Here is a 230,686-nt window from a genome sequence, read left to right as displayed (position 1 = left end):
CGAGAAATCCTGTTCTTTCAGGGTCAGATAATGAATTTTTCCGATCTCATCGATCATCACTTCTTCCCGCATCTGGCCGAGCCGTTCACCACCTGCAAACCACGGCATGAGATAGTACGTTTTGTTTCCATGCTGTACGGTATAATCACCGTATTTAGTTGGATAGAGCGGCACCACCTGATGATAGCCGATTTCCGACAATCGGTGAACGACATGGGTAAACCAGTTCGATTCTTCTTCGTTTAAACTCGTTTCCTTTAAAGCAAACGTGCCTCTTTTTGATATCACTTTTTTCACTTTGCCGAACGCTTCGATTTTCTCTGGATAAAGATCGTACTGAAATAAAACCGGACCATAATTGACGTTTTCACTTGAATGGCTCACAAAGCCACCCTCTTTCGTTTATCGTCCATCCAGTCAGTAAAACAGTGAAGCAGGATTCTGTTAAAATCCCAATCCTGTTCAAAAGATTCAACGCAAGCAACAATGTGTGAAAGCTCTTTATTCTTTAACTGATCCACACAATCCTGAAGTTCCCATGGTGTCAAGATCTCTGCCAGAAGCAAATATCCCTGTTCCCGTTCCAAAGAGAAATGTTCATTGATGCAGGTTAATAATTTCCGCAGTGAGTAGGGGCCGCATTCCTTTAGCCACTCGGTCAAAAAATTGCGGAGCGGGCGATAACCCTGTTCAGGATAACCATTGCTTCCCCGGTAAAATAATATATTAAAAATTTGTGCTCCATTGCTCATGTGTGTATCAGAATCAAGGAGCGGAAGCGGCACATTAGAGGATGCCTGTTTGAGTTCCATGGCAAGGTTCAGTCTTTTATTTGCTTCAGGCAAAGAATTTCTGACACTGACAAGTTCATTGTAATCCTTGCTTAGTTTGTGGATCGCCGCCAGGCAGGCGTCAAAGGAATAGTGATCAGCATGGGTAATGGAACCAAACTCTTTTTGCAGATCTAGGCCCGCTTGAAGCATGTTGCCCAAGAGAAGGCCCCACCTTTTTTCATGGCCTCCCCTTTCATGCCGGCCTTCTACATAATCATGCAGGGTAAGGTACCTGCCTTCCAGCTCAACCCATGGATTTCCATCCGCCGTCCTGATCATTCGGTCTGCTACAGCCAAACTGTTCTTGCCGACTTCATCCCTCCATCGGACATGCCAGTTTAAAAGGTTCAGATCATTCCAGATCCTGATCCGTTTGACCCCGCAATCAGTGTCCACCAGGCTTTCTTTATCTTTCCATGTCACGGTTTGAAGATCATAATGCTTCTTGATTTCATGTAATAGGGTCATCGCTTCCACCCGACCTTAACGGCTTTGTGAAACTGGGATGTAAATAATTTGGCCTACTGCGACCTCTTCCTGATTGATCCTGTTGACTCTCATCAGAGAATGAATAGAGATATCATAGCGTTCACAAATGCTGTCAAGCGATTCCCCACGCTGTATAATATACATTTTTACCTTTGAAAACCTTTCTTCATTTCCAGAAAGCATTTTTGTTAAATATAATGCATTTTCCTCTTTCCTTGCCTCAGTGGAGGAAACTTTCTCTTGTTCCTCCTCCCGCTCCTGCTCCTGTTCAAATGCTTCTTGAGGCGGCTGCTGATTGTAGTTATAAGCTTCCTGTTCTTCCGAATGTATATTGATCTGCTCGATTTGAGGCAAAGCAGGCGGCGGTGGCGGCGGTGTATAGGAAGGTGTATAGTAAGAAAGTGACTTTAAAGCCGGAATCCCATTGTCAGCCGGTTCTTCCTGATATTCTTCCTGATATTCTTCCTGATATTCTTCCTGATATTCTTCCTGCTCTTCTTGCTCTTCTTGCTCTTCCATTGCTTCCGCTTCAGCAAAGGTTGGGGTTGGATAGGCTGCCGGTTCATCGTCTTGACGGTTGTAATTGATCGCTGGCTCTGTGAATTCTGCTTGCGCAGGTTCGCTTTCCGGTTCAATGACCGGCATCTCGTACAGCTTCTTGGCTTCAAATTGGAAAGGAGCAAATATTTCTTGTTCTTCCGTTCTTGCTTCCTCTTCTGAATTCATCTCATCCTGCTGCTCATTCTCTTCAAACCTGGCTTCAAATACGGGAACTTGGAACGGCTCGTATTCCGTTTCTTCATTCATCGGCGACTCCTCAAATGTCATGCCCTCATCTTCCATCGCCTGACCCTGAAAAGATTCTTGCTCCTCTTGGGCAGGTTCTTCATTCCCATCCTGAATGCCTGAGATGGAAATGGATGCAGTTAACTCCAGGCAGGTTGGATTGGGAAGCTCATAATCAAAGGCATCAACAAGAACAAACACCTCTTCAAGCTTTTGGACCCGTGTTGAAGGGATCGTGATGTCAACAGGGAACCGATGATCCAGCTCTGCTATCCCCTCATCGTTCATTTTCAGCTGTGTCAGCGAACGATAGGAAACCTGCTCTCTGAGCGAGCCTGTTTCCAAATTGAGAGAATTCCCATCATCCATTGCACATGGACGGTACTCTCCATGCAGCTTTAAAGCTCCTTTAACACAAACCTGGCCGCCTTCTTCAGTGATCTGAATATCAGGCTCCAGTGCCATTGATAAAACTTCTGCAACTTCCTGTCCTTTCTTTAACCAGACAGACTCCTCTATGGAGAAACGCAGCTTCGATGGATTCATGCCTTTCTCCTCCTTTCAGCCAAATATCTCATACGTTACAGGATTATGACCAACTTGGTAAAAATATGATTGGAAAGAGAAGAACAAAAAAAACTGCTCCTCAAAGGAGCAGTTTGTCTTTATAGTCTGGAGAAGGCTTTTTCACATGCAGCAATGGTTTTCTCAATATCCTCAACACTGTGTTCAGTTGATAGGAAGAGACCTTCAAACTGGGAAGGAGGAAGTGAGATTCCTTCTTCCAGCATATATTTAAAGTAGCGTGTGAAGTAATCAAGGTTAGATGATTTCGCAGTTTCGTAGTTCACCACGTCCTCATCGGTAAAGAAAAATCCGATCATAGAGCCCGCACGGTTCAAGCTATGCGGAATGCGGTATTTTTCTGCAGCCGCTGCAATCCCCTCAGCAAGGCGGTCGCCTTTTTTTACAAAGTCCTGATACGATTCCGGTGTAAGCTGAGACAGAGTCTCATAACCCGCTGCCATCGCCAGAGGATTTCCTGAGAGAGTTCCTGCCTGATAGATTGGACCGCTTGGTGCGATCTGCTCCATGATCTCCTTCTTCCCGCCGTACGCGCCGACAGGAAGGCCTCCGCCAATGACCTTGCCAAGGCAGGTAAGATCAGGAGTAACGCCAAAATATCCTTGCGCACAATGGTAATCCACACGAAAACCGGTCATGACTTCATCAAAGATTAAAAGAGATCCATATTGTTTGGTTACCTCTCGAAGACCTTCCAAGAATCCTTTTTTGGGAGGGACTACGCCCATGTTTCCGGCAACCGGCTCGACGATAATACACGCAATGTCATCACCGAACTGCTCAAACGCATAGCGTACACTTTCAAGATCATTGTAAGGGACAGTAATGGTGTTCTTAGCGACCGACTCAGGAACTCCCGGGCTGTCAGGAAGTCCAAGCGTAGCCACACCTGACCCTGCTTTAATGAGCAATGAATCGCCATGGCCATGGTAACATCCTTCAAATTTCAGGATTTTGTCTCTGCCTGTATAACCGCGGGCAAGGCGAAGCACACTCATCGTCGCTTCTGTTCCGGAGTTCACCATTCGGACGATTTCAATGGAAGGGACCCTTTCTACAACAAGCTTGGCGAGCATCGTTTCCCACTCGTTCGGAGCTCCAAAGCTCGTACCAAGCTCGGCTGTTTTTTTAAGGGCATCCACTACTTTTTCATTGGCATGTCCAAGGATTAAAGGACCCCAGGATAGCACGTAATCTATATACTCATTTCCATCGATGTCATAGATTTTGGAACCTTTTCCGCGTTCCATGTATACAGGATCCATGTTTACCGATTTAAACGCACGCACAGGGCTGTTGACACCGCCTGGCATGTATTTCTTGGCTTCCTGAAAGGCTGAACTTGATTTTTCAAAGCTTCTCATGTTTAAATCCTCCTGTCCTAGCGGTTTAACCAGCGTGATACATCTTTCGCATGATACGTAATGATCAGATCAGCACCTGCACGCTTCATGCCTGTCAATGTTTCCATCACGATGCTTTCTTCATCAATCCAGCCGTTTTGGGCAGCGGCTTTGATCATGGAATATTCACCACTCACATTATAGGCGACAAGCGGAAGAGGGTAACGGTCTTTCAGTTCACGCAGTACATCCAAATATGCAAGCGCCGGTTTTACCATAAGGAAGTCTGCTCCTTCTTCAATATCCGACTCTGCTTCACGCAGTGCTTCCAGGCGATTGGCCGGGTCCATCTGATAAGATTTGCGGTCCCCGAACTGAGGAGAGCTGTGAGCAGCCTCTCTGAACGGCCCATAATAGGCAGAGGAATATTTTACAGAGTATGACATGATCGGCACATTGATAAAACCTGCTTCGTCCAGTCCTTCACGAATTGCTGCAACAAACCCATCCATCATATTGGAAGGAGCAATGATGTCCGCTCCAGCTTTTGCTTGAGAAACTGCTGTGTTTGCAAGCGCAGAGAGTGATTCATCATTCAGAACTTCTCCGTCCCGAATGATCCCGCAATGTCCATGGTCCGTATATTGGCAAAGGCATGTATCAGCAATAACGGTAAGCTGCGGAAAACCATTTTTTATTTTCTTGATCGCTTTTTGTACAATTCCATTATGGTCATACGCCGAGCTTCCTGCATCATCCTTATGGTCGGGTACTCCGAAAACCATAACAGAACGGATGTTTAGGTCCACAAGCTCCTGCATTTCCTCTTCTAGATAATCAAGTGATACGTGGTATACACCAGGCATGGAAGGGACTTCCTGCTTAATGCGCTCACCTTCTACAAAAAAGATCGGATAAATCAAATCGTCTGTTCTTACATGCGTTTCCCTCACGAGTGCACGCATGCTCTCACTGCTTCGCAATCTTCTATGACGCTGAAAATTCATATTATTTCTCCTCTCCGATAAAACTCTTCACAGCCTCTATTATACCTTCTTCTGTATAATCAGTGGCACTGATCCGCTTATGAAACCCGGATTGTTTCGCTTTCGCCTCTGTTACTGGCCCTACACAGGCTGCCCAAGTGTTCTTCTGGTACATTGCCCGGCGATCACCAGCCGCTTCACCGAAATAAACAACACTGGAAGGGCTCATAAAAATGATCACGTCCACCTTCTCGGGTAGCTGGTGTATTGATACTTCTGCCTTCTTCGTCTCGTAAACGATGATCTCGGTTACTTGAGCAAGGTCATGTAGCGTATTTGCCACCGTCTGCTTCGCAAGGCTGCCTTTTGGAACGAGTACTTTGGAACCCGGTTTCACTCTTTTCTTTAATTCTACCGCCAGTTCTTTCCCTTCATACTTCCCCGGCATCAGATCAATAGAAACTCCATTCTCCTCAAGCCTTCTACCGGTTTTTGGGCCGACCGCCGCTATTTTCTGAGAAGTAAACGTCTTCCCGGTCTCCTGAAGCATTTGAAGAAAATAACGTACCCCGTTCGCACTAGTAAAGACCACCCAATCAAACTGCTCCAGCTGCTGAAGCACAGCTTCTTCTTCTGAATCCATGGTTGCTTTTGCTATGTGCAGTACCGGAAAGCTGACAGCCTCTGCCCCTTCTTCTTCAAGCTTTGCAAGAAGACTTGCAGATTGATGAGCCGGCCTTGTGACGACAACCGTCTTTCCCGCTAAAGGCCGGGACTTCATATTCCCAGGTCTTTCTTTACTTTCTCAAGGATCTCAAGTGCACCTTTCTCCTGAAGCTTAACAGCTAGTGTCACTCCGAGCATGTTAGGATCATCCGAGACAGCCTGCTCCTTGATTACTGTTTTGCCATCAGGAGTAGCAACAAGCCCAGTTAAGGAGATCTCCCTCTCTTCTGTTCTTTCTGCGTAGGCCGCAATCGGCACCTGGCATCCGCCTTCAAGCGTGTGAAGGAATGCGCGTTCTGCCATCACCGTTTTGTACGTGTCTTCATCATTCAAATGCTGAAGAAGAGCTCTAAGCTCAGCATCGTCTCCCCTGCATTCAATGGACAGAGATCCCTGTCCTACCGCAGGAAGGCTCAGTGACACTGGCAGGTATTCAGTCACCGTATCCGCTGACCAGCCCATTCTTTCAAGACCTGCAGCCGCAAGAATGATAGCATCAAACTCACCAGATTTTAATTTACCAAGACGTGTATCGATGTTTCCTCTGATTGATTTAATTTCAAGATCCGGACGGACATGCAAAAGCTGTGCAGCCCGGCGGAGTGAGCTCGTACCGACAATCGATCCTGCCGGAAGCTCTTCTAACGAGTTATATTTTTCTGAAATAAAGGCATCCCTTGGGTCAACACGTTTAGGTGTGCAGCCGATGATCAGCCCATCCGGCAGAACAGAGGGCATGTCCTTCATACTATGTACTGCCATATCAATCTCTTTATCAAGCATGGCCTGTTCAATTTCTTTCACAAACAGCCCTTTACCTCCTACTTTTGAGAGAGTGACATCAAGGATCACATCTCCCTTGGTCACGATTTCCTTCACCTCGAACTCAAAAGGAAGGCCAAGCGCCTTCAATTGGTCAATGAACCAGTTTGTTTGAGTGAGTGCCAGTTTGCTTCGTCTTGAACCTACTATTATTTTTCTCATCTATAAAAACCTCCTAAAAGAGTGACCGTTGGCCTTATTGATACCAAAAATGAAATTCAGTAAGGGTAGATGCCAGAAAATAATTGATCAGAACGATAAGAAAAGCTCCCGTGTTCCAGATCGCCAAAGTCTTTCCTTGAAGACCCTTCGCCACTTTTTGATATAAAAACACACTGTATACTGCGATGACGATAAAAGACGTAATGACTTTGGCGTCAAGCAGTGAAAAGCTCTGTATCTTTAAGAATGCCCAGATTACGCCTAGTATTAAACTTAAAAGCAGAATTGGAACACCTGTCATATTCAGTACAAAGGATAGCCTTTCAAGTCTAGACAGGCTTCCAAGACGCTGCAGCCTCTTGCTCCACTTTTTCTGCTTTAAGAGCCTGTGCTGAAGCAGATACATGATCGAAAAGATAAAAGAGAGGGTGAATGCACCATAGGAAACGAAGGCCATCGTAACATGGATCACCAGCAGCTCCGAAATGAGACGGGTCGACATCTCATCACTCACCTGTTCTCCAGGAGCAAAAAGATTAATAGACATAATCAAAAATCCGAGCACGTTCGTAAAGAATACTAAGAAATCGATCCTGAAAAAATAGTTCATGACCAAAGAGAAAGTCACTAAGATCCAGGCATAAAAAAACAAGCCTTCAAAAGGCGTTAAAATAGGCGGACGGCCTACTTCTATCATTCTCTGGACAAAAAATACCGTCTGCAGCATCCAGACAATAGAAAGCAACCAGAAGGCCATTCGGTTAGCCTTCCGGTTGTTTTGTAAAAAGTCGATAAAATAACCTATTATGCTTAAAGCATACAAGATGATTGTTGTATCATATATCCAATTTGCGTTCTGCATATCAGAAACTCCTCTCTAGGAGCCCAGTGACATTCCCGTTACAGAGGCAATGAAGGGGATGTTTCACTTAACTTTGTTGATTCCATTTCACTTTTTAGCTCTTGCCGTTTAACCTCTTCTTCAAGCGCGAAGATCTTTGTGAAAAATTCAAGCGCCTGATCCGCCCCAGGTTCTCCGGCTTGCTCTTTAATCCTTACGATTGGATCGCGCAGCAGCTGATTCACTATGCTTTTGGTATGCTTGCTCAACACTTTTTTCTCACGGTCCGTTAACTGAGGCATTTTACGCTCAATGCTCTGCATTGTTTCCGCTTGTACAGCGAGCGCTTTTTCACGCAATGCAGTTATCACCGGCACAACTCCAAGCATGTTGACCCATGAATGGAAGCCTATAATTTCTTCTTCGATCATGATCTCGATCTTTTCAGCTTCTTTCTTTCGCTCAGCCAAATTGGCTTCTACGATGCCTTCCAGATCATCTATATCGTAAAGAAAAACGCTTTCCAGTTCGTCCAATGATGGATCCAAATCACGTGGAACGGCGATGTCCACCATGAACAAAGGACGGCCTTTTCTTTGCTTAAGTACAGATTGAACCATCTCTTTTGTAATAACGTAGGAATCCGATCCGGTTGAAGTAATGACGATATCGGCATGTGCCAGCACAGATGTTAAATGCTCCACAGGGTGAGCCGTTCCTTCAAACCGCCCAGCCAGTTCTGACGCTTTTTCAAACGTTCGGTTGACGACATGGACACTGGCTACGCCATTGCTGTGAAGATGCTTGGCAGTCAGTTCACCCATCTTGCCTGCACCCACGATTAAGATGTCTTTCTTTTCAAGCCCGCCAAAGATTTTCTTTGCAAGCTCAACAGCAGCATAACTTACAGATACAGCATTTTCCCCAATTTCTGTTTCCGAGTGGGATCGTTTTGCAAGTGTTATTGCCTGTTTGAACAGATGGTTAAAGATTGTGCCTGTTGTTCCTTCCTGTTGTGCAAGAAGGAAGCTGTCACGAACCTGTCCGAGAATTTGCGTTTCTCCGAGAACCATAGAATCAAGACCCGCAGCAACTCTGAAAAGATGCTCGACAGCGATCTCTTCTTCACGGATAAACAAGAACGGATTCAGTTCATTTGTATCAATAGAAAACCATTCTGCGAGGAAAGACTTCATGTAATAGCGCCCTGTATGGATCTGATCCACCACGGCGTATACTTCTGTCCGGTTGCATGTTGAAACAATCGTACATTCCAATATGCTTTTCCTTTCCCGCAAAGCCTTCAAAGCCTGGTCCATCTCATTTGGGTTGAATGCAACTTTTTCTCGAATCTCAACAGGTGCTGTCTTATAATTTAAACCGACAACAAGGATGTGCATCCCACTCACCCCCTTTATCTCTATCGTAAATACCACAGTAAATATCCATAATCATTATAACATGTACTATGAAATAATCATTTTAAAATTGTGAACAGAATATGAATCGTATGCTATGATAGGACAAGCGAAATAGTTCTTCCCTATTCTGTCCAAACCGTAACAAACTATAAAAAAATAGCGCTAATTAAAAAAAATAATAAACTAATACCCATATAAAAATAACAAATTTCGACCCTTTTAGCAAAGGATTGATTTACTCGTTTCAAATCGTTTGGAGGTTGTAATGAAAGGTAAAGGAAATTTTTCAGGAATTGTATTGCTGGGAATCGGGCTATTTTTCTTAGCTCGGCAAATGAACGTTACATATGTACTTCCCTATTTAACTTGGCCAACTTTTCTAATCATCATCGGCTTGGCCTTTCTTGTTCAAAGTGCAAGCGGGAAAGAGGGCCCAAGTGCTTTTTCTGCGATCCTGCTGCTTGGCTTAGGCATCCATTTTCACGCCATATCTCATATTGACGGCTGGCCCAAGGAGCCTGCCATGATCATCCTTATTATAGCTCTTGCCTTTTTATATATGTATAAGCAAACCAAAGAGGGCTTGCTGGCAGGCATTGTACTGCTTGCCATCTCAGGATGGAGCTTCTTCAACAAATCAGACACACCCTCGATCAAAGAATGGTTTTCGTCCATTGAAGGATTTTGGCCGTTCATCCTGATCGGAGTCGGTGCTTATTTTATCTTTATCAAGAAAAAATAAACCAGAGCAGATGCTCTGGTTTATTTTTTTTGTGTGTATCCAAGGATGGTGCTCCATGCAGCATCCTTCCCATAGCCCGTTTCAGAAGAAAAAAGAATCAGCGGATCGTCTGGTTTCTTTTTCAATGTGTCACGGACGACTTTTAAATGTTTTTCCCATTTTCCTTTTGGAATCTTGTCACACTTGGTGGCGACAACGATGACAGGGATGTCATGATATTTCAGCCAATCATACATTATCACATCGTCTTTGGACGGTGCATGGCGTATATCAACGAGCTGGACAACAGCTTTCAGCTGTGGCCTTTCCATGATATAACGTTCAATCATCCTGCCCCAGGCTTCTCTCTCGCTCTTTGAAACTTTAGCAAATCCGTATCCAGGAACATCCACGAAATAGAGCTGCTCATTGATGATGTAGAAATTAAGAGTTTGCGTCTTACCTGGCCGTGATGATGTTCTGGCCAGGTTTTTGCGTGCAATCATTTTATTAATAAATGAAGACTTCCCAACGTTTGAACGGCCGGCGAGGCCGATTTCCGGTAGCTGGTCTTCAGGATACTGCTCAGGCTTTACTGCCGAAATGACGATATCTGCTTTTGTTACTTTCATTTACTATCTCCCACTAACGCATGTTTTAACACTTCATCCAGATGAGATACCGGTATAAACGCAAGACTGCTGCGGACACTTTCCGGGATATCATCTATGTCTTTTTCATTTTCTTTAGGCATGATAACAGTTTGGATTCCTGCACGATGGGCGCTTAATGATTTTTCTTTTAAGCCGCCGATCGGCAGAACACGGCCGCGAAGTGTGATTTCACCCGTCATGCCTACATCCTTGCGAACAGGCTTTCCTGAAAGTGCGGATACCAATGCCGTTGCGATGGTAATACCTGCAGAAGGCCCGTCCTTCGGTGTTGCTCCCTCCGGAACGTGAATATGAATGTCCGTCTTTTCATAAAAGTCCGGATCAATTTCGAACTCCTCTGCTCTGGAACGAACGTAGCTCAGCGCCGCCTGGGCGGATTCCTTCATTACGTCTCCGAGCTTACCGGTAAGAATCAATTTCCCTTTTCCAGGCGTAAGAGCGACTTCAATAGACAGCGTATCGCCGCCTGCGGTTGTATACGCCAAGCCTGTAGCTGCTCCTACCTGATCTTCCATCTCAGCCTGGCCATATCGGAAGCGCGGTTTTCCAATATAGCTCTCGAGGTTTTTGTCAGTGATGGTAACCCTTTTCTTCTCTCCTGACACGATCTGTTTGGCCGCTTTTCTGCATAAGCCTGCAATCTGGCGCTCCATGCTCCTAACGCCTGCTTCTCTCGTATAGCTTCGAACGAGTTTTAGAATGGCATCTTCTTTCAACTGAAACTGTGATTTTGTCAAGCCGTGCTCTTTTAATTGTTTTGGAATAAGGTGATTTTTAGCGATATGAACTTTTTCCACTTCTGTATACCCTGCGATTGAAATGATCTCCATACGGTCAAGCAGCGGGCCAGGGATGGTCGCCAGGCTGTTCGCTGTTGTAATGAACATAACCTTGGAAAGATCATAAGGTTCTTCGATGAAATGGTCGCTGAACGAATTATTTTGTTCCGGATCCAGGACTTCCAATAGGGCAGAGGATGGATCGCCTCTGAAGTCATTGGACATTTTATCGATCTCATCAAGAAGGAACACTGGATTGATCGTACCTGCCTTCTTCATTCCCTGTATGAGTCGGCCAGGCATCGCACCGACATATGTTCTGCGATGGCCTCGGATTTCCGCTTCATCACGCACTCCTCCAAGGGAAATGCGGACAAAATTTCTTCCGATCGCTTTTCCAATGGAACGCGCGAGCGACGTTTTACCGACACCAGGCGGTCCGACAAGACAAAGGATGGGCCCTTTCAATGAATTGGTTAACTGCTGAACAGCCAAATACTCCAGCACACGCTCTTTTACTTTTTCAAGTCCGTAATGATCTTCGTTTAAGATCTTTTCTGTACGGATGATGTCCAGCTGATCTTTCGTTTCCTTTGTCCAAGGCAAATTGATCAGCCAGTCGATATAGTTTCGAATGACCGAGCTCTCAGCAGAAGACCCTGGCATTTTTTCATAGCGATCCAATTCTTTAAGTGCAATCTCCTGCACATTTTCAGGCATATCCGATTTTTCAATTCTTTCTTTGAGCGAGGAGATTTCGCCTGTTTTGCCCTCTTTATCTCCAAGTTCTTTCTGAATGGCTTTCATCTGTTCACGAAGGTAATATTCCTTCTGTGTCTTTTCCATCGCCTTTTTGACGCGCTGGCCGATCTTCTTCTCCAACCCTAATACTTCTTTTTCATTGTTCAGGATGGAAATAAGATGATTCAATCGTTCCTTTACGTCAACAATTTCAAGAATATGCTGTTTTTCTTTAATTTTTAACGATAGATGGGAAGAAATCACATCTGCCAATCGTCCCGGTTCTTCAATATCTTGCACAGAAGCAAACGTTTCAGGTGTTACCTTTTTGGAAAGGTTTATGTACTGTTCAAATTGCTGAAGAGCCGTTCTCATAAGGGCCTGAATTTCCAAATCCTTTTCGCCCTTGTCTTCTATCAGTTCTACTTCTACCTCCAAGTATTCCTCACGGTCGATGAACTGCTTTATTTTTCCGCGCTTAATACCTTCAACGAGCACACGGATCGTGCCGTTCGGGAGCTTTAGCATCTGATTTACTTTTGAAAGGGTTCCGATTTCATATATTTGTTCACCGCTCGGATCTTCTACAGCTACTTCCTTTTGTGTTGAAAGGAAAATATGCTGATCATCAAGCATGACTTGCTCCAATGCCTGTACGGATTTTTCCCTTCCTACATCAAGGTGAAGCACCATGGTGGGATACACCAGCAGGCCGCGAAGAGGAAGGAGGGGAAGGATGCGGGTTGTTTGTTCGTCCATTTAACACACCTCCGAATACTGCTTAATGTATTGAATGATTTCAAATTCATGCAGCCTATTTTTATTAATGGCATTTTCAGCTTCACAGCAGTATTGAGTTCGCCTCAGAGAGCTTTAACATACAATTGTAATGCCACAAGACAATGAAGAAATTTCTTCAGTCTTTGTACAATTCTACCTATAAAGAGCCATTTTGTCTAATTGGAGCTCATTTTCATACTCGAAAGCAAAGCCCCCTCTTCAGACAGATTTAGGAGGGGACTGTAAAAAGGCTGAAGCAGGAATGGCCTGCTGATTACCTTTATCCATTTCAGGAAAAGCGAGTTGAAACACCTGAGATAATTTTGTCACTGGAATGATCTCTATGCCAGTTATCTCCCGAAGTATAGCCTGATCGTTATCTTTTGGAATGATGACCTTCTTGACTCCCGCAAGTTTAGCGGCTAATACTTTGGCCATCACGCCTCCGACCGGCTTCACTTTTCCATGTACGCTTAATTCACCGGTCATAGCCAGTTCATTATCAATCTCCACATTGTGGATCGCTGAATAAATTGAAGTCGCGATCGCGATCCCTGCTGACGGCCCATCGACCGGCCCGCCGCCTGGAAAATTGACATGAATATCATACAGCGCAGAATCTACTCCCATATTTCGAAGGACGGTCAGTACATTTTCGACCGATCCTTTTGCCAGGCTTTTTCTTCTGATTGACTTTGTATTATTGCCGATCGATTCTTCTTCCACTATACCTGTTATCGTAATCGTACCCTGTTTTTTCGCAGGTAAAACGGTGACTTCAATCTCCAGCAATGATCCGCTGTTAGGGCCGTAGACTGCAAGTCCGTTTACTAGCCCCACCTTTGGTTCTTCAGAGATCTTACTCTCTGGACGCGGAGTCATCTGGCTGGAATGGATGACCCATTCCAAATCCGCTTTTTTGATGAAATTTCGGTCTTCTGTAATCGCCAGCCCTGCTGCAATCTGCATCATATTTACGGCTTCACGGCCATTTTTAGCATACTTGGAGAGCAGCTCGACCGAATCTTCTTCTACATTCATGGTTACTTTATCTGCTGCTTTCATAGCGATCTGCTGAATTTCGGGAGGCTGAAGCTCTCTAAAGAAGACTTCCAAACAACGTGATCGGATAGCAGGCGGAATTTCATCTGGCGTTCGTGTGGTTGCCCCAATTAGCCTAAAATCAGCAGGAAGGCCATTTTGAAAAATATCATGGATGTGTGAAGGTATGTTTGTATTTTCTTCATTATAATAAGCGCTCTCTAAAAATACTTTTCGGTCTTCTAGTACTTTGAGCAATTTATTCATCTGAATCGGGTGAAGTTCTCCAATTTCATCAATAAAAAGGACGCCGCCGTGAGCGTTTGTTACCGCTCCTTGTTTTGGCTGTGGAATTCCGGCCTGCCCCATCGCCCCCGCTCCCTGATAGATTGGGTCATGAACGGAACCGATCAAAGGATCTGCAATCCCACGTTCGTCAAATCTGGCTGTCGTTGCATCCAATTCAACGAATACCGAAGTGGGACGGAATGGTGACTTCTTATTCCGCTTCGCCTCTTCGAGTACGAGACGTGCTGCAGCGGTTTTTCCGACACCTGGAGGTCCATAAACAATCACATGCTGTGGATTAGGTCCGCAAAGCGCAGCATGCAGAGCCTTGATACCATCCTGCTGGCCGACGATATCAGCAAACTTCCCCGGTCTGACTCGTTCAGACAGCGGTTCAGTCAAAGAGATCGACCGCATCTTCCGCAATTGGTCCATTTCCTTCTTTGATTCTTTATCAATACTCACTTTCTGAGTGCGCTGGCTCTTCAACAAGTTCCAAAAGTAAAGTCCAATTACAATTCCAAAAAACAGCTGAATGAGTAAAGCGATTCCAGTCCAGTTCATTTCTTCCTCCCGAATTTTTTTTATGCTCCTAGTATCTCCGAGTGGGTACTGGACTAAACAGAGAAAATGGAAAAGGTGAGGAGGTTATGCTATAGAATCGCTCAAGTTTTCATAGATAAAAACATATGACTCAAAACAAAAAAACCAGCCCCTAGAGGCTGGTTTTAATTCTTCTTACGCACTTTCTTTCGGTGTTTCCTTTTTAGGTTCCACAATTGTGCCGTCCTCAAGTTCGAGTTTTGGCGGAACTTTATCAGCTACCGTTTCTTTTGTAATGATACACTTAGCCACGTCTTCACGGGAAGGAAGTTCGAACATAACGTCCAGCATCATTCCTTCAATGATAGAACGCAGACCACGTGCACCAGTTTTGCGTTCGATAGCCTGATTAGCAATTTCAGTAAGAGCTTCTTCGTTGAACTCAAGTTCAACACCATCAAGATCAAGAAGCTTTTGGTATTGCTTAACTAGCGCATTTTTTGGTTTTGTCAAAATTTCAACAAGTGCATCCTCATCAAGCGGAGTTAGACTTGCAGTCACAGGCAGACGGCCGATGAATTCCGGGATAAGACCAAAGCGAAGCAAATCTTCAGGCAATACTTTTGCCAGGTATTCTCCTGCTTTAAGTTCTGCCTGTCTGGATTCAGAGCTGAATCCGATGACTTTTTTCCCTAAACGGCGTTTGATGATTTGTTCGATGCCATCAAATGCACCACCGCAAATAAATAGAATATTTGTGGTATCGATTTGAATGAACTCCTGATGCGGATGCTTTCTTCCGCCTTGCGGAGGTACGCTTGCAACGGTACCTTCTAAGATTTTAAGAAGGGCCTGCTGTACACCTTCACCAGATACATCACGGGTAATGGAAGGATTTTCAGACTTTCTGGCAATTTTATCGATTTCATCAATGTAAATAATGCCTTTTTCAGCTTTTTCTACATCGTAATCAGCCGCTTGAATCAATTTAAGCAAAATGTTCTCAACGTCTTCGCCCACATAACCGGCTTCTGTTAAAGAAGTCGCATCAGCAATAGCGAAAGGAACATTTAGGATTCTGGCAAGCGTTTGAGCCAATAGCGTTTTACCGCTTCCTGTTGGCCCGATCATGGCGATGTTACTTTTTGCAAGCTCCACTTCATCGGACTTTTGTGAAGAATTAATGCGTTTGTAGTGGTTATATACTGCTACGGAAAGAGACTTCTTAGCCTGTTCCTGGCCAATGACATATTCATCGAGAATCTTGCGGATTTCCATTGGCTTCGGAACTTCCTTAAGCTCTACATCCTCTTCTGTACCAAGCTCCTCTTCCACAATTTCAGTGCATAGCTCGATACACTCGTCACAAATATATACACCTGGTCCTGCTACCAGTTTACGAACTTGATCCTGCGTTTTTCCACAAAAGGAACATTTCAGCTGCCCTTTTTCGTCATTGAATTTAAACAATGAAATCACCCCTAAACCTTAAATTGGATGAAACCAATTACCTTTTCATACCGTTTCCAGATATGCTTGTTTCATTACACCGTAAGCAATTATTTCAAGTGCTTACTGATTTCATTTCCGCAAGTTTATGTATTGGATTGTATCATATATCCCCTAATGAACGGAAATAAAAACCCTTCCTTGACAATTAATAGTATGTATTTGGCTGGAATCAATGTGTTCTATAAGTATTAACCTTATGGCTTATTTTAAAACCTTAATCCTAAAATAAAGCCTTTAAAAAAGTTTCAATAAAAAAGCGCTTTTTCCTGCCAAGAATGATAAATAATTATATAAAACAAGGCACGAAAAGTTCGTGCCTTGCCAGACCTTACTCTATCTTATGCAATTGTTTTGCTGTTATCCACTAGCAGGTCAATAGCTTTTCTGATTTTAAGATCAGCTGCTACTGCGTCGTTTCCGCCTTGCATAGCAAGCATTTGCGTAATTTTCTCCACGTCCATGTTGTACATTTCAGCCATTTTCTTAAGCTCTTCATTGATTTCTTCTTCCGTAGCTTCAATTTTTTCAGCTTCAGAGATCGCTTCAAGTACTAGGTTCGTTTTCACGCGTTTTCCAGCATCTTCTTTCATTTGCTCACGAAGAGCAGCTTCATCCGTGCCAGAGAACTGGAAGTAAAGGTCAAGGTTCATACCTTGCATTTGCAGACGTTGTCCAAATTCTTGAACCATACGGTCTAATTCTGTGTTGACCATTGCTTCTGGAATATCCACTTCTGCTGCATCAACCGCTTTGTCAACGACTGTATCGCGAGTGTGGTGCTCAGCTTCATGCTTTTTGCTTTCTTCAAGCTTCGTACGGATGCTTGCTTTAAGAGCGTCAAGCGTTTCAACTTCTGCATCAGCTTCTTTAGCAAATTCGTCGTTTAGCTCAGGAAGCTGTTTTGATTTAATTTCATGGATTTTCACTTTGAAGACTGCAGGCTTACCAGCAAGCTCAGTTGCATGGTATTCTTCAGGGAACGTAATGTTAACCTCTTTTTCAGTACCTGCTTTGTCTCCGATCAATTGCTCTTCAAATCCAGGGATGAAAGAACCAGATCCGATTTCAAGTGGATAGTTCTCAGCTTTTCCGCCTTCGAACGCTTCTCCGTCAACGAATCCTTCGAAATCGATAACAGCTGTATCACCGTTTTCTACTTCGCCTTCTTCTTTTACAACAAGCTCAGCTTGCTGCTCTTGAAGACGCTTGATTTCGCTGTCAACATCTTCGTCTGTTACAGATGCGTCGAATTCAGTAACTTCAAGCCCTTTATATTCACCAAGCTTAACTTCAGGTTTTACTGTAACTTTAGCAGTGAAAACAAGGTTGCTTCCTTTTTCCATTTGCTCGATGTCAACCTCTGGACGGTCAACTGGATCAATCCCAGCTTCTTCTACAGCTTGGCTGTATGCTTGCGGCAAGATGATGTCCAGAGCATCTTGGTATAGAGATTCTACTCCAAAACGCTGTTCAAACATTTTTCTTGGCATTTTTCCTTTACGGAAACCTGGTACGTTTACCTGTTTAACCACTTTTTTAAATGCCTGGTCAAGAGCTGTATCTACTTCAGAAGCCTCAACTTCAATCGTTAAGACACCTTGATTACCTTCTAACTTTTCCCATTTTGCACTCATTCAAAGTTCCCTCCAACATTACGTATTTCATTGAAAATCTTACATTTTCGTTACAACCATTCCATTATATCATAACAGACTTGTATTTCAACAAAGACCCGGATTGTTTCCGTATTAGTATCCTTGAAATTTATTCGGGCCGAACGTAAACCTCTCAATATCAAGGAGCTGTTCGACCGCTTTTTCTAAACTTTCAGGATGGATCTCGATTTCGGATTCTATGGCATCACAGGTGTCCATACCGCTCAGTTTACCAGCTGCACACTGAAGGGCACGTGCCCAATAATGAGAATCTGCCGGTTCGGGCACCTGAGGATAAATAGCAAGTATGTAGTCCCACCAAATCGTAACAGCAAATTCTGTCAGAGTCGGATTATCCTGTTCCAGCCGATCCTCCAATTCTTTTTTTACTTCAAGGTTAAATGGATCTTCATAGACATCGTGAAGTTCCTGAATGTTGATGGAATAGGTATTTCCAAACTTATGTAAGGTTACGGTTTCCTGTATGTCCTTTGATTTTAAATAGTTTAGTGCCATGGTCTTGATGCCTGGGTTACCCTCTTCATTTTCTAAGAACTCCCGGTAAACCGCTATAGTATCCTCTGGATTCATATAGCTTAATTGCTGCATGGCAATCCACTGGTTATGTATTTCACCACTTGTCATCATGTTCCGAAGGGTTTCAATTTCTTTGGAACGGTCCTGGTGCGGCTCTGGTGATAGATCAATCGGCGGTTCTGAATCATCTGTCATCTTCCGGCTGAAATGCAAAAGCTGATAAAAGGATTCTGCCTGAGCGGCTGGAAGCTGATGTTCCTCAAGCACCGCTTCAACAACTGACACGACGGATTCATATTCTGAAAGCTGAATAAGGACAGAAAGATAAATCTGCAATACATCAAAATATTCTCCGATTCCCTGCTTGAGCATTTTATCTGCTCTTATTTTCGCTTCTTGAAGCTGGCCAAGTTCAATCAGGCTTAACACAACACCCAGATGTCCCTGAGAATGTCCCGGTTCTATCTCCAGCAGCTGAAGAAAACAGGATAAAGATTCCTTAAATTGCTTTGCTTTTAGGGAAGACATTCCTTTTTCAAGCAATCTGGCCGGCAAATTAGGGAACAGTACGACATTGCTGATTTTCTTACCTTTTTTTTCATTAGCCATTAGGTTTCTTCACTTCCAGTTTCTATTTGCATCAGTTTAACAGTTTAAAGGCGTAAACTCAAGATGAGTCAGTCTTCAGGAAGTAACAATAAATCCTGCACAGCCATTGTGCAGGATTGCTCATATGTACAAATTTCCCTATAAGGGATAGGGAATAATAGGATAGAAGGCTTACGCCATCCCGATGCCACTAAACACTATTATTCCCGCCTAACTGTTATTCAAACCAAATGGCCGGATCTTGGAAGTGAACGGCTGCATTTGGCTGTTAGACTACTCCCATCTTGTTCTCGAATTGGCTGATCTCTTCATCATACCGCATGGTGATTGAAATTTCATCCCAGCCGTTCTGCAGCATCTCTTTCCAATAGGGATCAAAATCGAACGAAGCTGCCACCTTTGTACCTGCAGAGATTTCCTGGCGGTCCAGGCTGACGGTTAACTTCTTATTCCCGTTTTCCAAACTGGTTTTCAATTGATCAATCACCGGTTTAGGCAGGGTGATGACGAGAATGCCATTCTTCAAAGAGTTATTATAGAAGATATCCGCAAAGTCAGGAGCGATAATGACTTTGAATCCATAATCCTTCAGTGCCCATGGAGCGTGCTCTCTCGAAGATCCGCATCCGAAATTTGCACCTGCGATTAAAACCTCAGCTCCCTCTGCATCCTCCTGATTCAGTTCAAATTCAGTGTTCGGGGTGCCATCACGGTTGAAACGCCAATCGAAAAACAAATACTGGCCAAACCCACTGCGCTCGACCCGTTTTAGGAATTGCTTAGGAATAATCTGATCTGTATCCACATTTTCACGGTCTAATACGGCTGCTGTTCCGGTAAAAGTCTTAAATCCTGGCATACGCTTCACCTTCTCTCGTACCTGAAACAAATTTTCGGACGTCCACGAATTTACCTTCAATGGCAGCTGCTGCGGCCATCGCCGGACTCACAAGATGAGTTCTCGCTCCTTTGCCCTGCCTGCCCTCAAAGTTTCTGTTGGATGTGGAGGCACATCTCTCGCCTTCCGGAACGATATCCGGGTTCATCCCAAGACACATGGAGCATCCTGAATCTCTCCATTCAAAGCCTGCTTCCTGAAAAACATGGTGCAGACCTTCTTCTTCTGCCTTAACTTTTACTTGCTGTGAACCAGGAACCACAATCGCGTTGACCCCATCGTGAACTTTTTTTCCTTTAATGACTTGAGCTGCAGCCTTCAGATCACTTAGCCTTGAATTTGTACAAGACCCGATGAATACGTGCTGAACAGGTACTTCAGTCAGAGACTGTCCCGGTGCTAGACCCATATAGGCAAGTGCTTTTTGCAGGGATTCTCTCTCTCTTTCTGGTTGCCCTTCTTTAAATGAAGGAACATTCTCAGAGATTCCCACACCCATTGACGGATTCGTTCCCCAGGTGACCATCGGTTCAACTTCTGATGCATCGATCTCGATAACTTTGTCGTATGAGGCATTGGAATCCGACTTAAGATCCTCCCACTGCTTCACTTTTTCTTCAAATTCATAATCTTTAGGAGCGTATTTTCTTCCTCTAATATACTCATACGTTGTATCATCTGGTTCAATCAAACCTGCTTTCGCACCCGCTTCAATGGACATGTTGCACAATGTCATCCGTTCTTCCATTGTGAAATTTCTTACCGTCTCTCCCGTAAATTCAATGACATGTCCCGCACCGGCGTTAGTACCATGGCTGGCAATAAGAGCAAGTACAATGTCTTTGGCTGTTACGCCGAATCCTGGTTTTCCTTCAATATTCACTTTGAGCTGCTTCGGTTTTTGCTGCCAAAGTGTCTGGGTGGCCAGAACATGCTCCACTTCGCTCGTTCCAATCCCAAAAGCCAAGGCACCAAACGCTCCGTGTGTAGAAGTATGGCTGTCTCCGCATACGATAGTTTTGCCGGGTACCGTCAGGCCAAGCTCCGGACCGATGACATGTACGATTCCCTGGTCAGCAGAGTCAAGACCTTCCAAATGAATACCATATTCTTTGCAGTTTTCCTCAAGGGTTTGAATTTGCTTCAGCGCGATGCGGTCATCAATGACAAACCGATTTTTGGTCGGTATGTTATGATCCATCGTTGCAAAACAAAGGCCGGGTTTTCGGACTTTTCTATTTTTTTCCCGCAAGCCGGCAAAGGCTTGTGGGGAAGTCACCTCATGAAGGAGGTGCAGGTCAATATATAAAAGAGCGGGCTTGTTCATTTCCTGAATGACTGCGTGATTGTCCCAGATTTTATCTATGATTGTTTTTGCCATTTTGCGCCTTCCTCCTTACACATATACTTCAAGCAGCGTTGCGGCCGCCGCGTTTTCCTCCAGCCGGTAAACCAACTGTTCCACCATTTCATCTGTTGTAGAGACTCTGCTCTTTTTGGTTTGTATGTCACCCGTACGGAATTTCGCGTTCAGGACTTCCTGAACAGCCATTTCAATGGCATCCGCCTCTTCGTTCATATGAAAGGAATGTCTGAGCATCATTGCTGCTGAAAGGACCATTCCCAGCGGATTGGCCGTATTAGTTCCTGCAATATCAGGAGCTGAACCATGAACGGGTTCATACAATCCTGCACCTTCTTCACTCAATGATGCCGAAGCAAGCATTCCAAGAGATCCCGTAATCATGGAGGCTTCATCAGACAAGATGTCGCCAAACATATTCTCTGTCACGATGACATCAAATTGTGCAGGGTTCCGGACAAGCTGCATGGCCGCATTGTCAACAAGCATGTGTTCAACTTTAACATCTGGAAAGCTCTTCGCTATTTCGTTTACAACTTCCCTCCATAGTTTGCTTGATTCCAGCACATTGGCTTTATCCACTGAAGTCAGCTTTCCGGTTCTGGAAGCCGCGAGTTCAAACGCCTTTTTCACTACTCTCTCAATCTCTTGCCTATGATAGTACAGCGTGTCTACCGCTTCATCGGATCCTGTTCTTCCTTTTGGCTGAGCGAAATACAAGCCACCTGTCAGTTCTCTTACAAACACCAAGTCTACATTTTTGATCAGTTCAGGTTTTAGCGGAGAAATATCTGCTAATGGACTGAATGCTTTAACCGGCCTCAGATTGGCGAAAACGTTAAGTTCCTTACGGATTTGGAGCAGTCCGTGTTCGGGACGCTGATCCATGCCATCCCATTTAGGTCCACCCACGGCTCCCAAAAGAACCGCGTCACTCTTCTTGCATTGTTCAAGCGTTTCAGGGGGCAGTGGATTTCCTGTCTCATCGATGGCTTTACCGCCGATCGGCATCTCGGTCACTGTAAAACGATGCTGAAATCGGGATTCAATGGCTCTGAGCACCCGCAATGCCCCTTTCATTACTTCCGGTCCGATTCCGTCACCCGGCAAGACTGTAATTGTTTTTTCCATCTTGACCCCTCCTCATAAAATTTATAGACTGACTTTCACTAATTCTTCTTTTTGAACGTTCATAATCGTTTTGTTTAACGCATGAACGTATGCTTTTGCTGATGCTTGAAGAACATCCTGAGCGGTTCCGCTTCCGTTGATTTCCTGTTCCTCGTACTTTAGCAGAACATAGACCTGTGCTAATGCATCTCTTCCTGAACCGACGGATTGAATACGGTAATCTTTCAGCTGTACAGGCAGCGGCAGCATTTTATCCAATGTATTGTAAATGGCCTCTACACTTCCTGAGCCCGTGCCTGCTTCCTGGATGCTCTTTCCGTCTGGCGCTTTTAGGGTAATGGTTGCAGTAGGAATATTGTTCGTGCCATAGTTCACCTGAATATCACCTAACTGGTACATAGGGACTGGCGGCTGGATTTGATGTTCGAGAAGGAGGGCCAGAATGTCTTCTTCTGTGAGCTCCTTCTTCCGGTCGGCCAGTGCTTTAAATTCGTTGAACAGTTCATTAAGCTGTTCCTCACCGGGTTCAAAGCCCAGTTTGTTAATATGTTTCCGGAATGCGTGCCTCCCTGAATGCTTTCCGAGAACGAGCTGGTTGGAGGATACTCCAACAAGTTCGGGAGTGATAATCTCATACGTTGATTTTTCTTTTAGCACACCATCCTGATGGATTCCAGATTCATGAGCAAAGGCATTTCTTCCGACTACAGCCTTATTCGGCGGAACGCTGATTCCTGTCAGTCTGCTGACGAGTCCGCTCGTGCGGCTGATCTCTTTCAGTTCCAAACGTGTTTCCGCTTTATAAAAGGTATTTCGGATGGCGAGTGCTACGGCAATTTCTTCTAATGAAGCATTGCCCGCTCTTTCACCGATTCCGTTGATCGTACATTCAATCTGATCGGCTCCGTTCTCGATCGCTGCTAATGAATTAGCAACAGCCATGCCAAGGTCATCATGGCAATGAGCAGATAATTTCGCCTTATGGATGTTTGGTACATGCTCTCTCACGTACCGGAAAAGATGCCCATATTCAGCAGGGCTGTAATAGCCAACAGTATCCGGAAGATTAATGACGGTGGCACCGGCATCAATCACTTGCTCAATGATTTTTACGAGAAAAGCCAGATCTGACCGGCAAGCATCTTCTGCCGACCATTGTACGATTGGAAAACGCTCGCGTGCGTATTTCACAGATCGAACGGCTGTTTCAACCACTTCATCCGGAGTTTTCTTTAGTTTATATGTCATGTGGATCGGCGATGTTGCTAAGAAAACATGCAGCCGAGGTTCAGGTGATCCTTTTAATGCTTCCCATGCCGCATCAATATCCTTTGTCGTCGAACGGGCGAGGCCAGTTACCGAACTGTTCTTGATTTCATCGGAGATTTTTTTTACCGCTGCAAGATCACCAGGGGAGGCAGCCGGGAACCCTGCTTCAATGACATCTACACCGAGCCTCTCGAGCTGTTTGGCTATCTCAAGTTTTTCCTGGGCATTCAAGTTCACTCCTGCCGTTTGCTCTCCGTCTCTCAATGTTGTGTCAAAGATATCAATTTTTCGCACTTGTCACCGCCTCCTTCGTTTTTTCCTTTTGTTGTTTAACAAAAGGCATCATTGCTCTTAACTCGCGGCCGACTACTTCAATCGGATGATGTTTTTCACTCTCATTGATGGCATGGAACACTGGGCGGTTTGCCTGATTTTCCAAGATCCAGCCTTTAGCAAACTCTCCGCTTTGGATATCCTTCAGAACCGCTCTCATTTTCGTTCTTGTATCCTCATCTACGACTCTTGGACCGGATTGGAAATCGCCCCATTGAGCTGTATCAGAAATGGAATATCTCATTCCTTCAAGGCCGCCTTCGTACATCAAGTCAACAATCAGCTTCAGCTCGTGCAGACATTCAAAGTAGGCGACTTCTGGCTGGTACCCGGCTTCTACAAGAGTTTCAAAACCTGTCTTAACAAGTGAAGTCAATCCTCCGCACAAGACAGCCTGCTCACCGAACAGATCCGTTTCGGTTTCTTCTTTAAAGGTTGTTTCAAGAACGCCGGCTCTTGCAGCTCCAATCCCTTTTGCATATTCAAGCGCCGTTTCTTTCGCAGTTCCCGTCACATCCTGATAAACTGCGATCAGCGCAGGAACCCCAGCTCCAGCTTCATAAGTGCGTCTTACAAGATGTCCCGGTCCTTTAGGAGCAACAAGGAATACATCCACGAAATCCGGCGGAACGATCTGATGGAAATGAACATTGAAACCATGCGCAAAAACAAGTGCCTTCCCTGGAGTCAGCGCCGGTTCGATCTCCTTTTTATAGACTTGAGGCTGAAGTTCATCCGGCAGAAGAATCATGATGACATCCGCTTCATTGGAAGCTTCTTCTACAGATGCTACTCGGACACCATCTTCAACCGCCTGGTCAAATGATTTCCCCTGTCTTACACCAACTACAACGTCATATCCGCTTTCTTTCAAGTTCAAAGCGTGGGCATGCCCTTGAGATCCATATCCAATAACTGCTACCTTTTTTCCGTTTAAGTATTGATCAGCGATTTCCTTGTCATAATAAACTTTTGCCATTTTTACATCTCTCCCTAGGTTTTATAGTTATTTTTAGATAATAGAAAACTGATTCAGGTTATACACTGTTTTTTGTGTTCCGCGCGGCATTGCGGTAAGCCCTGTTCTGGAAATTTCCTTAATTCCGTATGGCCGCAGCAGCTCGATCAATGCCTCTACTTTTTCATTGTCGCCTGTCACCTCAATCGTGACGTTTTCAAGGCTTACATCAATGATGGCTGCTCTGAAAGGCTCAATAATAACTTTAATCTCACTCCGTGTATCTGGTGTGGTAATCACTTTAATCAGTGCCAATTCCCTGGCTACAAGTGCCATATCGGTGAGATCTTTTACTTTCAGCACATCGATCTGTTTATGCAGCTGTTTAAGCAGCTGTTCGAGTTTTCTGTCATCCTCGACCTGCACAACAATCGTAATTTTTGATATCCCCGGATCATCGGAATGTCCTACTGTGATGCTCTCAATGTTAAATTGCCTTTTTGTCAGGAGTCCTGTCAGCCGGTTTAACACACCGCTCTGGTTTAAAACGGTAGCTGTTATAATGCGCCTCATGGTTTCACCCCAATCATTTGATGAATCCCTTTCCCGGGAGCAATCATCGGATAGACATTTTCATCCGAAGTTACCCTGCAGTCGAGAAGGAAAGGAGAATTGGACTCCAGTGCCTGTGCAAGCTTCACTTTGGCATCCTCTTCTGTAGTAACAACCGCAGCGTCAATGCCATATGCGGCTGCCAGTTTTACAAAGTCAGGCTGAACAGGAATGAGGGATTGTGAATAACGTTCTTCATAAAAGATCTCCTGCCACTGCCTAACCATTCCAAGTGACTGGTTATTAACGATGACAATGATGACAGGCAGCTTCAATTCTTGAAGAACAGATAGCTCTTGTAATGTCATTTGGAATCCGCCATCACCTGTTACAGCAACAACAGGAAGTTCTGGATTTCCAATTTTCGCCCCGATTGCTGCCGGAAATCCGAATCCCATCGTTCCTAATCCTCCTGAAGTTACCCAGCGGTTTGGTTTGGAAAAACCATAATATTGCGCTGTCCACATCTGATGCTGTCCCACATCTGTCGTAATGACCGCTTCCCCTTTTGTTTCCTCATGAATGATTTCAAGCAATCTCTGGGGTTTTAGCGTTTCACCGTCTTTTTTATACCAGAGCGGATAACTGCTCTTCAGCTCAGATAAATGATAGACCCATTCTGTCGTATCTCCTGACGATGTGCTTTCTCGAAGCAATGCTGAAACGGTATGCTTTGCACAACCGACAATCGGAATCAGAGTTTCCACGTTCTTGCCGATCTCAGCCGGATCAATGTCAATATGGGCAACGGCTGCTTTCTTGGCGAAGTGATTTAGATCACCTGTCAAACGGTCATCGAACCGTGCTCCGATTCCAATCAGGAGATCACATTCGTGCAGAGCAATATTCGAGGCATAGGTGCCATGCATACCGGCCATTCCCAGGAAAAGGGGATGATCGGATGGGAAGCTGCCAAGCCCGAGCAATGTATTGGCGACCGGAATCCGATGCTGTTCAGCCAAGGTAAGGATTTCATTCTCTGCTCCAGCGAACAGCACACCCGCACCTGCAAGAATGACAGGTTTTTTTGCAGTGGCAATGGCGTCTGCCAGCCGTTTTACTTGGAGAAGGTTCGGCATGACTGTTGGCTGGTAACCTGGCAGTGTGACTTCTTTCGGTGTAGAAAATGCCCCTAAAGCAGTCGAAATATCTTTTGGAATGTCTACCAGAACCGGACCTGGCCTTCCTGTCTGAGCGATATGAAAGGCTTCCTGGACGATCCCGGGGAGGTCTTCCACTCTTCTTACCTGGTAGTTATGTTTGGTGATAGGCATCGTTACACCGACAATATCAGCTTCCTGGAAAGCGTCCGTACCGATTACAGTTGTTGCCACCTGCCCGGTGAAGATGACAAGCGGGAGAGAATCAATCATGGCATCAGCAATTCCAGTAACGAGATTGGTTGCCCCCGGCCCCGAGGTGGCGATGACAACTCCTGCTTTTCCGGTAACCCTTGCAAACCCTTGAGCTGCATGGATGGCTCCTTGCTCATGGCGGGTTAAAATATGTCTGATATTTTTCTTGTAAAGGGCATCATAGATTGGAAGGACAGCACCTCCAGGATAGCCGAACAAGACGTCTACCCCTTCTTTTTCAAGTGCCTCCATCAGCATGTCTGCTCCTGACATCATTTGAACTTTGCTTTTCTCTTCATCAGCCACCCAGCTGGCTTTCATTCCTGATTCCTCCCTTATAAAATCATAATAAAAAGCCTTCCCACCCAAAATGACAGTGTAATCCTGTCAAAGGGGTGAAAAGGCTTCTTTTCACGGTACCACCCTTCTTCGCGGCTATGCTGCTTGGCCGCCTCATGGACGAATACGTTCGCCCGGTTTGATAACAAGTTAACTCCTCTTTCGGGTTAACTCGGCCTGCCCTACTGGCCAATGGCTTTCGGACAGACACTCAGGGGTGAGGTCCTGATAAGAGCATTACCGGTTCCCAGCGCTTCCGGCTCTCTGTGAATACTCTGTTATCATTCTTCCCCTTCATCGATTTTGAATTATTTAACTTTTTTTACTAAAAGTTTATATTTTTAGAACTCCGCCAGTATTGGCTGAAGTAACCAGCTTGGAGTAACGGGCGAGATAGCCTTGTTTAATTTTGGGTTCAGGCTGTCTCCAATCCGTCTTTCTGCTTTCCAGTTCTTCGTTGCTCAGCATGATGTTGATCGATCTTTGAGTCAAATCAATGAAAATGTGGTCTCCGTTCTCCAGGAATGCGATTGGACCGCCTTCAGCTGCTTCAGGAGAAATATGACCGATGGAAATTCCCCTGGATGCTCCTGAAAATCTTCCGTCTGTAATTAAAGCGACCTTTGTGCTTAGTCCCATTCCAGCGATTGCGGAGGTCGGTGAAAGCATCTCAGGCATTCCAGGTCCGCCTTTGGGGCCTTCATACCGGATAACCACAACGTGGCCTTCTTTTACTTTTCCGCTGTTGATGCCTTCTAACGCTTCATCCTGTGATTCAAAGACGATGGCTTCTCCTTCAAAATATTTGATCGATGGATCTACACCGCCCACCTTGATCACACAGCCGTCAGGTGCAAGGTTTCCATATAGAATGGAGAGTCCTCCTACAGGACTGTAGGCGTTATCAGGATATCTGATTACATCGCTGTTTGTAATGGAAGCATCTTTTATATTTTCATAGAGAGTTTTCCCCGAAATCGTGATCCGGTCTTTATGAACTGCTCCTTCAATGTGGCAGAGCTGTTTCATGATGGCACTGACTCCACCGGCATCATGGACATCCTGCATCGTGTAGTCGGATGCGGGACTGATCTTTGATAAATAAGGAACCCTCTCAGCTACTTCATTAATTCGTTTAAGATCGTATTCGATCCCCGCCTCATGTGCGATGGCCAGCATATGAAGTACGGTGTTTGTTGATCCTCCCATGGCCATATCCAATGCAAAAGCATCATCTATGGCTTCTTTTGTAATAATGTCTCTTGGCCGGATATCGCGTTCGACCAGATCCATCAAACAGGAGGCAGCATCTTTATAGAGCTTATCCCGCTCTTTCGAAGTGGCGACGAGTGTCCCGTTTCCCGGCAATGTAATTCCGAGCATTTCCATAATGGAGTTCATGCTGTTTGCGGTGAACATTCCGGAACAGGATCCGCAGGTCGGACAGGCGCTTGTTTCAAGCTCCAGCAGTTCTTCCCTCGACATCTTACCGGAAAGATGTGATCCGACTCCTTCGAATACAGAAACGAGCGAAAGTGATTTTCCAGTGGATGACTTCCCTGCTTCCATCGGGCCGCCTGAAACGAATACGGCAGGTACATTCGTTCTAACTGCTGCCATCAGCATGCCCGGCGTTATCTTGTCACAGTTTGGAATAAAAAAGACTCCGTCAAACCAGTGAGCATTAATGACTGTTTCCGCTGAATCAGCAATAATTTCCCGGCTCGGAAGCGAATAACGCATCCCGATGTGCCCCATGGCAATCCCATCATCGACGCCGATGGTATTAAACTCAAACGGGACACCGCCTGCTTCACGGATGGCTTGCTTAACTTGTTCGCCCACTTTATTGAGGTGCATATGTCCCGGAATGATATCTACATACGAGTTACAGACCCCGATAAATGGCTTGTTCATGTCTTCCTCTTTGACACCGGCAGCATGCAGCAAGCTGCGATGCGGTGCCCGGTCAATTCCTTTTTTTATCATGTTACTGCGCATAGACCACAACTCCTGTTACGTATGATTAGCCCGCTTGTACGGTAGTGGAAGCCGGATAGACTTTGACTCCCTCTTCGACAACTCTTTGCCTGAACGCTTGCAATAAAATGTTCGTGTGTTTTCCAGGAACACCTTCACCGATTACCCTGCCGTCCACTTTGATAACAGCAATGACTTCAGCAGCCGTCCCTGTAAGAAACACTTCATCAGCCACGTACACATCGTGTCTTGTAAATGGCTCTTCGCTAACGTTGTAGCCAAGTTCTGCAGCAATCTCAACGATAGCGTTCCTCGTAATTCCTTCAAGCGCCCCCAGGTAACCCGGCGGTGTTTTGATGCTATTTCCTTTAACAATAAATACGTTATCTGCAGAACCTTCGGCGACATAACCTTGGTCGTTCAGCATAAGCGCTTCGCTGACACCCGCCAGATTGGCTTCAATTTTGACGAGTATGTTGTTTAAGTAATTCAATGATTTTACTTTTGGACTCAAGACATCTGCGCGGTTCCTGCGGCTCGCAACTGTCACAATTTCGATTCCAGTCTCATAAAGTTTTTTAGGGAAGAGAGCCAGCTGTTCTGCAATGATGATAACCCCCGGTTTTTCGCAGGTAAATGGGTCCAGGCCAAGATTCCCTCTTCCACGGGATATGACTAAACGGATGTAGGCATCACGATATTGGTTTTTTTGGAGCGTCTCGACGATAATTTTTGTCAGCTCCTCTTTTGTGTGCGGAATGGTTAACATGATGGATTGAGCTGATTCAAACAGACGCTGTAGATGTTCATCAAGCCGATAAACATTTCCATTGTAGACTCGAATGCCTTCAAACACCCCATCTCCGTACAAAAAGCCGTGATCATAAACAGAGATTTTGGCATCTTCTTTCAAGACAAATTCACCGTCTACATAAACCCATTGTTCTAACATCGTGATCCTCCTTTTCTCCTTCGTAAATTGTTCGAATATTTAAATAGAATCTGATAATTGTTGATTATGTTACGCCCCTTTTTGTTCTAGGTCAACCACCTTTTTTGAAAAAAATTAATTTTCAGTTAATTCAGTTTTTTTGTATCCGCTTACATCCTTTGTGCCAAAGAGAAAAGAAAACGAAACGTGTCATTTGTAAACATTTTTGAAGCGCTTACAAAAATAGTCCAAGCACTCTTTAGTTAAGCAAAAGAAGACAAAAAAAAGACACCTTTTTCAGTACATTTAATCGATGTACTGAAAAAGGTGTCTATAGTATGTATGTTAGATGGCGTCCCAGGAGAGATTCGAACTCCCGACCGTACGCTTAGAAGGCGTATGCTCTATCCGGCTGAGCTACTGGGACATATGTATTTTAGAGCCCTTTCCGCTTAGCAATGCAACTTCATGCGATTGCAGAGCGCTGCGGGCACACAGTTTTGTTTTCCTCGGGGAAAACGTTATGATCAATCAATTCTCTTTGACTTTTCCAGTATAAAAAAGTCTTGCCTGTTTGTTTCCATTGCGACGTGAGAAATAGCAAATGGAGCGGGTGATGAGAATCGAACTCACGACCAGAGCTTGGAAGGCTCTTGTTTTACCACTAAACTACACCCGCAAGTAGGTAAATTAGGTCACTAACATCAGCGACATAAGTAAATATACTATATCCCATTCAGTATGTCAACAGATTTGGGGAGAAAAATCTCCCCATTGTTAAGAAAGCTGAAATTCACTTCTAAGGTCTTCTACTTCTTTTCCTTCAAGGTCCAAAAAGTATACATTCACCGTACTGCCTTCAACCTCAAAGATCGCGTAGGTTTTTTCAAAACGTTCTCTTGGCATTCTGATGCTGCCTGGATTGATATAGATATGGCCGTTCTTCTCAAAGCTGTGCGCTGTGTGAGAGTGTCCGTAACAAATAACCTTAGCTCCCGTTTCTTCTCCTCGGTAGGTTAGTGATACGAGTGACATTTTCACATTATACAGGTGGCCGTGCGTGACATAAAAGCAAGTGTCCCCAATCAGCTCTATAGCTTCTGTAGGAAGGTCAGGCGCAGCATAATCCATATTGCCCTGCACCGTGATAAAATCCTTTAATTCGCGGGAATCAGCAGTAAGCTCGGAATCTCCGCAATGAATCATTGCTTCTACTTCTCCTCGGTGACGGTCTTTGATCATTTCCAGTTCCTTTTTATATCCGTGGCTGTCACTGACGATTAAAACTTTCACAGTTGGCTAACCTCCTAAAACAGCAGATGCATCTGATCCTTAAGCTTCGCCATTGCATTTGCACGATGGCTGATTTTGTTTTTCTCTTCTTTTGTGAGCTCTGCCATAGTGGACGAAGTATGCCCGACGACAAAGATTGGATCATAGCCGAAGCCGTTGCTTCCTGTTTTTTTATAGCCGATCTCACCTTCACAATGCCCTTCAACGATCAGTGTTTCCCTACCTGGACTTGCAACGGCGAGTGCGCACACAAATCTCGCACTGCGCTCTTCTGGCGGTACGCTTCGCATCTCGTCAAGCACTTTGTCCATATTTTTATTATCGTCTTTTTCTATTCCCGCATATCGGGCCGAGAAAACACCCGGCCTGCCGTCTAAAGCGTCTATAACAAGTCCTGAATCATCCGCGATAACAGGAATATTGTAAAGTTCTGAGATTTCTTCTGCTTTTAATGCTGCATTTTCAGCAAATGTGGTTCCTGTTTCTTCAACATCCGGAGTGTTCTCCACATCCAGCAGAGAGGTCACTTCCAATCCCATCTCTGAGAACATAAATGTAAATTCTTTTACTTTACCTTCGTTCTTCGTCGCAATCAGTACTTTTTTCATCATCAATACCTGCCTTACTTAATTAGTTTCGCCAGATCACCGAGCACTTCCTTCTGAATGCCGATCAATTCAGTGACACCTTTATTCCCTAATTCGAGCAGTGTCTGCAGCTGCTGATAAGAAAAAGTCGCTTCCTCTCCTGTTCCTTGAAGCTCGACAAATTCTCCGCTGCCGGTCATGACAATATTCATGTCTACTGAAGCAGTCGAATCTTCGGCATAATTCAAATCCAGCAGGGCTCCTTCTTTTTCGTCAATACCTGCAGAAGTAGCAGCAAGAAAATCACTTACCGGCATTTGCTTGATCGCTTTGGTCTCCAAAAGCTTACCAAACGCTAATACCATCGCAACAAACGCTCCTGTAATGGAAGCCGTCCGCGTCCCTCCGTCAGCTTGAATGACATCACAATCCACCCAGATTGTCCGTTCTCCGATTTTGGAAAGGTCAACAACGGAACGGAGCGCTCTTCCGATCAGACGCTGGATCTCCATTGTGCGGCCCGTTACTTTCCCCTTGCTAGACTCACGGATCGTACGCTGTTCTGTCGCTCGCGGAAGCATCGAATATTCAGCTGTTATCCAGCCTTTGCCCTGCCCTCTCATAAACGGAGGAACTCTCTCTTCGATGCTTGCAGTACAAATCACTTTTGTGTCACCTACTGCTATGAGGACAGCTCCTTCCGGATGTTTTATGTAATCTTTATCCATCTTTACGGGCCTTAGTTCGTTGTTCGCCCTTCCGTCATTCCTCATCATAAACCTCCTGCGTTATCTTGCTCACTTTCATTGCCTGATCTTATTTTTCGTTTTATGCCATACAAAAAAAGAGAAGGCTTAAGCCGTCTCTTTTATCCTACCACAAGTTATTCATAGATTAAAATTCGCCGGTGTTTACTATTGCAGGTCTTGAAACTGGAGCTGTGATTGACTTTCCGTCTTCGGACTTCAGTTTTGTTTTCCCGTTAACATGAATGGCTACTTTTTTCACATCATTTAATTCTGTCAAGGATAATACGATCGATTTCAACACAGCATCGTCAATCGTATTTTCCGATTTATTATCCAAGATGGCTTTATTGAAATTCAGCGTGGCTACCCCGTTTTTAACAACTGGTGCATCGAGTAATTTCACATCATTTCTGAATCCGGTTAAAAGTCTGCTTTGTTCTCCAGGTCCTTGAATCAGTTCTTGGACAGCTGCAGTTATTTTATCGCTGTCATTTTTCGCTACCCTGCGTGTAACCGGAACATAATATTCTTGAGTACCATTTTCCGCAACAAAATACAGCGTTGCTGTATCACTGCCGGTCATGTCGACTACATCTCCATTTTCAATATTAATGCCGTCAGCACGGCTGACTCCGTCATTGATCGGTGTATGATTGACAGGCATAACGTCTTGGTTCTTGCCGTCTATTTGAATTTTCACATTTTTAATTGAATGAAATTGAGTAAGCGTGAAAGTGATCGACTGTAAAAGCCTTTGTTCATCCTGGCCTCGGTAATCCTTGAATTCTTTGGAAAAATTCGCGGTTGCCGTACCGTCTTTACCGACGACAACGTCCAGTACTTGCGTATCAGGCGGCAGCACAGCCTGGAATCCGTTTGGCAGGATATTGGATACCGGCCCGTCTTTTACTAAGTACTCTAATACTTGTTTTGCAGCAGTGCCCGATTTTGGCAGGTTCATCATTTGAGGCACGACCAGCCCATTGCTGTCCAATAAAAACAGCTGGCGTTTCACGGAGTTTTTAGTGGCTTTGGCAGTTGTTTCTTTATCAAGAGACTTGCCTTCCTTCACGTAGTTCACTTTCGGGGGATCTAGCTCATTTCCTGCTTTTTCTCCCCCCAGTCCACACCCCGCCATCAGCATTGACACTGATAGGAGAAGCAGCGGCGCTCCTGCCCTCATTTTTTTGTACATACTTTTCCCTCCCCAAGTGGTTGTACTACTATGTATACGGGCTGTACCGCCTTTTAGACCACCCATGGAAAAATAAATAGGACAAAACCACTCAATGGTTTTGGCCCCCAAAAGCTAAAAGGACAAAACCACTCAATGGTTTTGGCCCCCAAAAACTAAAAGGACAAAACCACTCAGCGGTTTTGTCCTAATTTAATAAAATGCACGTGCTCTACTTTTTCTTCCATCCAATGATTCGCGATCTCAAGGAAATGTCCGTTATCTGAAGTAGAAAAGAATTCATGGCCTGGAACCCGGTCGCCGGTATACAAAAGACCGCTGTGATCCAGAATGGCTGAAACCTCTCTTGCTGTTTCAGCACCTGAGGAGATCAGCTTGATCTCTTCTCCCATTACTTTTTGAATGACAGGCCGTAATAACGGATAATGTGTACATCCGAGAATAAGAGTATCGATCGGGGTTTCTTTTAACGGCTGAAGAACTTCAAGAACCGTTCTGTACGTATCCTCTCCGGACAGTTCGCCGTTCTCAACGAGTGGGACAAACGGCGGACAGGCAAGACTGTGCACAGTAATATCGCCCTTGATCTCCTTTAACGCAGTCTCGTAAGCACCGCTTTTTACTGTTCCGACGGTCCCGATGATTCCGATCTGCTGATTCCTCGTTACTTTCAGGGCTGTTCTCGCTCCAGGGTGTATGACACCTATAACCGGTATACTGAGCCTTTTTTTCACTTCATCCAAAATGGCTGCTGTCGCTGTGTTGCATGCGATGACAAGCATCTTTATCTCCTTGCTGAGAAGGAACTCAATCATCTCCAATGTGTATTGTCTTACTTCCTCCATTGGTCTGGGTCCATACGGACAGCGTGCAGTATCACCCAAATAATAAATTTCTTCCTTAGGCAGCTGCCGGATGATCTCCCTCGCTACCGTTAAACCGCCTACACCTGAGTCGATCACGCCTATTGGTTTATCCATTTGTTCGCCTCTTCCTTCTTTCGGTGTATATTCATGTTGTATGCTGAAATTCACACCGCTCTAACCAAAAAAATCCTACCAAAGAATAAAATAAAAACGATGTTCTTGTCAACTCCAGCCAAAGAAGAAAAGCCGATTCCCTTTCGCTGCACTAAGGCAGTGAAAGGGAAATCAGCTTTACTTTGTTTTAGAAATTTTCGTTAACAAACTTCACAACATCTTCAGCAGTATCCATGTTTAAAATGGTGTCTACATGTTTTTCTGCTTGCGCTTTGGAAAGTTTGGAAAGCTGGCTTCTCGCAGGAAGGACTGATGTTGCACTCATGGAGAATTCATCAAGTCCAAGGCCCAGAAGAATAGGAATCGCAATCGGATCGCCGGCCATCTCACCGCACATTCCAACCCATTTTCCTTCTTTATGGGCAGCAGTAATCACCATTTGGATCAACCGAAGGATTGCCGGATTGTATGGCTGGTAAAGGTAAGAAACCCTTTCGTTCATCCTGTCTGCTGCCATCGTGTACTGGATAAGGTCGTTCGTACCAATGGAAAAGAAATCGACTTCTTTTGCAAAACGGTCAGAAAGGACAGCGGTGGAAGGAATCTCTACCATGATTCCGATTTCGATGTTCTCTGAAACGGATACTCCTTCTTTTACAAGTTTTTCTTTTTCTTCAAGTAGAACTTGCTTAGCCGATCGGAATTCAACCAATGTTGCAATCATCGGAAACATGATTTTCAAGTTTCCGTAAGCACTCGCACGAAGCAAAGCTCTCAGCTGTGTTCTGAAGATCTCTTGTTGTTCCAGGCAAAGGCGAATCGCTCTAAAGCCAAGGAACGGATTCATTTCCTTTGGAAGATCAAGGTATGGAAGCTCTTTGTCTCCACCGATGTCAAGCGTACGGATAACGACAGGTTTTCCTTCCATTTTTTCAAGGACTTCTTTATATGCCTTAAACTGCTCTTCTTCCGTCGGTAACTGGTCGCGACCCATGTACAAGAATTCGGTACGGTAAAGACCGACGCCTTCTGCACCGTTTTCAAGAACACCTTTAACATCCTGTGGTGTACCGATATTAGCAGCAAGTTCAGCATGGTGTCCGTCAGCCGTTGTCGTTTGTTCGTTTACGAGTTTCGCCCACTCAGCTTTTTGCGCTTTGTATTCCTCTTGCTTCTTCTTATAGAGTTCAAGCTCTTCATTGGATGGATCAACGATGACTTCACCATCAAGTCCATCAATAATAAGCAGGGTTCCGCTGGAGATTTTTTCTGTTACTGTTTTCGTCCCAACAACTGCCGGGATTTCCATGGAACGGGACATGATGGCTGAATGAGAGGTTCTGCCGCCAATATCCGTCGCAAATCCAAGAACAAACCTACGGTTAAGCTGTGCTGTATCGGATGGCGTCAAGTCTTCGGCAATGATCACTACTTCCTCTGAGATGCTTGCCGGAGAAGAGAATTGAACGCCCAGCAAATGAGCGAGGACGCGCTTGGATACATCACGGATATCCGCCGCACGTTCTTTCATATACTCATTATCCATCTGCTCAAACATGCTGATAAACATTCCTGAAATCTCATCCATCGCACTCTCAGCGTTGACATTTTCATTCTGAATTTTGGTTTTAACTGCATCAATTAGCTCTGGGTCCTCAAGGACAAGAAGATGGGCAGCAAAAATCGCTGCCTTATCTTCTCCTAATTCTTTTAATGCATTTTCTTTAATAACCTGAAGTTCGCCTTTCGCTTTTTCTACTGCAGCCGAAAACCGTTCAACCTCAAGACCGGTATTTTCAACCGGCTTTTTTTCAATGATTAATTCAGGGTTTTCAAGAATAAATGCTTTGGCAATCGCAATGCCAGCTGATGCAGCAATACCTGAAATCTTTTCAGACATTACTCACCAAGTCCTTCCTTTTTCATTACATCTTCAATAGCAGCCAATGCTTCATCAGCATCAGAACCTTCAGCTTTGATTGTGATTTCAGAACCGCTTTGGATACCAAGGCTCATTACACCCATGATGGATTTAAGGTTTACGTTTTTCCCGTTATAACCAAGTGTAATGTCAGAGCTGAATTGCCCTGCTTGGTTTACTAATACAGTTGCCGGACGTGCGTGAATTCCCGAGTCACTTGTTACTTTAAAAGTTTTTTCTGCCATGATTGAAAACTCCTTCGTTATTTTTATTTGATAGTAATAATATCTTCTTCACCTTTAGACACGATTCCTGTTTTTTCAAGGTGAATGCTTTCTCCTTCAGCAAGGTTCGTAAACACGATCGGTGTAATTACTGACGGAGTGTTTTCCTTAACAAATTCAAGATTAACTTTCATTAATTCTTGTCCTTGTTCTATGATGTCACCCTCATTTACAAACGATTCGAAGCCTTCACCTTTAAGTTTGACCGTATCGATTCCAAAATGGATCAAAATTTCACGGCCGCCGTCAGATTCAATTCCAATCGCATGCTTCGTTGGGAATACATTGATGATTTTTCCGTTTACCGGTGATACTACCGTTCCATTTGAAGGTTCGACTGCAAAGCCGTCACCCATCATTTTACCTGAAAAGACTTGGTCAGGCACTTCTGTGATAGGGATGATTTTCCCTTCAAGCGGAGAAACGAAACGCTCAGCTACCGCAGGAGCTGGAACTTCCATTTCTGTTTTTTGGGTTAATGGCTCTTTTTTAGCCGCTACCACTTTACCGTCCATAATGTCTTTGATCTCGCTCTTGATGGTATCAGAACGTGTCCCAAAGATGGCTTGGATGTTGTTCCCCATTTCAAGAACTCCAGATGCACCTAATTTTTTGAGGCGATCTTTATCGACATTTTTCGCATCATTTACAGCAACACGCAAACGTGTAATACATGCATCAAGATCTTTAATGTTCTCTTTTCCGCCTAGTCCTTCAAGGATATTAGCAGCTAAAGACCCTTCGTTGCTCACGCTGACGTTTGTTTCAACCTCATCGTCCACCACTTCGCGTCCTGGAGTCTTAAGATCCCATTTACGGATGACGAATCGGAATCCAAAGTAATAAATGACTGCAAAGACTAAACCAACTGGAATAACCAGCCACCAAGCAGTACGGTTAGGCAGAACTCCGAATAGAAGATAGTCAATGACTCCACCAGAGAATGTCATACCGATTTTAACATTTAACAGCTGCATTGTCATAAATGACAACCCGGCGAAGATTGCATGAATTCCGAATAGAACTGGAGCAACAAACAAGAATGTAAACTCGATTGGTTCTGTAATTCCTGTTAGGAAAGAAGTTAATGCTGCAGAACCCATGATACCGGCTACAATTTTTTTGTGCTCAGGACGAGCTTCGTGATACATCGCAAGTGCTGCTGCAGGCAGACCAAACATCATGAATGGGAATTTACCTGTCATGAAAGTACCTGCTGTTAATGGTGCACCATCTTTAATCTGTGCAAAGAAGATCTTTTGGTCACCTCGGACAATGTCTCCGGCTTTGTCTGTGTACTGTCCAAACTCAAACCAGAATGGAGAGTAGAAGATGTGGTGAAGTCCAAAAGGAATTAACGAACGTTCGATTACTCCAAAAACGAAAGCAGCCAATGTTCGGTTTGAGTCTAGCATAAAGTGTGAGAAAGAGTTTAATCCGTTTTGAGCATATGGCCATACACCAATCATGATGATACCAAGAACCAATGATGAAACCGCTGTAATAATTGGGACAAATCGTTTACCTGCAAAGAATCCTAAGTATGAAGGTAGTTCAATCTTATAGAACCGTTTATAAAGATAGGAGGCAAGAATACCAACGATGATACCGCCAAAAACTCCTGTTTGCAGGGTGGGTATACCCAGCACATTTGCAAACTCCGGGTTGTCTTTGATCATATCAGGCGTAATGCCTTTTAACGTACCCATCGTTACATTCATAATTAGATATCCAATAATGGCAGCAAGTCCTGCTACACCTTCTCCGCCAGCTAGTCCGACGGCAACACCGACTGCAAAAAGCAGGGACAGGTTAGAAAACACAATATTCCCCGAGTTTTCCATAACGCTTGCTACAAGCTGGAACCAGCCTGCTTTTAAAGCAGGTAACTTATCGAGCAATGCAGGGTTTTTGAACGCGTTACCAAATGCGAGCAGCAAACCAGCTGCAGGCAGGATGGCTACAGGAAGCATCAATGCTTTACCTACCCTCTGCAGGACTCCAAAAATACTTTTCCACACGGGACTTTCCTCCTTAAATTTGTTTTTACTTTGTGCTGGAAGCTGAATAAACCAAAAAAAGGCATGAGTGACAAAAAAGCGCATACAAAAGCTAATCAGATATAGAATATCCGAATTAAGCCCTTACTACACTTTTTTCTTCACTCATGCCTGATCGAATCAGTAACACGTAAAGCAAAAGCACGATGTATAAAATTAAGTAAGCCTTTGCAAATGCATCGTTAGATACACTGCTTCCGCCTCTGGTATCGGTTTATTTAAAGTATTTTGCATTACCTTAATTAACTTCCAAGCAAGATTGTAGCACAAAGGGTATTCCTCTTTCAACACCTTTGCTAATTTTTCTTGCTTATCCACTTGCTCTCCCATCTCCATACGTTCGATCGTATGGCGCAGATGCCTGACAAGCCTGAGATAGTTGATGCTCTTATGGTCCAGTTTAATGGAGAGAGATTCCTCAATAATCGCAGCCAGACTGTTAATCATCCTGGAGTGTTCGTTAATATCGCTTAAACTTTTATTGGTAACCGCACTATGGATATGCAGTGCAACAAAGCCGATCTCGCCTTCTGGCAGGTGAATGCCGAGTGTCTGGTTGATCTGTTCGATCACCTCTTCAGCTACCGTGTATTCCTTTGGGTAAAGGGTTTGGGTCTCAGAAAGAAAAGGATTTCGAATATCCATTCCCTGCTCCAGTCGCTTAACAGCAAATGCAACATGATCGGTCAGCGCGACATGAATATGTTCATTTAGCGTAGTTTGCATTCGTTCCTCTATATGGGTTATCACATCATTCAGCAGTTCGATAAAGGACTCATCAAGAGAATGCACAAGAGTTTTGTACTGCTCCTGCTCTTTTTCATTGGTTAAAATATAAAGTTTATCAATGGCATCATCCGTTATGACATCGCCCATTTTCTTGCCGAAGCCAATTCCCTTTCCGATGATAATCAGTTCCTGGCAGGAGGCATTTGATGCAACAACCGCATTATTATTGAGTGTTTTTTGTATATGAAAGGGACCATTCATCCTTATTCAATCCTTTCAAGCAGAAGCCCAAATTTCGCAATGCCTACATCATAGCCCAAAAAAGTATGTTTATCAATTAAGAAAACTACTTATGAAGTCAAGACTTAAAGTGTGAAGCTCAAAAGACGGTATGGAATTTGAATGCACCTTTGAATATAAAAAAGAAAACGGCTTTCATGGAAAGCCGTTTCCCGACTAAATTTCTAGTTCTCCAAGCCTCAGTAATTCTACGACGGCTTGAGATCGCCCTTTTACCCCAAGCTTTTGCATCGTGTTGGAAATATGGTTACGAACGGTCTTCTCGCTGATAAAAAGCTGTTCTGCGATTTCTTTTGTCGTCTTGTCTTGGACCAATAGTTCAAAAACTTCTCTTTCTCGTTTTGTAAGTAGAGGCTTCGGTCGGTAGTGTTTCTCTTTCAATGATTTCACCCCTCCTTGCTAGGGTTTAAAGAACTGCCAATGCACAATTTGCAAATTGGAAGTATTTAGTCAACATATACTATGTTAAGAAGTTTTTAGGAGTGACTTGGTTCAAAGAAAAAGTAATGGTTTTTTGTCCCCTTCTTTCAAAAAATGAAGCCCATTTTTATTCAATTGCTGGATGGATGCCCCAAAACCTGTCCGCTTTTGCCTGAGAAATAAAAAAAGGCCTCTTCTGAGTTGAAGAGGCCTGATTTTTATTAAACTCTGTCGCTTCCGAAAAAGTTCTTGAATGCTTGGAATGTTGTATCCCTGTTTAGAGCAGCAATCGATGTTGTCAAAGGAATTCCTTTCGGGCATGATTGTACGCAGTTTTGCGAGTTACCGCAAGACGCTAGCCCGCCGTCAGTCATCAATGCATTTAAACGCTCTTCTTTATTCATTGCTCCAGTTGGATGCGCATTGAAGAGACGAACCTGAGATAAAGGCGCTGGGCCAATAAAATCAGATTTGCTGTTAACGTTCGGACATGCTTCAAGACAAACACCGCATGTCATACATTTAGAAAGTTCATATGCCCATTGACGCTTGGTTTCAGGCATACGAGGTCCTGGACCTAAATCATAAGTACCGTCAATCGGAATCCACGCTTTAACTCTTTTCAAAGCATCAAACATGCGGCTTCTGTCAACAGCCAAGTCACGGACTACCGGGAAAGTTTTCATTGGTTCCAAGCGGATCGGCTGCTCAAGCTTATCAACAAGAGCTGTACATGATTGACGCGGTTTCCCGTTAATAACCATAGAACAGGCTCCGCATACTTCCTCAAGGCAGTTCATTTCCCATGTGATCGGAGTCGTTGCTTCCCCTTTTGCGTTCACAGGATTACGGCGGATCTCCATCAATGCGGAAATGACGTTCATGTTCGGGCGGTATGAAAGCTCGAATTCTTCTTGGTATGGGGCGGATTCAGGACTGTTTTGTCTTGTGATGATAAACTTAATTGTTTTTGCGCTCATCCTTATTTCGCCTCAGCTTTCTTTTTAGAATAATCACGTTTACGCGGCTTGATATATTGAATGTCGACTTCTTCATAAGAGAAATCAGGACCATTCGTCGCAGCATTAAATGTTGCTTTCGTTGTTTTTAGCCACTCATCATCATTACGGTCCGGGAAGTCTGGTTTGTAGTGCGCTCCACGGCTTTCGTCACGGTTTAGAGCACCAAGTGTGATAACGCGTCCCAGCTGAAGCATGTGCCATAGCTGGCGGGTAAAGGAAGCCCCTTGGTTACTCCATTTCGACGTATCGTTAATGTTGATCTTCTTGTATCGCTCCATAAGCTCAAGGATCTTATCATCCGTTTGTTTTAACTTGTTGTTATAACGGACAACCGTTACATTATCCGTCATCCACTCACCGAGCTCTTTATGAAGGACGTAAGCATTTTCGTTTCCGTCCATGCTCATGATATTGTCGTATTTTTCTTGTTCTTTGCGAACCTGATGTTCAAATACAGTGGATGCAACATCATCAGAAGACTTCTCAAGTCCGCTGACATATGCCGCTGCTGCAGGGCCAGCTTGCATTCCGCCGAAGATTGCAGATAGAAGGGAATTCGCACCCAAACGGTTTGCACCATGATATTGGTACTCACATTCACCCGCAGCAAAAAGACCAGGAATGTTGGTCATCTGATTAAAGTCAACCCACATGCCGCCCATTGAATAGTGGACTGCAGGGAAGATTTTCATCGGAACTTTTCGAGGGTCATCACCCATGAACTTTTCATAGATTTCTATAATTCCGCCAAGCTTGATATCAAGCTCTTTCGGATCTTTATGTGAAAGGTCAAGATAAACCATGTTTTCGCCGTTGATTCCAAGTTTTTCGTCAACACACACATGGAAAATCTCACGTGTTGCGATATCACGAGGCACAAGGTTACCGTAAGCTGGATATTTTTCTTCAAGGAAGTACCAAGGTTTACCGTCTTTATACGTCCATACACGGCCGCCTTCTCCACGTGCGGATTCACTCATTAAACGAAGTTTGTCATCTCCAGGAATCGCTGTCGGATGAATTTGAATAAACTCGCCGTTTGCGTAATCAACACCTTGCTGATAAAGAGATGCTGCTGCTGCCCCGGTATTGATGACAGAGTTCGTAGATTTACCGAAAATGATTCCAGGTCCTCCAGTAGCCATAATAACAGCATCCGCTGCAAAGCTGTGGATTTCCATAGATTTTAAGTTTTGAGCTGTGATTCCTCGGCAAACACCTTCATCATCCACGATAGCAGATAGGAATTCCCAGTTTTCATACTTTGTAACAAGACCTGCAACTTCATGGCGTCTTACTTGCTCATCCAGCGCATACAAAAGCTGCTGTCCTGTAGTTGCACCGGCAAATGCGGTGCGGTGATGCTGTGTGCCCCCGAAACGGCGGAAGTCCAGCAATCCTTCTGGAGTACGGTTGAACATAACTCCCATACGGTCCATAAGGTGGATGATTCCTGGAGCCGCTTCACACATCGCTTTAACCGGACTCTGGTTCGCAAGGAAGTCTCCTCCATAAATGGAATCGTCAAAATGCACATAAGGAGAGTCGCCTTCTCCTTTTGTATTTACAGCACCGTTAATTCCGCCCTGCGCACAAACAGAGTGAGAGCGCTTAACAGGAACTAGTGAAAACAAGTCAACGTTCATGCCGGCTTCTGCTGCTTTAATGGTAGCCATTAGCCCTGCAAGACCTCCACCGACGATAATAATATTTCCTTTACTCAAGATGGTTCACCCCTTCTTAAATGAATGCAAAAATAGTTCGAACGCTAACGAATGCAAGTGCTAGGAAAACTGCCATCGTTACGTAAGTTGAAACTCTCTGTGATCGAGGCGAAACCGTAAGACCCCAGCTGACAAAAAATGACCATAATCCGTTCGCAAAATGAAAGACTGCGGATAATACCCCAACCAAATAAAAGGCCACCATAAATGGTGAGCTTAAGATGTCTGACATCATCGAAAAGTTAACTTCTGCTCCAAATGCTGCTGCAATACGAGTTTCCCAAACATGCCAGGAAACAAAAATTAGCGTAATTACGCCAGTTACACGCTGTAAGAGGAACATCCAGTTACGGAAATATCCAAAACGGCTTGCGTTGTTTTTAGCCGTGAAGGTAATATAAAGTCCGTAAATCGCATGGAAATAAAGAGGAATAAAAATTATAACCGCTTCCAGAACATAACGGAAAGGTAAATGTCCCATAAAATTCGCTGCATTATTAAATGATTCTGCCCCTCTTGTTGCAAAGTTGTTCACAACAAGATGCTGGAGCAGGAATAAGCCAACCGGGATTACGCCCAGTAAAGAATGTAGTCTTCTCGTGTTAAAATTGCGACTGCCTGCCATACAATTTGCCCCTTTCTAAGTTCCCTCTGTCTTTTTCTGAAACCATTGGTTTCTATCCATTCCGTTTAAGCGTTTCCTCTCCGCTTGCAGTAAATAAGATGAACATTAAAGCGTTAACTAATAACATGTTTCATTTTACTCCCATCGTTTGACACCGTCAAGAAACCGGTAACATAAAAAGTTCAAAAATCTGTTGATTTTCCTAACTTTTTTCAAGGCAGACCCTCACTTAAATTTCGACAAATGTGTGACTTTTTATAGAGATATTATTTTATTCAAGCTATAATGGAACAAGTAGAAAGCGGGGAGATCTAAATGGAACAACATGAGGACATCCAACACAACGAAGAAGAAACAACCGAGAAGGACAGTAAGCCTGCTGCAGGAGTTTCTGTATTCGCATATGAGCTGCTGAAAAACATTCTGATCCCGGATCTGCTGGGAAAAGAAGAACGGAACATCCTATATTGGGCAGGAAGAAACCTGGCAAGGAAATTCCCATTGGGTTCCACTGAAGAAATTGTTCATTTTTTCTCGGAAGCCGGCTGGGGCAATCTGATCATCGCTGAAATGAATAAGAACGAGATGGTACTCGAACTGTCTTCCTCTCTTATCAACAAACGATTCGATTTGCAGGATAATCCTACATTCGGTCTCGAGGCTGGATTTATCGCAGAACAAATCCAAAATCAAAGAAAATGTGTTACAGAAACCTATGAAACTTTGAAACGAAAGAACAAAATCCAATTTACCGTCCAATGGGACCGTAAAGACGAAACCGCAGGCTCACAAGGAGCCTGAAAATAGAAAGAGAATACTCTTTTCTCTCAAAAAACCGGCATATGCCGGTTTTTTTTGCGTTGACAATACAAAACAGCTGGCATAATGTTAACCTATACATAAAATCAGTTAACATTAAGGAGGCATCACCTATGAATTGGATGGAACTTGGAAAAGAAGTGATCGAAGGTAAAGAACTGAACGAGACAGAAGCCTTATCCATATTGGAATCAGACGATGACGAGCTGCTTAGCCTGCTGCAAGGTGCGTTTATGATCAGGAAGCATTATTTCGGAAAAAAGGTGAAACTGAATAAGATCATTAATACAAAGTCAGGCCTGTGCCCTGAGGATTGCGGATATTGTTCACAGTCTTCAGTTTCCACAGCGCCGATCGAAAAATATGCGATGATGGATAAAGACACGATTGTTGAAGGTGCGGAAAGGGCATATAAACAAAACGTGAGAACCTATTGTATCGTCGCAAGCGGAAGAGGACCTCTGAATCGGGACTTGAACACCGTCATTGAAGCTGTAAAAGAGATTAAATCCAATTATAATATGAAAATATGCGCATGCCTCGGCATTTTAAATGATAAGCAGGCACAGTCCCTTAAAGAGGCGGGCGTCGAAAGATATAACCATAATATCAACACATCCTCAGACCACCACAGCCAGATAACAAACTCTCATACATACGAAGACAGAGTGGCTACTCTGGAAAAAGTAAAAACAGCAGGAATCTCCCCATGTTCAGGCGTTATCGTAGGAATGGGCGAAAGCCGGCACGACATCATTAAGATGGCTGAAGCGCTAAGAGAGATCAATGCAGATTCTATCCCTGTTAATTTTTTGCATGCTATACCAGGTACTCCTCTCGAGCATCTTGACGAGCTGAACCCCCGTTATTGTTTAAAAGTGCTCGCCTTGTTCCGTTATATTAATCCAACGAAAGAGATTCGGATCTCAGGCGGCAGAGAGGTAAATCTCCGCAGCCTTCAGCCGCTGGGCCTTTATGCTGCAAATTCTATTTTCGTGGGCGACTATCTGACCACCGACGGACAGGAAACAAATGCTGACCACCAAATCCTTGAGGACCTCGGATTTGAGATCGACTTCTTAAACGAACCTGTACAGGTTTAATCCTGCAGCGAATTTTTTCCATTTACAAAAAAATCCGGGCAGCTTCGCCCGGATTTTTCTTATTATAACTGCTGAACCGGCTGCCTTGCGTCCAGTTCAAAGACGTCGTGCAGCGTTTCAATCGCTTTGATCATATCCTGCTGATCAACGACCGTAGAAACTTTAATCTCTGATGTGCTGACCATTTTAATCATAATATCCTGCTCAGAAAGAGCCTTAAACATCTGTGCAGCTACTCCTGGATTAGAAATCATTCCTGAACCAACAATAGATACTTTAGCCAATCCATCTTCATGCTGGATGGAACCAAACTGAAGCGAACTCTTATATCTTTCTAGAAGCTCAATTGTTTCATCTAAGATCGCTGTTTCAATGGAGAACGATATGTTTGTTCTTTCCTGCTTGTTTACACTCTGAATAATAATATCTACATTAACACCGTTCTCTGCCAACAAAGAAAAAACAGAAGACAGTGTGTTTAAGCCATTCGGCAGGTCTTCAATCGTAATTTTTGTTACGTTTCCTTCAAAAGCCAATCCTCTCACTACTAAATTATTCTCCATTGTTGCTTCCTCCTCCACTAGTGTTCCGTTTTCTTTCTCTGTGCTCGAACGAACTTCAAGTCTTACTCCGAAATTCTTTGCGAATTCTACGGCTCTCGGATGCAGCACACCCGCTCCGAGATTCGCCATTTCAAGCATTTCATCATAGGAGATGGAAGGCAGCTTTCTGGCATGTTTCACCACCCGCGGGTCTGTTGTAAATACACCAGTAACGTCTGTGTAGATTTCGCATTTATCGGCACGAAGAGCAGCTGCCAGAGCAACGGCCGTCGTATCTGATCCTCCCCGTCCCAGTGTTGCAATATTATCCGATGAGGTTAATCCTTGAAAACCGGCAACTACTGCAATCTTCCCGTCTGCAAGCATTTGCTGGATTCTTTTTGTATCGATATTTAAGATGCGCGCGTTGCCATGAACATCTTCTGTTTCAACTCCAGCCTGCCAGCCAGTCAGAGACTCGGCTTCGTACCCGGCATCCTGAAGGGCCATCGCAAGCAGTGAAATCGTGATCTGTTCTCCTGTCGTCAAAAGCATATCCATTTCACGTTTGGAAGGCCTTGCTGTTATTTCACCTGCCAGCCGCACAAGATCATCCGTTGTTTTTCCCATTGCTGAGACAACCGTTACTACTTGATTCCCCTCGTTTGCCGCTTGAATGATCCGACTTGCCGCGTTTCTGATTTTATCCGGTGTGCCGACACTTGTACCTCCGAATTTTTGAATGATTAAAGCCACAATGTCCATCCTTTCTCATCAATGAAATCGAATTTATTGCCTTCCTGCAAAAGGCACCCAGATATGGCCAGCCTGTCTCGGCTTCCACTACGCAACAAACTGAAATGCAAAAATAAATACAAAAAAGCAGCAATAAGGAAAATACCTTATTGCTGCTTGGTATATGCAACAGTAAGCCAGCTTGTTTTCCCCTCTTGTGAGATAGTCCTCCACACACCCTCCGGGCAAGAATGTGTGACAGCTCTGCATTTATTCAATGCAGGTCCAGCCGTAAGAAACAGGAGTTTCTTAAAGCTTCGGCAAAAATCCCCTTTCAGCTACCATCATTAGAGCTCCTTCTCTTCAGATAGCTTACTATTGGTTTTTGCTCCTCTACCATCACTTCAAAACTGAAGTATGGCGCTCTATTAAAATTTGTTTTAAGTTTAGCAAAGGACTTCTGAAAAATCAATACCTTTATAAAGGTTCATTTTGAAGTGCCTGAATAATTTCTTCTGCAACACTTAATGGAATGCCTGCCGCATGAAAATCCTCAAGAGTGGCTTCTCTCATTTTCTTGATGGAACCGAATTTTTTCAGCAAAAGTTTTTTCCTTTTTTCACCGACTCCAGGAATGTTATCGAGACTTGATTGAAACATGCCTTTCGCACGCACTTGACGATGAAATGAGATCGCAAACCTGTGGACTTCATCCTGTATACGCTGCAGCAGATAAAATTCCTGGCTGTTTCTGAGCAGCGGTATAATTTCAGGTGGATTTCCCATCAAGAGCTGGGATGTACGGTGCTTATCATCCTTAGCAAGTCCTCCGACCGGGATATCAAGGTTCAGCTCGTTTTCAAGAACATCCTGCGCAGCAGCGATCTGTCCTTTCCCTCCATCAATAATAATCAAATCCGGCAGCTGCCCATTCTCTTTTAAGATGCGGGAGTAACGCCTGCGGACTACTTCTTTCATGGAGGCGTAGTCATCAGGGCCTGTCACCGTTTTAATTTTATATTTCCGGTATTCTTTTTTGTTCGGTTTACCGTCTTCAAATACAATCATCGCAGATACTGGATTTGTCCCATGAATGTTGGAATTATCAAATGCTTCAATCCGGTATGGAGCTGGAATGTTTAATTGCAGCCCCAGATTTTCAACCGCTTTTACCGTACGTTCCTCATCACGCTCGATCAGTGCAAATTTTTCGTACAGAGCGAGCTGTGCATTCTTCGTTGCAAGTTCAACAAACTCTTTCTTTTGCCCGCGTTTCGGCTGTATCACTTTCACGCCGAGAAGATCCTTGACCAATTCGCCGTCCGCCTCAGGAGGCAGCAAAAGTTCCCGCGGGAGAATATGATTTTTTTGAAGATAAAATTGTCCAATAAACGATAAAAAGTCTTCGATGGCATCTCCATAGAAAGGAAAGAGGGAAACATCACGTTCAATAAGCTTTCCTTGGCGGATAAAGAAGACTTGGACGCACATCCAGCCTTTATCGTAATGAAAACCAAAAACGTCTTTATCCACCATGTCAGCGGTCATCATTTTCTGTTTCTGCATGACCGCATCAATATGCTGGATCTGATCCCTCAGTTCTTTCGCCCGTTCAAAATTAAGGTCTTCCGAAGCGGCCAGCATTTTCTCGGTCAATTCCTCCTTCACTTCAGGAAAGCCTCCGTTCAGAAACTTAACGATTTCATCGACCATCTTCTTGTTTTGTTCTTCGGTAATATCATAAACACATGGGCCGAGGCATTGGCCGATATGGTAATATAGGCAAACTTTGTTAGGCATATGATCACATTTGCGCAACGGATACAGCCGGTCCAGCAGTTTTTTCGTTTCTTGTGCGGCAAAGGCATTAACGAACGGACCAAAGTATTTGCCCTTGTCTTTTCTAATCTTTCTGGTGTACAAGAGCCGGGGCTGCTGTTCAGCAGTAATCTTTAAATACGGATACGTTTTATCATCTTTCAGCATGACATTAAATTTAGGGTCATGTTTTTTGATCAGGTTCATTTCAAGAAGGAGAGCTTCTAGCTCTGAGGAGGTGATGATGTATTCAAAATCGGAAATATTTGCGACTAAACGCTGTGTTTTCCCGTCGTGTGAACCGGTAAAATAAGATCTTACACGGTTTTTTAATACTTTTGCTTTCCCCACATAGATGACTTTTCCGAATTGGTCTTTCATTAAGTAACATCCGGGCTGATCCGGAAGTACAGCCAGCTTCTCTCTAATGGTGTCCACGTTGTCTCTCCCCTCCTTTTTCTATGTAACATCATAGCATGATATCCTTATTTTTGGCAGTTAAAATACGAAAATCCAGTACCAAACTTTAATACAAAAAAAGGCCAGCCATTAGAGGCCAGCCTTAATTATGTTCGTTATTATTTGTGTTTGTTTAAAAGCTCGCCAAGCGCTTCTTTCGGCTGAAAACCTACGACTTGGTCAACAACTTCGCCGTCTTTGAAAACGATCAATGTAGGGATGCTCATTACTCCGTATTTTCCGGCTACTTCTTGGTTTTCATCTACGTCAAGTTTAACTACTTTTAAGTCTTCATTTTCGCTTGCTAGTTCTTCTAGAACCGGCGCGATCATTTTACAAGGTCCGCACCAAGGTGCCCAAAAATCAGCAAGTACTAGACCTTCACTAGTTTCTTGACTGAACGTTTGATCAGTTGCATTTACGATTGCCATATTAAAATTGCCTCCTTAGTTTCATCGTGTAAAAAGAGTATATCATCAAACCTAATTTACATCTATTTGTTTGCTCAAGATTTATCGTTCCCAACTTGCACTTTAATCAAACCAAATAATTAACCGTGTGGCTGCTTCAAATGCACATCACAATTAAAGAGGGAACATGCCCACTGCCGCTCCACATGATGTAATATACTCACTGACGTATTAACGAGTGAAACATCATACTCATCGCTTGCCAGCAGGCCTTTTAGCATGGTGCCGATGAAAGCGCCGTGGCTGACCACGATGATTTTTTTGCCCTGTTGATGCTGTGTCAGCTCTTCAAGAAATTCGTTTCCTCTTTTTAATACCTGTTCTTTTTTCTCTTTTCCATGTTCCAGGGTACTCCAGTCAGCTCCCCACCGTTTTATACGGGCCTGCTCATCCGTACCTTCCAGCCTGCCAAAGTTAACCTCCTGGATTCGCTTGTCGGTATGAATCGGAAACCCGAGTACCTCTCCGATGATTGAGCCTGTTTCACGGGCACGTGCCAGCTGGCTAGTAAAGACCATATCCCAATGTTCTTTCCCGAACCTTTTGGCTAATGCCGCAGCCTGTGCACGCCCTTCTACATTTAATGGAATATCCATGATGCCCTGAATTCTTCTCTCAGCGTTCCAATCGGTTACGCCATGCCTTACAAAAGCAATTGTTGTCACCAGCGTCCACTCATTTCTTTCGTATATTTCATCATTCATGATGGACTCATTGTATAAAAAGAGGCCGGCTTTGTCAGCCAGCCCAGCCAAATCTTTTATGATTTAACTAAAACATTCTTAAATTCTTCCGTAAGCAACGGGACAACTTCGAACAGATCTCCTACGATGCCGTAGTCTGCAACAGAAAAGATGCTTGCTTCCGGATCTTTGTTGATCGCAACAATAACTTTGGAATTGGACATACCCGCTAAATGCTGGATCGCTCCGGAAATTCCGCAGGCAATGTAAAGGTCAGGTGTAACAACTTTTCCTGTTTGTCCGATTTGAAGAGAGTAGTCACAATAATCGGCATCACACGCACCGCGGGATGCACCGACTGCAGCCCCAAGCACATCAGCCAATTCTTGAAGCGGTTTGAATCCATCCTCGGATTTCACACCGCGCCCTCCGGCAACGACAATTTTTGCTTCAGATAAATCAACGCCTGTAGAAGCTTTGCGGACAACATCTTTAACAATGGTGCGCAGATCCTTCACATCAACCGCTAGAGAAGACACATCTCCAGAACGGCTTTCGTCTTTTTCAAGCGGAGCAATATTGTTCGGACGGATGGTTACAAATACAAGACCGTCCGTAATTACTTTTTTCTCGAACGCTTTCCCGGAGTATATTGGACGAGTAAAAACAACATTGTCTCCTGCTTGTTCAAGAGAGGTTACGTCTGAAATTAAACCCGATTGAAGGCGTGCAGCAAGTCTTGGTGAAAGATCCTTACCAAGGGCTGTGTGGCCTAATACCAATCCGTCAGGCTTCTCCTGGCCGATGACTTGAAGCAATGCCTGAACGTATCCGTCTGTAGAATACGTTGATAGCAGGCTGTGCTCAGCAAGAATGACTCGGTCTGCTCCATAATGGACTAAAGATTTTCCCGCTTCATTTAAACCTTCGCCGCAAAGCACGGCAACCACTTCACCGCCAGAGGAAATTTCCTTAGCGGCACCAATGGCCTCGTAGGATACATTTCTTAATTCACCGTCACGGACTTCCGCAAGTACAAGAACTTTTTTAGACATGTAGCATTCCTCCTTATATCACTTTTGCTTCTGAGCGTAGTAATGAAACTAATTCTTTCACTTGGTCGTTGACTTCTCCGCTTAAAATTTTTCCAGCTTCTTTTTTAGGCGGCAAGAATACTTCAACGGTCTTTGTTTTTGCTTCAACATCTTCTTCATCGATATCTAGATCATCGATTTCGAGTGTTTCAAGAGGCTTTTTCTTTGCTTTCATGATCCCTGGCAACGATGGATAGCGAGGTTCGTTCAAACCTTGCTGAGCTGTGACGAGCAAAGGAAGCTTCGTTTCAATTTTCTCAACGTCTCCTTCCACATCACGCTCAATCGCTACGTCCGTTCCATTGATTTCAATTTTCGTAATGGTTGTGACTTGCGGGATTCCCAATAGTTCAGCCAAACGCGGCCCGACTTGTCCGGAACCATTATCAATCGCAACGTTTCCTCCAAGGATTAGATCATATTCTTTATCCTTGAAAAACTCAGCCAGCACTGCAGATGTTGTATATTGGTCGGAGCTCTCAAGATCTTCGTTATCAATTAAAACTGCTTTGTCTGCACCCATAGCCAACGCCGTACGAAGTTCTTTTTCTGACTCTTCGGTTCCTACGGTTACAACCGTCACTTCACCGCCATGAGCATCGCGAAGGGTAATCGCTTCTTCAATCGCATATTCATCATAAGGATTAATGATATACTCGGCACTATCATGAGAAATCTGTCCGTTAGAAATGCTGATCTTTTCTTCGGTATCAAATGTACGTTTTAAGATTACATAAAGATTCATGCTAATCCCTCCAACTATTTTTTAGTTTTGGCTGTTTTCTTAACCTTTGTTGCTCTTAGGAATAGTTGATTTCCGTTTCAGGATGCTCGCTTTCCGCGGGGGGCGCGCGGTGAGCCTTACCCGCGCAAACGCCTACCTCCTCAGCGTATGCGCCTGTGGTCTCACCTGTCCCGCTTCTCCCGCAGGACAAGGAAGGCTTCGGCAGCGTTATATCGCACGAAGAAAATGTGAAATTCATTTTCGAGGAGTCTCGCACCTTGCACTCCAATCAACTGTCAATGAAAAAAGAGCCTTAGTTTTTAAAATTTGGCTGCCTTTTTTCAACAAAGGCTTGAACTCCTTCTTGTCCATCTTCAGAAACGAAGACTTTTCCGAAGTACTCGGATTCTTTCTTTGCCCCCTCGCTGTACTGTCCACGAGCCGCATACTGCAAAAGCTCGAGGGTGTAGCGAATGGACAAGGAACTCTTCGCTGCCGCTTTCGACGCCAGGTTGTAAGCCTTTTCAAAAAGCTCTGCATCAGGATAAGCGGCAGTTGCTAACCCCCATTTCACTGCTTCCTCTCCGGTAATCGGGTCAGAAGTAACGAGCATTTCGGCCGCTTTAGCAGTTCCTACGTATCTTGGAAGTCTTTGTGTCCCAGCAAAACCTGGAATCAATCCAAGCTGCAGTTCCGGCAAGCCAAGCTTGGCTTCACTGGAAACGAGCCGGATATGGCAAGCCATCGCGAGTTCAAGTCCCCCGCCCAGTGCTGCACCGTGAATAGCTGCGATAATCAGCTTTGGATAATTTTCCATTCGGTCAAAGAGCTGCTGTCCAAAAGCCCCCAAATCAGCAAAATCGGCTTCATTTTCAATCGTTGTAAATTCTTTAATATCTGCTCCAGCCGAAAAGAACCGGCCTTCACCTTTGATCAGGATGACTTTTGTTTCGCTGTCATTCTCCAGTTCTTCAAAGACCGCGGACAATTCGCGGATCAGCTGGGTGGACAACGCGTTCGCCGGAGGACGATTCAGTTGAATTGTGGCTATTTTATTCTCTTTTTGAACCTGTAAAAATCCCATTCTCTCACACTCCTTAGTTGAATCTATTCTTGCGCGGGGATAGCCCCTGCATTGTTGCTTAAACCATTAACAAGCATTCGATGTACAGGCTGAGCAAGTGACGGCAAATCATACCTATGATCATTCATAACCCAGTTTGTGGCGGTTTCATCAATGGTTCCAAAAATCATCTGTCGTGCCAGCCGGGTATCCATGTTCTTGTCAAAAGCCCTTTCCTCCATCCCTTCTTTCAGGATGAGGTCGATCAGTGATAAATATCGTTTAAGCACTTCCCCAATTTTTGCCCTTAACGCCCTGTTTGTCTGCCGAAGTTCCAGCTGTGTTACGATAGAAAGCTGGTGGTCAGCATCCAACAGGCAAAAATGCATTTCAATGAGGGTTAACAGTTTTTCAATCGCCGACCCTTTGCTTTTCAGCTCGTTCCCCGTTCTTTCGATAAAGGTTCCCATTTTTTCATTAAAAACAGAAACAAGCAGATCCTCTTTATTTTTAAAATAGAGATAGATCGTCCCATCTGCTACAGACGCCTGCTTTGCAATTTTAGACACTTGGGACTGATGATACCCATGAACTGCAATAACACTAACCGCGGCATCAATTATTTTGTCGTACTTTGGGCCTTTACGTTTCACGATAATCTCCTCACTTCAAAACGAGCTGCTGTAAACTGAATGATTGTTCATTCATAATTTAATTGTAAAACAAGTCGTTTTTTTCTGTCAATTCTATTATTCCTTTGTTTTAACAAAAAAACAAGGACCTTTTTAAAAAAGGTCCCTATATCTCTTGTGTTTCCCGCTCTTTCGCTTTCTCTTCCTCCAATAAAACTCTTCTTAAAATTTTTCCGACCATCGTTTTTGGAAGCTCGCTTCTAAATTCATACACCCTTGGTACCTTAAAGGCAGCAAGGTTTTCTCTGCAATATTTGTTAAGCTGATCCTCCGTACAAACAGCGTTCTCTTTCAACACGACAAAAGCCTTTACGGTTTCACCGCGGTACGGATCCGGGATTCCAACAACGACGGCTTCCTTTACCGCTTCATGCTCATAAAGAACTTCTTCAATTTCGCGGGGATATATATTATATCCTCCTGCAATGATCAAATCTTTCTTTCGGTCCACGATATAAAAATATCCATTCTCATCCATATATCCCATATCACCGGTCATGAGCCAGTCATTTTTAAAAACAGCAGCTGTTTCCTCCGGCTGATTCCAATACCCTTTCATCACCTGAGGCCCCCGCACCAATAACTCGCCAACTTCCCCAATTTCCGCAAACTCTCCGCGCTCGGTGGAATAGATGGCCGCTTCCGTATTCGGCCACGGAAGACCGATACTTCCTTTAATCTGCTTTCCATAGATCAGATTGGCATGCGTTACAGGTGAAGCTTCTGTGAGGCCATAGCCTTCCACAAGACTTCCAGAGATGATCGCCTGGAACTTCTGCTGAACTTCCATCGGGAGCGGTGCAGAACCACTGATGCAAGCCTGGATGGAAGAAAGGTCATACTTCATCAAATCAGGATGGTTCAGCAACGCAATATACATGGTCGGTGCGCCAGGGAACAATGTTGGACGCTGTTTATGGATCGTCTGCAGCACTTGTTTCGGATCAAAACGAGGAAGGATGATCAGTTTTGCCTGTGTCATGATCGCCTGATTCATCACAACCGTCATGCCATACACATGGAAAAAAGGCAATGCAGCCAGCACAACTTCTTCTCCAACCCGGTGCTTATAAATCCAGATGCTGCATTGTTTCGAATTGACGACCAAATTAGCATGTGTCAGCATCACACCTTTTGCAGGGCCAGTCGTTCCTCCTGTATACTGCAGCAATGCCACATCCTCTTTTGGGTGGACGTCAACAGGGATTCGCCGGTTTTCGCTTTTGCTGATCAGTTCCTTAAACGAGTGGACACTTCCGCCATACTGAACATCAACCACCGTAAATGGCTTTTGTTTTTTCTGAACAAACGGATAGAGCACATTTTTTGGAAATGGCAAATAATCTTTAATGCCCGTCACAATCACATGCTTCAGCTGTGTCAATTCTTTTACAGCAGCTACCCTCGAAAAGAGCTGATCCAGACAAACGATAGCCGCTGCCCCGCTGTCCTCCAGCTGATGGCTCAGCTCTCGTTCCGTATAAAGGGGATTGGTCTGGACCACGATTCCTCCAGCGAGAAGGATGCCATAATAAGCAATAACCGCCTGCGGACAGTTCGGCAGCATAATCGCCACCCGGTCGCCCTTGCCCATTCCGAGTGCAGACAGTCCGTTGGAAAACCGGACAGCACTTTCGTAAAGCTGTTGATACGACATTTCTTTACCTAAAAAATGAAGAGCAACCTTTTCTGGGTTTTTAATAGCTGCTTCTTCTAAATACGTGAATAAAGGTTGTTCTTTATACTCAACCTCACTGGGGATTTCTGGTGGATAATGGTTAAGCCATCTTCTTTCCACTTTTATCTCCTCCTTAATTCACGCCTTTCTTAAAAAAACTCTCTCATACTTCATTATAAATGAAAACGCATTCAATTTAATATATTTTTTTAAAAATTAAAAATTTTATAGTGCTTTTGGCACTTTTTTGCGGGGATGATGCAGTTTTTCCCGCTGCATACTAAACAATAAAGCAAAGGAGGGAACAGTATGACTCATTCAAAAGCGAGAAGAGATGGGGCTTTGAAAGCCGGTAAAGAAACACAGAATCCACATGGCAAAATCAAATCACAGCAGGAAATCTCGAGTGAAATCGGCATGAAAGACACCAATCAGCTGACCGCACAGCCAGCAGATTATGATGAAATCGAATACTGAGTAACATCGGCAGGTTTCGCTTTCCTTCGATCCCGCACGATTTACTATAATCATGTTTTGGCGGGTAAAATGTTCGTTTGGCGAGTAAATTTTTATTTTGGACAGTATTTTCTTTATTACGGCGGGTAAATGCCTCATTTTCGCAGGTATTTCCACTGTCACTTTAAAAAAGCATACAAAAAACCAGCCTGGAGGCTGGTTTTTTGCTAAAAAGCAGCAGAAATGCAGCTTTCATTAATTCCATTCCATTATGATAAGAAAAGTAAATAAACGATGCCGAAAAGAATAAAAATTCCGCTGCAAATGAATAAAACTTTCCATAACGTATCCACTGATGCTTCACTCCTATTCAATCCCTGAACCGATCACGAACGACAGGCCAATGGATATGACCATGGAGATCAGGCCCACTGCGCGATTATCGTTTTCGATCTCTTCATCAATGTTAAATCTCGGGGTTAAAAATTCAAAGATAAAATAACCGGCAAGAAGCAGAACAAATCCGAACAGACCCCAAGCCATCATCTGAGGAAGTGAATCGTTCTGTGCGATGGAATAGCGAAAAATATTGGCGATGCCGAATATTTTCCCTCCGGTTGCCATCGCTACGGCCAGGTTGCCTTTTTTAATCTCCACCCAGTTCTCATACCGGGTGACCATTTCAAATACTGCCAGAAAAATAACGAGGAACAGTACGACTACGCTGTAATATGCCGCCGTTTGGATAAACGGATTGTGGGATACGTCCATCTCTAACCTCCAATTATTTTAATAGCGCAACGGTTATGCCGCTTCCACCTTCATTTGCCGCTCCCATGCGTGTCGATTTAACGTTGGGATGTGATTTGAGCAGCTGCTGAACACCGGAGCGCAGAGCACCGGTTCCTTTCCCATGAATAATAGAAACTTGAGGATATCCGGCTAACATCGCTTCATCCAAATACTTATCCACTTCTAGCATCGCATCCTCATACCGCTTGCCGCGGAGATCAAGTTCAGGACGGACCGAGTCATCGCTTCCCTGCACTTTTACAAACGATCTCGGCTCTGGTTTTTTCTCTTTCGTCTGTTTGATCAATTCAAGGTCGCTGAGTGATACGTTCATTTTTAAAATACCGATCTGTACCTGATATTCGTTGTTGCTGACTTTATTGATAATATGGCCTTTTTGGCCGAAACTCAGCACTTTCACTTCATCGCCTGGTTTAAACGAAGCAGATTTCGGTTTGGAAGCTGCTGCCTTTTTCTTCTTCGACCGAAGGGCAGGCGTTGCTTCCTCCAGCTTTTTACGGGCATCGATCAATCGGTGTTCCTTCACATTGCCCGCTTCTTTCTGATATTCTTTAAGTTCTTTAATGACTTCTTCAGCGGTCCTTCGTGCATTCGCTACTGCTTCTTCCGCTTTTCGCTCCGCTTCTTCAAGCAATCGGTCACGATCCCGCTCCAGATGCTGAAGTTCTGCTTCCAGCTCAGCTTTTAGCTGTTCGGCTTCCTGCCTGATTTTAATGGCATTCTCCCGTTCTTCTTCTGCACGCTTTTGGTTATCCTCAAGCGAACGGATCATGTTATCAATCTTGTTGTCCTCATCACTGATTTGCGATTTTGCTTCATCAATAATGGAGGGCTCCAAACCGAGGCGTCTGGAAATCTCAAAGGCGTTGCTTCTGCCCGGAACTCCGATCAGCAGTTTGTAGGTCGGCCGCAGCGTCTCCACGTTAAATTCAACGCTCGCATTGATGACGCCATTGCGGTTATAAGCATAAGCTTTCAACTCACTGTAGTGGGTGGTTGCGATTACTTTCGCTCCCCGTTCAAACACATAATCAAGGATGGAGATAGCAAGTGCCGCTCCTTCCTGTGGATCAGTTCCAGCTCCTAGTTCATCAAACAGAACCAGGCTTTTAAAATTCACTGTTTTCAGGATATCGACAATGTTCACCATATGAGAGGAGAACGTACTTAATGACTGTTCAATCGATTGCTCATCACCGATGTCGGCATGAATGGCTTCAAACACCGTCATCTCAGACTCTTCTTCTGCAGGAACCTGAAGTCCGGATTGGGCCATTAACGATAACAGGCCGATCGTTTTTAAAGTAACCGTTTTACCCCCTGTATTGGGACCGGTAATGATCAATGATTGAAAAACACCGCCAAGCTCCACATCGATTGGTACTACAGCGTCCTGATCGATGAGCGGATGCCTCGCTTTACGGAGAGAGATGTATTCTCTGTCGTTCATGATTGGTTTCGTCGCCTTCAGTTCACGGCTGTACTGCGCTTTTGCAAAAATAAAATCAATCTCTGCCAGAATCTTCACATTATGGGCTAAGGCTTCAGCTGATTCCCCGACCAGCAATGAAAGTTCTTTTAAAATCTTTTCAATCTCTCTTGCTTCTTTAGCTTTCGCATCTTTCAGCTGATTATTGATCGCAACGACAGCTTGAGGCTCAATAAAGAGTGTGGCTCCTGAAGAGGACTGGTCATGCACCATACCACCAAAGCTGCCGCGGTATTCCTGTTTAACAGGCAGCACGAAGCGGTCATTTCGAATCGTGATGATCGCATCGGATAGCATTTTTTGATAGCTCGAGGAACGGACCATACTTTCCAATTTCTCACGCACTCTAGCCTCGAACGTGCGCAGCTGGCTTCTAATTGTACGCAAAGCCGGACTGGCACTGTCCATAACATGGCCGTTGTCGTCTATGCAAGCTTTAATCTCTTGCTCCAGTTCAATCAGCGGTTCAATCTGCGCAACAAGGCTGTCAAGGATCGGCAGTTCAATTCCATCCTCCGCCATTCCCTCTGTAAACCGCTTAAAGCGCCTTCCGCCATATATTGTAGTCGCAATATCGAGAAGTTCATCCGTATTCAGCAGCCCGCCAATCTGCGACCTCTTCAGGCTTGCACGGATATCTCGTATTCCACCAAGCGGTGCCTGCCCTTTTAACCGGAGGACTTTTGCACCTTCATCTGTGCTGTCCTGCCAATGGCTGATCTCGGCAAAATTTACAGAAGGCTGAAGCTGTTCAACCTTTTGTTTGCCCAGACTTGAACTTGCGTGTTTTTTTAACTGCTCAATGATTTTTGTATATTCTAAGACTCGAAGTACTCGTTCTTGCAAAATTAGTTCCTCCTCCCAGGAGACGTTCTATTCTTTTTTATCATTTCGTTTTAAAAAGGAAGTTAACTCATCAAGTGTCATTGCGTTCAGGACGTTTTCCCGGCGAATATAGCCCTTTCTCGCCACAGAAACTCCTATGTCCATATGCCCCAGAGTATCACGGTAATGGGCATCCGTATTGATCGTGATTTTTACACCTTTATCCTGTGCTTTCTTAAGCCATTCAGGGGCCAGATCGAGCCGGCTCGGATGAGCGTTCAGTTCAAGGGCTGTATTGGTTTCAGCTGCTACATCGATGAGCATCTCCAAATCAACATCATACCCGGGACGCCTTCCGATAATTCTTCCCGTCGGATGGGCAATAATATCCACATGATGGCTTTTGAGCGCTGTCTTCATCCTCTTCATGATCGTCTCTCTGTTTTGAGAAAAAGATGAATGGATGGAGGCGATCACAAGGTCCATTTCGGCCAGGAGGTCGTCATCAAAATCGAGTGTTCCATCCGGCAGAATGTCCATCTCAACGCCTGCCAGAATTTTAAAATCACTATATTTCCCGTTCAGCCTGTCAATCTCTTTCCGCTGCTCACGAAGCCGCTCTGCTGTAAGGCCGTTGGCTACCCTTAAATACTGAGAATGATCGGTAATTGCCATAAACGAGTATCCTTTTTCCCTTGCTGCTTCTGCCATTTCTTCAATCGTGTTGGCCCCGTCGCTCCATGTGGAGTGCATATGCAGATCTCCTTGGATATCTTCCTGTTCAATCAGCCGCTGAGGTTCACGAAACTTTTCAAGTTCATCCCCGCCCTCACGCACTTCCGGCGGAATCCACTGAAGTCCAAAGTGTCCATAGAATTCTTCTTCAGTGGAAAAGGTCGTTATCTCACCTGTTCCTGTATTTTCAACACCATATTCGCTGATTTTTTCATTGCGTTCTTTCGCCAGCTGCCTCATCTTAACGTTATGTTCCATGGAACCGGTAAAATGATGCAAGGCAGAGGCATACTGCTCTTGGGATACGAGCCTGAAATCGACTGAAACGGGATAATCATAATGAAATTGGAGTGAAACTTTTGTATCTCCTTTTGCGATGATATCCGTAACGCCTTCCAGCTGGACGAGCTGTTTTTTCACTTTAGCCGCATCGGAAACTGCGAGAATAAAATCCAGATCCTTGATCGTCTCACGAAAACGGCGGAGGCTGCCTGCCAAGGAAAACTTCAGAATACCTTTTATATCTTTCAGCTGTTCTTCAATTTTTTCTGCGACCGGAAGCATAAATGCAATCGGCAGCCGTTCAGGGCGCTTACCGAGTTCCTCGACCGCTGCCAGTATTTTCTCTTCTGTTTTTGTTCCGAACCCTGCGAGACCTCTAACTTTTTCTTTTTCACACGCTTCTTTAAGGCCCTTGATGTCCGTTACTCCGAGCTCCTGAAAAAGCTTCGCAATTTTTTTCCCGCCAAGCCCCGGTATGTCGAGCATGGTCAGAAGGCCTGAAGGAACCGCTGCCTGCAATTCTTCAAGCAGCGATGATTTGCCTGTCTCAAGAAGTTCAGTAATGACAGTAGCCGTCCCTTTTCCAATTCCTTTTAATTTGGACGGATCCCCGATCTGCTCCATGTTCCGGTCATCCGATTCCAACGCTTGAGCCGCTCTTCGGTAAGCCGAAGTTTTAAAGGAGTTCTCGCCTTTGATCTCTAAATAAACGGCGATCATTTCAAGGACATTAACAACCTGCTTCTTATTCAAATGAACACCCTCTTTCACAAAACTTGTACCGCATTGCCGATTACTATGGACGGTAAAAAAACTTCTCTGTTAAAGAGAAGTTTTACCCCATATTTTTTGACCATAAATCTTTAATCGTTTCAGAGAATACTGGAGTATTTTCAACCATTCCCTGTCCGATAAAGGAATCCTGGTAAGCCGTATGGATGGAACCAGACGGAATCAACGAAGCGACATATAGCAATAAGAATAAAATCAGATAAACTTCGATAAATCCCAGGACTCCTCCGAGCCAGCGGTTTACCGTGCGGAGCAGCGGCAGGTCAGCTACAAAGTTAAGCATGTTTCCTACGATCTGCAAGATGATCTTCGTTCCGAAGAACAAGAGAGCAAAGGCGATGGCACGATAGTATACATCCTCTAAGGAAATGCTGCTCAGTATCGTTGACATCGGGCTGTCATTACCGATCGAAGGATATGGAATCCACAATTTTAAATGAGGCGCCAAGTCGTCAAAATATAGATAAGCCACGACGTAAGCCGCTATAAACCCAACGAGATGGACAACCTGCATGACCAAACCTCGTTTCAGTCCGATAAAAAAACCGGCAATCAATATAACAATTAAAATAATATCTAGCATTTATTTATCCTCTTTCCTAATCTGCTGTTGCAATTTTTCCAGCTCTTCTTTAGTCTTTAAGTATTCGTTCATCAGATTAACAGCTGTCAGAACGGCAAGCTGTTTCGTATCCAATACTGCATTATATTGCTGGATATCCCGCATCTTTTCGTCAACCATAGCAGCTACCGAACGAATGTGGCTGGAAGTCTCAGTTCCTATTACTGTGTATTTTTGACCAAAGATTTCTACAATGGTCCTTGCTTTCATATTGTCTTCCGCCACGAAATTACCTCCAATCATAGTTCCACTTGCAAAAAAGCTATGAACTCTAATCATTATCTTAACAGAAAGCGAACGGTTATGAAAATATTTGTTCTAAAACCAGCTATCATTTTATCCAAATTCTACTAAAAAATAAAACGAAAGAAAAGGAACATAAAGATGGCAAATACTGTATTAAAAGTAACATCCCAAGAGATCAATAAAATGAAGGAAGCTTACCAAGCATACATCCAGCCTTCTTCCCCGCCTGGCAGCATATTTACGGCTAAGCCTGCAGGCTGCACGGTAACGGCCTATAAATCAGGCAAGGTTCTTTTTCAGGGAAAGACAGCTGAAATCGAGGCTGGAAAATGGGGTTCTCCTCCACCCGCAGCTTCTCCGAAACCAGCTAAAGCAAAGCCGCCCCATGCCTTTGCTCCTCCCGAAAACGTGAGTACACTCTCTCTTATTGGAAGCGATGAAGTGGGAACGGGAGATTACTTTGGCCCGATTACCGTCGTGGCCTCCTATGTTCCAGCGGCACAGCTTGAACTGCTAAAAGAACTTGGAGTAAAGGATTCAAAGTTTCTGAACGACAAACAGATCGTATCCATCGCCAAGGACCTTCTGCATACCATCCCTTACAGCCTGCTCGTCCTTCCCAACAGGAGGTACAATGAACTTCAGGCAAAAGGGATGAGCCAAGGAAAAATGAAAGCTCTTCTGCATAATAAAGCTCTTCTTAACGTGCTGGAAAAAACAAAAGACTTCCACGTGGACGGTATATTGATCGATCAGTTCTGCGAGCCGGGTGTTTATTATAATTATCTCTCAAGAGAGGGAAACATCGTAAAAGACAAAGTGTTCTTTGCTACAAAAGGCGAATCGCTTCATCTGTCCGTGGCCGCCTCATCAATTCTCGCCCGCTATGCTTTTATTAAAGAGATGGATAAAATCAGTGCTAAAACAGGCATTGAGATCCCGAAAGGCGCCGGCAGCAAAGTGGATTTAAAAGCAGCGGAAATGATCCGCAAGTATGGTGCAGATTATCTGACTGACATCGCAAAGATTCATTTCGCAAACACAAAAAAAGCACTCAATCTAGCAAACGGCAAGCGGAGCTAAACTTTATTTTCATAACAAAACCCGCAGTCTCAAGAGAGACATGCGGGTTTCTGTTTGGCTTACTATTTTCGAAGCTCAGCTCCAAAACGTTCTTCCAGACTGCGCAGGATGTTATCATGAGCTTTTGTCACTTCTTCATCCGTAAGTGTACGTTCCGGATCAAAATATTTCAAAGAAAAGGCGAGTGATTTTTTGCCTTCTTCCATATGTTCTCCTTCGTACAGATCAAACAGGCTGCTTTCCTTGAGGAGAGCTCCTCCCGCTTCATAAATCACAGTGTTTAAGTCTCCTGCAGGCAGGTTCTTATCAACCACCAATGCAATATCCCGTGTAATGGAAGGGAATCTAGGAAGCGGCTGATAAACGGTAGGTTCTACCGTGGCCTGGATAAGCTGATCCAGATCCAATTCAAACACGTACGTCTCGTTTAAATCCCACTCTTTTTGAGTTCCAGGATGAATCTGGCCGATCAAGCCGATGGTGATGCTGTCGAGTTTAATTACTGCTGTTCTTCCAGGATGCATCCCTTTCAAACTTTCGCTTTCAAAGGTGATACGGCTGTACAATCCGAGTTCTTCGAATAACCCTTCAAGGATTCCTTTTGCAACAAAGAAGTCTGTTTTCTTCTTTTCACCCTGCCAAGGATGGATATTCCACAAGCCTGTCAGTGCACCGGAGAGATATGTTTTCTCTTCAGGCAGAACAGAGATCTGCTGTTCGTAGGCAAAGAAGACAGAACTGATTTCAAAGACACCTACATCATCAATTGAACGGTGATGATTGTGGCGCACTACTTCAAGAAGCTGCGGAATCAGTGTACTGCGAAGAGTGCTGCGCTCCTCGCTCATCGGGTGGGAAACCGAGATGGTTTGAACGTTTTCCTGCTCCTCCTTCACAAAAGAGAAACTGGTTGATTTTTCAGGAGTCGTCAGTGCATATGTTACAGTCTGATAGAGCCCGGCGCCTTCAAGATAACGCATAACCTTTCTGCGAGCTGCCTGATAGGGGCTCAATCCTCCTGGACGGCCTTCCGTTACAAGGTACGTTGTGGGAATACGGTCATAACCGTAGATTCTTCCCACTTCCTCTACAAGATCCGCATCGATGGTAATATCCGGCCTTCGGGCTGGAACGGTAACCTTGAATGTTTCTCCTTGTACCTCAAATTGGAAACGAAGTCTCGTAAAGATTTCAATGATCTGTTCGTTTTCAATAGAAGTTCCGAGCAAGCTGTTAATCCTTGTTTGGGTGACTTCAGCTCTTCCTTCACTTACCAAGCGTTCGCCATCTTCTACGATGCCTTCTGCCACTTCTCCTCCGGCATATTTCGCCATTAAGGAAGCAGCACGTTGAGCAGCCTCATATACACGGTTGCGGTCGATGCCTTTTTCATAGCGTGCACTTGCTTCACTTCGAAGTCCAAGATCCTTGGATGCTGCTCTTACACGCTGTCCTTCAAAATAAGCAGCTTCCAGCAGTACAGTCGTCGTATCTTCCTGAACTTCTGATGTTGCTCCGCCCATTACACCGGCCACAGCAACAGGTACTTCTCCATTGGTGATCACAAGATGGCTGCTGTTTAAAATTCGTACAGCATCATCAAGCGTCACAATTTCTTCTCCGTCTTTCGCCCGGCGGATAACTACTTCCTTTGATCCGAAACGGTCATAGTCAAAGGCGTGGAGCGGCTGTCCGTATTCGAGCAATACGTAGTTCGTTATATCGACCACATTATTGATTGGACGGATTCCTGCTGCAATCAAACGGTTTTGCAGCCAAAGAGGTGATGGCGCGATCGAAACATTCTTGATCACCATAGCTCCGTAGTAAGGATTATCTTCTTTTGCATCAACTTTTACCGAAATATATTCTGAAGCTTTTTCAGCTGTATAATCTACGGAAACTTCAGGAAGACGAAGCTCCTCATTTAGAATGGCAGCAACCTCGTAAGCCACACCAATCATGTTTAAGCAGTCGGCACGGTTTGGTGTCAATCCGAGTTCAAGAACATAGTCATCCAGGTTCAAATAACTCAAGGCATCGCTGCCAACTTCCGCATCGGAAGGCATAACGAAAATCCCTGTTGAATACTCTTTCGGCACCAATTTCGTTTCCACACCAAGTTCAGTAAGTGAACAGATCATTCCATGAGACGCTTCTCCGCGAAGTTTCGCTTTCTTAATCTTGAAGTTTCCAGGAAGTACAGCACCTACTTGCGCTACCGGCACTTTTTGGCCAGCAGCCACGTTTGGAGCACCGCACACGATTTGTACCGGGTCTTCTTCACCGATTTCGACTTTACAGACACGGAGTTTATCGGCATTTGGATGCTGAACACATTCCAGCACATGTCCGACGACCACTCCTGTAATCCCTTTGTTGAGGGATTCCACGATTTCTACTTCAATTCCGCTTTTCGTAATTTTTTCACCAAGCTCTGCAGCACTGATATTAATATTTACATACTCTTTCAGCCAGTTATATGAAACTAACACAGGGTTCCCCTCCTTATGCCTTTTTAAATTGTTTTAAGAAACGAAGATCGTTTGTGTAAAAATGACGGATATCATCAATGCCATACTTCAGCATCGCAATCCGTTCAGGGCCCATTCCAAATGCAAACCCTGTGTATTTCTTAGAGTCGAAGCCTGCCATCTCCAATACGTTCGGATGGACCATACCTGCTCCAAGAATCTCAATCCAGCCAGTATGCTTACAGATCGAGCAGCCTTTTCCACCACATTTAAAACAGGAAATATCCATCTCGACAGACGGTTCTGTGAATGGGAAAAAGCTTGGGCGCAATCGGATTTTGCGCTCTTCGCCGAACATTTTTTTAGCGAAGGTTTCAAGAACACCTTTTAAGTCACTCAAGCGGACATTCTCATCGACGACAAGTCCTTCGATCTGCATGAACTGATGAGAGTGAGTCGCATCATCGTCATCCCTTCTGTACACTTTCCCCGGAGAAATTATTTTTACCGGGCCTCTTCCGTGATGTTTTTCCATCGTTCTTGCCTGCACCGGAGAAGTCTGTGTACGAAGCAGAATGTCTTCTGTAATAAAGAATGAATCCTGCATGTCTCTTGCCGGATGTCCTTTCGGAAGGTTCAGTGCTTCAAAATTGTAATAATCGGTTTCCACTTCAGGGCCTTCTGCCACCGTGAAGCCCATCGTTAAGAAAAGATCTTCAATCTCTTCAACGACTGCCGTTAACGGATGAGAGTTCCCCTTTCTGACCGGCCGGCCCGGAAGTGTAACATCGATCGATTCTTTTTTCAGCTTTTCTTCAATAGCAGCCTGTTCCATCTGGCTGATTTTAGTATCAAGCGCAGCTGTGATCGCATCCCTTACTTCATTCGCATAAGCCCCAATAACAGGACGTTCTTCCAGAGATAGTTTCCCCATCCCTTTCAGTACTTCTGTGATCGGCCCTTTTTTACCCAAATAAGATACTTTGATGTCCTGTAATTCTTTCAGCTCATTTGCTTGCTGAATTTTCACCAATGCTTCTTCCTTTAATGCCTGCAATCGGTCCTGCATAACATCTTGCCTCCTTTAGAAATAAAAAAACCCCGTCCATAAAAGGGACGAGGATTCGCGGTACCACCCAGATTAATCAAGAATTCAGGCCAACGCCATCATACTTGTTCACTTCGTTTTCATAACGGACTTGGTCCGGTCCACCCTACTTGTAGGTTCAGGCGACTGCTCAGGAGCGAATTCGATAAATTCTACCGGAGAAACACTTTCAGTCAAGGTGTTTCCTCCCTTTGCCGGCGAGCTCTTATTTACTACTCTCCATCGATGCATTTTATTCATGCAGTTGTCTTCTTATTATAGTTGAACTTCCTTATCTGTGCAATTGCCAATCTAATTTATAATGTATTCCTTTTTGTTATTTCCTGTTCTTCTGAAGTTCATACAGCATGATTCCAGCCGCAACAGCAACGTTTAGTGATTCAGCATTCCCGAACATAGGGATATAGACAAGCTGGTCTGCGGATTCCATAATTTCCATCCTCACTCCGCTGCCTTCGTTTCCTACAACGAGCGCAAACGTTCCTGAAGATTGCACGTCATGCAATGATTGGGCACCTTTTAGTGCAGAAACGAAAACAGGTACATGTTCCTGTCTGCATGCTGCGATCCAATCCTGAAGATTTCCTTTTACAACGGGAAGATGGAACAGCGAACCTTGTGTAGAGCGAAGAACCTTGCTGTTATAAACATCGACAGTTCCTTCACCAAGCACAATCCCGTCCAGACCTGCAGCGTCTGCGGTTCTAATTATTGTACCAAGGTTTCCAGGATCCTGAACGCCGTCCACAAGCAGGTATTTTCCGCCGGTTTTTACTTGTAACTCCTTTGAACTCATACGGCAAATTGCCAAAACTCCCTGCGGATGTTCAGTATCACTTAGGATTCCCATGATTTTTTTAGAAACTACCCATGGGTCCAGGCGAAGCTGTTCCCATTCATTCGGCATCGGGTAGGATTCCTCTATAATCAGATGAGCAATCTGGACGTTATGGTTCATTGCTTCTTCAATCAGATGAGGCCCTTCAATAATGTATTGTCCTAATTTATCCCGTTCTTTTCTCGTGTATAGTTTTTTCCATTGTTTTATGGAAGCATTTTGTTCTGATTCAATCCGTTTCATTTGGTTCAACCATCCTTTAATCTCTTTCAACTTTTTTTATTATATCTTCAAAATGATACATAATCCATCGGCCCTTAATAAAAACTAGGGAATAGTCACAAACTTAATGAAATAAATCTGTTTGAGGTGATAATGATGGATATCGATATCCGTAAAGCAGTTCTTGCCAATGTTTCCGGAAACAATAAAGAACAATTGGAAAGTACAATCGTTGATGCGATCCAAAGCGGTGAAGAAAAAATGCTTCCCGGTCTTGGTGTACTGTTTGAAGTGATCTGGAAAGAATCCGACAACCAGAAAAAAGAAGAACTGCTTTCCACACTTTCCAGCGGTTTAAAATAAAAAAGTTTCCCGTGAGATTCACGGGAAACTTTTTTCCTTTACTATTAATACCCTTTCTTTTGCCTTTCATGGTTCTCCTCATTTTTTTTACAGTACCCAATAAAAATCTCTTGCTCTGAAAATTCCAGCATAGCACCTAATCCTAGGTATGTAGAAATAAGTTTATTATAAATTTCTTTTTCTTTATTTTCCTGGAGCATTGTTATTATTTTATAAAGATATAAAAATTGTGAGACTAAATTGTTATTAATACACTTATCAATATCTTCATACTTCGTAAAACCTAAATCAAGACCTATTGATAAAATAAAGTGCAATCCGTCAACATACTCTTCCAAAATAACGGAATGTTCAGAAGGTGGTTTAACACTCCAATATTTAAAACATCGAGTTTCATTTGCTAGTTCTCCAATTTCAACAATCAGTGCAAATAAATGTTCATAGTAAAGTTCTTTATTTTGCAATTGATGAGCATTAATAATTTTATCATTTAATTTTTTTTGCATTAAATATAGTTGTTCAAAATCCAATACTGCTACCTCCCTTATTCAAACTTATTATAACAAAGCTTATTTGTTAAACATAATAATAATAAAAAAAGATGCTGTTTTTATCAGCATCTTTTTTTATTGAATATAATGAAATTAATACTTTAAATACACTGTGGCTCAATCACTATTATTTATAAAAAATATTTAGTAGTGCAATTGCTGATGCAACTAATAAGCTAATAAAACCCCAATACGGACCTGTAATAAAATCTTTTATAGTATTATTCATCTTACCTTTAGGATTACTTTCTAATTGCTTGGGTTCTTTGTCATATACCCTTATACCATCAGGTAAAACGTCTTGAATTATTAAACTGCAAAATTTTTCACCCTTTTTCAGCTTTACAGTTCTTTTACCTAAATTAAATACAGTGATTAATAATTTCCCTCTATATCCGGGATCTATCTTAGAAGTCGTGTTAGATATTCCTACACGAAGTAAACCGACCTTAGGGAGGATTTGTCCAAATCTATACCGCGGAAATTGTATGTACTCTTCAGTTTCAATAATAACTGCTGCTCCAGGATTAAGTGTAATATAATCATCATCAGTCAGCCTCATTTGCCGCGTTTCTCTATGATCAAGATATTCATTACCAACTCTTAAATCGTAAGATGTATTGGCTTCATGCCTTTCTTTAATCTGATCAATATCTAGATTAATCAATAAAATTTTAGTTCCTTCTAATGAAAATTCTTCTTGAGAAGTGACCACACTTTGGTGTTCTTTCTCCATGATAAAAGGTACAACAGACATTAATAATCCCCCATTAATAGTGTTTATTTAAAATTCCTTAAATAGATAGCTTGGTTGGATTCCCTTATTATTTTGATATTTATCACTATAATTTTCATGTTCCCCCTCAATCAAATGATAATATATTTGGCAAATACTAATACCCGCATAAATTTTTAGTGGTTGAGTGCAAGATAATTCAAGTGTCCAATATCCTTTAAAGCCAACATTCCCATAGGGTGAAGAAAAGTGAATTTGCAATCCTAAACGCCCAACTGAAGATCGTCCCTCTAATGTTGGAATGTAATTATAGGTCTCTGTATATTCAATTGTCTTTCCTAGATATATTTTACCGGGCTCCAAAACTAAACCATCTGGAGGAATTTTAATACTTTTTGTAATATTTTCTTTTTTCATATCCAACGTCATTTCTTCATAAATAAGGAGTTCATTATCCAAGCGTAAATTATAACTATTTGGATTTAACTGGTTATCATCATATGGAGTTATAATAATATCCTTACCCATTCTTTTTTTTATTTCTTTTCCCGATAAAATCAAAATAAAAGCCCCTTTGTAAATATAATCCATAATTTATTCCGGTATGTAAATAATATACAAAATCGTTTAATGCCACAACCTTTATTTACATTTTTATGATAATAGTTGTTTTGCTTTTAAATTTTCCTGGAAAATTGAAGAAAGTAATACTTTTTTATAAAACACAAAGAGCTAACCTGGAAATTTTCAGGTTAACTCACTTCTTTAATTATTATCAAGCACTTTTCGCTACTGATTTTTCTTTTTCAAAAAAGTCATCCCATTTTACAATCCATTCTTTTCTTCGTAAAAGGTGGAAAAGTATGAGCATTGTTGCAGCAATTCCGAGCCCCCATACGATGGAAAGATTGAAAATATAATGGCCGAACGTGGAGTACATAAAAGCCAGTGGAGCATTTGAGACGACACTTGCTTTCGTATATTCTTTAAAACTCTTCGTCATCTCAAGGACACATAATGACAATAAGTGAAAATGAATAAACGGTACGAGCTTTAAGATGGCAATTTGGCCAAGAGAGAACGGCCTTCTCTTGCCAACGACTTTTTGTTTGATCTTCAAGAATTTATTCAAGTATTTCGGCATCTTTTTCAGCAGACCATAGAAAATCACACTCGACAAGGTAATTCCGATGATGGAGTACAGCGTCCCATACACCGATCCAAACAATACTCCTCCTGCCATACAGATCAAACCGACCGGCAAAAATAAAAACTGTCTCATCATATGGAGAAGGATAAAAAACAACGGAGCAAAAATTCCGGCAAACTTAAGGATACTCATGATTTCAGAAAGCTCATGCTGCATGTTTCAACCCTCCTTTATCGCCATCTTATGACATAAGACGAGCAGTTATGCTCTTCCTTCTTCCAGATCCATGAATATTTCCATAACTTTTATGACAGGTTAAAGATTAGAAAAGCTGGTTTTCTTTTACAGATAACCATTAGGTTGAGGAGTGGTTTTCATGGATACGGTCGTGTTGGCTCGTGCCTTTTTCGGAACGTCTCTTGCCTTTCATATCATTTTTGCAACGCTTGGTGTTGGTATTCCCCTCATGATCGTCATCGCAGAAATTCTTCATCAAGTAAAAAAAGACAATGATTATGCCATAATGGCTAAACGCTGGACAAAGGCCTTTGCTGTTCTGCTCGGTGTGGCTATCCCTTCAGGAACGATCGTCGGGGTCCAGCTTTCTTTGCTTTGGCCAGGTTTTATGGAGATTGTAGGAAAGGTTATCTCGCTTCCTTTCCAGATTGAACTTTTCGCCTTCTTTATTGAAGCTTTGTTCATGTCCATCTACGTTTACGCAGCAGACAGGCTGCCAAAGTATTTCAGGATCATCTCTGTCATCTTGGTGGCGTTTGGAGCTGTAGCATCCGCCATTCTAATCACCGCTGTCAATACGTGGATGAATACACCTGACGGATTTAAGATAACAAAGGACGGCACTATTTATGATGTCAATCCATGGGATGCCTTTTTCAATCCGAGTTTTCTTTCAACAGCCTTCCATGTATCCGTGACCGCGTATATGACTGGCGGTTTTGCCCTGGCTTCTGTAGGGGCTTATAAGCTTTTAAGAGGGAATCTTACGAAGAAAGAATCTGTCTATCATAAAAAAGGATTTTTAATGGCCATTGTCGTTGGTTTGATTTTTTCATTGATTTCAAGTTTTTCAGGTCATCACTCTGCACAGATCCTGCATGAACACTCACCCGAGAAGCTAGCCGCAGCCGAAGGCTTATTTGAAACCCAGCGATATGCTCCTCTTGCGATCGGAGGTTTCACCGATCCCAAAACAGAAGAAGTGAAATATGGAATTGAGATCCCATGGATGCTCAGCTGGCTCGCTGCCGGCAAGTTTGATACCGAAGTCAAAGGCCTCTATGAATTCCCGCGTGAAACCTGGCCTCCTTTTTATGTGCACACCCTGTTTAATATCATGGTTGGGATTGGGTTTTTCCTGTTGGGACTGGCTGCAGTCGCTTTGTTTTTCTGGTGGTATTACGGCAAAAGAAAACAGAAGCCTTTTCCAAAATGGCTTCTGTTCACCTTAATCTTTTCCGGTCCACTTTCCATGCTTGGCATTGAATTCGGATGGATTTTCAGCTGCAGCGGAAGACAGCCCTGGACGATTTACAGGGTCCAGACCACAGCAGAAGCAGCTACCCAATCAGAAAATCTTGCTCCCTTGTTTCTATTGTTCATCGGTCTCTACCTGCTTCTGAGCGTCCTGACGATCCTGATTCTTACAAGCTATTTTAAAAGGCATCCGGTATCCAAGGACTTTGAAAAATACTCTGGCTATTAAATGACGAAAGAGGGAGCATAATGAACGAAGAAGTTATTGCCATATTGGTCTTATGGACCTTTATCTTCATCTATAGCATTTTTGGATCGATTGATTTCGGGGCAGGATTCTGGGCGATGATTTACAATGACCATCGGACCTTTGCAGGAAAAATAGCCAACCGATTTCTTTCACCGACCTGGGAAATCACAAATGTTTTTCTTGTTCTTCTCGTAGTCGCCTTTGTTGGTTTTTTTCCGAAAGGCGCCTTTACACTCGGAACCGTGCTGCTGATCCCGATTTCGCTGATCTTGTTTCTGCTTTCCATACGGAGTGCCTTTATGGTTTTTTCTTATTCCGTTCAAGGATACAGAAAGACGATGTTCTTTATTTCCGGTGTGTGCGGAGTTTTGATACCGGCACTCCTGATCACGGTACTCCCTGTAAGCCAGGGTGGTTTTATTGAAGGTATGAACGGAAAAGATACCCTTCTCCTTGGAAAGCTGTTTACGAGCCCTTCCTTATATATGTACATTTTGTTCGGGCTTACTTCTGAACTGTTCTTGTCATCCTTGTTTCTCGCGGATTACTCAAGAGTCTCTAAACAAGAAGGCGCCTATAGGCTCTACAGAGGGAACGTACTGATTCTTGGCCCTTCCACCCTTCTTGCTGCTGTGATCACACTGCTGGTCATACAGCCTGAGGCCGGGTGGCTGCTCGATAATCTGTATGAACAAAGGATATGGTTCATCCTTTCCACCCTGGCATTCATCGTCGGCTATGCCTCTCTATGGCTCAGTAACAAAGATGGGAAAGCAGCAGGTAAACCCCGTGTGGCTCTGCTCGCAACTGTCGCACAATACGGCTTGGCGAGTTACGGATATGGAATGGCTCACCTGCCTTACATCGTTTATCCGAGCCTGACCATATACGATGCCTTTACAGCGAAAGAAACGTTCTATTCGCTCATGATCATGTATGCTGTTGGTTTAGCGATCCTTACTCCCGGCTTTTATGTGTTTTGGAGGCTCTTCCTTAAGGATAAACGCTATCTGCAGCAGGATTAAGAGTGCAGATTAAATGAAGTACCTGGCAATGATGAAAATGTCGGCAAGCACAAGCAATGGCACTCCGACTTGAAAGCTTGGATGCTTTGTTTTATGCCGAAATTGCACCATCCCTGCCCAAATCCCGCAGGCGCCTCCTATGATCGCAAACAGCCACAGGCGGCGTTCCGGCGTCCGCCACTTCCCTGCCTTGGCCGCTTCCTTATCATGATGCATCAGCCAAAAGGCAATAACGTTAACGAGAATTAAATAAATGTAGATCATACAAACTAAATCTCCTTTTATAGAAAAAAGCCATTTCCTTCATGGAAAATGGCTTTTTGGTTCTTAATTTATGCTTTTAGGCTGTCTTTTGCTTTAGAAGCAAGTTCACCGAATGCTTTTTCATCAGAAACAGCGATTTCAGCGAGCATTTTACGGTTGATGTCGATGCCTGCAACTTTTAGGCCATGCATTAAACGGCTGTAAGAAAGACCGTTTGTGCGAGCTGCCGCGTTGATACGAGTGATCCAAAGTTTACGGAAATCACGTTTCTTTTGACGGCGGTCACGGTATGCATACATAAGAGATTTGAAAACTTGCTGTTGAGCAACTTTAAATAACTTATGTTTGGATCCGAAATAACCTTTAGCTAACTTTAATACTTTTTTACGACGACGACGTGACACATAGCCACCTTTTACTCTTGGCATTTTAATACCCTCCTAGATATATACGATCAGTTATTATTATTTTTTCTTGTAAGTTAATAGTGTACGGATACGTTTGTAATCTCCGCTTGTAACAATCTTCGCTTTGCGAAGTTTACGCTTGGCTTTAGTAGATTTGTTAGCGAACATATGGCTTGTAAACGCACGTGCACGCTTAAGTTTACCTGTTCCAGTCTTTCTGAAGCGCTTTGCAGCACCTTTATGTGTTTTCATTTTAGGCATGATTGGATTCCTCCCTGGTAAGTAATTATTTTTCGGTTGTTGGTGCTAAAATGAGGAACATGCTTCGGCCTTCCATTTTTGGTCGAACTTCAACCGTAGCAACGTCTTCACATTCTTTAGCTAATTTTTCAAGCACAGTTTTTCCGATCGAGGAGTGCGTGATGGCACGGCCCCGGAAACGAATGCTTGCTTTCACTTTATCGCCTTTTTCAAGGAACTTGCGGGCATTTTTAAGCTTTGTGTTAAAATCATGCTCCTCAATTGTAGGGCTTAAGCGAATTTCTTTCGTTGTAACAATCTTTTGATTCTTACGTGCTTCTCTGTCTTTTTTCTGCTGCTCAAACTTAAACTTACCATAGTCCATGATACGGCACACTGGCGGTTTAGCGGTTGGTGCAACAAGTACAAGATCAAGATTGGCATTTGCCGCAATATCAAGAGCTTCATGACGTGTTTTAATCCCTAGCTGGCTGCCATCAGCCCCGATAAGTCTTACTTCACGAGCACGTATGCCCTCATTGACAGACATGTCCTTACTAATAGTAAGTCACCTCCAAGAAATTTATGTGAGTCATTAACTCAGCACTTTGTAAACAAATAAAAAAAGCGTCGGCACATACTGCACCCACACGACCTCATCATCATTTCTGAAAGTTCGGTTGACCAGCCAACAGCACAATGCGTTGATCAGGTGAGAAGCGGGTGCTTCTGCTTTTGTTCGAAACTCAACTTATTTAATTACCTAAATTAATATACCATTGACAAGAACCTCTTGTCAACTAATGTTCTTTGTTCTTCACAACAGAATTTATTTTACAGTACTACTTGTTGTTTTGCAAGCACTAAAATAGTTTTTTCCTCGCACTCAAGTGATTAAAGAAGGGAAAATCAATTTACTGGCCAAAATTGATATTTACCCGCCGAAATGAAGGATTTACCCTCCAAAACATCAGGCTTTACCCGCTACAACTCAGTTATGTAAACAGGGTGCCAGGCACCGCTAAAGGGCTGCAAAAAAAAGAACTGCGAATGAATTCGCAGTTCTCTAATTTTATCCTCTTTTATTCACTCGCTCAAGAATGCTTGTTTTGAACGCATCAAAGGATACAGTTTCTGATTTTTGCTCACCGTATTTACGGACGTTGACGGCTTGATCGGAAATTTCCTGATCACCGAGCACGAGCATGTATGGGATTTTTTGCATTTGCGCTTCACGGATTTTATATCCCAGCTTTTCATCGCGGTTGTCGACTTCGACGCGAATGCCTTCTTCCAGCAGTTCCTCACTAATCTTTCTTGCGTACTCTTCATGAACAGTGGATACAGGAATAATCTGTACCTGTACAGGAGCAAGCCATACCGGGAACGCACCCTTGTATTCTTCGATCAGGAAGGCGACAAAACGTTCCATTGTGGAAACGACTCCGCGGTGGATAACGACCGGACGGTGATCCTTTCCGTCGCTTCCTTTGTACGTTAGGTCAAAGCGTTCAGGCAAGTGGAAATCAAGCTGTACAGTAGACAGCGTCTCTTCTTTTCCGAGCGCAGTCTTCACCTGAACATCAAGCTTCGGCCCGTAGAACGCGGCTTCCCCTTCTGCTTCTACATAATCCAAGTCCATATCTTCCATAGTTTCTTTAAGAAGAGCCTGTGCTTTTTCCCACATCTCATCGTTGTTTACGTATTTTTCTTTGTCCTCAGGATCACGGTAAGAAAGACGGAACTTGTATTCTGTAATGCCAAAGTCATTGTACACACGCTGGATGAGCTTTACTACGCGGATAAACTCATCTTTTAATTGATCCGGGCGGGCAAAGATATGAGCATCATTCAATGTCATGGAACGGACACGCTGAAGGCCAGCCAATGCTCCTGACATCTCATGGCGATGCATCGTTCCAAGCTCAGCAATACGGATTGGAAGATCACGGTAGCTGTGCATGCTGTTCTTGAACACCATCATGTGATGCGGACAGTTCATCGGACGAAGAACAAGCTGCTCGTTGTCCATTTCAATCGCAGGATACATATCTTCTTTATAATGATCCCAGTGTCCTGATGTTTTATAGAGCTCTACACTGCCTAGATGAGGAGTGTAGACATGGTCGTAGCCAAGTCTTACTTCTGTGTCGACAATATAACGCTCGATGATACGGCGAATCGTCGCACCCTTTGGAAGCCAGACCGGCAAACCTTGTCCAATCTTCTGGGAAACAGTGAAAAGATCCAGCTCTTTTCCAATTTTCCGGTGATCTCGCTCTTTCGCCTCTTGAAGGTAGACAAGATGCTGATCCAGCTCTTTCTGGTTAAGAAAAGCTGCTCCATAGATGCGCTGAAGCATCTGGTTATCGCTGTCTCCTCTCCAATAAGCGCCTGAGATGCTCATCAATTTAAAGGACTTGATTTTTCCAGTGGATGGAAGATGCGGCCCGCGGCAAAGGTCAAAAAACTCGCCTTGTTCGTAAATGGTAATAACCGCATCCTCCGGAAGATCACGGATGAGCTCCAATTTTAAATGGTCGTCAATGCCTTCAAAAATCGCGATGGCTTCTTCCCTGGTCACTTCTTTTCGGATGATCGGCAGGTTTTCGCTTACGATCTTTTTCATTTCCTTCTCAATCCTAGGCAAATCTTCAGGTGTTAAAGCTTCTTGAAGATCGATATCATAATAAAAACCGTTCTCGATGACTGGCCCGATGCCGAGTTTGACATCCTTATAGATGCGTTTGATCGCCTGTGCCATCAAATGGGCTGTACTGTGGCGTGTCATCTCGAGTCCTTCAGGTGAATCTTGTGGAACGATCTCAATGGATGCATCCGCCTCGATCGGGCGTGTGAAATCGTACAATTCCCCGTTTACTTTACCGGCAACGGACTTTTTCTTCAGGCTGGAGCTGATGGATTCTGCTACTTGTTCTGCAGTGATTCCTTTCGGATACTCACGGATAGAACCATCAGGAAAAGTAAGCTTAATGTCTGTCATTCATAATCTCTCCTTGTTCAAAATAAAATACAAAAAACACCCGTCCACAAAAAGGGACGAGTGTTGTACTCGTGGTTCCACCCTTGTTCCACTGCAGGATTCTGCAATGGCACTCGGTCAAGATTTAACGGCTTTGGGCCGTCAGCGATTACTCTGCCTTCACCGCTGAAGTTCAAAGGGGGTAAGACATTTTTCCGTGTTAGAATGCTTTCAGCCTCAGGCATCCCTCTCTATAAACCGTAAAAAATATCCGTTGTCCTTATCTTTACTGATTTTGGTATCCAATTTATACAATTATTATATTCATACTATCCTGCAAAATCAAGAGCAATCCTTATCTACCGTCCATCTTTTCGATAAATTTGTTTCTTGAACCATAAAACAGCTGAAGGGGCCTTTTAATCAGTCTCTCCTGGAATACGTTCTGCAATGTATGTATCATGCCGTGATTTTCTTCTTCCAGGTACAAATACAACACTTCCGGAGCTAAACCCATGATCGGACCCAGCACTTTTTCGTCGAGATTAAACTCCTTGGTCAGAACCAATGCTCTTTCATGCATAAGCTGAAGCATTTTTTCACTGTATAGCCGGTATTCCTCATCATACAGCTTAAATTTGCCGTCGAAGGCCACGTGAACCTCCGCTGTGAGAAACGGCTGATCGGCTGCACACTTACGCAATTGATCGATGAAGGACTGGTATTCAAGCTCGAGTTTGTATTCATCGATCGCACATTCGACGTAAATTTGTAGAAGATCAAGGTACTCCCGTAAACGGAACTGTACAAAAGACTCAAATGTAAATGATAGCCCTTCTTCGGTTAAGATTTTTCTCCAGGCTTCTTTCACATGATAATCGCACGTATCCAGATCTTTTACCGCCGGCACTTCCTCCCGTTCCTGTTCGATAAATTCCTTGGCGATCGCTGCAATTTCTGCTTGCTCCTGCTTATCCGTGAAATAAAAAAAATGTTCAATAAAAAACAGGATTCGTGATTCCTCCAGTTTTTTACGAGTATAGCAAGCCAGCACCTGAACAATTGAATCCAGATGCTCTTTTGTATTCAATAATAATGAACGGCTTTCGGATTCTAAAAAGGAAGGTTTTATGTTAAGTGATCGAGCCATCTGCTTCAGTTCCTTTTGTAATTGGTTACATTCTTCATGATCTGCAAATATAAGTTCTGCCAACCCTGTCCCTCCCCCAAACACTCGATGTTACACTATATGGGACAACGTCATGAAAAATGAACTCTTTTAAAAGATTAATAAAAAAACAGCAGGTTTCCCTGCTGCCGGTTAATCCAGTGCATATTTGCGTTCAAGAAAGTTTAGCAGTTGTGTCAACGTAAGAGTAAGAATCAGATAAATAAGCGCTACCGTCAAAAAAGGTTCCCAAGGACGATAGTATTCTCCCATCATCGCTCTTCCCCAGTACATCAGTTCTTCAGTCGCAATGACGGCTGCCAGTGAAGAATCTTTAATTAAAACAATGAATTCATTTCCTAAAGGAGGAATCATGCGTTTAGATGCCTGAGGAATGATAATATGCCTCATTGTCTGTCTATGCGTCATCCCCAGCGAACGGGCTGCCTCGGTCTGGCCTTTATCAATAGATTGGATACCCGCTCTAAAGATCTCCGCGATGTAGGCCGCTGCATTTAAGGAGAGAGCCGTAATGGCAGAAACAAGTGCAATAGGAGGCTTCATGAAAAGCGGCATGACCGCAAAGTGAATCAAGAAAAGTTGAACAAGTAGCGGTGTTCCCCGAAAAAAGTTTATATACCAAATGAACGGCTGCCGAATCACCTGGACTGAAGACATTTTTCCGAGTGCGATGAATAGTCCCAAGAGGGTTCCGAAAATAATGCTCGCAACTGAAATTTCGATCGTAACCCATGTTCCTTTAATAAAAAAAGGTAAATATTTCTCTACGAGATCAAATTTATAGAAATCCATGTGTTCCTCCGGTCATTCTGAGTAGGTTTATTTTTTCAGCACATCCAGGTTTGGTTCTACTTTAAACCACTGTTTATAAATTTTGGTGTAGGTTCCATCAGCAATGACCTTCTTCAAAGCTTTGTCAACTTTTGCTTTATCTTTGCTGCCCTTAGGAAAAGCAATACCATAGAATTCAGATTCAAAGTTTGTTTTATCATTTACGACTGAGAGCTTTTTGTCCGGATTGTTTTTTGCATACTCATCTACAACGGTGTTATCAGCAACAACCGCATCCACTTCACCGCTTATTAGTGCCTGAATAGCCAACACATTACTGTCGTATTTTTTGACATTGGTATTTTCTTTCCCAAATTTCTTTTCCAAGGCAGCTTGTCCGGTCGTTCCATTTTGAACACTGACCTTCTTTCCTTTTAAATCATCCACACTTTTTATCGGTGACCCTTCTTTTGTAAGAATCTTATTAATGGACTCAAAATATGGAGATGAGAAGTCATATGATTTTTTTCGATCATCATTAATGGTTATCGCTGAAATACCAGCCTGGACCTGTTCGCTTTGTAAAGAGGTAAACAGAGGATCCCATCCTGTGTTTTTCAACTTATAATCCAGCTTTGCTTCCTTCATAACGGCCTTGAGCAAATCAACATCAAAACCGACAATCTTCCCATCTTTTAAATACTCAAATGGAGCATATGCAGCGTCTGTTCCTACAACCAATTTCTCAGACGGGCTTCCTGACGTGGATTTTCCTCCACATGCTGCCAATGTCAGCAAACTCCCAAGCAATAATAACAACACTACTTTTTTCATCTTTGTCCCCCTTAAATTATGTAATCCTCTTTATTATAACAAAATTATCAAAAATGAGAATATTCCAATAATTAATTGCGCAAAAAAACCCAGCCCTCTACAAGAAAGGCCGGGATTCTATGTTTTTCTATCAGTTCTGCATGACAAAGTCTTTTTCTGCGGTTTCTTCTTCGTCGAACACACGCAGCGTTTCGTATTTGGTGTTGCGCTGTGCCGGGATTTTACCCGCTTCCCGTATGAGGCGCAGTGTCAGATTCGTATTGACTTTATGGGTCGTTCCGGCAGCTGAGACCACGTTCTCTTCCATCATCGTGCTTCCGAAGTCGTTGCAGCCGTAATGAAGAGACTTTTTGCCAACCTCAGGTCCCATCGTCACCCAGGAAGACTGGAAGTTTGAAATGTTATCCAAGAAGAGGCGTGAGATTGCCACATTTTTAAGATATTCTCTTGGCGTTGTTTTCTCACCCTTTAAGTTCGTGTTATCTGGCTGGAACGTCCATGAGATAAAGGCTAAGAAACAGTTGGTCTCATCTTGAGCATCACGGACACGCTGAAGATGCAATGCTCTCTCTTCAAAGGTCTCGCCGAAACCGATAACCATGGTAGCCGTGGAATGAAGACCGACTTTCTTCGCCGTTTTCATGCAGTCGATCCACTCTGTCCATGATCCTTTTAAGCGGCTGATTTTTTTCCTCGTACGGTCATCAAGGATCTCGGCTCCGCCGCCAGGCAGAGAGTCAAGTCCTGCATCCTTCAGCTCTTTTAGGACTTCTTCCAGTGAGAGGCCTGAAACTTCGACCATCTTCCAGATCTCAGCCGGAGAGAAGGAGTGCATCGTAATATCAAAGCGCTTTTTAATATTGCGGAGCAGATCAGTGTAATAAGAGAACGGCAGATTCGGGTTTGTTCCACCCTGCATCAAGATCTCTGTTCCGCCTACATCGATCGTTTCCTGGATTTTTTGGAAGATCACTTCATCATCCAGCACATAACCTTCCTTGCTTCCAGGCGGACGGTAGAATGCACAGAAACGGCAGTATGTATCACAAAAATTGGTATAGTTCACGTTTCGCCCGATAACAAAAGTAGTAATCGGTTCTGGATGCCACCGCTTCATGATGACGTCGGCCGCCTCACCCATTTTTTCAACTTCATCACTCTCATACAGAGCAACAGCATCCTTAACGGTCAATCGTGTACCATCAAGGGCTTTCTGCAAAATCGCATCAATGCTCATCTATATTACCTCCAGTTACGGACATCTTATGTAGCATTCTATTATCCTATCACATTTTAAAAAATTTTGCGAAATGAATACAGCTGCAGGAATGCAATGATAAAAGAGAAAGACAAACCGAGCAAGCCGGTTTGTCTTAGTTCGTTTCATCTTAATTATTTAAGGCTTATCCCCGGCCAGCCTGGAAAGAAGGATATAATGTCATTCCTCCATCAGCAATGAGCGTATGTCCTGTTACATATCTTGATTCCTTGGAAGCGAGCCACACGGCGACAGAAGAAATTTCGTCAGGTTCAGCGATATAGCCCATTGGAATTAGTTTTTCTACATCCGATTTTTTGCCAGGATCTGAAAACTTTTCGGCATTGATTGGTGTGTTGATGGCACCTGGCGCAATGGCATTTACCCTGATTTTCTTTGGTGCATATTCCATCGCTAGCGTCTGAGTCATTAGCTTTACACCGCCCTTACTCGCTGCGTAGTGCACAAAGTGCGGCCAAGGGATGATCTCATGAACGCTCGACATGTTAATAATACTGCCTTCAATATTATTCTTCAGAAAATACGAGATTGCTTCACGGCAGCCAAGAAATTGCCCCGTCAAATTCGTGGAGATAACCTTATTCCAATCTTCAAGAGATAGCTCGTGTGACGGAACTTCATTTTCAATCCCCGCGTTGTTAATCATAATATCCAGTCTTCCAAAGGATTCCACTGTGCGTTCGACCAGATTTTTAATATCTTCTTCCTTTGTCACATCTCCCTGAACAGCGATCGCGTCTCCGCCGAGATCTCTTAATTCCTGGAGAAGTTCTTCCACTTCATTACCCTTTTCACTAAAATAATTTACAGTGATCTTTGCTTTTTCTTTTGCAAAACGTTGGGCACAGGCCTTTCCGATTCCTGTACTCGCTCCTGTGATAATGACTGCTTTTCCTTCTAGATCTTTAAACATGTTTTTCATTCGCTCCTTAACGTTTTGTAATCCCGAGCATAACACCGCCCGCGATAATAAGTAGACATCCTGCAATAACGAAGATGATCTGCCGTTTTGATTTCTTTTCTTTTAAAATAAAAATTCCGCCGAGAGTGGAGATGATGATTCCCGTTTGTGAAAGCGAAAAACTTGTCGCTACACCAATCTTCGGCAATGAAAGCAACAAAGTGATGTTTCCTGTACTCCAGAGAATTCCGGTTAAAATATTTCTTACAGCAAATTTATTAAACGGTTTACCTGTAAAAGTGAGAAGTAAACCGCCGATAAACATACCCGCTGCTTGTGGAAGTATCGCTTCCCATCCTCCAACCTTAAACCAATTGACAATAACCACATAGCCAACATAGCCTGCGGTGGATAGCAGCAAGATAAGGTAACCTCTTTTATAATTGGTCCCGCCGTCCTCTTTGTTGTTCTTATCCCTGATCGATGTAAAGACGGCTCCTAAAATGATAACAACGATAGCGATGATTCCAATAATGATCTCTGTTTTTGTTTTCCACTCATGAAACACGAGTACGCCAAAGAGTGTTGTTCCAAATAGCTGCATACCCGTTGAGAGAGGCACCGTTTTTGCCACACCGAGGTGGTCAACAGTCGCAAATTGAAACCGTTGGCCGACAACCCATAAGGCACCCGAAATCGCTCCTACAATGATTACAAGAGAGTTCATATCAGGTTGAACGATAAAAAATGTAATTACCGAAAAGACAAGGGCACCGATGGTCATCCCCAATGTCTGGCTGTATGAATCTCCCCCCAGTTTTTGGCTGACCAATACAATGCTTCCCCAGCAAACTGCTGTGATGACTGCAAGAATTATTCCCATATTCATTTCCTTTCTGTCTGCTGATTCTATAGGTAGTATTTGCATCTTCCCGAAGATTCATCAGACTAAACAAAAAACCTCTATCTTTTATGATAGAGGTTAATCAAGTAGATCTATTTTACTGAAAAGTTCTGAAGTTTTTATCTCCACCGATAAAGATCGGCACGGCAAGATGGCGAATACGCTCCATGATCCGTTTTGCTTTTGCTTGCTCGAGGCCGCCTTTTTGCGAGTAGGAAAAATGCTCTTCAAGCAAGGTAAAATCATAATTGGAGGAGTACAGCGTCGGCAGCCTCTCCATCATACGATATTGAAGTATGACACCAATGATTTCATCCCTGACCCAATTTGTCATGTTTTCGGCACCAAGATCGTCAAGCATGAGGACAGGAACGGTTTTGAGCAGCTCCATTTTTTCGTTGAAACTTCCGTCAGAAAGGCTGCTTTTCATCTCCCGCAAAAACTCGGGAGTATGAACGAGCAATGAAGGAATCTGCCGCTCAGCCAACGCGTTGGCTATCGCACCCAGCAGATAAGTCTTTCCAACACCAAACTTGCCGTAAAAGTAAATCCCTTTCGCCCCTTCTCCAGAAGAAGCCGCTTTGACAAAATCCCATGCAGCACCAATCGCTTCTCTTCTGTCTTGATCAATGCTGTGAAGACGGTCAAAGGATGCCTGCAGGATATCTTTCGGGATAAAATAACTTCGGATGAGGGCACTCATCGACTTCTGTTTTTCATCCTGTTTTTTCAGCGAACATTTTTCATAATAAATTTCTATCGTATTTCTTTCTGCCGCCAGTTCCGGCTGATACCCTTGCATCAGGTTTGGGCAAAGATTCAGCCCTGGGCAATTGGAACAATGGTTCTTTTCCTTGGAATATTCATAGAGCTTCGTCAATCCTTTTTCAATGCTTGATTGGTTCAAATCAGGGTTCTGCTCCAGGAATGAGATAACATAAGGATCTGTGAGTACATGCTGCTTAATTCGGTCATATTCCTTTTTAAGCTGACCGTACCCTTCCATTTTTTTAACGGCGTCCATAATCGATTCCATTTTCGTTCCCCCCTTTAGATTTCTTTAAGCAGGTTTTCAAGCCATTGCTGGTTTTGCTCTTCAAGCTCATTATTATTATTGTTCTTTTCTTTTTTCTCTGCCGTTGCCTCTTCATCCTTCAGCCAGTCTGGCAGACGGGCGCTCTTTTTCTGGGTTCCATTACGCTTATAATTTGTATTCTTACGCTCCTGCCACTCTTTGTACTTCTTCTGTTCTGAACGAGCTAGCGCCATGGCTTCCTGAACGGTTTGTACTTTTTTCCTGGCCCAGTGGCTCGCAATTTTTTCGACGAACGAACGTGTAAGTTTTAGATCATTGGTCTTCAGTACATAGTCGATCAAAACATTGACCACACCCGGAGTCATTTTTTGCTCCAGCATGAGATACGTAACAATATTCAAATCCACTTCCGCCGGCTTTGTTCCAGATTGGAGTTCCAGCAATTGAAAAGGTGATACTTCTTCAAAGAATTTTATCACTTTTTCTTCTTCTGTGACAGGCTCTCTGCCTGCAGCTGATTTTAAGCTCTGCGGCTGAGTACGGAGAGCCATCTGCGGCAGCTGGTTGTTGTTTTCAATCCTGTACCATTTTTGAACTTCCTTCCGGAGATTTTCGGCAGTCAACTCTCCATGAAGATGGTACGCGTTTTGGATTTGCCTGCTCATCTCAAGCGGTCCCATCTGGTAAACGTATGCCAGTTTAAGGATCGATTCCCTTATGGAAGGAGTTATGACCTCTTTCGGAAGAATAAAGCTTGAAATGCTGGAGATCAACAAATCAAAATCAAAGTCCTCAGAAGTGATGGACAACGGATTGCCTGGTTTTCTTTCTGCCAGACTTCCGCCTGATCCCTCCTGAATTTCCGAATAAGTCCCTGCTGTCATTTCAGAGGGATGAAGCGATACGAAAACATCATTAAATGATGACGTCATATCCACGTATTCTTCCATCTCAGTTTCCTCTTGAATAAAATGGTCTCGCATCTCGCAATATTTTGTTTTGCCTAATCGATTATAAAGATAGATGTTCAAGACCCCATCGTTGAAAAATCCATCCGGTGACAGAGGGGTTTGCAATTCATATAAGTAAACCCTCGAATCTTCTTTATCCCGTTTATAAGTTTTCAGCAGGCCGATGGCTTCCAGCTTTTTTCGGGCAGCAATAATATCCTTCAATGAAAATTGGGTAACATTCATGAGCCTCTGATGCGTTTGCTCTTTTGGCGTTTTCATTTCGGCATCACACCAAAATGTCATATATAAACTATAGGCAAAAGCGCCTATTAACGGCTGGTACAGCATGGTCAATACTTTGCGGTCTATATTATGGAGATAGCCGCTAAATTGAACCTCATATGTATCCACCGGGACAATTTCTTTCCAGTGTACACTCATGGTTCTCACCTTTCAAAAAAAAGTTTTTTTCTAAGTCTATAGAGAAAAACAAGCATTCCGATAAAAAAAAGCGTAAAACTGGTACTGTCTTACGCAAGTTAGTGCTCGTCTTTTTTTATTAATTCTTTCAGTTCCTGTATGAATACATTGATGTCCTTAAATTGCCGGTAGACCGAAGCAAATCGGACATAAGCTACTTCGTCCGTGTCCGCAAGATAATCCATGACTTTTTCGCCGACTTCTTTGCTGTTTATTTCAGAAACCCCTTGGTTCCGCAGGTCCTTTTCTATGTTGTCCACGATATTTTCAAGAACTTCTAAAGGTACAGGGCGTTTCTCACAAGCTTTTATAAGTCCGCGAAGAATTTTTTCACGGCTGAATTCTTCCCGGGCACCTTCCTTTTTCACAACAATCAGCGGTATTTCTTCAACCGTTTCAAAGGTTGTAAATCGATAGGTGCATGACTCGCATTCCCGCCTGCGGCGAATCGATCTCCCCGAATGGACCGGTCTAGAATCAAGCACTTTTGTACCGTTATACTGACAGGACGGACAACGCAAAGCAGATCAACTCCAAAAATTAATTAACCTCTATTATAATTCTATCTTAGACAAAAGGAGGGCATGTGACAAGAATTAATTGTTTTCAAGCAGAGATGTGCCAATAAATTCAAGCTTTCCTTTCAATCCTTCATTAATAGCAAGGATCACCTTTCTGCTGTATCCAAAATCGATCGGAAGCGGCGATTCAGACGTGACATTAATATCGACTGCCGTTTTAAATGGTCTGAGAGAGGTCGCAGTGATCACGGCAAAAGCCTTCCTTGGAGCTGTAACTTCAAAAGATAGCTCGCCCCGTTCTTTTGATGATTCAAGCAGTTTATAATGGCTTTGCTGCCGGACAAGTTCTTCAATGGCATCCATGACTTTCGTGCGGTTCGCTTTAAAATAATGGGTTTGCAGTAAAGGATCTTGGTGGTTCTCGGAAGTTTCCGAATGATTCTTCAAGATATTTTGCAATTGTCTAAGCATGGTACTCCTCCTCTAAACTCCTCTATGCAAAAGCGGAAAGTAAAAAAAGAGGTGCAAATAACACACCTCTTTTTCGACTTAGCATTCATTTTTATTTATTAGCGGCAACTTTGTTTTTAGCAACTTTAACAGGACCCATTCCACGTGGAACTTCTAAATTTTCACGGCTGTTCGCTTCCAAAGCCTGTGAAATGTAATCAGCAGCCACATTTGGATCAATACGATCCCCACAAGTGTATACGTCAATGCTTGCATAACCATGCTCTGGAAAACTGTGGATTGTCAAATGTGATTCAGAAATAATAACAACCCCACTCACGCCATGCGGCGCAAACTTATGAAAAGCAACCTCACGAATTTCTGCACCTGCTTTAAGGGCAGCGTCAACAAACGTCTCTTCAATAAACCTCATATCATTTAGCTTTTCACTGTTGCATCCCCATAGTTCAGCAATTACGTGTCTTCCCATTGTATCCATATTAGCATAGTCCCCCTTAAAAATTTTTCATGCCTTCAAGCATGCGGTATTGAACATCTACCACGGGGGAAAGTTAGTCCTAAGAGGTCCTAACCCTTTAAGTAGAATCCAACGCCTTGGTTTGCTTTATTTGAAGTTCACGAATCATAGTATACTTGTTTTATTTTTCATTTGCAATAACTTGTTTGAAATTCCCCTCTAAATTTTCCTATGAAAACTATTGACATAAAATGGGTGGAATTTGTTTAAAAACAAAAAGAACGGACAGCGCCAGAAACTGGCTCCATCCGTTCTTTTTTAATTTTTGCTTTATGAAGGAATCCTCATATCCGCCTTTTGAGCTAAACCTGCAGCAACAAGACCTGCCAGATCAACAACACGGCAAGAATAGCCCCATTCATTGTCATACCAGGCAAGCACTTTTACTTTTTTATTCTCAATAACCATTGTTGATAAACCATCAATGATTGAAGAATTCTCATTACCGTTATAATCAATGGAAACCAGCGGCTGTTCGCTGTATCCAAGAATACCGTTTAATGCACCCTCAGACGCAGTTCTTAAAGCCACATTTACCATCTCTTCTGTCACATCCGTTTTTAGATCGACCACTAAATCAACTAATGATACATTTGGAGTCGGGACTCGGAGTGCCATTCCATTCAATTTTCCTGTGAGATGAGGAAGAACCTTGGAGATTGCTTTTGCCGCCCCGGTAGACGTTGGAATGATGGATTGGCCGCAAGCTCTTGCACGTCTGAGGTCCTTATGCGGGTTATCAATATTATTTTGATCATTTGTATAGGCATGTACAGTAGTCATCATTCCTGATTCAATCCCGAACTGTTCATCGAGTACTTTTACTACAGGTGCCAGACAGTTCGTTGTGCATGAAGCATTGGATAAGATATGATGTTCGTCCGCTTTGTAATCGCTGTCATTTACACCCATAACAATTGTGATGTCTTCATCTTTTCCAGGTGCAGTAATAATAACCTTCTTCGCTCCAGCTTGCAGATGGTAGCCTGCCATTTCCTTTGTTTTGAATTTTCCAGTGGCTTCAATCACGATATCGATGCCGAGCCCTTTCCATGGCAGTTCTCTTGGGTCGCGGGAATTAAGCAAAAGCACTTTTTGCCCGTCCACCATTAAGTAGCCTTCATGGGCACTAACTTCACCAACAAACATTCCGTGAATTGAGTCATACTTAATCATATGTGCTAACGTTTCAGGAGGATAGCTTGCGTTGATTGCTACAACCTCAAACTCGTTATTTTCCTCCATCATCTTACGAAATACCATTCTTCCGATCCGCCCGAGTCCATTAATCGCTACTTTTGCTTTCATGGTGTGCTCCCTCCATATATGTTATACTTTTTTGCCTCTTTTTCTACAATTAGTATAGCATATTTAAATAAAAAAAGAACATCATTTTATAAAAACGGGCAAAAAATAAACCCTCTGCCTAGACAGAGGGCTAAATAATATTCCATTCCTTAAGCTGAGCATCCAGTTTCACTTTGAGCTCTTCCAAAGATCCATTGTTTGTGATCACCGCATCCGCCAGCTTTACTTTATCTTTAAGGGGCATCTGGGAAGCAATCCTGCTCCTTGCCTCATCCTCCGTGAAGTGGTCTCTCATAACTAATCGGCTGAACTGGACTTCTTCATCAACAAATATCAGGAGTGTGCGGTCCACCATATGGGTCAAATCGCTCTCAAACAACAGTGGAATATCCATGACCACATGGCTGAATCCATCATTAAGATAATGTGCTGCCTGGCTCTTCATTTCATGCCGTACAGCCGGATGAACAATCTCATTCAGCACCTTCCGTTTGGCAGAATCATTGAATATGACGCTGCCAAGTTTTTTTCGATCGAGGTTCTTTTCTTCATCTATTACTTCTACCCCAAAGTTCTCGACAATTTTAACGTAGGCGGGCTGGCCTTGCTCCACAACCTGACGCGCGATTAAATCTGCATCAACAACAGGTATGTTATAGCTCCGCAAAAGATTGGAAACTGTGCTTTTTCCACTGGCAATCCCGCCGGTCAGGCCTATGATCATGATTTTACGATCCTCCTGTTACATTTTCAGTAATCCTATAATAATCAGTAATATCCCTGGAAGGAAGGTAAGCTTCTTCATCCACGTAATCCTGGACACTGCAAACCCTAATTTCATGCCACCAAGTACAAATATCGAGCTCATGGAGGCTACCGTAAATGCTGTAAGAAAAGGAGGCATATCAACCATCGCTGCTCCGATTCCCGCTCCGAAAGCATCCAATGAAAGCGCGACGCCCAGCAAGACCGCCTCCCAGCCATTGATAGAGCCGGATTTATCAAGATCTGCGATTGTCGGCTTACTTAAGATTTGAATCATGATTCCCAGAGATTTTATTTCTAATTTTACAATAGTCTTCTCTTCAGGTACAGCCGCGGCCTTTTTTTCAGGCTTGGCTACTTGGTACAAAAAATATGAACCGAGACCTAAAAGGATCAAGCCGCCTGTTACCTGCCCGGCATGCGGCGATAAAAAGCGTTCTAAAAAATGGCCGAACCCCATTGCAATAAAAAAGGTAATGGCCGAACATGAGGAAATGATAATGACCGATTTTAACGGAATCTTTATTTCCTTCATGCCATACGTCAGCCCCGTACCAAAGCTGTCAAGACTTACTGCAAACGCCAGTAAGAGCATCGAAAAGGACACCATAACGGCAAAAGCTCCTTTCATACCACGTTCTGTAGTATATGAGAGGAGCTTGGAAACTGTTATTTTTGGCAGCTGCTGCAAAAATGAGTGCCTCGTCCTGCAACAACGGATCTAGTAATTTCACGGCCGCATTTTTTGCATGGCTCTCCCTTTTTTCCATAAACAAAAAGCTCCAGTTGAAAGTTACCTGCTTTCCCTTCGGAATTCACATAAGAGCGAATCGTACTGCCGCCTTTTTCGACCGACTCTTTCAGGATCGATACCATGTTTTCCTGCAGCTTTTTTAATCGCTGCAGCGATAATCCGTTCGCTTTTTGTTCGGGGTGTATACCCGATGCAAAAAGAATTTCATCCACATAGATGTTTCCCAGACCTGTTATGAGAGACTGGTCCAGCAGGACTGCTTTCACCGACCTGCTTGTCTTTGAGAACATCTTCTTTAAAAGAGATGGAGTAAGTTCTGCGGAAAAAGGCTCATAACCGAGTTTGGATAACGGCTGCCGCTGTTCTTCTTCCCCTTTTGGATACAGATGCATCGTACCGAATTTCCTGACATCCCGGTACCGGAGTTCACTTCCGTCAGTAAACTCAAAGAGAACATGCGTATGTTTATCAAACGGTTCTTCCTTTTGGTTTAACGCATACTTCCCCTCCATTCTCAGATGGGAAACAAGAACGTCATCATCAAGAAAAATCTTAAGGAACTTGCCTCTTCGCTCTACATGTTCTATGGTCTGGCCGCTGAGCCGGATTTTGAATTCATCGAGCTCAGGATGTTTAATAATATTGCTCCATAAGACTCTAACTTCTTTAATCGTTTTTCCGCCAACCAGTCTGTTCAGTGTGTTTTTTACGTTTTCTACCTCTGGCAATTCAGGCATATCTTTCACCTCAAATCAAACGGAAAACAGCCAAATCGGCTGTTTTCTCTTCTCTTTTTTTTATTTTGCGTCGTACCATGTATCTCCGTAATTCAAATCAACTTTTAATGGAACATCAAGGCAGAGTGCAGATTCCATCACTTGCGGAACGAGAGTACACAGCTTTTCAATTTCATTTTCCGGTACCTCAAAGATCAGCTCATCATGCACCTGAAGCAGCATCAAGGATTCCAGATTTTCGTCTTTCAGCACCTGATCCATTTCAACCATCGCCTTTTTAATAATGTCAGCCGCTGTTCCCTGAATCGGAGTATTCATGGCTGTACGTTCAGCAAAACTTCTTAAATTGAAGTTTCTGCTCGTAATCTCTGGCAGGTAACGGCGGCGGTGCATAAGCGTTGAAACATAGCCGTCCTGTTTCGCCTGTCGGACGATCGATTCCATATATTCTTTTACACCAGGGAAAGTTTTCAAATACTGTTCAATGAACTCTCCGGCTTCTTTTCTTGTAATATTCAAGCTTTGCGACAAGCCATAGTCACTAATTCCGTATACGATACCGAAGTTAACTGCTTTGGCATGCCTTCTCATTTCTGAGGTCACTTCATCCATCCCCACATGAAAAACATCCATCGCGGTCTTCGTATGAACGTCCATTTCCTTTTTAAAGGCTTCCATCAGGTTTTCGTCCTGTGAAATATGGGCAAGGACACGAAGCTCAATTTGAGAATAGTCAGCGGCAAGAATTTTCCAGCCTGGTTTTGAAGCAACGAAGGCTTCCCTGATCTTTCTTCCCGCTTCAAGCCTTATCGGGATATTTTGCAGATTTGGTTCTGTTGAACTCAGCCGTCCTGTTTGAGTCAGCGCCTGGTTAAAGCGTGTGTGGATCTTATCAGTATCTTCGTCGACAACCTTCAGAAGCCCCTCAATATAGGTAGAGCTTAATTTTCCAAGCTGGCGGTAAACAAGGATTTTCCTGATGATCTCATGCTTGCCTTCCAGTTTCTCAAGCACATCCACCGAAGTACTGTAACCGGTCTTTGTCTTTTTAATGGCCGGCAGATTCAGCTTTTCAAACAAGATCTCTCCTAACTGTTTCGGAGAATTTATATTAAAAGATACTCCGGCAAGTTCATGAATCTCTCCTTCAAGTATTTTCAGTTGCTCTGTGAGCTCGTGTCCCATCGCTTGAAGCCTGCCGACGTCCACCTTCACTCCTGTTGTTTCCATTTCACCCAGCACCAGTGATAATGGGAGTTCAAGTTCGGCAAAAAGTTCATACTGTTCGTTTTCCTTCAGTTCTCCAGAAAGCTTGTCCTGAAGAGAAAAAATAGCATTCGCTTTGCGAACGAGATGTTCGGATAGAATTTCTTCTTCAGGCACCTTTCGTTTGGCACCTTTTCCGTACACCGCTTCTTCTGTATCAGTGTCATGTATACCGTAGCGTTTTGCAATTCCAGCTACATCGTCCCCGGACTCGGACGGATTCAGCAGATAAGAGGCGATCATTAGATCAAATTCTACACCCTTCAATGAAATACCGTTCCAGTCCAATGCGACGTACGCTCTTTTGGCGTCAAACACGTATTTAATTTTACTTTCATCTTCCGCCCATTCCTTAAACGATGCTGAAGAGAGCGCTGTTTCAGCAGGAATAAAATACTTTCCGTTGCTGTTTACGATCGCCAGACCGTTGACCGGAGCTTTATGGTAGGTTTCCGGTGTTGTTTCTACTATAAGAGCGGCATGTGATGATAAGATTTCATGACTGAGTTCTTCAGCCTTTTCAAAGGAAATCTCTTCTTTTTCCTGTCCGCTCAGCTGTGTTTCTTCACTGTCCCCGCCGATTCGTTCCAGCAGCGAGTTGAAGCCAAGATCTTTAAAGAATGGAATCAGCTGTTCTGTTTGGTACCCTTCGTAAAGAGAATCGTTTATGGAGATTTCAATTGGTGCCTCATGCGTGATCGTTGCCAGCTCTTTGCTCATCAAGGCCTGTTCCTTATTGTCCTTGAGTTTCTCCTTCAGCTTTGCACCTGAAACCTGATCAATTGATTCCAGCGTTTCCTCCAGAGTGCCGAACTGTTTGATTAGTTTAATGGCTGTTTTTTCCCCGACTCCCGGAACTCCAGGGATGTTATCGGATGGATCGCCCATGAGGCCCTTCATGTCGATAATCTGGTGAGGAGTTAAGCCATATCTCTCTTCCACCTGTTGAAGGTCATAAGCCTCTACTTCCGAGATCCCTTTGCGGGTCAGTGCAACCTTGACGTTTTCTGTTACAAGCTGAAGCAAGTCCTTATCACCAGTAAAGACTTTAACGTCCCAGTCACCATTTTCAGCCTGTTTAGAAAGCGTGCCGATAATATCATCCGCTTCATAATTTTCAAGCTCGTACCGTTTAATTCCGAACCCGTCCAAAAGCTGGCGGATCAGCGGAAATTGTTCGGAAAGCTCAGAAGGAGTTTTCTGGCGTCCTCCTTTATATTCGGTAAACGTTTTATGCCTGAAGGTTGTTTTCCCCGCATCAAATGCAACAAGCACGTGGCTGGGCTTTTCATCTTCCAATATTTTAAGCAGCATCGTCGTAAATCCGTATACTGCATTTGTATAGACACCTTTATCATTGTTGAGCAGAGGAAGCGCGAAGAACGCACGATATGCGATACTGTTTCCATCAATCAAAACTAATTTATTTGCCAAAATAATACCCCCTGATCGGTTGTTTTCTAATCTTTATTGTACCATTCGGCTATAAGAAAAGAAAATTGGCCAGCCAGCGTCTGTTCGAAGATTAGAACAAAAAAAGAGAGAACCCGTAATGGATTCTCTTAAAGGGGGTACTGAAAAAGGATACTTAAAGCATAACGATAAACTGTTAAGCTGGCACGAATGCAGTGTTAATAGTTTGTAAATTCAATCATTAAATTCTTTTTTGAAAACAAGTGTGAATGTCGAGCCTTCTCCCGGCTTGCTTTTCACATGGATACGGCCCCTGTGTGCTTCTACCAAGTGCTTGACGATCGCAAGGCCAAGCCCCGTACCGCCAGAGTTCCTGCTTCTCGCTTTATCTACTCTGTAGAATCGTTCGAAAATACGCGAGACTTCCTCTTTATGGATACCAATACCGGTGTCGGATACACTGAAGGTTACTTTTTCACTGCTTTCCTTCAGGCGGATTGTGATCCTTCCGCCTTTTGGAGTGTAGTTTAAGCTATTGTTTATAAGGTTGATGAAAACCTGCTTTAATCTCGGTGAATCACCTTCAATCATGGTGTTCCCTTCTGCAGAATACTTGATCGTTATCTCTTTTTCCTGCGCTTTTGTTTCAAGCATGACGATCACTTCTTCTACGATCGTCGACAGGCTGACTTTTTGCAGGTTCAAAGAAAATCCTTGTTCCACCTTAGAGAGATCAAGCAGATCTTGAATGAGGTTCTGCAGCCTGTCGCTCTCATTCCACATGATTGTAAGAAATTTTTTACGGATTTCCGGATTGCCGTCCGCTCCATCCAGCAGCGTTTCAGCAAAACCTTTCAAAGAAGTGACCGGGGTTTTCAATTCATGGGATACGTTGGCAACAAAATCCTTTCTCATCTGTTCAAGTTTTTTCAATTCCGTAATGTCATGAAAAACGAGAACAATGCCGCGGAGCTTCCCGAGACTGTTGAGGACCGGTGCGCTGTAAACATCAAAGTTCTTTCTCTCAATATGAATAGGAAGCACGACTTGTTTCCGTATGTTGGTTTCCATAATAAATGTATCTTCAACGATTTCTTTAATTTCTTTATATGGAAAGACTTCATGAAACAAGTGGCTCGTCCAGGAATCGGTGTACTCTTTAAAAATTTCCTTAAAGGCTCGGTTAACAATCGTGATGTAGCCATCAGAATCGATGAGAATGAGACCGCTGCCCATGTTCTCGATCAGTGTCTTCAGACGGTCCTGCTGCGATTCATAGGACTTTGTCATCTTCTCAAGGTTTCTTGCAAGCACATTTAAAGAAAAGTTCAGTTCACCGACATCTCCCTTATATTCATAAGTTCTAGCCTTAAAATTCCCTCTCGCCAGCTCCTTCGCTGTGCTCGTTGCCTCTTCTACTGGTTTAACAATCCGATTCAGCACACGGATTGAGACAAAGAGGATGATGACCAGGCTGATGAGAAAACCAAGAGACATGGCAAGCCAAATGGATCTCTCCGTGCTGTTGGCTGTCTTTTCAGGAATAACTAGCTGGACATACCCTTCAAGTGAACCGGATGTTTGATTTTTAACCGGCAGTGTATAAACGAGACGGTCCATATCTTTCGTTGAAACCAGTGAACTGCCTTTATATTCGTCCAATCCATTTAAAGGCTGATCAGGAACAGCTTCTTTCTCACTTTTTGATTGCGCCAAAACTTTGCCTTTGGGAGATAAATAGAGAAGTTTTCCACCTAAATCTTTTTCAGCCCGATCCAACTGCTTTTCCAAGAGGCCAGTATCCTTATTAACAGCAGCAAGGGAAACAAGCTGGAGCTCACTTTGGTAAGATTGCAGACGCTTTTCCTTTACGTTATAGTGCACCAGACCTCCGACAATTAGAGCAAGCAGGATAAAAACAAGCATAATTCCAACCAGGAAAAAAGAGAGTACCCGGTTTTTAAAATCTGGCATTATTGCGGAACCTCAAGCTTATAGCCCATTCCCCTGATGGTTTTAATATAGACCGGTTTTCTTGTATTCTCTTCTATTTTTTCCCGCAGGTGGCTGATATGCACATCAACAATCCTTGTGTCGCCGACAAAATCATAATTCCATACAGCAGACAGAAGCTGTTCCCTGGTGAGTACCCTGTTTTTATTCTTTGAGAGGTACACCAGCAGTTCAAACTCTTTCGGAGTCAATTCAAGTGCTGTCCCTTTATAAAAAGCTTCATAGTTCTCGGGATAAACTTCTACTTCTCCAATCGTCAGCTTTTCCGATTCCTCTGCTTGAGCAGGTTCCTCGATAGCCGCCTGCTTGGTACGCCGAAGGATGGCTTTCACCCGGGCAACCACTTCACGGGGACTAAACGGCTTTGTCATATAATCATCTGCCCCTAATTCCAATCCTAACACCTTATCAAATTCATCGTCTTTTGCAGTCAGCATGAGTATGGGAATAAAAAGCTGCTTTTGTCTCAAGTTTTTACAAACCTCGAGACCATCCATTTCAGGCAGCATAAGATCAAGAACCATTAAATCCGGTTTTTCCATTTCAGCCAATTCAAGGCCCTTTCGTCCATCCATTGCGGTGATCACTTCAAAACCAGCTTGTTCTAAATTAAATTGCAATAATGTTGAGATCGATAATTCGTCCTCGACTACCATGATTTTCTGGCTCATCTTTTCCCACCCTTTTTTAGTTACGTTTCACCTTTATTCATTACAATCATACTATTTTTTTCTTCCAAGCACAAAAGGGTCAGATTAAAGATTTCGTAAAGTTTGTAAATTTTGAAAAGCTGAAGCGCCCAAAGACGAAATGTGTTTATATTTCGTCCTTCGAGGACCTAAGATGAAATAAGACTCATATTTCATCATTTAAGACAAAAATAGAATTCAATTTTCATCCTCGGGCGCTAAAGCTAGACACTGCTTCTATGCCAACAAAATCTTATACTTTCCTTCAATAAAAAAGGCTGTTTTCGTAACCTTTGTTGCTCTTAGGAGTAGTTGATTTCCTTTTCAGGATGCTCGCTTTCGCGGGGCGCACGGTGAGCCTTACCGGCGCCAGCGCCTGTTGGTCTCACCTGTCCCGCTTCTCCCGCAGGACAAGGAAGGCTGCGGCAGCGTTATATCGCACGAAGAAAATGTGAAATTCATTTTCGAGGAGTCTCCGCACCTTGCACTACAATCAACTTGTCAATGAAGACTCTTTACAAAAATGACCCAAAAGCAACAATCTTTTAGAAAAGAGCCATAAAAAAAGACCGGCTGCCCGGTCTAGAAGTTGTCCAACGTGTTGGAGGTTATGGATTTCGGCTGATATGGAGGGCAAATTTCAAGATCCCCTTCCATTACCAGCTCGCTTTTTTCATTTTTCCCCTCAACCCTCATCTTGATGGAATGAGCTTCCTGGTCAATGTCTGTCACCTGAAACAAAAAATGAACTTTGCCGTAATGATAAACAGGTTTTGGAAAAGATAAAGATTGTTTTTTTATGCTGCTTCCTGGTCCAGGTAAATACTTGGACACCGCAGCTGTTACCATGCCAATAAGCATAACCTGCGGAACAATTGGTTTTTTAAATGGCGTCATGGATGCATAATCATGTTGAATGAATAAAGGGTTGTTGTCATTGGTGAGTCCGAGGTACAAAAGCAAATCCTTATCTTCAATCGTTTCGGAAAGTTCGAGTTTTTCCCCTGTTTGGATCTTTTCTATTTTTCTGCCCAGTTTACGCTTTTTTCCTAACAACATACAAGACCACCCCTCATCAAGCCCTAAGTAAACGCTTACATTTGTGAAGTGATAAAAAGATCCGGAAAAACCCGAACCTTTTTACCTAATGATTTATGCTAATACGTTCATTACGCTTTTCACAGATTCTGCAGAACGGTCTAGCGCTGCTTTTTCATCTGCTGATAATTCAAGCTCAATGATTTCTTCAAGGCCGTTTCCGCCTACGATTGTAGGAACGCCAAGGCAAATTCCATCATAGCCATATTCGCCTTCGAGGTAAGCGATAGTCGGAAGAACACGTCTTTGGTCTTTCAATACCGCTTCTACCATTTCAACCAATGAAGCAGCAGGAGCGTAATAAGCGCTTCCGTTTCCAAGAAGGTTTACGATTTCTCCTCCGCCTTTGCGAGTACGTTCAACAATCGCATCCAAACGTTCTTGTGGAATTAATTTTTCTAATGGAATTCCGCCTGCATAAGAGTAGCGTACGAGCGGCACCATGTCGTCCCCGTGTCCGCCAAGAACAAAACCGGTAATATCTTTTACAGAGAGGTTCAATTCTTGAGAGATGAACGTACGGAAACGAGCAGAATCAAGGATACCGGATTGGCCGATTACACGGCTTTTCGGGAAACCGGATTCTTTAAGAACTGTGTAAGTCATCGCATCAACCGGGTTAGTTAGAACGATGATTACAGTGTTCGGAGAATATTTCACGATTTCCTGTGTAACGCTTTTCATGACTTTTGCATTTGTGTTCACAAGATCATCACGGCTCATACCTGGTTTACGTGCAATTCCTGCAGTGATAACTACTACATCGGAATCTTTTGTATCTTCATAGTTGGAAGTACCAATGATGTTCGCATCGAATCCTTGTACAGGGCTTGCTTCAAGCATGTCCAACGCTTTTCCTTTAGTAGGATTTTCTGCTTGAGGAATGTCAACAAGCACTACATCCCCAAGTTCTTTTTGTGCTGCGATAAATGCTGTTGTTGCTCCTGTAAAACCTGCACCAATGACTGAAATCTTTTTGCGTGAGTTCACTGCCATAAAGAATCCCTCCAAATTATCCTGGTTCTATTTAGAAAAGCGCAAGCGCCCATTTTTTGGTTTGAAAAGCGCTGGAGCTAGACTTGACTTCCTTGATTTAAACAGTGGCCCCGGCGAGCCGGGGCCATCTTTTATTACATGTTGCTGATGAGTTCGTCGGCAAACTCAGAACATTTCACTTCTGTAGCGCCGTCCATCAAACGAGCGAAATCATAAGTGACTACTTTGCCGGCAATCGCTTTTTCCATAGCATTTGTAATGAGTTTAGCTGCTTCTTGCCATCCAAGGTGTTCAAGCATTAATACACCTGAAAGGATAACAGAAGAAGGGTTAACTTTATCCAAGCCCGCATATTTAGGAGCTGTACCATGTGTAGCTTCAAAGATCGCATGTCCAGTTTCATAGTTGATGTTTGCTCCAGGAGCAATTCCGATTCCGCCTACTTGTGCAGCAAGTGCATCAGAAATGTAGTCTCCGTTAAGGTTCATTGTCGCTACAACATCGAACTCTGCAGGACGAGTAAGGATCTGTTGAAGGAAGATATCAGCAATAGAATCTTTTACGATAATTTTGCCAGCAGCTTCTGCATCAGCTTGTGCTTTATTCGCAGCATCTTTTCCTTGCTCTTCAACAATACGGTCATATTGAGCCCAAGTGAATACTTTATCGCCGAATTCTTGTTCAGCAAGCTCGTAGCCCCAGTTTTTGAAAGCACCTTCTGTAAATTTCATGATGTTTCCTTTGTGGACAAGTGTTAAGCTCTTGCGTCCTTCGCTGATTGCATACTGAAGGGCAGCACGAACAAGACGTTTTGTCCCTTCAGAAGAAACCGGCTTAATTCCGATACCTGAAGTTTCAGGGAAACGGATTTTCTTTACTCCCATTTCTTCCTGAAGGAAAGAGATAACCTTCTTCACTTCATCAGAACCGCTCGCATATTCAATTCCAGCATAGATATCTTCTGTATTTTCACGGAAGATGACCATGTCTGTGTCTTCCGGACGCTTAACAGGTGAAGGTACACCTTGGAAATAACGAACCGGGCGAAGACAAGTGAATAAGTCCAGCTCCTGGCGAAGCGCCACGTTTAATGAACGGATACCTCCGCCAACCGGCGTTGTAAGAGGTCCTTTAATTGCGATTATGTAATCGCGGATCACATCAAGTGTTTCTGACGGAAGCCATTCACCAGTTTCGTTGAATGCCTTTTCTCCGGCAAGAACTTCTTTCCAGACGATTTTCTTTTCACCGTTGTATGCTTTGTCTACTGCTGCTTCAAGAACACGTGATGCTGCCGCCCAAATATCAGGGCCAGTCCCATCTCCCTCAATAAAAGGAATAATTGGCTGGTTAGGTACGTTTAATACCCCGTTATCTACTGTAATACGCTCTCCATTTGACATGTTGCTCGTCCTCCTATCTAAAATCTCTTACTTTTCTATCCTACTAAAATAACTTTCAAAAGAGAAGAGTAACCCCTCTTCTCTTTTCTTTCTAAGAATTAGCGTTCAGAAAGCGGTGTGTACTTTTGCATGGATGGTCCGGTATAATCTGCACGCGGACGAATCAGACGGTTATTCTCATATTGTTCAAGAATGTGGGCAATCCAGCCTGATACACGGCTCACCGCAAAAATCGGTGTGAAAATATCGTGAGGGATGCTTAGGCTGTGGTATACGCTTGCAGAATAGAAGTCTACATTCGGAAGAAGTCCTTTTTCTTCTTTCAGCAGCTCTTCTAATTTCACAGACATGTTATACCATTTTTCTTCACCTGTTGTTGTTGTCAGCTGTTTGCTCATTTCACGAAGATGTTTCGCGCGAGGGTCCCCGCTCTTATATACACGGTGCCCAAAGCCCATGATCTTTTGTTTGTTATCGATCGCATTTCTTAAGTAGCTTTCCACGTTCTCTTCACTGTTGATTTCGCTGAGCATTTTCATAACTTGCTCGTTTGCTCCTCCGTGAAGAGGTCCTTTTAGGGCACTGATTGCTGCAGTAACACCAGAATACATGTCAGATAATGTAGCCACCGCAACACGTGCTGTAAATGTTGAAGCATTTAGCTCATGGTCCGCATGAAGAACCAAAGCCTTGTTAAACGCTTCCACTGCAACTTCGTCTGGCTCATTGCCAGTAAGCATGTATAGGAAGTTTGCCGCGAGACCGAGATCCTTGCGCGGAGCAACCGGTTCTTTTCCTTCACGGATCCTTGCAAACGCTGTGACAACTGTTGAAATCTGCGCTTGAAGTTTTACCGCTTTTCTGTAATTTCCTTCGGTAGACATATCCTCAGCATCTTCATCATACATTCCAAGCATGGAAACCGCTGTACGAAGAATGGCCATTGGATGTACACCTTTTAAAGGAAGCGATTTCAAATGTTGGATTAAATCATCAGATACAGCGGCTTGCTCAGCAAGCTCTGCTTTGAATTGATCAAGTTCCTTTTCATTAGGAAGTTTTCCATTCCACAATAAATATACTACTTCCTCAAATGTTGCGTGGTCTGCCAAGTCATCAATACTGTACCCTCTGTATGTCAGTACATCATCAATGATTGAGCTGACAGATGAGGTTGTGGCTACTACACCTTCTAATCCTCTTGTTGCTGTCATGGTTATCTCTCCCTTTCTAAATTCTCTTTCTCCTTTAATAGAAAAGCACAAAACCAAAAAACTCTTATAAGTAAGAGCTTACATTTCTAGCATATAAAGAAATGTAGACTATTTAAAGGAATTGGAACATATAAGTCAATTATAAACAATAAACAGGGCTTTGTGAATGGAAATGGCTTTTTTCGTTGTTTACGCACTGAAAAATTCGACAACTTTCATTGCCATATACGCAATTCCTGCCCCGATTAATGGGCCTACAGCAACTCCGTTTAAGAAAGCTACAGCAAGAATGGTGCCGAAAACAAGAGCTGCTGTTATATGCGGATCATCTTGAAGAAGGGTGATCCCTTTTGATGCGATGATGGCTACAAAAATTCCTGAAAGCAAGGCAATCCACGCAAAGGAGGACTTCAAAGCTTCCTGAAGCTGCTTAAATCCGATGTCACCTGTAGCGATCGGAATCAAAACGGCAATCGTGATGATCGTAACGCCCCAATTGATGCCTTTCTGTTGGATCAGCGGAAAGACCTTATCTCCAATGCCTGTAAATTTAAGGACAAGCAGTACAGAGAGAGCAATAATCAGGGACTGATTTTTCGCTATGATTCCAATGGCCAGCAAGATGACCAAAAATAATGTTGACTGCATGATGGGTAGCCCTTCTTTCTATTTTGCTAGTGACCGGGAACGGATGGTGAAGATATGAACAATGAGTATTTGCACCGAATTCTGCGCTTCTTCCTCATAGTATGTTTATTTTCCATTGTCTTACTTGCCTGTTTTTTTCTTTCCAAAGTGACGTACCCTTTTATCCTTGGTGGAATCATCGCCATGTCCATCAATCCATTCGTTAACTTTTTAGAAGAAAAGGGTAAAATGCACCGGGGATTTGCCGTTTTTACAGCTCTTCTGCTTCTTATTGCCGCACTTGCAGGAGCGGTTTTGCTCCTGATGCGAGAAATTTTTTCAGGTTTCGCCTACTTGGCACATGTTCTTCCTGATTACAGTAAAACGCTGGTACAATACATGGAAATCTATTTCAAAAATAAAATCCTGCCGCTTTATAATGACATCAACCGCATGTTTAACAATCTCGACAACGGCCACCAGCAGACAATCATGAAAAATATCGATGAAGTCGGAACCCACATTACTACAACAGTCAGCAACCTGGCGCAGGATACCGTCAACCTGATTTCTGCTGTTCTTGTCAGTCTTCCAAGCCTTGTTTCTGTGCTCGTATTTTCAATTCTCGCTGCTTTTTTTGTTTGCAAAGACTGGTATCGTCTTTCCGGATATCTCCGAAAGATTTCTTCCGATAAGTGGATAGCGAGTACCCGGACCGTCTATATCGAGCTCCGCAAAGCACTGTTTGGTTTTGCGAAAGCTCAATTGACGCTCATATCCATTACAGCCTTTATCGTATTAATCGGCCTATTGCTTCTTCGGATAGAATATGCCATTACGATTGCTTTGTTAATTGGTGCGGTGGACCTGCTGCCCTATTTAGGAACAGGAGCGGTATTCATGCCCTGGATCGCCTATACTTTTGTTTCCGGCAATTACCCGTTAACTGTCGGGCTTTCCGTCCTCTATGGCGTGGTCATCATCCAGCGTCAGCTGACTGAACCAAAAATCCTTTCCTCGACCATAGGGCTCGATCCTCTTGCCACACTCATTGTTCTGTTTGTCGGGTTCCAATGGTTCGGATTCCTCGGCCTTCTGATTGGACCAGCCTTCCTTGTTATCATCCGTGCCCTGCACCAGGCTCAGTTCTTTCATGAAGTGTATTATTTTATTAAAGGGAAGAGCTGAAACGCCTGTTTCGGGTTGGTTGTTTACCATAAATGTGTTTTGGCGGATAAAAGAACGATTTCGGCGGGTAAACCTCTCATTTCCGCGCGTATTCAGATGACGCTCCAATTTAAACCCCAGCCAACACCTTGAATAAACTTATTTGTTCAAAAAACAAGAAGAGAGCCTCCGAATGGATGCTCTTTTATCGTTTCCAATAGAAATTATACTGTCCGGACTTAATTTTCCGCTGAAAATAACGCAATAGCTGAACTTTAGCTATTGAACGCGTCGGCGGAAAAAGCAGCAGGAAGCCGAAAATGTCAGAGATGAACCCTGGGGTGAACAAAAATACGCCTCCCGCAAGGATACAGATACCGTCAATCAGTACGGTGCCTGGCACCTGGCCGTTTTGCAGCTGGCTCTGTGCATTTCTGAGAGCGTTAAGCCCCTCTCTCTTGGCCAGCCATGCTCCCAAAAGGCCTGTGAAAATGATTAATGCTACGGTAGGAATCGGGCCAATCAGATTCCCTACCCACACCAATATTCCTATTTCAGCGGCGGGTATGATCAGCAGCAATACAAATAAGATCCTGAACATAAAAGTTGCTCCTTTTAGAAAGGTTTCCATTTTGAAAATCAACAATTTGGATTAACAAAGCCTAAGAAAAAAGAGAAGGATGGACTCCTTCTCTTTTTATGATAAATTATAGAACGTTTTTATGCCCGTCGTAGATATCGCCTTTAGAAGCGTCAACTGTAATTTCCTGTCCGTCTTTTAGAAGCTTTGTAGCGTCTTGAAGGCCGACAATAACTGGTTTGCCCAGGCTGATGCCGACTACTGCTGCATGGCTGGTCAAACCGCCTTCTTCAGTAATGATCGCCGCAGCTTTTTCTATTGCTGGCATCATTTCACGGTCTGTTCCGATGGTTACCAGGATGTCGCCTTCGTTAACGTTTGAAGCTTCTTCTGCATTTCGTGCAATAACAACCTTACCAGTTGCAGATTGCTGTCCGATGCCTTGTCCCTTAGCAAGTACATCACCGATAACGTGAACTTTCATAAGGTTGGTTGAACCTGTTTTGCCTACAGGAACTCCAGCCGTAATTACGACTATGTTTCCATGTACAACCAGGTTGCTTTCAAGTGAAGAATCGATTGCAATCTGGAACATTTCATCCGTAGTATTGGCTTTCTTCCCTTTAACAGGGTGTACTCCCCATACGAGTGATAGCTTTCTCATTACATCTTCATGGCTTGTCACCGCGATAAGAGGTGCCTTTGGGCGGTATTTAGAGATCATGCGTGCTGTCATTCCGCGTTCAGTCGCAGTGATCACCGCATCTGCTTCAAGATTTAAAGCTGTAAAGGAAACCGATTGAGAAATGGCATCGGTGATCGTTGTTTTGCTTTCCTTGCTGCGCTGAGATAGGATGTTTCGATAATCTAATGCAGATTCTGCACGTTTAGCAATCTTATGCATCGTTTGAACCGCTTCAACTGGATACGTTCCTGCAGCTGTTTCACCAGAAAGCATGATCGCATCTGTACCGTCAAAGATTGCATTAGCCACATCACTTGCTTCTGCACGTGTCGGACGAGGGTTGCGCTGCATGGAATCAAGCATTTGGGTTGCTGTGATGACAGGTTTCCCTAGTTCATTACATTTTTTGATCAGCATTTTTTGTACAAGAGGCACTTCCTCAGCAGGAATCTCCACGCCTAAGTCACCGCGGGCAACCATCAAGCCGTCAGATACTGCCAGAATCTCATCAATATTTTCGACACCTTCTTGGTTTTCGATCTTAGGGATGATTTGAATGCTTTGTGCATTGTTTTTTTCAAGGATCTCACGGATCTCTAGAACATCTGTTGCACGGCGTACAAAGGAAGCAGCGATGAAATCAATTCCCTGCTCGATACCAAACTCAATGTCCTTAGCGTCCTTTTCTGTAATACCTGGAAGCTTCACGCTTACGTTTGGAACGTTTACGCCTTTTTTATTTTTTAAAGTTCCGCTGTTCAAAATCTTTGTCGTGATTTCTTTGGAACCAACATGTGTAACTTCAAGCTCAATCAGGCCATCGTCAAGCAGGATTTTAGAGCCGACATGAACATCATCAACAAGTCCCGGGTAGGTTACAGAAATCTTCTGGCTTGTCCCTATTACTTCTTCCATAGAAATAACAAGCTCTTCACCTGACTGAAGTTCCGCAACTCCGCCTTCAAGTGTTTGTGTACGGATTTCCGGGCCTTTTGTATCTAAAAGAATCGCAACAGTCTTACCAAGCTTGGCAGACGCTTCTCTAATATTTTTGATACGCGCCCCATGTTCTTCAAAATCTCCGTGGGAAAAGTTTAGACGAGCCACATTCATACCTGTTTCAATGAGCTGTGTTAACTTCTCCACACTTTCACTTGCAGGTCCGATCGTACAGACTATTTTTGTTTTACGCATGGGTCTTCCTCCTGTATTTTGCACTTCATAAAACATGCATTTAGTTAAATTAGATAGATAGTTCTTGAGACAGACGATACATGCCTTGGTCGATCTGGTGTTTGCTTGCCAATACTTCTGTAATGTCATGATCTACCAAAACATTTTTTTGCACACCAACTGTTCGTCCGGCTTTGCCTTCGAGCAGCAATTCAACAGCTCTGGCGCCCAGACGGCTTGCAAGCACGCGGTCAAATGCCGTAGGAGATCCTCCGCGCTGGATGTGCCCCAACACCGTAACCCGTGTCTCAAGGTTTGTTTTTTCTTCGATCTGCTTGCCGATCTCAACCCCGCTGCACACACCTTCAGCCACAATGATAATACTGTGTTTCTTGCCACGTTCAATTCCAAGTTTCAATCGATTGATAATCTGTTCCATTTCATGCTTTTCTTCAGGTATAAGAATGGATTCTGCGCCATCGGCAAGACCAGCCCATAAAGCAAGGTCCCCCGCGTCACGCCCCATAACTTCAATAACATAGGTTCTGTCATGAGAAGTTGCAGTATCACGAATTTTATCAATCGCTTCAATGATCGTGTTTAAAGCAGTATCAAATCCAATGGTAAAGTCGGTGCCCGGAATATCGTTGTCAATCGTACCAGGAAGTCCAATCGTAGGAAAACCGTGTTCAGTGAGTTTCTTCGCCCCTTGGAACGATCCGTCTCCGCCGATCACGACAAGGCCTTCAATACCATATTTTTTTAGCTGTTCAATCCCTTTAGCTTGTCCTTCAGGTGTTTTGAACTCTTCACATCGTGCGGTACGAAGCATCGTGCCTCCTCTGTGAATGATATCCCCAACAGAACCAACCTCAAGCTTTGTAATGTTACCAGCGATTAATCCTGCATAACCATTGTATATGCCATAAACTTCAAGATCATGAAAAATCCCCTTACGAACTACAGCACGAATGGCAGCGTTCATACCTGGTGAATCTCCTCCACTTGTAAGAACCCCAATTCGCTTCATCTAATTTCCACCTCTCAAGTATTCTCATCTTATTAAAATATCATGTTCAAAACTTCAGCACAATAGACAACAAAAGACAAAAAATGCGCTCTCTCACTAGGGAGAGAGCACATTCCTTATTTCATCGCAATGGAACCGTTTACAAACGTAAATTGTCCCATTTTTTTGTATTTTTCATATCGCTGTTCAACAAGCTCTTCTTCTGACATTTTTTGGAGGTTGGAGAGTGATTGCTGTAAAACAGCATCGATACGCCTTGCCTGTTCAGCAGAATCATGATGGGCGCCGCCTTTAACTTCTTCGATCACTTCGTCGATTACACCAAGTTTCTTTAGATCAGGAGCTGTAATTTTCATAGACTCTGCAGCCAATTTTGCTTTTGTAGAATCTTTCCAAAGGATTGAAGCGGCTCCTTCAGGAGAAATAACGGAGTACCAGGAGTTTTCCAGCATATGAACATGATTCCCTACTCCAAGGGCTAAGGCCCCGCCGCTGGCTCCTTCACCGATGATGATGCAGATGATCGGTACAGTAAGCCCTGCCATCTCTATAAGGTTCCTTGCGATCGCTTCGCTCTGTCCTCTTTCTTCAGCTGACTTCCCGGGAAATGCTCCTTTCGTATCAAGAAGGCAAATGACCGGGCGGGAAAACTTTTCAGCCTGTTTCATCAATCGAAGAGCTTTGCGGTAACCTTCCGGATGCGGCATCCCAAAGTTTCTTCTGATGTTTTCTTTCGTATCTCTTCCGCGCTGCTGTCCGATCACCGTTACCGGCTGGCCATGGAACATTCCGATACCGCCGACAATGGCTTCATCTTCACCAAACAGACGGTCCCCATGAAGCTCAATAAAGTCTGTAAACAGGGAAGGGATGTAGTCTAGTGTTGTTGGACGCTCAGGATGGCGGGCAACTAGTACACGGTCCCATGGAGTCATATTCTCATACGTATCATTTTGAAGAGCGCTCAGCCTCTCTTCCAAAGAGCTGATTTCATCAGTTAAATCGATGCCTTTTTCCTGCATGAATGACTTTAACTCAGCGATTTTCTTTTTAAGCTCTGTGATAGGACGTTCGAATTCTAATTCTCCGACCATGTCTATTCCCCCCTTCCTGAATGGATTTTTAATACTGTAGTCAATGTATCTTTCATTTCGTCTCTTGGAATAACTTTATCGAGCTGTCCATGCTTAAGCAAGAACTCTGATGTCTGGAAATCTTCTGGCAAATCTTCGCGAATGGTCTGTTCGATGACCCTGCGGCCGGCAAAACCGATCAATGCCTTAGGCTCTGCAAAATTATAATCTCCAACCGATGCAAAGCTTGCGGAAACGCCGCCGGTAGTCGGATGCGTCATGACCGATATAAATAACAGTCCCCGGTCGCTCAGCTTTTTAAGTGCCACACTTGTTTTGGCCATCTGCATTAAGCTAAGAATTCCTTCCTGCATCCTGGCTCCTCCGGAGGCAGTGAAAATGAGAAATGGAATCTCTTTTTCAATGGCTTGTTCGATCGCTCGTGTAATTTTTTCTCCAACGACCGATCCCATGCTGCCCATCCTGAAGCGTGAATCCATGACAGCGATAACGGCCGGATAGCTGTTAATCGTGCCGTCACCTGTAACAACAGCTTCGTTTATCTTTGTTTTTTTTCTGTCACTGTCTAATTTTTCAAGATAACCCGGAAATTCAAGCGGGTTTACTGAGACCATATCCTGATCGTATTCTGTAAAGCTGCCTTCATCTACAAGGCTTCCAATTCTCTCATAAGAGGACATCGGATAATGATAGTTGCAGGATTGGCATACGAGCAGATTCTTTTTCAGTTCTTTTGTGTACATAATGTGTTTGCATTCAGGACACATGGTCATGAGTCCCTCAGGCACATCCTGTTTCATTTTTTCGGTTGGAATTGTGGCATATTTCTTCTTCTTGGCGAAAAAATCCTTTAACAAAATAACACCACCTATACTATAAACTTAATGTCACAATTCACTAGACATTAGCTGAATGACTTTCTTGCTGTCCCCGTTTATTAAATGCTCCACAATCTGTGAGCATTCCCCTGAGTCAAGAAGAAATGTATTCCCATGCAGCGATAAACCATAACCGGACAATTCAATCCAGAGCCTGTAAAGCAAATGATTATCGCATAATTTAATCACAGTATCCTTAAATTGATAAGAAAGCTGCTGAAGTTGATTGGGATGATCCACTTCGTTTATTTGTTGAAGCAAATCATTCAGGCTTTCAACATCTGCATCATTGATTCGTTGTACAGCAAGTTCTATACAATCACGGATGATAATCGATTTTGTTTCTAAGAGATCCTGCTTCGCTTTTTTGTCGTGCAAAATAAACGAAGCAAGAACCTCTACAAGCCGGTGGCCTGTAGCGGGCTTTATGAACGTGCCCTCTCCCCTTCTCGTTTCAATCAGTCCAAGAAGCTCCAGAGACCTTAAAGCTTCTCTTACGGAAGACCGTCCAACATGCAGACGGTCTGTGAGTTCACGTTCTGACGGCAGCTTGTCACCGGCCTGAAGGTTATCTTCTTCAATAATCGTTTTAATCTTCTTTATGATCTCAACATAGACTTTTTCAGATGTTCCTGACAACTGTCCAGCCTCCCCTGAGAACCTTTTATTCTTTTCCAATCAATGAAAGCTGCATCGTTTTTTCAGCAATTTTCTCAGGATCTACTTTAATCCGTGCAACTCCTGTTTCCATAGCTGCTTTGGCAACGGCTGCTGCAACAGCAGGCGCAACACGCGGATCGAATGGAGCCGGAATCACATAGTCCGGATTTAATTCACTTTCGGCAACAAGATTAGCAATCGCGTTAACCGCGGCAATCTTCATTTCTTCGTTTATGTGCGTTGCTCTTACGTCAAGAGCACCCCGGAAAATCCCTGGAAAGGCTAGCACGTTATTAACCTGGTTAGGAAAATCGGAACGACCTGTACCAATTACCATCGCGCCTGCTGCTCTGGCGTTCTGCGGCATAATTTCCGGATTCGGATTAGCCATCGCAAAAATGATTGGGTTCTCATTCATGGAACCGATCATCTCTTCAGTCAGTGCTCCCTCAACGGATACTCCGACGAATAGATCGGTTCCGTCAATAACCTCTTTAAGTGAACCTTCTTTTTTGGAACGATTAGTAAACTTGGCCACTTCGCTTTTTACACTGTTCATTCCAAAAGGACGGCCTTCGTAGATCGCACCTTTAGTATCACACATCACGATGTCTTTTACACCGAAACGGTCCAGCAGCTTAATGATAGCGATACCTGCAGCTCCGGCGCCGTTAACGACAACTTTAATCTCTGACATCGAACGATTAGAGAGTTTAAGTGCGTTAACGAGACCTGCCAATGTAACGATCGCTGTACCATGCTGATCATCATGGAAGATCGGAATATTGGTCTCTTTTTTCAGACGTTCTTCCACAAGAAAGCAGTTAGGGGCTGCGATATCTTCCAGGTTTACACCGCCGAATGTAGGCTCAAGAAACTTTACGGTCTCAACAATTTTATCCACATCTGTTGTGTTCAGACAAATCGGAAACGCATCTACGCCCGCAAAGCTTTTGAAAAGAACTGCTTTTCCTTCCATGACCGGCAATGCTGCTTCCGGACCGATATTTCCCAGTCCGAGAACAGCTGTACCATCAGAAACTACAGCAACAGTATTGCCCTTCATCGTATATTCATAGACCTTGGACTTGTCATCATAGATATCTTTGCACGGCTCTGCCACTCCCGGAGAGTAAGCAAGACTCAAATCCTTTGCATTTCTGACAGGAACTTTAGGAGTAGATTCCAGCTTTCCTTTGTTCACTCTGTGCATATGCAGGGCTTCTTCTCGTAAAATAGACATCATTTCATCTCCTAATTTTATTAAGTTAAGTAATATCAAATGGTTTGGTGAAGCAATGTCCTTAATTGGCAATGTGTGCTTATATCCATCATAAAACAATCTAATTGGTGGTCAGACCACCATTCATTGACTTATTTATTATAACAGATGCATGCAGGCTGTAAAGACATTACTTCCCTTTTAAAACCACGTTTTCAGCCCCAATAAGCTCTTTAATTTTCGAGAGAAGCTCTGTGGTGGGGGCAATCAATTGGGATAGCTTTACGCTTTTGCGGTCCTGTTCATAATACAGAATGACTTCGGCATTTCCATGGCTGGAACGCAGAAGATCCTTGAGATGATTCAAGCGGGTAGAAGAGGGATTCTCTTGTATTTTTAAATACAGCACTTGCTGTAGTTCTTGAACTTCTTCCCGTTCATTGAGGGAGGAGAGCAGTCCCGCTTTATTAAGCAGTACCTGCCTTACTCCTTCCTTCTCCTCAAGAGTACCTTCAACTAGCAGAAATTCACCTTTCTGCAAAAGTTCGTGATAGGCTTTGTAAACCTTAGGAAAGACGACAAATTCTATTTCTCCAGACTCATCGCTTCCCGATAAGAAAGCCATCAGTTCGCCTTTTTTCGTCTTAATGGTTCTTGCTTTGGTCACCATGATGCCTAAACGTACTGCGGATTTGGCACTTTGCCTTAGCGCCTGCCCGATCGAAACGGCACTGAATCTGTCAAGGACAGGCTGATATTTTTTCAGAGGATGGCCGGATAGATAAAACCCGAGCGCCTCTTGTTCAAACTTCAAGCGTTCTGTCTCTTGAAAAGGAGGAACTTCCACATATTCCGGCTTCCTGATGCTGTCCTGTTCTTCAAACAGCTGAAATTGATTTTCTTCACGATAAGCCTGCACTTTATCTCCATACTCTATCGCCCGGTCCAAAGAGGCGAGAAGACAAGCTCTATCCTGTCCAAAATCGTCAAGCGCTCCCGCGAAGATCAACGATTCGAGCGTGCGCTTGTTTACAGCCTTGGCAGGAGAAAAGGCACAAACATCGAACAAATCGTGAAACGGATGCTGTTCCCTTACGGCAATAACATGTTTAATTGCTTGATAACCGGCGTTTTTTATGCACAACAGACCAAATCTAACACAATCTCCTTCAACAGTAAAATGGAGAAAACTGCTAATAATCGAAGGAGGCTTTACCGTGATGTTTTTCTCTGCACATTCTTTAATGTATTGTTCAATTTTTTCAGGATTGCCGGTGACGCTTGATAATAGAGCGGCCATAAAGTAGAGCGGGTAATTGGATTTTAGATAAGCAAGCTGGTAGGCGATGACACTGTATGCTGCAGCGTGGCTTCTATTAAATCCGTAATCCGCAAACCGGACGATTAAGTCATAGAGGCCGTTCGCGGTATGCTCATCATGTCCTTTTGTTAGACAGCCCCGCACAAAGTGCTCCCGTTCCCGATCGAGTACATCCCGCTTTTTTTTACTTACCGCTCGCCTCAGAAGGTCAGCTTCACCAAGAGAGAAACCTGCCATTTCCGAAGCAATTTTCATGATCTGTTCTTGATAAACGATAACTCCGTAAGTGGGTTTCAGGATCGGTTCAAGATCGGGATGGCGGTACTCCACACTGCGCTGTTTATGTTTTCCGGCAATATAATCCGGGATGTTCTGCATCGGACCCGGCCTGTAAAGCGCATTTACTGCCACGATGTCTTCAAATTCTGTCGGCTTTAATTGCTGAAGCACCCTTCTCATCCCGTCTGATTCCAGCTGAAAAATGCCAGTCGTATCTCCTTTGCTCAGCATTTCAAATGTAGATGAATCATTAAAAGGAATTTCGCTAAGATTGATCTTCCTTCCTGTTCCTTTCTGTACCAGCGAGCATATTTCTTCCAGCAAGGTAAGATTTCTCAGTCCAAGAAAATCCATCTTCAGCAGTCCGATCTCTTCAAGCCATTCCATGCTGAATTGAGTCAGAGGAATTCCTTCATTTCCAGCCTGCAGAGGAGTGTATTCGGTTAACGGTCGGCCGCTGATAATAACGCCCGCCGCATGGGTGGAAGCATGACGGGGCAGCCCTTCGAGCGTGCCTGCAACTTCAAGGAGTTTTTGGACCTGAGGTGATTCTTTTATCTGCTTCTGCAGTCCGAATGATTCCTCTGCTGCCCTTGACAGGGTCATCCCTGGACGAGAAGGAATCTGCCTGGATACCGAATCCACCAAGTTTCCCGGCAAATTAAGCACTCTTGCTGTATCACGGATCGCTGCTTTTGCCGCGAGTGTCCCAAACGTAATAATCTGTGCTACACGCTCATTCCCATACTTTTCTTTTACATATTGAAGCACTTCATCTCTTCTGATGTCCGGAAAATCAATATCGATATCGGGCATCGTGACCCTTTCAGGATTTAAAAACCGTTCAAACAGGAGATCATGCTTAATCGGGTCAACGTCCGTAATACGCAATACATAAGCTACGAGCGACCCTGCTGCTGATCCCCGCCCCGGACCGGTTTTCATTCCTGATCCATGGGCAAATTTCATAAAATCCCAGACGATTAAAAAGTAATCATCGAACTTCATCTTATGGATAATGTCCAGTTCATAATTGAGCCGTTGAAGTACCTTTTCATTTGTTTCACCGTATCGTACTGCTGCACCCTGCAGACAAAGCTCTCTCAAATATACTGAAGAATCAGTGCCTTCAGGAAGTGGAAACTCGGGAATCAGCTGCTGGCCGAACGCCAATTCCACATTACAGTCGGCAGCAATCTTCGCGGTTGCGTCAATGGCACCAGCCAGATGATTAAACCGCCGTTGCATTTCCTCAGAAGAGATCAAATAGAACTCCTCTGTCGGCAGAACTTCCCGCTCTGGTTCATTGAGCTTCTGCCCGTTCTTGATGCAGAGCAGCACTTCGTGTGATTCGGCTTCTTCTGGATGAATGTAGTATGTTTCATGGGTGGCTGCGAGAAGAATATTTTCTTCTTTCGAAAAATGTTCAATCTCAAAATTTATATTTTTTTCTTTTCCTGTTCCATGGTCCTCTACCCCTAGATAAAAATGAGGGCCAAACCAATTCCGGTATAGCCGGCAAGCCTCTTTCGCCCTGTCTTCTTCTCCCCTTGCGATAAACTGCTGAATTTCCCCTTCTGCTCCGGAAGAAATGGCCAGAAGCCCGCCATTATGGCCCTTCAGCACGTCTTTTTGCAATGCGGGCACCGCAGACGTTTCTTGCATGAGTTTCGTGCTGATCTTCAATAAGTTCTGATATCCTTCATTATTTCTGGCGTAAAGCAGGAGCTTGCCGATCTCCGGTTTTTGCCGTTTGTCAAACACTGGGCTGAGCAGGAGATTTACCTCAAGCCCAATAATCGGTTTGATGCCCTGCTTCATACATTCTCTATAAAAAGGGATAACCCCGTACATGTTCAGCTTATCCGTGATGGCAAGAGCACGGAATCCAAGTTCCTTTGCCCGATGAATAAGCGGCTTCAGCCGGCAGGAACTTTCAAGCAAACTGTATTCTGTATGTATATGCAACGGAACAAATGTCATTGCACCACTTCCTAACATCTCATTTAATTCTTATTATAATACATCATCCTAACGTATAGAAAACATGCATATTCCCTTCAGCGTGTCCATAAAAATAATACAAAAGGGAGGATGGCGTATGAGGGATTTTCTGTCCACGATCATTATTACTTTTTTTATTGCATTCGGCGTCATTCTTGGAGGAGCCATCATCGGCGGCCTTGCTTCTTTTCTTGTTGGAAAAGCCCCCTTGATGGAAACAGTCGACCTGGCCAAAAAGCTGAAGATCTGGGCAATTGTTGCTGCAATGGGCGGTACGTTTGATACCATAACAAACTTTGAGCGCAGTTTTTTAAACGGTGCTACCTATGAAATTGTGAAACAGCTGGTCATCATTTTCATCGCGATGGCAGGTGCCAACACAGCGATGCTGCTGCTGCAATGGCTGACTCAGGAGAATTTGAACTAACATGAGAATTCCTCCTTATTTCAACCGAAAAGGCTATCAGCGTTTCTTTTCAGGAATAATGCTGGGATTCATTATCGGATGGCTCTTTTTCTTAATGCAGTACGGTATGACTGTCGAACATTACGTCAGCACGATAAAGGAACAATCCCATCATATCGCTGATCTTAAAGAGCAGATCGCCCAGTGGAAGAGCACCTATGAAAAAAGCAACGAAGACAATGAAAAAAAGCTGCGCGTACAAAAAATAAAAGTATTCGTCACCAACAATCATACACTTAAACTTTCACAATTAACGATTTACGAGATCTCTGAATCTGTGCAGGATCAGCTTGAAAACCTGCTTGGAGAAGATATTGAATCCATTTATAAAACGCGGATGCTCCTCTATAAGGCGATTGAAAACAAGAACTATGTAGTTGATGGCGAAAAATACAAAGTTGTCGTCGATCAGTTATTTTTATACACAACCGTGGAAGTTCATGTGAAAATCATACCCGAAGGATGAACCGGCATGTCCTGAAAATAATCCAGTTTTACTGTTTTGTGACAATTCAAACAATCTGATAGCATTTTTATGCAGGATTGTTTAAAATATAAGAAAAGAAAGCAAGACAGAGGGGGTATTTTGCTTGATTATTAATCGTAAAGAAATCGCGCGTGAGCAGGTCAAAAAAATACAGAACGGTTTTTCTGCCTTTGCCGAAACAAAAGAAGTAGCCGAACTCATAAAAAAAGAACTGATGAAGCTGAATATTCCCGTTCATGAAGATGTGACGGATATCGGTTCATGGTTCATCCCGGAAAAATCCTAAACATAAAGACCCTGACTAGCAGGGTCTTTTTGTTTGCTTTTAGTTTGCAGATTGATAATCTTTGCATAGCTTTACCAGGTCTTGGACCAGTCGTTTTGATTCTTCTTCACTGTAGATGGTAGCACCTGATGCTCTCGGATGCCCTCCCCCGTTATAACGCATCGCAAGCGTATTGATCACTGGCCCTTTAGAGCGAAGCCGTGCTCTGATCTGTCCGGGCTCGTCAACGAAAAACACCCACGCCAGCATTCCTTCCACATTGGCAAACGCGTTGACAAGCAAAGAAGCTTCACTGACCGTAACGCCATACTCTTTTAAAATCTCCGCCGGCAGATGAATATACCCTGCGCATCCATCAATAATTTTAAAGTTCTGCAGAACATAACCATTCAGCCTTGCCGTATTCTCATGAACTTTATAAAGATTATCAAATATCTCCTGAGGATTGATCCCTTTCTTTACGAGTTCTCCTGCTGCATAATAGGTTTTCACAGTCGTATTGCTGTATAAAAATCGGCCGGTATCACTTACAATTCCCGCGTACAGCAAACGTGCAGCATCCTTGGTTAAAACCAGTCCTTTTTCCTTCCCATGTTCGTACCATTCATAAATCATCTCGCTCACGGAACTGGCCCCCGTATCGACCCATATCTCATCGCCGTATGGATCTTCATTCGGATGATGATCGATCTTAATCAGTTTCTCTCCCAGTTTAAACCGTTCATCACTGATTCGTGGTGAATTTGCTGTATCACAGACAATGACCAGCGCACCCTTATAGGTCTCATCTGTAATCTCATCCATTTTCACGAGAAAGGTTAGTGAAGGATCTTCCTCACCAGTTAGATAAATTTCTTTTTTCGGAAAGCTTGCTTTGATGATCTCGGCAAGTCCTCCCTGTGAACCAAGTGCATCCGGATCTGGCCGTATATGCCGGTGTATAATGATTTTATCGTAAGCTTTAATCATTTCCAGTATCTTGTCTTTCATCGAATATCTCTCCCTTTTCTTTCCTAAGCTTCTGGCAATTCTTTTCTTCAACGATTACAATGGAATAGGATTACTAACATGGAGGTCAGAAGAAATATGCCGTTATTTGTAATTTTAATTGTGGTTTCTCTTTCATTTTACATCTTTTATAAAGTAAAAGAAGTCCGATCTAAAGCTTCCTATGAAAAAAGCTGGATTGGTTCTAAAGCAAAAGTGGCATTGGGCGTATTCTTACTTTCATTCGGACTGAATGAATTCACGATGGTGGATGACAAAATCCAGCTTTGGATCGCTATCGTTTTTTCAGTGTACGGCTTGTTTATGATGGTTGCCGGATATAAAATGTACAAGCATTTTCTTCCCCTGGCCATTGAGGAAGCAGAGAATTCCCGTTCGGTTCAATGAATAAAAAAAGGGTGACTCAAGTGAATACAAGCTTGAGCCATCCTTTTTTTTGAATTTAAGACAAAGAAGTAGTGTCCAGCTTCAGCGCTTGCCGGACCAAAACATGAGCGCTTGCGCTTTTCTTATTATGACCGGTGACCGATCAATTGTGCCAGGAGCAGCGCCTTGCCAACGACCGCTCCATCATGATAGAGCTCAACATCCACTTTTCCAAACTTTCTGCTGACCTCAAGTACCCGCGGAACAATCTCAATCATACTTTCCATCTGCACAGGTTTGATAAAATAGAACGTTAGATTCTCGACGACAATGTCGCCTTTTTTTATCTTTCTCAGTGCCCGGCTTGCCCCTTCAATAACCAGTGTTGTCATAACGCCGTAGGATACCGTCCCCAGGTAATTCGTCATCTGCGGAGTCACTTCGAATTTATACTTTGGGCCTTGTCCATCTTTAACCTCTGAGATGGAAGCGGTGATCAGATCGTCAAACGTTTCACCGACCTGAGGCTGCTTTTGAATCATCTGCAAAGATTTCAGGACATCTTGCCGTGTCAAAATCCCAAGCAGTTTTTGGCTGTTATTAACTACAGGTAAAAGCTCGATCCCTTCCCAGATCATAATGTGAGCGCAGGAAGCTACCGAAGTCTTATGGTTCACTGTGATCGGCGAACGGGTCATGACCTTGTCAACGGGTGTATACCTGTCCATTCCAATAATATCCTTTGACGTAACAATGCCGACTACCTTCATCTGACTGTCAATGACAGGGTACCGGCTATGCTTGGTTTCATGATTCAGCTCATACCACTTTTCTATGTCATCTGCTGTGGTCAGCAAATGGGTGTTCTCAGCCGGTATCAAAATATCGGAAGCCAAAACGATTTCCTTTTTGATCAATTGGTCATAGATGGCTCTGTTGATCATGGTTGCTACTGTAAATGAATCATAGCTCGTTGAAATGACAGGAAGCTTAAGTGAATCAGCAAGCCTTTTCACCTCTTCTGTCGTGTCAAACCCACCCGTGATCAGTACAGCTGCCCCGGCGTTCAGTGCCAGCTCATGGACTTTCTCCCGGTTCCCGACAATCAGAAGGCTGCCCGGGTCGACATATTTCATCATGGCATCGAGCTTCATCGCACCGATGACAAATTTGTTCAGTGTTTTATGTAATCCTTCCCTGCCGCCAAGCACTTGGCCGTCCACAATATTAACAACCTCGGCAAAGGTCAGTTTTTCAATGTTCTCTTTTAACTTCCGCTCAATCCGTATCGTCCCCACCCGTTCAATCGTGCTGACGACTCCCTGGTTCTCAGCTTCCTTGATCGCCCGGTAAGCTGTACCTTCACTGACAGATAAGGCTTTTGCTATCTGCCGGACCGAGATTTTGGAACCGATCTCAAGAGACTCAATATATTCAATAATTTGCTCATGTTTGGTAGCCACGTTTTTCCACCGTTCCTTTGGCTTCTGTTTTATCTGTTCTACTAAGATTGATTAATACAGATTATACAGACATTAAAACAGAAACTCAATAATTCTTAAGGCGGGTTTCCCTAGAATCCTCATTATATTCACTCTTGCGCTGTTTTGGATCTTCCAATAATTCCCCCAGTGCCATCCAAAAACCTTTCGTCTGTGCTATAAAAGCAATGCAAGCAAATGTGAGCCAAATGACAGAAAATACAAAAGAAGGACTGCCGGACTTTGAAAAATGCAGGTGGGGTATTCCATATACAAGAAGCGCCAACAGAGATAAAGCTTTTAACGTACGGTTACTGGCCATAATAAAAACCTCCTTATCCCATGCTTATGCATCATGACAAGGAGGCAGACTAAACATACAGCTATCTTTCGATGGATTCACCCGGTTTCAGAACTTTACCTTCCACTTTTAAAGAAGATACAAACTGATCAGCATCCTGCTCGATGAGTGGGAACGTATTATAATGGATCGGCACCGTAATCTTGGCGTTCACCCATTCAGCAGCTGTGGCAGCGTCTTCCGGCCCCATCGTAAAATTGTCACCGATCGGCAAAAACGCCACATCAACATTATTTCTCTCACCAATCAGCTTCATATCCGAAAATAAAGCTGTATCACCTGCATGATAGATGGTCTTTCCTTCAGCAGTAAATAGGATACCTGCAGGCATCCCGGCGTATACGACCGTGCCGTCTTCTTCCGTAAAGCTGGAGCCGTGGAAAGCCTGGGTCCATTTCACATGGCCCCACTCAAATTGATGGCCGCCTCCGATGTGCATCGGATGGACGTTCAGCCCCTTGGTTCCAAAATATTCAGCCAGTTCAAATGGGGCAACAATTAAACTGTTATTCTTTCTTGCGATTTCTTCCGCATCGCCTGCATGGTCATTGTGTCCATGTGTCAGCAGGATGACATCCGGCTTTACATCCTCAATATCCACCACAGCAGTATCATTGCCTTTAATAAAAGGATCAATCCAGATGGAATGTTTTTCGGTCTGGATCTCTACCGCAGATTGTCCGTGAAAAGTCAGCTTCATTTTCAACATCTCCTTTTACTTTCTCATTTCTACAATTCGGAATAGTACCTTCATTTCCTTCTCATTTCCGTTTTTTCTGCTCCTTAAACGCCGCTTTTCTTGAGGGGCTTCGTTTACATCCCATATCCATAGTGATACATTGAAAGTATAGGATATCTCCACCGTTACCAATATAATCCGTCATACATAAGAAAGGAAGATAAAGATCATGCGAAAAATTGAAGCACTCTCAACTTGGCTGAAAGAACAAAATATTCAAGGGGCTTTTGTTACGTCAACGGCCAATGTTTACTATTTGTCCGGTTTTCGGTGTTTTCCACACGAGCGCCTTCTAGGAGTTTTTGTTTTCCAGGACAAAGAACCAATTCTTGTCTGTCCCGGAATGGAAGAGCTGCAGGCAAGAAACGCCGGATGGAAGCACGAGATTATTGGTTTCTCAGATACTGACAACCCTTGGGAGATGCTTTCTGAACGCATCAATGATCGAGGCATTACTTCAGTGGATTCCATCGCCGTTGAAAAAGAACACCTTTCTTATCATCGCGGCATGCAGCTGTTAAACCTGTTCCCTAATGCATCCCTCGTTTCAGTGGAGCATGAACTGAACGCCATGCGGCTGATCAAAAGCGAGGACGAAATCTCTATTCTTCGTGAAGCAGCCCGTCTTGCAGATTTTGGAGTAGAAACGGGCATTGCCGCTATCGGAAAAGGCGTTACTGAACTTGAACTCGTTGCAACCGTGGAATACGCACTTAAGAAAAAGGGAGCAGCAGAAATGTCGTTTTCAACCACCATTCTGGCAGGGGAAAAATCGGCCATGCCTCACGGAAACCCTGGAATGAAAGAGATCCAGCCCGGAGATTTTGTCTTGTTTGATCTTGGTGTAGTCGTGGACGGATATTGTTCAGATATTACAAGAACAGTCGCTTATCAGTCTGTTTCTGAAAAGCAAAAAGAAATTTATGAAATCGTTAAGAAAGCACAGCAGGCATCTCTTGATCTCAGTAAACCAGGCACCCGTGTCGGAGATCTCGACCTGGCCGCAAGAAAAGTGATTGAAGATGCCGGCTATGGCCAATATTTCCCGCATCGCATCGGCCACGGCCTTGGTCTTGATGTTCATGAGCATCCTTCCATGAACGAAAAAAATAACGATAAGCTGACCAAAGGCATGGTCTACACGATCGAACCAGGGATTTACCTCCCAGAAGTTGGCGGCGTCCGAATTGAAGATGATGTGTATATCACTGAAAACGGCCATGAGTGCCTCACTCAGTTTACGAAAGAACTGGTAATCGTTAAATAAGAACAGACATAAAAAAGCGGATCCGCAAAGGATCCGCTTTTCTTTATTTATCAATAAACTCGTGCACAGATTTATATTCCAGTCCATGAGCTTCTGCTACGGCTTCGTATGTGACATACCCTTCCAATGTATTGATTCCTTTTAAAAGAGCTTCATTTTTCCGGCAAGCTTCTTTATATCCCAGATTGGCGATCTGCACGGCATATGGGACGGTTACATTCGTAAGAGCGATCGTTGAAGTTCTAGGCACCGCTCCAGGCATATTGGCTACAGCATAATGAAGAACACCATGCTTTTCATAGGTTGGATTGTCATGCGTTGTGATCTTATCTACCGTTTCAAAAATTCCGCCTTGGTCAATGGCTACGTCAACTATCACTGATCCCGGCTTCATGGATTTGATCATTTCCTCAGTAACCAGCTTTGGTGCCCGAGCTCCCGGAATAAGAACTGCACCGATCACCAGGTCTGATTCACTGACCGCCAGTGCGATATTTAAAGGATTGGAGATCAGGGTATTAATTTCCGCACCAAAAATGTCATCCAGATGTCTTAGCCTTTCAGGGCTTAAATCAATGATCGTAACATCTGCCCCGAGACCCATTGCAATTTTCGCTGCATTCGTTCCGACGACACCGCCGCCGATAACGGTTACTTTTCCTCGTTTTACTCCCGGTACGCCGCCAAGCAGAATTCCTTTTCCGCCTTTTGGCTTCTCAAGGAATTGAGCACCGATCTGTGCAGACATCCGTCCCGCCACTTCACTCATTGGCGTCAAAAGAGGAAGTGAACGGTTGGGCAATTGTACCGTTTCATAAGCAATGCCCACTACTTTGTTATCAATCAGCGCTTTTGTTAACTCAGGTTCAGGAGCAAGGTGCAGGTAAGTGAAAAGAATGAGTCCTTCCCTAAAATATCCGTATTCCTCAGGAAGAGGCTCTTTCACCTTCATGACCATATCCATGGACCAAGCCTGATCTGCGGTCTGAACAACCGTACCTCCTGCCTTTTCATACTCGCTGTCATGAAAACCCGAACCTTCTCCCGCACCGGTCTGAATGTATACCTCATGGCCGGAAGCCACTAAGTTCAAGACGCCTGCGGGTGTCATTGCCACACGGTTTTCATTATTTTTCACTTCTGTAGGAACACCGATCTTCATTTTTTCATCCTCCTCATTGTATGCCAATGATTAATTATGTAAAAACGTGTCAATGTCTATTGTTAACATACCACTAAAAAAATAATATAAAAGCCAATTAATTATTTACGATGCCTATTGATCACATCGAGCCCCCCGGTAGCTGAAATGATGCTGCCTGTTACCATGTCTGAGTTCTCTTCGCAGAGAAACGCGATCAGGCGGGCGATATCCTCCCCTGTGCCAGAACGTCCAATCGGAGTGTCTTTATCTTTTAAAACTCTCGCTTCTTCAATTCCGGCTTCCTTCATGTCACCGATAATATTTCCTGGACAGACCATATTTGCCGTTATGCCATGCTCTGCTTCCTCTAGCGCGATCGTTTTTGTTAAAGATACGAGACCCACTTTCGCTGCGCTGAAGGCTGAACGGTACACCCAGCCAGGAGTATATTCTGCATCCTGGAATCCATAGGTGATGATGCGGCCAAAGCCATTTTTCCTCATCACTGGTATTGTTAATTTGAGGAAATGGTATACGGAGCTCAGATTTCCATCGATCATCTCATACCATTCATGGTCTTCGTAATCGGCAAGTTTTTTCCGTTCAAACACATAAGGACCTGCATTATTGATGAGATAGTCGATGCGTCCAAACCTTTCCATTGCTGATTCACAAATGTGCCGGATATCTTCTTTTTTTGTCACATCACCTTTTATAAACTGTATCCGGTCCTCATCGCTTTTCCATTCCCGCTTTAGCTGACTCACCGCATTTTCGTCACTTCGATAGTTTACAGTGATGGAACACCCCTGCTTGATTAGCTGTTCTGACACTTTTTTGCCCAGTCCTTTAGATCCTGCTGTAACAATGGCATGCCTCACCGTTCCACCTCCCAGAAGCCTCGTGTAATAATAATGTCTGAATGTCTTATCTTACTACTTCATTATCATTGTAACCATTTCCACATAACTAAGTCTATTCAGGACCATAGCGATCCGATATTAAATACAGACAAAAAGGTAAATTAAAAAAAGCAGAATGACAAAGGTCATCCTGCTTTTTCTGTCTTTCTAATTATTGGAGGCTTTCTTCATCTTCAGCTTTTGATTCAGACTTTCCTTGATCGAGGTAGTCCACTACCCCGCTTTGGTAGGATTCGTTGATCTGCTGCTGTACGGTAATTTCATTTTCCTGATCAAAATCCACAAATGATGCTGGTTTTTTTTCTGGCATGCTCATCCTCCTTCATGATTTTAACCATATTGTTCTCTAATGAAGGAGAAAATAGTGTGCCACAATCTGGGTAATCAGATCTTAGTTTTAGCAATCTCAAGCGCAGCTCGAACGGCTTCAAACCCTGTTCCGCCTGCGGAATTTCGTCTAGAAACAACGGTCTTCGCCTGAAGGACATCAAACACATCCTTTTCAAAACAAGATGAAGCCGCTAGGTATTGATCAAACGAAAGATCCAGCAGGTACACGTTCTTCTGGATACAAGTCAGCACCAGTTTACCTACAATTTCATGCGCCTCACGGAATGGGATGCCTTTGTTAACAAGATAATCAGCAAGTTCTGTCGCATTGGAAAAATCGGATGAGACCGCTTTTTGCATGTTTTCCTGGCGGACCGTAATGCTCTCTATCATGCCGGTAAAGATGGACAATGAACCCTTTAATGTTGTAACCGCATCAAATAAAGGCTCTTTATCCTCCTGCATATCTTTGTTGTAAGCAAGTGGAAGTCCTTTCAACACCGTAAGCAATGTGGTAAGGCTTCCATATACACGGCCTGTTTTGCCGCGGATCAGTTCAGCCATATCCGGGTTCTTCTTCTGCGGCATCATGCTGCTTCCTGTTGCAAAGGAATCACTGATCTCAACAAATTGAAATTCCTGAGATGACCAAAGAATCAGCTCTTCGCAGAATCGTGACAAATGCATCATCACAAGGGAAGCATTACTGCAGAACTCGACCAAAAAGTCACGGTCGCTTACTGCATCTAGGCTGTTTTGATAGATATCTTCAAAGCCCAGAAGCTGAGCTGTGAACGCTCTGTCGATCGGAAAAGTCGTTCCCGCAAGTGCACCGGCACCGAGAGGACATAGATCGATACGCTTCATGCTGTCAGAAAGACGTTCCTTGTCACGCTGAAACATCCAGAAATAAGCCATAATATGGTGAGCAAAGGATACAGGCTGAGCTCTTTGAAGATGTGTATAACCTGGCAAGATGGTTTCCACGTGCTCTTCAGCAAGAGACACTAATACTGTTTGAAGCTGATTGATCTGCTCGATGAACGAAGAGACCTGCTTTTTCATGTAGAGGTGGATGTCAGTGGCTACCTGGTCATTCCTGCTTCTTGCGGTATGAAGCTTACCGCCAACAGGGCCCACCTCGTCTGTCAAAAGCTTTTCCAGGTTTAGATGGATGTCTTCATAGTCCACTTTGTACTCCAGTTCACCGTTTTGTGCTTTTTTTAACAGCGTCTGTAGTCCGCCTCTGATTGTCTCTGCTTCTTCCTCTGTAATGATTCCGCATTTGGAAAGCATTGTAACATGGGCAATGCTTCCCGCGAGATCTTCTTCTACTAGTTCTTTATCAAATGAAATGGACGCACCGAATTCATCGACCCATTGTTCAGCCGCTTCGGTAAATCTTCCTCCCCATAATTTAGTTGTCATACTTTCACCCCGTTATGCTGCACCTTGCTGCTCACTTTTGTGGGAAGCCCCCATAGGGAGATGAAACCAACAGCATCCTGATGGTTAAATGTATCCTGTGTTGAGTAAGTTGCAAGTTTTTCATCATAGAGAGAGAACGGTGACTTACGGCCTTCTACGATGGCATGCCCTTTGAACAGCTTAACACGTACAACACCTGTCACATGTTTTTGTGTTTCCTGTAAAAAGGCTTGCAGTGCCTGGCGGATTGGAGAGAACCAAAGACCTTCATAAATAACTTCTGTAAGCTTCTTCTCAACGACCGGTTTAAAGTGTGCCACTTCTTTCACAAGCGTGATGTCTTCCAGCTCACTGTGTGCTTTCAGCAATGTAACCGCAGCAGGACATTCATATATTTCTCTTGATTTAATACCCACCAAACGATTTTCCACATGATCGATACGTCCGATGCCATGGGCTCCGGCCACTTTATTCAATTGCTGGATCAGCTGTTCCAAGCTGTAAGGAATGCCATTTAAAGCTACCGGAACACCTTCTTCAAATGTAATTTCGATCATATCCGGTGTGTCAGGTGCTTCCTCCAGAGGAGCCGTTAAATCATATGCATCCTCTGGGGGAGCCACCCATGGGTCTTCCAATATTCCGCATTCGTTGGCTCTGCCCCAAAGGTTTTGATCGACAGAATAAGGACTGTCCAGTGTGGCAGGAATCGGGATATTATGTTTTTTTGCATATTCAATCTCTTCATCACGCGACCATCCCCACTCACGTACAGGAGCAATGACTTCAAGATCAGGGTTCAACGCAGAAATGGAAACTTCAAATCGAACCTGATCGTTTCCTTTCCCGGTACAGCCATGGGCCACAGCATGAGCTCCGTACTGTTCTGCAACCTCGACCAATTTTTTAGCGATCAGCGGTCGGGAAAGCGCTGAAAGTACAGGGTATTTCCCTTCATACATTGCATGGCCTTGAAGAGCCGGCAGTACATAGTCCTGAGCAAACTCTTTTTTTACATCTAAGCTAATGGATTCGATGGCTCCAACCATCAGAGCCTTCTCTTTAACAAACTCCAGGTCCTTTCCTTCTCCTACATCAAGACCAAGTGCGATCACATCGTATCCTTTTTCTTGAAGCCATTTAATTGCTACTGAAGTATCCAATCCGCCTGAATATGCCAATACCACTTTTTTATTTGCCATCTATAAAACTCCTTTGCATTAAAATACTTAATTATAAATTTTTATACATTCATAAATAAAAATAAAAGAAGCTGCTCACTGCAACTTCAGATTATATCTTCTGAAACCACTATAACAACATTAGAGTATTTTTTCAATAATTATTTATCAAAATGTATAAATATTAGTTTTTATTCATTCGCAGCAACATGCTTTTTCATGTAAAATAAAGAAGAGGTGATACACGTGGCAACCGAATTTGTTTTTAATGAACGGCTTGGCATTGAGCTTCCCTTATTGCAAAAGGCTTGGGAAGACTACGCTCCCGCCAGACAGGAAAGAATATTGGCACAATGGGAATCCATACGGGGTACCATTCCTGACCGAATCCACGACATTGAACAGATCATCAATACAAAACAGGATCAGCTCGGTGTTGAAGAAAACTTCGAACGCTCATGCAAACTCAATTGGGAGATCGCTGAACTAGCATCTGTAATTAATGATTTATGGCTTTGGTACAGAACCCATCAAGATATTAACTTAAAGCTGCATTTATAAAAGAATAGCACAAGTGCCCTGTTAAAATCCTCGCAATGGAGCTATCCATTACATCATTGGATACAAAAACACCCGGATAAAGATTCTGGGTGTTTTTGTATGCTGTATGCATACTAATTATGATTGTTTCTCCAAAAGAAAACGCTTTTGATAAAATTTTTGAGCGAATTCTGTTACTTCTCTGGACTTTTGATAGTTCATGGCAGCTCCAAACAAAACACCAAGCAAAGGAATACCCTGTACCATCTTTTTCTTGAGCATGGTAATAATGATTCCCTTCATTCCCTGTTTAAGCGGCATAGAAAGCCAGGATACATCTGCAACGGATTCATCACCAACATAAAAGAACGAATCACGCTCACCGTTCGAAATCTCCTCAAGGAGTTCGTTCCAGCTTACATACTGATACCGTTTTGGAAGCGTGGAAGCATGAAATACCTTCAACGACATCATCATTTCAGACGGTTTCTGTATATCATATCCGTAATTCATTGCGATGTATTGTATGGAACGTACTTGCAAAGCAATCATTGCCGGTATATCCATCCCGAGCAGCAAGAGTCCCCCTGTTCCAGAAAGCCCCCCTTGCGCTAAAGAAAGCATCCGGCTTCTTGCGATTTGCTGCTGCGCAATATATGTAAGCTGATCAATCGTACATGATTGTAAATCTTCAATAATCTCCACTTCGGGATTAAAAATACGTGCTTCTGACAGCAGCCTCTCTCTTACATCCGTTTGGTATCTTGAATTCTGAATCAATGCGTGAACATGAAACAATGCAGAATCAATGAAATTATTCATTTTTTCAATGAGTGCCGGGTTCAGTTGGTTCAGCTGATTTTTAATCCATCGTTCATAGGTCGCTTCAAAATCTGTCGGCTCATAATCAAAATAACTGGACTCCCACTGGGTGATGGATTGCCATACTTTTTCCTCTCTTGAAGTTAAGCTCACAATTCAACCTCCTGCCATTTGCACATTTATAAGATGATATCTGTCGAAGTGCTGTCTAGCTTCAGTGCCTAGGGCAGAAAACATGTTTCTTGTTTTCTGCATTGGTCCTCTGAGGACGAATCGAACAATTCGTCTTTGGTCGCTTCACTCCCACAACACAAAAAGCGTGTTGCTGTATAAGAGTTCCAGCGCTTTTCGAACCTAAGCAAGGCACTTACGCTTTTCTTAATAGTATTATACATTCTTTTGATCCATAAAAACAAAAAACCGGCAGAAGAGTTTTACCAACGCCCCGTATCCCAACATGAAAAGTGAAAGTTGGATACCTATAAAAAAAGAGCTGGTACCTGATACCAGCTCTATTAACATTATTATTTAGATAGTCTTACTGTATCTCTTGCAATCATCACTTCTTCATTCGTAGGTATGATAATAACCTTAACCGGTGAATGAGGATAGCTTATGAATGCTTCTTTTCCGCGTACTTTGTTTAATGCAGGGTCCCAGTATACGCCCATAAATTCTAAACCGCGAAGAACACGCGCACGAATGGTATCACTGTTTTCACCAATTCCAGCTGTAAAGATAATCGCATCGATGCCAGCCATACGAGCAGCATAAGAACCGATGTATTTATGGATTCGGGAAGCAAAAACTTCCAGAGCAAGTTCTGCTCTTTCATTTCCTTCATTTGCCTTCTGCTCAATATCACGAAGATCAGAAGAGAAGCCTGATACACCTAGCATTCCGCTCTTATTATTCAAAACGTTTAGTACCTCTTCAGCCGTTTGGCCTGTTTTTTGCATGATATAAGGAATCAATGCTGGGTCAATGTTTCCAGAACGCGTTCCCATCGTAACACCCGCCAATGGCGTGAAGCCCATAGAAGTGTCAATGGATTTTCCGCCTTCAATGGCAGCAATACTCGCACCGTTACCTAAGTGGCAGGATAGAAGGCGAAGCTGTTCGACCGGACGGCCAAGCAGTTCAGCTGCACGTTCTGTAACATACTTATGAGAGGTACCATGGAAACCATATTTACGGATGCCGTACTTTTCATAATATTCATATGGTAAACTATACAAAAATGAGAGCTCAGGCATGGATTGGTGAAACGCCGTGTCAAAAACAGCCACAGCCGGTACGTTTGGCAAAATTTCTTTGAACGCTCTGATACCGACAACGTTCGCCGGATTATGAAGAGGTGCCAAGAAAGACAGTTCCTCAATTTCCTCCAAGACCTGGTCAGTGATTACAGCTGAATCATTGAACTTTTCACCGCCATGAACAACACGGTGCCCGATCCCTTCAATCTCATCATAAGAAGAGATGACCTGGTGGGCCGCCGTCAATTTTTCAAGCAGCATTTTAACTGCTACCCCATGATCAGGAATATCTGTTACTTCTTTTATTTTTTCTCCATTTACTTCAATGGTAAAAATGGAGTCATTTAATCCGATACGCTCAACTACACCTTTTGTTAGAACTTTCTCTTCAGGCATTTCAAGCAGCTGAAATTTCAGTGAAGAACTCCCAGCGTTGATTGCGATAATTTTAGCCATTCTTTTTAGCTCCTTAACTGCAATGAAAAAAGAAGTGCACGAATGACATGAACTTCTTTCCCATTATAAATTCATAATATCCTTAACCATTTAAACACCCTTGCACACTTATTTCAAGTTTGTTAAGTGTTTTCCAGGCATATTCATTATATTCAGAAATGAATTCGTTTCCACAGAAGGAGTTTTTCATCATTTTTATTATGAACGTTTTAGTTCAGAGCTAAACCACGCATTCATCTGGCTCATTACGCTCCCCATCGCTTGCTTTTTAGAAAAGGATGGCAAATTAACAAGGAGTGCCTGTTTTGGTTTGATGGTGTGTTCTCCGTTTTTTTGCAGCAGCAGAATGCTTTTTGCATGGCTTTCCTGTTTAAAGAGCGACATTGGCAGCTGGATCATGCCTAAAATTACTGCACGTTCCTTCAGCATGTCTTGAAGCAAATGAGCTTGTTCGCTCGAAAACAACGAATTAGGAACGAGGAAAACGCCAAAGCCGGATTCTTTTAAATAATTGATGCTTTGTTCGATGAGTAAATGATGTGCGTACGTATGGCCCTTCTCTGCAAATACCTTGAATTCTTTCGCAGTTTCATCCCCTGGATAAAAGCCAACAGGCAGATCCGCAACAACGATATCTACAGGATCTACATACAAAGGCTTAATGCTGTCCTGATGATATAATTCTACATTATGTTTCTGCAAATTGGCGACGATCCAAGCTAATCGCAGCAGCGTCTCATCCACTTCAACACCAAAGCTTTGGACTTCTTCGCCAAACTGGTTCAAAACTGTTGTAAGCAGGTTGCCCGATCCGACTGCGGGATCCAAAAGCACAAATTCTTTCTTCTGCTGCATGAGTTTTTGTACAAGGTACCCAACAAAGAGACCTACAGCATCCGGTGTCATGGCATGATGCGGCTGTATGGCTTCTTTCATTCCTTTTAAGACGGCGAGCTGGAATGCTTTCCGAATTTCTTCAGCTCCCATCGTTTCGAGATTGATTTTCGCGTATTCTTTTTCTAAAAAAGCTTTTGTCACTTGTGATACGTCTTCCGGTATCTCTTGATGAAATAAGTTTTCACCTGTATCCACAAGCGCCTCAAGATAGGTTAATTCTTCTTCTTGTTTAATTCTCTCAGATGACTGATCAATAACCGTAAAAAGCTTCTCTACATTCGAAAGGCTGCTCATATTACTTCCTCCTATATCCTTACCCCGCATTCAGCATGCGTTTCGTTCTATATTAATCAATGAAGCGTTACATGGGAGATGGAACACCGTTAAAAAACTCCGGAGCATGCCTCCGGAGTTTTTCGTTTAATTAGCAGCTTTTGCAGCTTCGATGGCAGCTTCATAATTTGGATGGTTGGTCACTTCATCCACATATTCCACATAAGTGACTTTGTCTGAACTGTCTACGACAAAAACAGCCCGTGCAAGGAGGCGCAATTCTTCAATCGCCACTCCGTAAGCTTGGCCGAAAGACAAATCACGGTGATCAGAAAGTGTCTGCACGTTCTCTACACCAGCAGCGGCGCACCAGCGTTTTTGAGCGAATGGAAGATCCACTGAGACAGTTAAGATCTTAACATTATCCAATTTCGACGCTTCCTCGTTAAAACGGCGAGTTTGCGCATCACAAACGCCTGTATCAATGGAAGGTACGGCAGAAATCAATCGAACAGATCCTTTAGAATCCGCTAGTGTCACTTCTGACATGTCGTTGGCCAGAACCTTAAAATCTGGAGCCTGGTCACCAGCCTTTACTTGCTTCCCTGCTAACGTAACCGGTTTTTCCTTAAATGTTACTCCCATGAAAAAGCCTCCTTTATATGATTATGTACAAGTTTCATAATATATCGAAGAAAGCGATTGTGCAAATAATACGTAATGCTGAAACGGCCGTTGAAAAGCGTGAGACGTTGGAACTCTCAAACTTCAACACTGTCTTTGTGTTGGGGTGAGAGAGTGAAACGACCAAGCTTTTGGCCAGTTGAAGCTGGATCAAGTAATGGTGAAGCGCCTGGTTAGAGACGAAAAGCGGTAAAGATGAAAAGAAAAAAGCTAACTGATGGACAGTTAACTTAAAAAGGGTTTTGCTGTTGATTTTGCTGTTGATTTTGCTTTTGCTGCTGATTTTGGTTTTGCTGAACGTTTCTTTGTCTGTTTCGGTTGTTCATCATATGCTGAATCTTTTCCACAACACTTGGAGCCAAATCTAGAAGGCGTTCATAAAGATGAGTGCTGTTATCCAAGTGAATGGTTTTGATACCTGTTGAACCAACGATTAAAAAAGCAATCGGAGTGATGGAAACACCGCCGCCGCTTCCTCCCCCAAACGGAAGTTCTTCACCGGAATCCTGCTGGCCTTGCTGGCCTCCACCCTGGCTTTGATGATCACCGCTGCTGAATTCACTTCCTCCTGCTGCAAAGCCAAAACCTACTTTGGAAACAGTTAAGATTACACTTCCATCAGGCGTTTCTACCGGATCGCCGATAATGGTATTCACATCGATCATTTGTTTTAGATTTTCCATCGCCGTTTTCATAAGGCCTTCAATAGGATGCTCAGACATGTGATGTTCCTCCTGCTATATATTTTTTTGATTTTTTACTTTTGCTGGAGCTTATTTTTCTCCAATGTTTCAACATCTGTAACATGACGACAATAGCATGCCCGATTTTAAAAGAAATCATACAGGACAGCCTGGTTTGCGTAAGAGTCCCTCGATAAACAGGTATGACCTGAATGGAAGGCACTCCTTTTAAAGAAACAAAGTGCGACAGCATGCCAAGGGCATTGCCTTTTAAAGCCCAGACCATGCCTGATGCAACAGCTGTTGAAGCCGCATCTCCAAGGCCGAAACGGCTGTCCCACCTTACCTGTGAAATTGTAACTTTCTTTAAGAATCGGCGAAGAATTCTATAAAAGCCCGTCACATGGACAAGGAGCCTGCTGTATTTCCTGTAGCTTTCCTTAATGGTCTGTACGGTGATTTTTGTTTTCTTCTTTTTGACCCCTGCAGCCCCATTTGATTTTTTTTTCGCTTCAATCTTTTTTTCGGAAGTATTGACTTTAACTTCGGGCACCACGACAGAATAGGAGATCACTTTCCACAGGGAAACTTTAATACGCAAAAAATCATCGTCCCCTTTGTGTGTGTATAAAAAGGAAACGTGTACTGTTGAAAAAAGCAGAATGATAAATAAGAGCAGTAAAATAATGAGTACGATAAAAAAAATCATCACAGGCCATACTTCCTTTCATTACCATTATGGTCGGCATAAAGAAAAATAAACCTGTTTCGATTCACAAAAGGATTTACAAAGTGAAAGAGCAATGAGAAAGCTGACATTTAAGTTTGAACAGGACAATAACCAGTACCCAATCATCGGCATTGATAATGAAGCACTAAGCATCAGGCATTCAGAAGTGATCCGTTTTGAGCTGTCCGATCGAAAAGTAAAAACGGTTAAACTCAAAGACAACTCGTTTTGGCATAAAGTCAGGAGAAGTTTCTTATAAGCTCAAAGATAGCTTCTAACAAAAAACAACCAGCCCGGTAGTTGCGGGTTGGTTGTTTTTGTATATGGCTTAGTGGTGGAAGGCGCTGAATTCGATCGAATTATCAATGATCGTATAAAGGACTTTTGCTTCGAGGATTTCATTCGGATCACTGGCAAGGATATCTCTGTCCAGCACAGTAAAATCCGCTTCGAATCCCGCTTCGATCCGTCCTCTTGTATGTTCTTTGCTGATCGCATAAGCACTTCCCGCGGTATACAGTTGAACCGCCTGGTAGGCTGTAAGTTTTTCTTCCTTCTGATACCCTTCATGGTTCTCATCCGGTTTTTTCCTTGTCACCGCAGCGTAAATTCCCTCTAATGGATTCACTGCCTCTATTGGAGCATCGGAACCGCCTGCACAGTGAAGCCCATGATCAATGAGGGTTTTCCATGCTAATGCATACGGTATTCTTTCAAGGCCTAACCTTTCGATCAGCCATGGAAAATCAGACGGAACAAAGCTTGGCTGTATATCGATAACGATCGGCAGCTGTTTCATTTGCTCAATCAGATCAGGCCTGACGAGTCCAGCATGAATGATCCGGTCCCTCTTCTCGGTTACGGCCGGATGTGCCCGGATCGCCTCAAGTGTGTATTCTAAGGAAAGATCACCTATCGTATGGACAGCGACAGCCATCATATGATTTCTTGCAAGGTGAACAAGTTCTTTTAACTCTTCCGGCCGATGGATTGCAACACCTGAAGTATCCGGAGCGTCGTTATACGGTTTGCTTAACAGCGCGGTTCGGCCTCCGAACGCTCCGTCACTGAAGATTTTCATTGCCCCAAATTCAATATACGGAGAATCTGTGTCGGAAAGCTTTGATTCTTGATAATCACTGACCACACTATGATGAACAAGAAGATGTGCTTTAAATTTTATAGAATCACCATTCAGCACTCTCCTGAATGCGGACACCGTCTTTTCAAAGCCGCCGTAATACCCTAAGTCTTCGGTATGTCCTCCTGTAAGCCCTAATGAGAGCAAATCATGCACAGAAGAAGTTAGGGCATTCGATATGTATTTTTCCGTCACAGGCGGCACAGCCTTTTTGACAAGGTCTGCAGCGCTGTCCAGGAGATAACCTGTTGCCTCACCGTTTACATCACGGACGATAATGCCTCCCGGAGGATTTTCTGTTTCTTTCGTAATTCCCGCAAGTTCCAAGGCTGCACTGTTGGCCAAAAAAGCATGTCGGCAAACACGTGAAAGGAGCATTGGATGATGAGGTGACAGCTCATCAAGCTCAAGCCTATGGAAGATCTTTCTGTCCAAAAAATTATTTTCATTCCATCCATCACCGATGATCCAATTTCCTGGCTTTTCTTTTTCTGCCTCGCTTTTTAGATAGTCTCCCATCTCTTCTGCTGAAGTAAAATGAGACAGATCTCTTCTGATCAGCTTCTCTCCATGTCCGATGATGTGAAGATGGCTGTCTACAAACCCAGGAAACATCACAGCCCCTCCCAGATCAATAGATGAATCAATTTCATCGCTGTACTTTTTTAATAACGACTGAGCTGTTCCAGTTTCTTTTATTGTTTTGCCTGCTACATATACCGCTTCTACGGTCTCACCTTCTTGAGCAAGCGTGTAAATGATGCCATTCGAATATAACGTTCCCATGCCACACCTCTTTATGTCTAAGCTTTCCCTTATTGCACGCCGCGGTATTTTTCCGCACATAAAAGGGCAGGCCTTTTGCCTGCCTTCATTTTCAGCTGCCTTTTACTTCTTTTTGCCGCAGTTCGATTCGCCGTATTTTTCCAGACGTCGTTTTTGGCAAATCTGAAACAAATTCAATGCTGCGCGGATATTTATATGGAGCTGTTAATGACTTCACATGCTCCTGCAAATCCTTTATTAAAGTCTCCTGATTTTGTGGTTTCTCATCTTTCAGCACCACATAGGCTTTCACAATATGGCCTCTGATCTCATCAGGGCTGGCTACCACCGCACATTCTTTAACCGCAGGGTGTTTAACAAGAGCATCTTCTACCTCAAACGGCCCAATCGTATAACCTGAACTGATGATAATATCATCACCCCTTCCTTCAAACCAGAAATATCCGTCAGCGTCTTTCTTCGCCTTGTCTCCCGTTAAGTAATATTCACCGCGGAACGCCCTTTTCGTTCTTTCCGGATCTTTATAATAGGTTTTAAAAAGAGCCGGTGAACTTTGATGCACCGCGATATCTCCTACTTCGTTAATTCCGGCAGGCACCCCATCCTCATTAATGATGTCCACCCGATTCCCAGGCGTCGGTTTCCCCATAGAACCTGGGCGGAGCTCCATTCCGTCCATCATGCCGACAAGAAGTGTATTCTCCGTTTGACCGTATCCATCTCGTACAGTGACATTGAAACAGCGGACAAACGTGTCAATCACTTCTCGGTTCAATGGCTCTCCTGCAGAAACTGCACTGCGGAGATACGGCAGCGAGTACTGTTCGAGGCCATCGGCTTTCGCCATCAGTCGGTATTCTGTCGGTGTACAGCAGAGAACAGAAATTTCTTGTTCCTGCAATAAGCTGAGATACGTTGAAGGATCAAACTTCCCATTATATACAAACCCTGTCGCTCCGCAGCCCAACACAGACACAAAGGGGCTCCAAATCCACTTCTGCCAGCCTGGCCCGGCTGTCGCCCACACTTTATCTCCTTCTTTGATGCCAAGCCATCCTTTTGCGGCTGTCCTTAAATGAGCAAAAGCCCAACCATGTGTATGTACAGCACCTTTTGGCTGGCCTGTCGTTCCGGATGTATAGGATAAAAAGGCCATATCATCTTTTTCGGTTTTCTCCCCTTCATAGAAACCGTTTTCATTCTGTGATAAATCATCAAGTGAGGCCCAGCCGTTCGCATGTCCGCCCACAGACAATTTGTGTTGAAGAGAAGGCAATTCATCTTCGATGGCGTCGATACTGGAAAGGAAAGCAAGGTCCGAGATGACAGCCTTTGCTTCACTATGGCTGATGCGGTAGCTTAAATCCTTTGGCCGAAGCATTTCTGAAGAAGGAATGACAACAATACCAGCTTTCAGGCATGCCAGATATACAACATACGTTTCAATCTTTCTCGGCATCACAACAAGAGTTCTGTCACCTTTAGACAAACCGAGCTTTTTAAGTGCATTTGCCGTTTTGTTGCATGCTTCAAAGAGAGCTTTATAGGTCAATTCTTTGATGGTTCCTTTATCGTCTTTCCAGATCAGTGCTTTGCGTGAAGCATCCTGTGCGAATTTCTCCATTTCCTCTGTTACATTATAGACAGGCGGTGCTTGTAAATCTAAAAGATTCTCCATTTCCGTAATCCTCCTCTATGTATGCAAACCGTGTTCTTCTTCTTTAGTATACAATATTTTTGGAATATTTTTAACATTTACTGCAGGAGTATGCAGAAACATAAATGGAGCGGGCAGCAGCCCGCTCCTAAGCCATCTTGTATTCAATTGGTTATTTTTGTTGAGATCCGCTAAATTGCTGCTGAGACATTGCCACTAAGCGTTTTGTGATCTCTCCTCCTACAGAACCGTTAGAACGGGAAGAGTTGTCAGCACTAAGGTTTACACCTAATTCAGAAGCGATTTCGAATTTCATTTGATCAATCGCCTGTTGTACACCAGGTACAAGAAGTTGGTTTGAGTTGTTGTTTGCCATGTTGTTTCACCTCCTGTACCTATAGATTGTGAAGGAAACAAGGATTGCAACCGTGGTAAATATTAAATGAAGTACCAAAAAAAAACCTGCAGAGAGATTCTGCAGGCTAAAATAAATCTTCAAATTCCTTAGCTTCTTTTTGTTCTTCAAACGAGATGGTTTCGATCGTGGAAAGCGCTTCTTCAATCAGCTCTTCCATGTTTTCGATATTCTGCTCAAAACGATTGGCTTTTTCGCGTTTCGGCTTTGTTTTAGGAGCAGCTGGAACAAAAATAGTGCAGCAGTCTTCATATGGACGGATGGAGATATCATAAGTCCCGATTTTCTGAGAAATGTCAATGATCTCGAGCTTATCCATCGTAACCACCGGCCGTATGATGGGAAGGTTGGTCACTTCGTTGATCGTATGCATGCTGTACATCGTCTGGCTAGCCACCTGTCCAAGATTTTCTCCGTTTGTGATCGCCATCGCATTTCGTTCCTCAGCCAGCCGCTCAGTAATGCGAAGCATCATGCGCCTCATAATGGTCATGCTGTAGCTTGCTGGAATTTTGTCTTTTATGATTTGCTGTATTTTTGTAAAGTGAACCACATGCAGTTTCATCTTACCGCCAAAGCGTGTTAATTCCTGCATCAAATCTTCTGCTTTCTGTTTGGCGCGGTCGCTTGTGAACGGGGGGCTGTGAAAATGGACAGCTTCTATACGCACTCCGCGTTTCATGGTCAAATACCCGGCAACAGGGCTGTCAATTCCACCAGACAGCATCAGCATCGCTTTCCCGCCAACTCCGATTGGCAATCCTCCGGCACCAGGATAGGTTTTGCAGCTGATGAACGTACCGTTATCTTTAACTTCTACTTTAACTTCAACATCAGGATGATGGACATTGACAGAAACATTTTCTGTGTGGATTAAAATATAACCGCCGACTTGACGGTTGAGCTCCATCGAACCGACCGGGAAATGCTTATCACTTCTGCGTGCAGACACCTTAAATGTCTTTGGAGCAGCCCCGTTTTCAAGGAAAGCGGCTAATGCAGCTTCCTTGATTGCTTCAATTTCACTTTCCGTTCTGATCGCCAGGCTGATGGCATGAATCCCAAAAACCTCCTGCAATTTAGCGATCATCTTCTCGTGATCTTCTCCATTGATCTCTACAAGAATCCGGTCATATGATTTTAGAACCACTGCATTTGGAAATACAGATAACTTTCTGCGTACCGTTTCCCTCAGCTGGCTCTCAAAATGTCTTCGGTTTTTCCCTTTTAATGATAACTCACCAAAACGGATAACAATGTGATTATATTGCATTCTATTTACCCCATTACTGTTTGCAGCTGAACCACTGCGTTTTTTAATTCTTTAAGCACAACTTCTGCTTCGTCTAACGTATTATCGAACGACAGGCTCATCCGTATAGCTGTACCTGCCTTCTTCTCCCCAAGCCCCATTGCGAGCAGAATCCGGCTCGCTCCTGCCTGTTTAGATGAACAAGCAGAACGGGTGGAAACATAAATTTCCTTTTGATCAAGGGTATGGATCATTACCTCTGGCTTTACTCCATGAATCGAAAAATTGATGATATGGGGAGCAGATTTTGATGGTGTATTGATCGTTATACCTTCCATAACAGACAGTTCATCCATCATTCTTTGTTTAACCGTCTCCATAGACCGTATTCCGTATTCCATACGATCAAACGTCATGCGCAGCGCTTTCGCGATGGAAACAATACCCGCGACATTTTCAGTTCCCGCACGCACGCTGGCTTCTTGCACTCCACCAGTCAGAAGGGGTGAAAGGGTAACACCTTCTCTTTTGTAAAGGATACCCGTTCCTTTTAAACCGTGGAATTTATGCCCAGACATCGTGCAAAGATCGATTGCTGCTTCCTTAAATGGCAATGGTATTTTTCCAATTCCCTGAACATGGTCGACATGAAAAAATACCTTAGGAAAATTCTTCAGGATTTTCCCTGCATCCACGATTGGCTGTATCGTGCCGACTTCATTATTTACATGGATCAGTGAGACTAGAATTGTATCTTTTCTGATGCTCTTCTCCAGTTCTTCCAAGGAAATTTCTCCAGAAGAGTTTACCGGCAGATACGTCACTTCAAAGCCAAGCGACTCCAGATAATGAAATGTTTCGTAAGAGGAAGCATGTTCTACCTCACTTGTGATCAAATGTTTGCCGCGCTCCTGATGCTTTAATGCAATTCCTTTAATGGCTGTATTATTGCCTTCCGTTCCTCCGGAAGTAAATATAATTTCGGCTGGTTTTACTTTCAGCAGTCCTGCTACAGTTTTTCGAGCCTGGTATATAAGCCGTTCTGTTTCTCCGCCCTTGGAATGAATGGAGGATGGATTGGCGAAATAATTCTGAGAAACAGTAACAAATGCATCCAGTACTTCTTTATATGGTTTCGTTGTTGCACTATTGTCAAAATAAATCATGGTTGACTCCTCCGCCTAGCTCACTTATTCTACACATCAATCTATAATACCACAACCGAATAAAAGAAAAAATTGTATTTTAAACAGAAAACTGTTTTGCATATCTCTCTTTATCCTTCCATAAATCCCTCTAAATTAATGGATGGCATCAATGAAATCAAAAAGATATTTTGATTTTCAGAATCCGATTTCCTCAAGCTGCTGTACTCATACTATTACGCACAGAAAAAGCTGGAACTTTGAGGTCCCAGCTTTCACATCAAATCTTTTGCTTTAAATTGATTTCCATTTCTTTTAGGATTCCCGGCTGTACGCTTTCGATGGCAGTTCCTGCAATGGTAAGTGCTTCTTCATATTGGTAATTACGGAAAGCAATTTCCGCTTCGATGAGCCGTACTGAAACAGATGAATAAGAGCTTCTGTACCGGTTTCCATATTGGATAAGCTTTTCTGCCAGCAGCGCTGTTTCGATAATCTCAGCAGTTTCCCTGTAGCCCTCTTCAACGGCTTCCAGTGCTTTTTCGAGAACTTCTGTTACATCTGCAATTTCCAAAGGCTTATCATCAAGCCGTTTAGAAACTTCTATAATATAGCTTTCAGCTTTTTCAATCGTGACCAGATAGTGATCAGGAAGTCCTGGCAGGTTGCTTTTTTGTACCATTCTTCTTGCCTCAAGCAGCTTCCTGCGGAGTTCTTTCAGCCTTTCTTTTGTCTGTAGCTCATCTTTTCTCAGGCTGATCAGTTTTTCTTGATACTCATGGTTTGATTTTTTCACATCTTCCAGCTGAACCGCCATCTCTTCCATCATTTCACGGATGACCGAATACGAGTCCTTCTTTTCTTCGATAGACTGTTCAATGATGGAGAACCTGGTTTGGAGCTTAGTGAACAATTTTTCTAATCGCTTATGAACTTCTACATCGGAGTGATCAAGCTGGTAGCTGAGCGCTACCATATCAGCTTCAGCACGGATCTTTTCCATATCCAGCTGAAGATCAGAAAGTGATTGAAGGATGACTTCCTTCTCTTTAATCACAAACTGCTTTGAGACCACTTCATTTTCAAGAAGATCGTACAATTGATCGATTTCGGCGTTTAATTGTTCAATGCCTTTTTGCGTTTCATCGATTTCCAGTGCGTATACCTTCTCGAGCAATTTGGTGATCGTCTCATTCATCGCTGTAATTTCTTTATCGATCCCAATGTGATTGAGAACATAGCCTTGCTGTTCCATATCAAAGAATCCATCCTGAAGATCCTTAAGGCTTGAAGGCAAATCAGATAAAAGCATGACTAGCAGTTCAGGAACTGATTCCATTTTCGATCTGGCTTCTTTTAATTTTTCAATACTTTCAACGAGAATTTTTCGGGCTTCGAGGTGGTTGCCCTGTGAGGTCAATTCATCAAACTGAACAAATTTTGCATTGACTTCTGTAAACTCCTCTTCAAACAGAACGGCTGTTTTCCCCAAAGACCGGGAATGTGTCAGAAAGTACTTCTTAGCCTCACTGAATTGTTCCTTGGCCTCAATAATGTCTTCCCTGTTTAATTCTTCGCTTGTGATCAGTTCGTCAATCTCAGCTGATATTGCTTTGATCCGCTCTTCCATGGCTTGCATCCGGGATTCAATATGATGCAGAATCCCTTTTGCCTTTCCAAACCGGTATTTGTCCGCACTTTCCTCGGCATCAAACAGAGCCTCTTCCATATTTGGAAGTTCAACTGTGACCATCTCATCCCAGTCGCTGCGCCATGACTCAAATTTCTCTTCTGTTTCACCAACCATTGTAAGCCCTTTGACCTTTGAAATCTCTTCTGTTAGCGGACGGTTCATGATATCCATTTTCCAGGATTCCAGACGGTCAATCTGCTTATAAATCCGTTTGCGTGAAAAGGAGCCAAAAACAACGACAGCTATTAAAACAACTACTGCGGCAATTATGTATGTCATAGGAAGCACCCTTTCTTCCTTTCTGCAAAACTGCAAAATCTATGTAATAATGATGTTACAATTGTTTAATTTTAATTGTAATAATTAATGAGTGCAATTTTTTTATTGAATGCCAGTGTTTTACAGTGCTTTTCACTTGTCCAAAGCTAACTCAATGTTCTTATGATAACATGTAAAACTGAATTTTGACTAAAAAAAAATGAAAAAAACCATAATTTTTTTCCATAAATATCAAAGCTTTCTTATCCTTTAACAAAACTCAGGAGGTTAACGATGTCTACTTTTTATGATGGCCATGTCCATACCCCGTATTGTCCGCATGGCACCGCCGACCCGATTTCTCTATATATTGAACGGGCAATTGAATCAGGATTATCCGGAATGACCTTTACCGAACACGCCCCCTTGCCTTCAGGGTTCATTGATCCGGTACCAGAAAAAGATTCAGGCATGGAATTAAGCAGGCTATCTTCCTACTTGGACGAACTGGGAGCTGCAAAACAATATTACAGCAAGACGATCTCCATAAATATCGGATTAGAGGTAGACTTTATTGATGGATTTGAAAAGGAAACAAAAGATTTTTTAAATGAAGTCGGTCCCCGGCTTGATGATGCCATTCTTTCCGTCCATTTCATTAAGCAGGAAAGCTCCTATTTCTGCATTGATTACAGCGAGGACATGTTCGGTGAAATGGTTCGTTCATTCGGCAGCACAGACAAGGTATACAGTGCCTATTATAAGACACTATCAAAGTCCATCACATCAGACTTGGGAAATTACAAGCCAAAACGGATCGGCCATATGACCCTTGCCCAGAAATTTAAGAAGCAGTATCCAACGGATCAATCTTATCAGGAAGAAATCCGAACGATTTTGGAACTGATTAAGCTGCACGGCTATGAACTTGACTACAATGGAGCGGGATTATTCAAGCCATTGTGTGGAGAGTCCTATCCTCCCCATTGGGTGATTGAGGAGGCCATAAAACAGAAAATCCCTTTTGTCTATGGTTCAGATGCCCATAGTGCAAAGGGATTGGGACAAGGCTATGATATACTCATCCACCAAGATCTTTTATCCGTTCCATTTTCCCTGCAAAGAAAATAGCGGATTCTGCACAGCAGACAGAAGCGGATTCTTTTTAGGCGGGATACAAACCGACTGCTCCAGCCATTTATTGATGAAACTCACATAAGACGTAACGAATAAGGGATCATGTGGAGCCGTATAGAAGACTTCAGATATATATAACGGATGAAGGAAAGGCATGATGAGCAGATTTCTCAGCTGCATGGTCAGGAGCATGACAGGCTGTTTATGAAACTCCCTTTGTTTCATGCCTTTTTCAAATAGGGTGTCATAAAAATATTTTTCTTTAGAGAGGTAAGTGGTCATCACTTCCCTTACTAATGTAGAATCAAGCGTCATTTCCCGATGGACAAAACGTGACAGATCAGGCTGCTTCAGCTGGTAATGCAGGACACTTTCAATCATGGTCAAAAGCTGATCTTTAACTGTATAGTCCATCGATGTATGGTACACCACTTCAATCTTGCGAATATACCCTTCATAAAATGATGAAATCAGCTCTTCAAGCAAGCCTTGCTTCCCGCCAAAATGATAGGAAACGAGAGCAAGGTTAACACCGGCCCTCTTGGCAATCTGCCTGACCGAGGTGCCCTGATACCCCTGGTTTGTAAACAATTCAATCGCAGCTTCGGCAATTTTAATTTTGGTAGCCATCTGATCTTTTGACATTTAGTATCCACCACCCTTCTTATTACTTATTTTTCGTTGGAAAACCTGATATTCCCTTTAATAATCGCTCGACAAATACACCTGTTCGGATGTAATCTTCTACAATTTTTGATAAGATAGGGAAAGACGGCTAGCATAAAAAGGGGGATGTTCATGTTTACAGTCGAAAAATACAGTCAAAATCGCGAAGAGGGATACGATCTGCTCCTCAAGCAGCTCCGTGCTCTTTTAGAAGGGGAGACAAGCATTACCGCTAACCTGGCGAACGCCTCAGCACTTTTAAACCAGTTCCTCCCTGCTATTAATTGGGTTGGATTTTATGAATATGAAGAACTGTCAGACCAGCTCGTCCTCGGACCGTTTCAAGGACTGCCGGCCTGTGTAAGAATTCCTTTGGGAAAAGGTGTCTGCGGTACGGCTGCAAAAGACCAGCAATCACTGGTTGTGGAAGACGTTCACCAGTTTCCCGGGCATATCGCATGCGATGCTGCATCCCGATCTGAGATTGTTGTGCCCATTGTAAAAAATGGCCAGCTGTTTGGCGTGCTTGATATTGACAGCCCTGAAAAAAACAGGTTTGATGAGATCGACAAAGTATGGCTCGAACGGTTTGTTGATGAACTGAACAAGCATATATAGAAAAGAGTAAGCGACCTAAGACGAATTGTGAGTTATTAGATCGTCCTCCGAGGACTAGGGATGATTTCATCATTATGCTGAAAACAAGAAACACGTTTTCAGCCCTGGGCACTGAAGCTAGACATTACTTCTATGTGAAAGAACGGCTCCGGAAAACTTCCGGGCCGTTCTTTTTTTTATCTTACGACCTGATTTTCTTTTTGATAAACACTCTGAAGAGCCTGCTCGAGATCTGCCCATATATCCTGCCAGGCTTCAAGCCCCACGGATAAGCGCAGCAGATTCTGTTTGATCCCCATCTTCTCCCGTTCCTGTTCAGGCACTACGGCATGTGTCATCGTCGCCGGATGCTGGATAAGCGTCTCAGCGTCCCCAAGACTTACAGCAATTTTGACAAGCTTTAATGCATTCATCATCTGCTGAGCTTCCGGCTTGCCTCCTTTTATCAAAAAGCTGATCATTCCGCCTGCCTTTTTCATCTGCCTCTTCCCTGCCTCATACTGAGCAAAGTCCGGATCTCCCGGAAAAAAGATAGACTCAATAGAGGGATGGCGTTTTAAAAGAACAGCGATCCTTTCGGCATTATCACAGTGGCGGTCCATTCTTACAGGCAGCGTTTTAATGCCCCTTAAAAGCAGCCATGCTTCAAAAGGGGACATGATCCCACCGATATCCTTCTGGGCGGTCATTGCAATCTGCTGCATCACGTCCTGCCTTCCAACTGCAACGCCTCCGATGACATCTCCATGGCCGCAAAGATACTTCGTCGCACTGTGCACGACAATGTCACAGCCCATTTTCAGAGGCTGCTGCAAATACGGAGAACAAAACGTGTTGTCCACAATGACTGGAATGTTCTTTTCTCTGGCAACTCTAGACACCATTTCTAAATCTACAAGTTTCATTGTCGGGTTGATCGGCGACTCGATGTAAATAAGTGAGGTGTTAGGCAAAATCGCAGCTTCTAAAGCGGCTTCATTCTCCATTAGAATAAGGGAGTGCCCGATCTGAAGATGATCTTCCATATATTGCAGAAGCCCGAAGGTACATCCATAGACCCCTTCCGAACAAAGGATATGGTCCCCTGTTTTCAACAGGCCGAGCAATACTGCTGATACTGCGGCCATACCGGATGCAAAAGCCAGACCCTTCTCCCCGCCTTCCAGTTCTGCCATTCGCTCCTCAAACATAACCACTGTCGGATTTTTCAGCCGGGAATAAACATATCCTGCTTCATTTCCGGCAAATCTCCGCTCGCCCGTTTCTGCATCCGGAAAAACAAAAGTCGAGGTCTGGTAGATCGGGGGAGACAGACTTCCTCCATGCTTGCTGTCCTCATACCCAGCGTGTATGGCATTGGTTTCAAAATACTTGGACTTCATAGATATGCACCCCTTTTTTATTTGTAAGCGCTTTCTATAAACTTTCTCCCACAGAAACGCAATTCCTTCCACTTTGCCATTATTGTATTCAGCCATCACTGCCATGGCGCCTTTATATTAAGACTAGCCCTTGACTTGTTTCCCGAAAAAACATATACTAATCATTGTGTAAAATAAAGCGGCACTGTGTTCGTCATTTGTTTTATTTTGTTACATGTTTGAAGAAGCATGGTATATCTCGTAGCTTCAAAGGCTGCTGAAGTGAAGGTATAGGCAAATAAAATATGCAGATGAAAAGAAAACAGTCACTGTTGTGTTTTACTAAAACAAAACAAGTGAAGGAGGAGTCATTCATGGCTCGATATACTGGCTCTACATGGAAGATTTCCCGTCGTTTAGGTATTTCCCTAAGCGGAACTGGAAAAGAATTAGCAAAGCGTCCTTACGCTCCTGGACAACATGGTCCTAACCAACGTAAAAAACTTTCTGAATACGGTTTACAATTACAAGAGAAGCAAAAGCTTCGTCATATGTATGGTGTAAACGAGCGTCAATTCCGCCGTATCTTCAACGATGCAGGCAAAATGACAGGAATTCATGGTGAAAACTTCATGATCCTTCTTGAGTCTCGTTTAGACAGCATCGTTTACCGTCTTGGTCTTGCTCGCACTCGCCGTGCAGCTCGTCAATTGGTAAACCATGGCCATGTTACTGTAAACGGAAAGCGCGTTGATATTCCATCTTTCCGCGTAGCACCTGGTTCAGTTATCGGTGTTCGTGAAAAGTCACAAAACCTTAGCGCTATTAAAGAAGCAATCGAAGTGAACAACTTTGTTCCTGACTTCTTGACTTTTGACGAAAACAAACTAGAAGGTACATTCACTCGCTTACCAGAGCGTTCTGAATTACCGGCTGAAATTTCAGAACAGCTTATCGTTGAGTACTACTCTCGTTAAGTTTAAGAAAACGCTCCGTTTTTACGGAGCGTTTTTTTATTGCAAATATCAGCAGACAGCGAAGAACTGCAGCAGTTCGACTTTTTAGGATCATTTTTAAAAAAATCGAACCCTTTCATGAGAAGTTTTAAGGGTGCACCTAATAATTCGTTATCGAAAATCGGATTTTATTATCGATACAATTTTTTTATTATCGAAAACGCACTTTTTATTATCGAACACAAAAAGGGGCTGTCCTGAAAGTCGAAAATTGACCTTCAGGCAGCTCCTTTGACGTGAAAAATCTTCAATGAAAAGTTGATTGGAGTGCAAGGTGCGAGACTCCAGCGGGACTAGCGTGACAGGTGAGACTCCCGCAGGCGCTTGCGCCAAGAGGCTCACCGCACGCCCCGCGGAAAGCGAGCAGCCTGGAGTGGAGATCAACAGCTACCAGACTTCTTGGACAGCCCCCTCCTTATTCAGCATAATTAGTATCGGATCAAGAAATATTTCTTCTTCCCTCTTCTGATGACGACGAATCGATCATCAATACGAGAGCTTCTTCCCACCACTTTTTCAAGGTCCTGGCAACGTTCGCCATTGATTGAGATCGCTCCATTGGTTATATCCTCACGAGCTTGGCGTTTTGATGGAGAAATTTTACTTGCTACAAGCAGGTCGATCAGACCGATATCCTCTTTAGACTCCATTTCAAAGGAAGGCACGTCTTTAAAGCCTTGCTCAATTTCAGCTCCAGTCAATTCAGAAAGCTGTCCGCTGAACAGTGCCTGAGAGATTTTGATGGCTTGTTCCAATGACTGTTCTCCATGCACAAGAGCAGTCAGTTCTTCTGCAAGCGCCTTTTGCGCAGCACGTTTTTCAGGTGCGCTCTGCACTTGTTCAATAAGTTCGTTGATCTCTTCATGGCTCTTGAATGAGAAGTACTTCAAGAATTTAATCACATCACGGTCATCCGTGTTGATCCAGAATTGATAGAACTCGTAAGGAGTGGTTTTCTCCGGATCAAGCCAGATCGCTCCGCCTTCTGTTTTCCCGAATTTCGTTCCATCACTCTTCGTTACGAGCGGAATGGTTAATCCGAATGCTCTCTCTTCTTCTCCGGCTTTGCGGATCAATTCCAGACCAGCTGTGATGTTGCCCCATTGGTCGCTTCCGCCAAGCTGCATACGGCACCCTTCCTGGCGGTACAATTGAAGGAAGTCATAAGACTGAAGGATCATGTACGTAAACTCTGTAAAAGAAATCCCAGCTTCCAAACGGGATTCTACGGAATCTTTTGCAAGCATATAGTTCAGCGGAAAGTATTTACCTACATCACGCAAGAATGAAATAACGTCCATGCTGCCGATCCACTCATAGTTGTTGGCGATTTTCGCAGGATTATCCTGAGCGTTAAAGTCCAAAAACTTAGAAAGCTGCTGTTTAATTCGTTCGCTCCATTGTTGAACCACACCGGCCTCATTTAACGTCCGCTCTGCCTTCTTCCCGCTTGGGTCCCCAATCATTCCTGTCGCTCCTCCCACAAGAGGGATCGGCTGATGGCCTGCCTGCTGAAGGCGCCGCATCGTCATGATCACAAGCAGATGGCCCACATGCAGGCTGTCTGCTGTCGGGTCAAAACCGCAATAAAAAGGGGTTTTCCCGCTCTGCAGCTTTTCTTCCAAACCTTCCCGGTCAGTCACTTGATTGATGAGACCTCGAAATTCCAAGTCTTGTAAAATTGTCATTATAGTTGCTCCTTTCAGTTTCTGGATGAAGACAAATAAAAAACGCCCCTGTAATAAGGGACGTGATTACCGCGGTACCACCCTCGTTGAAGGAAACGTATTTCCTCCCACTCATATCCATTAACGGCTTTTCAACCGGTCTTTGCTACTTTCATTTCACAAAGAAAGCTCCAGGGTGTAATTCATAAACTGTCTATGTACTGGTTTGCAGCGGCCACCAGCTTTCTGTAACAGGGAGACGGTTACTACTAAATCCTATCTTCGCTTCTGCTTTATCCAATTGACATATATTCTTCATTTTTACCACAGGTTATACGCATTGTCAATTCCTCATCCACTGACAAAATTGTCTTAAGTCCCCCTTCAAACGACATGGGATATGATATAATTAGTCAGATAGGGGGGAATTTACAAATGTCTCATCTAGAGGAAATTAAGGAAAAATGGAGGCGCTTTATTGCGTATCTAAATGAGAAAAAAATTATACAGGCCGCAGATAAAACATACACATTCACCTGGAACTTATTCTTAATTATCGTGGTATTGTTCTTGCTTTGCGGCTGTTTGGCTGCTGGAGCAGGGGCTGGCTTTCTGGCCTCGCTTGTAAAAAACGAGCCAGTCAGAGCTTACAGCACCATGAAGGATGACATTTACAATTACGAAGAAACGAGTACGATGTATTTTGACAAAGATCAACTGATCGGCAAGCTGCGTGCTGACCTTGACCGCCAGGAGGTTCCTTTAAAGGAAATCTCACCATTCGTAAAAGATGCCGTTATTTCAACGGAGGATCAATATTTCTATGAGCATGACGGGATTGTTCCAAAGGCTATCCTCCGGGCAACGCTTCAGGAAGTAACAGGCTCCGATAACCGTTCGGGCGGGAGTACTCTTACTCAGCAGCTCATTAAAAACCAGATCTTAACGAACGAGGTTTCCTTCGACAGAAAAGCGAAAGAAATCCTGCTCGCACTCAGACTCGAGCACTTGTTTACAAAAGAGCAAATCCTTGAAGCATATTTAAACATCGTTCCATTCGGACGTAACTCATCCGGCAGAAACGTAGCCGGCATCCAGGCGGCCGCTCAGGGAGTTTTCGGTGTTGACGCTGACAAACTGAACTTGCCGCAGGCAGCTTTCCTTGCAGGCATGCCGCAAAACCCGTTTGTATATTCTCCATTTACACAACAAGGAGCAGTTAAAAAAGATATTACATATGGTACCAACCGCATGAAAACGGTTTTGAACCGCATGCTGACAAATGGAGCCATCACACCTGAACAATACGATAAAGCACTGAAATATAATGTGAGAAGACACTTTGTAACGAAGAAGGAATCTTCTTACGAAAAATATCCTTACTTAAGCATTGAAGTCGAGCGCCGTTCAGCAGATATCCTTGCAAGGCTCGCCGCGAAAAAAGACGGCAAGAACTTTGACAAGCTTAAGCAGAACACAAAAGATGATTACCGTCAGAATGCTTTTGTACAGCTGCGCCAAAAAGGCCTGAAAATTCATACGACAATCAATAAAAAGATCTATGAGGAAATGGAGAAAACAGCGAAGAACAAATATCTCTTCGGCTCTACCCACCTCGTCCGTGTGAAGAATGCCAAAGGAAAATGGATCTATGAAAAGCAGCCGCAGGAAGTAGGCTCCATACTGATCGAAAATAAAACAGGAGCTATCATCAGCTTTGTCGGAGGGCGTGATTACAACCGTGAACAGCTGAACCATGCAACTCAGGCATTAAGACAGAATGGTTCAACGATGAAGCCGCTGCTCGCATATGCTCCGGCCATTGAGGAAGGTAAAGTGCAGCCGGGTTACATCATTCCTGATACACCGCTGACCATTGGCAATTACGCACCAAACAACTATGATAACCGTTTTCATGGACTCCTTTCCGCAAGGACCGCACTTGCCAAGTCTTATAATATTCCTGCACTGCGCAGCTTCATGAGAGCGAATCGGGCCGATGCCTTCAATCGATTGGAGAAAATGGGATTCACAACAATTACTGATACAGACAGATCGGCTACATCTGTTGCCATCGGGGGGTTGACCCACGGGGTAACCGTAGAAGAGAATACGAACGCTTTCGCAACCTTTGCTAACCAAGGCAAGTTTGTGGATGCCTACCTTATTGAAAAAATTGAAGACAAACATGGAAAAGTTCTATATAAACATAAATCTAAGCTGGTGCCAGTATATTCTCCGCAAACCTCTTATCTTATCCTTGATATGATGAGGGATGTACTGAAGCCAGGCGGAACCGCAGCAAGCATTCCAGGCAGACTGAACTTTTATGCAGATTGGGCCGGAAAAACCGGTACCACATCCTCTGCCAAGGATTCTTGGTTTGTAGCGACAAATCCTAACGTAACGCTTGGTGTATGGCACGGATATGATAAACCTGAAGCACTTCCAACAGGACAACAGCATATTAGCCAGACCCTGTGGGCAGCTTTTGCCAATGATGCCTATAAATACGCGCCATCACTCATGGCCCCGAAGCATCGTTTCTCCATGCCTTCGGGAATTGTCAGGAAAGAAATTTGCGGGATCTCCGGAAAACTTCCGTCTGATCTCTGCCGGTCAGCAGGTCTTGTAACAACAGATCTATTCAATGTAAAATATGCTCCAGATTCAACAGATAACAGCTTGGATACCGGGCTTTATGTTATTGCAAACGGAAAGAAATACAAAGCGTCCGAATCGACACCAAAAGAATTTACTCAAAAGGGCGTCCTCATCGACGATGCGCTGTTTGACGGAGTCGACTTGAAGAAAGTGGCCGGAGAAGAAAATTCTGACCATCTTCTTCCTAAGACAAACCTTCCAGAGAACGGAAAAAACCCTGATACAGTCAGCGGACTGTCATCCAAAGGCGGGAAGCTATCCTGGTCTGCGTCAGGAGAAAGTGATGTAGTCGGCTACCGTGTCTATTATTCTGCTACCGGAAACGGTCCGTTTAAGAAAATCGGCAGTCTAACATCAGATAAAACCTCTCTATCTGCCCCATCAGGCGTGCTGTATGTTACAGCAGTAGACGTCTCGGGCAAGGAATCGGCGCCATCTGAGAAGATTAAAAGCGGCAAAGAAAAAGCAGATCCAAAGAAACCAGACAAACCGGGAACGGATGACAAAAAAACGGATGATCCAACGGCAGGCAAAAAGCCGAAGGATCCTCCTCCCCAAAATGATGATAAAAAGAAACCAAAAAAGCCCGCGAATTAATTCGCGGGCTTTTTGCTTTAAATGATTAGTCTTCCATCGTGGACAAGTCGCCTGTCGGCAGATCCAATTCCCATGCCTTGAGTACACGGCGCATGATCTTGCCGCTTCTTGTCTTAGGCAGCTTGTCTCTGAACTCGATTTCTCTTGGCGCAGAGTGAGCGGCCAAACCAGATTTCACAAACGATCTGATTTCCTGAATCAATTCTTCGCTCGGAGAATAACCCTCACGCAGTGCGATGAATGCTTTAATGACTTCACCGCGAACCGGGTCTGGCTTCCCGATTACCCCCGCCTCGGCAACTGCAGGGTGTTCGACAAGCTTGCTTTCTACCTCAAAAGGCCCTACCCTTTCACCCGATGTCATAATAACATCATCAATACGGCCTTGGAACCAGAAGTAGCCATCCTCATCCATATAGGCTGAGTCCCCAGACACATACCAGCCGCCAGGGGTAAAGTAAGATTCATATTTTTGCGGATTGTTCCAGATCGCTCTCATCATGGAAGGCCATCCTTTTTTAATCGCCAGGTTCCCCATTCGGTTAGGCGGCAGGATATTATCCTGATCATCGATGATAGCCGCTTCAATGCCCGGGAATGGTTTGCCCATTGAGCCCGGCTTAACTTCAACTGCCGGGAAATTGCTGATGAGCTGAGCTCCTGTTTCTGTCATCCACCAGTTATCATGAATTCTAAGATTAAAGACCTTCATTCCCCAGCGGACTACTTCAGCATTCAGCGGCTCGCCAACACTCAGGATGTGTCGGAGCGAAGAAAGATCAAAGCGTTTTACGACCTCATCCCCGGCTCCCATAAGCATACGGAATGCGGTTGGTGCACTGTACCAAACCGTTACGCCATACTTTGCGATCGTACCGTACCAATCTTCCGGGCTAAACCTGCCGCCCCGGACCACATTGGAGGCACCGTTCAGCCAAGGTCCGAAAATACCATAGGAGGTTCCTGTCACCCAGCCGGGATCGGCCGTGCACCAGTAAACATCCGATTCTTTAAGATCAAGTACCCATTTAGCGGTCTGATAATGCTGAATCATCGCATTATGAACATGGAGGACGCCTTTTGGTTTACCGGTTGAGCCTGATGTATAGTGAAGGATCAGCCCGTCTTCACGGTCTACCCATTCCAAATCGAGCTCCTTGTCCGCTTTTTCCATTCGGCTGAAATAATCGACATACGGCCCTTCTTCCTTCACGTCCTCACCAACGAGCACAACGTGTTTTAAATAAGGAAGTTCGCTGACTGGCACGCGCTCCAAAAGCTGAGGAGTTGTGATCAGTACTTTAGCTTCGCTGTCTTCCAGACGGTCTCTGACTGCCCCTTCCATAAATGCTTCAAACAGCGGGCCGACGATGGCTCCCAGTTTGATTGCCCCGAGCAGTGAAAAATACAGCTCAGGAGAACGCGGCATAAAAATAAACACCCTGTCCCCTTTTTCAACATCAAGCTGGCGGAGCATATTGCCGGCCCGATTAGATTGTTCCTTCATCTCTTTAAATGTATACTTCTCGTCTCTTTTCTGATCTGAGAAATAAAGTGCTACTTTATTTTTTCTATCGCCTTCTGCATGTCTGTCAACCGCTTCATAGGCTAGATTGACTCGCCCCGTTTCATACCAGGAAAATTCTTTTTCTATGCTTTTCCAGTCAAATGCGTCATATGCTGCTTGATAGTCTTCAAGGTTAAAGTTACCCTTTACACTCGGAAGCGTTTCCACTTTCATTAGCCAATCTCCTCCTATGCCAAGATATTCAAAGCCATTATATCATAATCGTTCTAAATTTTTAAATTTATTAGAATTGTCACACCAAATAAGTTGAAAGCCCTTACAAACGGCCTTGTTTATGTATAATAGAATTGGATAACTTTCAAATTGGGTGGTGTATAAATGAACCATAAGAAAACATACAACTGCCTTGCCATTGATACACCTTTGGGCAAGGTCATTATCGAAGGGCCGATTTCGCCTGAACATCTGGCAGGCTACGAGTTTCATGCCGGCTTAAAGGCGTTCAGGCCACCGCACCAGCAGCGTGAAGCTCTCATTGAGATTGCAGGACTTGATGAAGGAAGAATCATAATCGCCAGAAATAAAGAGACAATTATCGGCTATGTGACCTATGTCTATCCTGATCCGATGGAAAGATGGTCACAAGGAAACATGGAGAACCTGCTTGAACTTGGTGCCATTGAAGTCATTGCGGATTACCGCAACTGTAAAATAGGGAAAAGCCTATTAAAAGTATCGATGATGGATGATGCGATGGAAGATTATATCCTTATCACAACGGAATATTATTGGCATTGGGATCTGAAAGGAACCGGCTTGTCGGTTTGGGATTACAGGAAAGTAATGGAGAAAATGATGAATGCCGGAGGCCTGGAATATATGGCAACAGACGATCCGGAGATCAGCTCACATCCCGCAAACTGTTTAATGGTCAGGATCGGAAAGAGAATAACGATGAATTCTGTACAGCAATTCGATAAAATCCGTTTCCAGAACCGCTTTATGTATTGACCGGAGAAAGGAGAAATAAAGATGATTGTTCAGGACATGATGAATAAACAGGCTGTTACAGCCATGCCACAAACTACGATTAAGGAAGCTCTGATTCTTTTAAAAACTCACCGCATCCGCCATTTGCCGATTGTTGATGAAGAAGGATTGCTTGTCGGCATTATTTCTGATCGTGATTTAAGAGACGCCAGCCCGTCCATCTTTGATGCTGCCGATCATCCTGAAGAATTTCAGCGGCCCGTTTCTGAGATAATGAAACGTGATGTAATCACTGCACATTCACTTGATTTTGCCGAAGACCTTCTTGGTGTTTTTTACGAGCATCAGATCGGCTGCATCCCCGTCCTTGAGAAGAAAAAACTGGTAGGGGTCATCACTGAACGGGACATGCTGTACACTCTCATACAGCTTACAGGTGCCCATCAGCCCAGCTCACACCTTGAGGTTAAGGTTGAAAATACCGCTGGCAAACTGGCTGATGTTGCTTCTCTGATCAAGAATTTTAAAATTAACATCAACAGTGTTCTCGTCTATCCGGACAAACAAGAAGAACACCAAAAGATTCTGGTGTTCCGGATCGGGACAATGAATCCATACCGCATCGCTTCTGAACTAAGGCAGAATGGTTATGACGTCATTTGGCCGCAGGAACCGGAAGTGGAAAGATGAAGAAACCGGTTTTTATCTATTCCGAGGACATGCTTCGCTATAAATTCAATGAAGATCATCCCTTTAACCAGCTGCGTGTCCAATTAACATATGAACTTCTGCGTTCTTCCGGTGCCTTGGAGGACAGCCAGATCGTAAAACCGAGGATGGCTACTGACGAAGAAATCGGCCTCATACATGACGAAGCATATATTGAGGCAGTAAAAAAAGCAGGCGAAGGAACATTGAACGCTGTTTCCGCTGAAAATTACGGCCTTGGAACAGAGGACACGCCCATTTTTCCCGGCATGCATGAAGCCAGTGCACTTATTGTCGGAGCTACCTTAACTGCTGCAGATATGGTCATGGAGGGCAAAGCTTCTTATGGTTTCAACGCCAGCGGAGGCCTTCATCACGGATTCAGAGGGAAGGCATCCGGTTTTTGCGTCTATAATGACTGCGCGGTGGCTATTGCATATTTAAAAAAGAAGTATGGCGTGAAAGTGCTGTATGTGGATACTGATGCCCATCACGGTGACGGAGTCCAATGGGCGTTTTATGAGGATCCGGATGCCTGTACGCTATCCATTCATGAAACAGGCAGATACCTGTTTCCCGGAACCGGAAATGTGACAGAAAAAGGCCAGAGTGACGGATACGGCTACTCTTTCAATTTACCGGTAGACGCCTTTACGGAAGATGAGTCCTGGCTCAGCCTCTATGAAACCGCCCTGAATGAAGTAACCGCCTTCTTTAAGCCCGATGTGATCCTCACCCAGAACGGTGCTGACGCCCACTACCTTGACCCGCTGACACACCTGTCAGTTACGATGAACTCGTTCCACGCCATACCGAGGATCGCGAAAAAAGCAGCAGACCGGTACTGCGGTGGAAAATGGATTGCTACAGGAGGCGGCGGATATGACATCTGGCGTGTCGTGCCGCGGGCATGGTCGGAAATCTGGCTTGCCATGAACGATATCGACTTAAAAGGGTCTTTGCCGATGGAGTGGGTGGAAAAGTGGCAAAAACAAGCACCTGTCACGCTTCCTCTTATTTGGGAGGATCCTGACAAGCTGTATAAACCGATTCCCCGCAAACAGGAGATCACAGAAAAAAATGCGCTGACCCTTTCAAAGGCACTTCACCATATTCGGGATTATACAAAAAACACCTGATGGAATCTCTCTATCAGGTGTTTCATTTTTTCTATTAAATCGTCTTTAGCATTTCTTCAACAATGGAGGATGATCGTTCGGCAGCAAGCTTAGTGAATTCTGTGAAATTTACCGTTGCTTCCCCGTTGGCTTTGTCTGAAATCGAACGAATGACCACAAACGGAACATCATTTAAAAAGGCAGTCTGCGCTACAGCTGAGCCTTCCATCTCAATACATGCGCCATCAAACTGCTGAAAATACTTTTCAACGGTCTCCCGGCTGGCAATGAATTGATCCCCGCTTAAAATTCTTCCTTTGCGGACATGAATATCCCGTATCTTTGCAGCTGCCTGTTCAGCAAGCTCAACAAGGCTCGGACAAGCTGTAAAATCAGATTCATAATCGAACATCGGTATCGTTCCCTGTGGAAAATGCGGCCCAAGAGCCGAAGCATCCATATCATGCTGCAGTGCGCTGGTGGAGATGACAATATCCCCAATCTCAAGCTCAGGATGAAGAGCTCCTGCAACTCCTGTAAATAAAATATGAGTCACTTTAAAACGGTCGATCAAAACCTGTGTGGTAATCGCAGCATTCACTTTTCCCACACCTGATTTACAAAGGACTACTTCTTTAGTTCCATAGGTGCCTTCATAATATTTACCTTTGGCATGAACGCTTTCCCCATAAATATCAAGGGCTTGTCTCATGTAATGAATTTCTTCATCCATGGCCCCAATTATGCCAATTTTCAATTCTTCTCCCACCTTTATCTTCTTGGCTTTGTTAAAAGGGCTGATTTGTGAAACAAATGAAGCGCCAGAAAAGCAGATGGGTAGAAGCTTGCCTGTTCCCTTCTGTTTTTCAGAGGCGCTTCAATCACACCAATTTTATTAATCGTTGTTCTTTGTTGTGTTGCGGAACTGAATACGGTGAGGAAGAACGACTGTGTTCTCTTCCACCTTTTCTTTGTTCATCAATTTTGTCAATAGGCGCATCGCAACTGCACCGATATCATACATCGGCTGTACGACGGTTGAAAGGGTTGGTCTGACCATCGTTGCAAGCCTTGTATTGTCAAAACCGATTACTTCAAGGTCCCCCGGTACAGTCAATCCTTTATCCTGTGCGCCGTGGATAACACCAAGTGCCATTTCATCTGTGCCGACAAAAATCGCTGTAGGCATGTTTCCACTCTCAAGGAATGTTTCAACTGCTTCAATACCGGAATCATACGTGTAATCACCGACAAAAATCTGCTTTTCGTCAACTGTTTTTCCTGCGTCCTCCATCGCTTTACGGAAACCCGTAAACTTATGGTAGCCATTGATCGGGTCTTCAAGTGGACCAGTGACCATAGCTACTGATTCATGGCCAGATTTCAGAAGATGCTCCACTGCATCATACACGGCTTGCTGATAGTCAATGTTAACGGATGGTATTTCCTTTTCCATATCAACCGTTGCAGCCATTACAACCGGCACAGGGGATTTTTTAAATTCTTCTACAAGCTCTTCTGTAATTTTACCGCCCATAAAAACGATTCCATCCACTTGCTTGCCAAGCAATGTATTGAGAAGGTGTATTTCTTTTTCTTTGTTTTGATCCGAATTACACAAAATAATATTGTATTTATACATCGTAGCAATGTCTTCAATTCCACGGGCAAGTTCAGCGAAAAAGATGCTTGCAATATCAGGGATGATCACACCTACTGTTGTTGTCTTCTTGCTCGCAAGTCCTCTTGCAACAGCGTTAGGACGGTATCCTAGGCGTTCGATTGCTTCAAGCACCTTTTTTCTTGTAGATGGTTTTACATTCGGGTTTCCATTTACGACACGTGAAACAGTTGCCATAGAGACTCCTGCTTCACGGGCGACATCATAAATTGTTGTATTCAATTTGATAATCCTCCTTTAATTCCACAATCCAGACAGGTTATGTAATGTTATTGATATCATACAGTAAAGGACTGCAGTTAGGCAACGAAAAGCAGTGACAGCGCTGTAATCCAGCGGGGAAAAGTGAATATTTTACAAATTCTTTTGTATAGTTTTCTCCATTCCCCGTAAGTACATACAAAACAGCAAAAACCGGCTGAAATCAGCCGGTTAATTTTACTGTTATTTTGTTTCTTGGTTTGGGACAATTTTTCCGTCTTTAAAGAATCGGAGTAAGTCTCCATAAACCACTTTATCTGACAGATTCAGGTCTTTTTCAGCCTTTTCTTTTGCAGGCTTACATAGCTTATTAGCCACTTCTTTTCCATCTGTCTGATTGTAGCATTTTTCTTTTTCTCCGGAATAAACATAATCTTTCGTAATCGCACTTCCGTCCCTTTGAACGGTGAAATCATCACGTTCAGGAGAGAAAAGGTCAGAGCCGAACTGAATATCACCTTTTGTTTTTATACCGAGCAGATGCAGAATGGTCGGTTTCAAATCAACCTCTCCGCCGATCGTATGCATCGTTTTTCCTTTTTCGCCCGGAACATGAATGAACAATGGTGTTTTTTGAAGCTTAAGATGCTCATAAGGTGTAACTTCTTTTCCTAAAATCTTGCTCATCGCTTTATTATGGTTTTCTGAAATACCATAATGATCTCCGTACAAGATGACAACTGAGTTATCATAAAGCCCTGAAGCTTTCAGCTGCTGGAAGAACTGTTTTAATGCCTCATCCTGGTATCGAGCGGTAACAAAGTAATTATCCACTGTAGGATCTCCTGTGTTAGCCGGCTGGATCGACTTTTCCTGATCATTGTTCAAAATGAAAGGATGATGATTTGTCAATGTGATGAATTTACTGTAGAACGGCTGTTTGAGATTTTCAAGCATCGGCATGGATTGCTTGAAGAACTCCTTATCTTTTAAGCCATAGTTTACTGAGTTCTGGTCCGTAACATGGAAATAAGGCTTTGAATAAAACTTGTTGTAGCCTAACGTATCATACATAATATCGCGGTTCCAGAAGCTTTTATTGTTTGCATGGAAAACGACCGGATTGTAGCCCCTCTGTTTTACAATTTCAGGTGTTGCATGAAATTTGTTTTGAGCTTTTGTCGTATAAACGGCACCGCCTGGCAGCCCATATAACGAGTTATCAATCAAAAACTCTGCATCGGACGTTTTACCCTGTCCGGTATTATGATAAAAATTATCAAAGTAATAACTGCTTTTCGTTAAATCGTTCAAAAATGGCGTTACTTCCTGCCCATTTATTTTCTTGTTGATCAGGAAGTTCTGTGTTGATTCCATCGACACGAGGATTACGTTCTTTCCTTTCGCCGCACCAAACATTTTATCATCTGGTTTTTTATAATCGGAATCCACATAATTCTTAACGTCTGAAAGGTCGTTGCTGTCAGCTAACGCCCGCTGTGTTGACGATTTCGTGCTCATTACTGCGTCATATACATGATAATTGTATATCCCCATTAGCTTTACAAGAATGGCACGGTCAAACGTCCTTGTTAACAACTCTGGACGCTGAATTTCTGCCATGCCGATGTTGGCAATAAAGATACTTAAAGCAGATGCAAATACAAGGCCAATGGTTTTCTTTTTAATCTTTTCAGCAGGCTTAACTTTTTTAAGCAATACGATGGTCAATAACAGTAGAAAGTCCAAGAAATATAGAACATCAAGCGGGTGCATTAAGCTTTGTGCGCTGCCGCCGAGATCCCCAAAGTTCTTAAATTGAAACAGTACTGGAATGGTAATAAAATCATCAAAAAACCGATGGTATACAACATTCGCATATAAAATAAATGACATGATAAAGTGAATGGTTAATAATGCTTTATTTCTGCTCTTTGCCGGTGCAAACAAACTCAAGCCCAGAAAGAAAATCGCAGAACTTAGCGGTGTAATCACCAAAATGATCTGCTGCATAACATTTTCAAGATCAAGATTTAATCCAAATTGAAAAGCTAAGTAGGATTTAATCCAAAGCATTGTTACGGCAAGCAGGAAAAAATGCAATGATTGTTTCGTTGTTGTTTTTGTGTTTGACTCAAGGTTTTTCATCAAGTTTTCCCTCCTCTAAAAGGTAAGGACATTGCTACAAATTGACCAATTTGCAGTCGTTTTCTGGTTCACCCTACCCATTATACGCAGTTCAAACAAGAAGTAAAAATACCTTTATCTTGATTATCAGGCAAATAAACATTCATATGAAGATAGCACATGTCTGACTGGAGCGATTCTTTAAATTCCTTACATATGCTCTTTTATGCTCAGGTATTGCTGTTTTTCTTTTCCTTTATATTCATGGCCAGCCATATTAATGAAAAAACCCTCCACTAGGGAGAGTTTTTTGGTTAGGCTGTTTTCGTAACCTTTGTTGCTCTTAGGAGTAGTTGATTTCCGTTTCAGGATGCTCGCTTTCCGCGGGGCGGGCGCTAAGCCTTACAAAGACTCTTTTCAAAAAAGTTCCCAAAGCAACAATCTTTTAGAAAAAAGCCTTTGGTTAAGCGTAGATTCCCGTTCTTTTATATAAACCGCTGCTGCTTAGCTCATCGACAAACAGTTGAAATTCTTGAGGATTCATTTGCTGTGCAGAATCGGATAAGGCAAGCTCAGGATGAGGATGAACTTCTGCCATAATGCCGTCTGCACCGATTGCCAGCGCTGCCTTTGCAGCAGGAACGAGCAGATCCTTCCTTCCGGTCGAATGGGTAACATCCACAAAGACTGGGAGGTGCGTCTCTTGCTTAAGAATCGGAACAGCAGTAATGTCCAATGTATTTCTCGTCGCCTTCTCATAGGTCCTTATTCCTCGCTCACATAAAATGATCTGATCATTTCCGCTTGCCATGACATATTCAGCACTATATATAAATTCCTCAATGGTAGCCGCAAGTCCGCGCTTTAACAGGACTGGCTTGCTCATTTTGCCGGCTTCTTTCAGCAGTTCAAAATTTTGCATATTCCTTGCACCAATTTGAATGATATCCAAATACTCTTCGGCCGCCTCAAGGTCTCTGGGGTCAACGATCTCGCTTATAACAGCCAAGCCATGTTTGTTACCGGCTTGCCTCAATAACTTAAGACCCTCAATTCCCAGACCTTGAAAATCATAAGGTGACGTTCTTGGCTTGAAAGCTCCGCCTCGCATAAACGTAAGTCCCTGTGCTTTTACAGCTTTAGCCGCTTCATCCAGCTGCTGTTCACTTTCCACTGCACATGGACCGGCGATCAGATGGGGAATACCATTCCCAATTTTTTCTCCTTTGATCGAAAATACCGTGTTTTCAGGATGTCTTTTTCTTGAAACAAGAAGATGGCGGGCTTGCATTTGATCAAGATTCTGTCCAGCATCTTCGAGTACTTTAATAATGTTCAATAGCACGTCTTTGCACAAAGGCCCTTCCTTTTGCCTTTTGGCCTTATCACGCAGTGCAATCGTACTTTCCAGCCTTAGGGCTTCATTCTCTTGCAGCATCGCTTCCCGTCTATTCAACAGGTCCAGCAGCTGCAGGTCCAGACCTTTCACCAGGTCTCTCAGCTCGTCTAACTTACCTATGCTCATGTTAACCTCTCCTATGCTCTGTTTTTAAAACACATACATTATAGTCGAAACCAAGAGGAACTGTCACCTGTAAAAAATATAAAAAAACCTGTTTTGCTCGGCTGAATCCGGGCAAAACAGGGATATATTATTGATTAACCTTATCCTGCAGCGCAGAATAGGTGATAGACCAATGGGAATCGTTCCATTTTACCTCACCATTCTCAAAAAGCAAGACCTGAGGAGATTCATGTTTGATTCCATAAGCCTCGGCAATTTCATTGGAAAGCGGCCGCGCTTCCTGAACGTTCAAGTAGTATAAGTTCCCACTTTGATCTTCAGCAAATTTTTTGTACTCTTCAAAAGCCGCATGACTGATCGGGCAAGTTGTGCTGTTCTTCAGTACAAACACTCTCCCATTTTCACTTATCGCCTTTTTAAAAGCTTCTGAATCTGAAATTTTCGTTAATGGCATATCGTTTCCTCCCTTATATAAAAAAAAACGGAGAAGATCATCTTCTCCGCTTATCATTTCACATTTATTCAGATGGTATCAATATTTGTGCTCAACAAGTTCTTCTTCAGTTACCGTATTCGGCTGACGGTTAACTTCAGTTTCTGCTTGGCTTGTAATTTCACCATATGCATCAGCACTCTCATCCATCACATCTTTGCCTTTATTTCTCCAATTATCAAGGTCTCGGCGGATGCTGGTCGTTAACTCCTTCACCTTGCCAGCCACTTGATTGGACTGCTCGGAAACGGTACGAGCAATATTGGATGATTTATCTTTCGCCATCGCAGACCATTCAGTGCTCTTATCCTTAATTGTGCCTGCCTGCTCATTGATGTCATTCCTTAATTCCTTACCGCTTTTAGGAGCCATCAATAGTGCAGAAGCAGCACCTACAATTCCACCCACAAGAGCACCAATAATAAAATCTTTACTGTTAATGTTTTGGTTGTTGTTTTCGTTACTCATGATTCTCCTCCTTATTGGTATTGTTTTCTTCGGGAAGATTCCAATTTGGATTTTTTAATCTTCCATTTTTCCCAAAGGTTGATTGCAACGTTACCCCATTTAACCGCCTGGGAAATATTCTCAGACTGCCGCTCAGCACCAATAGAAATTTTCTCTGTTACCTTGCGGACAGATTGATTCACATTATGAATAGAGCTTCCTAAATCCTGTACGGCAGAAAACACGGTGTTCAAGGAATCTGCCTTGGTTTGGACATCTTCAGCAAGTTTGTTTGTTTTGTGAAGCAGCTGAGCTGTCTCTGAAGTCACTCCGTTTAATTGGGTTTCTAGCCCATCTAATGTTTTCGCTACGTTATCAAGTGTTCCCTGCAAGGATTTTAAAGTACGGGCTAAGAAAAACACGAGGACAACAAATGCGAGGGCAATGATTGCGACACTTATTGGAATCAGTACGTTCATATTTCCGCGACACCTCCAGATATGATTGGTTTTAAAATTACCCTATGCCCATAAAACTAAACATATATCCTACTATTCTACAATATTTACCGATTTCCTTCTAGAATTGGGGTTTGAACATTACAAATTGTTTAAATTGAGTTAAAATAGATACGTTAGGCCTATCAACATAATTCGAGGGGGAAATTTCTTTGAGAGATCCACGCATTCAACAATTAGCCAAAAATCTAATTACATACTCTGTTAATCTCCAAAAAGGGGAAAAGGTTCTTATTGAAAACTTCGGCTTTCAAAAAGAGCTTGTCAATGCACTTATACAAGAAGCATACGCAGCAGGCGGATATCCTTTCGTATTGCTGAAAGATCATTCCGTGATGCGCCAGCAATACATGGAAGCGTCTGAGGATCAGATGCAACTTATCGCTAAGCATGAAGGCGATCTTATGTCGCAAATGGACGCGTACATCGGTCTGCGTTCAGGAGACAATATCAACGAATTATCTGATGTGCCTGCTGAAAAAATGGCGCTCTATGAAAGAACAGTCTTCGCAATGCACCGCGATATTCGTATTAAGAAAACGAAATGGGTCGTTCTTCGTTACCCTAACGCATCCATGGCTCAGCTTGCCAGCATGAGCACCGATGCTTTTGAAGACTTCTACTTCCAAGTATGCAACCTGGATTACGGCAATATGAACGAAGCGATGAAATCTCTGGAAGATCTTATGAACAGAACGGATAAAGTCCATCTTAAAGGACCTGGAACCGATCTTACTTTCTCTATTAAAGACATTCCGGCAATCCGCTGTGCGGGAGCCAACAATATTCCAGACGGAGAAGTATTCACTGCGCCAGTGCGCGACTCTGTAAATGGAACGATCACGTACAATACTCCTTCTCCATATCAAGGCTATACGTTTGAAAACGTATCTCTTACTTTCGAAAACGGTAAAATCGTAAATGCGACTGCCAATGATTCAGAGCGCATCAACAAAATCTTTGATACAGATGAAGGATCCCGCTATATCGGAGAATTTGCCATCGGTGTAAATCCTTTCATCCAGCATCCGATGAAAGACATCCTGTTTGATGAGAAGATTGACGGAAGCTTTCACTTCACACCTGGACAAGCATATGAAGAAGCATATAACGGCAATGACTCTAACATCCACTGGGATATGGTTATGATCCAGCGCCCTGACTATGGCGGCGGAGAAATCTATTTTGATGATGTATTGATCCGTAAGGACGGACGTTTTATTCTTCCTGAGCTTGACAAGCTTAACCCTGAGAACCTTAAATAAGTGATATTAAAAGCGCCGGAGGATAAACCTTCCGGCGCTTTTTTTACTGGAGTTCATTTTCATTCATATAAAAAAAGGGGGACTCTTCCCGAGTCCCCTTTTTCATCGTTATCCAATTCGTGTACTTTTCCCTTTGTTTTCTTCAACTTCCTGTTCATAGGACTTTTGAAACTTTTGAATATCTCCAGCACCCATAAACAATAGAATACCGTCTTTGTGCTGTTCCAGAATGCCTACTTCATTCTCTGTGAGAAGCTGTGCATTCGGAATTAGGTCCTGCAGGTCTTTTATCGTGAGTGTACCTGCATTTTCACGTGCGGAACCGAAGATATCACACAGATAAACATAATCGGCTTTGCTTAAGCTATCACCGAATTCTTGCAGAAACGTTTTCGTTCTCGTGAAAGTATGGGGCTGAAAAATCGCCACAACATCACGGTCTTTGTACTTATATTTAGTGGCTTCAATTGTAGCACTGATTTCTGTTGGATGATGAGCATAGTCATCGACCAATACTTGATTGCCAAACGGCTTTTCAGAATAACGGCGCTTTACACCACTAAACGTTTTTAGACGGTCAGAAATAATATCAACGGGTACATCCTCATAGTGGCACAAAGCAATAACCGCTAACGCATTGAGAATGTTGTGGGTTCCATACCCCGTAATCGTAAATGTGTTATAAAAAGTGTTGCGCACAAAAACATCAAATGTAGTGCCGATCTCATCACGCTTAATATTGGCTGCCTGAAAATCGTTGTGTTCTTCAAGGCCATAAAATACGACGGGTACGTTTGCATGGATCTTCTGCAGATGCTGATCATCACCGCAAGCGATGATTCCTTTTGTTACCTGCATGGCCATCGCCTGAAACGCGCTGATCACATCATCGATATCCTTAAAATAATCAGGATGGTCGAAGTCAATGTTCGTCATGATTCCGTATGCGGGCTCATAGGAAAGAAAATGGCGGCGGTATTCACAAGCCTCGAATACGAAAAATTCGCTGTCTTCTACCCCTCTGCCCGTTCCGTCACCGATAAGAAACGAAGTCGGCTTCGCTCCTCCAAGAACATGAGCAAGCAGGCCTGTCGTTGATGTTTTACCGTGCGAGCCTGTTACGGCAACGCCTGTATACTTCTTAACAAAGTCGCCAAGGAAGTGATGATAACGGTAGATCGGCAAGCCAATCTCCCTTGCTGCTATCAGTTCTTCATTGTCATCCGGGAACGCATTTCCAGCAATAATCGTCTGGCCTTCTTTAATATTGTTTTTATCAAAAGGAAGTATTGTAATCCCGCGCTCGTCTAGAGCCTGCTGGGTAAAAAAATACTTTTCAACGTCAGACCCCTGAACCTCATTTTGCATATCATGAAGTATTTGAGCCAAAGCACTCATTCCGGTACCTTTAATTCCTACAAAGTGATAATGTGTCATGTTAAGACCTCCACAATCAAAAACCTTCTCAGAACCGCCTGTTCAGGCAGTCCATTTTTCAAGGCCTATTTTCTGTCAGTATATGCCTGCTTATAAAGTAATGATAATCATCAAAAAGCAAAGCGGTAACCGACTCATTTTCTCATTATAGCAAAAAACAATGTCTATCTCCATTACTTCTGGAGGATTGGCCAAAAGAGGCATTTAGTTACAGATTCTTTCCTATTTTGCTCTCGTTTTCCAAATTTATATAGTCCTAAATGAGGGAAAAACTCTTAGACATAAATCTAAGAGTTTCTACTCTATTTTTTCAAGACGGGCATTTGGGCGATAGATCCGGCCCGCTTTCGCTTGAGGCTTTCCATGCATCAAAACGTTATCCCCGGTAAACCCAATATTAATTTTAAGGAGATTGCTCCCTACTCCATATATATCGACTGGTACACCATGTTTTTCAAAAGAAGTGATCCGTTCTTCAGTAAAGCCGCCGCTGACCACGATTTTAACATGCTGAAATCCTTCCTGATCAAGCGCTTTTCTCAATGCAAAAATCAGTTCGGGGTTTACTCCCCGCGGATCGAAGCTGCCTAAAACCTCAGGATTGCGGAAGAAATGCTGATCGACCATCGTTCGGGATGTGTCGATACGCACCCCTTTTAAAACACTGCCAAATTCTCTCGCTACTTTCAGAGCGTCTGTGATCGCATCATTGTTGTAATCAACCAGCGCCATCAGTTCATCTTCCGGATAGGTTTCGTGATAAGCTTTTGTCGCTTCAACAATGTCCCCGCCAAACAGTTGAATAAGAGCATGAGGCATCGTCCCCATTCCCTGCTTCCCCCACCATTCATTCATCGCATGGGTGGCCTGAGCTGTTGAACCGCCGATGTATGCAGCGTATCCGTCACCAGCCTGCTGAGCGAAGTGGTCGTCGCGGTCACCCATAAAGATAACGGGCTTTTGAACACCCGATATACTGGCCGCTTTAACTACGTTATATACATTTGTCGCCACAGACGTCCTTCTCGCTAAGATCCCATCAAGCATCCCTTCAAGAAATCCAAAATGCTGATAAGGTCCGGTAATGGTAAAGACCGTCTCAAAAGGAGAAATCTTATCGCCATCCTTGAGCGAATAAATTTCCAGGTCATCCGCATTTTTTGCAAATGTCTTGATTAAGGCAATTGCTTCATCTGTTCCGCAAAGAACAGACTCGTTTTTTTGAAAAAATTGCATCGTTACTATATTGTCGGGCTTGAATTTTTTTACGATTTCACATGTTTTCAGGAAGTACACAGCCGAGAACCAGCCGTCACCCGCCCGTTCATCAAATTTGAACGTCTGATTGGTCAAGCGCTTGATTTTTCCCTGTAACTTCAATTCAATCTCTTTCATATAAACTCCTCATCACCTGGTCAAGAAATTTGCAATTTGCTGTTTTCTTTATCTTAATAAAACCTGCAAGACTCATACTTTCTTATAATATAGAACTACTCTTCAGAAAACAAGAGAAACTGATTAGTATCCTTGCTGGCAATGAAGCCGAAAAAAGAGGCGTCCTTTGGAAAGCCGCTTGGCTGTCCCAGGACACCTTTTTTAACGATCACAATTAAACTTCTGCTTCGCTGTACATTTTGCTTTGGAATTCTTCTTGTGACATGAGGACGTTTCTCGGCTTGCTTCCCATCGCTTCCGATACAAGACCGAACGCTTCCATCATTTCTACGAGGCGGGCGGCACGGTTATAGCCCACCCTGAACCTCCTCTGGATGCTTGATGACGAGGCTGCGCCAACATCCAGTACATAATAACATGCTTCTTCAAAAAGATCGTCTTCCTGTTCAACCGTCTGATTGGACTGGATCAATTCTTCTCTGCTGAACAAATAATGCGTCGGATACTGTTCTTTGACGAAAGCCGTAACTCGTTCGATCTCTTCATCAGAAACAAAGTTTCCTTGAATGCGGACCGCTTTGCTCGAACCATTTTCCATGAACAGCATATCTCCGCGGCCGAGCAGACGTTCTGCCCCGCTGATATCAATGATAGTTCTGGAATCAATCGCTGATGACACAGCGAACGCTGCGCGAGTCGGGATATTCGCTTTAATCAAGCCAGTAATGACGTCAACTGAAGGCCTCTGGGTTGCCAGCAGGAGATGAATGCCGCAGGCTCTGGCTTTTTGGGCAATCCTGCAGATCGCTTCTTCTACGTCCTGCGGTGACACCATCATAAGATCTGCCAGTTCGTCTATCACCACCACGATGTAAGGCATCTTGTTGGCATAGAGCTGTTCACTCTTCATTTTGTCATTATATCGTTTAATATCGCGAACGCCATTTCTGGCAAAAGCTTCATATCGGCGCTCCATCTCCTCTACTGTCCATTTCAGGGCCGTTGTCGCTTCCTTTGGATCTGTAATAACAGGAGTTACGAGGTGCGGTATGGCATTATAAGGAGCCAGCTCCACCATTTTAGGATCAACCAGAAGAAGGCGAACATCCTCTGGTGATGCCTTATACATTAAAGAAACCAAAATGGAGTTGATGCATACACTTTTACCCGATCCGGTTGCTCCTGCTATAAGTCCATGGGGCATCTTCTGCAGATCGGTCACGATAGGTGAACCTGAAAGATCCAGCCCCAGTGCCACGGTAAGTGGAGAAGAGCTTTCCCTGAATTCCTCACTCTGCAGAATTTCACGCAAATACACGGCCTGGCTGTGACGGTTTGGAACTTCAATTCCTATCGTGTTTTTTCCGGGAATCGGCGCTTCAATCCGGATATCCTTAGCGGACAAGCTTAATTTAATGTCATCGCTAAGATTCGTAATTTTGTTAACCTTTACGCCGGGTGCGGGCTGAACTTCCAGTCTTGTAACGGAAGGGCCCTTGGTCATATTTACTACTCTGGCGTTCACATTAAAGTTATCAAGCGTCAGCTGAAGGAGGTCTCTCTGTTCTTCCATCCAAAGGCTGTCATCCTCTTCCTGTACGGGCGGATGATGCAGCAGGTCCAGCTGAGGAAATGAAGAAGCAGAAACAGGTTCCGGCGAATGTCTTACAGCTTGTTCTTTCTTCACAAGCGAATTTTTCACCTCTGGCTGCCGATCTGCCGGTTTGCGGTCTTTTTTCAACATCAGAACATTAAAGGGAACATAGGAGCCCCCAGGCTTTTTCACCGGCTCTTTTTGGTGCTCAGCAACTTCCCGTTGTCTCTCTTCAACAGCGGGTGATAGTATTTTTTCTGGCTGTTCATGATACTCTTCCATTGGTTCTGATTCTAGCTCTGTTTCTGATTCTGGTTCTGCAGATGCAGATTCCATTACTATAGGTTCTGAATTCAAAGATTCATAAACCGTTTCCGTTTCTAGTGCTGGAAGGCTTTCTTCCATTCTCTGTTCAAGTGCTGTTCGTTCTGTCTTAAGTTCCGGGGAGCTCTCCAGCTGAATTACTGGTTCAGATGGTTCAGTCAGCTCGATCGTATCTTTTTTAAATTCATCAAGCAGGAGAATCGGTTCATCTTTGGAACGGACGAGTCCAAGCGGTTGTTCCTCCTTCTCTTCATGCAATACAGGCGGCTCAACTTCCTCATCTCTCTGAAGTACGACAGGTTCTTTAACGGTAATCGGTTCTTTTAACAGCTCTTCCATCAATTCATTATCCGGAATTTTTTTCTTTTGAATTTCTGATAGCTTCCATAGCCCCGGATTTAAAATTGTGTCAGGTCTTCTTTCACCATAACCATATATTGGAGATGGTACCTGTGACGGCTTAAAATTGCTTTTTGGCCGTTCCTCATATGCAGTGGGAATGCTTTCTTCCTTATTGTCCTTGCTGCTCTTATCCCTGCTGCCAAACCCATAAATGGGTGAAGGAATCTCGGTCGGCCTAAACTGGCTTTTTGAAGAAGGATTGCTGTATCGATTATCAGCCGTATTCGAGTTTTCCTTTCCAATTCGCCCTTCCCTGCTGCCAAATCCGTAGATGGGCGAAGGGATCTCAGAAGGCTTGAATACTCTTGCCTTTTCTTCTTTGGATGCTGATGCCTGTTTTTCCTTTATAGGGATTTCTTTTTTTTGTTCTAACGCAGGTTGATAGGTCTCTTTCACATTCTTATAAGCTGGTGCCTTTGAATAGCTGGGTTTATTCGCTCTGGCTGACCTGTATGTACCTAGTTCTTCTTCATCTGATACGAGCGGAAAACGAAATTTCCCTTCGGATGGATAGCGGCTGACCATCCGAGGTGCAGAATTGTATTGGCCGTTCTGAAAACGACCAACCGTGCGTTGATTTCCAGATTCTGTTTTCTCTTGCTTATGTATTTCTTGATTTATTGATTCTTCTGTTTCAGAAGGTTCATCATCAAACATAAAATTCATCATCTTTTTAAACCACGACATTGCCATCACCTTCTTTTTTTCTAGGTCTATCTTTTTATTGTAGCGGAATTTGTCACATTCTTTAAGAAAAAATTGCCAACAAATTCAAAAAATATAAAAACCACTAGATTTCTCTAGCGGTTATGGATAAAGGCGAGCTTACCGGCCATTGAACAGCCACCTAAACTGGAGGAAAAAAGCCGCCTAAAACTTCCTGTCATTCAGCAAGATTCGGGTGATTCTGCTTTTCTTCAACATACCTTATAATAAATTTCGGTCTAAGACAAGCTTTTATGACTTTTTTACAGCCATTTTTACCAAGAATTTCTTTGGTTTCCTACTCTCCTTCTGTTTCATCGACAGGCTTGTTTTTTGCCAAGATGAAAACAGGTTCAAGTTCACCGTTCTCATAAAGGAAAGGCAGGGCGGTTACTGGCACACGGCCGTTCATAAAGAACTGCATCGCCATCTGAGCCAAGATATCATACCCCTGGTTATTCCGAATATCTGCCAAGATGAGGACGTCCTGATGCGGAACGGCAGCAGCAAGAGTACCCGACACTTCCTTTTCCATTCGGTCAAGCAAAGCCGAGTTGAGAATTCTGCTCGCATCATATCCATCATTATGGTTGATAAAGTAGAAGGTGTTGCCCGCAACCTCATCTCTCTTCATCTCTGTATCCAGGGAACGAACATTAAAACGGGCGATCTCCATTAACTGTTCTCTGCTGATGTTTAAATCCTGAAGCATTTTTTCACTAATAAGCCGGTATGTGTTCCCAAGATCCAGAGCATAAAAGACGGATGTTTCAGCTGTATGCTCCTCATGGATTAACGCGTCTCCTTCAGGCGATTCTGTCGGAAAAGAAGTTGACCGGATGACAGGAAAGATATTCTTTTCCTTTTTGGTTTCAGGAGATGCCTCGATGGCATTGAGAGCTTCTTCCACATGGTAAACAAGCTCATCCAAAAAGGCGTCCTTTTTCTTTTGCCATTCCACAGTCAGCCCAGGAAGAGAAAGGGTAATTCCCTTCTGATGCTCTTTATGTTCTATTCTAAGCTGTTCGTTTTCACGGTCATACGACAATTGCCATTCAGGCCGGTTCAGCCTTTCTTCAAGCACCTTTTTCAGTTTAAGGCTTGTACTCATGCTATCCCTCCAGTTATGAAAGCATAAAAACCTCCTGAACGGAGGTTTTTTGAAGTAAATTCGTTGATGTGATGTCCCGCGCAAGTTCTTAATCAGGAAACTGCGCTTTTCTCACTAGTCTTGTTTATATTCTACAACAACTTCAGTGCCTAATCCTCCGCGTGCATTCCATGTCGCGACAATTTTAAGGTACTTTGGTTTAAGAAGGTCAACAAGGTCTTCCTTCATTTTGTTTGTTGCATGCTCCTGATAGATCCCTACGTTTCTGTATGAAGTCAGATAGTATTTTAATGATTTCATCTCTACTAAATCTCCGTTCGGGATATAGCTGATGATGATGTCCGCAAAGTCAGGAAGGCCAGACCATGGACAAACAGAGGTAAACTCTGTTGTTGGAATGGTAACCAGTGTATCCTTGCCAGCATACTCGTAAGGAATGGTTTCTAAAATATCGACCAAAATGACGCTTTCATCTTCTATATCAAAACGAATGCCTTCGTATTTCTTATGATTTACTTCTACCTTTGCCATTATTAAACGCCCTCTCTAAATGTAATTCCCGACGTATAAACGTACTGTTACGATTTTAACATATTTCTCTTATTCGTTGGCGTTTACAGGCAAATTATTTATAAATGCGGTGATTTGCTCTTTTGTTTTGCGCTCCTTGTCTACATACCTGCCGATTTCTTTTCCTACATGGAAAGCGACAAAGCTTGGGATACCGAAAATATCAAGTTCCTGGCAAAGCTCAATATGCTGGTCACGGTCAACAAAGACAAATGTATATTGGCTGAATTCCTGTTCGAGTTCAGGAAGAAATGGTTTAATAAACACGCAATCCGGGCACCAGCCTGCCGAGAAAACAGCAATAACGGTTCCCTGCATCGTCAATTCTTTAAATTCTCCGATTGATTCAAGCGTTCTCATGAAAAATCTCTCCTCTTACTGGTTTATTTTCATATCTCCTGGCTTAATGTATCCTTTTTTCCTCATCCATTCTGAAATTACCAGACTAATCAGTATTGGTCCAGCAAAATGCAACAGAAAAATATATAGGATCACATGCCAGCTGAATCCCATGGACCGAAGCGTCATGATCTGTCCAACGAGCCCGCTGGTCCCCATCCCCGCTCCTGCTGGAATGTTGACCATATGAAATACCAGCGTACCGATTGGGGCCAGTATGATTCCTGCCAGGGTTGGGGGAATTAATATTTTCGGATTGCGGACTACATTCGGAAACTGCAGCTTCGAAGTTCCAATTCCTTGAGTGATCCATCCTCCAAACCCATTGTCTCTGTAACTGATGGTGGCGAACCCGATCATCTGTGCCGCACATCCGATGGTAGCCGCTCCCGCAGCCACGCCTTCTAATCCAAGCATGATAGCAATTGCCGCACTCGAGACCGGGCCAGTAAGAGCTAAACCGAGCAGTACCGCCACAAGGATGCTCATGATCAGCGGCCGCTGTTCGGTGGCCCACATGACAAGGTGTCCGAACGCTTTCATGAAATGTTCGATGCCTGGCCCTGCAAAATAGGCCACTGAATAACCGGCCAGAATGGTCACTGCCGGAGTAATAAGGATATCCACTTTTGTTTCCTTGGACACCAGTTTCCCGGCTTCAACCGCGACTAATGTTGCAGCAAAACAGCCGGCTACACTTCCAAGCTCGGCTCCTGCAGAACCTGCCACGACTGAAGCAAACAGGACGAGGGGCGGAGCTTCAAGCCCATATGCGACAGCTGCGCCAATTGCTGGACCGAGCAACGTCATGGCAAGACTGCCCATTTTTATAAAGAAAGGCCAGTGTGCCTGCTCTCCGATTGTTTTTAAGATCAAACCGATCACCAGTGACGACATCAAACCAAGGGCAAAGTAACTGAAGCTGGTTATAAAGTAAACTTTTGGTGAAAGAGAAACCCCTTTTCTTTTCATGAAATGACCCACATTTATTCTCCTCTTTTTTCTTAAATGGTTGATGAATAAGTTCAAAAACAACTCATTTATTATACAAGAGTAATAACATCTGTAAAGACAGATGGGATTTTTTCGAAAAATTCACATTACAGACCAATACCTTAATAAACAAAATTAAAAAGATTCCGATAGTAAGGATATAAAGGGGGAACACAATGAACATGTCTATACGCAACAGGGTAAGAACCATGCTATTTATGAGCTTGATCGGATTGCTGATTATGATCGGATTTACGGCATGTTATGTCTGGTTAAGCGGGAAAATGGATCATGAAAAGGAACAATTGCAGCAAAACAGCAATCATAGCAAAGAAATATACAATGATCTAACAACCATCCGCAAAAAAGAACAGGATTATTTACGGCTTCCTTCCACAGAAAAAGCAAACGAAATCAACTCTTCTGTTCTTACATTGCAAAAGAAAGTAGAAAATTATTCAAAGAAAGCAAATAATGCTTCCATAAAGAAAGAATATAAAAACATCTCAAAAAAAATTGAACAATATGGTACATCCTTTGACTCTACTTCTTCTATGGCTGCTCAGATCAGCGGGCTGAAAGATTTGATGGCAGAAACGTCTATAACCTTTGAGAAGAAAGTTTCCGGTATGAAGGACCTTAAACTATATAATGAGTTTCTCATCATGAACAAATACGAAAAAGAATTTTATTTGTCCTTAAACGAAGAGAATGTAGCAAAATTCCAGGAATCTGCCGGCAAGTTTGAAAAACAGCTTGATAAATCCTCTCTTCCGGAAGATGAATTATCCGATTTCAAAACAAAACTGTTAAAATACACGTCCTCGGCTGGTAATATCCAAACGACATCTAAGCAGATCAAAGAAATGACAAGTGAATTTGAATCGATTGCAGCCAATGTTGAGACTTCCATCATGAAAATCGAGAAATCCAATGATCAGAAACGAGCAGAGCTGACAGACAAACAATCCGGATTAAAATCATTGCTCACCTGGCTCTTGATCGGTATCTCTGCAATCGTTATTACAGGCATGACTGTAGCTGGAATCTGGCTGACCCGTTCTATCGCCCGCTCCATTTCATTATTAAAAGAAGGAGCCACAGTCATCGGCAACGGAAATCTAGATTACCGGGTACAAACAGCCTCCAATGATGAGATGGGTGAGCTTGCTGAGACCTTTAACGCCATGGCAGAAAAAATGCAGCGGTCCATGAGTGAAGTGCAGCGTGCTTCTGAACAGCTGGCTGCATCCTCCCAGCACCTTGCCGCGATATCTGAAGAAACGACCGCACAGACAGAGGAAGTTTCAGACGCAGTACAGCAAGTATCCATTGGTGCACAAAGCCAGGCGGATCATTTGCATGAAAGCACTCTGCTATTGACGGAAGTTACAGATGCCATCCAAGAAACTGCTTCCATCAGTGAACAGATCGCAATAGATACCCTTCAGGCGGAAGAAGACGGTAAGTCTGGAATGGAGACTGTTCAGCAGCTCAATACACATTCTGAAAAATTCACTTCGCTCGCGAATGATCTTATTTCTGAAATACAAGATGCCAATGCACAGTCCAAACAGATCCATTCTATCGTACATACCATACAAGAAATCGCGAGAAGCACTGATCTGCTTGCTTTAAATGCTGCCATCGAATCCGCGAGAGCCGGCGAGGCTGGCAGAGGCTTTTCCGTTGTAGCGGCTGAAGTCCGAAAGCTGGCTGAACGCTCCAAAAATGAAGCACAGCAGATTCAGCAGCTTGTTAAACTGATGGGAAGCCAGATGGATAATCTTACTCAGGAAACGGCTAGATTTGAGGACTACCGTAATGAGCAGCTTCAGTCTGTTTCCATGACCAAGCAGGCCTTTGAGTCCATCGTAACCAATGTTGCTGCAATTCACGGAAAGATCAGCCAGATCCAGACGTCGATCCGGCATGTTGGTGAAGCGAATATCGGCCTTTCTGAAAAACTTCATGAAGTCAGTGCCATCTCACAAGAATCAGTGGCTACAAGTGAACAAGTCAGTGAATCAAGTATCCACCAGAAACAGGCGATCAATGAAGTGAACTATGCGGCAAACGAACTACAGGAAATTGCGCTTAATTTGCAGAATGAAGTTCAGCAGTTCCATCTTGGAGAATCAGTTAATCATGATATCGAAGAGCAAACGGTCCATGAAGCTGTAGAAGAAGCGTTCCTTGAAGCGGCTCCTGCTCAGCATGAGGAGGAAGTTTCCTATGATGAGAGTGAAGAAGAGTTGAATCACGGTGATGAGATATCTCTGAATCCTCCCCTTAACACTGAGGACGATGAAGAAGTAAAATAGAAAAGAAAAAAAGCTCCCGAAATAGGGAGCTTTTTTTCTGCTATCTTTTTTGATAATACTCATATTGCCCGTAGAGCATCTTGACAATATGTTCAAACATCTCGTCTCTCGAAAGCCGGCCATTCGTAAAAATTCCGATGGCACCCGCTTTTTTTCGAATGTCTTTATCTGATGTGAAGCTGGCCATCACATCGCCTAGTTCATGGCCTTTTCTGATTGGTTCAGCGATTTCCTCCGGCAGCGGAATCTTTGCACCGCTTGCCACGAGAACGTTCCCTTCCCTGTCAGACAAAGCCCCCCAGTTGCATAAATACAGTGTTCCCTCAGTCTCTGAAACACCGCCTTCTAAGCCGAATCCCAGCTCTGCACCGTTTTTAACACAAGCCTTTGCCCGGTTAACGGCTCCCAGCCTAGTCTCCTCGTCGGAGAAAGGCTGGGGAGAAACGCCAGAAGGCACATCCATCGATTGAACAGGCTCGTTCACTACATGTTCAACCGCTTTTATTTTTGCGGGATTTGCTGAACCTACTGCAAACTTCATAACATCACCCTTGTTTGCTGTTAATCGTTCAATATACTGTTCAATGTTGTTTGATCTGTGCTCTTTACGAGCTTGATCAGCAGTTCTTTTGCTGCCGCATAATCATCAATATGGACGATGGATCCGTGCGTATGAATATAACGGGAACAAATACCTACTACGGCTGAAGGAACTCCTTTTCCTGAAAGGTGGACACTTCCTGCGTCCGTTCCACCTGGCGAAATAAAGTATTGATAAGGAATTTTGTTGGTTTCAGCCGTATCTAAAATAAAGTCTCGAAGCCCTTTATGCGTGATCATCGTACGATCTAGGATACGAAGCAAAGTCCCTTTTCCCAAATGGCCAAACTCGTTTTCATTGCCTGTCATGTCGTTGGCCGGACTTGCATCCAGTGCATAGAAAATATCAGGCTCAATCAGGTTGGCGGCTGTTTTCGAGCCCCTGAGACCAGCCTCTTCCTGGACTGTAGCTCCTGAATAGAGCTGATTCGGCAGTTTCGTATCCTTTACTTCTTTTAGAAGTTCGATCGCCAGGCCTACGCCATAACGGTTATCCCACGCTTTAGCAAGAATCTTTTTGGGATTGGCCATCGGTGTGAAAGGACAGATCGGCACAACCTGCTGTCCTGGACGGATGCCGATTTTCTCAGCATCTTGCTTGTTGTCTGCACCGATATCAATATACATGTGCTTGATATCCATTGGCTTCTTCCGCTGCTCCTCAAGAAGCAGATGAGGCGGTACCGAACCAATCACACCAACGACAGGACCCTGATCCGTGATGATCTGAACTCTTTGTGCGAGCAGGACCTGGCTCCACCAGCCGCCAAGCGTTTCAAAATGGATCATACCAGTTTTCGTAATTCTTGTTACCATAAAGCCGACTTCATCCATATGGCCGGCGACCATTACTCTTGGCCCTTCGCCATGCTTCACGCCAAAGATGCTGCCAAGTCCGTCTTGAATAATCTCATCGGACAGCGGTTCAATTTCTCTTCTGACAAACTTCCGGACTTCATGCTCAAATCCCGGAGCGCCAGGAAGCTCTGTTAATGTTCTAAACAACTCCAGCGTTTCAGTATTCATTGTTTCTCCTTTCGGAAAGCTAGTATATGTATATCCCTATTGTAACGCTGGAAACAATAATTTTCCAATGCAGCAATAGGGGTGGTTGTTCAAATAATTATTTATAAGGAATCGGATCAGCGGCGCCTGCTTCTTCAAATCCTTTTAAACGCAGCTGGCAGCTGTCACATTCTCCGCACGCTTCTTCTTCTCCGTTATAACAAGAGGTCGTCAGACGGTACGGGACTTCCAGTTCAAGACCCTTTTCGATAGTCTCTTTTTTCGTTAAATGCATAAGAGGTGCACAGATTGAAATCTTTTCACCGGTTGTTCCTGCTTTTGTTGCCAGGTTGATGGTTTCATTCATGCTTTTAATGAATTCAGGACGGCAATCTGGATATCCGCTGTAATCAACTGCTGACACACCGATATAAACAGATTCAGCACCAATCACTTCCGCATAAGCACTCGCCAGTGAAAGAAAAATCATATTTCGGGCCGGTACATACGTTGATGGAATTTCTTCCTTGTCATCCTTTTCAGTCGGCACATCAATCGAGGAATCTGTCAATGCACTGCCGCCGATCTGATTCAGAAACGCGATGTCCACAATACGGTGTTCATTCACGTTATAATGTTGGGCTACCTTTTTTGCCTGAAGCACCTCACGGCTATGCCTCTGACCATAATGGAAGGTTAGCGGATACAGCTCATACCCTTCATTTGCCGCAATCCCCATACAAGTTGTACTGTCCAATCCACCGCTTAAAACAATAACCGCTTTTTTCATCTTATACCCCTCTCTTATCCGGATGCCAAATGATTTTATGGAGCTGCATACTGACTTTGATATCTGACATGCGCTCTTCAAGGACTTTGTTTACAAGCTTTTCAGGCGGCATTGTTTCCCAGACCGGACTGAACAATACCTGTCCTTGTTTGTGATGTTGATTGACTACAGATGCAGCAAGTTCAAAATCTTCATCACTGCCGATTACAAATTTAATTTCGTCCTGCGGTTCCAAATGATCGAAATTCTCATGAACCATGCGATCCATCTCTTCAGAAGCCGGCAGTTTATAATCCATTACAAACCTTGCTTTGTTTTTAATTAATGGGTCGCTCTCCCTTAATAACTGAAACGCTTCAAGAGCAATAGCACCATTGGTCTCTATATGAATATCTTCAATTCTTTCAATTTCCGCCATCGCTTTTAAGAGCGCAGCCGATTTTTCTCTGTGGATCAGCGGCTCCCCGCCCGTAAAGCAGATCCGTTTTGATGCAAAAGAATTGATTCTCTGAATGATTTCTTCAATCGTTGCCTCAAATTCCGGCTTGGCTGGCGCATAGCTATAAGGAGTATCACACCATGTGCAGCGTAAGTTACAATGAAATACACGTACAAAAATGGTTGGAAAGCCTGCGGCCATTCCTTCGCCTTCAATAGTCTCGAAGATCTCTACCATCGGGACTTTCCACTGGGAGTAGACATCTGAGGATGGTAAGTTAAAGTGATTCGTCATGTTCCATCCACTCCCTTTTTAAGGTCGCATAGCTCGTGGGGGTTTCATATAAAACGATCTCTTCCAATCGGAATCCTTTATCTTTCCAACGATATTCCGTTAATTTTTTATCAAACTCTTCCCAGATCCAAACGATCATATTTTCAGCCGTTGTGTTCATCGGCGGCAGCACTTCATTTAAATAACGATGATCAAGCCTGCTCTCGATCGCCTCTTTATAAATTTTCTTAATGTCCCCAAAATCCATTGAGATTCCTACAGGGTCAACGAATCCGCTAATCGTTAGCACCAGCTTATACGTATGCCCATGCAGATTCTTGCATTTCCCTTCATAACAGTGAAGGTGGTGGGCGGCGTCAAATGTGAATTCTTTCGTTACAGCTACCCGTTTATGATGATACTTCAGCTTGCTTCGCTCAATATCCTCATCTATTTTTTGAACCTTTTTTGGAATTTCAAACTCCATATATTTTCATCCTTCCAAGAACATGGATAACCAATAAAAAAATCCCCATACAAACAGACGTATCGGGAGAGAGTGAAAGATTTTATAAGTTTCCACGCTCCCTAGTTTTTTTTAGCGAGGGGTGGGAATTTCGAACCCTCATTCATTGACTGCCCTTTAAGAATAGCAAAAAAGTCAGAAAAACTAAAGCTTTCTGTTATACTGGATGGGGAAAAGCTTACATAAGAAAAGGAGATGCTGAAAATGAAAGCAAGCAAATGGATTCTTGCCGGAGTCGCAGGCTTCGCAGCAGGATATGTAGCAGCAAAGCGAGCACCTCAGAACCTGACTCCTGAAAAAGCATTAAAACTGGTAAAGAGCCAGACCAAGGACGAATTTATGGTTACAGGTTCATGGATCAGCGTACATCCTGAAGAAGTAAAGCGCTTCGGGCTGCCGTTTACAGTATACAAAGGAGGCCTTTCCAGCACACTCAACTCCACCCTCACTCAATTTGATTTCATGATTGATGCCAAAACCGGAACGCTCCTTGATATCTCTAAACACGGTGAAAAAGCTAAAGTAATGGTATAGACACAAAAAAGCGCCGCAAACACTGCGGCGCCTTTTTTAGTTAAAGTTTTTCATATGATTGTACAAGTTGTTTTTAATTTTAAATTTAGTTGTTAGGTACTGGCCTTTCTCCCATATGGTAAGGAGGTATAGCGGTACAAGCAAGACAAGGGAGAGAAGCAGTATGATCACAACAAAATCCATCTTCGTGCCTACTTGATCCTCATGTGTTTTTTTGAACTGCTGCAGTTCTGGACCGGCTTTTGCCACTTCCTGCTCTGTCAGCATCTTATTGTCTTTCGCATTGTAAAAGACAATATCTTTGTGCTTGAAATAAAAAATGTTATCTCTAAGTGTCTTGTAGGAACCCATGCCTACGACGATCTCAGAAGTATCAAGCTTTGGATCATTGTTCGGAACAGTCTTAAGATCTGTAATCTCAATACTGTCTTTCTTGTAATCATAGTGCTTTTCTTTCAGGCCTTTTTCAATGGCTGCTTTCATTTCATTGTCTGCTGTCGCTCCAGCTGCAGAAGCGATAGAGGCAAAGGAAAAAACAAGAGTAAAAACGGATAATAGTGCAATAATCTTCCTTTTCATTATAATCCTCCTTGCTTTCAGTACAATTCCAATTCCAGTTCTAATCTCTTCCATCATATCATATTTTTCCTTTTTATTTGCCCACTTGAATTTGGAAATAATGTGACGGATTTTTGACAACTTAATCATTTGGGCGAGCAATGCCCTCGATCAGTTTTCCTTGATCATCCCATTTGACTGCTCTGTACACCGCATCATGGTAAAAAAAGTACCACGTATCTGACTTGATCCATTTTTGTTTTTCATAAATCGAAGTCATCGGATAATCATCATAAGCAAGCACCCAAAGCGGATTTTTATGCGCATGGGTCGGCATGATATCACCCAGATGATAGAGCACGGTTCCTTCTGTCTGTATTTCAATAATGCTGTGGCCGTCACTATGGCCTCCGGTATGAATCATCCTGATTCCAGGCAGAGGCTCAAATGATTCATTAAACGTTGTCACCTGATGCTCGATTGGCCTCCAATTTTCTTCCCAATATGTATTACTTGAACGGATATTCGGATCCTTCAGTTCCTTCCATTCGGTTTCAGAGGTATAGATGACAGCGTTTTCAAAAACAGGCTTTAGTTCGCCGTCTGCCATTTTCGTTAATCCGGAGGCATGATCAAAGTGCATGTGTGTCATCAAAACAATATCAATATCCCCCGCTGACATGCCCAAGGCTTCAAGACTTTCTTCAATCACAGATTCTTCATGAACGCCATAGTTCCGTTTTTGTTTGTCACTTAACTTCCCGCTGCCTATTCCTGATTCAATGAGAATATTCTTTCCGAATCCCTGCAGCAAAATCGGTTCTGTTCGTAATTCAATCTGATTCAGCTCATTCACAGCATACTTTTTACTCCATAGCGGTTTTGGAACCACTCCAAACATGGCTCCCCCATCCATATGGGTTACTCCGCCATCCAGCCAAGTTAACGTTAACTTGCCTACCTTCCAATGATCCATTGTGAGACTCTCCTTTGCAACTTTAAAAATAATCTGAATTCAGTGTACCATACTTTTTTTAATGCAAGCTACCTGCTGAATGTCTGGAACATAAAAAAAACCGGGAGTTATCCCGGGTTTTTTGAACGGAATTGCGCTTCAGTCCGATAGATCCTGTAGCCTTTGGAAGAAAATTTCTCTTCGTATTCCGTCATGATATTACCTTCATAATCACTTTTATGCAAATCAAGCCACACTTGTTTTAGAATCATGCCATATTTTGAGAAACTATGGAGAGAATACTCAAATAATCCTTGGTTATCGGTTTTAAAATGAATTTCTCCTTCGTCTTTAAGGATGGTTTCGAAAATGAAAAGGAACGATTCGTACGTTAGACGGCGCTTTTCATGCTTGTTTTTCGGCCAGGGATCCGAAAAGTTAAGATATACTCTGTCCACTTCACCCTGCTCAAAAAAATCAGTCAGCTTTTGGGCATTTTCTCTGATCAGTTTAACGTTGTCGATCTCTTCCGTAACAATTTTTTCTAATCCAGAGACAATGATGCTATCGTAAATTTCCATGCCGATATAGTTGATATCCGGATGAGCCTTTCCCATTCCTGTAACAAAACTTCCTTTACCCGTTCCTACTTCAATATGAATCGGATGATCGTTCCCAAAATATTCGTGCCATTTGCCTTTTAAATCAGCAGGATTCGGGGCAACAACCTCTGGATACTCATTTAGCTTTTCTTTTGCCCATGGTTTAAAACGCTGACGCATACTGATCTCCCTTTCTAACATCAAATACCATTTAACACCTTCGACATTTTAACATGAAACGCTGTTCAGAAAAAGGCTTCAATAAAGCCTACATTCAAAAAAAAAGAACCCGCAGCTTACGTCGCGGATAAATTCTTCCGTATTCCATACCCTATGATTACTGAATTTCATCAACAGTTTAAAAGAAGGACGTGAAGATATATGCCGCTTGATTATACCCATCAACTGACACTGTTAAGAGATATTCTTCAAGATCATCACACCGATTGCAAGGGCACGCCTCAGGAATGCGCCCAACTGGAGCGCCTGGCTACCCGGCTGATGCAGGATGGGAGTGTAAATAATGAAATCAAGGATGTCTTGGGTCTCATTAACACGTACAGTCACGATGGTTCAACTCATGAGAACCTTGAAGAACATATAACAAATCATAAGCCCCATATCGAAAATTGGCTGAATACCATTCAACCATTTCAAACTTCATAGCAAATTAACAAGGATTACCCGGGCAATAAATGAAAATTGTCGAACTTTTTAATTTATATAATAGCTTTCCTGCAAGACTTGCTTTAAAAAATTGTACCAGTATTCTTTTTCAGCTTCCTGTTTTCTCTCACTGTGCCAAAATACCGACAAAATGGTTTGTGCGATAATATACCAATGCATTCTCCGCTGAAGGTCCACGGTTAGTTCGACTCCATAGGTGGACAGCCATTTAGACCAATTTTCACGAGGAATATACCAGTATAGAAGCATACCAAGATCAAGAGCGGGATCAGCAATCATCGCACCGTCCCAGTCTATAAGATATAACTCGTTGGTTTCACTCAGCAGCCAGTTATTATGATTAACGTCACAATGGCAGACGACTTTATCGTCATGCTGGATGACGTTTTTTTGCAATTTTAAATAACGGACAGCCTCCTTTATTTTTGGAGGACATACCTGTTCTGCCTGGATATTTGTTTCAATATCATCAATAATCAGATCAGGAGTGAGCGGCTGTTTACCCAAGCGTTTTAACATATCAAGAAGTTCAGAAGACTTATGTATTCTGCCTAAAAGTCTCCCCACGCCATCATTCAGCATTTCAGATGCTTTTAATTCCCTTCCGTTCAGCCACTTTTGTGCCGTAATTACATCTCCGTTGCCCAATCTTTTTGTCCATAATAATTTCGGAACAATTCCTTCCGCAGAAAGTACCGCGAGAAAAGGTGACGAATTGCGCTTTAGAAAAAGAGTCTGATCTTCATATTTAGCTTGATATGCTTCTCCTGTTGCCCCACCAGCCGGCATAATCTTCCAGCCTTTGCCTAGTATGTGTTCCAAAACGTTCACCTTCAATCTCATGCGGAAAATTATTATGTCCTCTTTTATATCGGTTAACATACACTTTGTTTAAAATTAAAACCTCTATGAATACATTATTTTAACACAGCCTGAAGAAAAATCGTAGATATTTATGTTTCGTTAAAATTTTTCGCTATACTGAACGGCCATTGTAAATCCAAGGGGCGGAATGATGAGCGTCTCGGCATCTGTTTTATACAGCCCATCCTCTTTCACTTCCATTGCCTCTGCCGTAACTGTCCATTGGCCTGGAAACGGCAGCTGGTAAACCTTCTCGCTCTGATGGCCGTTGTATAAAAGGATAATATGCTTCCATGAATCCAGCTCGCCTATGTTCTTGATCATGTACCCGAACAATCCATCAGGCAGGTATTGAAGAAGAGATAAGCAGTCGGCAATTACCTCAGGTTGATCGATTCGGAAGGCGGGATGCTTCTTTCTAATTTGAATGAGTTCAGCCACATATTGTACGTCTGCTTCATATTTTGCTTTCCGTTCCCAATCAAGCCTGTTGATAATATCACCCGATTTATAGCTGTTGCCGTCTCCTTGCTTTGTTCTGAAAAACTCTTGGCCTGCATGAATGAATGGAACTCCCTGTGAAAAGATAGCAAGTGCTGTACCGAGCAAATGCCGTTTTCGCAGGACTGTCTCTTCTTCATAGGGATGCAGCGCACGAAGCCGGTCCCATAACGTGTGGTTATCATGGCATTCAATATAATTAATGCTTTGGCCTGGTGTTATGAACAACCCTTGCTCTCCCGAATTTCCGGATGCATTTTCATACATCCCTGCAATTTGGGAGGCGTCCCCATTAATGAATCCTTCATGTGCGTCATGAAAGATATTCCCTTTAACATGGTCACGGAAACGATCATTAAAGAATGAGATTCCCGGCATCTTAACTGCAGAATCAATACATGCCTTTTGGTCTTCATCCAGCCACGTATTCATCTTCCAGCCTTCTCCTAAAATAAAAACAGCAGGATTTACTTCCGCAAGTTCCCTGTAAATTTCGTTCATCGTTTTGATATCATGAATACCCATTAAATCAAACCGGAAACCATCTACTTTATATTCTTTCGTCCAAAACATCACTGAATCCATCATGAATTTCCTCATCATATATCGTTCTGAGGCTGTATCATTTCCTACGCCTGTTCCATTGACAGGATTCCCTCCATAATCAAACCTAAAGTAATAGCCAGGCACAATCTTTTCAAAATCAGATGTCTCCCTGATAAAAACATGGTTATAAACAACATCCATAATGACACGAAGACCATTTACGTGCATAGATGAAATCAGTGCTTTAAATTCCTTGATTCTTGAAATCGGATCTGCGGGATCGGTCGCATAAGAGCCTTCAGGCACATTGAAATGGAGCGGATCATAACCCCAGTTGTACTCCGTATCTGCCTTTGTTTCATCAATACTTCCGTAATCATTGACGGGCAAAAGCTGGACATGCGTAACACCCAGCTTTTTCAAGTGATCGATTCCTGTAACAGAATGGCCAGGACCTGCAGTGCCTGTTTCTGTAAACGCAAGGAATTTACCTTTATGCTGCATGCCGCTTAACGGATGAATAGAAAAATCCCTGACATGGACTTCATATATGATACTGTCTGTCTTTTTGATGGGAGGAGGGGTAAGAGCAGTATCCCAGCCCACAGGATCGGTCTTGCTTAAGTCGATCACAACTCCCCTTTTTCCATTGATCGTCACGGCTTTCGCATAGGGGTCCACAGCTTCATTGACCGCATGATTTACTCTGACAAGGTAACAATATTCATTTAAATGGTGATCACCTGCTATCTCCGTTTCCCATACCCCTCTATCTCCCAATCTCATCGGGTGTTCAAAGGCTGTACTCACACTCGTAAACAGCTTCAGCCGAACAGAAGAAGCGGTCGGCGCCCAGACTTTAAAACTGGTTTTTTCAGAGGTATACAAAGTGCCAAGATCACTTTTTTCATACGCGAAGACTTCATCAAACTCTTTTGTTCTTACAACCGCCCCCGTCTTTAACGGGATTCTTCCTCCGTTAGGGTACACAACCCAATAATCCCGTTGGATAGGAATTTTCTGATCAAGCACCATATGAAAAAGCAGCCGGTCCTCCAACCGCTGTTCAGAAATCTTTTTTAATGGGTAAACCCTTTCAAGGTCTGTTACGTAAAAATAGGCCTCCCTCGGCACTTCGGTAAAAATGACGAGTGTGACCATTGTAAATGTATCAAGATAGGCTTCGATCTGTTCTGCTTCCGCAACACGTTTATGATTGTTCAAAATGCCGATCCACCCCCTAAATAACCAATGCTTTCCGAGAATCACGCAGTATTCACCGTTCATTACAGTCTATGTATAACAGGCTCGTCGGGTTTTTTTGTCCAAAAAAACCCGACGAGCCTATCAGACGATACACTCTTCTTATTTTATCCAAATGATAGAAAAACAGAATTCACTTTGCTCAACTTTCCCGCGAAATTAAACTTTTATAGACAGTGCAGAGGGAATGACGGAACATTCAACAGGTGTTGTGCCGAGCAATTCTCCATCCGCCTGAACCGTTAACGGCTCTTTACTTGCTATGGAGATCCGTCTTCCTTCGAGAATGGTTACACCATCCAGCTCCTTATGGTTACCCGAGAATACGGTAACAAAAAGAAATAGCAGCTTTAATGGGTGCAGGCCGTGGACAATACACAGCTCAAGCAGGCCATCATCCGGTCTTGCAGAAGGGCATATTTTCATTCCGCCCCCGTAATAGGGCATATTGCCGGCAGCGATCAGCCAAACCGATGAAAACTGGTGCTCGCAGCCATCCACAGTAACGGCAGCATCCACCGGTGTATAGGAAAAAAGAAGACGGAACATGCTTACGGTATAGGCAAAGTTTCCTGCACCGAAGCGCTGGAACCATTTCTTGTACCATGATCGATTGGTCAGCTTGGTCACTTCCCCGTCAAACCCGATTCCGGCTGTACTCACGAATAATTCATTTCGTCTTTTATTGCCTGGAAAGCTGAGAACCCCAGCGTCAATGACTTTATTAGGGTTCTGTTTATTTAAAAGGCTTCTTTTTAAAATATAGGCCAGACTCTTTTTCTTATTGAACCCCAACCCCCGAATAATGTCATTGCCAGATCCGCCTGGGAGAAAGCCGACCGGTACTTCAGGCATATCCTTCAGTCCGTTGATTACTTCATGGATGGTCCCATCCCCGCCTACAGTAATGATAGCTTCGATCTGATCCCGATTAATGTAGGAGATCTTTTTGGCAATTTCAAGCGCATGACCCTCACTCTCCGTATAGTAGGAGCGGTAAGGAACATCCTCGGCTGAAAGAATCTTTTTTACGGCCTTCCAGGTTTTTTGAGCCTTTTTATTGTTTGCATGAATAATAAATAAATAGAGTTTCATTTGCAGTCCTTATCCTTTAAATATGAATAAGATAGAATTCGACATAGACCGTCATTACTCCTCTAATCTGCTGTTTCCTTCCCATTCCGGCTGCAGAAGGGAGTTGGTGACAGAAGCCTTTAGCAGGGCATCGATGAATTTTAATTGGTGGCTCTTCGGCGGGCTTGGATCACCAGCCACTCTGGTATACCAAGATCCAAAGGTACGCTTATCGACCACCTGGACATCAATCCACTTCGGCGGGATATCGACATAACCGTTCTGGCATAAAACTGCTTTTTTCAACTGCAGCCTGTCTTTGTAGGGCTCCAGATAAGGCTTAAGCACAAAATCCATTCTTTCCAGTGCGATAAAAGGATTGACTACCTTTTTACTCTTCTGTCCATCATCAGTACGCTTCCAAAAGTGTTTTGTGTCCTCCTGATAAATGGCATCTTTCCCCTCCAGCAGCACGATACACCAGATCGCCCCCGGCCCAGCCAGAATGACTTCCAATTCTACCGGTGCCTCTTTATGCAGGATAGCTGGTTTGTAAAATAAAAAATAGCTATCCGGAATTTTAGTAGTTAAAAATTGCAGCTGTTCGTCGTTCAAATAGCATGGGTCCAAATTTGAGAATTCTTTAACCGTCGAGCTTGCCCACTTAAGCTGGGAGGTAAAAATCTTTCTTGAAATGGAAGTCCTTTGATTCTTCCCTTCTTCAGCCCGCCTTTTTTTTAGCGCAACAAATCGGCTCTGGTAGTGATAAAGATTTAATTCATACCGAGACACATAGTCTTCAAGTTTTACGAGCTGAGCCAAATGCCATCTCCCTCTCCTTTTTATATTAAGGTGATTCTATAAAAACCATGCCGCAAAAAGCGGCACGAGAACGGAAGCAATAATGCAGCTCAATCCCATTGCCACTGAGCTGTATGCCGCTGTTTCTTCACCGAACTCCATCGCTTTGGATGTGCCGATCGCATGGGATGACGTTCCAATTCCTAATCCCCTGGCCAGGGGAGTCTTCAGCCTCAGCCAGTTGAACCACCTTGGCGCAAAAACAGCACCGGAAATTCCGGCAATTATCACAAAAACAGAAGCAAGCGCAGGTGAGCCATGGGTTAATCGGGCAATTTCCATCGCGACTGGTGTGGTTACAGATTTCGGAAGCATGGAGAGGATGATCCTTTTGTTCGTTCCAATCGCACTGGCAAAGAGAAAAACAGTAAGAACACCTACAAGGGTACCTGTAAATACGCCTACAATTATGGATACAAGGTGGCGTTTTAAACTTTCTCTGTATAAATACAGAGGATAAGCGAGAGCTACCACACCGGGTCCGAGCAGCTCTTCAATCCATTTTCCTCCTGCCATATACTTCTCATATGGAATATGAGTGAAAAGAAGTAGCAGGATCATGACAAACGTCGTTGTCAGAACAGGGATAAGAAAAGGCGAGTTCCATTTTTCATATACCTTTTTCATAGCGATAAAAAGGAGCACAGTTATGAGAATAAAAATAAGACTAGTCCAGAACATTGCTGACAGACTCCTTCTTTGACATGAGACGTTCACTCGACCAGCCTGTGGCAGCTACAACTAATAACGTAGATACCGCCGTTGCGGCAATGAGCAGCAGTCCTTTCACGGAAAAAAGGGTTGGATAGTTCATGATTCCTACAGTGACAGGGATAAAGAACAGCGGCAGATAGGCTAGCATAAATTGCGCACCCGAGCTCACCCAGGTGCTTTTAAATTTCCCTGTACAGAGGGCTATAAACAATAAAATCATTCCGACAACACTTCCTGGAATGAATAAATGCAAACTTTCTGATATCCAAACACCTAGCATATGAAACAAATACAAAACACCAATCTGAAATACAATCACAAAGGCTTTCAATGTTCGTCCTCTCCTTTAAGATTAAACTCTTCGATGACATTATACTTAGGCACTTTATCCAGGTGAGTTTCGTAAAGCACAATGGAGCGAACTTCAAACGTCAGCCCGGCAACCGGATTGATCATGTTTTCATCAAAAACGCTATTAATGGAGGCTTCAGCGTCCTCCCACCTCTTAGCAATAGTAATATGGGGAGAATACGGCCTGGTTTCTACCGGAAAGCCCGCTTTCTGGCAAAGGCCGTGTACCGTTCTCTGCAAAGTAAAAAGGCCCGCCTCTTTTTCTACTCCGAGCCAGAATATACGGGGCTGGCCCAGCTTGCCGAAAAATCCTGCTCTTGATACCGTAAGAGAAAAAGATGGAAGATCATGAATATTCATATGAAACGATTCTTTTAGATTGATAAGCTGATTTTGACTGGTTTGTCCAAGAAAAGCCAGCGTCAGATGCAGATCCTCTTGATGAACCCATTGTTTAAAAGGTAGCTTTTCTTTGAGCACTTCGGATAATTCACCAATCGTGCGTTTTACATGAGAAGGAATTGGAACGGCAGCAAAAATATGTCTATTCATACATTCTTTCATCTCCTTTAAAAAGGAATTATTCCTATCTTACCAAAAAGCATCACCGTACAACCATCCAAAAGCTTTCATGTTTTATTTTAAAAGTTGGATTTGTTATACTTTTTGTAATTAGTTAAAGACAGGGATGTGCAAATCATCATGAAAGTTGTTCAAAACATAGCCGAATTAATTGGAGATACTCCTCTTGTCCGATTGAATCATATACCTGACCCAGACGGGGCCTCCATCTATGTGAAACTCGAATATTATAATCCAAGCCGGAGCCTAAAGGACAGGGCTGCCTATAACATGGTCATTGAAGCGGAAAAATCAGGTCAATTAAAACCTGGGGATACGATTATTGAACCGACATCCGGAAACACGGGAATCGGTCTGGCGATGAACGCGGCAGCCCGAGGGTACAAGACAGTGATCGTTATGCCAGATACAATGACGGCCGAGAGAATCAATCTTCTCAAAGCTTATGGTGCAGAAGTCGTGCTCACACCAGGAGACGAAAAGATGCCTGGGGCCATCAATAAGGCAAGAGAACTGCTGGCCGAAAACCCTGAAAACAGTTTTATGCCAATGCAGTTCGAAAACGCTGCGAATCCAGATGCCCACCGCACAACCACTGCCGTTGAAATCATTGAAGCGATGCAAGAGCTGAAAAAGCCGTTGAGCGCCTTCGTTGCTCCTGCCGGCACGGGAGGTACCATTACCGGGACTGGCGAAACACTAAAAGCAGCTTTCCCCGACATGACAGTGCATGTGGTAGAGCCGGCGGGTTCTCCTGTTTTATCAGGAGGCAAACCAGGCAAACATAAGCTGGTAGGAACCAGCCCTGGTTTTATACCGTCAATCTTAAATCAGAACGTCTATGACGAAATCATAAATGTAGAGGATGAACCGGCTTATACGACCGTCAGAAGACTCGCTGCAGAAGAAGGTATCCTCGTTGGCCCATCGTCCGGGGCAGCAGTCTATGGTGCCGTTCAAACCGCCAAAAAGCTTTCCAAGGATGACGTTGTTGTCTGTATCACCTGTGATTCTGGAGAGCGTTATCTATCCACTGATCTGTTCCAATTCGAATAAAAAGAAAAAAGACGGCTCAAGGTCCACATGTGGGATCATGAGCCGTCTTTTTATACACCAGAACTGAGTCCAAGCTTATCTTTGGACTGCAGCCGCAATAATATTCCAATCATAAAGAGGCCTGCAAAAGAAAGAATACCGAAGAAAAGATAGGTGCAAAAGATTGAATACTTATCAAAGATAATGCCTCCCAAAAACGTACAGAACCATGAACCGAGTCCATTACCTACAGCAGTATATAAGGAAACCGCTGTAGCCCGCACATCAGAGGGAGTATTCTCCCGGATGTATTCCATTGCCGCCGGAATAAACAAACCGACGGAAAAGCCCTGGACAACAGTCGTTAAGAGCACAACAGTGATTGACGGCTGAAAGAAATAAAAGGTCCATCTTAAACCAGAAACCGCTGCCGCAAACATCATGATTTGGATAACACCATACTTTCTCAGTGCGATGCCCGACAGTTTCATGAATGGCGCTTCACTGCCGGCCGCAAGCAGGAATGCGATACCTACTCCAGTCAGGGTTCCGCCAATTCCCTGGATATAAAAGCTGAAATAAAAATTGTTCGCAAAGATAGGACCAAAAATAAGAAATGTGGTTATTAAAAACACCATATACTTCGGCATTCTAATCAACGCAGAAAGGCCGGAAAGCAAATCCACTTTCAGCAACTCACCTTCTCTCGGCATGCTTCTAATCAGCAGCAAACAAAGAAGCAAGCTTAGAGCGAACGAATAAAAGATGATGGAAATGCCCGACATCTCCGATAACTTTCCCATAATGAATACAGCTACTGCAAAACCAATCGCCCCAAACAGCCGGTAATTCCCGTACTCCTGCTTAGTCTGGTTTACGTAATTCAAAAGAATACTGTCTGATATCGGTACGATCGCACTTTGAAATAACGCCAGCAGGATCAGTATGATGAACAGCCAACCGTACGTGCCAATAAACAGCACGGCATAGCCGATTAATCCCGTAAGAAGAAGCGATACAGCGAGTACATGCTTCGGCTTTTTCGTATAATCTGTAATGATTCCCCACATCGGCTGCGCAAAAATCATCACTATAGGGCTCAATGACATTAACGTACCGATCTCAGTTCCCGAAAGCCCGGCCTCTTCCTTAAAGTAAACACCGAGCAAAGGAAACAAGCTGCCAAAGGCAAAGAAAGTAAATAAATAAAAACCTTTCTGGCTTAAAGAAGTTCTTTTCTGACTAACCACTTTTGTCCCTTCTCCCCAATCCCTTTTCTCTCAATCAAACGTATGGACACAGATTATCTGGCCAATTCATAAATAGCCTGTGCATAAATGGCTGCAGCACTGAATAAATCGTCCAGGAACATGTATTCATCTTTTTGGTGAGCAACATCTTCCCTCCCAGGAAATAATGCCCCAAACGCCACACCCGCTTCTAATGATCGTGCGTATGTCCCGCCTCCGATAGCGATAGGATTACCAGGCTGGCCCGTTTGTTCTTCATACACCTTTTTTAATGTCTGAACCAACTCATGATTTTCATCTACAAAATGAGGCTTCGTATGCTTTGTCACCTCTAGGGAAAAACCTTTTACATCCACCAGTTTTTGAAGTGTATTCAATACCGTTTCTCCTGAATGCTTGACAGGATACCTGATATTCAGACCGATGGTCCCTCCGGCTTCCCGGCTGTAATCAAACACCCCTGGATTTAACGTTAAAATTCCGCTAACATCATCCTCTGCCTTAATTCCAAGCTCTTCACCTGAAATGCTTCCAAGATTATCCTTAACAAAACCAATGTAGGCTTTTCCCTGTTCATCAAGATCTGCTCCAGATAAAAATGAAGCAAGCAAGACTCCCGCATTCACACCGAATTCAGGCGTACTTCCGTGCGCAGACTTCCCGATTAGAGTTAGAGTTAGGCCAACATCATTTTTGGAGGAGGAACCGGTTAAATTGCGGCTTTTTAAAAATTGTTGAAAGCTTTCTTCAAGCTCTTCACTTCCTGATATCACCGCTTCCGCCTGATCTGGCACCATATTGAGCCTGCGTCCAGAAGAAAAGGATTCAAGCACATTAGGATGCTGGCGATTATCGGCGGCAGCTCCCTGCTTTAAATCAATGTTAAGCATCCCTTTCTCGGCATGGATAATTGGAAAATCGGCATCCGGCGCAAACCCGGATGAAGGCATTTCTTCATGCTTAAAGTAATGATCCACACAGCGCCATAGGCTTTCCTCATCCGTTCCAAGAATCAGCCTGACTCGCTTGGATAAAGGCAGGCCAAGTTCCTTTATCATCTTCATCCCGTAAAAAGCAGCCATCGTTGGACCTTTATCATCAATGGCACCCCTGGCAAAGATCTTACCATCCTTAATCTCTCCTCCGAACGGATCCACCGTCCATCCATCACCGTCGGGAACAACATCAAGATGGCCGAGAATTCCGATTAATTCTTGTCCTTCTCCTATTTCAATATGTCCGGCAAAGCCGTCAACATTTTTAGTCTGCATACCCTGTGCATTGCCCAGTTCAAGCATGTAATCCAAGGCCATTTCAATCCCAGGCCCAAATGGAGCTTTAGCAGTGACTTTATCTTCATCCAGCACACTCCTGATCTGCAGCAGGCCCTGTGTATCCTTAAGCAGATTTTCCTTCCTTTTTTCGATTTCTTCTTTCCAATTTACATTTTTCATACTGCTCACCTTTCTCCATTCAATTCTTATGTACCATCTCATGTTTCAGTACTACTAGGTACTCGTTCAAACGAAAAACCACTCTTTATTTTAGCTTATATTACCAAAAAGGTAAAAAAACACAGAATAATGACGATATAAAGACTGCTCATTTGCTTTTTTTTCTGAAATAAAGTATAATATCGCGTAAATAGGAGGTGTGGTTGTTAAAACGTAAACGATGAATGCTTTGTTTTGTTTATTAAACAAGCGGTCATTACATGCTGCGAAGCCGCCAATCACCTGAGAAATAGAGAGAGAAATCATGATATGAAATCATGGCCAAGCAGCGAAGAACCGGATTGTGGAGTCTTCGCTTTTTATTTTAATCTCATATTTAATGAAAATTTAAACATTTTATCATAATAAATTAATGATCTTTTACTATAATTTATTATGAACGACAATACTGTATAGGGAGTGGTTTTTTGAGTCCTTCAACTAACCGTATGTTGAACCGTGTAAAATCCATGTATCTTTTTATAAAAAGGAAAGGGACTGTTACAACACGAGAATTGGTTGAAGAATTTGGGACTACGCAGCGCACTATCCAGAGGGATCTAAATGTATTGGCTTATAACAACCTGGTCACCAGCCCGAGCAGAGGCTTGTGGCAAACAACTTCTAAAAAAGTAAAAGTATCTTAACTAGGAAAAGCAAAAAGCGCCCCGTTTAAGTCCTCGAGGGCGCTGCAGCTAGACATCACCTCTTGTGAAGTGCTTTTCTAATGAGATAACCCCCATCCACATGGAAAGGGGGTTTTTGTTTGCTATTCTTTAAAAAAGCGGCTTAATGTCATCCTTATCATTCACCAAGTGGTCTTTGAGCTCCGGCTCAACGACCCACTTCTCTTCCACCCAGTTTGGTTGGCCTGCGATCGGCATGTATTTGTTGCCTTCACCTAAAAGTTTTGACCAAAACCCCTCAGCGATCTCAAGGGCAACTGCTTTTTTTGAAATGGTATCCAGGATGACATCTTTAATCTTGCCGATTTTTTCTCCGTCAATGGTTTCAACTGTCCACCCATCAAATATGGAGGAGGCCATGCACTCTTCAGGCTCTTCGATTTGACGTTCGTTACCTTGGTAGACAATGTCGTCATCAAGTGAAATGATATCGTGCAATGGAATATAATACGTTTCTTTATAATAAGACCTTGCAGCGACCGGATAGCCTGTACCGCTCAGCGGCGTGCTTTGTGAACCGATGCCGCTCGTTGCTGCTTGCATGTTCAGCACATTTTTATCAATAGGATCAAAAGATTCTTCATTTCCGGGATCGGCAGGAACTGTTTCCTCAAACGACAGGTAACAGAGCGAAAAATCATATTTATTCAGAAGAATGCCATTTAAGTCAATGTTATCTTCCTTTGTTTCTGCGTGCTTTACTTTTTTTCCGAGTAAATCGTTAGCTTTTAATAGCATAAAACATTCCTCCTTTTTTTAGCTATTACCCGAAATTACCTTTTAAAAAACCTCTCTCTCCGATAAACGTTCCAGTTCTTCTGCTGTCAGTTCTCTGTATTCTCCGAGCTTCAGCTTCTCATCGAGCTTTAGTCCTCCCATTTGAATGCGCTTTAAATAGGTGACTTTTTTCCCGACCGCTTCAAACATTCTTTTCACCTGATGAAATTTCCCTTCTGTAATGATAAGCTCAATTTCTGACACCTCTCCTGAATGGAGGATGGAAAGAACTCCAGGGTTGGTCTTGTATCCATCTTCAAGAGTAACTCCATCATTGAACGCATCCACATCTTCCTGTGTTACAACTCCTTTAATTTTCGCATAATAGGTTTTAGGTACATGCTTTTTAGGGGATAAAAGCGAATGGGACAATTGTCCGTCATTCGTTAGTATGAGGAGACCTTCTGTATCTTTATCCAGGCGGCCGACAGGAAAAGGTGAAAGAATCTGATCCTGCTCTTCCAGAAGATCGATGACCGTCTCCTGTACATGATCCTCCGTTGCCGATATTACCCCAGGCGGTTTATTCATCATGAGGTAAATGGTATCTTTAAAGACCACTTCTTCTCCGTGTACAGTTACCTTCTGCATTTCAGGATTCACTTTTGTCTTGCTGTCTTTCACAGGTACTCCGTCCACGAAGACAGCACCTTTCTTCAGAAGCTGTTTCACTTCTTTTCTGGTTCCGAATCCCATATTGGCTAATAATTTATCAATTCGCATTTTTTTATTGGACCTCATTTCTTTTTATAAGTATATTTTCCTATAAATTTACAAAATTTTGCTTTATAATTAGTAAACGCGGGTATTTTAGTACTATAGGAGGAGATTGTTAGATGAAACGGAAAATCGGCCTGCTGGCGACTGCCAGAAAGAAACTGAACCATCCCGCAGCAGCTATAGATTTATACATAAGTCCTTTGTTCTTAAAATCTGTTCATTTTGCAAAGCAGAATTATGACGCATTTTATTTTTACAGCGCAAAAGAAGGGTTTCTTACTCAGGATCAGTGGATCGAGCCCTATAATGTTTCGATTAAGAATTTTTCCCCCAAGGAAAAGCACGATTGGGCGCGGAAAGTCGTAAAAGAGCTGCTAAATCATGAAAAACCGGAAGAATGCACCGTTTATTTGCATGGAGGCTGGGTTTACAGAGAACATCTTCAGCCAGAGCTGGCTAAGGCCGGTTTCCAGTTTGAAGTGCCACTCGAAGGCTATAGTATCGGCAATCAGCTGAAATGGTACGATGAACAAAAGGATTAATGCCAGAAAAGAAGGCCCATAAAGGACCTTCTTTTTACGTTGCTTTCTGTTTTTTTCTTTTCAGGAAACTGAACCGCTGTCCCAATACAATCTGTATCAAACCAGATTTGTAGGATAGGGCGAAATAAACGAGCCCTCCTAAGAGAATGCCAGCTGCCAGAACGGCAATGCCTCTGGTCTTCGTATAAACCCCATGAAATGAACTTTCAATCGGAGCTTTGATGACATAAACAGCGGCTGCCATAGCCAAACCGAAAGCAATGATCAGGATGGCGCGGCGGAATACCCACTTGAACGAGAATTCTCCATATTTCTTAATCACATACAGATTGATTAAAATGGAAACCGTGTACCCGATGTTGGTTGCAATTATTGAGCCGACGCCTTTCCATAAATAAATGAGAGGAATGTTTAGGGTCAGCTTAAACAAGATGCCGACTAAAAGACTGAACAGCGCGTATTTTTGCCGGTTTAAACCCTGCATGATCGCCGCGGTAACCGTAAACATCGCAAACCATATTCCCGATAGAGAATACCAGCGCAGAAGCTCGCCGCCCAGCTTGATGTCGTTGAGTGTAAAGAGCGTTCCATAGGCTGGATAAGAAAGGACCGATAAACCGACTGCTGCTGGCACTGTTAAAAACAAAGTGATCTGAAAAGATTGTGTGATCTGCTTGTTTAACGCGTCATAATCCCCTTCTGTATAAGACTTTGTGATGATGGGGATAAGGGTTAGAGCAAATGCCGTCGCAAGGGACACCGGAATCATAACAAGCTGATGTGATGTCTGTGTGACCATCGCAAATACATCTTCTGCCTTTGGCTGGCTGTAGCCCGTCCGCTGCAGTGTGTTAACAATCGTAAACTGATCAATAATTTTATAGAGCGGGATTGCAAGTCCAACGGCTACAAAAGGCACCGCATACGAAACAATCTCGCGATAGATTGCTGGCAGGGAAACCCCCGAATCCACAGTGGACTGTTCGTACATTTTTTTCAAATAAGGACGCCGTCTGTTCCAGTACCAAAGGAGAACAAGCAGTCCTCCCACTGCCCCTACCGTCGCTGCAAAAGTGGCAAGGCCTACCGCAGTGGTCAAGGTGCCGTTCAGCACATGGATGACAACGTAGCTCGCAATAAGAATAAATAATATTCGTATAACCTGTTCAACCACTTGGGAAACTGCTGTTGGACCCATGGATTGAAATCCTTGAAAATAACCTCTGATCAGGCTCATGGAAGGAACAAAGATCAGAGCAGTACTTACCATCCGAATAACAAAGGTAATATCATCTACAGTATTTCCGTTTCCGCCATGTTTTCCAAGGATGTTTGACGATAACACGGGAGCGATGAAATAAAGCACAAGGAATGCGGCAAAGCCGGTCAACGTCATGATGAACAATCCAGATTTCAGCAGCTTCCGGCCTGTGGCGTAATCGCCGAGAGCGTTATATTTTGATACGAACTTTGAAACGGCCAGCGGTACGCCCATCGTTGCGATACTTAGAAGAATCGTGTAAGGATTATAAGCGTATCCGTATAGTGCAAGACCTTTTGTTCCAACAAGAGCATTAAACGGAACAATATAAATCAATCCGATAAATTTTGAAAAGAATGTTGCTGCAGTTAAAATTAACGTTCCTCGCAATAACCGAGACATGAATCCATCTCCTACTATTTAGTGCTGCAAATAAGCATACTTTAATTTAATCTTCTTGAACAACATTAGTATTGTAACATAAGCACTCTGCCGAGACAGAGTTTTTCATTTCACAAAATTTATGGTATCTTTTTGGTTGTAATAAAAGGAAGCAGGTGCATACATGAAATATGATGTAGTGGTTATTGGAGGAGGCCCTTCCGGTTTGATGGCCTCGGTCGCTGCAGCATCAAAGGGCAGCCGCGTGCTGCTCATTGATAAAGGAGACAAGCTTGGCAGAAAGCTTGCTATTTCAGGAGGAGGCCGGTGCAATGTAACGAATCGGCTCCCGATTGATGAAATTATTAAACATATCCCCGGCAACGGGCGTTTTTTATACAGTGCGTTTTCAATCTTTAACAATGAAGACATCATCTCTTTTTTTGAAGGGCTTGGTATCGCTCTGAAAGAAGAAGACAACGGGAGGATGTTCCCTGTCAGCAACAAGGCCGGCGATGTTGTGGCTGCCCTTTTAAAGAAAATTGAATCACTGAACGTAAAAATCTGGACAAACACCCCAGTAGATACCGTCAATTACACAGACGATCATGTAAAAGAAGTTGTTCTAAAAAACGGTACCGTCATTCCTGCGAAAGCTGTCATTATTGCAGTCGGAGGAAAATCGGTCCCTCATACCGGGTCAACAGGAGACGGCTATGCCTGGGCAAAAAAAGCAGGGCACACCATTACAGAACTGTATCCTACAGAAGTTCCGATCACCTCTTCCGAACCTTTTGTTAAATCCAAAACACTGCAGGGTATTTCTCTCCGCCAGGCAGACCTTTCCGTTTGGAATCCGAAGGGAAAGCTGATCAAATCTCATAGAGGGGACATGATCTTCACACATTTCGGAATTTCCGGACCTGCTGCCCTGCGATCAAGCCAGTATGTTGTAAAAGCACTGAAAAAGTTTGAAACCAAATCGATAACGATGTCCATTGATTCTTTTCCGGATCAAAAAGAAGAAGAACTGTTTCAATCCGTAAATAGCCTCTTAAAAGAAGATCCGAAAAAAGCGATAAAAAATGTTCTGAAAGGCTTTCTGCCAGAACGATATTTGCTGTTCTTATTGGAGAAAGCGAACATATCGCTTGATGTGACGAGTGAACACCTTAACAAACAAAGCCTGCGCCAGTTCGTCTCAATGCTTAAACGGTTTTCATTTGAAGTGAACGGCACACTTTCCATCGAGAAAGCGTTCGTAACAGGCGGCGGTGTTTCCATCAAGGAAATTGAACCAAAGAGCATGGCCTCAAAGAAGAAAGAAGGACTTTATTTCTGCGGAGAAGTTTTAGATCTGCATGGCTATACCGGTGGCTATAACATAACGGTTGCCTTCGTTACCGGACATTTGGCAGGTACGAATGCTGCAACACATTAAGAAAAGGAAACTCCTCAGCTCATGCCGAGGGAGTTCCCTTTTTTTATTCAATATAAATAACCATTATAGAGTAGGAGTATATGGTAGGTTCCTCTTCCTCCCTTAAACTGTCACTGATCGAAACCTGATACTTGATATCTTTGATGTTCGATTCATGGAGGTTCTCCAAAAAGCCGTTAACCGCTTCTTCCAGATCAGCTTCATGTTCTTCATCAAACAACTTTATTTTCAGCATACTCCAGCACCTCCTGGGTATGTTTTCCCTATCACTTAAGTCGAATCCTTTGTAAAAACTCCACTAGTTTTGAAGAGTGAACCCCGTTTTGTCGACAAGGAAAAATGAAATTTATCTTATTTTCACCTTGGTAATAAATGTTTCTGGAAGAATTCTTCGCATTCTGTCGGAGATAACGGCTCGCTGAAAAAATACCCTTGCCCGATCAAACAGCCTTGAGAAAGCAGAAATTCCACCTGCATCCGATCTTCTATACCTTCTGCGATCACATTAAACTGTAAGTTGATTCCCATATCAATAATCGTTTTGACAAGTGCTTGCCCCCGAAAGCTTTCGAGGCTATCATCCAAAAATGATTTATCGATTTTCAAAGTGTCGATCGGAAGCACCTTTAAGTAGCTTAATGAGGAATAACCGGTTCCAAAATCATCGATGGATATTTTTAAACCTAGATCTTTCAGTCTTTTGATATTAGGAATGGAAGAATCAAAGTCTTGCATCATCCCTTCTGTGATCTCCAGTTCAAGAAAAGAAGGTTCCATGTCAAAAGAAGCAAGAATCTTTTTTATCCTGTCAGGAAACCCCGGATCCTCCAGCTGTTTCACCGAAATATTCACAGCGATGCCCAGTTTTTCATGCCCTTCGTTCTGCCAAACTTTATTTTGCCGGCATGCTTCTTCTATCACCCAATCACCAATGGGAATGATCAGCCCTGTATCTTCAGCCACCGGGATAAAATCAGATGGCGGGATGTTGCCGAATTCCGGATGTTCCCAGCGGATTAACGCCTCTGTACCAATGATCCGCCCCGTCGGCAGGTAAATTAAGGGCTGGTAACAAAGGGTAAACTCTTGGCGATGAACGGCTTTGCGAAGGCCATTCTCCAGATGCATCTTCACCCTCATTGATTCGTTAAGAGCAGCATTGAAAAATTGATAATTATCCCTGCCTTTTTCTTTTGCATCGTACATGGCAGTGTCAGCATTTTTGATGAGTTCGTCCACATCAAGTCCATGTCCCGGGTAAAAGGAGATACCAAGGCTAAGCGTACTGAAAATCTCATGACCTCTGATCAGGATGGGCTTTTTAAACTGATTCAAAATACGCAAAGAAAGCTGTTTCACTTCCGCTTCGTCCGTATTTTCAATCAATAGAATAAATTCATCTCCGCCTCGGCGAAACACGTGGTCCGTAGGGCGGACAAGATTTTTTAGCTGAAAGGAAACCTGCTGAAGCAATAAGTCACCAAAGCGGTGGCCGAGCGTATCATTTATTATTTTGAAACGGTCTAAATCAACGAACATCACAGCGATCCTGCTTTTGCTGATATCTGCTTCAAACATTTTCTGTTCCAGCACTTCCTGAAACCTGTGCCTGTTCGGCAATCCAGTCAAATCATCATGATAAGCCATGTGGTCAATCGTGCTCTCTGCCTGTTTTCGATTGGTGATATCATAAAGGATTGAACTGAAGTCAACCAGTTCACCCGATTCGTCAAGGATTGGAATCCCACGGTCCTGAATCCATCGTATTTCTCCGTTTGGCCGCGTAATACGGTACTCGCTGGTCACCGTTTCTCCACGCGCTATCTTCTTCGCTCTCTTTTCAATGATTGGATAATCTTCGGGATGAATGACTTTCTTCCAAAGTTCAACATCTTGAATGAACGTATCCAAGCTGTATCCATAAAGTTTTTCAATTCCCTGGGTGATCATCAGTTTGTTTTGTTTAAGATTATGTGACCAGATGGCAACATCAATCGTATCAAAAATATCCTGAAGCCTTTCCCGGCTTTTTCTAAGCTCATCCATCGTGGACTTGTGCTCTTCAATTTCTTTTTCAAGAAAAGCGCTGTTTTGCTTATGTTTTTTAGAAACCCGGAAATACATAAATATGAGAATAAGAGCAAACACTGCATCAAATAAAAGGTCAGCCATATCGTTTTGCAAATAGCCAGTTAAATAGCCAGTTTGTCCAATAAACATGCGGGCTGCGAATAGAAGTATGAAAAAATAGAGTAGGTTTTGTTTATGCATTCTATCCCCCAGAGTCGTTATATTCTTATATCGGCTCATTCGTTAAGTTTATTGAAGAAAAAATAGAGGTAATTTATGTAAAAAAACGAAACCGCATGAAAAGAACCGGCTGCTCAATAGCAGCCGGTTCTTTTATGTCTTAACTATAGTTATTCTGAATCCTTGCCATAGGCCATCATGCCGCCGACCATGCTCTTCACTTTATAACCGTTTTCCTGTAAAAAGTGAGCTACATTCTCGCTTCTTTTTCCTGAGCGGCAGATGAGGATATGCTCCTCGTCTTTGTTGATCTCGTCTAAACGATTTGGAACTTCCATCATTTTGATGTGCTTCGCCTCGGCAATTTTTCCTTCAGCGACTTCTTCATCCTCACGAACATCGATGAGAGAAATTGTTTCACCCTTTTTTAGCTTGCTTTTCACTTCTTCGGGAGTGATCGTATTGATTTGATCTTCCATTCCATTCACCTCTGTCAAAGTCTTTATTAATTGGCTACGATGTTTACGAGCTTGCCAGGAACCGCAATCACTTTACGGACCGTTTTGCCTTCGATGCTGCTTCGAACCGCATCGCTATCCATCGCTGCCTGCTCCATGTCTTCTCTCGTTATATCAGCCGGTACGCTAAGCTTAGCTTTTACTTTACCGTTGATCTGTACAACGATTTCCACTTCTTTTTCCACTAGTTTCGCTTCGTCCCACACCGGCCATGATTCGTATGCGATAGACCCGCTGTGCCCTAGTTTTTCCCATAACTCCTCAGCAATATGCGGAGCGATCGGGGAAAGCAGCTTCACAAACCCTTCAGCAGCATACTTCGGAAGAACGTTTTGCTTATTGGCTTCGTTAACGAATACCATCAATTGAGAGATTCCTGTGTTAAAGCGAAGCCCCTCAAAATCTTCGGTGATTTTTTTCACCGTTTGATGATATACACGTTCAAAGGAATCTGTACCATGCTGATCTTGAATGGACGTGTTAAGCTCTCCATTATCCGCAACAAGCAGACGCCATACACGGTCAAGGAATCTGCGGGATCCGTCCAAGCCGGTCGTACTCCATGCGATGGATGCATCTAGCGGTCCCATGAACATTTCATACATACGCAGAGTATCTGCTCCGTGGGAAGCTACGATTTCATCCGGGTTAACCACATTTCCTTTGGATTTACTCATTTTTTCATTGTTCTCACCAAGAATCATTCCCTGGTTGAACAACCGCTGAAACGGCTCTTTTGTGGAAACTACGCCTAGATCGTAAAGAACCTTATGCCAGAATCGCGCGTACAGCAAGTGAAGTACCGCATGCTCTGCACCGCCGATATAGATGTCCACCGGCAGCCAGTGCTTGATTTTCTCTGGATCTGCTAAAGCTCCACTGTTTTTAGGATCGATGTACCTTAGATAGTACCAGCAGCTTCCTGCCCATTGCGGCATGGTATTCGTTTCACGGCGTCCTTTCTTGCCGGTTTCCGGATCAACGACATTCACCCAGTCTTCTACGTTAGCTAAAGGAGATTCACCTGTGCCGGACGGCTTGATCTCTTTGACGATTGGCAAGCGCAGCGGAAGCTCTTCTTCTGGGACGTGTGTCATTGTTCCATCTTCCCAAAGGATGATTGGGATTGGTTCTCCCCAATAACGCTGGCGGGAGAACAGCCAGTCACGCAAACGGTACGTGATTTTCTTTTCACCCTTGTTATTCTCTACAAGCCAGCTGTTCATTTTCTCAATGGCTTCTTCTTTTTCAAGACCGTTCAAGAAATCCGAATTAACATGTTTGCCGTCGCCTGCGTAGGCAGCTGTCTGTACGTCTCCGCCTTCTACGACTTCGATAATCGGAAGGTCAAATTTCACAGCAAATTCATGGTCACGCTCATCATGCCCAGGAACAGCCATGATCGCACCTGTACCATAGGTTGCAAGTACATAATCAGCGATCCAGATTGGCACCTTCTTGCCGTTTACCGGATTAACGGCATATGCGCCTGTGAACACACCGGTTTTTTCTTTGGCAAGCTCTGTACGCTCAAGATCGGATTTGGTTACGACATCATTTTTATATTGTTCTACTGCTTCACTCTGCTCTTCTGTTGTAATCTCATTCACATAAGAGTGCTCAGGAGCAAGGACAAGGTATGTCGCCCCAAATAGCGTATCCGGACGAGTCGTAAACACCGTTACCTGTTTGTCATGTCCGTCAATTCCAAAATGAACTTCCGCACCTTCTGAACGGCCGATCCAGTTTCTTTGCATCTCTTTCAAGCTTTCAGGCCAATCAAGCTCTTCCAAATCTTCAAGCAAACGGTCCGCATAAGCCGTAATTTTCAGCATCCACTGTCTCATCGGCTTACGGACGACGGGATGGCCGCCCCGCTCGCTCTTGCCGTCGATGACTTCTTCATTGGCAAGTACTGTGCCAAGCGCCTCACACCAGTTAACAGGCACTTCATCAACATAGGCCAATCCTTTTTTATACAGCTGGATGAAAATCCACTGTGTCCATTTGTAGTATTCCGGATCAGTTGTGTTTACTTCACGGTCCCAGTCATAAGAGAAGCCTAACTCTTTGATCTGGCGACGGAATGTATTGATGTTCTTTTCAGTAAACTCGGCAGGGTCATTACCGGTATCAAGTGCATATTGCTCAGCCGGAAGACCGAACGCATCCCATCCCATTGGGTGAAGCACGTTATAATCCTGCATGCGTTTCATTCGGGAGAGGATGTCCGTTGCTGTATAACCTTCCGGATGTCCTACGTGAAGACCGGCTCCAGACGGGTAAGGAAACATATCCAATGCATAAAATTTCTTCTTGGAGTATTCCTCTTCCGTTTTGAACGTTTTATTCTTTTCCCAGTACTGCTGCCATTTCGGCTCAATCTTTTTGTGATCGTAATGCATATTTTCTCTTCCTCCCTGTCACTCACATTCATCCTTTAGCAAATTAAAGGCAAAATAAAAAACCTTCCGCCCCTAAATCATTCAGGGACGAAAGGTTGTGTTTATGTCATCATAACCTGCCGCGGTACCACCCACATTAGCGCAAAAGAACACGCTCGCTCATTGGTCCCTTAACGCGGGTGTACGGCAAAAGCTAAAGCTTTCTTTTCACTTTTGCAACTACAAGGTGAGTTCAAAAAGGTTCAGGGTTGACTTGCACCGTCCGTCAACTCTCTAGATCCCTCTGCTTTTTTACTGATCCTTATCATCGTAATTTACCATATTTAACTTGTATTGTATGAATTCAAACGTAAAATGTCAAGTCTGTTTGCTACTCAGCTTAGCCCTTTTTTCCTAGTTATATACCAGATTCAAAGAATGGCCGGATCAAGCTGTCCACCAAGTTCGCCACATAAGGAACGATCGTATTAAAAATCGGATAGATGGTATATCTGTCCAGCGGCGTAATGATGAGGATCAAAAAAATGATCACACCAATATGTTCATATTGAATCATCTTGGCCCTGATTCGGTTAGGCGCCAAATCTTCCAGTACACGGTAGCCATCCAAAGGCGGGATCGGCAATAAATTAAACACAAACAGCAGAACATTCAAATAAACGAGCATATTGATCATCTTGTCGATAAAGTCGACTCCCTTTTCCGGCACACTGTCCACTACACCGGTTGAAAAGAGGGCATAAAAGATGATAACTCCTATTATTGCAATTAAAATATTGCTCAGAGGTCCGGCGATCGATACGAGAATGCTATATAAATGAGGACGTTTAAAATTCCTGCGGTCCACAGGCACTGGCCGGGCCCAGCCGAAACCGGCGATCAATAAAAGGATCGTACCGATCGGATCAAGGTGGGCAACAGGTGAGAGCGTCAAGCGCCCCTGGTCTTTAGCCGTAGAATCACCGCACAGATACGCCGCATAAGCATGAGCAAATTCATGAACCGTAAACGCAATAACCAATGAAATAATGACAAAAGGCATCTCTTGTAAGTTAAAAGCCAAGAAGTTTTCCATTCAGCTCTCCTATCTAACCTGTCTTTTTCTGTGAAAGACCTCCAACAGCAATCTTCCGGTCATAGATTTGAGTAAGCACAATACTGATCATAAACAAAACAAAAATTACCCCGAAAACAGTCTTCATTCCCCAAACATCAGCAAGAATGCCGCCAAAAGACGGGCCTATCATCCGCCCCGCCGTCGCCGTACTGTTGACGATTCCCTGATAAAAACCTACCCTTCCTGCCGGAGCCAGATCATTGGCGATGGACGGCACACCCGGCCAGACGAACATTTCACCTATCGTCAAAATAACCATGGCTCCCATAAAACCTGAGAATGCTTCGGCACGGCTGACCGTTACAAATGAAACGATAAAAATAAGATAGCCTACGAGAATTTGAGTTTTCGTTGAAGTAATCCAGTGTTTTAATATGTAGGCCAGCACGGGCTGCAGCAATACGATCAATGCTCCGTTGACCGTCCAAAGCAAGCTGTACAGCTTCAGGCTGATACCTGCTTCCTGCGTGAAAACGGCGATGGTCGATTGCCATTGCACATAGCTGATCCAGGCCAGCAAGTAACCGCCGCACAAAATCAGGAGCCCGGTAAAGATGGTTTTGTTCTTAATCTTAGAATCTTGCGTTAAAATCGTTTCTGGCGAAATTTCGGAAGCTTTATTGCTGATTCCTTTATACCCAAACAGAACGAGCAGGAAAAACAGCGCACAAAGCAATGCGTTACCAATAAAAGACCATTGAAAGGAATAGGAAGCAACAAACCCACCACATGCCGCACCGGCAGCAACACCGACGTTCTGAGCGACATAGATAGCGTTAAACGCTTTTCTTCCTCCTTCTTTCCAAACGGTTCCCGCCATCGCGTACATCGATGGAAAAGTAATACCCATGCCAAAACCGATAACAGCCAACAGAGAAGCGTAGAACATAAAACCATGATAAAAAACAAGCATAATAAGGGCTGCCAATGTGACAGATACACCAGTGAGTATGGCTCTGTATCCCCCAAGGCGGTCAAACACCAGACCCCCGGCAAGATTCCCAAGAACCCCCGCTCCTGAGTTACACATGAGCACGATGCCGGCGACAGTCAATGACTTGTCTAGATGCTCATGGATATAAATGGTATTCACCGGCCACAAAAACGATGCTCCCGTTACATTCAGGACCATTCCAATCACCAGCAGCCAAAGCGGTCTAGGCAATCAAAGCCCCCCTAACAAGAAAGAAATACCCCTAAGTATTGTAGAGCTTTTTATGCCCGGTGACAATCCGCAGACACGCCTTTTCCCATAAACAGCTCTTTTTCTTCCTGTTGGAGATTTGCTCCCCCCGTGCTAAAATGGCTTGTAGTGTGTAAGAAGGGGCTTGGGTAGCCCGGTATTGGTGTTTGAGTGCCTGGCAGGTTGGCGGCTGGGCGGTGTTTTTTTGCATGGCGCCCGAATGCGGGATTTCAGCGCTAAACGGGCGCTTCAGCTTTTCTAACTAAGGAGTGACACAATGTCTCAATCGATTATTCCCGCCCATTATGGCGATAAACGTTTTTATACATGGAATCAGCATCTGCGGAGCCATTTTAATGAGAAGATTATTAAGATTACGCTGGATGGCGGGTTTGACTGCCCAAACCGTGACGGGAAAGCTGCTTATGGCGGCTGTACGTTCTGTTCTCAGAGCGGGTCCGGTGATTTTGCCGGAGACCGGCGTGATGACTTGATCACCCAGTTCAACACCGTCAAAGAACGCATGCACCGTAAATGGAAAAAGGGGAAATATCTTGGGTATTTTCAAGCCTTCTCCAACACGTACGCACCAGTTGAAAAACTTCGGGAAATGTTTGAGACGGTCTTGGAACAGGAAGGTGTAGTTGGCCTTGCGATCGCGACCCGCCCGGATTGTCTCCCTGATGATGTAGTCGAATATCTCGCCGAACTGAACGAACGGACCTATCTATGGGTGGAGCTTGGTCTGCAAACGGTCCATGAACGGACTGCTCTGCTTATTAACCGTGCACACGATTATCAAACGTATGTTGATGGCGTTAATAAGCTCCGTAAGCATAATATTCGTGTATGCTCCCACATTATTAACGGGCTTCCCCTGGAAACACCTGAAATGATGATGAAAACCGCGAAAGAAGTCGCCAAGCTCGATGTGCAGGGCATAAAGATCCATCTGCTGCACTTGTTGAAAAAAACGCCGATGGTAAAGCAATATGACCAGGGAATGCTGGAATTTTTAGATTTTGATACGTATGTCGGGCTCGTTTGCGACCAGCTCGAAATCCTTCCCCCTGACATGATGATCCACCGTCTCACTGGTGACGGACCGCCTGATCTGCTGATCGGGCCGATGTGGAGCATGAACAAGTGGAAAGTACTGAATGCCATTGAATCCGAAATGAAACGCAGGGACAGCTTTCAAGGGAAATTTTATAAAAAGGAAACGGTACAACCACTATGAAGATCCAGGGTATACTTCCGTTTGCACGGACATTGCTGGAAAGTGCGGCTGTAAAAGGCAGTGCTGTCATTGACGCCACATGCGGGAATGGCCATGACACATTATTCCTTTCCCGCCTCGTCGGTATCGAGGGCAATGTTTTTGGTTTTGATATACAAGAAGAGGCGATTGAAAACACTAGAAAACGTCTGCTGGAGCATGGGGCCGAAGATAATGTAACGCTTTTTAACACCGGACATCATCATATGAAATCATATATCCCAGATTCGTATCACGGGAAAATTGCCTGTGCTGTTTTTAATCTCGGCTATTTGCCTGGCGGAGATAAAGAAATTGTAACTCAGAGTGAATCCACCATCGAAGCCATAAATCAGCTTTTTGACCTGCTGGCGCCGGGAGGCCTTGCTGTATTGGTGATCTACCACGGACACCCGGAAGGAAAAGTGGAAAAAGACGCAGTCATGGAATATGCTCAAGGCCTCGATCAGCAAATGGCTCATGTCCTGCAGTACGGATTCATCAACCAAAAGAACGATCCTCCCTATATTGTCGCCATTGAGAAAAAATAAAAAGGAGTGGAAGCTGCCGCAGCAGTTTCCGCTCCTTTTTTAGATGGAAGGTCTTAATCTTTGCATTAGTCTTCGGTTCATATAGAAAAAGAGAGTATAGCTTCCGCCCATTCTCATGATTTTCCCTGCCGTCTTTTTAATTCCCGGATGGCGGTCGACTTTTTGGTCAGCCAGATAGATGCCTAATAGACCACGGTTGATCAATTTATGAAACTTGCGGTCTGGCAGGCGGTCAATGCTGTTATCCGCTTGCTGGACGAAATGACCAAACCGCTCAAGAAGCTGATTGCCATTTTCATAATATGAGCAAAAATTAAGGTCGCCGCCCTCTTTATCTTCTTCCTGATCCACAAAATAGTCGAGCAGTATATGAAGGCCTTGCACCCACGGAAAGTAGCCGTTCTTAATGACTTTCACTTGTTCCTTCGTAAGGTTTTGCTGTGATGCATACGAAACGAGGCAAAAAATACCGAGCGTTGAACCTGTACAAGCTGAAAACTCATACCAGCTCATCGCTGGGATAGAATCTTTATGGCTGCTGAACCAAGCCTGCAGCCGCGGAACTCTTTCTTCAATGATCACGTGCTTATGTATTTGCAGATCACAATAATAGTGAGCCAAATCAAGCAATGAATCCGAGATTGAACCGTAATGCGGTATTTCACTAAGAATGTTCTGACAGGTTTGAACAAGGCTCCATAAATAATCCCCGTCATTCTGATCATCCCTCATGCGATAATAATTTTTGCGGTCTGCACCCGGTGTAAGCGCATGGATCATTGATTCGTGAAGAGCCTCAAAATCCAGCGGGTCCAGCGATGTGCTTCTGTCACAAAGATTATCCAGATAGTCGCTGATCGTCTGATAAGCCACTACAAATTCGATCACTCTTTTTCTTTGATCTCCGGCCAGGAGGGCCAGAATCGCTCCTCCCTGGCAGTGAAATTCCTTCGTATCAATGCTCATCAACGCTTGTTTTCTAAGTTCATCGTTCGGAATCAATTCTGCTTTTTCACGCCATTGTTCAAGAAAGAGAGAAACATCGGGCAGAACATTGCGATAGATGCGATACATTAATGCCCATGGTTGATTCGGTACACTCATTCAATTCCCACCCCTAGCAATTATCAAAAATCAAAAATGCAGATTCAAATAGGATTTAATAAATTTAAACACGTCATCCCTTTCCGGTTCATTCAGTACTTCATGATACAGTCCGGGATATTCTTTGTACATTTTGTCGTGCAGTTCTATCCGGTTAAACCAGTCACGGACAGCCAGTTTGTCGACGATCCGGTCATCTCCTGCCTGAATGACGAGCAGCGGAATGTTTGGAAACCGGCCGGTATGTGTATGGGCCATCTTCATTGCATTCACAAGCTCCCGGTACCATCTGACAGATACACGGTCTACAAGAAGGGTGTCCGTTGAATCCCTGAGCAATACCTGCTCATTCCTTGTTTTATTTACGGGCTCAATGTTTGCAGCAAATTTAACAGATGGCGCCACTTTATTCAATACTCTTGATAAGGTGTCAATTCCCTTTGACGGCTGGCTCGCGAGTCCAAGGCATGGAGAAGAAAGAATGATGCCCTTGATATTAAAGGATCTTTCCGTAACCGCACGGATCGAAGCAAGCCCGCCCATGCTGTGTCCGAAGAGAAATACGGGCAGGTAGTAGTGAGCAGCTTCACCAATCCACGTCTCGATGGCCGTGATGTATTCATCAAACGAGTCGATGTGCCCCCTGCGGCGAGTCGTCGTTCCCTGTCCCGGAAGATCTCCCATAAGGACGTGAAAGCCAGCCAGATTAAATTGCTGAATGACCCATTCATAGCGCCCATGGTATTCTCCAGCGCCATGGACCATAATGACGACACCCTTAGCTTCCTCCTTAGTTTCCCACTTCCACATAACCCCATCCCCTTCTCGAAATAATTTTCAATTAATCTTTCATTTGATAGAATAAGTTGAAAAGCTGAGGCGGCTTGGTCAAAAGCGAAGGCTGTTGGAGCTCTTGAACACAAATACGCTTTTTGTATTTTGTGAAAGAGCGAAACGACCAGGCTTTTAGCCGCTGAAGCTGGATCAAGAAAAGCTGAAACGCCTTGTTTTTATTATTTTATACAAAATAGGATGTGATATTTTGATTTACCCTTACAATGGCAAACACCCGGTTATCGCAGAGAATGCCTATATTGCAGATTATGTAACCATTACCGGCGATGTTACGATCGGTGAATACAGCTCTATTTGGTTTAACACGTCGATACGCGGAGATGTTTCTCCTACCATTATCGGCAATAGCGTCAATGTTCAGGATAATTCTGTTCTTCACCAGAGCCCTAATCGGCCTCTTATTCTGGAAGACGGAGTAACCGTTGGGCACAGCGTGATCTTACATAGCAGCATCATTCGAAAAAACGCACTGATCGGCATGGGATCTCTTGTACTTGATGGCGCTGAAATCGGTGAAGGAGCGTTTATCGGGGCCGGCAGCCTCGTACCTCCGGGCAAAAAGATTCCGCCGAACACCCTTGCATTCGGCCGTCCTGCCAAAGTGATACGGGAACTGAACGCAGAAGATATTGCCGACATGGACAGGATCCGCCGCGAATACCAAGAAAAAGGGCAATATTATAAATCACTTTCAGAAACAGACTGACGCTCTCCGTTAAATTCTATTAAATTTCCATCTGGATCACTGACATAAACCTGATGCCACGGTGTTTTATTATCCGGCTTATTTAAATAAGGTATTTGATGGTGGTCCAGCTTTTTTAACAGTCTCGGAATATCTGTAACACGGATGGCAAAATGGCCATCCCTGCTATCCAATTCATCCGTTCCTCTCAAAGCCTTGCCTTTTGCGTTTGCGATCAAATGAAGCTGTGTTGCCCCAAAATCGTACCAAACACCTGGAAAGCCGAACTGAGGCCGCTCTTTGCTCGCCGAAAAACCCAAGATTCCCTCATAAAAATAAAGTGCTTTTTTCAAATCAGTAACTACTAGTGATACATGATGGACTCCTTCGTACATGGCTTCCCCTTTCTTTCCTCTTTATTTTCCGTTCATCACTTTTCTGTTCTTGATAAATCATACCATAAGATGTTTTCTTATTTAAATTGTAGGCTCTATCCTGATAAAATCCACATAATTGCCACCGTTAGAAAATAATTTAGTAAGAGTACGATTGTCGGAGGTGAAATCCTTTGAAACATGTAAAATCCTATGTTCCTTTCCATAGCAATTTCGATCCATGCCAGCCGATCGGAAGAAAGTATTATTCTACTCCTCCTCACTTATATATGACATTCCAGCCCTATAACCTGCCGCAGTTCTCACCACAGGAAGCATTAAAAAAAGGAACGCTTTGGCCGGCATTTTATGATTACTATGAAAATCCTTATGAAAGAAGGAGTTGATCAGGAATGGAAACAGGCCTTCCAGCTGAGTATTATCAGCTCCTCGAGGAATTACAGGCGGTTGATTTTGTACTTGTTGAATTAACCCTGTATTTAGATACCCATCCAAATGACACAGCCAGCATCCATCAGTTCAATCATTTCGCCCAGGAACGAAAAAAATTGAAGAAAGCCATTGAGTCAAAATATGGGCCGATGCAGCAATACGGAAACAGTTATTCAGGTGCTCCCTGGGATTGGAACAAAGGACCTTGGCCGTGGCAGGTATAAAAGTAAAACCATGGGAGGGCAACTATGTGGATTTATGAAAAAAAGTTGCAATATCCTGTTAAAGTCAGCACATGCAATCCGAAGCTGGCTAAGTTTTTGGTTGAACAATATGGCGGGGCAGACGGTGAGCTTGCTGCTGCATTACGGTATTTGAATCAACGGTATACGATCCCTGACAAGGTCATCGGCTTGCTCACCGACATAGGAACAGAGGAGTTTGCCCATCTTGAGATGATTGCCACGATGATCTATAAATTGACAAAGGATGCCACTCCCCAGCAGATGAAGGATGCCGGGCTCGATACCCACTATGCCAATCATGACAGCGCGCTCTTTTATCATAATGCAGACGGTGTGCCATTTACTACAGCTTATATTCAAGCCAAAGGAGATCCGATCGCTGACCTGTACGAAGACATTGCAGCAGAGGAAAAAGCACGTGCTACGTATCAATGGCTGATCGACATGTCGGATGATCCAGATCTCAATGACGGGCTGAGATTTTTGAGGGAAAGGGAGATCATCCACTCCATGCGGTTCCGTGAAGCTGTTGAAATTCTAAAAGAAGAGCGTGATCAGAAGGTTTTCTTTTAACCTCATTTATACCGGAAGCTGCAAACCGCTTGAATTCATCCAGGCGGTTTTTTCATTTATTTACAATTTCTTCACACTGCCTTTAAACAGCGGCAATAAACCTCTTGTAATCTGAAAAGGAAATCGTTATAAAGCAAGGAGGACTTCCATGGCAAGAGTAACCGGCTGGATCTATGAAAAGGAATGTGATGTATTTAAATGGGTGAACGGCAGACTGCAGCACCGTTTGCTGGATAAGTATTTCAATGGGATCACTCACATTGGCGGAGCAACGTGCACCATTCTAACTACACTGCTTCTCCTGCTTACCATTCCTGCCGATCTGAAGAAATTTGCTGCTGCAGGAATCCTGTCTCTTATTCTCAGCCATATTCCTGTTGCGATCTCAAAGAAATGCTATCCACGGAAACGCCCTTATCTGATGATCGCGGGTACCAAGACCTTCAGTAATCCGCTGAAAGACCATTCTTTCCCTTCAGGACATACGACCGCGATCTTTTCGGTCATCATCCCGCTCGCTTTCATCCATCCAGGATTGCTTACCTTACTGCTTCCGCTCGGGTTGTCTGTTGGCATCTCGCGTATGTATCTAGGCCTTCATTACCCAACCGACGTGCTCGCCGGTATGATCCTCGGGATCAGCTCAGGAATCTTTTCCGTGTTTTTACTCAACGTTTATCTCGTTCCTTACTTTTTATAAAATTTAGGAGGGGTTACATGAAAAAAGCACCACAGGAAAACCGTTTGATGATTGTGCAAGAAATCAGTCCGAATCTCAATCCAAGAATCGCTCTAGCAGCAATCTTCAAGCTTCCTGTATTCATGAAAACCTTTGAGCATAAACCACCGGATTTAATTGTAAAGGCACCTTTTCAAAAATAAACACTTAAATCGATTCGTAAAATAACAAATCGATAATAAACTAGTCGATTTCAATAATAAATTTAGTTTTTCGATAATATAATCTGTTTATCGATAATAAAAAAGATTTATCGATAATAAGTTCTTCTCAAAACTCTACTTACATAAAGAAATTCACTTTGTTACTTGCAAAATCCTCGTTATTTCCATATCAAGGGTCGGCTCACCATCATTTCACTCAATAAGTAGTCTCTTTACTCGTAAAACTGGTCAATCATTGCCTATTTTGATCAAAATAACTTTATTTCAAAAGAAAAACCGGCCCAAAGGCCGGTTTTTTCAATGTATTATGCGTTTGCTTGATCTTTAAGTGCTTCTGCTTTATCTGTTTTTTCCCAAGGAAGCTCAACGTCTGTACGGCCAAAGTGTCCGTATGCCGCTGTCTGTTTGTAGATTGGACGGCGAAGGTCAAGCATTTTAATGATTCCCGCAGGACGAAGGTCGAAGTTTTGGCGCACAAGATCAACCAATACTTCTTCAGAAACTTTTCCTGTTTCGAATGTGTTGACAGCGATCGATACAGGCTGTGCTACACCGATTGCATATGCAAGCTGAACTTCTACTTTGTCAGCAAGTCCGGAAGCAACGATGTTTTTCGCTACGTAACGAGCGGCGTACGCTGCAGAACGGTCAACTTTAGTTGCATCTTTACCGGAGAATGCTCCACCACCGTGGCGAGCATATCCGCCATACGTATCAACAATGATCTTACGGCCAGTTAATCCAGCATCACCTTGTGGTCCGCCGATAACGAAACGGCCAGTCGGATTAATGAAGTATTTTGTGTTTTCGTCGATCAATTCTGCAGGTACAACAGGCTTGATGACTTGTTCTTTAATGTCGGCTTGAATTTGCTCAAGTGTAATTTCTGGATGGTGCTGAGTGGAGATAACAATCGTATCGATACGAACCGGTTTGTCATCCTCATCATATTCCACCGTTACTTGAGTTTTACCATCCGGACGAAGGTAAGGAACTTCTTCGGTTTTACGCACTTCAGCCAATCGGCGGGACAGGCGGTGTGCCAAAGAGATCGGAAGCGGCATAAGTTCAGGTGTTTCATTGTTGGCATAACCAAACATAAGACCTTGGTCACCAGCACCGATCGCTTCGATTTCTTCATCAGTCATTGAGCCTTCACGAGCTTCAAGCGCTTGGTCAACACCCATCGCGATATCCGCAGACTGCTCATCAATGGATGTAAGAACTGCGCATGTTTCAGAATCGAAACCGTATTTTGCACGGTCATAGCCGATTTCTTTGATCGTTTCGCGAACGACTTTTGGAATATCAACATAAGTAGATGTGGTGATTTCACCAGCAACAAGCACAAGGCCTGTCGTTACGGATGTTTCACAAGCGACACGTGCGTTCGGGTCGTTTGCAAGGATTTCATCCAGGATCGCATCGGAAATTTGGTCACAAATTTTATCCGGATGCCCTTCCGTTACTGATTCAGATGTAAAAAGACGACGACTTTTAGACAATTGAAATCCTCCTTCTCTATTGAAAGCATAGAGCAATTTTTTTATAAGATACGGTACTCATTCCTATATGGATACTTTGTTTTGTAAAATATTCAGGTTCAAACTGTTTAAGACATAAAAAAAGCCTTTCCCTGGACCTAAAATACGCGAGGGAAAAGGTCTTATGTCTACGCCTTCACCTCTTATTTTCAAGGTTTTTCACCTTGCAGGTTAGCACCTTTTCACTTCACTGCACAAGATGCATATGTGATGATGAAGTGTCGGTTGCTGGGTTTCATAGGGCCTGTCCCTCCACCTACTCAGAATAAGAGTAGCCGTTCCCGAAATATAATAGCGCAGTTCGACAAACCTGTCAACTTGAAAAGCTATACTCTCCCTCTCCGGCGGGAGTCTGGGCGATCCTTCAAACGGAATTAAGTACCTATTATAAATGAAAGATTATGCTTTTAAAAACAAAGAGCCTGATTTATGAACCAATTTACAATTTGCTAAATAAAATAGTATACATTATTTGTTTCAATGTGTTATACTAATTTCGAATTTACTTACGATATTAATGATAAATATATTTCTTAAAAGGATGGTTTTGCGAACATGAATACGGTTGATTTAACGACGACTTTAGATGACATTCTATCCAGCGCTGCTACTCATGAAAATCTACCTGTACCTATGCTTGTTGAAAAGGCGCTGCTCCGAAATGAAGGCATTTTATCTTCAACCGGTGCTCTCAGGGCCACTACTGGAAAATATACTGGACGTTCTCCCGAAGACAAATTCATCGTGGACGAAGCTAGCACACAAGATAAAATAAACTGGGGCAGAATCAATAAGCCCTTTAACGAAGAGAAATTTGAGCAGCTCTATAAAAAAGTACTTCATTACTTAGGACAAAAAGAGGAATTGTTTGTATTCAAAGGATTCGCTGGTGCCGACCACGCGTACAGGCTGCCTATTCAGGTGATTAATGAATTCGCTTGGCATAACCTGTTTGCCCACCAAATGTTCATCCGTCCGACAGCTGAAGAACTAAAAGGAATCGAAGCGGGATTCACCGTGGTATCTGCACCAGGATTTCAGGCAGATCCTGCTGTAGACGGGACCAATTCTGAAACCTTCATTATTATATCATTTGAGAAGCGTATCGTATTGATCGGAGGAACTGAATATGCAGGAGAAATTAAAAAGTCCATCTTCTCAGTAATGAACTACATTCTTCCTGAAAAAGGGATCCTTTCTATGCATTGCTCCGCAAATGTCGGGCAGGAAGGCGATGTAGCTCTGTTCTTCGGATTATCCGGTACCGGGAAAACTACGCTCTCTGCTGATCCGCATCGTTCATTGATCGGTGACGACGAACATGGCTGGGCTAATACTGGTGTTTTTAACATTGAAGGCGGCTGCTATGCAAAATGCATCAACCTCTCTGAAGAAAAAGAACCGCAGATCTGGAATGCGATCCGTTTTGGAAGCGTTCTCGAAAATGTCGTTCTTGACCATAAAACTCGCGTAGGTGATTATAGCGACGGTACGTTCACTGAAAATACTAGGGCTGCCTATCCAATTCAGGCGATCCCGAATATTATCCAGCCAAGTGTTGCTGGTCATCCGAACACGATCATCTTCCTGACAGCTGATGCATTCGGCGTATTGCCTCCGATCAGCAAACTGACAAAAGAACAGGCCATGTATCATTTCCTTTCCGGCTACACGAGCAAACTTGCCGGAACAGAACGAGGAATCACATCTCCTCAAGCGACCTTCTCAACATGCTTCGGTGCGCCGTTCCTTCCATTGGAAGCAACTGTATATGCCGAAATGCTCGGAGAAAAAATCGATCATCATGAAGTAGAAGTATACCTGGTGAATACCGGATGGTCAGGCGGAGAATATGGTGCCGGCAAGCGCATGAACCTTTCCTACACAAGAGCCATGGTTCAGGCTGCCCTTCAAGGGGAATTAAAATCTGTAGAAACGATAACCGACCCTATTTTTGGACTGCATACACCAGTACATTGCCCAGGTGTTCCTGATCAAGTACTTCAGCCGAAAAAGACTTGGGAGAACCCGGAAGATTACGACCGCAAAGCAAAAGAGCTTGCAGGTAAGTTCAAGGAAAACTTCGAAAAATTCAACAATGTGCCAGCAGAAATTAAAAGTGCAGGACCGCTTTGCTAAGTTAAGAAAAACGTAAGTGCCCAGGGCTGAAAACGAACTTCAGTTTTCAGCCCTGGGCACTAAAGCTAGATCCAAAACTCCTACAAACCGCTTCCCAGCCGAAGCGGTTTTTTTATTTTCCATAAAAAGGTTGAAATCGACACTTATGTCATTTATAATAACGACATAAGTGTCATTTTAATTCCCAGGAGTGATCTCATGGAAAAGAAAGCAGTTAATACATTAAGGCAGAACAAATCTTTTAAGTTTTTAATGTCGGCACAGGTCATTTCCAATCTTGGTGACTGGCTTAGCATCATGGCTATTTTTTCATTGATGGCTTTTAAATGGAATGCCTCACCGCTGGAGATGTCATTTGTCATTATTTCACTTGGACTCCCCATGACGGTTCTTGGACCGGTTGCTGGCGTGATCGCCGATCGCATGAACCGTAAAACCATCATGTTCTGTTCTGATTTTTTCCGCTGTATCATTATTCTTGGTTTGATCATTGCATCTGTGCCTTGGCATGTGTACATTCTGCTCATTCTTCTGGGAATTTTCTCCTCTCTTTTTACTCCCGCCAAAAGCGGCATGCTGAAAGAAATCGTGTCCGATGACGATATGCAGCAGGCTGCTTCGATCAGCTCTGTCATCCAGGACGCGACGAAGATTATCGGTCCTGCCATCAGCGGATTTTTAGTAACTACGGCTGGAATCAGCAGCGTTTTTATTCTTGATTCAGCCAGCTTTCTCTTGTCCGCTTTGCTGCTGTTCGTGCTTCCAGGTGTTAAACCGCTTCACGTAAAAGAAAAACGCACAAAAGGATCTGTTATATCAGATTTAAAAGAAGGCTTTCAATATATGAAAACCGTGCGCTTTATTTTGTTTGGCACTGGTCTCATGTTTGTTTCCATGTTGATCTTGCAGATGGCGGATGCCCAGTTTTCCGTTCTGATCCGATTACTCGAGACGGGCAGCCCGGCATTGGTAGGTTTAGTGGTCACCTGCTCAGGAGTTGGCTTTCTCGTGACCGGCCTATGTTTGACAAAATGGCAGATCAGATCTCCATGGCTGGCGATGACGATCGGTATCTTCTCGCTTGGAGGCGGTTTTATGATCATGGGATATCTGGCTTCTCTCCAGCTTCCCCACCCATTTATCTGGGCTCCTGCGCTAACCTTCTTAGCTGCCTCAGGCGCAGGTTTAATCTTCATCCCTTTCAATACAGCCGTTCAGAGACTAACACCCGTTCATATGACAGGAAGAGTATTTGGCCTGACGGGAAGCATTATAATGCTAGCGACACTTATAGGCCCGGTGACTGGCGGATTTGCTGGAAATCAATTCGGAGTGATCTCCGTATTTATTGTTTCTGGCGCTGGACTTGTTACAATAAGCATAGCGGCATTGTTTTTACGAAAATCGATTGAACGGAGCGATCAGTATGTCACCGAAAGTGCCTCACGAGCACAAGGAACAACGACAGCGTGAAATTTTAATGGCATCTAAAAAAGTGTTTGCCCAAAAAGGCTATGAAGCTGCCTCTATTAAAGACATCATGGATGCCACATCCATCAGCAGGGGCGGGATCTATGCCTACTTCTCAAACAAAGAGCACATCTTTCTTTCTCTATTGGAACAAATGATGGAGGATAACCGCAAGGAGCTGGATGAGCTCCTTCAAAAGAATAATGGATCCGTTTGGAAAACTCTCCTTACCTTATTGGATGACTACAGAAGGGCTGAATACGAAGACACGGAAAATCTTTTTAGTGCGGCAATCGTTGAATATGGAATTACGCATTGGCGAAAACCGGAAAACAGAGATTACATCGAAAAACGATACGAAGGTGCAGCCAGTATTTTTAGCGTTCTAATCCAAAGGGGTGTGGACGCCGGTGAGTTTAAACCGATTGCCCCGGTTGATGATATTAGCCGGTTCATGATTAGCTTTCTTGATGGGCTAGCCATTTCAGCGATTAGTCTGACTCATGACCTCATGCGTACCGGAAAACAGATGGATCTTTTTGAATCCACATTAAAAATGATGCTCAACGTACAAAAGCCGGACTTGTCACAAAGGTGACAGCTCCGGCTTTTCTTTGTTTTGCGTTTTCATCCACTCACAAAAAGCATAGGTTATTTTCCGGTTTTCCTGCGGCGGAAAATGATGGGTATATTGCGGGTAGAACCAGGATTCTACGTTTTTCTTTGGCTCCAGGCATTCTTTCAGCATTAAAGAATGCTTGATTCCAACATTTTCATCACGGCTTCCATGGATTAATAAGAGCGGAACGTTAAGTTCGTCGCAGAAATATACAGGTGAACGTGTCCTATACCCCTCCGGATTTTTAGCAGGTGTTCCGCCGATGACCCTTTTCATCATTTTGCGGAGGTCTACTCGTTCTTCATAGGTAAGGACCATGTCAGAAACGCCTCCCCATATGACGAGTGAGCGGGCTTCAGGAAACTTTAACGCTGTAAAAAACGCCATCGGTCCGCCTCTGGAAAACCCAAAGATATGGAGCTGATCCTGATCAACAGAAGGCAGTGATCGGAGCACCTCAAACGCATGAAATGCATCGCACCGGTCTTCCCCGCAAAAATCTTCACGCCCCTCTCCCCCTTCATTTCCCCGATAAAACGGGGCCATTACAACAAACCCCTGTGAAGCAAGCTGGATGATTCTCGGAATCCGTACCATCCCTACTTTTTTAATCCCTCCCCGTAAATATAAAAATCCAGGAAGAGGCTGTGTCTGATGTTCAGGGATAGCTAACAGCCCTTTTACAGTTAATCCTTCACTCTTATATGTAATCTTGAATAACGTAATCTGTGGATGCGGAGATGGAAATCGTTGTGCATGAGTGATCAGGCTGCTTCCTAACAACGCGCATTCCTCCTTTTTTTCATTAGGCCAACACACAATTTTTCAACTCACATAAAGTATTACATGAAAAGCAAAACTTCATTCGAACATAAAGGAGGCACACCGCTTGAAACGGATAAAAGCTCATATCATGCTCTGCTTAACACTGCTTCTCACTGCCTGTCTGCTATTGTCGGCATGCTCATCTGATAACTCCGAAAAGCAAAAACGCGATAAAGTAAGAATTGCCGAAGTGACCCGCTCCATTTTCTATGCTCCCCAATATGTTGCCATAGAAAAAGGGTTCTTTAAAGATGAGGGAATTGATATCGATTTAAAAACCACTTGGGGCGGCGATAAAACGATGACGACCCTGCTGTCTAACGGAGCTGATATTGCCCTCGTAGGCTCTGAAACTTCCATTTACGTTGATGCCCAAGGCTCCAGTGATCCGGTCATCAACTTTGCACAGCTGACTCAAACGGACGGAACCTTTTTGGTCGCAAGGAAAAAACCAAACTATTTTTCATGGAATCAGTTAAAAGGCAGTACGTTTCTCGGACAGAGGAAAGGCGGAATGCCGCAGATGGCCGGCGAGTTCAGTTTGAAGAAGCACGGCATTGACCCTCATAAAGATGTGAAGCTGATCCAGAACATCGACTTTGCGAATATCGCTAACGCCTTCGCCTCAGGAACCGGCGACTATGTACAGCTGTTCGAACCCCAAGCCAGTCTTTTTGAGCAGAAGGGCATCGGCCATGTTGTTGCGTCATTTGGTGAAGAATCCGGCAAACTTCCCTACACTTCTTACATGTCAAAACAAAGCTATATAAAAAAACACGGAGATGTGCTGAAACGCTTTACGAAGGCCCTCTATAAAGCCCAGCTGTATGTTGAAACACATTCTGCAAAAGAAACCGCCACTCTCATTGCTCCGTATTTTGAAGATACATCGGTTGATCTCATCGAAAAGGTAGTCGACCGCTATAAAGGACAGCACAGCTATGCGGTCAATCCGATCCTTGAAGAAGGAGCATGGAGCAACCTGCAAGCCGTTATGAAAGAAGCGGGAGAACTTCCAAAGAAAGCTGATTACAACAAACTGGTTAACACCACTTTTTCCCGTGATGCAACGAAATAAACCATAAATAGTAATGGAGGGATCACAGTGGCCTTCTTACAATTAAAATCGGTTGGTCAAACCTACTTTTCCAAGCATACGGCCACGACTGCACTGGAGGACATCACTCTCTCTGTTTCCGAGGGAGAGTTTGTTTCTTTTCTTGGACCGAGCGGATGCGGAAAATCAACACTTCTATCCATCATCTCGGGACTTCTTAGCCCCACAGCGGGAACCGTTACACTAAGAAATCAGATCATTAAAGAACCTCATCCCAAGATCGGTTATATGCTGCAGCAAGATTACTTGTTTCCTTGGAAAACCATCAAGGATAATATCGTGCTGGGGCTGAAGCTTCAGCATTGCCTTACTGAAGAACGACTACACTATACATTTTCTCTTATGAAGGAAATTGGACTGTACGATACACTCGACAAGTATCCGAGCGAATTATCCGGCGGGATGAGGCAGCGCGTCGCTTTAGTGAGGACACTGGCGACCAATCCCCATATCCTATTGCTGGATGAACCTTTCTCCGCACTAGACTTCCAGACTAAGCTTAAACTGGAGGACCTGGTATCCTCTACGCTCAATGAACATGGCAAAACCGCCATTCTTGTCACTCACGATATCGGTGAAGCGATCGCCATGAGCGACCGTATTATCTTGTTTTCCACGAAACCCGGCCGTATCTTCCGGACGTTTCCTGTATCCGGCCATCTGCGTAAGCGCCTGCCGTTCGAAGCCCGCCAGCATCCGGAATACGCGGTCATGTTTCAACAAATTTGGGAGGAGTTGGAGCAAATTGAGCAAAACGATACTGAATAAAGCCCACTCCGACTACTTACTGAATTTGCGCAGAAGAACGATTAAAGTCAGACTTTCACAGCTTCTCATCTTTGTTGTATTTTTTGGCTTATGGCAATACAGCTCGGATCATAAATGGATTGATCCTCTCCTCTTTAGTTCGCCTGCAAAAATAGCAGCCTTGCTGGCGGAAAAAATTTCTGACGGAAGCGTATTTGTGCATATTGGCATGACGCTGACAGAGACAGTCATCGGATTCTTGCTCGGAACGTTGATCGGAACATCACTGGCTGCACTGATCTGGTGGTTCCCTTTTCTGTCAAGAGTACTTGATCCGTACCTGGTTATTTTAAATGCCATGCCTAAGGTTGCTATCGGTCCCATCCTGATTGTTGCTCTGGGGCCGAACCTTTCGTCTATCGTTGCCATGGGTGTATTGATCTCAGTCATTATTACCACAATCGTCATCTACACGTCGTTTACGAATGTTGAACCGAATTATGTAAAGGTCATTCGATCATTCGGCGGCTCTAAATTTCAGTGTTTTAAAGAAGTCATCCTTCCCGCCTGCTTCCCTGCCATCATCTCTACCTTAAAAGTAAACGTTGGCTTGTCCTGGGTCGGAGTCATTGTCGGAGAATTTCTTGTATCGAAGGAAGGACTGGGGTACCTCATCATATATGGGTTTCAGGTCTTCAACTTCACGCTTGTACTGATGAGCCTTCTGATTATTGCAATTTTAGCAACGGTCATGTATCAGCTGGTTGAGGCACTTGAAAAGAAATTAATCAAGAACCGTGAATCATAACCAATAGACAAAAAAACAGCAGACTGCTAATACAGCTGCTGTTTTTATTTTATAAAAATTTTTCTTTTGTATGCTGAAGACTCTGGATCAGCACTTGATCCTTCATCATGAAACTGAATTTCCTGCTGCCCTCAAAGGTTTCCGGAATCGTTTCAAAGAATACCGGACCATTTGTTTCATAATAGCGCTCTTTCAGCAATATTTTATCTACTGTAGCGTAATAGATATTTTTTATAATAAGGCCGCCCTTTCCGTCTACCTTGTATTGTCCAAGATAGTGTAGGGAAGATACGTGGCCTCCGGTCTCCTCAAAAACCTCCCGGACTGCAGCCTCCTCCGCTGTTTCTCCAGGTTCAACCTTGCCGCCGGGAAACTCAATTCCGCGCCGCGGATGTTCAGTCAAAAGCCATTGGCCTCTGAAACGGCACAGCACCCAGACGTGCTTCGGATCTTTTGAGAACGGGTGATCTTCAAAGGAAAGCTTTACCGTATTATCGTAGTAATCTTTAAAAATTATCGGTTCCATTGTTTAGTTACTCCAAATCCCTAGGTTATGTTCATTGTAAAGAAGGAGGCATGCATTTGTCCAATCTCATAAAAGACTTCATGACTATTATTTTATTTTCGTTTCATTTTTATGAAATGATCTTTAGTAACTCAATGGCGAATGCAGGGGATGGGATTGAAGAGCCAATTGAAAAGCAGATGCGATAAGCGAACTTTTCCACGTCTGCTTTTCAAGCTCTTCATTTTTTTCCACAAAATCCGCTGACTCCAACTGTCGTCAGCTATCCCATCCATTCTCCTGAAAAAAACTTGAGGGTCTCTTTCAAGCATCAGAATGCGATGCTTGATAGGAAAGAAATTCAACTATATGCTTAACATGGCAAAAGACGCATGAGAGATCTCATGCGTCTTTTGGCATCAGGTCACGGAAGCAAAAGTAATGACCCAATGGCTATTAACTTTTTCAAAACCAAGTGTTATACTATACTCCCCATATAAATCACTCTTATTTTTTTGAATGAGGTGATAAGATGTATCAGATAATTTCTTCAGCTCATAAGGTTTGTCTTTCTCCACCCACGGAGGAAGATCTGTAGGTATGATATACAGTTTACCGTTTTTTTCTTCGAACATTCCATTCACATAATCGCTTGCTACTTTTTTAGAAGCGATGTGGCTCAAATTACGAATAAGTTCCTCTTTACTGGAATAACCTTTCACTTTATATTGATCATCAACTTCAGGAGTAAGCTTATGAATAAATTCTTGGGATAATAATTTGGCATCCGGTTTAGAAGCTGTTGTTTCCTCGGCCAGAGCACGCTGTTCCATAAATGATACCGGCTTACCTTTAGAACCAGGTGAATCTGTCAAATAGTTTGGAGATGCAAAAACAGCCAACATTGCTATTAAAAAACTGGTTGCATAATACTTCACATCGGTTCACCACCCTGTATTTTTTAATAAAATGTGTACTTAAAGTAAAACATTCCTTAAATGGGTCAAAGGAAAACCTCTTTTTCAAACGATTTCATTTTTGGTTGTTAAAGTATTCTTCAATTCTTTATCTAATCCTTGTATTCTTGCTGAAATCACATCTATCTTCCCACACAAAAAAATACGACTATGGCTATAGTCGTATCATGCAAGACGATCTATCCTGCTTTCCGGTTTACTTTTCCTGAGCTTCTTTTACCCAGTTCATACAATCCAGTAGCGGCAAGTCCAGCGATTCCTCCGGACCATACTCTAAGAACAACCGTCATTTCGGTAAATGGATAAGCAAGGATTCCGACAAATATTCCAATGAAAAAGCTGTTTAATGGAATGAATCTTTTCTTTATAGGGAAAGTACTTTTTAGCAGCTGTACCAAGCCCGTCACTAGAGGCGTTAAAAGTGAGGCAAACGTCACAATATGTCCCATTCCTCATCCTCCTTTGCTTTTTCATCTTCTTATGTTGATTCACAAACGATAGTTAATAAGTTCAACCCCAAGATTAAAATACCTTCTATATTAAAAAATCCATATTGTCCTGTACCGCTTCAATACCCTTGCATAAACTAAATTTGTTGGAAACGATTTACGATCCATGGATTTGTGCATACTAAGCGAGAGATATAGAAACAAAGCATAACAGGAGTGAAATGCATGAGAAGAGAAGATGATTTGTATTTAATAATGCTAGAATCCAATGAACTGACGTGGTGGGAATATGCAAGAAAAGTATCTCCCAACATGCGGCCCAAACAGTACAAAACCTATTGGTCATTTCTAAAAAACAAAGGCAGGCTTCCTAAAAGATTAGTAAAAGAAGCGGAATGGAGAATGGAAGCCCGGCGAAAAGGATTGCTCGATTCATAAAAAATAACCCCTCTCTTATAAAAAGGGGTTATTTTCGTTTCAATATCCTGTTTTATGTAATACCATAAGCAAGTCGTTCAATTTCTTTACCCGGTCATTTTCCGCTTCTCTTAAACCGAGTTCGATTTCCATCAATTCAGATTGAACCAGTTCTTTCGCATACTTTTGAGTTAACGCAAGATCTGCCAATAACAGCTTGTCAGCTTCGCACAGTTGATTCATAGAAATCCCTCCCTCCATCTATTATATAGAGATAAAGGGAAAAACGGCGTGTTCAAAATATGGTAATTCCAAAGCCCTTACATGCTAACATTGTCTTTGCCCTGAACGGAACTCCATTCTCTTTCCAATTCGGACAATGTAAATTCTTGCAAAAGCCGGTGTTCCTGCAGAATAAAGCCATGGTGAAGCAACTTCTGGATAAGAAACTGTTTTCGTTTTTCAACCGCCCGACGCAATTGTCCTTGAGGAACATTCATCATTGAACAGGTATCCTTTCGTTTTTATATACAGTTCTCTCCAGCTTTTGCATTTTGCATTCCTTTCAAGATTCAAAAAAATCCCTTCAATAGAACGGATCTCATTATTTAGCCTGCGAATTGCTCCATTCCTCCACTACGGATTGAGGAGCACTCCAGCACAGCCAAGATACCATTGTCTTCAATCCAGACTTGCTAACATACCAATATTCATAGCGTCGTTTCGAAAGGTTTTCATAGATGCCCGTTTTCTTTACTTTTCCATCCATCATTAACGCCTCCCGTCTTTACACTATAGAATTCTACCTTGCTCTCTAACTTCCTTCTTAAAACATACCCAAAATTCTGACAATTGCAAACCTGCAGATACGACAGGGTTCCATTCAAAATAAGGGTATAAAAAGGATAAGCATATGTTTTTCGTACTGGAGGATTACTTATGAATGAGAAACTATTTGAACTCCCTACACTAAAGCTCGCTAAAACATTGTTAGGAATGGAACTGGTTCATCAAACAGATGAAGGGCTGGCCTCTGGCATCATCGCAGAAACAGAAGCCTACATGGGGCCCGAAGATATGGCCGCCCATTCATTTGGAGGCAAAAGAACGCCGCGAACCGAGATCATGTATGCAGAGCCAGGCCATGTTTATGTTTACTTCATTTACGGCATGCATACATGCTTTAATATTGTTTCCGGTCCTCTCCATAAGCCTGAAGCCATCTTGATCCGTGCCCTTGAGCCGAAAGAAGGGATTCCCTTAATGATGCACCGCAGATCCATGAAAATCCCTGTCTTGGAAAACGGAGCCTGGAAACCTGGACAATTAAAAAAACTGACAAACGGTCCAGGAAAACTGTGCAAAGCGATGGGAATATCGTTAAACGACTACGGGCTGAAACTCAATGCGGAACATCTTTACCTGAAAGAATACAAGACCTTATCTGAAGAAGACATTGTCTCCGGTCCGCGGATTAACGTGGATTATGCAGGAGAGGCGGTTCACTATCCTTATCGTTTTTGGATCAAAGACAACATCTATGTATCAAAATAAAAGAGCATTCCGCTCAGGAATGCTCTTTTATCATTTTTCCTTCAAAATAAGGAGCATCAGACGGTTCTTCATCCGGTTCAAACGGATCGTGAAGCTTTTCATTTAAACAGGCCAGCACAACGCCGTCGAGCTGAGCAAATGTACGGATTCTTTTATTCATCCACAAATGCGCAATCACAAACCAAACGAGCAGAAGCAGAACGGTTTTTACTGTACTCTCCTGAGAAAACGAAAGACCTTCCAGGTGAAGGATATCCATCGCGATGCTGGTAAACAATCCGATCAGGATCCCAATGGTATAACCGACCGCCTTTCCGTTCTTCATCGTTCTCGTGTTGGTCTTTAAGTACGTATGAAACAGCCGAAGCTCAGTCGGCCTCATCTGTATTAACCGGCTGCGCAAATAGTTTAAGTTCGGCAGCAGTCCCCGTGAAATCTCACGTTTCATCGAAGTTTGCAGAAAAAGATCTAAATCCGCCGGCGAACCAAGGCTGTTTTTTAATTTACGATGCACAAAGTTATGGTAATAATAATAACGGATGGAAAGCTCAATGATTTTCACGGTTAACATCCCGATGATAATCGCAGCTGAAAATTGCACCCAGAAATTTTGAAACAAAACTTCAATCAGCACGCCCAGCGCAAAAAATCCAGCTGCGGCTTTTGCCCATAACAGCTTACTCACTAATACGATCAGTTGCCAAAGTTGATCCACTCTATTTCCCCCTGACAGAAGAATTCCTATTTATCATGATACCATCTTTTTTATACAGAAAGGTAAAATTTTACGTTGATTCAGAAAAAAAGACAGCATAAGAAAAAGACAAATCGAATGAGGATTTTATTCACAAACTAAAAATATTTTACCAATCTCTTTTTATCTTTTTATCTTTTTATCTTTGGGGGAAGAATAGAGTCATGCTCCTAAATTAAATCATAGATTTACCCCGACAGCTTTTTTAATTAGGGCGAAATATATAAGGAATAGACAGAAATTCCTAAATAGGAGGCAGAACGATGAGAATTGTTTTTTTTGAAAAAGGAGATTTAAGTATTATTGTAGGATCTTCCCGACTAAAAGGTGAGTTGACTATAGAGCAGATCAAGAATGAAAGTGAAAAGAAGGCAAAAGAATTAAGCCAGCTCCTTGGCCGTGAAATTGGCTTTATGATTGATATGAATGGCAAGCTTGAAAACGATATCAAGCGTTAATACTTAAAGAACGATAAGTACTTCTAGTCAATGATGCTAGTATTATTGAGGAATGGGATTTGCATGATCTTCGCCTAACACTTGAGGGTCTCTTTTACCAACAGTATGTGATGCATAATAGAAAGTCCCTCAATACTAAGCGCTTTACTAGCGAGAAACCCCCGGACAGGCCAAGCCTGTCCGGGGGTTTGCATGATAAGAATATTATCTGAGTTTCAGTTCACCGAGCACCCGCTGTGCGATCCGGTAATACCCTTTCGGATTCGGGTGGATGGAATCTGAGAAATAATCCTGTTTTTGAATGCCTACGAACAGTTCATAGGTGGAAATGTAAGTCGAGTTCGGTGTCTCTGCGCTGACTTGCTGAATGGATCCGTTCCACCGCTTGATGACACGGGAGGATACCTCATCATAAAAGTTTTCCGTGTAAGGATTATACAAACCGAGAATATAAATATGTGCCCTCTTATTCTGATTTCTAAGCTCGGCAGTTATCTTCTCCAGATTGCTATACAGAACCTTCTGACCGATCGCCATTTCCTTCTGATTAATATTCCTGAAGTTCCACCCCGCCGTTTTTCTGTAATCGTTCGTTCCGATAAACAAGAAGATGTAGTTCGCCTGGCGCACGGATCGTGACACCATTCCATTGCTTAATTGCTTGTACAGCTGGTCAGACCGCTGTCCGCTGATCCCATAGTTGTTAAGCACGACCGGGCGCTTCAATTCCTCTTGCATGCCCTGTCTGACTAAGCCGATATACCCTTTACGCCGAGGATCTCCTCTCCCATAAGTCAGAGAGTCACCAAGCGCGACAATTCTTATTTGTTTTGGTCTAGGTTGTTTAATGTGTGTGTTTGGTGATTTTTTTTGTTCATTCCCCTGATTCTTTTCATGACTTTTTACAGAATAAAAGATAAAAAGAACGGCTGCTGCGACAACAACCGCACTAAGGGTATAAATCACCTTTTTTCGGTTCCCCAAAAAAATCCTCCTCTATCTGATAACCATAAAGCTGTAAAAAACATACGTTCAGCTATGTTATTGAGTTCCCTTTTGCTAATCCATTAAAACAGCAATTCGGCATCTTTTCAAGTTTCATGGCATATTTCGAATAACCAATTCATCATTTCCCATTACGCGCCTGTTGGCTACATGGTTTTGTAAGTTTATAGAAAAAAACTCCTCTTATCAAGGAGTTCTCTCTACTTCAAATTATAGTCATCTGATGTATACTCCCGGTCTTCCCACAAATTATCGATATCATAGCGACTGGTATCAGATTTTACGAGAGAACTGATCAGCAGGGCGGCGCCTCCGCACACTAAAAAAACAGGCACGAGCACAAGAACAAAGGAACCCATATTCTCACTCCTCTTCTTTTTCTCATTTATATGAATGAAAGGATGAAGATATGAGACATGGCAAAAAGTAAAAGAGAAGAGAAATCTAGTTCTCTTCTCTCCAGATGATCCAATCGTTCATTTCAAGCATTTCAATAAATTTAGCAAGCCTAGGAACAACAGGAGCTGCTTCTTCCCCAAAAGCTCTCTCCAGACCGGCAGCGATATCCTCGATCTTTTTTGTTCCATCGATTTGCGCTGCAACGAACGTACCGAGCGCATCGAGCTTGACCGGAAAGAACGAAGGCTGTTTTAAAAAACGGATAGACAGCCTTTCTATAGGATTGGTCCGGGGAATCATCAGGTATACCTTATCGTCCTTCCGTGTCTCTGTATGAATGCCCTGCTTGAACTGAGGGATCATCTTTAAAAGGTTTTTCTTTGTCTTTTTACGTGATATGAAAAGATCCATTATTTTGTTTTATCCACTTTCGCTCTGGCAGAGAACCAATAGAGCAGCCAGCAAACGAACAAGAAGATCACAAATGGAATTAATCGATTATCCGTCATTGGTGTCGTTGGAATTTTGACCTTAAAGAAGATAAGCACTGCGATTAAGACGCCGAGCAGAGATTCTCCTGCGATCAGCCCTGAGGCAAACAAAACACCTCTATCAGATCTTTCCTGGCGTTCTTCTTTTGATTTTGCCTTCACATCAACGAGCCAGCGTACCGCTCCACCAAACATGACCGGTGCCGATACATGAATTGGAAGATATAAACCGACAGCAACAACTAATGAGTTGAGGCCAAGGAACTCAATAACAATGGCTACAGCTGCACCGATAAAGATCAAACTCCATGGCAGATCTCCGCCAAATATTCCTTGAACAAGTACTTTCATGATCGCAGCTTTTGGAGCCGGAAGCTGCTGTGAACCCATTCCATAGGATTTATCAAGAACAACCAGGATAACTCCAATCACAAGTCCTGATGCGATAACACCGATCATCATGGCCACCTGCTGCTTCCAAGGTGTTCCGCCGACAAGATGTCCAGTTTTTAAATCCTGAGAGATGTCGCCTGCAACAGCAAGAGCTGTACAAACGATAGCCGCAACCGTTAAGGCAGCCTTCATCCCTTCCATACCATGCAAGCCTGTTACTTTATAAACAAGGGTTACAATTAATAATGTAGCAATCGTCATTCCTGAAACAGGAGACGAGGAGCTACCGACAATTCCAACGATTCTTGAAGCTACGGCAACAAACAAGAAGCCAAATATCGCAATAGCGATTGCCCCGATAAATCCAACGTTTGTAATCGGTGCTGCACCAATAATGATCACTAGCGCAACAATTCCTAAGATGACATAACGGAACGGCATATCTTTATCTGTACGCTCAATGCTTCCCCCTGTTGCACCATCTGATAAACCTTTCACGGTTTTGGATGCTGTGGAGATTAGAGTCGGCAACGTTTTAAGCAGTGTAATCAGTCCGGCTACAGCTACCGCACCAGCACCAATGTACTTAATATAGTTGTTCCAGATACCCCAAGCATCAAGTTTCCCGATTGGATCTTCCGCAGGGAAGATCGCCGCAGTGCTGTCCGCACCAAAAAAGGCGATCGCCGGAATTAACACGATCCAGGCAAGGAGTCCGCCTGCCAGCATCTGTCCGGCAATCCGTGGACCGATAATATAGCCCACACCGAGCAATGCCGGGAAGATATCCATACCAACTACCGTATTTTTTAGCTTTCCGACCTGAGTTTCGATTTCTGTTTTAAAAAGCATGAAACCGTCACCTAAAACCTTTACAAGTCCGCCGAACAAAAACCCGATGGCGACCGTTTTGGCATTGGCTCCCCCCTTTTCTCCTGATTTTAGAACCTCGGCACAAGCCGTTCCTTCAGGATAAGGAAGATTTCCATGCTCCTTGACAATGAGCATCTGCCGTAAAGGAACCATCATAAAAACCCCAAGAAGGCCCCCAGTCAGTACGATAAAAATAATAACGGTCTGAGAAAGATTAATATTCAGCAGGAAGAATGCGGGCAGGGTAAACACAGCACCTGCTCCAATCGCTTCCCCTGCGGTTGTCATAGTCTGTACAATGTTGTTTTCCAAGATGGAATCTCTTCGGAAAATCCCTCTAAGTACACCCATGGATATAACCGCTGCAGGAATAGAAGCAGAAACAGTCAATCCAACTTTAAGTCCCAAATACGCATTGGCTGCACCGAAAACAATGGCTAAAATAATACCAAAAATGATAGCAACCATGGTAAGTTCCGGCAATGAACGTGATGAGGGAACATAGGGAACAAAGGATGAGGACTTCTCTTGGTTGTTGTTCATCATAAACACCGCCTAATCATCAGAAATTTTCAACAGTAACTATTATAGCACAATTCGACAAAAACTGAGTTTTTCAATTATTACTCCAACAGGGGAGTAGCACTAACTCTTACAAGCTTCCCTTTCTTGAAAGATTGTTATCCACTTTTTAGAAAAAAATTTAAGATAAGCGATTGTCCTTCTTTAAGCAGCCCGAATGTTTATAAAACGAAACACAGGGTACGTTAATAAATGAACTTAGGAGGGATGACAAGTGGAAAACAATGAGAAGAAATCAAATGAAAATGGAAAGAAAGAAACTAAGAAAGATATAAAAGATATGTTTGAACAAGGCGCAATTGAACAGCGGGAATCCGTTGATACAGATACGCAAAAAGAAAAAGACAAAAAGCAGAAGTAAAGGAGAACTGAAGAAGTGATACGCACTATCTTATTAATTATCGGAATTATTGTCGTTGCAGGTTTCATAATTAACAACCTATAGGGAGGACAAACAGCAATGATCCGCACCATTCTTATCATTATAGGAGCCATCGCCGTTATCGCTTTTTTGGCTAATTCCTTATAAAAATAAATGAAAGAAGGACCAGCATTTTCTGCTGGTCCTTCTTTTCCTATCTCATATAAAAACCTGCAACTTTCTCCTGCAGGTTAACAAACATCTTTTATGTAAGTTGGCACAAATTTTAAAAGTATGGAGATGATACTGTTATATTGATCCGGTGATACATGGATGCCGTCTTTCGCGATTAATTCTTCCTTTAATTTAACGATACAGTCTAACTCCTCAACTGTGGCTTCACTCGCCATATAGTCAATGGTATTAATAAGCTCTAAAAGTTGGTTGTTTTTGTTCGTTATATAATATGTGGATTCCAACTTTATCACCCCCTCCACTTTATTATTAAAGATATGAGGTCATTTTCCTACAAAAACATTTCGTCAAATGACGACATATCTTACTTTTTCTGGATTACCGGACCCTTTTTCCTATTGGTCATGTCGTATCTTGTCGTTTTTATCAACTTATTGTCCTATTAAGAGAGAAAATGTTGATGACCAAAGTTTTATAAATATAGTTCCCGAAAACGTTTTGTTTTATCCAAATAATTTAGAAAGCGAGGCAAATGGAGATTGTACTCCATCCTCCTCCTCATCCTTGGACTGATAAACCAGCTTCTCAGGTTCGAAGATTTTCGACTCCAAGTAAGAATTCGGATTCTTCTCAAGCTTGATGTCTTTATGGATGGAAACAAAAATCTTTGCAGTATTCATGGCATCGTCCAATGCCCTGTGCTGAGAACCATCCAGAGAAATTTGAAGCTTGTTCAAAGCACGGGACAGGCCGTAGCGGAAGCCCTTCTCACTGTCATGGAGAATACTGAACAAAAATTGAAGGTCATTGTGATTGATGATCCAATCAATCGGAGTGTTGTGGAACGTGGAATCTGTAATTAGCGCCCATTTATCTTCCGGCCCCCAGGAGCACAGATAATACTCTCCCTCACCGATCCAATCCCTAAACTCTTTAATGACCGTCGTAAACGGCTGGGCATTGATCAAATCTTTCTTCGTAATTCCTG

229 protein-coding genes, 2 tRNA genes, 1 pseudogene, 2 riboswitches and 5 other annotated features (2 of these 239 only partly in view) are annotated in these 230,686 nt (G+C 43.4%); of the genes and pseudogenes, 51 read left to right on the top strand and 181 right to left on the bottom strand.

From position 1 onward, the window contains the following. From ysxE to hemA, 9 genes are all read right to left on the bottom strand, one after another. Positions 1-384, bottom strand: the 5' end (the start) of a protein-coding gene (gene ysxE / locus AR335_RS08125; protein WP_062234073.1) for a spore coat protein YsxE. The gene continues 660 nt to the left of window position 1, outside the view; 384 of the gene's 1,044 nt are visible here — the first part of the coding sequence; its start codon is at positions 382-384; its stop codon lies beyond the left edge, outside the window. Then, a complete protein-coding gene (locus AR335_RS08120; RefSeq protein WP_062234070.1) occupies positions 381-1,301 on the bottom strand; it encodes a hypothetical protein in 921 nt (306 codons plus the stop codon). The genes ysxE and AR335_RS08120 overlap by 4 nt, the downstream gene beginning before the upstream one ends. A 15-nt stretch (positions 1,302-1,316) precedes the next feature. Further along, positions 1,317-2,654 (bottom strand): LysM peptidoglycan-binding domain-containing protein, encoded by a 1,338-nt coding sequence (locus AR335_RS08115; protein WP_062234066.1) that lies wholly within the window; start codon positions 2,652-2,654, stop codon positions 1,317-1,319. 119 nt (positions 2,655-2,773) lie between these two features. Next, positions 2,774-4,057, bottom strand: a complete 1,284-nt coding sequence (hemL, locus tag AR335_RS08110) for a glutamate-1-semialdehyde 2,1-aminomutase (RefSeq protein ID WP_062234063.1) — start codon at positions 4,055-4,057, stop codon at positions 2,774-2,776. 17 nt (positions 4,058-4,074) lie between these two features. Next, a complete protein-coding gene (hemB, locus tag AR335_RS08105; protein ID WP_062234059.1) occupies positions 4,075-5,043 on the bottom strand; it encodes a porphobilinogen synthase in 969 nt (322 codons plus the stop codon). Position 5,044: 1 nt separating this feature from the next. Further along, a complete protein-coding gene (locus tag AR335_RS08100) occupies positions 5,045-5,803 on the bottom strand; it encodes a uroporphyrinogen-III synthase (protein WP_062234056.1) in 759 nt (252 codons plus the stop codon). Then, the gene (hemC, locus tag AR335_RS08095) at positions 5,800-6,732 is read right to left on the bottom strand and encodes a hydroxymethylbilane synthase (protein ID WP_062234054.1); all 933 of its coding nucleotides are present in this window, start codon (positions 6,730-6,732) and stop codon (positions 5,800-5,802) included. The genes AR335_RS08100 and hemC overlap by 4 nt, the downstream gene beginning before the upstream one ends. Positions 6,733-6,766: 34 nt before the next feature. Further along, a complete protein-coding gene (locus AR335_RS08090) occupies positions 6,767-7,594 on the bottom strand; it encodes a cytochrome c biogenesis protein (RefSeq protein ID WP_062234050.1) in 828 nt (275 codons plus the stop codon). A 38-nt stretch (positions 7,595-7,632) separates the two neighbouring features. Next, on the bottom strand, positions 7,633-8,973 hold the full coding sequence (gene hemA, locus AR335_RS08085; RefSeq protein WP_053357663.1) for a glutamyl-tRNA reductase: 1,341 nt from the start codon (positions 8,971-8,973) through the stop codon (positions 7,633-7,635). Between the two features lie 286 nt (positions 8,974-9,259). Here hemA and AR335_RS08080 point away from each other — a divergent pair, with 286 nt between their 5' ends. Beyond that, positions 9,260-9,736, top strand: coding sequence for a LiaF transmembrane domain-containing protein (locus AR335_RS08080; RefSeq protein ID WP_053357662.1), 477 nt, complete (start codon positions 9,260-9,262; stop codon positions 9,734-9,736). 20 nt (positions 9,737-9,756) lie between these two features. Here the strand turns inward: AR335_RS08080 and yihA are convergent, their stop codons facing one another. The 31 genes from yihA to AR335_RS07930 form a co-directional block, all read right to left on the bottom strand. Then, positions 9,757-10,347 (bottom strand): ribosome biogenesis GTP-binding protein YihA/YsxC, encoded by a 591-nt coding sequence (yihA, locus tag AR335_RS08075; protein ID WP_053357661.1) that lies wholly within the window; start codon positions 10,345-10,347, stop codon positions 9,757-9,759. Beyond that, on the bottom strand, positions 10,344-12,668 hold the full coding sequence (lon, locus tag AR335_RS08070) for an endopeptidase La (RefSeq protein ID WP_062234047.1): 2,325 nt from the start codon (positions 12,666-12,668) through the stop codon (positions 10,344-10,346). The genes yihA and lon overlap by 4 nt, the downstream gene beginning before the upstream one ends. A 240-nt stretch (positions 12,669-12,908) precedes the next feature. Next, positions 12,909-14,582: an ATP-dependent protease LonB gene (lonB, locus tag AR335_RS08065; RefSeq protein WP_062234043.1), complete on the bottom strand. Its 1,674-nt coding sequence runs from the start codon at positions 14,580-14,582 to the stop codon at positions 12,909-12,911. Positions 14,583-14,756: 174 nt separating this feature from the next. Next, complete coding sequence (clpX, locus tag AR335_RS08060) at positions 14,757-16,031, bottom strand: ATP-dependent protease ATP-binding subunit ClpX (protein WP_053357658.1); 1,275 nt, start codon at positions 16,029-16,031, stop codon at positions 14,757-14,759. 380 nt (positions 16,032-16,411) lie between these two features. After that, positions 16,412-17,707, bottom strand: a complete 1,296-nt coding sequence (gene tig / locus AR335_RS08055; protein WP_053357657.1) for a trigger factor — start codon at positions 17,705-17,707, stop codon at positions 16,412-16,414. Between the two features lie 114 nt (positions 17,708-17,821). Further along, entirely contained in the window at positions 17,822-18,874 is a 1,053-nt protein-coding gene (locus AR335_RS08050) for a hypothetical protein (RefSeq protein WP_062234040.1), read from the bottom strand. A 268-nt stretch (positions 18,875-19,142) separates the two neighbouring features. Beyond that, complete coding sequence (leuD, locus tag AR335_RS08045; RefSeq protein WP_062234037.1) at positions 19,143-19,733, bottom strand: 3-isopropylmalate dehydratase small subunit; 591 nt, start codon at positions 19,731-19,733, stop codon at positions 19,143-19,145. Further along, entirely contained in the window at positions 19,720-21,153 is a 1,434-nt protein-coding gene (leuC, locus tag AR335_RS08040; RefSeq protein WP_062234034.1) for a 3-isopropylmalate dehydratase large subunit, read from the bottom strand. The genes leuD and leuC overlap by 14 nt, the downstream gene beginning before the upstream one ends. A gap of 15 nt (positions 21,154-21,168) precedes the next feature. After that, the gene (gene leuB, locus AR335_RS08035) at positions 21,169-22,266 is read right to left on the bottom strand and encodes a 3-isopropylmalate dehydrogenase (protein WP_062234030.1); all 1,098 of its coding nucleotides are present in this window, start codon (positions 22,264-22,266) and stop codon (positions 21,169-21,171) included. Between the two features lie 21 nt (positions 22,267-22,287). After that, positions 22,288-23,829 carry a 2-isopropylmalate synthase gene (locus tag AR335_RS08030; RefSeq protein ID WP_062234025.1) on the bottom strand — a complete coding sequence of 514 codons (1,542 nt, stop codon included), beginning with the start codon at positions 23,827-23,829 and terminating at the stop codon, positions 22,288-22,290. Continuing rightward, complete coding sequence (gene ilvC / locus AR335_RS08025; RefSeq protein ID WP_062234022.1) at positions 23,816-24,847, bottom strand: ketol-acid reductoisomerase; 1,032 nt, start codon at positions 24,845-24,847, stop codon at positions 23,816-23,818. Before ilvC ends, AR335_RS08030 begins: the two co-directional genes overlap by 14 nt. Before the next feature lie 33 nt (positions 24,848-24,880). Further along, positions 24,881-25,399: an acetolactate synthase small subunit gene (gene ilvN / locus AR335_RS08020; protein ID WP_053357650.1), complete on the bottom strand. Its 519-nt coding sequence runs from the start codon at positions 25,397-25,399 to the stop codon at positions 24,881-24,883. Then, the gene (gene ilvB / locus AR335_RS08015; RefSeq protein ID WP_062234019.1) at positions 25,396-27,114 is read right to left on the bottom strand and encodes an acetolactate synthase large subunit; all 1,719 of its coding nucleotides are present in this window, start codon (positions 27,112-27,114) and stop codon (positions 25,396-25,398) included. The genes ilvN and ilvB overlap by 4 nt, the downstream gene beginning before the upstream one ends. 14 nt (positions 27,115-27,128) lie before the next feature. Beyond that, the gene (locus AR335_RS23810) at positions 27,129-27,281 is read right to left on the bottom strand and encodes a hypothetical protein (protein WP_156418897.1); all 153 of its coding nucleotides are present in this window, start codon (positions 27,279-27,281) and stop codon (positions 27,129-27,131) included. A 184-nt stretch (positions 27,282-27,465) separates the two neighbouring features. Beyond that, entirely contained in the window at positions 27,466-29,133 is a 1,668-nt protein-coding gene (gene ilvD / locus AR335_RS08010; protein WP_062234016.1) for a dihydroxy-acid dehydratase, read from the bottom strand. A gap of 25 nt (positions 29,134-29,158) precedes the next feature. Then, positions 29,159-30,064: a branched-chain-amino-acid transaminase gene (gene ilvE, locus AR335_RS08005; protein WP_062234014.1), complete on the bottom strand. Its 906-nt coding sequence runs from the start codon at positions 30,062-30,064 to the stop codon at positions 29,159-29,161. A 329-nt stretch (positions 30,065-30,393) separates the two neighbouring features. Continuing rightward, a tRNA-Arg gene (locus AR335_RS08000) sits at positions 30,394-30,470 on the bottom strand. Positions 30,471-30,648: 178 nt separating this feature from the next. Beyond that, positions 30,649-30,722, bottom strand: a tRNA-Gly gene (locus AR335_RS07995). 98 nt (positions 30,723-30,820) lie between these two features. Next, complete coding sequence (locus tag AR335_RS07990) at positions 30,821-31,336, bottom strand: metallophosphoesterase family protein (RefSeq protein ID WP_062234012.1); 516 nt, start codon at positions 31,334-31,336, stop codon at positions 30,821-30,823. 14 nt (positions 31,337-31,350) lie between these two features. Continuing rightward, positions 31,351-31,944: an XTP/dITP diphosphatase gene (locus tag AR335_RS07985; RefSeq protein ID WP_053357645.1), complete on the bottom strand. Its 594-nt coding sequence runs from the start codon at positions 31,942-31,944 to the stop codon at positions 31,351-31,353. Between the two features lie 14 nt (positions 31,945-31,958). Next, positions 31,959-32,696, bottom strand: coding sequence for a ribonuclease PH (rph, locus tag AR335_RS07980; RefSeq protein WP_053357644.1), 738 nt, complete (start codon positions 32,694-32,696; stop codon positions 31,959-31,961). Positions 32,697-32,817: 121 nt separating this feature from the next. Then, positions 32,818-33,867, bottom strand: coding sequence for a GerMN domain-containing protein (locus AR335_RS07975; RefSeq protein WP_062234010.1), 1,050 nt, complete (start codon positions 33,865-33,867; stop codon positions 32,818-32,820). A gap of 173 nt (positions 33,868-34,040) precedes the next feature. After that, positions 34,041-34,847 (bottom strand): glutamate racemase, encoded by an 807-nt coding sequence (gene racE / locus AR335_RS07970; protein WP_062234007.1) that lies wholly within the window; start codon positions 34,845-34,847, stop codon positions 34,041-34,043. Between the two features lie 187 nt (positions 34,848-35,034). Further along, the gene (ptsP, locus tag AR335_RS07965) at positions 35,035-36,747 is read right to left on the bottom strand and encodes a phosphoenolpyruvate--protein phosphotransferase (protein ID WP_062234004.1); all 1,713 of its coding nucleotides are present in this window, start codon (positions 36,745-36,747) and stop codon (positions 35,035-35,037) included. Further along, on the bottom strand, positions 36,747-37,013 hold the full coding sequence (locus tag AR335_RS07960; protein WP_062234000.1) for a phosphocarrier protein HPr: 267 nt from the start codon (positions 37,011-37,013) through the stop codon (positions 36,747-36,749). The genes ptsP and AR335_RS07960 overlap by 1 nt, the downstream gene beginning before the upstream one ends. Before the next feature lie 23 nt (positions 37,014-37,036). After that, positions 37,037-39,025, bottom strand: coding sequence for a glucose-specific PTS transporter subunit IIBC (gene ptsG / locus AR335_RS07955; protein WP_062236958.1), 1,989 nt, complete (start codon positions 39,023-39,025; stop codon positions 37,037-37,039). Positions 39,026-39,268: 243 nt separating this feature from the next. Beyond that, positions 39,269-40,102, bottom strand: coding sequence for a glucose PTS transporter transcription antiterminator GlcT (gene glcT, locus AR335_RS07950; RefSeq protein WP_062233997.1), 834 nt, complete (start codon positions 40,100-40,102; stop codon positions 39,269-39,271). A gap of 195 nt (positions 40,103-40,297) precedes the next feature. Next, positions 40,298-40,522, bottom strand: a complete 225-nt coding sequence (locus AR335_RS07945; protein ID WP_007202417.1) for a helix-turn-helix domain-containing protein — start codon at positions 40,520-40,522, stop codon at positions 40,298-40,300. A gap of 260 nt (positions 40,523-40,782) precedes the next feature. Next, on the bottom strand, positions 40,783-41,541 hold the full coding sequence (gene sdhB, locus AR335_RS07940) for a succinate dehydrogenase iron-sulfur subunit (protein WP_053357638.1): 759 nt from the start codon (positions 41,539-41,541) through the stop codon (positions 40,783-40,785). 2 nt (positions 41,542-41,543) lie between these two features. Continuing rightward, a complete protein-coding gene (sdhA, locus tag AR335_RS07935; RefSeq protein WP_062233993.1) occupies positions 41,544-43,307 on the bottom strand; it encodes a succinate dehydrogenase flavoprotein subunit in 1,764 nt (587 codons plus the stop codon). Positions 43,308-43,323: 16 nt separating this feature from the next. Further along, positions 43,324-43,932: a succinate dehydrogenase cytochrome b558 subunit gene (locus AR335_RS07930; protein ID WP_062233990.1), complete on the bottom strand. Its 609-nt coding sequence runs from the start codon at positions 43,930-43,932 to the stop codon at positions 43,324-43,326. 315 nt (positions 43,933-44,247) lie between these two features. On the opposite strand from AR335_RS07930, the gene AR335_RS07925 reads away from it, so the two are divergent. Then, positions 44,248-44,733 carry a YslB family protein gene (locus tag AR335_RS07925; protein WP_062233987.1) on the top strand — a complete coding sequence of 162 codons (486 nt, stop codon included), beginning with the start codon at positions 44,248-44,250 and terminating at the stop codon, positions 44,731-44,733. A gap of 131 nt (positions 44,734-44,864) precedes the next feature. Continuing rightward, positions 44,865-45,854, top strand: coding sequence for a biotin synthase BioB (gene bioB, locus AR335_RS07920; RefSeq protein WP_062233984.1), 990 nt, complete (start codon positions 44,865-44,867; stop codon positions 45,852-45,854). Positions 45,855-45,916: 62 nt separating this feature from the next. Here bioB and AR335_RS07915 read toward each other — a convergent pair whose 3' ends face one another. The 6 genes from AR335_RS07915 to AR335_RS07890 all read right to left on the bottom strand — a co-directional run bounded on the left by AR335_RS07915 (position 45,917) and on the right by AR335_RS07890 (position 52,400). Further along, positions 45,917-47,152 (bottom strand): aspartate kinase, encoded by a 1,236-nt coding sequence (locus AR335_RS07915; RefSeq protein ID WP_062236953.1) that lies wholly within the window; start codon positions 47,150-47,152, stop codon positions 45,917-45,919. Between the two features lie 194 nt (positions 47,153-47,346). Further along, positions 47,347-47,535, bottom strand: a riboswitch (Lysine riboswitch). 73 nt (positions 47,536-47,608) lie between these two features. Further along, the gene (uvrC, locus tag AR335_RS07910) at positions 47,609-49,387 is read right to left on the bottom strand and encodes an excinuclease ABC subunit UvrC (RefSeq protein WP_082683396.1); all 1,779 of its coding nucleotides are present in this window, start codon (positions 49,385-49,387) and stop codon (positions 47,609-47,611) included. A 140-nt stretch (positions 49,388-49,527) separates the two neighbouring features. Continuing rightward, positions 49,528-49,839, bottom strand: a complete 312-nt coding sequence (trxA, locus tag AR335_RS07905; RefSeq protein ID WP_053357633.1) for a thioredoxin — start codon at positions 49,837-49,839, stop codon at positions 49,528-49,530. 119 nt (positions 49,840-49,958) lie between these two features. Beyond that, positions 49,959-50,582: a histidine phosphatase family protein gene (locus AR335_RS07900; protein ID WP_234293222.1), complete on the bottom strand. Its 624-nt coding sequence runs from the start codon at positions 50,580-50,582 to the stop codon at positions 49,959-49,961. A gap of 56 nt (positions 50,583-50,638) precedes the next feature. Beyond that, a complete protein-coding gene (locus AR335_RS07895) occupies positions 50,639-51,616 on the bottom strand; it encodes an electron transfer flavoprotein subunit alpha/FixB family protein (RefSeq protein WP_062233981.1) in 978 nt (325 codons plus the stop codon). Between the two features lie 13 nt (positions 51,617-51,629). Beyond that, positions 51,630-52,400, bottom strand: coding sequence for an electron transfer flavoprotein subunit beta/FixA family protein (locus AR335_RS07890; protein ID WP_053357631.1), 771 nt, complete (start codon positions 52,398-52,400; stop codon positions 51,630-51,632). A gap of 155 nt (positions 52,401-52,555) precedes the next feature. Between AR335_RS07890 and AR335_RS23805 the strand changes: the two genes are divergently transcribed. Then, entirely contained in the window at positions 52,556-52,696 is a 141-nt protein-coding gene (locus tag AR335_RS23805; RefSeq protein ID WP_156418896.1) for a hypothetical protein, read from the top strand. Here the strand turns inward: AR335_RS23805 and AR335_RS07885 are convergent. From AR335_RS07885 to AR335_RS07875, 3 genes are all read right to left on the bottom strand, one after another. Beyond that, complete coding sequence (locus AR335_RS07885; RefSeq protein WP_062233977.1) at positions 52,693-53,463, bottom strand: enoyl-CoA hydratase; 771 nt, start codon at positions 53,461-53,463, stop codon at positions 52,693-52,695. The two genes, AR335_RS23805 and AR335_RS07885, sit on opposite strands and share 4 nt — an antisense overlap. Before the next feature lie 23 nt (positions 53,464-53,486). Continuing rightward, the gene (locus AR335_RS07880; protein ID WP_053357629.1) at positions 53,487-54,095 is read right to left on the bottom strand and encodes a TetR/AcrR family transcriptional regulator; all 609 of its coding nucleotides are present in this window, start codon (positions 54,093-54,095) and stop codon (positions 53,487-53,489) included. Positions 54,096-54,240: 145 nt separating this feature from the next. Next, entirely contained in the window at positions 54,241-55,932 is a 1,692-nt protein-coding gene (locus AR335_RS07875) for an AMP-binding protein (protein ID WP_082683395.1), read from the bottom strand. A gap of 189 nt (positions 55,933-56,121) precedes the next feature. Here AR335_RS07875 and AR335_RS24675 point away from each other — a divergent pair, with 189 nt between their 5' ends. Continuing rightward, entirely contained in the window at positions 56,122-56,289 is a 168-nt protein-coding gene (locus AR335_RS24675; protein ID WP_175501797.1) for a DUF6254 family protein, read from the top strand. Positions 56,290-56,634: 345 nt separating this feature from the next. On the opposite strand, the gene AR335_RS07865 is transcribed toward AR335_RS24675, so the two are convergent. From AR335_RS07865 to zapA, 5 genes are all read right to left on the bottom strand, one after another. Beyond that, a complete protein-coding gene (locus AR335_RS07865; protein ID WP_053357627.1) occupies positions 56,635-57,039 on the bottom strand; it encodes a DUF350 domain-containing protein in 405 nt (134 codons plus the stop codon). A gap of 13 nt (positions 57,040-57,052) precedes the next feature. After that, positions 57,053-59,416 (bottom strand): endonuclease MutS2, encoded by a 2,364-nt coding sequence (locus tag AR335_RS07860; protein WP_062233966.1) that lies wholly within the window; start codon positions 59,414-59,416, stop codon positions 57,053-57,055. Positions 59,417-59,443: 27 nt separating this feature from the next. Then, positions 59,444-61,165 (bottom strand): DNA polymerase/3'-5' exonuclease PolX, encoded by a 1,722-nt coding sequence (gene polX / locus AR335_RS07855; RefSeq protein WP_199805066.1) that lies wholly within the window; start codon positions 61,163-61,165, stop codon positions 59,444-59,446. An 82-nt stretch (positions 61,166-61,247) separates the two neighbouring features. After that, positions 61,248-61,787, bottom strand: coding sequence for a CvpA family protein (locus AR335_RS07850; protein ID WP_062233963.1), 540 nt, complete (start codon positions 61,785-61,787; stop codon positions 61,248-61,250). Beyond that, positions 61,788-62,069 (bottom strand): cell division protein ZapA, encoded by a 282-nt coding sequence (gene zapA / locus AR335_RS07845; RefSeq protein ID WP_062233959.1) that lies wholly within the window; start codon positions 62,067-62,069, stop codon positions 61,788-61,790. A 141-nt stretch (positions 62,070-62,210) separates the two neighbouring features. Here zapA and rnhC point away from each other — a divergent pair, with 141 nt between their 5' ends. Then, the gene (rnhC, locus tag AR335_RS07840) at positions 62,211-63,155 is read left to right on the top strand and encodes a ribonuclease HIII (protein WP_062233956.1); all 945 of its coding nucleotides are present in this window, start codon (positions 62,211-62,213) and stop codon (positions 63,153-63,155) included. Positions 63,156-63,217: 62 nt separating this feature from the next. Here rnhC and pheT read toward each other — a convergent pair whose 3' ends face one another. The 3 genes from pheT to AR335_RS07825 form a co-directional block, all read right to left on the bottom strand. After that, positions 63,218-65,650 carry a phenylalanine--tRNA ligase subunit beta gene (gene pheT / locus AR335_RS07835; RefSeq protein WP_062233953.1) on the bottom strand — a complete coding sequence of 811 codons (2,433 nt, stop codon included), beginning with the start codon at positions 65,648-65,650 and terminating at the stop codon, positions 63,218-63,220. A 13-nt stretch (positions 65,651-65,663) separates the two neighbouring features. Continuing rightward, positions 65,664-66,698, bottom strand: coding sequence for a phenylalanine--tRNA ligase subunit alpha (pheS, locus tag AR335_RS07830; protein ID WP_062233950.1), 1,035 nt, complete (start codon positions 66,696-66,698; stop codon positions 65,664-65,666). A gap of 40 nt (positions 66,699-66,738) precedes the next feature. Beyond that, positions 66,739-66,972, bottom strand: a binding site (T-box leader). Positions 66,973-67,053: 81 nt separating this feature from the next. After that, positions 67,054-67,818 (bottom strand): TrmH family RNA methyltransferase, encoded by a 765-nt coding sequence (locus tag AR335_RS07825; protein ID WP_062233946.1) that lies wholly within the window; start codon positions 67,816-67,818, stop codon positions 67,054-67,056. Between the two features lie 135 nt (positions 67,819-67,953). Between AR335_RS07825 and sspI the strand changes: the two genes are divergently transcribed. Beyond that, complete coding sequence (sspI, locus tag AR335_RS07820) at positions 67,954-68,160, top strand: small acid-soluble spore protein SspI (protein ID WP_062233943.1); 207 nt, start codon at positions 67,954-67,956, stop codon at positions 68,158-68,160. A 44-nt stretch (positions 68,161-68,204) separates the two neighbouring features. Here sspI and AR335_RS07815 read toward each other — a convergent pair whose 3' ends face one another. From AR335_RS07815 to AR335_RS07800, 4 genes are all read right to left on the bottom strand, one after another. Beyond that, positions 68,205-68,690 (bottom strand): dUTP diphosphatase, encoded by a 486-nt coding sequence (locus AR335_RS07815; RefSeq protein ID WP_062233940.1) that lies wholly within the window; start codon positions 68,688-68,690, stop codon positions 68,205-68,207. Between the two features lie 148 nt (positions 68,691-68,838). Further along, positions 68,839-69,468: a dCTP deaminase domain-containing protein gene (locus AR335_RS07810; RefSeq protein WP_062233937.1), complete on the bottom strand. Its 630-nt coding sequence runs from the start codon at positions 69,466-69,468 to the stop codon at positions 68,839-68,841. Positions 69,469-69,495: 27 nt separating this feature from the next. After that, positions 69,496-70,008 (bottom strand): dCTP deaminase, encoded by a 513-nt coding sequence (dcd, locus tag AR335_RS07805; RefSeq protein ID WP_062233934.1) that lies wholly within the window; start codon positions 70,006-70,008, stop codon positions 69,496-69,498. A 214-nt stretch (positions 70,009-70,222) separates the two neighbouring features. Further along, the gene (locus AR335_RS07800) at positions 70,223-70,813 is read right to left on the bottom strand and encodes a TVP38/TMEM64 family protein (RefSeq protein ID WP_062233931.1); all 591 of its coding nucleotides are present in this window, start codon (positions 70,811-70,813) and stop codon (positions 70,223-70,225) included. A gap of 160 nt (positions 70,814-70,973) precedes the next feature. Here AR335_RS07800 and AR335_RS07795 point away from each other — a divergent pair, with 160 nt between their 5' ends. Further along, positions 70,974-72,320: a cytochrome ubiquinol oxidase subunit I gene (locus tag AR335_RS07795; protein ID WP_053357617.1), complete on the top strand. Its 1,347-nt coding sequence runs from the start codon at positions 70,974-70,976 to the stop codon at positions 72,318-72,320. A gap of 20 nt (positions 72,321-72,340) precedes the next feature. Further along, the gene (locus AR335_RS07790) at positions 72,341-73,366 is read left to right on the top strand and encodes a cytochrome d ubiquinol oxidase subunit II (protein ID WP_053357616.1); all 1,026 of its coding nucleotides are present in this window, start codon (positions 72,341-72,343) and stop codon (positions 73,364-73,366) included. A gap of 9 nt (positions 73,367-73,375) precedes the next feature. Here the strand turns inward: AR335_RS07790 and AR335_RS07785 are convergent, their stop codons facing one another. The 28 genes from AR335_RS07785 to AR335_RS07650 all read right to left on the bottom strand — a co-directional run bounded on the left by AR335_RS07785 (position 73,376) and on the right by AR335_RS07650 (position 101,420). Further along, complete coding sequence (locus AR335_RS07785) at positions 73,376-73,630, bottom strand: DUF1294 domain-containing protein (RefSeq protein WP_062233929.1); 255 nt, start codon at positions 73,628-73,630, stop codon at positions 73,376-73,378. 68 nt (positions 73,631-73,698) lie between these two features. Continuing rightward, entirely contained in the window at positions 73,699-74,058 is a 360-nt protein-coding gene (gene rplT / locus AR335_RS07780; protein ID WP_053357614.1) for a 50S ribosomal protein L20, read from the bottom strand. Between the two features lie 36 nt (positions 74,059-74,094). Continuing rightward, entirely contained in the window at positions 74,095-74,298 is a 204-nt protein-coding gene (gene rpmI, locus AR335_RS07775; protein ID WP_053357613.1) for a 50S ribosomal protein L35, read from the bottom strand. A gap of 25 nt (positions 74,299-74,323) precedes the next feature. Next, positions 74,324-74,827 carry a translation initiation factor IF-3 gene (gene infC / locus AR335_RS07770; protein ID WP_053357612.1) on the bottom strand — a complete coding sequence of 168 codons (504 nt, stop codon included), beginning with the start codon at positions 74,825-74,827 and terminating at the stop codon, positions 74,324-74,326. 65 nt (positions 74,828-74,892) lie between these two features. Beyond that, positions 74,893-75,018, bottom strand: a sequence feature (ribosomal protein L20 leader region). A gap of 331 nt (positions 75,019-75,349) precedes the next feature. Next, positions 75,350-77,281 carry a threonine--tRNA ligase gene (gene thrS, locus AR335_RS07765; RefSeq protein ID WP_062233927.1) on the bottom strand — a complete coding sequence of 644 codons (1,932 nt, stop codon included), beginning with the start codon at positions 77,279-77,281 and terminating at the stop codon, positions 75,350-75,352. 49 nt (positions 77,282-77,330) lie between these two features. Continuing rightward, positions 77,331-77,556: a binding site (T-box leader), on the bottom strand. Between the two features lie 59 nt (positions 77,557-77,615). Next, complete coding sequence (ytxC, locus tag AR335_RS07760; protein WP_062233924.1) at positions 77,616-78,473, bottom strand: sporulation protein YtxC; 858 nt, start codon at positions 78,471-78,473, stop codon at positions 77,616-77,618. A 108-nt stretch (positions 78,474-78,581) separates the two neighbouring features. Beyond that, positions 78,582-79,241, bottom strand: a complete 660-nt coding sequence (locus AR335_RS07755) for an amino acid ABC transporter permease (protein WP_053357609.1) — start codon at positions 79,239-79,241, stop codon at positions 78,582-78,584. Between the two features lie 27 nt (positions 79,242-79,268). Continuing rightward, entirely contained in the window at positions 79,269-80,054 is a 786-nt protein-coding gene (locus tag AR335_RS07750; protein ID WP_053357608.1) for a basic amino acid ABC transporter substrate-binding protein, read from the bottom strand. Positions 80,055-80,184: 130 nt separating this feature from the next. Continuing rightward, positions 80,185-81,291 carry a cyclic dehypoxanthinyl futalosine synthase gene (gene mqnC / locus AR335_RS07745; RefSeq protein ID WP_062233921.1) on the bottom strand — a complete coding sequence of 369 codons (1,107 nt, stop codon included), beginning with the start codon at positions 81,289-81,291 and terminating at the stop codon, positions 80,185-80,187. Between the two features lie 166 nt (positions 81,292-81,457). After that, positions 81,458-82,246 carry a glucose-1-dehydrogenase gene (locus tag AR335_RS07740; RefSeq protein WP_062233918.1) on the bottom strand — a complete coding sequence of 263 codons (789 nt, stop codon included), beginning with the start codon at positions 82,244-82,246 and terminating at the stop codon, positions 81,458-81,460. Between the two features lie 16 nt (positions 82,247-82,262). Continuing rightward, the gene (locus tag AR335_RS07735) at positions 82,263-83,117 is read right to left on the bottom strand and encodes a GRP family sugar transporter (protein WP_053357605.1); all 855 of its coding nucleotides are present in this window, start codon (positions 83,115-83,117) and stop codon (positions 82,263-82,265) included. 118 nt (positions 83,118-83,235) lie between these two features. Then, entirely contained in the window at positions 83,236-84,174 is a 939-nt protein-coding gene (gene dnaI / locus AR335_RS07730) for a primosomal protein DnaI (RefSeq protein ID WP_053357604.1), read from the bottom strand. 14 nt (positions 84,175-84,188) lie between these two features. Continuing rightward, positions 84,189-85,568, bottom strand: a complete 1,380-nt coding sequence (locus AR335_RS07725) for a replication initiation and membrane attachment family protein (protein WP_062233915.1) — start codon at positions 85,566-85,568, stop codon at positions 84,189-84,191. 98 nt (positions 85,569-85,666) lie between these two features. Continuing rightward, on the bottom strand, positions 85,667-86,128 hold the full coding sequence (gene nrdR, locus AR335_RS07720) for a transcriptional regulator NrdR (protein ID WP_062233912.1): 462 nt from the start codon (positions 86,126-86,128) through the stop codon (positions 85,667-85,669). A gap of 75 nt (positions 86,129-86,203) precedes the next feature. Beyond that, on the bottom strand, positions 86,204-86,599 hold the full coding sequence (locus AR335_RS07715; RefSeq protein WP_062233909.1) for a hypothetical protein: 396 nt from the start codon (positions 86,597-86,599) through the stop codon (positions 86,204-86,206). Between the two features lie 91 nt (positions 86,600-86,690). Continuing rightward, positions 86,691-87,077 (bottom strand): adenosylmethionine decarboxylase, encoded by a 387-nt coding sequence (gene speD / locus AR335_RS07710; RefSeq protein ID WP_053357600.1) that lies wholly within the window; start codon positions 87,075-87,077, stop codon positions 86,691-86,693. Between the two features lie 309 nt (positions 87,078-87,386). After that, positions 87,387-88,424, bottom strand: coding sequence for a glyceraldehyde-3-phosphate dehydrogenase (locus AR335_RS07705; RefSeq protein ID WP_062233906.1), 1,038 nt, complete (start codon positions 88,422-88,424; stop codon positions 87,387-87,389). Between the two features lie 130 nt (positions 88,425-88,554). Beyond that, positions 88,555-89,148 (bottom strand): dephospho-CoA kinase, encoded by a 594-nt coding sequence (gene coaE / locus AR335_RS07700; RefSeq protein ID WP_062233903.1) that lies wholly within the window; start codon positions 89,146-89,148, stop codon positions 88,555-88,557. A gap of 18 nt (positions 89,149-89,166) precedes the next feature. Next, positions 89,167-89,799, bottom strand: a complete 633-nt coding sequence (ytaF, locus tag AR335_RS07695; RefSeq protein ID WP_053358507.1) for a sporulation membrane protein YtaF — start codon at positions 89,797-89,799, stop codon at positions 89,167-89,169. Between the two features lie 59 nt (positions 89,800-89,858). Continuing rightward, positions 89,859-90,680, bottom strand: a complete 822-nt coding sequence (gene mutM / locus AR335_RS07690; protein ID WP_062233900.1) for a DNA-formamidopyrimidine glycosylase — start codon at positions 90,678-90,680, stop codon at positions 89,859-89,861. A 60-nt stretch (positions 90,681-90,740) separates the two neighbouring features. Further along, a complete protein-coding gene (gene polA / locus AR335_RS07685) occupies positions 90,741-93,380 on the bottom strand; it encodes a DNA polymerase I (protein WP_062233897.1) in 2,640 nt (879 codons plus the stop codon). Between the two features lie 213 nt (positions 93,381-93,593). After that, positions 93,594-95,333 carry a two-component system histidine kinase PnpS gene (gene pnpS, locus AR335_RS07680; RefSeq protein WP_062233894.1) on the bottom strand — a complete coding sequence of 580 codons (1,740 nt, stop codon included), beginning with the start codon at positions 95,331-95,333 and terminating at the stop codon, positions 93,594-93,596. Further along, complete coding sequence (locus AR335_RS07675; RefSeq protein WP_053357594.1) at positions 95,333-96,043, bottom strand: response regulator transcription factor; 711 nt, start codon at positions 96,041-96,043, stop codon at positions 95,333-95,335. Before AR335_RS07675 ends, pnpS begins: the two co-directional genes overlap by 1 nt. Positions 96,044-96,643: 600 nt before the next feature. Further along, positions 96,644-97,120, bottom strand: a complete 477-nt coding sequence (locus tag AR335_RS07670; protein WP_062233891.1) for a MaoC/PaaZ C-terminal domain-containing protein — start codon at positions 97,118-97,120, stop codon at positions 96,644-96,646. 93 nt (positions 97,121-97,213) lie between these two features. Beyond that, on the bottom strand, positions 97,214-98,155 hold the full coding sequence (gene mdh, locus AR335_RS07665; protein ID WP_062233888.1) for a malate dehydrogenase: 942 nt from the start codon (positions 98,153-98,155) through the stop codon (positions 97,214-97,216). 134 nt (positions 98,156-98,289) lie between these two features. Then, positions 98,290-99,558: an NADP-dependent isocitrate dehydrogenase gene (gene icd, locus AR335_RS07660; RefSeq protein ID WP_062233885.1), complete on the bottom strand. Its 1,269-nt coding sequence runs from the start codon at positions 99,556-99,558 to the stop codon at positions 98,290-98,292. Between the two features lie 98 nt (positions 99,559-99,656). After that, complete coding sequence (gene citZ / locus AR335_RS07655) at positions 99,657-100,772, bottom strand: citrate synthase (protein WP_062233882.1); 1,116 nt, start codon at positions 100,770-100,772, stop codon at positions 99,657-99,659. 189 nt (positions 100,773-100,961) lie between these two features. Further along, positions 100,962-101,420 (bottom strand): DUF441 domain-containing protein, encoded by a 459-nt coding sequence (locus tag AR335_RS07650; RefSeq protein WP_062233879.1) that lies wholly within the window; start codon positions 101,418-101,420, stop codon positions 100,962-100,964. 54 nt (positions 101,421-101,474) lie between these two features. On the opposite strand from AR335_RS07650, the gene ytvI reads away from it, so the two are divergent. Further along, entirely contained in the window at positions 101,475-102,587 is a 1,113-nt protein-coding gene (gene ytvI / locus AR335_RS07645) for a sporulation integral membrane protein YtvI (RefSeq protein ID WP_062233877.1), read from the top strand. A 184-nt stretch (positions 102,588-102,771) separates the two neighbouring features. On the opposite strand, the gene AR335_RS07640 is transcribed toward ytvI, so the two are convergent. The 8 genes from AR335_RS07640 to AR335_RS07605 all read right to left on the bottom strand — a co-directional run bounded on the left by AR335_RS07640 (position 102,772) and on the right by AR335_RS07605 (position 113,471). Further along, positions 102,772-103,167 (bottom strand): FxsA family protein, encoded by a 396-nt coding sequence (locus AR335_RS07640; RefSeq protein ID WP_053357586.1) that lies wholly within the window; start codon positions 103,165-103,167, stop codon positions 102,772-102,774. Between the two features lie 106 nt (positions 103,168-103,273). After that, the gene (gene pyk / locus AR335_RS07635) at positions 103,274-105,025 is read right to left on the bottom strand and encodes a pyruvate kinase (protein WP_062233874.1); all 1,752 of its coding nucleotides are present in this window, start codon (positions 105,023-105,025) and stop codon (positions 103,274-103,276) included. Positions 105,026-105,074: 49 nt separating this feature from the next. Beyond that, complete coding sequence (gene pfkA, locus AR335_RS07630; RefSeq protein WP_062233872.1) at positions 105,075-106,034, bottom strand: 6-phosphofructokinase; 960 nt, start codon at positions 106,032-106,034, stop codon at positions 105,075-105,077. Positions 106,035-106,150: 116 nt separating this feature from the next. Further along, positions 106,151-107,128 carry an acetyl-CoA carboxylase carboxyltransferase subunit alpha gene (locus AR335_RS07625; protein WP_062233868.1) on the bottom strand — a complete coding sequence of 326 codons (978 nt, stop codon included), beginning with the start codon at positions 107,126-107,128 and terminating at the stop codon, positions 106,151-106,153. Between the two features lie 2 nt (positions 107,129-107,130). After that, a complete protein-coding gene (gene accD, locus AR335_RS07620) occupies positions 107,131-107,985 on the bottom strand; it encodes an acetyl-CoA carboxylase, carboxyltransferase subunit beta (RefSeq protein ID WP_053357582.1) in 855 nt (284 codons plus the stop codon). 30 nt (positions 107,986-108,015) lie between these two features. Beyond that, on the bottom strand, positions 108,016-108,645 hold the full coding sequence (locus AR335_RS07615; RefSeq protein WP_062233865.1) for a FadR/GntR family transcriptional regulator: 630 nt from the start codon (positions 108,643-108,645) through the stop codon (positions 108,016-108,018). A gap of 25 nt (positions 108,646-108,670) precedes the next feature. Continuing rightward, positions 108,671-109,909 (bottom strand): NAD(P)-dependent malic enzyme, encoded by a 1,239-nt coding sequence (locus AR335_RS07610; protein WP_062233862.1) that lies wholly within the window; start codon positions 109,907-109,909, stop codon positions 108,671-108,673. A 169-nt stretch (positions 109,910-110,078) separates the two neighbouring features. Beyond that, complete coding sequence (locus tag AR335_RS07605) at positions 110,079-113,471, bottom strand: DNA polymerase III subunit alpha (RefSeq protein WP_062233859.1); 3,393 nt, start codon at positions 113,469-113,471, stop codon at positions 110,079-110,081. 118 nt (positions 113,472-113,589) lie between these two features. On the opposite strand from AR335_RS07605, the gene AR335_RS07600 reads away from it, so the two are divergent. The 3 genes from AR335_RS07600 (at position 113,590) to AR335_RS07590 (ending at position 114,731) form a co-directional block, all read left to right on the top strand. After that, a complete protein-coding gene (locus AR335_RS07600; RefSeq protein ID WP_053357578.1) occupies positions 113,590-113,919 on the top strand; it encodes a YtrH family sporulation protein in 330 nt (109 codons plus the stop codon). 1 nt (position 113,920) lies between these two features. After that, positions 113,921-114,424, top strand: a complete 504-nt coding sequence (gene ytrI / locus AR335_RS07595; protein WP_062233857.1) for a sporulation membrane protein YtrI — start codon at positions 113,921-113,923, stop codon at positions 114,422-114,424. Positions 114,425-114,548: 124 nt separating this feature from the next. Continuing rightward, on the top strand, positions 114,549-114,731 hold the full coding sequence (locus tag AR335_RS07590) for a hypothetical protein (protein ID WP_053357576.1): 183 nt from the start codon (positions 114,549-114,551) through the stop codon (positions 114,729-114,731). A 39-nt stretch (positions 114,732-114,770) separates the two neighbouring features. Here AR335_RS07590 and AR335_RS07585 read toward each other — a convergent pair whose 3' ends face one another. Further along, positions 114,771-115,721, bottom strand: coding sequence for a DHH family phosphoesterase (locus AR335_RS07585; protein ID WP_053357575.1), 951 nt, complete (start codon positions 115,719-115,721; stop codon positions 114,771-114,773). Between the two features lie 96 nt (positions 115,722-115,817). Here AR335_RS07585 and AR335_RS07580 point away from each other — a divergent pair, with 96 nt between their 5' ends. Next, complete coding sequence (locus AR335_RS07580) at positions 115,818-116,126, top strand: YtpI family protein (protein ID WP_053357574.1); 309 nt, start codon at positions 115,818-115,820, stop codon at positions 116,124-116,126. A 125-nt stretch (positions 116,127-116,251) separates the two neighbouring features. Here AR335_RS07580 and AR335_RS07575 read toward each other — a convergent pair whose 3' ends face one another. From AR335_RS07575 to AR335_RS07565, 3 genes are all read right to left on the bottom strand, one after another. Beyond that, positions 116,252-117,568: a CBS domain-containing protein gene (locus AR335_RS07575; RefSeq protein ID WP_062233854.1), complete on the bottom strand. Its 1,317-nt coding sequence runs from the start codon at positions 117,566-117,568 to the stop codon at positions 116,252-116,254. Between the two features lie 85 nt (positions 117,569-117,653). Beyond that, a complete protein-coding gene (locus tag AR335_RS07570; protein WP_062233851.1) occupies positions 117,654-117,908 on the bottom strand; it encodes a hypothetical protein in 255 nt (84 codons plus the stop codon). 61 nt (positions 117,909-117,969) lie between these two features. Then, complete coding sequence (locus tag AR335_RS07565) at positions 117,970-118,647, bottom strand: metal-dependent hydrolase (protein WP_062233848.1); 678 nt, start codon at positions 118,645-118,647, stop codon at positions 117,970-117,972. 205 nt (positions 118,648-118,852) lie between these two features. On the opposite strand from AR335_RS07565, the gene AR335_RS07560 reads away from it, so the two are divergent. Next, a complete protein-coding gene (locus tag AR335_RS07560; RefSeq protein ID WP_199805088.1) occupies positions 118,853-119,953 on the top strand; it encodes a M24 family metallopeptidase in 1,101 nt (366 codons plus the stop codon). 43 nt (positions 119,954-119,996) lie between these two features. On the opposite strand, the gene ald is transcribed toward AR335_RS07560, so the two are convergent. The 5 genes from ald to AR335_RS07540 all read right to left on the bottom strand — a co-directional run bounded on the left by ald (position 119,997) and on the right by AR335_RS07540 (position 124,980). After that, positions 119,997-121,115 carry an alanine dehydrogenase gene (gene ald / locus AR335_RS07555; RefSeq protein WP_062233842.1) on the bottom strand — a complete coding sequence of 373 codons (1,119 nt, stop codon included), beginning with the start codon at positions 121,113-121,115 and terminating at the stop codon, positions 119,997-119,999. Between the two features lie 101 nt (positions 121,116-121,216). Beyond that, entirely contained in the window at positions 121,217-121,978 is a 762-nt protein-coding gene (locus AR335_RS07550) for an SDR family oxidoreductase (RefSeq protein WP_062233839.1), read from the bottom strand. Between the two features lie 193 nt (positions 121,979-122,171). After that, positions 122,172-122,330 carry a hypothetical protein gene (locus AR335_RS23800; RefSeq protein WP_156316352.1) on the bottom strand — a complete coding sequence of 53 codons (159 nt, stop codon included), beginning with the start codon at positions 122,328-122,330 and terminating at the stop codon, positions 122,172-122,174. A 74-nt stretch (positions 122,331-122,404) separates the two neighbouring features. Continuing rightward, positions 122,405-123,778: an argininosuccinate lyase gene (gene argH, locus AR335_RS07545; RefSeq protein ID WP_062233836.1), complete on the bottom strand. Its 1,374-nt coding sequence runs from the start codon at positions 123,776-123,778 to the stop codon at positions 122,405-122,407. Next, on the bottom strand, positions 123,775-124,980 hold the full coding sequence (locus AR335_RS07540) for an argininosuccinate synthase (protein WP_053357566.1): 1,206 nt from the start codon (positions 124,978-124,980) through the stop codon (positions 123,775-123,777). The genes argH and AR335_RS07540 overlap by 4 nt, the downstream gene beginning before the upstream one ends. Positions 124,981-125,205: 225 nt before the next feature. Between AR335_RS07540 and AR335_RS07535 the strand changes: the two genes are divergently transcribed. Further along, complete coding sequence (locus AR335_RS07535; RefSeq protein WP_062233833.1) at positions 125,206-125,520, top strand: hypothetical protein; 315 nt, start codon at positions 125,206-125,208, stop codon at positions 125,518-125,520. A 117-nt stretch (positions 125,521-125,637) separates the two neighbouring features. Here AR335_RS07535 and AR335_RS07530 read toward each other — a convergent pair whose 3' ends face one another. The 6 genes from AR335_RS07530 to AR335_RS07505 form a co-directional block, all read right to left on the bottom strand. After that, positions 125,638-126,474 carry an EcsC family protein gene (locus tag AR335_RS07530; RefSeq protein ID WP_062233830.1) on the bottom strand — a complete coding sequence of 279 codons (837 nt, stop codon included), beginning with the start codon at positions 126,472-126,474 and terminating at the stop codon, positions 125,638-125,640. 371 nt (positions 126,475-126,845) lie between these two features. Further along, positions 126,846-128,036: an acetate kinase gene (locus AR335_RS07525; RefSeq protein WP_062233829.1), complete on the bottom strand. Its 1,191-nt coding sequence runs from the start codon at positions 128,034-128,036 to the stop codon at positions 126,846-126,848. A 198-nt stretch (positions 128,037-128,234) separates the two neighbouring features. Continuing rightward, positions 128,235-129,227: a class I SAM-dependent methyltransferase gene (locus AR335_RS07520; protein ID WP_062233825.1), complete on the bottom strand. Its 993-nt coding sequence runs from the start codon at positions 129,225-129,227 to the stop codon at positions 128,235-128,237. Between the two features lie 126 nt (positions 129,228-129,353). Next, a complete protein-coding gene (gene tpx / locus AR335_RS07515; RefSeq protein ID WP_062233822.1) occupies positions 129,354-129,851 on the bottom strand; it encodes a thiol peroxidase in 498 nt (165 codons plus the stop codon). Between the two features lie 269 nt (positions 129,852-130,120). Beyond that, positions 130,121-130,612: a GerW family sporulation protein gene (gene ytfJ / locus AR335_RS07510; RefSeq protein ID WP_062233819.1), complete on the bottom strand. Its 492-nt coding sequence runs from the start codon at positions 130,610-130,612 to the stop codon at positions 130,121-130,123. Continuing rightward, complete coding sequence (locus tag AR335_RS07505; protein WP_234293274.1) at positions 130,605-131,282, bottom strand: DUF2953 domain-containing protein; 678 nt, start codon at positions 131,280-131,282, stop codon at positions 130,605-130,607. Before AR335_RS07505 ends, ytfJ begins: the two co-directional genes overlap by 8 nt. 97 nt (positions 131,283-131,379) lie before the next feature. On the opposite strand from AR335_RS07505, the pseudogene ppnK reads away from it, so the two are divergent. Next, a pseudogene (gene ppnK, locus AR335_RS07500) lies at positions 131,380-131,562 on the top strand (NAD kinase); the annotation flags it as partial. 69 nt (positions 131,563-131,631) lie between these two features. On the opposite strand, the gene AR335_RS07495 reads toward ppnK, so the two are convergent. The 6 genes from AR335_RS07495 to ezrA form a co-directional block, all read right to left on the bottom strand. Beyond that, positions 131,632-133,230: an amidohydrolase gene (locus tag AR335_RS07495; protein WP_062233808.1), complete on the bottom strand. Its 1,599-nt coding sequence runs from the start codon at positions 133,228-133,230 to the stop codon at positions 131,632-131,634. Between the two features lie 91 nt (positions 133,231-133,321). After that, positions 133,322-134,908 carry an acyl-CoA synthetase MbcS gene (mbcS, locus tag AR335_RS07490; protein WP_062233805.1) on the bottom strand — a complete coding sequence of 529 codons (1,587 nt, stop codon included), beginning with the start codon at positions 134,906-134,908 and terminating at the stop codon, positions 133,322-133,324. 151 nt (positions 134,909-135,059) lie between these two features. Beyond that, on the bottom strand, positions 135,060-135,263 hold the full coding sequence (locus AR335_RS07485; RefSeq protein ID WP_053357555.1) for an alpha/beta-type small acid-soluble spore protein: 204 nt from the start codon (positions 135,261-135,263) through the stop codon (positions 135,060-135,062). 106 nt (positions 135,264-135,369) lie between these two features. Next, positions 135,370-136,575: a tRNA uracil 4-sulfurtransferase ThiI gene (gene thiI / locus AR335_RS07480; protein WP_062233801.1), complete on the bottom strand. Its 1,206-nt coding sequence runs from the start codon at positions 136,573-136,575 to the stop codon at positions 135,370-135,372. Between the two features lie 5 nt (positions 136,576-136,580). Beyond that, positions 136,581-137,720, bottom strand: a complete 1,140-nt coding sequence (locus AR335_RS07475; RefSeq protein ID WP_062233798.1) for a cysteine desulfurase family protein — start codon at positions 137,718-137,720, stop codon at positions 136,581-136,583. 259 nt (positions 137,721-137,979) lie between these two features. Further along, positions 137,980-139,671, bottom strand: a complete 1,692-nt coding sequence (gene ezrA / locus AR335_RS07470; protein WP_053357552.1) for a septation ring formation regulator EzrA — start codon at positions 139,669-139,671, stop codon at positions 137,980-137,982. Positions 139,672-139,944: 273 nt separating this feature from the next. On the opposite strand from ezrA, the gene hisJ reads away from it, so the two are divergent. Beyond that, on the top strand, positions 139,945-140,781 hold the full coding sequence (hisJ, locus tag AR335_RS07465; protein WP_062233792.1) for a histidinol-phosphatase HisJ: 837 nt from the start codon (positions 139,945-139,947) through the stop codon (positions 140,779-140,781). On the opposite strand, the gene refZ is transcribed toward hisJ, so the two are convergent. Further along, positions 140,749-141,432 (bottom strand): forespore capture DNA-binding protein RefZ, encoded by a 684-nt coding sequence (refZ, locus tag AR335_RS07460; protein ID WP_062233790.1) that lies wholly within the window; start codon positions 141,430-141,432, stop codon positions 140,749-140,751. The two genes, hisJ and refZ, sit on opposite strands and share 33 nt — an antisense overlap. A gap of 153 nt (positions 141,433-141,585) precedes the next feature. On the opposite strand from refZ, the gene AR335_RS07455 reads away from it, so the two are divergent. Next, positions 141,586-142,071: a GAF domain-containing protein gene (locus tag AR335_RS07455; RefSeq protein ID WP_062233787.1), complete on the top strand. Its 486-nt coding sequence runs from the start codon at positions 141,586-141,588 to the stop codon at positions 142,069-142,071. A gap of 176 nt (positions 142,072-142,247) precedes the next feature. Here the strand turns inward: AR335_RS07455 and megL are convergent, their stop codons facing one another. Then, the gene (megL, locus tag AR335_RS07450; protein WP_156418984.1) at positions 142,248-143,459 is read right to left on the bottom strand and encodes a methionine gamma-lyase; all 1,212 of its coding nucleotides are present in this window, start codon (positions 143,457-143,459) and stop codon (positions 142,248-142,250) included. A 347-nt stretch (positions 143,460-143,806) separates the two neighbouring features. Between megL and rpsD the strand changes: the two genes are divergently transcribed. Further along, positions 143,807-144,409 (top strand): 30S ribosomal protein S4, encoded by a 603-nt coding sequence (gene rpsD, locus AR335_RS07445; protein WP_053357547.1) that lies wholly within the window; start codon positions 143,807-143,809, stop codon positions 144,407-144,409. Between the two features lie 150 nt (positions 144,410-144,559). On the opposite strand, the gene AR335_RS23795 is transcribed toward rpsD, so the two are convergent. Next, positions 144,560-144,832 (bottom strand): hypothetical protein, encoded by a 273-nt coding sequence (locus tag AR335_RS23795; RefSeq protein WP_156418895.1) that lies wholly within the window; start codon positions 144,830-144,832, stop codon positions 144,560-144,562. A gap of 44 nt (positions 144,833-144,876) precedes the next feature. Then, entirely contained in the window at positions 144,877-146,136 is a 1,260-nt protein-coding gene (gene tyrS / locus AR335_RS07435) for a tyrosine--tRNA ligase (protein ID WP_053357546.1), read from the bottom strand. Between the two features lie 53 nt (positions 146,137-146,189). Then, positions 146,190-146,407, bottom strand: a binding site (T-box leader). Between the two features lie 143 nt (positions 146,408-146,550). Here tyrS and AR335_RS07430 point away from each other — a divergent pair. Then, positions 146,551-149,376: a transglycosylase domain-containing protein gene (locus AR335_RS07430; protein WP_062233779.1), complete on the top strand. Its 2,826-nt coding sequence runs from the start codon at positions 146,551-146,553 to the stop codon at positions 149,374-149,376. Between the two features lie 25 nt (positions 149,377-149,401). On the opposite strand, the gene acsA is transcribed toward AR335_RS07430, so the two are convergent. After that, on the bottom strand, positions 149,402-151,117 hold the full coding sequence (gene acsA / locus AR335_RS07425; protein WP_062233776.1) for an acetate--CoA ligase: 1,716 nt from the start codon (positions 151,115-151,117) through the stop codon (positions 149,402-149,404). 165 nt (positions 151,118-151,282) lie between these two features. Between acsA and AR335_RS07420 the strand changes: the two genes are divergently transcribed. The 3 genes from AR335_RS07420 to AR335_RS07410 are packed head-to-tail and all read left to right on the top strand — an operon-like array spanning position 151,283 to position 153,741. Continuing rightward, complete coding sequence (locus AR335_RS07420; protein WP_062233771.1) at positions 151,283-151,915, top strand: GNAT family N-acetyltransferase; 633 nt, start codon at positions 151,283-151,285, stop codon at positions 151,913-151,915. Between the two features lie 21 nt (positions 151,916-151,936). Then, positions 151,937-152,584 carry an acetoin utilization AcuB family protein gene (locus AR335_RS07415; protein ID WP_062233768.1) on the top strand — a complete coding sequence of 216 codons (648 nt, stop codon included), beginning with the start codon at positions 151,937-151,939 and terminating at the stop codon, positions 152,582-152,584. Next, positions 152,581-153,741, top strand: a complete 1,161-nt coding sequence (locus AR335_RS07410) for an acetoin utilization protein AcuC (RefSeq protein ID WP_062233767.1) — start codon at positions 152,581-152,583, stop codon at positions 153,739-153,741. Before AR335_RS07415 ends, AR335_RS07410 begins: the two co-directional genes overlap by 4 nt. A 34-nt stretch (positions 153,742-153,775) precedes the next feature. Here AR335_RS07410 and AR335_RS07405 read toward each other — a convergent pair whose 3' ends face one another. From AR335_RS07405 to AR335_RS07375, 7 genes are all read right to left on the bottom strand, one after another. Next, positions 153,776-154,477, bottom strand: a complete 702-nt coding sequence (locus AR335_RS07405; protein WP_082683393.1) for a 5'-methylthioadenosine/adenosylhomocysteine nucleosidase — start codon at positions 154,475-154,477, stop codon at positions 153,776-153,778. A gap of 138 nt (positions 154,478-154,615) precedes the next feature. After that, complete coding sequence (ccpA, locus tag AR335_RS07400; protein WP_053357540.1) at positions 154,616-155,623, bottom strand: catabolite control protein A; 1,008 nt, start codon at positions 155,621-155,623, stop codon at positions 154,616-154,618. 222 nt (positions 155,624-155,845) lie between these two features. Then, entirely contained in the window at positions 155,846-157,750 is a 1,905-nt protein-coding gene (locus tag AR335_RS07395) for an LTA synthase family protein (protein WP_062233764.1), read from the bottom strand. 442 nt (positions 157,751-158,192) lie between these two features. Beyond that, positions 158,193-159,254 (bottom strand): bifunctional 3-deoxy-7-phosphoheptulonate synthase/chorismate mutase, encoded by a 1,062-nt coding sequence (locus AR335_RS07390; protein ID WP_062233761.1) that lies wholly within the window; start codon positions 159,252-159,254, stop codon positions 158,193-158,195. A 127-nt stretch (positions 159,255-159,381) separates the two neighbouring features. Next, positions 159,382-159,708, bottom strand: a complete 327-nt coding sequence (ytxJ, locus tag AR335_RS07385) for a bacillithiol system redox-active protein YtxJ (RefSeq protein ID WP_053357536.1) — start codon at positions 159,706-159,708, stop codon at positions 159,382-159,384. A 78-nt stretch (positions 159,709-159,786) separates the two neighbouring features. Continuing rightward, the gene (locus AR335_RS07380; RefSeq protein ID WP_053357535.1) at positions 159,787-160,215 is read right to left on the bottom strand and encodes a YtxH domain-containing protein; all 429 of its coding nucleotides are present in this window, start codon (positions 160,213-160,215) and stop codon (positions 159,787-159,789) included. Positions 160,216-160,226: 11 nt separating this feature from the next. After that, positions 160,227-160,673: a DUF948 domain-containing protein gene (locus tag AR335_RS07375; protein ID WP_062233758.1), complete on the bottom strand. Its 447-nt coding sequence runs from the start codon at positions 160,671-160,673 to the stop codon at positions 160,227-160,229. Positions 160,674-160,864: 191 nt separating this feature from the next. On the opposite strand from AR335_RS07375, the gene AR335_RS07370 reads away from it, so the two are divergent. Further along, positions 160,865-161,977: an aminopeptidase gene (locus AR335_RS07370; RefSeq protein WP_062233755.1), complete on the top strand. Its 1,113-nt coding sequence runs from the start codon at positions 160,865-160,867 to the stop codon at positions 161,975-161,977. 108 nt (positions 161,978-162,085) lie between these two features. Here the strand turns inward: AR335_RS07370 and murC are convergent, their stop codons facing one another. The 7 genes from murC to AR335_RS07335 form a co-directional block, all read right to left on the bottom strand. After that, the gene (murC, locus tag AR335_RS07365; protein WP_062233752.1) at positions 162,086-163,414 is read right to left on the bottom strand and encodes a UDP-N-acetylmuramate--L-alanine ligase; all 1,329 of its coding nucleotides are present in this window, start codon (positions 163,412-163,414) and stop codon (positions 162,086-162,088) included. A 297-nt stretch (positions 163,415-163,711) separates the two neighbouring features. Further along, on the bottom strand, positions 163,712-164,809 hold the full coding sequence (locus AR335_RS07360) for a nicotinate phosphoribosyltransferase (protein WP_062233748.1): 1,098 nt from the start codon (positions 164,807-164,809) through the stop codon (positions 163,712-163,714). Between the two features lie 214 nt (positions 164,810-165,023). Next, positions 165,024-167,816 carry a DNA translocase FtsK gene (locus tag AR335_RS07355; protein WP_062233745.1) on the bottom strand — a complete coding sequence of 931 codons (2,793 nt, stop codon included), beginning with the start codon at positions 167,814-167,816 and terminating at the stop codon, positions 165,024-165,026. A 316-nt stretch (positions 167,817-168,132) separates the two neighbouring features. Further along, complete coding sequence (locus AR335_RS07350) at positions 168,133-168,945, bottom strand: DUF1444 domain-containing protein (RefSeq protein ID WP_053357529.1); 813 nt, start codon at positions 168,943-168,945, stop codon at positions 168,133-168,135. Between the two features lie 114 nt (positions 168,946-169,059). Further along, on the bottom strand, positions 169,060-169,476 hold the full coding sequence (gene queF, locus AR335_RS07345; RefSeq protein ID WP_062233742.1) for a preQ(1) synthase: 417 nt from the start codon (positions 169,474-169,476) through the stop codon (positions 169,060-169,062). Between the two features lie 69 nt (positions 169,477-169,545). Beyond that, positions 169,546-169,875: a thioredoxin family protein gene (locus AR335_RS07340; protein WP_062233739.1), complete on the bottom strand. Its 330-nt coding sequence runs from the start codon at positions 169,873-169,875 to the stop codon at positions 169,546-169,548. 15 nt (positions 169,876-169,890) lie between these two features. Then, positions 169,891-170,898 carry a PTS transporter subunit IIC gene (locus AR335_RS07335; RefSeq protein WP_156418894.1) on the bottom strand — a complete coding sequence of 336 codons (1,008 nt, stop codon included), beginning with the start codon at positions 170,896-170,898 and terminating at the stop codon, positions 169,891-169,893. Between the two features lie 185 nt (positions 170,899-171,083). On the opposite strand from AR335_RS07335, the gene AR335_RS07330 reads away from it, so the two are divergent. After that, entirely contained in the window at positions 171,084-173,231 is a 2,148-nt protein-coding gene (locus tag AR335_RS07330) for a methyl-accepting chemotaxis protein (protein ID WP_062233736.1), read from the top strand. Between the two features lie 40 nt (positions 173,232-173,271). Here AR335_RS07330 and AR335_RS07325 read toward each other — a convergent pair whose 3' ends face one another. The 5 genes from AR335_RS07325 to queD form a co-directional block, all read right to left on the bottom strand. After that, positions 173,272-173,772, bottom strand: coding sequence for a DUF84 family protein (locus tag AR335_RS07325; RefSeq protein ID WP_053357525.1), 501 nt, complete (start codon positions 173,770-173,772; stop codon positions 173,272-173,274). 20 nt (positions 173,773-173,792) lie between these two features. Continuing rightward, complete coding sequence (locus AR335_RS07320) at positions 173,793-174,857, bottom strand: M42 family metallopeptidase (protein WP_062233733.1); 1,065 nt, start codon at positions 174,855-174,857, stop codon at positions 173,793-173,795. A gap of 97 nt (positions 174,858-174,954) precedes the next feature. Further along, positions 174,955-175,626, bottom strand: coding sequence for a 7-cyano-7-deazaguanine synthase QueC (gene queC / locus AR335_RS07315; protein WP_062233731.1), 672 nt, complete (start codon positions 175,624-175,626; stop codon positions 174,955-174,957). 1 nt (position 175,627) lies between these two features. Then, entirely contained in the window at positions 175,628-176,359 is a 732-nt protein-coding gene (locus AR335_RS07310; protein WP_062233728.1) for a 7-carboxy-7-deazaguanine synthase QueE, read from the bottom strand. Beyond that, the gene (queD, locus tag AR335_RS07305; protein WP_062233725.1) at positions 176,343-176,825 is read right to left on the bottom strand and encodes a 6-carboxytetrahydropterin synthase QueD; all 483 of its coding nucleotides are present in this window, start codon (positions 176,823-176,825) and stop codon (positions 176,343-176,345) included. Before queD ends, AR335_RS07310 begins: the two co-directional genes overlap by 17 nt. Before the next feature lie 243 nt (positions 176,826-177,068). On the opposite strand from queD, the gene AR335_RS07300 reads away from it, so the two are divergent. After that, positions 177,069-177,398 (top strand): PepSY domain-containing protein, encoded by a 330-nt coding sequence (locus AR335_RS07300; protein WP_053357520.1) that lies wholly within the window; start codon positions 177,069-177,071, stop codon positions 177,396-177,398. A 36-nt stretch (positions 177,399-177,434) separates the two neighbouring features. Here AR335_RS07300 and AR335_RS07295 read toward each other — a convergent pair whose 3' ends face one another. From AR335_RS07295 to trmB, 3 genes are all read right to left on the bottom strand, one after another. Continuing rightward, entirely contained in the window at positions 177,435-177,977 is a 543-nt protein-coding gene (locus AR335_RS07295) for a hypothetical protein (RefSeq protein WP_156418893.1), read from the bottom strand. A 121-nt stretch (positions 177,978-178,098) separates the two neighbouring features. Further along, a complete protein-coding gene (locus AR335_RS07290) occupies positions 178,099-178,932 on the bottom strand; it encodes a YtnP family quorum-quenching lactonase (RefSeq protein WP_062233719.1) in 834 nt (277 codons plus the stop codon). A 107-nt stretch (positions 178,933-179,039) separates the two neighbouring features. Further along, on the bottom strand, positions 179,040-179,693 hold the full coding sequence (gene trmB / locus AR335_RS07285) for a tRNA (guanosine(46)-N7)-methyltransferase TrmB (RefSeq protein WP_062233716.1): 654 nt from the start codon (positions 179,691-179,693) through the stop codon (positions 179,040-179,042). 201 nt (positions 179,694-179,894) lie between these two features. Between trmB and AR335_RS07280 the strand changes: the two genes are divergently transcribed. Further along, positions 179,895-180,179: a YtzH-like family protein gene (locus tag AR335_RS07280; protein ID WP_053357516.1), complete on the top strand. Its 285-nt coding sequence runs from the start codon at positions 179,895-179,897 to the stop codon at positions 180,177-180,179. Positions 180,180-180,227: 48 nt separating this feature from the next. Here the strand turns inward: AR335_RS07280 and AR335_RS07275 are convergent, their stop codons facing one another. The 7 genes from AR335_RS07275 to thpR form a co-directional block, all read right to left on the bottom strand. Further along, on the bottom strand, positions 180,228-181,022 hold the full coding sequence (locus tag AR335_RS07275) for a phosphotransferase family protein (protein WP_062236941.1): 795 nt from the start codon (positions 181,020-181,022) through the stop codon (positions 180,228-180,230). Between the two features lie 141 nt (positions 181,023-181,163). Continuing rightward, the gene (gene pulA, locus AR335_RS07270) at positions 181,164-183,335 is read right to left on the bottom strand and encodes a type I pullulanase (RefSeq protein WP_062233713.1); all 2,172 of its coding nucleotides are present in this window, start codon (positions 183,333-183,335) and stop codon (positions 181,164-181,166) included. A gap of 198 nt (positions 183,336-183,533) precedes the next feature. After that, a complete protein-coding gene (locus AR335_RS07265; protein WP_062233710.1) occupies positions 183,534-184,469 on the bottom strand; it encodes a diacylglycerol/lipid kinase family protein in 936 nt (311 codons plus the stop codon). 54 nt (positions 184,470-184,523) lie between these two features. After that, a complete protein-coding gene (locus tag AR335_RS07260; protein ID WP_062233707.1) occupies positions 184,524-185,270 on the bottom strand; it encodes a hypothetical protein in 747 nt (248 codons plus the stop codon). A 36-nt stretch (positions 185,271-185,306) separates the two neighbouring features. Next, complete coding sequence (locus tag AR335_RS07255; protein ID WP_062233703.1) at positions 185,307-185,990, bottom strand: LrgB family protein; 684 nt, start codon at positions 185,988-185,990, stop codon at positions 185,307-185,309. After that, positions 185,977-186,354 carry a CidA/LrgA family protein gene (locus AR335_RS07250; protein ID WP_156418892.1) on the bottom strand — a complete coding sequence of 126 codons (378 nt, stop codon included), beginning with the start codon at positions 186,352-186,354 and terminating at the stop codon, positions 185,977-185,979. Before AR335_RS07250 ends, AR335_RS07255 begins: the two co-directional genes overlap by 14 nt. Next, on the bottom strand, positions 186,351-186,926 hold the full coding sequence (gene thpR, locus AR335_RS07245) for an RNA 2',3'-cyclic phosphodiesterase (RefSeq protein WP_062233700.1): 576 nt from the start codon (positions 186,924-186,926) through the stop codon (positions 186,351-186,353). The genes AR335_RS07250 and thpR overlap by 4 nt, the downstream gene beginning before the upstream one ends. 150 nt (positions 186,927-187,076) lie before the next feature. Between thpR and cysK the strand changes: the two genes are divergently transcribed. Beyond that, a complete protein-coding gene (cysK, locus tag AR335_RS07240; protein WP_062233697.1) occupies positions 187,077-188,012 on the top strand; it encodes a cysteine synthase A in 936 nt (311 codons plus the stop codon). 50 nt (positions 188,013-188,062) lie between these two features. On the opposite strand, the gene AR335_RS07235 is transcribed toward cysK, so the two are convergent. Continuing rightward, positions 188,063-189,241 carry an MFS transporter gene (locus AR335_RS07235; RefSeq protein ID WP_062233694.1) on the bottom strand — a complete coding sequence of 393 codons (1,179 nt, stop codon included), beginning with the start codon at positions 189,239-189,241 and terminating at the stop codon, positions 188,063-188,065. 53 nt (positions 189,242-189,294) lie between these two features. Continuing rightward, the gene (gene pepV, locus AR335_RS07230; RefSeq protein WP_062233690.1) at positions 189,295-190,695 is read right to left on the bottom strand and encodes a dipeptidase PepV; all 1,401 of its coding nucleotides are present in this window, start codon (positions 190,693-190,695) and stop codon (positions 189,295-189,297) included. Between the two features lie 467 nt (positions 190,696-191,162). On the opposite strand from pepV, the gene AR335_RS23015 reads away from it, so the two are divergent. Further along, complete coding sequence (locus AR335_RS23015) at positions 191,163-191,381, top strand: DeoR family transcriptional regulator (protein ID WP_082316176.1); 219 nt, start codon at positions 191,163-191,165, stop codon at positions 191,379-191,381. 129 nt (positions 191,382-191,510) lie between these two features. Here the strand turns inward: AR335_RS23015 and AR335_RS07225 are convergent, their stop codons facing one another. Together AR335_RS07225 and AR335_RS07220 are read right to left on the bottom strand one after the other, a co-directional pair. Beyond that, positions 191,511-192,158 carry a PRC-barrel domain-containing protein gene (locus AR335_RS07225; RefSeq protein WP_062233687.1) on the bottom strand — a complete coding sequence of 216 codons (648 nt, stop codon included), beginning with the start codon at positions 192,156-192,158 and terminating at the stop codon, positions 191,511-191,513. Positions 192,159-192,200: 42 nt separating this feature from the next. Then, entirely contained in the window at positions 192,201-192,920 is a 720-nt protein-coding gene (locus tag AR335_RS07220; RefSeq protein ID WP_062233684.1) for a pseudouridine synthase, read from the bottom strand. A gap of 113 nt (positions 192,921-193,033) precedes the next feature. Between AR335_RS07220 and AR335_RS07215 the strand changes: the two genes are divergently transcribed. Beyond that, complete coding sequence (locus tag AR335_RS07215; protein ID WP_062233681.1) at positions 193,034-193,459, top strand: DUF6884 domain-containing protein; 426 nt, start codon at positions 193,034-193,036, stop codon at positions 193,457-193,459. A 34-nt stretch (positions 193,460-193,493) separates the two neighbouring features. Here AR335_RS07215 and AR335_RS07210 read toward each other — a convergent pair whose 3' ends face one another. Further along, on the bottom strand, positions 193,494-195,122 hold the full coding sequence (locus AR335_RS07210) for a putative polysaccharide biosynthesis protein (protein WP_062233678.1): 1,629 nt from the start codon (positions 195,120-195,122) through the stop codon (positions 193,494-193,496). Positions 195,123-195,285: 163 nt separating this feature from the next. Here AR335_RS07210 and AR335_RS07205 point away from each other — a divergent pair, with 163 nt between their 5' ends. Next, complete coding sequence (locus AR335_RS07205) at positions 195,286-196,542, top strand: NAD(P)/FAD-dependent oxidoreductase (RefSeq protein ID WP_062233675.1); 1,257 nt, start codon at positions 195,286-195,288, stop codon at positions 196,540-196,542. Positions 196,543-196,585: 43 nt separating this feature from the next. Here AR335_RS07205 and AR335_RS07200 read toward each other — a convergent pair whose 3' ends face one another. The 6 genes from AR335_RS07200 to AR335_RS07175 all read right to left on the bottom strand — a co-directional run bounded on the left by AR335_RS07200 (position 196,586) and on the right by AR335_RS07175 (position 203,997). Further along, the gene (locus AR335_RS07200; protein WP_053357502.1) at positions 196,586-196,777 is read right to left on the bottom strand and encodes a sporulation protein Cse60; all 192 of its coding nucleotides are present in this window, start codon (positions 196,775-196,777) and stop codon (positions 196,586-196,588) included. A gap of 122 nt (positions 196,778-196,899) precedes the next feature. After that, entirely contained in the window at positions 196,900-198,813 is a 1,914-nt protein-coding gene (locus AR335_RS07195) for a putative bifunctional diguanylate cyclase/phosphodiesterase (RefSeq protein WP_062233672.1), read from the bottom strand. Between the two features lie 149 nt (positions 198,814-198,962). After that, a complete protein-coding gene (locus AR335_RS07190) occupies positions 198,963-199,271 on the bottom strand; it encodes a rhodanese-like domain-containing protein (protein WP_062233669.1) in 309 nt (102 codons plus the stop codon). A gap of 26 nt (positions 199,272-199,297) precedes the next feature. Beyond that, on the bottom strand, positions 199,298-201,715 hold the full coding sequence (leuS, locus tag AR335_RS07185; RefSeq protein ID WP_062233665.1) for a leucine--tRNA ligase: 2,418 nt from the start codon (positions 201,713-201,715) through the stop codon (positions 199,298-199,300). An 80-nt stretch (positions 201,716-201,795) separates the two neighbouring features. Beyond that, positions 201,796-202,032: a binding site (T-box leader), on the bottom strand. Positions 202,033-202,112: 80 nt separating this feature from the next. Further along, entirely contained in the window at positions 202,113-202,790 is a 678-nt protein-coding gene (locus AR335_RS07180) for a site-2 protease family protein (protein ID WP_062233662.1), read from the bottom strand. Between the two features lie 13 nt (positions 202,791-202,803). Then, positions 202,804-203,997 carry an MDR family MFS transporter gene (locus AR335_RS07175; RefSeq protein WP_062233659.1) on the bottom strand — a complete coding sequence of 398 codons (1,194 nt, stop codon included), beginning with the start codon at positions 203,995-203,997 and terminating at the stop codon, positions 202,804-202,806. 295 nt (positions 203,998-204,292) lie between these two features. Between AR335_RS07175 and AR335_RS07170 the strand changes: the two genes are divergently transcribed. Both AR335_RS07170 and AR335_RS07165 read left to right on the top strand, forming a co-directional pair. Next, positions 204,293-205,255 carry a TIGR01212 family radical SAM protein gene (locus AR335_RS07170; protein WP_062233656.1) on the top strand — a complete coding sequence of 321 codons (963 nt, stop codon included), beginning with the start codon at positions 204,293-204,295 and terminating at the stop codon, positions 205,253-205,255. Beyond that, positions 205,252-205,824, top strand: coding sequence for a class I SAM-dependent methyltransferase (locus AR335_RS07165; RefSeq protein ID WP_062233652.1), 573 nt, complete (start codon positions 205,252-205,254; stop codon positions 205,822-205,824). Before AR335_RS07170 ends, AR335_RS07165 begins: the two co-directional genes overlap by 4 nt. A gap of 39 nt (positions 205,825-205,863) precedes the next feature. On the opposite strand, the gene AR335_RS07160 is transcribed toward AR335_RS07165, so the two are convergent. Then, positions 205,864-206,928 carry a tetraprenyl-beta-curcumene synthase family protein gene (locus AR335_RS07160; protein ID WP_062233649.1) on the bottom strand — a complete coding sequence of 355 codons (1,065 nt, stop codon included), beginning with the start codon at positions 206,926-206,928 and terminating at the stop codon, positions 205,864-205,866. Between the two features lie 30 nt (positions 206,929-206,958). After that, the gene (locus AR335_RS07155) at positions 206,959-207,738 is read right to left on the bottom strand and encodes an alpha/beta hydrolase (RefSeq protein ID WP_062233646.1); all 780 of its coding nucleotides are present in this window, start codon (positions 207,736-207,738) and stop codon (positions 206,959-206,961) included. Between the two features lie 232 nt (positions 207,739-207,970). Here AR335_RS07155 and AR335_RS07150 point away from each other — a divergent pair, with 232 nt between their 5' ends. Beyond that, complete coding sequence (locus AR335_RS07150; RefSeq protein ID WP_062233643.1) at positions 207,971-208,489, top strand: gamma carbonic anhydrase family protein; 519 nt, start codon at positions 207,971-207,973, stop codon at positions 208,487-208,489. Here the strand turns inward: AR335_RS07150 and AR335_RS07145 are convergent. Then, positions 208,462-208,863, bottom strand: coding sequence for a VOC family protein (locus tag AR335_RS07145; protein WP_053357491.1), 402 nt, complete (start codon positions 208,861-208,863; stop codon positions 208,462-208,464). The genes AR335_RS07150 and AR335_RS07145 overlap by 28 nt on opposite strands. Positions 208,864-209,036: 173 nt before the next feature. On the opposite strand from AR335_RS07145, the gene AR335_RS07140 reads away from it, so the two are divergent. From AR335_RS07140 to AR335_RS23790, 5 genes are all read left to right on the top strand, one after another. Then, positions 209,037-209,249 (top strand): spore coat associated protein CotJA, encoded by a 213-nt coding sequence (locus AR335_RS07140; RefSeq protein WP_053357490.1) that lies wholly within the window; start codon positions 209,037-209,039, stop codon positions 209,247-209,249. Positions 209,250-209,255: 6 nt separating this feature from the next. Beyond that, on the top strand, positions 209,256-209,519 hold the full coding sequence (locus AR335_RS07135; protein ID WP_062233641.1) for a spore coat protein CotJB: 264 nt from the start codon (positions 209,256-209,258) through the stop codon (positions 209,517-209,519). A 24-nt stretch (positions 209,520-209,543) separates the two neighbouring features. Continuing rightward, positions 209,544-210,113, top strand: coding sequence for a manganese catalase family protein (locus AR335_RS07130; RefSeq protein ID WP_062233638.1), 570 nt, complete (start codon positions 209,544-209,546; stop codon positions 210,111-210,113). Between the two features lie 148 nt (positions 210,114-210,261). Beyond that, positions 210,262-210,813, top strand: a complete 552-nt coding sequence (locus tag AR335_RS07125; RefSeq protein WP_053357487.1) for a phosphatase PAP2 family protein — start codon at positions 210,262-210,264, stop codon at positions 210,811-210,813. Between the two features lie 17 nt (positions 210,814-210,830). Further along, on the top strand, positions 210,831-210,995 hold the full coding sequence (locus AR335_RS23790) for a hypothetical protein (protein ID WP_156418891.1): 165 nt from the start codon (positions 210,831-210,833) through the stop codon (positions 210,993-210,995). A 326-nt stretch (positions 210,996-211,321) separates the two neighbouring features. Here the strand turns inward: AR335_RS23790 and metK are convergent, their stop codons facing one another. Next, positions 211,322-212,521, bottom strand: a complete 1,200-nt coding sequence (gene metK, locus AR335_RS07120; RefSeq protein ID WP_062233635.1) for a methionine adenosyltransferase — start codon at positions 212,519-212,521, stop codon at positions 211,322-211,324. Positions 212,522-212,700: 179 nt separating this feature from the next. Then, positions 212,701-212,832, bottom strand: a riboswitch (SAM riboswitch). Positions 212,833-213,115: 283 nt separating this feature from the next. Here metK and pckA point away from each other — a divergent pair. From pckA to AR335_RS07105, 3 genes are all read left to right on the top strand, one after another. Further along, positions 213,116-214,699: a phosphoenolpyruvate carboxykinase (ATP) gene (pckA, locus tag AR335_RS07115; protein WP_062233634.1), complete on the top strand. Its 1,584-nt coding sequence runs from the start codon at positions 213,116-213,118 to the stop codon at positions 214,697-214,699. A 198-nt stretch (positions 214,700-214,897) separates the two neighbouring features. After that, the gene (locus AR335_RS07110) at positions 214,898-216,172 is read left to right on the top strand and encodes an MFS transporter (protein WP_062233632.1); all 1,275 of its coding nucleotides are present in this window, start codon (positions 214,898-214,900) and stop codon (positions 216,170-216,172) included. Further along, entirely contained in the window at positions 216,126-216,767 is a 642-nt protein-coding gene (locus AR335_RS07105) for a TetR family transcriptional regulator (RefSeq protein ID WP_082316174.1), read from the top strand. The genes AR335_RS07110 and AR335_RS07105 overlap by 47 nt, the downstream gene beginning before the upstream one ends. Here AR335_RS07105 and AR335_RS07100 read toward each other — a convergent pair. Further along, complete coding sequence (locus tag AR335_RS07100; protein WP_062236936.1) at positions 216,756-217,556, bottom strand: alpha/beta hydrolase family protein; 801 nt, start codon at positions 217,554-217,556, stop codon at positions 216,756-216,758. The two genes, AR335_RS07105 and AR335_RS07100, sit on opposite strands and share 12 nt — an antisense overlap. Before the next feature lie 145 nt (positions 217,557-217,701). On the opposite strand from AR335_RS07100, the gene AR335_RS07095 reads away from it, so the two are divergent. From AR335_RS07095 to AR335_RS07085, 3 genes are read left to right on the top strand one after another with little or no spacing between them, the layout of a single operon-like run. Next, positions 217,702-218,691 carry an ABC transporter substrate-binding protein gene (locus AR335_RS07095; RefSeq protein WP_156418983.1) on the top strand — a complete coding sequence of 330 codons (990 nt, stop codon included), beginning with the start codon at positions 217,702-217,704 and terminating at the stop codon, positions 218,689-218,691. A 27-nt stretch (positions 218,692-218,718) separates the two neighbouring features. Then, entirely contained in the window at positions 218,719-219,498 is a 780-nt protein-coding gene (locus AR335_RS07090; RefSeq protein WP_062233630.1) for an ABC transporter ATP-binding protein, read from the top strand. A gap of 19 nt (positions 219,499-219,517) precedes the next feature. Continuing rightward, complete coding sequence (locus AR335_RS07085) at positions 219,518-220,285, top strand: ABC transporter permease (protein ID WP_369795826.1); 768 nt, start codon at positions 219,518-219,520, stop codon at positions 220,283-220,285. 49 nt (positions 220,286-220,334) lie between these two features. On the opposite strand, the gene ytkD is transcribed toward AR335_RS07085, so the two are convergent. Continuing rightward, entirely contained in the window at positions 220,335-220,811 is a 477-nt protein-coding gene (gene ytkD / locus AR335_RS07080; protein ID WP_062233626.1) for an RNA deprotection pyrophosphohydrolase, read from the bottom strand. Positions 220,812-220,867: 56 nt separating this feature from the next. On the opposite strand from ytkD, the gene AR335_RS25140 reads away from it, so the two are divergent. Continuing rightward, the gene (locus AR335_RS25140) at positions 220,868-220,999 is read left to right on the top strand and encodes a hypothetical protein (RefSeq protein ID WP_255357555.1); all 132 of its coding nucleotides are present in this window, start codon (positions 220,868-220,870) and stop codon (positions 220,997-220,999) included. 210 nt (positions 221,000-221,209) lie between these two features. Here AR335_RS25140 and AR335_RS07075 read toward each other — a convergent pair whose 3' ends face one another. Both AR335_RS07075 and AR335_RS07070 read right to left on the bottom strand, forming a co-directional pair. Continuing rightward, entirely contained in the window at positions 221,210-221,728 is a 519-nt protein-coding gene (locus AR335_RS07075) for a hypothetical protein (protein WP_062233625.1), read from the bottom strand. Positions 221,729-221,946: 218 nt separating this feature from the next. Beyond that, positions 221,947-222,216, bottom strand: a complete 270-nt coding sequence (locus tag AR335_RS07070; RefSeq protein WP_062233624.1) for a holin — start codon at positions 222,214-222,216, stop codon at positions 221,947-221,949. A gap of 225 nt (positions 222,217-222,441) precedes the next feature. Between AR335_RS07070 and AR335_RS07065 the strand changes: the two genes are divergently transcribed. Further along, positions 222,442-222,654: a hypothetical protein gene (locus tag AR335_RS07065; RefSeq protein WP_053357477.1), complete on the top strand. Its 213-nt coding sequence runs from the start codon at positions 222,442-222,444 to the stop codon at positions 222,652-222,654. Between the two features lie 39 nt (positions 222,655-222,693). On the opposite strand, the gene abbA is transcribed toward AR335_RS07065, so the two are convergent. The 3 genes from abbA to AR335_RS23785 all read right to left on the bottom strand — a co-directional run bounded on the left by abbA (position 222,694) and on the right by AR335_RS23785 (position 223,402). Next, positions 222,694-222,876 carry an antirepressor AbbA gene (abbA, locus tag AR335_RS07060; RefSeq protein ID WP_053357476.1) on the bottom strand — a complete coding sequence of 61 codons (183 nt, stop codon included), beginning with the start codon at positions 222,874-222,876 and terminating at the stop codon, positions 222,694-222,696. A 77-nt stretch (positions 222,877-222,953) separates the two neighbouring features. Further along, complete coding sequence (locus AR335_RS07055; RefSeq protein ID WP_053357475.1) at positions 222,954-223,136, bottom strand: Fur-regulated basic protein FbpA; 183 nt, start codon at positions 223,134-223,136, stop codon at positions 222,954-222,956. A gap of 101 nt (positions 223,137-223,237) precedes the next feature. After that, a complete protein-coding gene (locus AR335_RS23785; RefSeq protein WP_156418889.1) occupies positions 223,238-223,402 on the bottom strand; it encodes a hypothetical protein in 165 nt (54 codons plus the stop codon). Positions 223,403-223,572: 170 nt separating this feature from the next. Between AR335_RS23785 and AR335_RS07050 the strand changes: the two genes are divergently transcribed. Continuing rightward, positions 223,573-224,187 carry a DNA-3-methyladenine glycosylase gene (locus AR335_RS07050; RefSeq protein ID WP_062233622.1) on the top strand — a complete coding sequence of 205 codons (615 nt, stop codon included), beginning with the start codon at positions 223,573-223,575 and terminating at the stop codon, positions 224,185-224,187. Positions 224,188-224,200: 13 nt separating this feature from the next. On the opposite strand, the gene AR335_RS07045 is transcribed toward AR335_RS07050, so the two are convergent. After that, positions 224,201-224,902, bottom strand: a complete 702-nt coding sequence (locus AR335_RS07045; protein WP_062233620.1) for a hypothetical protein — start codon at positions 224,900-224,902, stop codon at positions 224,201-224,203. A 302-nt stretch (positions 224,903-225,204) separates the two neighbouring features. Here AR335_RS07045 and AR335_RS07040 point away from each other — a divergent pair, with 302 nt between their 5' ends. Further along, positions 225,205-225,399, top strand: coding sequence for a hypothetical protein (locus AR335_RS07040; protein WP_053357472.1), 195 nt, complete (start codon positions 225,205-225,207; stop codon positions 225,397-225,399). A gap of 204 nt (positions 225,400-225,603) precedes the next feature. Here AR335_RS07040 and AR335_RS07035 read toward each other — a convergent pair whose 3' ends face one another. The 4 genes from AR335_RS07035 to AR335_RS07025 form a co-directional block, all read right to left on the bottom strand. After that, a complete protein-coding gene (locus tag AR335_RS07035; protein ID WP_062233618.1) occupies positions 225,604-226,383 on the bottom strand; it encodes a GDSL-type esterase/lipase family protein in 780 nt (259 codons plus the stop codon). A gap of 221 nt (positions 226,384-226,604) precedes the next feature. Further along, positions 226,605-226,763, bottom strand: a complete 159-nt coding sequence (locus AR335_RS23780) for a hypothetical protein (RefSeq protein ID WP_156418888.1) — start codon at positions 226,761-226,763, stop codon at positions 226,605-226,607. A gap of 85 nt (positions 226,764-226,848) precedes the next feature. Then, positions 226,849-227,214, bottom strand: a complete 366-nt coding sequence (locus AR335_RS07030) for a PqqD family protein (protein WP_062233616.1) — start codon at positions 227,212-227,214, stop codon at positions 226,849-226,851. Then, complete coding sequence (locus AR335_RS07025) at positions 227,214-229,103, bottom strand: OPT family oligopeptide transporter (protein ID WP_062233614.1); 1,890 nt, start codon at positions 229,101-229,103, stop codon at positions 227,214-227,216. The genes AR335_RS07030 and AR335_RS07025 overlap by 1 nt, the downstream gene beginning before the upstream one ends. Positions 229,104-229,356: 253 nt before the next feature. On the opposite strand from AR335_RS07025, the gene AR335_RS23775 reads away from it, so the two are divergent. Next, complete coding sequence (locus AR335_RS23775; RefSeq protein WP_156316345.1) at positions 229,357-229,503, top strand: hypothetical protein; 147 nt, start codon at positions 229,357-229,359, stop codon at positions 229,501-229,503. A 251-nt stretch (positions 229,504-229,754) separates the two neighbouring features. On the opposite strand, the gene AR335_RS07020 is transcribed toward AR335_RS23775, so the two are convergent. Together AR335_RS07020 and AR335_RS07015 are read right to left on the bottom strand one after the other, a co-directional pair. Further along, positions 229,755-229,982 carry a hypothetical protein gene (locus AR335_RS07020; protein ID WP_053357468.1) on the bottom strand — a complete coding sequence of 76 codons (228 nt, stop codon included), beginning with the start codon at positions 229,980-229,982 and terminating at the stop codon, positions 229,755-229,757. Positions 229,983-230,201: 219 nt separating this feature from the next. Further along, on the bottom strand, positions 230,202-230,686 hold the 3' portion of the coding sequence (locus tag AR335_RS07015) for a 3'-5' exonuclease (RefSeq protein WP_062233612.1). Its footprint extends 169 nt past the window's final position; only the last 485 of its 654 coding nucleotides appear in the window; its start codon lies beyond the right edge, outside the window; the stop codon is at positions 230,202-230,204.

Source organism: Fictibacillus sp. FJAT-27399, assembly GCF_001510655.1.
Taxonomy (GTDB): domain Bacteria; phylum Bacillota; class Bacilli; order Bacillales; family Fictibacillaceae; genus Fictibacillus_C; species Fictibacillus_C marinisediminis.
Note: the sequence above shows the minus strand (reverse complement) of the source record. Positions and strands in the feature narration are given on the sequence as shown.

Excerpts from the sequence above, each read along its gene's own strand:
- zapA (WP_062233959.1), bottom strand. The coding sequence starts at position 62,069 with ATGATTGGAGGTAATTTCGTGGCGGAAGACAATATGAAAGCAAGGACC.
- ezrA (WP_053357552.1), bottom strand. The coding sequence starts at position 139,671 with ATGACATACATAATTGCCGCAGTAGTTGTTTTAATAGCTGTCGTTGTT.
- AR335_RS07265 (WP_062233710.1), bottom strand. The coding sequence starts at position 184,469 with ATGAAACTCTATTTATTTATTATTCATGCAAACAATAAAAAGGCTCAA.
- AR335_RS07810 (WP_062233937.1), bottom strand. The coding sequence starts at position 69,468 with ATGTCTGTTGTACCTTTTATCATGGAGAAAGAACACCAAAGTGTGGTC.
- AR335_RS07890 (WP_053357631.1), bottom strand. The coding sequence starts at position 52,400 with ATGAATCTTTATGTAATCTTAAAACGTACATTTGATACCGAAGAAAAG.
- AR335_RS07585 (WP_053357575.1), bottom strand. The coding sequence starts at position 115,721 with ATGAAAGACAAGATACTGGAAATGATTAAAGCTTACGATAAAATCATT.
- AR335_RS07755 (WP_053357609.1), bottom strand. The coding sequence starts at position 79,241 with ATGGATTTCTATAAATTTGATCTCGTAGAGAAATATTTACCTTTTTTT.
- AR335_RS07110 (WP_062233632.1), top strand. The coding sequence starts at position 214,898 with ATGGAAAAGAAAGCAGTTAATACATTAAGGCAGAACAAATCTTTTAAG.
- AR335_RS07850 (WP_062233963.1), bottom strand. The coding sequence starts at position 61,787 with ATGCTAGATATTATTTTAATTGTTATATTGATTGCCGGTTTTTTTATC.
- ytaF (WP_053358507.1), bottom strand. The coding sequence starts at position 89,799 with ATGGTGTCCTTTTCGATGCTCTTACTGGCGTTTGCAGTAAGTCTTGAC.
- AR335_RS07895 (WP_062233981.1), bottom strand. The coding sequence starts at position 51,616 with ATGTCTAAAAAAGTTCTTGTACTTGCGGAAGTCCGTGACGGTGAATTA.
- AR335_RS07900 (WP_234293222.1), bottom strand. The coding sequence starts at position 50,582 with ATGAATGATGAAATATACGAAAGAAATGAGTGGACGCTGGTGACAACA.
- AR335_RS07985 (WP_053357645.1), bottom strand. The coding sequence starts at position 31,944 with ATGAAAAAAGTACTGATTGCGACGAAGAACGAAGGTAAAGTAAAAGAA.
- AR335_RS07095 (WP_156418983.1), top strand. The coding sequence starts at position 217,702 with ATGCTCTGCTTAACACTGCTTCTCACTGCCTGTCTGCTATTGTCGGCA.
- mbcS (WP_062233805.1), bottom strand. The coding sequence starts at position 134,908 with ATGGAGAATCTTTTAGATTTACAAGCACCGCCTGTCTATAATGTAACA.
- AR335_RS07320 (WP_062233733.1), bottom strand. The coding sequence starts at position 174,857 with ATGAATACTGAAACGCTGGAGTTGTTTAGAACATTAACAGAGCTTCCT.
- AR335_RS07050 (WP_062233622.1), top strand. The coding sequence starts at position 223,573 with ATGAATGAGAAACTATTTGAACTCCCTACACTAAAGCTCGCTAAAACA.
- lon (WP_062234047.1), bottom strand. The coding sequence starts at position 12,668 with ATGGACGAACAAACAACCCGCATCCTTCCCCTCCTTCCTCTTCGCGGC.
- ytkD (WP_062233626.1), bottom strand. The coding sequence starts at position 220,811 with ATGGAACCGATAATTTTTAAAGATTACTACGATAATACGGTAAAGCTT.
- AR335_RS07330 (WP_062233736.1), top strand. The coding sequence starts at position 171,084 with ATGAACATGTCTATACGCAACAGGGTAAGAACCATGCTATTTATGAGC.
- AR335_RS07885 (WP_062233977.1), bottom strand. The coding sequence starts at position 53,463 with ATGGGATTTTTACAGGTTCAAAAAGAGAATAAAATAGCCACAATTCAA.
- AR335_RS07210 (WP_062233678.1), bottom strand. The coding sequence starts at position 195,122 with ATGTCTCGGTTATTGCGAGGAACGTTAATTTTAACTGCAGCAACATTC.
- AR335_RS07675 (WP_053357594.1), bottom strand. The coding sequence starts at position 96,043 with ATGAGCCAGAAAATCATGGTAGTCGAGGACGAATTATCGATCTCAACA.
- AR335_RS08115 (WP_062234066.1), bottom strand. The coding sequence starts at position 2,654 with ATGAATCCATCGAAGCTGCGTTTCTCCATAGAGGAGTCTGTCTGGTTA.
- ptsP (WP_062234004.1), bottom strand. The coding sequence starts at position 36,747 with ATGTCTGAAAAGATTTCAGGTATTGCTGCATCAGCTGGCATTGCGATT.
- hemA (WP_053357663.1), bottom strand. The coding sequence starts at position 8,973 with ATGCACATCCTTGTTGTCGGTTTAAATTATAAGACAGCACCTGTTGAG.
- AR335_RS07925 (WP_062233987.1), top strand. The coding sequence starts at position 44,248 with ATGGAACAACATGAGGACATCCAACACAACGAAGAAGAAACAACCGAG.
- murC (WP_062233752.1), bottom strand. The coding sequence starts at position 163,414 with ATGACACATTATCACTTTGTAGGAATTAAAGGTACCGGAATGAGTGCT.
- AR335_RS07795 (WP_053357617.1), top strand. The coding sequence starts at position 70,974 with ATGGATACGGTCGTGTTGGCTCGTGCCTTTTTCGGAACGTCTCTTGCC.
- AR335_RS07350 (WP_053357529.1), bottom strand. The coding sequence starts at position 168,945 with ATGAGTACAAGCCTTAAACTGAAAAAGGTGCTTGAAGAAAGGCTGAAC.
- AR335_RS07740 (WP_062233918.1), bottom strand. The coding sequence starts at position 82,246 with ATGTTTAAAGATCTAGAAGGAAAAGCAGTCATTATCACAGGAGCGAGT.
- AR335_RS07960 (WP_062234000.1), bottom strand. The coding sequence starts at position 37,013 with ATGGCAGAAAAAACTTTTAAAGTAACAAGTGACTCGGGAATTCACGCA.
- bioB (WP_062233984.1), top strand. The coding sequence starts at position 44,865 with ATGAATTGGATGGAACTTGGAAAAGAAGTGATCGAAGGTAAAGAACTG.
- AR335_RS07785 (WP_062233929.1), bottom strand. The coding sequence starts at position 73,630 with ATGATCTACATTTATTTAATTCTCGTTAACGTTATTGCCTTTTGGCTG.
- tpx (WP_062233822.1), bottom strand. The coding sequence starts at position 129,851 with ATGGGAGTAACATTTAAGGAAAAACCGGTTACGTTAGCAGGGAAGCAA.
- trmB (WP_062233716.1), bottom strand. The coding sequence starts at position 179,693 with ATGCGTCAGCGTTTTAAACCATGGGCAAAAGAAAAGCTAAATGAGTAT.
- ptsG (WP_062236958.1), bottom strand. The coding sequence starts at position 39,025 with ATGCTTCCTGTAGCCATCCTGCCTGCAGCTGGTTTGCTGCTCGCATTT.
- AR335_RS07390 (WP_062233761.1), bottom strand. The coding sequence starts at position 159,254 with ATGAGCATAGGTAAGTTAGACGAGCTGAGAGACCTGGTGAAAGGTCTG.
- AR335_RS07565 (WP_062233848.1), bottom strand. The coding sequence starts at position 118,647 with ATGAAGCTGACTTTTCACGGACAATCTGCGGTAGAGATCCAGACCGAA.
- AR335_RS07125 (WP_053357487.1), top strand. The coding sequence starts at position 210,262 with ATGGCAAGAGTAACCGGCTGGATCTATGAAAAGGAATGTGATGTATTT.
- queD (WP_062233725.1), bottom strand. The coding sequence starts at position 176,825 with ATGGAGTTTGAAATTCCAAAAAAGGTTCAAAAAATAGATGAGGATATT.
- AR335_RS07070 (WP_062233624.1), bottom strand. The coding sequence starts at position 222,216 with ATGGGACATATTGTGACGTTTGCCTCACTTTTAACGCCTCTAGTGACG.
- AR335_RS07975 (WP_062234010.1), bottom strand. The coding sequence starts at position 33,867 with ATGTACAAAAAAATGAGGGCAGGAGCGCCGCTGCTTCTCCTATCAGTG.
- pepV (WP_062233690.1), bottom strand. The coding sequence starts at position 190,695 with ATGAAAAATGTAAATTGGAAAGAAGAAATCGAAAAAAGGAAGGAAAAT.
- infC (WP_053357612.1), bottom strand. The coding sequence starts at position 74,827 with ATGTCTGTCAATGAGGGCATACGTGCTCGTGAAGTAAGACTTATCGGG.
- AR335_RS07410 (WP_062233767.1), top strand. The coding sequence starts at position 152,581 with ATGAAGAAACCGGTTTTTATCTATTCCGAGGACATGCTTCGCTATAAA.
- AR335_RS07325 (WP_053357525.1), bottom strand. The coding sequence starts at position 173,772 with ATGAAGTTTGCAGTAGGTTCAGCAAATCCCGCAAAAATAAAAGCGGTT.
- AR335_RS07430 (WP_062233779.1), top strand. The coding sequence starts at position 146,551 with ATGTCTCATCTAGAGGAAATTAAGGAAAAATGGAGGCGCTTTATTGCG.
- AR335_RS07605 (WP_062233859.1), bottom strand. The coding sequence starts at position 113,471 with ATGACATTTGTTCCGTTGCATATACATACAGAATACAGTTTGCTTGAA.
- AR335_RS07705 (WP_062233906.1), bottom strand. The coding sequence starts at position 88,424 with ATGAAAGCAAAAGTAGCGATTAATGGACTCGGGCGGATCGGAAGAATG.
- AR335_RS07290 (WP_062233719.1), bottom strand. The coding sequence starts at position 178,932 with ATGGATCATTGGAAGGTAGGCAAGTTAACGTTAACTTGGCTGGATGGC.
- refZ (WP_062233790.1), bottom strand. The coding sequence starts at position 141,432 with ATGTCAAAAGATCAGATGGCTACCAAAATTAAAATTGCCGAAGCTGCG.
- argH (WP_062233836.1), bottom strand. The coding sequence starts at position 123,778 with ATGACAACTAAATTATGGGGAGGAAGATTTACCGAAGCGGCTGAACAA.
- ilvD (WP_062234016.1), bottom strand. The coding sequence starts at position 29,133 with ATGCGCAGTAACATGATAAAAAAAGGAATTGACCGGGCACCGCATCGC.
- rph (WP_053357644.1), bottom strand. The coding sequence starts at position 32,696 with ATGAGGAATGACGGAAGGGCGAACAACGAACTAAGGCCCGTAAAGATG.
- AR335_RS07650 (WP_062233879.1), bottom strand. The coding sequence starts at position 101,420 with ATGCAGTCAACATTATTTTTGGTCATCTTGCTGGCCATTGGAATCATA.
- speD (WP_053357600.1), bottom strand. The coding sequence starts at position 87,077 with ATGGATACAATGGGAAGACACGTAATTGCTGAACTATGGGGATGCAAC.
- AR335_RS07735 (WP_053357605.1), bottom strand. The coding sequence starts at position 83,117 with ATGGGAATAATTCTTGCAGTCATCACAGCAGTTTGCTGGGGAAGCATT.
- AR335_RS07930 (WP_062233990.1), bottom strand. The coding sequence starts at position 43,932 with ATGGCAGGCAGTCGCAATTTTAACACGAGAAGACTACATTCTTTACTG.
- glcT (WP_062233997.1), bottom strand. The coding sequence starts at position 40,102 with ATGAATGGTCCCTTTCATATACAAAAAACACTCAATAATAATGCGGTT.
- leuC (WP_062234034.1), bottom strand. The coding sequence starts at position 21,153 with ATGGCAAAAACAATCATAGATAAAATCTGGGACAATCACGCAGTCATT.
- AR335_RS07800 (WP_062233931.1), bottom strand. The coding sequence starts at position 70,813 with ATGCAGCATGAGCTTTCTGAAATCATGAGTATCCTTAAGTTTGCCGGA.
- leuD (WP_062234037.1), bottom strand. The coding sequence starts at position 19,733 with ATGCCAGGATTTAAGACTTTTACCGGAACAGCAGCCGTATTAGACCGT.
- AR335_RS07395 (WP_062233764.1), bottom strand. The coding sequence starts at position 157,750 with ATGAAAAACCTTGAGTCAAACACAAAAACAACAACGAAACAATCATTG.
- AR335_RS07475 (WP_062233798.1), bottom strand. The coding sequence starts at position 137,720 with ATGATTTATTTTGACAATAGTGCAACAACGAAACCATATAAAGAAGTA.
- AR335_RS07570 (WP_062233851.1), bottom strand. The coding sequence starts at position 117,908 with ATGGCCAGTAACCGTACGTTAAAAGCTTTATCTCTGTTGGCGCTTCTT.
- dnaI (WP_053357604.1), bottom strand. The coding sequence starts at position 84,174 with ATGGAATCGATTATGGACGCCGTTAAAAAAATGGAAGGGTACGGTCAG.
- leuB (WP_062234030.1), bottom strand. The coding sequence starts at position 22,266 with ATGGAAAAAACAATTACAGTCTTGCCGGGTGACGGAATCGGACCGGAA.
- coaE (WP_062233903.1), bottom strand. The coding sequence starts at position 89,148 with ATGATCATAGGCCTGACCGGCGGGATTGCCAGTGGAAAAAGCACAGTT.
- mdh (WP_062233888.1), bottom strand. The coding sequence starts at position 98,155 with ATGGCAGTGAACTCACGCAAAAAGATTTCAGTCATTGGTGCAGGTTTT.
- AR335_RS23785 (WP_156418889.1), bottom strand. The coding sequence starts at position 223,402 with ATGGATGGAAAAGTAAAGAAAACGGGCATCTATGAAAACCTTTCGAAA.
- AR335_RS07625 (WP_062233868.1), bottom strand. The coding sequence starts at position 107,128 with ATGGTCGGAGAATTAGAATTCGAACGTCCTATCACAGAGCTTAAAAAG.
- pyk (WP_062233874.1), bottom strand. The coding sequence starts at position 105,025 with ATGCGTAAAACAAAAATAGTCTGTACGATCGGACCTGCAAGTGAAAGT.
- AR335_RS07750 (WP_053357608.1), bottom strand. The coding sequence starts at position 80,054 with ATGAAAAAAGTAGTGTTGTTATTATTGCTTGGGAGTTTGCTGACATTG.
- ytxJ (WP_053357536.1), bottom strand. The coding sequence starts at position 159,708 with ATGCCATTAACGAAAATTTCAGATTCAGAAGCTTTTAAAAAGGCGATA.
- AR335_RS07220 (WP_062233684.1), bottom strand. The coding sequence starts at position 192,920 with ATGCGAATTGATAAATTATTAGCCAATATGGGATTCGGAACCAGAAAA.
- thrS (WP_062233927.1), bottom strand. The coding sequence starts at position 77,281 with ATGACAGACATTAAGCTTACTTTTCCTGATGGTTCTATCCGTGAGTAT.
- AR335_RS07190 (WP_062233669.1), bottom strand. The coding sequence starts at position 199,271 with ATGGAAGATCAAATCAATACGATCACTCCCGAAGAAGTGAAAAGCAAG.
- AR335_RS07600 (WP_053357578.1), top strand. The coding sequence starts at position 113,590 with ATGAGGGATTTTCTGTCCACGATCATTATTACTTTTTTTATTGCATTC.
- sdhB (WP_053357638.1), bottom strand. The coding sequence starts at position 41,541 with ATGAGCGCAAAAACAATTAAGTTTATCATCACAAGACAAAACAGTCCT.
- AR335_RS07030 (WP_062233616.1), bottom strand. The coding sequence starts at position 227,214 with ATGGATCTTTTCATATCACGTAAAAAGACAAAGAAAAACCTTTTAAAG.
- AR335_RS07215 (WP_062233681.1), top strand. The coding sequence starts at position 193,034 with ATGAAACGGAAAATCGGCCTGCTGGCGACTGCCAGAAAGAAACTGAAC.
- ilvN (WP_053357650.1), bottom strand. The coding sequence starts at position 25,399 with ATGAGGCGCATTATAACAGCTACCGTTTTAAACCAGAGCGGTGTGTTA.
- citZ (WP_062233882.1), bottom strand. The coding sequence starts at position 100,772 with ATGACAGCAACAAGAGGATTAGAAGGTGTAGTAGCCACAACCTCATCT.
- tig (WP_053357657.1), bottom strand. The coding sequence starts at position 17,707 with ATGAGTGCAAAATGGGAAAAGTTAGAAGGTAATCAAGGTGTCTTAACG.
- AR335_RS08120 (WP_062234070.1), bottom strand. The coding sequence starts at position 1,301 with ATGACCCTATTACATGAAATCAAGAAGCATTATGATCTTCAAACCGTG.
- mqnC (WP_062233921.1), bottom strand. The coding sequence starts at position 81,291 with ATGAGCATTGATGCGATTTTGCAGAAAGCCCTTGATGGTACACGATTG.
- AR335_RS07725 (WP_062233915.1), bottom strand. The coding sequence starts at position 85,568 with ATGAGTGTACACTGGAAAGAAATTGTCCCGGTGGATACATATGAGGTT.
- AR335_RS07170 (WP_062233656.1), top strand. The coding sequence starts at position 204,293 with ATGTCTCAATCGATTATTCCCGCCCATTATGGCGATAAACGTTTTTAT.
- AR335_RS07825 (WP_062233946.1), bottom strand. The coding sequence starts at position 67,818 with ATGAAACGGATTGAATCAGAACAAAATGCTTCCATAAAACAATGGAAA.
- AR335_RS08050 (WP_062234040.1), bottom strand. The coding sequence starts at position 18,874 with ATGGCTAATGAAAAAAAAGGTAAGAAAATCAGCAATGTCGTACTGTTC.
- lonB (WP_062234043.1), bottom strand. The coding sequence starts at position 14,582 with ATGAACTGGACTGGAATCGCTTTACTCATTCAGCTGTTTTTTGGAATT.
- AR335_RS07640 (WP_053357586.1), bottom strand. The coding sequence starts at position 103,167 with ATGTTCAGGATCTTATTTGTATTGCTGCTGATCATACCCGCCGCTGAA.
- AR335_RS07415 (WP_062233768.1), top strand. The coding sequence starts at position 151,937 with ATGATTGTTCAGGACATGATGAATAAACAGGCTGTTACAGCCATGCCA.
- sspI (WP_062233943.1), top strand. The coding sequence starts at position 67,954 with ATGGATATCGATATCCGTAAAGCAGTTCTTGCCAATGTTTCCGGAAAC.
- pckA (WP_062233634.1), top strand. The coding sequence starts at position 213,116 with ATGAATACGGTTGATTTAACGACGACTTTAGATGACATTCTATCCAGC.
- cysK (WP_062233697.1), top strand. The coding sequence starts at position 187,077 with ATGAAAGTTGTTCAAAACATAGCCGAATTAATTGGAGATACTCCTCTT.
- AR335_RS07455 (WP_062233787.1), top strand. The coding sequence starts at position 141,586 with ATGTTTACAGTCGAAAAATACAGTCAAAATCGCGAAGAGGGATACGAT.
- AR335_RS23800 (WP_156316352.1), bottom strand. The coding sequence starts at position 122,330 with ATGCCAGAAAAAAAACCAGCATCATTTGTGGATTTTGATCAGGAAAAT.
- AR335_RS07525 (WP_062233829.1), bottom strand. The coding sequence starts at position 128,036 with ATGGCTAAAATTATCGCAATCAACGCTGGGAGTTCTTCACTGAAATTT.
- AR335_RS07670 (WP_062233891.1), bottom strand. The coding sequence starts at position 97,120 with ATGTTGTTAGGAAAAAAGCGTAAACTGGGCAGAAAAATAGAAAAGATC.
- ytvI (WP_062233877.1), top strand. The coding sequence starts at position 101,475 with ATGAACAATGAGTATTTGCACCGAATTCTGCGCTTCTTCCTCATAGTA.
- queC (WP_062233731.1), bottom strand. The coding sequence starts at position 175,626 with ATGAAAAAAGCGGTTATTGTTTTAAGCGGTGGATTGGACAGTACAACT.
- AR335_RS07485 (WP_053357555.1), bottom strand. The coding sequence starts at position 135,263 with ATGGCAAACAACAACTCAAACCAACTTCTTGTACCTGGTGTACAACAG.
- acsA (WP_062233776.1), bottom strand. The coding sequence starts at position 151,117 with ATGAAAGTGGAAACGCTTCCGAGTGTAAAGGGTAACTTTAACCTTGAA.
- AR335_RS24675 (WP_175501797.1), top strand. The coding sequence starts at position 56,122 with ATGACTCATTCAAAAGCGAGAAGAGATGGGGCTTTGAAAGCCGGTAAA.
- rpmI (WP_053357613.1), bottom strand. The coding sequence starts at position 74,298 with ATGCCTAAAATGAAAACACATAAAGGTGCTGCAAAGCGCTTCAGAAAG.
- hisJ (WP_062233792.1), top strand. The coding sequence starts at position 139,945 with ATGTCTACTTTTTATGATGGCCATGTCCATACCCCGTATTGTCCGCAT.
- AR335_RS23790 (WP_156418891.1), top strand. The coding sequence starts at position 210,831 with ATGAAAAAAGCACCACAGGAAAACCGTTTGATGATTGTGCAAGAAATC.
- rnhC (WP_062233956.1), top strand. The coding sequence starts at position 62,211 with ATGGCAAATACTGTATTAAAAGTAACATCCCAAGAGATCAATAAAATG.
- AR335_RS07180 (WP_062233662.1), bottom strand. The coding sequence starts at position 202,790 with ATGGAAAACTTCTTGGCTTTTAACTTACAAGAGATGCCTTTTGTCATT.
- hemC (WP_062234054.1), bottom strand. The coding sequence starts at position 6,732 with ATGAGAAAAATAATAGTAGGTTCAAGACGAAGCAAACTGGCACTCACT.
- AR335_RS07580 (WP_053357574.1), top strand. The coding sequence starts at position 115,818 with ATGCCGTTATTTGTAATTTTAATTGTGGTTTCTCTTTCATTTTACATC.
- AR335_RS07295 (WP_156418893.1), bottom strand. The coding sequence starts at position 177,977 with ATGAAAAGGAAGATTATTGCACTATTATCCGTTTTTACTCTTGTTTTT.
- AR335_RS07160 (WP_062233649.1), bottom strand. The coding sequence starts at position 206,928 with ATGAGTGTACCGAATCAACCATGGGCATTAATGTATCGCATCTATCGC.
- AR335_RS07380 (WP_053357535.1), bottom strand. The coding sequence starts at position 160,215 with ATGAGTAACGAAAACAACAACCAAAACATTAACAGTAAAGATTTTATT.
- AR335_RS07355 (WP_062233745.1), bottom strand. The coding sequence starts at position 167,816 with ATGTCGTGGTTTAAAAAGATGATGAATTTTATGTTTGATGATGAACCT.
- rplT (WP_053357614.1), bottom strand. The coding sequence starts at position 74,058 with ATGCCAAGAGTAAAAGGTGGCTATGTGTCACGTCGTCGTCGTAAAAAA.
- queF (WP_062233742.1), bottom strand. The coding sequence starts at position 169,476 with ATGGCAAAGGTAGAAGTAAATCATAAGAAATACGAAGGCATTCGTTTT.
- AR335_RS07505 (WP_234293274.1), bottom strand. The coding sequence starts at position 131,282 with ATGATTTTTTTTATCGTACTCATTATTTTACTGCTCTTATTTATCATT.
- trxA (WP_053357633.1), bottom strand. The coding sequence starts at position 49,839 with ATGGCAATCGTAAATGCAACTGATCAAACGTTCAGTCAAGAAACTAGT.
- AR335_RS07165 (WP_062233652.1), top strand. The coding sequence starts at position 205,252 with ATGAAGATCCAGGGTATACTTCCGTTTGCACGGACATTGCTGGAAAGT.
- AR335_RS07105 (WP_082316174.1), top strand. The coding sequence starts at position 216,126 with ATGTCACCGAAAGTGCCTCACGAGCACAAGGAACAACGACAGCGTGAA.
- AR335_RS07055 (WP_053357475.1), bottom strand. The coding sequence starts at position 223,136 with ATGATGAATGTTCCTCAAGGACAATTGCGTCGGGCGGTTGAAAAACGA.
- AR335_RS07225 (WP_062233687.1), bottom strand. The coding sequence starts at position 192,158 with ATGCTATTAAAAGCTAACGATTTACTCGGAAAAAAAGTAAAGCACGCA.
- AR335_RS07310 (WP_062233728.1), bottom strand. The coding sequence starts at position 176,359 with ATGACGAATCACTTTAACTTACCATCCTCAGATGTCTACTCCCAGTGG.
- thpR (WP_062233700.1), bottom strand. The coding sequence starts at position 186,926 with ATGAATAGACATATTTTTGCTGCCGTTCCAATTCCTTCTCATGTAAAA.
- AR335_RS07375 (WP_062233758.1), bottom strand. The coding sequence starts at position 160,673 with ATGAACGTACTGATTCCAATAAGTGTCGCAATCATTGCCCTCGCATTT.
- AR335_RS07195 (WP_062233672.1), bottom strand. The coding sequence starts at position 198,813 with ATGCATAAACAAAACCTACTCTATTTTTTCATACTTCTATTCGCAGCC.
- pnpS (WP_062233894.1), bottom strand. The coding sequence starts at position 95,333 with ATGCCAGATTTTAAAAACCGGGTACTCTCTTTTTTCCTGGTTGGAATT.
- rpsD (WP_053357547.1), top strand. The coding sequence starts at position 143,807 with ATGGCTCGATATACTGGCTCTACATGGAAGATTTCCCGTCGTTTAGGT.
- AR335_RS07280 (WP_053357516.1), top strand. The coding sequence starts at position 179,895 with ATGCCGCTTGATTATACCCATCAACTGACACTGTTAAGAGATATTCTT.
- tyrS (WP_053357546.1), bottom strand. The coding sequence starts at position 146,136 with ATGACAATTTTACAAGACTTGGAATTTCGAGGTCTCATCAATCAAGTG.
- hemB (WP_062234059.1), bottom strand. The coding sequence starts at position 5,043 with ATGAATTTTCAGCGTCATAGAAGATTGCGAAGCAGTGAGAGCATGCGT.
- ytrI (WP_062233857.1), top strand. The coding sequence starts at position 113,921 with ATGAGAATTCCTCCTTATTTCAACCGAAAAGGCTATCAGCGTTTCTTT.
- AR335_RS07790 (WP_053357616.1), top strand. The coding sequence starts at position 72,341 with ATGAACGAAGAAGTTATTGCCATATTGGTCTTATGGACCTTTATCTTC.
- ilvB (WP_062234019.1), bottom strand. The coding sequence starts at position 27,114 with ATGAAAGCCAGCTGGGTGGCTGATGAAGAGAAAAGCAAAGTTCAAATG.
- AR335_RS07145 (WP_053357491.1), bottom strand. The coding sequence starts at position 208,863 with ATGTACGAAGGAGTCCATCATGTATCACTAGTAGTTACTGATTTGAAA.
- AR335_RS07255 (WP_062233703.1), bottom strand. The coding sequence starts at position 185,990 with ATGTTCTGGACTAGTCTTATTTTTATTCTCATAACTGTGCTCCTTTTT.
- AR335_RS07495 (WP_062233808.1), bottom strand. The coding sequence starts at position 133,230 with ATGGGAACGTTATATTCGAATGGCATCATTTACACGCTTGCTCAAGAA.
- AR335_RS07865 (WP_053357627.1), bottom strand. The coding sequence starts at position 57,039 with ATGGACGTATCCCACAATCCGTTTATCCAAACGGCGGCATATTACAGC.
- AR335_RS08090 (WP_062234050.1), bottom strand. The coding sequence starts at position 7,594 with ATGCAGAACGCAAATTGGATATATGATACAACAATCATCTTGTATGCT.
- AR335_RS07065 (WP_053357477.1), top strand. The coding sequence starts at position 222,442 with ATGAGAAGAGAAGATGATTTGTATTTAATAATGCTAGAATCCAATGAA.
- leuS (WP_062233665.1), bottom strand. The coding sequence starts at position 201,715 with ATGCATTACGATCACAAAAAGATTGAGCCGAAATGGCAGCAGTACTGG.
- AR335_RS07300 (WP_053357520.1), top strand. The coding sequence starts at position 177,069 with ATGAAAGCAAGCAAATGGATTCTTGCCGGAGTCGCAGGCTTCGCAGCA.
- ald (WP_062233842.1), bottom strand. The coding sequence starts at position 121,115 with ATGAAGATCGGTGTTCCTACAGAAGTGAAAAATAATGAAAACCGTGTG.
- ilvC (WP_062234022.1), bottom strand. The coding sequence starts at position 24,847 with ATGGCAAAAGTTTATTATGACAAGGAAATCGCTGATCAATACTTAAAC.
- AR335_RS07610 (WP_062233862.1), bottom strand. The coding sequence starts at position 109,909 with ATGTCTATTTTACGAGAAGAAGCCCTGCATATGCACAGAGTGAACAAA.
- hemL (WP_062234063.1), bottom strand. The coding sequence starts at position 4,057 with ATGAGAAGCTTTGAAAAATCAAGTTCAGCCTTTCAGGAAGCCAAGAAA.
- AR335_RS07200 (WP_053357502.1), bottom strand. The coding sequence starts at position 196,777 with ATGCTGAAAATAAAGTTGTTTGATGAAGAACATGAAGCTGATCTGGAA.
- abbA (WP_053357476.1), bottom strand. The coding sequence starts at position 222,876 with ATGAATCAACTGTGCGAAGCTGACAAGCTGTTATTGGCAGATCTTGCG.
- pheS (WP_062233950.1), bottom strand. The coding sequence starts at position 66,698 with ATGCAGGACCGATTGCAGGCATTAAAGGAAGAAGCATTGGTGAAAATT.
- AR335_RS07360 (WP_062233748.1), bottom strand. The coding sequence starts at position 164,809 with ATGAAAGAGATTGAATTGAAGTTACAGGGAAAAATCAAGCGCTTGACC.
- AR335_RS08080 (WP_053357662.1), top strand. The coding sequence starts at position 9,260 with ATGAAAGGTAAAGGAAATTTTTCAGGAATTGTATTGCTGGGAATCGGG.
- mutM (WP_062233900.1), bottom strand. The coding sequence starts at position 90,680 with ATGCCTGAATTGCCAGAGGTAGAAAACGTAAAAAACACACTGAACAGA.
- AR335_RS08100 (WP_062234056.1), bottom strand. The coding sequence starts at position 5,803 with ATGAAGTCCCGGCCTTTAGCGGGAAAGACGGTTGTCGTCACAAGGCCG.
- AR335_RS07540 (WP_053357566.1), bottom strand. The coding sequence starts at position 124,980 with ATGGCAAATAAAAAAGTGGTATTGGCATATTCAGGCGGATTGGATACT.
- AR335_RS07715 (WP_062233909.1), bottom strand. The coding sequence starts at position 86,599 with ATGCTTAGACAATTGCAAAATATCTTGAAGAATCATTCGGAAACTTCC.
- AR335_RS07420 (WP_062233771.1), top strand. The coding sequence starts at position 151,283 with ATGAACCATAAGAAAACATACAACTGCCTTGCCATTGATACACCTTTG.
- icd (WP_062233885.1), bottom strand. The coding sequence starts at position 99,558 with ATGTCAAATGGAGAGCGTATTACAGTAGATAACGGGGTATTAAACGTA.
- yihA (WP_053357661.1), bottom strand. The coding sequence starts at position 10,347 with ATGAAAGTAACAAAAGCAGATATCGTCATTTCGGCAGTAAAGCCTGAG.
- AR335_RS07040 (WP_053357472.1), top strand. The coding sequence starts at position 225,205 with ATGAGAATTGTTTTTTTTGAAAAAGGAGATTTAAGTATTATTGTAGGA.
- racE (WP_062234007.1), bottom strand. The coding sequence starts at position 34,847 with ATGGATAAACCAATAGGCGTGATCGACTCAGGTGTAGGCGGTTTAACG.
- AR335_RS07340 (WP_062233739.1), bottom strand. The coding sequence starts at position 169,875 with ATGAGAACGCTTGAATCAATCGGAGAATTTAAAGAATTGACGATGCAG.
- AR335_RS07135 (WP_062233641.1), top strand. The coding sequence starts at position 209,256 with ATGGAAACAGGCCTTCCAGCTGAGTATTATCAGCTCCTCGAGGAATTA.
- AR335_RS07025 (WP_062233614.1), bottom strand. The coding sequence starts at position 229,103 with ATGAACAACAACCAAGAGAAGTCCTCATCCTTTGTTCCCTATGTTCCC.
- AR335_RS07205 (WP_062233675.1), top strand. The coding sequence starts at position 195,286 with ATGAAATATGATGTAGTGGTTATTGGAGGAGGCCCTTCCGGTTTGATG.
- AR335_RS07520 (WP_062233825.1), bottom strand. The coding sequence starts at position 129,227 with ATGAGCAGCCTTTCGAATGTAGAGAAGCTTTTTACGGTTATTGATCAG.
- AR335_RS07130 (WP_062233638.1), top strand. The coding sequence starts at position 209,544 with ATGTGGATTTATGAAAAAAAGTTGCAATATCCTGTTAAAGTCAGCACA.
- AR335_RS23780 (WP_156418888.1), bottom strand. The coding sequence starts at position 226,763 with ATGGGTTCCTTTGTTCTTGTGCTCGTGCCTGTTTTTTTAGTGTGCGGA.
- pfkA (WP_062233872.1), bottom strand. The coding sequence starts at position 106,034 with ATGAAGCGAATTGGGGTTCTTACAAGTGGAGGAGATTCACCAGGTATG.
- AR335_RS07155 (WP_062233646.1), bottom strand. The coding sequence starts at position 207,738 with ATGTGGAAGTGGGAAACTAAGGAGGAAGCTAAGGGTGTCGTCATTATG.
- ytfJ (WP_062233819.1), bottom strand. The coding sequence starts at position 130,612 with ATGTCTGAGCATCCTATTGAAGGCCTTATGAAAACGGCGATGGAAAAT.
- ilvE (WP_062234014.1), bottom strand. The coding sequence starts at position 30,064 with ATGTTAGAACAATGGGTTTATGTAGACGGTGAATTTGTCTTGAAAGAA.
- thiI (WP_062233801.1), bottom strand. The coding sequence starts at position 136,575 with ATGCAATATAATCACATTGTTATCCGTTTTGGTGAGTTATCATTAAAA.